The sequence below is a fragment of the Isoptericola halotolerans genome (assembly GCF_003003075.1).
Taxonomy (GTDB): domain Bacteria; phylum Actinomycetota; class Actinomycetes; order Actinomycetales; family Cellulomonadaceae; genus Isoptericola; species Isoptericola halotolerans_A.
Genome location: NZ_PVTX01000009.1, coordinates 57,672 through 231,227, shown reverse-complemented (window position 1 = coordinate 231,227; position 173,556 = coordinate 57,672). Strand labels below are relative to the sequence as shown.

Annotated in this window: 142 protein-coding genes and 1 tRNA gene; 93 read left to right on the top strand and 50 right to left on the bottom strand. The window is 72.8% G+C overall.

The features are described 5' to 3' along the window. A partial coding sequence (locus BCL65_RS14050) for an ABC transporter ATP-binding protein (protein ID WP_146137220.1) occupies positions 1 to 639 on the top strand: 639 nt, incomplete at its 5' end. 4 nt (positions 640 to 643) lie between these two features. Here the strand turns inward: BCL65_RS14050 and cysC are convergent. Then, on the bottom strand, positions 644 to 1,867 hold the full coding sequence (gene cysC / locus BCL65_RS14045) for an adenylyl-sulfate kinase (RefSeq protein WP_106269045.1): 1,224 nt from the start codon (positions 1,865 to 1,867) through the stop codon (positions 644 to 646). After that, positions 1,864 to 2,832: a sulfite exporter TauE/SafE family protein gene (locus BCL65_RS14040; RefSeq protein WP_165800028.1), complete on the bottom strand. Its 969-nt coding sequence runs from the start codon at positions 2,830 to 2,832 to the stop codon at positions 1,864 to 1,866. The genes cysC and BCL65_RS14040 overlap by 4 nt, the downstream gene beginning before the upstream one ends. A gap of 173 nt (positions 2,833 to 3,005) precedes the next feature. Between BCL65_RS14040 and BCL65_RS14035 the strand changes: the two genes are divergently transcribed. The 8 genes from BCL65_RS14035 (at position 3,006) to BCL65_RS14000 (ending at position 14,084) form a co-directional block, all read left to right on the top strand. Then, on the top strand, positions 3,006 to 3,911 hold the full coding sequence (locus tag BCL65_RS14035) for an inositol monophosphatase family protein (protein ID WP_106269043.1): 906 nt from the start codon (positions 3,006 to 3,008) through the stop codon (positions 3,909 to 3,911). After that, complete coding sequence (gene cysD, locus BCL65_RS14030) at positions 3,908 to 4,810, top strand: sulfate adenylyltransferase subunit CysD (protein ID WP_106269041.1); 903 nt, start codon at positions 3,908 to 3,910, stop codon at positions 4,808 to 4,810. Before BCL65_RS14035 ends, cysD begins: the two co-directional genes overlap by 4 nt. A 3-nt stretch (positions 4,811 to 4,813) precedes the next feature. Beyond that, positions 4,814 to 6,124: a sulfate adenylyltransferase subunit CysN gene (gene cysN / locus BCL65_RS14025; RefSeq protein WP_106269039.1), complete on the top strand. Its 1,311-nt coding sequence runs from the start codon at positions 4,814 to 4,816 to the stop codon at positions 6,122 to 6,124. Between the two features lie 15 nt (positions 6,125 to 6,139). Next, complete coding sequence (locus BCL65_RS14020; protein WP_106269037.1) at positions 6,140 to 6,889, top strand: sulfotransferase family 2 domain-containing protein; 750 nt, start codon at positions 6,140 to 6,142, stop codon at positions 6,887 to 6,889. A 109-nt stretch (positions 6,890 to 6,998) separates the two neighbouring features. Continuing rightward, on the top strand, positions 6,999 to 8,087 hold the full coding sequence (locus BCL65_RS14015; RefSeq protein ID WP_106269036.1) for a sulfotransferase family 2 domain-containing protein: 1,089 nt from the start codon (positions 6,999 to 7,001) through the stop codon (positions 8,085 to 8,087). A 462-nt stretch (positions 8,088 to 8,549) separates the two neighbouring features. Next, entirely contained in the window at positions 8,550 to 10,517 is a 1,968-nt protein-coding gene (locus tag BCL65_RS14010) for a CDP-glycerol glycerophosphotransferase family protein (protein ID WP_165800027.1), read from the top strand. A gap of 63 nt (positions 10,518 to 10,580) precedes the next feature. Beyond that, positions 10,581 to 11,840: a nucleotide sugar dehydrogenase gene (locus tag BCL65_RS14005; protein ID WP_106269033.1), complete on the top strand. Its 1,260-nt coding sequence runs from the start codon at positions 10,581 to 10,583 to the stop codon at positions 11,838 to 11,840. Between the two features lie 45 nt (positions 11,841 to 11,885). Beyond that, positions 11,886 to 14,084 carry a CDP-glycerol glycerophosphotransferase family protein gene (locus BCL65_RS14000; protein WP_106269031.1) on the top strand — a complete coding sequence of 733 codons (2,199 nt, stop codon included), beginning with the start codon at positions 11,886 to 11,888 and terminating at the stop codon, positions 14,082 to 14,084. A gap of 145 nt (positions 14,085 to 14,229) precedes the next feature. On the opposite strand, the gene BCL65_RS13995 is transcribed toward BCL65_RS14000, so the two are convergent. The 3 genes from BCL65_RS13995 to BCL65_RS13980 form a co-directional block, all read right to left on the bottom strand. Continuing rightward, a complete protein-coding gene (locus tag BCL65_RS13995) occupies positions 14,230 to 15,318 on the bottom strand; it encodes an ATP-grasp fold amidoligase family protein (protein ID WP_106269029.1) in 1,089 nt (362 codons plus the stop codon). After that, complete coding sequence (locus tag BCL65_RS13990) at positions 15,315 to 16,157, bottom strand: hypothetical protein (protein ID WP_125206549.1); 843 nt, start codon at positions 16,155 to 16,157, stop codon at positions 15,315 to 15,317. The genes BCL65_RS13995 and BCL65_RS13990 overlap by 4 nt, the downstream gene beginning before the upstream one ends. A gap of 121 nt (positions 16,158 to 16,278) precedes the next feature. After that, the gene (locus BCL65_RS13980; protein ID WP_165800026.1) at positions 16,279 to 18,363 is read right to left on the bottom strand and encodes an acyltransferase family protein; all 2,085 of its coding nucleotides are present in this window, start codon (positions 18,361 to 18,363) and stop codon (positions 16,279 to 16,281) included. A 463-nt stretch (positions 18,364 to 18,826) separates the two neighbouring features. Here BCL65_RS13980 and BCL65_RS13975 point away from each other — a divergent pair, with 463 nt between their 5' ends. From BCL65_RS13975 to BCL65_RS13955, 5 genes are all read left to right on the top strand, one after another. After that, on the top strand, positions 18,827 to 21,559 hold the full coding sequence (locus BCL65_RS13975; RefSeq protein ID WP_181340742.1) for a CDP-glycerol glycerophosphotransferase family protein: 2,733 nt from the start codon (positions 18,827 to 18,829) through the stop codon (positions 21,557 to 21,559). 140 nt (positions 21,560 to 21,699) lie between these two features. After that, entirely contained in the window at positions 21,700 to 23,556 is a 1,857-nt protein-coding gene (locus BCL65_RS13970) for a glycosyltransferase family 2 protein (RefSeq protein WP_125206547.1), read from the top strand. Then, positions 23,549 to 24,556: a class I SAM-dependent methyltransferase gene (locus tag BCL65_RS13965; RefSeq protein ID WP_106269020.1), complete on the top strand. Its 1,008-nt coding sequence runs from the start codon at positions 23,549 to 23,551 to the stop codon at positions 24,554 to 24,556. The genes BCL65_RS13970 and BCL65_RS13965 overlap by 8 nt, the downstream gene beginning before the upstream one ends. A gap of 77 nt (positions 24,557 to 24,633) precedes the next feature. Then, a complete protein-coding gene (locus BCL65_RS13960; protein ID WP_106269018.1) occupies positions 24,634 to 25,950 on the top strand; it encodes a CDP-glycerol glycerophosphotransferase family protein in 1,317 nt (438 codons plus the stop codon). Positions 25,951 to 25,960: 10 nt separating this feature from the next. After that, on the top strand, positions 25,961 to 26,941 hold the full coding sequence (locus BCL65_RS13955; protein WP_106269016.1) for a cation diffusion facilitator family transporter: 981 nt from the start codon (positions 25,961 to 25,963) through the stop codon (positions 26,939 to 26,941). Positions 26,942 to 26,956: 15 nt separating this feature from the next. Here the strand turns inward: BCL65_RS13955 and BCL65_RS13950 are convergent, their stop codons facing one another. Together BCL65_RS13950 and BCL65_RS13945 are read right to left on the bottom strand one after the other, a co-directional pair. After that, positions 26,957 to 28,765 (bottom strand): gamma-glutamyltransferase family protein, encoded by a 1,809-nt coding sequence (locus tag BCL65_RS13950; RefSeq protein WP_106269014.1) that lies wholly within the window; start codon positions 28,763 to 28,765, stop codon positions 26,957 to 26,959. Next, positions 28,762 to 29,451, bottom strand: coding sequence for a YoaK family protein (locus BCL65_RS13945; RefSeq protein ID WP_243401057.1), 690 nt, complete (start codon positions 29,449 to 29,451; stop codon positions 28,762 to 28,764). The genes BCL65_RS13950 and BCL65_RS13945 overlap by 4 nt, the downstream gene beginning before the upstream one ends. A gap of 275 nt (positions 29,452 to 29,726) precedes the next feature. Here BCL65_RS13945 and BCL65_RS13940 point away from each other — a divergent pair, with 275 nt between their 5' ends. The 3 genes from BCL65_RS13940 (at position 29,727) to BCL65_RS13930 (ending at position 32,946) form a co-directional block, all read left to right on the top strand. Then, the gene (locus BCL65_RS13940) at positions 29,727 to 30,980 is read left to right on the top strand and encodes a quaternary amine ABC transporter ATP-binding protein (RefSeq protein ID WP_106269011.1); all 1,254 of its coding nucleotides are present in this window, start codon (positions 29,727 to 29,729) and stop codon (positions 30,978 to 30,980) included. A gap of 8 nt (positions 30,981 to 30,988) precedes the next feature. Continuing rightward, the gene (locus BCL65_RS13935) at positions 30,989 to 31,906 is read left to right on the top strand and encodes an ABC transporter permease (protein WP_106269085.1); all 918 of its coding nucleotides are present in this window, start codon (positions 30,989 to 30,991) and stop codon (positions 31,904 to 31,906) included. 110 nt (positions 31,907 to 32,016) lie between these two features. Then, positions 32,017 to 32,946 carry a glycine betaine ABC transporter substrate-binding protein gene (locus BCL65_RS13930; RefSeq protein ID WP_106269009.1) on the top strand — a complete coding sequence of 310 codons (930 nt, stop codon included), beginning with the start codon at positions 32,017 to 32,019 and terminating at the stop codon, positions 32,944 to 32,946. 119 nt (positions 32,947 to 33,065) lie between these two features. On the opposite strand, the gene BCL65_RS13925 is transcribed toward BCL65_RS13930, so the two are convergent. Then, complete coding sequence (locus BCL65_RS13925) at positions 33,066 to 34,295, bottom strand: acyltransferase family protein (RefSeq protein ID WP_181340741.1); 1,230 nt, start codon at positions 34,293 to 34,295, stop codon at positions 33,066 to 33,068. Between the two features lie 221 nt (positions 34,296 to 34,516). On the opposite strand from BCL65_RS13925, the gene BCL65_RS13920 reads away from it, so the two are divergent. From BCL65_RS13920 to BCL65_RS13900, 5 genes are all read left to right on the top strand, one after another. Next, a complete protein-coding gene (locus BCL65_RS13920; protein ID WP_106269007.1) occupies positions 34,517 to 35,146 on the top strand; it encodes a sunset domain-containing protein in 630 nt (209 codons plus the stop codon). A 143-nt stretch (positions 35,147 to 35,289) separates the two neighbouring features. Then, on the top strand, positions 35,290 to 36,849 hold the full coding sequence (gene ahcY / locus BCL65_RS13915) for an adenosylhomocysteinase (protein WP_106269005.1): 1,560 nt from the start codon (positions 35,290 to 35,292) through the stop codon (positions 36,847 to 36,849). 179 nt (positions 36,850 to 37,028) lie between these two features. Beyond that, positions 37,029 to 38,402, top strand: coding sequence for a sensor histidine kinase (locus BCL65_RS13910; protein ID WP_243401056.1), 1,374 nt, complete (start codon positions 37,029 to 37,031; stop codon positions 38,400 to 38,402). Positions 38,403 to 38,446: 44 nt separating this feature from the next. Further along, positions 38,447 to 39,154, top strand: coding sequence for a response regulator transcription factor (locus tag BCL65_RS13905; protein ID WP_165800029.1), 708 nt, complete (start codon positions 38,447 to 38,449; stop codon positions 39,152 to 39,154). Positions 39,155 to 39,247: 93 nt separating this feature from the next. Further along, a complete protein-coding gene (locus BCL65_RS13900) occupies positions 39,248 to 40,498 on the top strand; it encodes an acyltransferase family protein (protein WP_106268999.1) in 1,251 nt (416 codons plus the stop codon). A 19-nt stretch (positions 40,499 to 40,517) separates the two neighbouring features. Here BCL65_RS13900 and BCL65_RS13895 read toward each other — a convergent pair whose 3' ends face one another. Both BCL65_RS13895 and BCL65_RS13890 read right to left on the bottom strand, forming a co-directional pair. Next, complete coding sequence (locus BCL65_RS13895; protein WP_125206545.1) at positions 40,518 to 40,940, bottom strand: hypothetical protein; 423 nt, start codon at positions 40,938 to 40,940, stop codon at positions 40,518 to 40,520. 67 nt (positions 40,941 to 41,007) lie between these two features. Then, positions 41,008 to 41,829, bottom strand: coding sequence for an RDD family protein (locus BCL65_RS13890; RefSeq protein WP_106268995.1), 822 nt, complete (start codon positions 41,827 to 41,829; stop codon positions 41,008 to 41,010). 72 nt (positions 41,830 to 41,901) lie between these two features. Here BCL65_RS13890 and BCL65_RS13885 point away from each other — a divergent pair, with 72 nt between their 5' ends. Beyond that, positions 41,902 to 42,891 (top strand): stage II sporulation protein M, encoded by a 990-nt coding sequence (locus BCL65_RS13885; protein ID WP_106268994.1) that lies wholly within the window; start codon positions 41,902 to 41,904, stop codon positions 42,889 to 42,891. Between the two features lie 163 nt (positions 42,892 to 43,054). On the opposite strand, the gene BCL65_RS13880 is transcribed toward BCL65_RS13885, so the two are convergent. The 5 genes from BCL65_RS13880 to BCL65_RS13860 all read right to left on the bottom strand — a co-directional run bounded on the left by BCL65_RS13880 (position 43,055) and on the right by BCL65_RS13860 (position 48,650). Further along, positions 43,055 to 44,428 carry a DUF58 domain-containing protein gene (locus BCL65_RS13880; RefSeq protein ID WP_106268992.1) on the bottom strand — a complete coding sequence of 458 codons (1,374 nt, stop codon included), beginning with the start codon at positions 44,426 to 44,428 and terminating at the stop codon, positions 43,055 to 43,057. Between the two features lies 1 nt (position 44,429). Further along, on the bottom strand, positions 44,430 to 45,449 hold the full coding sequence (locus BCL65_RS13875; protein ID WP_106269083.1) for an AAA family ATPase: 1,020 nt from the start codon (positions 45,447 to 45,449) through the stop codon (positions 44,430 to 44,432). An 86-nt stretch (positions 45,450 to 45,535) separates the two neighbouring features. After that, complete coding sequence (locus tag BCL65_RS13870; RefSeq protein ID WP_106268990.1) at positions 45,536 to 46,753, bottom strand: DUF4350 domain-containing protein; 1,218 nt, start codon at positions 46,751 to 46,753, stop codon at positions 45,536 to 45,538. Then, positions 46,750 to 47,424, bottom strand: a complete 675-nt coding sequence (locus tag BCL65_RS13865; protein WP_243401055.1) for a DUF4129 domain-containing protein — start codon at positions 47,422 to 47,424, stop codon at positions 46,750 to 46,752. Before BCL65_RS13865 ends, BCL65_RS13870 begins: the two co-directional genes overlap by 4 nt. A 5-nt stretch (positions 47,425 to 47,429) precedes the next feature. Then, on the bottom strand, positions 47,430 to 48,650 hold the full coding sequence (locus BCL65_RS13860; protein ID WP_106268988.1) for a glycerophosphoryl diester phosphodiesterase membrane domain-containing protein: 1,221 nt from the start codon (positions 48,648 to 48,650) through the stop codon (positions 47,430 to 47,432). A 118-nt stretch (positions 48,651 to 48,768) separates the two neighbouring features. Here BCL65_RS13860 and mtrA point away from each other — a divergent pair, with 118 nt between their 5' ends. The 9 genes from mtrA to secA all read left to right on the top strand — a co-directional run bounded on the left by mtrA (position 48,769) and on the right by secA (position 62,148). Beyond that, positions 48,769 to 49,449, top strand: coding sequence for an MtrAB system response regulator MtrA (mtrA, locus tag BCL65_RS13855; RefSeq protein ID WP_106268986.1), 681 nt, complete (start codon positions 48,769 to 48,771; stop codon positions 49,447 to 49,449). A gap of 64 nt (positions 49,450 to 49,513) precedes the next feature. Beyond that, positions 49,514 to 51,139, top strand: coding sequence for an MtrAB system histidine kinase MtrB (mtrB, locus tag BCL65_RS13850; RefSeq protein WP_106269079.1), 1,626 nt, complete (start codon positions 49,514 to 49,516; stop codon positions 51,137 to 51,139). After that, the gene (locus tag BCL65_RS13845; RefSeq protein ID WP_106268984.1) at positions 51,136 to 52,866 is read left to right on the top strand and encodes an LpqB family beta-propeller domain-containing protein; all 1,731 of its coding nucleotides are present in this window, start codon (positions 51,136 to 51,138) and stop codon (positions 52,864 to 52,866) included. Before mtrB ends, BCL65_RS13845 begins: the two co-directional genes overlap by 4 nt. 90 nt (positions 52,867 to 52,956) lie before the next feature. Beyond that, positions 52,957 to 53,724 carry a ComF family protein gene (locus BCL65_RS13840; protein WP_181340740.1) on the top strand — a complete coding sequence of 256 codons (768 nt, stop codon included), beginning with the start codon at positions 52,957 to 52,959 and terminating at the stop codon, positions 53,722 to 53,724. Between the two features lie 179 nt (positions 53,725 to 53,903). Beyond that, positions 53,904 to 54,563: a ribosome hibernation-promoting factor, HPF/YfiA family gene (gene hpf, locus BCL65_RS13835; protein WP_106268982.1), complete on the top strand. Its 660-nt coding sequence runs from the start codon at positions 53,904 to 53,906 to the stop codon at positions 54,561 to 54,563. A 39-nt stretch (positions 54,564 to 54,602) separates the two neighbouring features. Continuing rightward, positions 54,603 to 55,883, top strand: a complete 1,281-nt coding sequence (locus BCL65_RS13830; RefSeq protein ID WP_106268980.1) for a winged helix-turn-helix domain-containing protein — start codon at positions 54,603 to 54,605, stop codon at positions 55,881 to 55,883. A 61-nt stretch (positions 55,884 to 55,944) separates the two neighbouring features. Beyond that, entirely contained in the window at positions 55,945 to 57,441 is a 1,497-nt protein-coding gene (locus tag BCL65_RS13825) for a potassium/proton antiporter (RefSeq protein WP_106268978.1), read from the top strand. Positions 57,442 to 57,447: 6 nt separating this feature from the next. Beyond that, positions 57,448 to 59,031 (top strand): cation:proton antiporter family protein, encoded by a 1,584-nt coding sequence (locus tag BCL65_RS13820; protein WP_106268976.1) that lies wholly within the window; start codon positions 57,448 to 57,450, stop codon positions 59,029 to 59,031. 162 nt (positions 59,032 to 59,193) lie between these two features. Beyond that, on the top strand, positions 59,194 to 62,148 hold the full coding sequence (gene secA, locus BCL65_RS13815; RefSeq protein ID WP_106268975.1) for a preprotein translocase subunit SecA: 2,955 nt from the start codon (positions 59,194 to 59,196) through the stop codon (positions 62,146 to 62,148). A gap of 43 nt (positions 62,149 to 62,191) precedes the next feature. On the opposite strand, the gene BCL65_RS18170 is transcribed toward secA, so the two are convergent. Both BCL65_RS18170 and BCL65_RS13805 read right to left on the bottom strand, forming a co-directional pair. Beyond that, entirely contained in the window at positions 62,192 to 62,740 is a 549-nt protein-coding gene (locus BCL65_RS18170; protein WP_219885664.1) for an Rv3235 family protein, read from the bottom strand. Between the two features lie 53 nt (positions 62,741 to 62,793). Further along, entirely contained in the window at positions 62,794 to 63,603 is an 810-nt protein-coding gene (locus tag BCL65_RS13805; protein WP_106268973.1) for a LysM peptidoglycan-binding domain-containing protein, read from the bottom strand. A 155-nt stretch (positions 63,604 to 63,758) separates the two neighbouring features. Between BCL65_RS13805 and BCL65_RS13800 the strand changes: the two genes are divergently transcribed. Continuing rightward, the gene (locus tag BCL65_RS13800) at positions 63,759 to 64,310 is read left to right on the top strand and encodes a hypothetical protein (RefSeq protein WP_106268971.1); all 552 of its coding nucleotides are present in this window, start codon (positions 63,759 to 63,761) and stop codon (positions 64,308 to 64,310) included. Positions 64,311 to 64,325: 15 nt separating this feature from the next. Here BCL65_RS13800 and BCL65_RS13795 read toward each other — a convergent pair whose 3' ends face one another. Then, positions 64,326 to 64,535 (bottom strand): helix-turn-helix domain-containing protein, encoded by a 210-nt coding sequence (locus tag BCL65_RS13795; RefSeq protein WP_106268969.1) that lies wholly within the window; start codon positions 64,533 to 64,535, stop codon positions 64,326 to 64,328. A gap of 199 nt (positions 64,536 to 64,734) precedes the next feature. Here BCL65_RS13795 and BCL65_RS13790 point away from each other — a divergent pair, with 199 nt between their 5' ends. From BCL65_RS13790 to BCL65_RS13780, 3 genes are read left to right on the top strand one after another with little or no spacing between them, the layout of a single operon-like run. Beyond that, the gene (locus BCL65_RS13790) at positions 64,735 to 65,385 is read left to right on the top strand and encodes a hypothetical protein (protein WP_106268967.1); all 651 of its coding nucleotides are present in this window, start codon (positions 64,735 to 64,737) and stop codon (positions 65,383 to 65,385) included. Continuing rightward, positions 65,385 to 66,680 (top strand): AAA family ATPase, encoded by a 1,296-nt coding sequence (locus tag BCL65_RS13785; protein ID WP_106268965.1) that lies wholly within the window; start codon positions 65,385 to 65,387, stop codon positions 66,678 to 66,680. The genes BCL65_RS13790 and BCL65_RS13785 overlap by 1 nt, the downstream gene beginning before the upstream one ends. A 26-nt stretch (positions 66,681 to 66,706) precedes the next feature. Then, positions 66,707 to 67,204 (top strand): DUF6912 family protein, encoded by a 498-nt coding sequence (locus BCL65_RS13780; protein WP_106268963.1) that lies wholly within the window; start codon positions 66,707 to 66,709, stop codon positions 67,202 to 67,204. 88 nt (positions 67,205 to 67,292) lie between these two features. Here the strand turns inward: BCL65_RS13780 and hisN are convergent, their stop codons facing one another. From hisN to BCL65_RS18045, 5 genes are all read right to left on the bottom strand, one after another. Beyond that, positions 67,293 to 68,012, bottom strand: coding sequence for a histidinol-phosphatase (hisN, locus tag BCL65_RS13775; protein WP_243401064.1), 720 nt, complete (start codon positions 68,010 to 68,012; stop codon positions 67,293 to 67,295). 102 nt (positions 68,013 to 68,114) lie between these two features. Then, complete coding sequence (gene rsgA, locus BCL65_RS13770; protein ID WP_106268960.1) at positions 68,115 to 69,164, bottom strand: ribosome small subunit-dependent GTPase A; 1,050 nt, start codon at positions 69,162 to 69,164, stop codon at positions 68,115 to 68,117. After that, positions 69,164 to 70,489: a 3-phosphoshikimate 1-carboxyvinyltransferase gene (gene aroA, locus BCL65_RS13765; protein WP_106268959.1), complete on the bottom strand. Its 1,326-nt coding sequence runs from the start codon at positions 70,487 to 70,489 to the stop codon at positions 69,164 to 69,166. The genes rsgA and aroA overlap by 1 nt, the downstream gene beginning before the upstream one ends. Positions 70,490 to 70,539: 50 nt before the next feature. After that, positions 70,540 to 71,172: a DoxX family membrane protein gene (locus BCL65_RS13760; protein ID WP_106268957.1), complete on the bottom strand. Its 633-nt coding sequence runs from the start codon at positions 71,170 to 71,172 to the stop codon at positions 70,540 to 70,542. 69 nt (positions 71,173 to 71,241) lie between these two features. Next, positions 71,242 to 71,385, bottom strand: coding sequence for a hypothetical protein (locus BCL65_RS18045; protein ID WP_165800025.1), 144 nt, complete (start codon positions 71,383 to 71,385; stop codon positions 71,242 to 71,244). Between the two features lie 93 nt (positions 71,386 to 71,478). On the opposite strand from BCL65_RS18045, the gene BCL65_RS13750 reads away from it, so the two are divergent. From BCL65_RS13750 to rsrA, 3 genes are all read left to right on the top strand, one after another. Further along, positions 71,479 to 72,444 (top strand): GlxA family transcriptional regulator, encoded by a 966-nt coding sequence (locus BCL65_RS13750; RefSeq protein ID WP_106268955.1) that lies wholly within the window; start codon positions 71,479 to 71,481, stop codon positions 72,442 to 72,444. A gap of 106 nt (positions 72,445 to 72,550) precedes the next feature. Further along, positions 72,551 to 73,276: a sigma-70 family RNA polymerase sigma factor gene (locus tag BCL65_RS13745; RefSeq protein ID WP_374108516.1), complete on the top strand. Its 726-nt coding sequence runs from the start codon at positions 72,551 to 72,553 to the stop codon at positions 73,274 to 73,276. Next, positions 73,273 to 73,545: a mycothiol system anti-sigma-R factor gene (rsrA, locus tag BCL65_RS13740; RefSeq protein ID WP_106268953.1), complete on the top strand. Its 273-nt coding sequence runs from the start codon at positions 73,273 to 73,275 to the stop codon at positions 73,543 to 73,545. Before BCL65_RS13745 ends, rsrA begins: the two co-directional genes overlap by 4 nt. Before the next feature lie 122 nt (positions 73,546 to 73,667). Here rsrA and BCL65_RS18505 read toward each other — a convergent pair whose 3' ends face one another. Continuing rightward, on the bottom strand, positions 73,668 to 73,742 hold the full coding sequence (locus BCL65_RS18505) for a 50S ribosomal protein bL37 (protein ID WP_374108520.1): 75 nt from the start codon (positions 73,740 to 73,742) through the stop codon (positions 73,668 to 73,670). Positions 73,743 to 73,843: 101 nt separating this feature from the next. Between BCL65_RS18505 and BCL65_RS13735 the strand changes: the two genes are divergently transcribed. Further along, complete coding sequence (locus tag BCL65_RS13735; protein ID WP_106268952.1) at positions 73,844 to 74,638, top strand: DUF4097 family beta strand repeat-containing protein; 795 nt, start codon at positions 73,844 to 73,846, stop codon at positions 74,636 to 74,638. 3 nt (positions 74,639 to 74,641) lie between these two features. Here BCL65_RS13735 and BCL65_RS13730 read toward each other — a convergent pair whose 3' ends face one another. Next, entirely contained in the window at positions 74,642 to 75,253 is a 612-nt protein-coding gene (locus BCL65_RS13730; protein WP_243401053.1) for a GDSL-type esterase/lipase family protein, read from the bottom strand. A gap of 138 nt (positions 75,254 to 75,391) precedes the next feature. Beyond that, complete coding sequence (locus tag BCL65_RS13725) at positions 75,392 to 76,324, bottom strand: aldose 1-epimerase family protein (protein WP_106269074.1); 933 nt, start codon at positions 76,322 to 76,324, stop codon at positions 75,392 to 75,394. 76 nt (positions 76,325 to 76,400) lie between these two features. Between BCL65_RS13725 and BCL65_RS13720 the strand changes: the two genes are divergently transcribed. After that, entirely contained in the window at positions 76,401 to 77,396 is a 996-nt protein-coding gene (locus BCL65_RS13720; RefSeq protein WP_106268950.1) for an aldo/keto reductase, read from the top strand. 65 nt (positions 77,397 to 77,461) lie between these two features. Here the strand turns inward: BCL65_RS13720 and BCL65_RS13715 are convergent, their stop codons facing one another. From BCL65_RS13715 to BCL65_RS13705, 3 genes are all read right to left on the bottom strand, one after another. Further along, positions 77,462 to 81,298, bottom strand: coding sequence for a multifunctional oxoglutarate decarboxylase/oxoglutarate dehydrogenase thiamine pyrophosphate-binding subunit/dihydrolipoyllysine-residue succinyltransferase subunit (locus BCL65_RS13715; RefSeq protein ID WP_445614934.1), 3,837 nt, complete (start codon positions 81,296 to 81,298; stop codon positions 77,462 to 77,464). 298 nt (positions 81,299 to 81,596) lie between these two features. Continuing rightward, complete coding sequence (locus BCL65_RS13710) at positions 81,597 to 82,700, bottom strand: sensor histidine kinase (protein WP_106268947.1); 1,104 nt, start codon at positions 82,698 to 82,700, stop codon at positions 81,597 to 81,599. A gap of 1 nt (position 82,701) precedes the next feature. After that, a complete protein-coding gene (locus tag BCL65_RS13705) occupies positions 82,702 to 83,430 on the bottom strand; it encodes a response regulator transcription factor (protein ID WP_106268945.1) in 729 nt (242 codons plus the stop codon). Positions 83,431 to 83,570: 140 nt separating this feature from the next. Between BCL65_RS13705 and BCL65_RS13700 the strand changes: the two genes are divergently transcribed. The 3 genes from BCL65_RS13700 to BCL65_RS13690 all read left to right on the top strand — a co-directional run bounded on the left by BCL65_RS13700 (position 83,571) and on the right by BCL65_RS13690 (position 86,990). Next, positions 83,571 to 84,902: a hemolysin family protein gene (locus BCL65_RS13700; RefSeq protein WP_106268943.1), complete on the top strand. Its 1,332-nt coding sequence runs from the start codon at positions 83,571 to 83,573 to the stop codon at positions 84,900 to 84,902. Beyond that, positions 84,899 to 85,951 carry a hemolysin family protein gene (locus BCL65_RS13695; RefSeq protein ID WP_106268941.1) on the top strand — a complete coding sequence of 351 codons (1,053 nt, stop codon included), beginning with the start codon at positions 84,899 to 84,901 and terminating at the stop codon, positions 85,949 to 85,951. Before BCL65_RS13700 ends, BCL65_RS13695 begins: the two co-directional genes overlap by 4 nt. Positions 85,952 to 86,141: 190 nt before the next feature. Continuing rightward, entirely contained in the window at positions 86,142 to 86,990 is an 849-nt protein-coding gene (locus BCL65_RS13690; protein ID WP_106268939.1) for a M15 family metallopeptidase, read from the top strand. Between the two features lie 13 nt (positions 86,991 to 87,003). Here the strand turns inward: BCL65_RS13690 and BCL65_RS13685 are convergent, their stop codons facing one another. The 5 genes from BCL65_RS13685 to BCL65_RS13665 all read right to left on the bottom strand — a co-directional run bounded on the left by BCL65_RS13685 (position 87,004) and on the right by BCL65_RS13665 (position 91,525). Further along, the gene (locus tag BCL65_RS13685; protein WP_106268937.1) at positions 87,004 to 87,633 is read right to left on the bottom strand and encodes a CYTH domain-containing protein; all 630 of its coding nucleotides are present in this window, start codon (positions 87,631 to 87,633) and stop codon (positions 87,004 to 87,006) included. A gap of 10 nt (positions 87,634 to 87,643) precedes the next feature. Next, positions 87,644 to 88,786 (bottom strand): bifunctional 2-methylcitrate synthase/citrate synthase, encoded by a 1,143-nt coding sequence (locus BCL65_RS13680; protein ID WP_106268935.1) that lies wholly within the window; start codon positions 88,784 to 88,786, stop codon positions 87,644 to 87,646. A 16-nt stretch (positions 88,787 to 88,802) separates the two neighbouring features. Next, positions 88,803 to 89,732 carry a methylisocitrate lyase gene (prpB, locus tag BCL65_RS13675; RefSeq protein ID WP_106268933.1) on the bottom strand — a complete coding sequence of 310 codons (930 nt, stop codon included), beginning with the start codon at positions 89,730 to 89,732 and terminating at the stop codon, positions 88,803 to 88,805. Continuing rightward, complete coding sequence (locus BCL65_RS13670) at positions 89,732 to 91,249, bottom strand: MmgE/PrpD family protein (protein WP_106268932.1); 1,518 nt, start codon at positions 91,247 to 91,249, stop codon at positions 89,732 to 89,734. Before BCL65_RS13670 ends, prpB begins: the two co-directional genes overlap by 1 nt. Before the next feature lie 203 nt (positions 91,250 to 91,452). Then, a tRNA-Arg gene (locus BCL65_RS13665) sits at positions 91,453 to 91,525 on the bottom strand. Positions 91,526 to 91,655: 130 nt separating this feature from the next. On the opposite strand from BCL65_RS13665, the gene argS reads away from it, so the two are divergent. From argS to BCL65_RS13550, 23 genes are all read left to right on the top strand, one after another. Next, on the top strand, positions 91,656 to 93,341 hold the full coding sequence (gene argS, locus BCL65_RS13660) for an arginine--tRNA ligase (protein ID WP_106268930.1): 1,686 nt from the start codon (positions 91,656 to 91,658) through the stop codon (positions 93,339 to 93,341). Between the two features lie 38 nt (positions 93,342 to 93,379). After that, positions 93,380 to 94,774, top strand: a complete 1,395-nt coding sequence (gene lysA / locus BCL65_RS13655; protein ID WP_243401063.1) for a diaminopimelate decarboxylase — start codon at positions 93,380 to 93,382, stop codon at positions 94,772 to 94,774. Between the two features lie 124 nt (positions 94,775 to 94,898). Then, a complete protein-coding gene (locus BCL65_RS13650) occupies positions 94,899 to 96,296 on the top strand; it encodes a homoserine dehydrogenase (RefSeq protein ID WP_374956682.1) in 1,398 nt (465 codons plus the stop codon). Between the two features lie 2 nt (positions 96,297 to 96,298). Next, positions 96,299 to 97,405 carry a threonine synthase gene (gene thrC / locus BCL65_RS13645; RefSeq protein ID WP_106268925.1) on the top strand — a complete coding sequence of 369 codons (1,107 nt, stop codon included), beginning with the start codon at positions 96,299 to 96,301 and terminating at the stop codon, positions 97,403 to 97,405. A 1-nt stretch (position 97,406) separates the two neighbouring features. Next, complete coding sequence (gene thrB, locus BCL65_RS13640) at positions 97,407 to 98,345, top strand: homoserine kinase (RefSeq protein ID WP_106268923.1); 939 nt, start codon at positions 97,407 to 97,409, stop codon at positions 98,343 to 98,345. Positions 98,346 to 98,625: 280 nt separating this feature from the next. After that, complete coding sequence (gene rho / locus BCL65_RS13635; protein WP_106268921.1) at positions 98,626 to 100,554, top strand: transcription termination factor Rho; 1,929 nt, start codon at positions 98,626 to 98,628, stop codon at positions 100,552 to 100,554. Between the two features lie 131 nt (positions 100,555 to 100,685). After that, complete coding sequence (rpmE, locus tag BCL65_RS13630) at positions 100,686 to 100,892, top strand: 50S ribosomal protein L31 (RefSeq protein WP_106268919.1); 207 nt, start codon at positions 100,686 to 100,688, stop codon at positions 100,890 to 100,892. Positions 100,893 to 101,024: 132 nt separating this feature from the next. Further along, complete coding sequence (gene prfA / locus BCL65_RS13625) at positions 101,025 to 102,116, top strand: peptide chain release factor 1 (RefSeq protein ID WP_106268917.1); 1,092 nt, start codon at positions 101,025 to 101,027, stop codon at positions 102,114 to 102,116. After that, a complete protein-coding gene (gene prmC, locus BCL65_RS13620; protein WP_106268915.1) occupies positions 102,109 to 103,095 on the top strand; it encodes a peptide chain release factor N(5)-glutamine methyltransferase in 987 nt (328 codons plus the stop codon). Before prfA ends, prmC begins: the two co-directional genes overlap by 8 nt. A gap of 5 nt (positions 103,096 to 103,100) precedes the next feature. Continuing rightward, entirely contained in the window at positions 103,101 to 103,787 is a 687-nt protein-coding gene (locus tag BCL65_RS13615) for an L-threonylcarbamoyladenylate synthase (RefSeq protein ID WP_106269072.1), read from the top strand. Continuing rightward, entirely contained in the window at positions 103,784 to 105,055 is a 1,272-nt protein-coding gene (locus BCL65_RS13610; RefSeq protein WP_106268913.1) for a glycosyltransferase family 4 protein, read from the top strand. The genes BCL65_RS13615 and BCL65_RS13610 overlap by 4 nt, the downstream gene beginning before the upstream one ends. After that, positions 105,021 to 105,509 (top strand): hypothetical protein, encoded by a 489-nt coding sequence (locus BCL65_RS13605; protein ID WP_106268911.1) that lies wholly within the window; start codon positions 105,021 to 105,023, stop codon positions 105,507 to 105,509. The genes BCL65_RS13610 and BCL65_RS13605 overlap by 35 nt, the downstream gene beginning before the upstream one ends. Before the next feature lie 179 nt (positions 105,510 to 105,688). After that, positions 105,689 to 106,540 carry a F0F1 ATP synthase subunit A gene (gene atpB / locus BCL65_RS13600; RefSeq protein ID WP_106268909.1) on the top strand — a complete coding sequence of 284 codons (852 nt, stop codon included), beginning with the start codon at positions 105,689 to 105,691 and terminating at the stop codon, positions 106,538 to 106,540. 98 nt (positions 106,541 to 106,638) lie between these two features. Continuing rightward, a complete protein-coding gene (locus BCL65_RS13595) occupies positions 106,639 to 106,875 on the top strand; it encodes an ATP synthase F0 subunit C (protein ID WP_098464265.1) in 237 nt (78 codons plus the stop codon). Then, the gene (locus tag BCL65_RS13590; protein ID WP_106268907.1) at positions 106,875 to 107,462 is read left to right on the top strand and encodes a F0F1 ATP synthase subunit B; all 588 of its coding nucleotides are present in this window, start codon (positions 106,875 to 106,877) and stop codon (positions 107,460 to 107,462) included. Before BCL65_RS13595 ends, BCL65_RS13590 begins: the two co-directional genes overlap by 1 nt. Further along, a complete protein-coding gene (locus BCL65_RS13585; protein WP_106268905.1) occupies positions 107,462 to 108,277 on the top strand; it encodes a F0F1 ATP synthase subunit delta in 816 nt (271 codons plus the stop codon). The genes BCL65_RS13590 and BCL65_RS13585 overlap by 1 nt, the downstream gene beginning before the upstream one ends. A 79-nt stretch (positions 108,278 to 108,356) precedes the next feature. Beyond that, entirely contained in the window at positions 108,357 to 109,985 is a 1,629-nt protein-coding gene (gene atpA, locus BCL65_RS13580) for a F0F1 ATP synthase subunit alpha (RefSeq protein ID WP_106268903.1), read from the top strand. Between the two features lie 4 nt (positions 109,986 to 109,989). After that, complete coding sequence (locus tag BCL65_RS13575; RefSeq protein WP_106268901.1) at positions 109,990 to 110,889, top strand: F0F1 ATP synthase subunit gamma; 900 nt, start codon at positions 109,990 to 109,992, stop codon at positions 110,887 to 110,889. Between the two features lie 67 nt (positions 110,890 to 110,956). Next, complete coding sequence (gene atpD / locus BCL65_RS13570; protein ID WP_106268899.1) at positions 110,957 to 112,438, top strand: F0F1 ATP synthase subunit beta; 1,482 nt, start codon at positions 110,957 to 110,959, stop codon at positions 112,436 to 112,438. A gap of 97 nt (positions 112,439 to 112,535) precedes the next feature. Continuing rightward, positions 112,536 to 112,823, top strand: a complete 288-nt coding sequence (locus BCL65_RS13565; RefSeq protein WP_106268897.1) for a F0F1 ATP synthase subunit epsilon — start codon at positions 112,536 to 112,538, stop codon at positions 112,821 to 112,823. Positions 112,824 to 112,836: 13 nt separating this feature from the next. Continuing rightward, positions 112,837 to 113,253 (top strand): DUF2550 domain-containing protein, encoded by a 417-nt coding sequence (locus tag BCL65_RS13560; protein ID WP_106268895.1) that lies wholly within the window; start codon positions 112,837 to 112,839, stop codon positions 113,251 to 113,253. 28 nt (positions 113,254 to 113,281) lie between these two features. Beyond that, entirely contained in the window at positions 113,282 to 113,977 is a 696-nt protein-coding gene (gene nucS / locus BCL65_RS13555) for an endonuclease NucS (RefSeq protein WP_106268893.1), read from the top strand. 53 nt (positions 113,978 to 114,030) lie between these two features. Continuing rightward, a complete protein-coding gene (locus BCL65_RS13550) occupies positions 114,031 to 115,296 on the top strand; it encodes an N-acetylglucosamine-6-phosphate deacetylase (protein WP_106268891.1) in 1,266 nt (421 codons plus the stop codon). A 3-nt stretch (positions 115,297 to 115,299) separates the two neighbouring features. On the opposite strand, the gene BCL65_RS13545 is transcribed toward BCL65_RS13550, so the two are convergent. Next, positions 115,300 to 118,260, bottom strand: a complete 2,961-nt coding sequence (locus BCL65_RS13545) for a beta-glucosidase family protein (RefSeq protein ID WP_243401052.1) — start codon at positions 118,258 to 118,260, stop codon at positions 115,300 to 115,302. A gap of 302 nt (positions 118,261 to 118,562) precedes the next feature. Between BCL65_RS13545 and BCL65_RS13540 the strand changes: the two genes are divergently transcribed. From BCL65_RS13540 to BCL65_RS13530, 3 genes are read left to right on the top strand one after another with little or no spacing between them, the layout of a single operon-like run. Continuing rightward, positions 118,563 to 120,230, top strand: coding sequence for an extracellular solute-binding protein (locus tag BCL65_RS13540; protein ID WP_106268889.1), 1,668 nt, complete (start codon positions 118,563 to 118,565; stop codon positions 120,228 to 120,230). After that, a complete protein-coding gene (locus tag BCL65_RS13535; RefSeq protein WP_243401051.1) occupies positions 120,227 to 121,324 on the top strand; it encodes an ABC transporter permease in 1,098 nt (365 codons plus the stop codon). The genes BCL65_RS13540 and BCL65_RS13535 overlap by 4 nt, the downstream gene beginning before the upstream one ends. After that, positions 121,321 to 122,322, top strand: a complete 1,002-nt coding sequence (locus BCL65_RS13530) for a carbohydrate ABC transporter permease (RefSeq protein ID WP_243401050.1) — start codon at positions 121,321 to 121,323, stop codon at positions 122,320 to 122,322. Before BCL65_RS13535 ends, BCL65_RS13530 begins: the two co-directional genes overlap by 4 nt. Here the strand turns inward: BCL65_RS13530 and BCL65_RS13525 are convergent. Together BCL65_RS13525 and BCL65_RS13520 are read right to left on the bottom strand one after the other, a co-directional pair. Next, positions 122,312 to 123,334, bottom strand: coding sequence for a LacI family DNA-binding transcriptional regulator (locus BCL65_RS13525; protein WP_106268887.1), 1,023 nt, complete (start codon positions 123,332 to 123,334; stop codon positions 122,312 to 122,314). The genes BCL65_RS13530 and BCL65_RS13525 overlap by 11 nt on opposite strands. 3 nt (positions 123,335 to 123,337) lie before the next feature. Further along, a complete protein-coding gene (locus BCL65_RS13520; protein ID WP_106268885.1) occupies positions 123,338 to 125,929 on the bottom strand; it encodes a glycosyl hydrolase family 95 catalytic domain-containing protein in 2,592 nt (863 codons plus the stop codon). Between the two features lie 112 nt (positions 125,930 to 126,041). Between BCL65_RS13520 and BCL65_RS13515 the strand changes: the two genes are divergently transcribed. The 7 genes from BCL65_RS13515 (at position 126,042) to nrdF (ending at position 136,443) form a co-directional block, all read left to right on the top strand. Beyond that, positions 126,042 to 128,147 carry a beta-galactosidase gene (locus tag BCL65_RS13515; RefSeq protein ID WP_106268883.1) on the top strand — a complete coding sequence of 702 codons (2,106 nt, stop codon included), beginning with the start codon at positions 126,042 to 126,044 and terminating at the stop codon, positions 128,145 to 128,147. Continuing rightward, complete coding sequence (gene yicI, locus BCL65_RS13510; protein WP_106268881.1) at positions 128,144 to 130,444, top strand: alpha-xylosidase; 2,301 nt, start codon at positions 128,144 to 128,146, stop codon at positions 130,442 to 130,444. Before BCL65_RS13515 ends, yicI begins: the two co-directional genes overlap by 4 nt. Then, on the top strand, positions 130,375 to 131,892 hold the full coding sequence (locus BCL65_RS13505) for a GH1 family beta-glucosidase (RefSeq protein ID WP_106268879.1): 1,518 nt from the start codon (positions 130,375 to 130,377) through the stop codon (positions 131,890 to 131,892). The genes yicI and BCL65_RS13505 overlap by 70 nt, the downstream gene beginning before the upstream one ends. 634 nt (positions 131,893 to 132,526) lie before the next feature. Continuing rightward, positions 132,527 to 132,769: a glutaredoxin-like protein NrdH gene (gene nrdH / locus BCL65_RS13500; RefSeq protein WP_106268877.1), complete on the top strand. Its 243-nt coding sequence runs from the start codon at positions 132,527 to 132,529 to the stop codon at positions 132,767 to 132,769. A 56-nt stretch (positions 132,770 to 132,825) separates the two neighbouring features. Next, positions 132,826 to 133,257, top strand: a complete 432-nt coding sequence (gene nrdI / locus BCL65_RS13495) for a class Ib ribonucleoside-diphosphate reductase assembly flavoprotein NrdI (protein WP_106268875.1) — start codon at positions 132,826 to 132,828, stop codon at positions 133,255 to 133,257. Continuing rightward, positions 133,254 to 135,410: a class 1b ribonucleoside-diphosphate reductase subunit alpha gene (gene nrdE / locus BCL65_RS13490; protein WP_106268873.1), complete on the top strand. Its 2,157-nt coding sequence runs from the start codon at positions 133,254 to 133,256 to the stop codon at positions 135,408 to 135,410. Before nrdI ends, nrdE begins: the two co-directional genes overlap by 4 nt. A 52-nt stretch (positions 135,411 to 135,462) precedes the next feature. Continuing rightward, positions 135,463 to 136,443, top strand: a complete 981-nt coding sequence (gene nrdF, locus BCL65_RS13485) for a class 1b ribonucleoside-diphosphate reductase subunit beta (protein ID WP_106268871.1) — start codon at positions 135,463 to 135,465, stop codon at positions 136,441 to 136,443. Positions 136,444 to 136,667: 224 nt separating this feature from the next. On the opposite strand, the gene BCL65_RS13480 is transcribed toward nrdF, so the two are convergent. Next, positions 136,668 to 137,645: an FKBP-type peptidyl-prolyl cis-trans isomerase gene (locus BCL65_RS13480; RefSeq protein WP_106268869.1), complete on the bottom strand. Its 978-nt coding sequence runs from the start codon at positions 137,643 to 137,645 to the stop codon at positions 136,668 to 136,670. A gap of 105 nt (positions 137,646 to 137,750) precedes the next feature. Between BCL65_RS13480 and BCL65_RS13475 the strand changes: the two genes are divergently transcribed. From BCL65_RS13475 to BCL65_RS13465, 3 genes are all read left to right on the top strand, one after another. Continuing rightward, the gene (locus BCL65_RS13475) at positions 137,751 to 138,050 is read left to right on the top strand and encodes a hypothetical protein (protein WP_106268867.1); all 300 of its coding nucleotides are present in this window, start codon (positions 137,751 to 137,753) and stop codon (positions 138,048 to 138,050) included. Positions 138,051 to 138,124: 74 nt separating this feature from the next. After that, positions 138,125 to 138,865, top strand: coding sequence for an alpha/beta hydrolase (locus tag BCL65_RS13470; RefSeq protein WP_106269064.1), 741 nt, complete (start codon positions 138,125 to 138,127; stop codon positions 138,863 to 138,865). A 5-nt stretch (positions 138,866 to 138,870) separates the two neighbouring features. After that, positions 138,871 to 139,656 (top strand): alpha/beta fold hydrolase, encoded by a 786-nt coding sequence (locus BCL65_RS13465; RefSeq protein WP_243401048.1) that lies wholly within the window; start codon positions 138,871 to 138,873, stop codon positions 139,654 to 139,656. 58 nt (positions 139,657 to 139,714) lie between these two features. Here the strand turns inward: BCL65_RS13465 and BCL65_RS13460 are convergent, their stop codons facing one another. Beyond that, complete coding sequence (locus BCL65_RS13460) at positions 139,715 to 141,148, bottom strand: hypothetical protein (RefSeq protein ID WP_243401047.1); 1,434 nt, start codon at positions 141,146 to 141,148, stop codon at positions 139,715 to 139,717. Positions 141,149 to 141,431: 283 nt separating this feature from the next. Between BCL65_RS13460 and BCL65_RS18040 the strand changes: the two genes are divergently transcribed. Genes BCL65_RS18040 through BCL65_RS13445 form a run of 3 tightly spaced genes read left to right on the top strand, consistent with a single transcriptional unit; the run spans position 141,432 to position 145,054 of the window. Then, the gene (locus tag BCL65_RS18040) at positions 141,432 to 142,991 is read left to right on the top strand and encodes a hypothetical protein (protein ID WP_106268863.1); all 1,560 of its coding nucleotides are present in this window, start codon (positions 141,432 to 141,434) and stop codon (positions 142,989 to 142,991) included. Continuing rightward, positions 142,988 to 144,046, top strand: coding sequence for a hypothetical protein (locus tag BCL65_RS13450; RefSeq protein WP_106268862.1), 1,059 nt, complete (start codon positions 142,988 to 142,990; stop codon positions 144,044 to 144,046). Before BCL65_RS18040 ends, BCL65_RS13450 begins: the two co-directional genes overlap by 4 nt. A 60-nt stretch (positions 144,047 to 144,106) precedes the next feature. Further along, positions 144,107 to 145,054 carry a tetratricopeptide repeat protein gene (locus tag BCL65_RS13445; RefSeq protein WP_106268860.1) on the top strand — a complete coding sequence of 316 codons (948 nt, stop codon included), beginning with the start codon at positions 144,107 to 144,109 and terminating at the stop codon, positions 145,052 to 145,054. Here the strand turns inward: BCL65_RS13445 and glgB are convergent. Beyond that, the gene (glgB, locus tag BCL65_RS13440) at positions 145,048 to 147,264 is read right to left on the bottom strand and encodes a 1,4-alpha-glucan branching protein GlgB (RefSeq protein WP_106268858.1); all 2,217 of its coding nucleotides are present in this window, start codon (positions 147,262 to 147,264) and stop codon (positions 145,048 to 145,050) included. The two genes, BCL65_RS13445 and glgB, sit on opposite strands and share 7 nt — an antisense overlap. 113 nt (positions 147,265 to 147,377) lie before the next feature. Here glgB and BCL65_RS13435 point away from each other — a divergent pair, with 113 nt between their 5' ends. The 7 genes from BCL65_RS13435 to BCL65_RS13405 all read left to right on the top strand — a co-directional run bounded on the left by BCL65_RS13435 (position 147,378) and on the right by BCL65_RS13405 (position 157,504). Next, a complete protein-coding gene (locus BCL65_RS13435; protein ID WP_106268856.1) occupies positions 147,378 to 148,400 on the top strand; it encodes a LacI family DNA-binding transcriptional regulator in 1,023 nt (340 codons plus the stop codon). Positions 148,401 to 148,528: 128 nt separating this feature from the next. Further along, complete coding sequence (locus BCL65_RS13430) at positions 148,529 to 149,842, top strand: ABC transporter substrate-binding protein (RefSeq protein WP_106268854.1); 1,314 nt, start codon at positions 148,529 to 148,531, stop codon at positions 149,840 to 149,842. 64 nt (positions 149,843 to 149,906) lie between these two features. Further along, positions 149,907 to 150,854 carry a carbohydrate ABC transporter permease gene (locus tag BCL65_RS13425; protein WP_106268853.1) on the top strand — a complete coding sequence of 316 codons (948 nt, stop codon included), beginning with the start codon at positions 149,907 to 149,909 and terminating at the stop codon, positions 150,852 to 150,854. Further along, on the top strand, positions 150,851 to 151,762 hold the full coding sequence (locus tag BCL65_RS13420) for a carbohydrate ABC transporter permease (protein WP_106268851.1): 912 nt from the start codon (positions 150,851 to 150,853) through the stop codon (positions 151,760 to 151,762). The genes BCL65_RS13425 and BCL65_RS13420 overlap by 4 nt, the downstream gene beginning before the upstream one ends. Next, complete coding sequence (locus tag BCL65_RS13415; RefSeq protein WP_106268849.1) at positions 151,759 to 154,326, top strand: glycoside hydrolase family 2 protein; 2,568 nt, start codon at positions 151,759 to 151,761, stop codon at positions 154,324 to 154,326. Before BCL65_RS13420 ends, BCL65_RS13415 begins: the two co-directional genes overlap by 4 nt. Next, complete coding sequence (locus BCL65_RS13410) at positions 154,323 to 155,342, top strand: glycoside hydrolase family 113 (protein ID WP_445614933.1); 1,020 nt, start codon at positions 154,323 to 154,325, stop codon at positions 155,340 to 155,342. The genes BCL65_RS13415 and BCL65_RS13410 overlap by 4 nt, the downstream gene beginning before the upstream one ends. Then, positions 155,339 to 157,504, top strand: a complete 2,166-nt coding sequence (locus tag BCL65_RS13405; protein WP_106268847.1) for an alpha-galactosidase — start codon at positions 155,339 to 155,341, stop codon at positions 157,502 to 157,504. Before BCL65_RS13410 ends, BCL65_RS13405 begins: the two co-directional genes overlap by 4 nt. Here BCL65_RS13405 and BCL65_RS13400 read toward each other — a convergent pair. The 5 genes from BCL65_RS13400 to glgX all read right to left on the bottom strand — a co-directional run bounded on the left by BCL65_RS13400 (position 157,488) and on the right by glgX (position 166,807). Continuing rightward, positions 157,488 to 158,897: a phosphotransferase gene (locus tag BCL65_RS13400; protein WP_106268845.1), complete on the bottom strand. Its 1,410-nt coding sequence runs from the start codon at positions 158,895 to 158,897 to the stop codon at positions 157,488 to 157,490. The two genes, BCL65_RS13405 and BCL65_RS13400, sit on opposite strands and share 17 nt — an antisense overlap. After that, positions 158,894 to 160,708 carry a maltose alpha-D-glucosyltransferase gene (gene treS, locus BCL65_RS13395; RefSeq protein WP_106268843.1) on the bottom strand — a complete coding sequence of 605 codons (1,815 nt, stop codon included), beginning with the start codon at positions 160,706 to 160,708 and terminating at the stop codon, positions 158,894 to 158,896. The genes BCL65_RS13400 and treS overlap by 4 nt, the downstream gene beginning before the upstream one ends. Continuing rightward, positions 160,705 to 162,768, bottom strand: a complete 2,064-nt coding sequence (locus BCL65_RS13390; RefSeq protein ID WP_106268841.1) for an alpha-1,4-glucan--maltose-1-phosphate maltosyltransferase — start codon at positions 162,766 to 162,768, stop codon at positions 160,705 to 160,707. The genes treS and BCL65_RS13390 overlap by 4 nt, the downstream gene beginning before the upstream one ends. 82 nt (positions 162,769 to 162,850) lie before the next feature. Further along, positions 162,851 to 164,542: an FAD-binding dehydrogenase gene (locus BCL65_RS13385; RefSeq protein ID WP_106268839.1), complete on the bottom strand. Its 1,692-nt coding sequence runs from the start codon at positions 164,540 to 164,542 to the stop codon at positions 162,851 to 162,853. 27 nt (positions 164,543 to 164,569) lie between these two features. Beyond that, positions 164,570 to 166,807, bottom strand: coding sequence for a glycogen debranching protein GlgX (gene glgX / locus BCL65_RS13380; protein ID WP_106268837.1), 2,238 nt, complete (start codon positions 166,805 to 166,807; stop codon positions 164,570 to 164,572). A gap of 169 nt (positions 166,808 to 166,976) precedes the next feature. On the opposite strand from glgX, the gene BCL65_RS13375 reads away from it, so the two are divergent. The 3 genes from BCL65_RS13375 to BCL65_RS13365 are packed head-to-tail and all read left to right on the top strand — an operon-like array spanning position 166,977 to position 169,908. Continuing rightward, the gene (locus tag BCL65_RS13375; protein ID WP_106268835.1) at positions 166,977 to 167,780 is read left to right on the top strand and encodes an electron transfer flavoprotein subunit beta/FixA family protein; all 804 of its coding nucleotides are present in this window, start codon (positions 166,977 to 166,979) and stop codon (positions 167,778 to 167,780) included. A gap of 14 nt (positions 167,781 to 167,794) precedes the next feature. After that, a complete protein-coding gene (locus tag BCL65_RS13370; RefSeq protein ID WP_106268833.1) occupies positions 167,795 to 168,781 on the top strand; it encodes an electron transfer flavoprotein subunit alpha/FixB family protein in 987 nt (328 codons plus the stop codon). Further along, positions 168,781 to 169,908 carry a HesA/MoeB/ThiF family protein gene (locus tag BCL65_RS13365; protein ID WP_106268831.1) on the top strand — a complete coding sequence of 376 codons (1,128 nt, stop codon included), beginning with the start codon at positions 168,781 to 168,783 and terminating at the stop codon, positions 169,906 to 169,908. The genes BCL65_RS13370 and BCL65_RS13365 overlap by 1 nt, the downstream gene beginning before the upstream one ends. An 89-nt stretch (positions 169,909 to 169,997) precedes the next feature. On the opposite strand, the gene BCL65_RS13360 is transcribed toward BCL65_RS13365, so the two are convergent. Genes BCL65_RS13360 through BCL65_RS13340 form a run of 5 tightly spaced genes read right to left on the bottom strand, consistent with a single transcriptional unit; the run spans position 169,998 to position 173,535 of the window. Next, positions 169,998 to 170,237, bottom strand: a complete 240-nt coding sequence (locus BCL65_RS13360) for a MoaD/ThiS family protein (RefSeq protein WP_207767732.1) — start codon at positions 170,235 to 170,237, stop codon at positions 169,998 to 170,000. 6 nt (positions 170,238 to 170,243) lie between these two features. Next, on the bottom strand, positions 170,244 to 171,326 hold the full coding sequence (gene moaA, locus BCL65_RS13355; protein ID WP_106268828.1) for a GTP 3',8-cyclase MoaA: 1,083 nt from the start codon (positions 171,324 to 171,326) through the stop codon (positions 170,244 to 170,246). A gap of 9 nt (positions 171,327 to 171,335) precedes the next feature. Further along, a complete protein-coding gene (locus tag BCL65_RS13350) occupies positions 171,336 to 171,608 on the bottom strand; it encodes a DUF6457 domain-containing protein (protein ID WP_106268827.1) in 273 nt (90 codons plus the stop codon). Next, the gene (gene mobA, locus BCL65_RS13345; protein WP_106268825.1) at positions 171,605 to 172,213 is read right to left on the bottom strand and encodes a molybdenum cofactor guanylyltransferase; all 609 of its coding nucleotides are present in this window, start codon (positions 172,211 to 172,213) and stop codon (positions 171,605 to 171,607) included. Before mobA ends, BCL65_RS13350 begins: the two co-directional genes overlap by 4 nt. After that, a complete protein-coding gene (locus tag BCL65_RS13340) occupies positions 172,210 to 173,535 on the bottom strand; it encodes a molybdopterin molybdotransferase MoeA (RefSeq protein ID WP_106268823.1) in 1,326 nt (441 codons plus the stop codon). The genes mobA and BCL65_RS13340 overlap by 4 nt, the downstream gene beginning before the upstream one ends. Positions 173,536 to 173,556: the final 21 nt, after the last annotated feature.

Sequence of the window (173,556 nt, the reverse complement as noted above, 5' to 3'; positions counted from 1 at the left end):
CACGGTGAGTCGATCGGGATCGTCGGGATCAACGGGTCGGGCAAGTCGACGCTGCTGCGCGCCATCACCGGGCTCATCCCGCCCCACTCCGGGGCCGTCTACGTCGACGGCGAGCCGGCGCTGCTGGGCGTGAACGCGGCGCTCATGCCGCAGATGACCGGTTCGAAGAACATCGAGATCGGGGGCCTCGCCCTGGGCATGACGCCCAAGGAGGTCGACGAGAAGTTCGACGAGGTCGTGGAGTTCGCCGACATCGGCAGCTTCGTGGACCTGCCGATGAAGACGTACTCCTCGGGCATGGCCGCCCGGCTGCGGTTCGCGATCAGCTCCGCGGCCATCCCCGACATCCTCATGGTCGACGAGGCCCTGGCCACCGGCGACGCCGCGTTCAAGTCCCGCTCCAAGGCGCGCATCGAGGAGGTCCGCCAGCAGGCCGGCACCGTGTTCCTCGTGAGCCACTCGATCTCCACGATCGAAGCCATGTGCACCCGCGTGCTGTGGATGCACCAGGGCCGGCTCGTCATGGACGGAGCGGTCGAGGAGGTCACCGCGGCCTACCGCCAGTTCGTCCGTGCGCACCGCCAGGCCCGGTCGGGCGGTCGGGCAGGCGGCAAGCGCCGCCAGCGCAACGGGGGCTGACGACTCAGAGGATCGCGCGCACCTGCGCCACGGCGTCCTCGACGGAGGTCACCGAGGTGTCGATCACCAGATCGGCGTCCTCGGGTTCCTCGTACGGCGAGGAGATGCCCGTGAACTCGGCGATCTCGCCGGCGCGCGCCTTGGCGTAGAGCCCCTTGCGGTCGCGGGCCTCGCACACCTCGAGCGGCGTCGAGACGTGCACCAGCACGAAGCGGCCGGCGGCCTCGGCCAGCTCGCGCACGCGCGCGCGGCCGCTCGCGAACGGGGCGATCGGCGCCGCCACGGCGGTCCCGCCGTGGTAGGACACCAGGGAGGCCACGTAGCCGATCCGTTCCACGTTGAGCTCGCGCGAGGCCTTGTCGAACCCGAGACCCTGCGAGAGGTGCTGGCGCACCTCGTCGCCGTCGAGCAGCGTGGTGTGCCGCCCCTCGTCGTCGAGCTCGGCGGCCAGGGCCCGCGCCACGGTCGACTTGCCCGAACCGGACAGTCCCGTGAAGAACACCACGGTGCCCGCGTGCCGGGCACTCCGCGCCGCGCGGGTCACCTCCTGCGCCACCGGCTCCGGGTACAGCTCGGCGACCTCGTCGGCCCACAGCGATCCGAGCCGTGCGAGGCGCTCCTGCGTGGCGGCGGGCCGGTGGTCGGCCAGCAGCACGGAGCGGTCGGCGCCGTAGCGTGCCGCGACGTCGTCCCAGACGAGCCCCGCGTCGGTCGCCCAGGGCACGACGACGGCGACCGGCGGCACCGTCCCGGCGTCCCGCAGGGCGTCACGCACGACGGTGGCCGTGCGCGCCAGGCCCGGGCCTCCGAGCGTGCCGGGCACCGGCGGGCGGCGCCGGGCGGGCGCCAGCACGAGGACGGCGGCGGCGCCGGCGGTCACGTCCGTCAGGGCGGCCAGCTCCTCGCGCGTGGGCGGCTCGGTGACGACGACCGCCAGCACGTCGGCGTCCGGGCCGACGGCGCGGCGCACCTCGTCCCGGACCTCCCGGGCCGTCCGGCGCAGCGCCGGGTCCCAGTGCGGGCCGGCAGCCCGGGCCAGCGGCTTGACGGCGCGCGCGCTCCCGTCGGGCTCCAGGACGGCGAGCGGGGTGTTCTCGGCGTCGGTCAGCGTGACGGGGCCGTGCGGGCGGGCCCCGAGGCGCATCGTCGGTGTGCCGCCGCCCAGGTGGAGCTCGAGCAGGTCGAGCTCGTCGGAGGTCAGGACGTGGGTGGTCTCGGGGAGGTTCATGAGCTCTCGGTGCTGTCCTTCGTGACGGTGGCCGGTTCAGTGGTGTCCGGTTCGGCGGTGGCCGGACGGGGCGGGTGCTTCTTGAGCTGCTCGCGCACCACCACCCAGGTGATGTTGCCGAGCACCAGGGCGGCGACCGCGGCCACGGCGACCACCGTGACCGACGCGCCGAGCAGCTTGAGGCCGGAGGCCAGCAGCAGGATCGCCAGCGCACGGCGGATCAGCCCGCCGGGGGCCCGGCTGGAGACCTGGGCGCCGAACCAGGCACCGGGGATCGCGCCGACCAGCAGGGAGGCCGTGAGGCCGAGCTCGAACTCACCGTAGAGCACGTGTCCGAGCGATGCGGCGGCCACCAGGGGAACCGCCTGCACCAGGTCCGTGCCGACCAGGTTCGAGGCCTTGAGCGCGGGGTAGAGCATCAGCAGCGCGACGATGATGATCGAGCCGGAGCCCACCGACGTCATCCCGACGAGCAGCCCGGCGACGGCGCCGAGGATCACCGTGGGCACCTTCCGCACCTCGACCGCGGCGTTCGAGGGGCGGACCGGCCCCTCCCCGAGCGCACGGCGGTGCTGGATCATGCCGAGCGTCGCACGGACCACGAGCATGGTGGCCGCCAGGAGCAGCGCGATGCCGAGCACGACCTGCAGCGCCTCGTCCAGGGAGTCCCCGAAGGGCAGCGCCCGGATGAGGAACACGCCGCAGAACGCGGCAGGCACCGAGCCGAGGCAGAGCCACAGCACGAGCTGGAGGTTCACCGTGCGGCGGCGCAGGTGCACGACGGCGCCGGCCGGCTTCATGAACAGGCTGGCGACGATGTCGCTGGAGACCGCGACGAGCGGGTCGATGCGGAAGACGAAGATGAGCATCGGCGTCATGAGGGCGCCGCCGCCCATGCCCGTCAGTCCGACGATGAAGCCGACGAGCAGGCCCCCGACGATCAGGCCGGGATCGATGTCGATCATGCCGTGCGCCGGCCCCCGTCCCGGTGGTCGGCGCCGGAGCGACAGCGGCGGAGAGGTCCGGTCGCCGGACGTCTCGGCCGTCGGGTGCTCACGGTGGCAGGCATGGTCGGAATGGTAGCCTCAGCGGCGTCCCAGGGCCGCGGTGTGCCACCTCCAGAGACACAAGGAGCTCGATGTCCACGACCACCCCGGTCTTCCCCGAACCGGTGCTCGACGACGCCGCTCTCGCGGCCGCGCTGGCCGAGGGCGCGGGTGCGGTGCTGCTGTCGCTGCGCGACGAGGTCGACGCCGCCGGCGGTGCGTTCGAGCCGCGGAAGCTCAAGGACGCGGGCGACGCCGCGGCGCAGGCCTGGCTGGCCGCCGCACTGGCCCACGCCCGGCCCGACGACGCCGTCCTCTCGGAGGAGGCCAAGGACGACGCGGTGCGGACCGGTGCCGACCGGGTCTGGATCATCGACCCGCTGGACGGCACCCGGGAGTTCGCCGAACGGTCGGCCGACGCCTCCGGCGCGGCAGCGTGGCGCGACGACTTCGCCGTCCACGTCGCCCTGTGGGTCCGCGGGGCCGACGACGGCACGGCGGGTCCGGGCGGACTGGCCGCCGGCGCTGTGGCGCTGCCCGCCCGTGGCGTCGTGCACACGACCGGTGCGCCGTCGTCGGACCATGATCTCGACGCTCGCGACGCGAGTGCACGTGCCGTGCTGGCGGGGGAGCGTCCGCTGCGCATCGCGGCGAGCCGCAGCCGTCCGCCGGCGTTCGTGGCCGAGCTCGCCGGGCGCGACGACGTCGAGCTGGTCCCGATGGGATCGGCCGGCGTGAAGGTGGTCTCCGTCGTGGACGGTACTGTCGACGCCTACGTGCACGGCGGCGGCCAGTACGAGTGGGACTCCGCGGCTCCGGTCGCGGTCGCCCTCGCCGCCGGGTACGACTGCACGAGGCTCGACGGCACCCCGCTCGAGTACAACCGCCAGGATCCCTGGCTCCCCGATCTGTTCGTCTGCCACCCGAGCCTCGCCGCGCACCTGCGCGCGGCGCTCCAGGGCGTCGGTGTGGCGATCAAGGAAGGTGCCCAGTCGTGACGTCTCACGTCCTGAGCCAGCTCCGCAGCCTCGAGGCGGAGAGCATCCACATCATCCGCGAGGTGGTCGCCGAGATGGAGCGGCCCGTGCTGCTGTTCTCGGGCGGCAAGGACTCCATCGTCATGCTCCACCTGGCGGCCAAGGCCTTCGCCCCCGCGCGGATCCCGTTCCCCATCATGCACGTGGACACGGGGCTCAACTTCCAGACCGTGCTGGACTGCCGTGACCGGTGGGTCGAGCGGCTGGGCATCCAGCTGGTCGTCGCCTCCGTGCAGGACGCGATCGACCGCGGCCTGGTCAAGGAGGAGCCCAACGGCTCGCGCAACCGCATCCAGACGCCGGTGCTGCTCGAGGCGGTGGAGAAGCACGGCTTCGACGCCGCGTTCGGTGGCGGCCGCCGCGACGAGGAGAAGGCGCGCGCCAAGGAGCGGGTCTTCTCGTTCCGCGACGACTTCGGCCAGTGGGACCCCAAGAACCAGCGCCCCGAGATCTGGAGCCTGTACAACGGCCGCGTCCACCAGGGCGAGTCGATCCGCGTGTTCCCGCTGTCCAACTGGACCGAGCTGGACATCTGGTCCTACATCGCGGCCGAGGACATCGACATCCCGGACCTGTACCTGGCCCAGGAGCGCGAGGTCGTGAACCGTGACGGCATGCTGTTCGCCGTCAACGAGTTCACGCCGCTCAAGGACGGCGAGACGTCCGAGCGTCGCTCGGTGCGCTACCGCACCGTGGGCGACGCCAACCTGACGGCCGCCGTCGAGTCCGAGGCCTCCACCCTGACCGCCATCGTCGAGGAGACCGCCGCGGTGCGCATCACCGAGCGCGGCGCCACGCGCGGCGACGACAAGGTGAGCGAGGCCGCCATGGAGGACCGCAAGCGAGAGGGCTACTTCTAAGCCATGAGCACCACGACCGAGAACCTGGCCGAGGCACTGACCGACGGCTCGACCGACCTCCTGCGCTTCGCGACGGCGGGGTCCGTCGACGACGGCAAGTCGACCCTCATCGGCCGTCTGCTGTTCGACTCGAAGACGATCTTCGAGGACCAGCTGGACTCCGTGGAGAGCGTCTCCAAGGACCGCGGCAACGACTACACCGATCTCTCGCTGCTCACCGACGGCCTGCGGGCCGAGCGGGAGCAGGGCATCACGATCGACGTCGCGTACCGCTACTTCGCGACGCCGAAGCGCAAGTTCATCATCGCGGACACCCCGGGCCACACCCAGTACACCCGGAACATGGTCACGGGCGCCTCGACGGCGGACGTGGCGCTGATCCTCGTGGACGCACGCAAGGGCGTCATCGAGCAGTCGCGCCGGCACACGTTCCTGGCGACGCTGCTCGGCGTGCCGCACATCGTGGTGTGCGTCAACAAGATGGACCTCGTGGACTACTCCGAGGAGGTCTTCGAGAGCATCCGCCGGGACTTCACGGAGTTCGCCTCGCGGCTGCGCGTCCCGGACCTGACGTTCATCCCGATCTCCGCGCTGGAGGGCGACAACGTCGTCAACCGTTCCGAGAACACGCCGTGGTACGAGGGTTCGCCGCTCCTGAGCCACCTCGAGCGCCTGCACGTGGCCTCGGACCGGAACCTCGTGGACGTCCGGTTCCCGGTGCAGTACGTGATCCGGCCGCAGTCGCACGAGGCGCGGGACTACCGCGGCTACGCCGGGACCGTCGCCTCCGGCGTGATGAAGCCGGGGGACCGGGTCGTCGCGCTGCCGGCCGGCCTGGAGACGACCATCGAGTCGATCGACACCGCCGACGGTCCGGTCGAGGAGGCCTACCCGCCCATGGCGGTGACGGTGCGTCTCGCCGACGAGATCGACATCTCGCGCGGGGACATGATCGCGCGTCCGAACAACACGCCGGCCGCGCTGCAGAACATCGACGCGCAGATCTGCTGGATGGACGAGTCGGCACCGCTGACGGTCGGCAAGAAGTACGCGATCAAGCACACGACCCGCTGGGCGCGCGCCATGGTCAAGGACATCAACTACCGCGTCGACGTCAACACCCTGCACCGCGACGAGGGGGTGTCCGAGATCAAGCTCAACGAGATCGGCCGCATCCAGCTCCGCGTGACGCAGCCGCTGTTCGTCGACCCCTACCAGCAGAACCCCGAGACCGGTTCGTTCATCCTGGTCGACGAGTCCACCAACAAGACGGTCGCCGCCGGCATGGTGGGCGGACTGCCGCACAGCTCCTGACAGGACGCGACCGGGATGCCAGTTTTCACGAAGGACGACCGCAACGTCCTGTTCATCCACGTGCCCAAGACGGGCGGGTCCTCCGTGGAGCACCACTTCCTCGCCGCCGGGTGGGAGATGTCCTACCACGACGGCCGGATGGGGAAGGGCAAGCCGAACTACCTGCGGACCTGCACGCCGCAGCACATGCACGGGCAGCTCTTGCAGGAGACGCTGCGACTGGGTCGGTTCGACGCGATCTTCGCCGTCGTCCGCGACCCGGTCGCACGGTTCCGCTCCGAGTACGTCATGCGGCACAAGCAGGAGCTGACGACCACGGCGGACGCCGTGGACGCGTGGGCGGAGCACACGTTCGCGCGCTTCGAGCGGAACCCGTTCGTCCACGACAACCACATCCGCCCGCAGGTCGAGTTCCTGGTCCGCAAGGCGCAGGTCTACCGGCTCGAGGACGGGCTCGACGCGGCCATGGCCGACCTCAACGACCAGTTCGACCTCGGGCTGTCCACCGAGGTCGAACCGGTGCGCACGAGCGAGAAGACGCGCGGCATCTCGAGCAAGGACGTGGAGGTCTCGGAGGCCCTGGAGGCCCGCCTCGAGAGCTTCTACGCCGAGGACTTCCGGCGGTTCGGCTACCGCGAGATCCCTGAGCCCCGGAAGCCGGCCCTCTCGCTCGCTTCCCGCGCGCTCGGACGGGCGTCGCGGGAGCTGGCGGACCTGGCCGACCGCAAGGTGAGCCCTCCGCCGTCGTCGCAGCGCACGAGCTGATCGCCGGGGTGCGCCGACGCCGACAGGCGTACCCGGTGCCGTAGGCTGGCTCCCGCGCGGCTCCCGATCTGCGAGCCGCCGTCGGGCACGAAGAGGAGTACGACTGAACATGTCAGTGCGCAGCGCGCAGGTGCGCGGCCGCGTCGAGCTCTCGGGAGCTCGCCCGCAGGATGCGACGGACGCCGGCAGCGTCTGGAACTCGATGGTCGTGCCCCGGTGCAAGGTCGTCTTCGTCAACGTCTCCAAGAACGCCAGCACGAGCCTGAAGTGGTTGACGGCGGAGCTGAGCGGGCAGGACCCGGCGGTCTTCCACTCCGTCATGGGTCTGGCGCCCACACGGCAGCAGACCATCCACCGCCGCGCTTCCTGGGTGGGCGTTCCGAAGCTGACGGAGCTCGACGCCGACGCTCGCGCGGAGATCTCGCCGGACAACGGGTGGTTCGTCTTCGGCGTGATCCGGGACCCGCGCCTGCGGGCCTGGTCCGCCTGGCAGTCCAAGTTCCTCGTCGGCAACCCTCGCCACGCCTGGCACAAGTTCCGCGACGCTCCCTGGATGCCCCGCGTGCCGCGCGACGACGACGACGTCGTCGCCGACTTCGCGCGGTTCGTGGAAGCCCTGGGTGGTCCCGGCGGACAGGCTCTCCTGGGCGACTCACACTTCAAGCCGCAGACGGATCTGCTCAACGAGGACGTCGTCCCGTACAGCCACCTCTACGAGGTCTCGGAGCTGCCCCTGCTGCTCGCCGACCTGCGGACTCACCTCGAGGCCCAGGGGCTCCCGGGAACGTACGCGCTGACGCGTGAGAACGAGACGCCGCTGTCCGTGGCGGGACGCGTCTTCGGGGCCGACGTCCTGGAGGCCCTGAACGGCGTCTACGCCCGCGACATCGAGCGGTTCGGTCACCTGTGGGACTTCGACAAGGTGCTGGCCAAGGATCCGGCCTGGTCACCCGAAGCCTTCCGGGACATCGCGGGCCGAGTCGCCACGGGACAGCGCATCGCCGACCTCGCCCTGGGCGCGGACCACCTCCGTGCCGAGGTGCGGGAGCTGGAGGCCGGCCGCCGGGCGGACGCCCGGCAGGTCGCACGCCTGGAGGCGCGCGTGGCCGACCTCGAGGCCGCCCTGCAGCGGAGAACGCTCCGCGGGCTGCCCGGTGCCGTGGCGGGGCGCGTACGCAAGACCTTCTCCGGAACCTGACGGCACTTCACGCGTGACTGGCGTCGCGGCAAGACAGCGCGATGGTGCGCGCAGGGAAGCGGCACCGCGGGGTCCTTGGTCTGTCGACGCTTGCTAGCGCACTATGATGAACCGTCTGGTGCGACCGGGTGAACACCGGGAGAAAGGTGGGGGATGTTCGGCTCTGTGCGAGACGCGCGCCTGCCCCGCACCGCACCAGCGACCAGTGACGACCTGGCAGAAGGGCATGGGCCAACGACCGGCCCCCGCGCTGGAGCCCGCCTCGTCGTGTCTCCCGAGCCTTTGGTGTGGCTTCGGCGGACGGTCGGCCGTCTGTTGCCTGGCCGCGGCAGACGGACGGCTTCCCCGACGCCGTCACGCCCGTCGCCCAAGCGGCGCGTCCGCCTTGCCCTGACGGACGACGCCCTGAAGCTGAGCATTCACTATGTGCGGCAGGGGTACCGGGTCAGTGAAGTCTCCGCCGTGCTGCGTGAGACCGGCGCCGAGGTACGGGCCCAGGCAGTGCCCGATGGCGACCAGTACGCCGTCGTGCTTCCTCTGGACCAGCTGCGGCACCTCGCAGCCCGGACGGGTGACGTAGCCGATCTGTGGATGCACCTGACGCCGGATCAGCGGGAGACGCAAGACGCGACGGCATCGGCGCCACGGGATCCGGTGCGACTCGGTAAGTTCACGACGACGGAGCGTGAGGCGGCCGCGACCAGCACCACCGGGTCGCGGGAACGTGTCGTCGTGACACAGAAGGGCAACCTCAGTCTCTCCTTCGGTGAGCAGACGCGCCGGAAGTTCCAGGTCACGGTTGGCGAACGCCGGAGTGCCGGATCGGTGCCGATCTACGACATCGAGGTGCGTTGCGGCGACAGGCCCGCTGTCGACGTCCGCGTCGTTGCCGTTGCACGCGAGAGCGAAGGCCGCTACCTCTTCCACGGCACCCTCGTTCACCTCCCGGAGGAAGGGCGCGCCGATCAGGGGCGTTGGGTCCAGTCCGTGTCCATCACTGTCGACCTCGAGGACCTCGCTGCGCGGATCGACGATCGCGTCGAGCTCCTGGACCTCTATGTCGAGGTCGAAGATGCTGACGGTCGGGTCCAGACCAGTCGTATCAAGAGCCAGCCCGGCGATCGTGAAGTCGCCTGGGGACCGGTGAGCCTTGGCGGCGACGTGCTGCAGGTGGTTCCGCACACGACGTTCCGGGGCGGGAACCGCTCGTTGCGTGTCGAGAGGATGGGCGCAGACGTGTACCGCGCGATCCGACGCTGGTCCCGGCTCGCGCGTTGGCTGCCGTTGGTGCGCCCCATCCTCGGCATCTGGTTGGTCGGGGAGCTCCCGTACAAGGCCCAGGACAACGGCTACCACCTCTTCCGCTGGATTCGCCAGAGCCACCCACGTCGCCGCGCCTACTACGTCATCGATGGGGACGCGCCCGACCTGCGGCGACTTGAAGGACTGGGCAACGTGGTTCTGCGGAACTCCCGCGAACACGTACGCGTCGCGTTCCTCGCGAGTCGACTGGTCGGTACCCACCATGCGGAGTACCTGCTGCCCTCTCGGGATCCGCGGACGATTGCCGGCGCACGGGGCGTGCGTGTCTTCCTGAGACACGGCATCTCCGGTACGAAGAACATGGTCGCCAACTACGGAAGGTTCGCCCCGGGGTTTTCGACTGACCGTTTCCACGTGAGCTCGGACCGCGAACGTGAGGTCGCCATCAAGGAGTTCGGATACCGCCCCGCACAGGTCAGAGTGACGGGACTGCCGCGGTTCGACCAGCTGCTGGCCCCCTCGGATCGTCCGCCGTCAGGCATCCTGGTGATTCCGACCTGGCGAGAGTGGCTGGTCCACCGGGACTCTTTCGAGACGAGTGCCTACCGTGACCAGTGGCAGGCCTTCCTCTCGCACCCGCAGCTCGCCGAGCTCATGCGTGGCGGTTTGCGGGTCACCTTCATACTGCACCCCAACATGCGACACTTCGCCGACATGTTTCACGCGCCCGGTGTCCAGATCCTGAAGCAGGGAGAGGTCGATGTCCAGACACTTCTGCGCGACCACGCCGCGCTGATCACCGACTACTCGTCGGTGGCTTTCGACTTCGCGCTTCAGCGCCGTCCCGTGGCTTACTTCCAGTTCGACCAGGAGAAGTTCTTCGGCCCCCACGGGACGCACCTGGATCTCGAGCAGGAACTGCCTGGCCCGATCGTGAACGATGTCGACACCCTCGTCGACGAGGTCAGGCACACCGCGGGCACCGGCTTCGCGGTGAGGTCGGAGTACGCGGACCGCGCTGCAAGGCTGGTTCGTTATCATGACCGCCGGAATTGCGAGCGGGTCGCGGCGTCTGTGCGAAGTGCTGGTGGTCCGGTCGTGCAGTGGTGGCGGTTGCAGGATCGGCGCAGAGCAGGTGGCGACCATGCCAGTGACCCGGCCCCGTGAACCGGGGGTCGCGCCCGACCTCGCAGGAACAGAATCGTGCCTCACGCAGAACTGGAGCAAGAAATGTCGCTTGACCTCGTAGTTGTCGGACTCGGATACGTCGGTCTCCCACTGGCGCAGGAGGCTGTCCGCGCCGGCCTCACCGTGCGCGGGTTCGACGTGAGCCCTCGGATCATCGAAGGGCTGAACGCGGGACGGTCCCACGTCGACGACCTGTCGGACGCCGACGTGCAGAAGATGCTGGACGCCGGCTTCGCTGCCACCTCTGACGTCGACGACATCCGTGACACCGACGCCGTCGTGATCTGCGTCCCCACGCCGCTGAGCCCGGACGGCGGGCCCGACCTCGGTGCCGTGGTCTCGGCCACCTCGACGGCTGCCGAGGTGCTGCGCCCCGGCATGTTGGTGGTTCTCGAGTCGACGACCTACCCCGGGACGACCGAGGAGGTGCTGCGGCCGCTGCTCGAGAAGGGTGGACTGAGCGCGGAGACGGACTTCCTGCTCGCGTATTCGCCCGAGCGCATCGACCCGGGCAACCCGGTGTACGGAATGAAGAACACGCCGAAGGTTGTCGGAGGCACCACCGAGGCGGCAACACGACGCGCCGCGGACCTCTACGGCCGCTTCGTCGACACGGTGGTCGAGGCCAAGGGCGCTCGTGAGGCGGAGACGGCGAAGCTGCTGGAGAACACCTACCGGCACATCAACATCGCGCTGGTGAACGAGATGGCGCGGTTCTGCCACGAGCTCGACATCGACCTGTGGGACGTCATCGACCTAGCCAAGACCAAGCCGTTCGGCTTCCAGGCGTTCTACCCAGGGCCGGGTGTCGGCGGGCACTGCATCCCGATCGACCCGAACTACCTGAGCCACAACGTGCGCTCGCGTCTCGGATACCCTTTCCGGTTCGTCGAGCTGGCCCAGGAGATCAACGCGACGATGCCGTCGTACGTCGCTCGGCGTGCACAGGACGCGCTCAACGAGGACTCCAAGGCGCTGCGCGGCTCCAAGGTCCTCATGCTCGGTGTGACCTACAAGCGCGACATCGCCGACCAGCGCGAGTCGCCGGCGATCCCGCTGGCGCACGCCCTGCTGTCCCAGGGTGCGGACGTGAGCTTCCACGACCCGGCGGTCGAGGAGTGGCATGTGGATGGAACCGTCCTGACGCGTGTCGACGACCTCGAGACCTCGGTCCGCGAGGCGGACCTCGTCATCCTCGTCCAGGACCACACGGCGTACGACGTCGACTCCCTGGTCGCTCAGTCCCGGCGCTTCTTCGACACGAAGGGTGCTTCGAAGGACCCGCGCGCCGTCCGGCTGTGACCGCGAATGCCCCGTGTTCATCGCCTCGCACCATTGTGAGTTGCCTTGCTTGACATCGAAGAACCGGTAGCGGACGTATCGCTCGTCCTCGTCGTGGACGAGTTGGACGCAGAGTCCTTGTCCGGTGCGCTCGAGGCGGTCCGCATGGCGCCGGGGCTGCGGGAGGTGCCGATGACGATCGTTCACCAACCCGGCGTCGACGTCGGGCCGGTGCTTGAGCAGACGACCGACGTCCGTGCTGCTGTGGCCCTGCCCGAGGTGGAGCTCGCCGTGATGGAGCGCGTTCTCGGAGCTACGACCAAGTACGCCTGTGTCGCGGTGCTCCCGCGCCCGTCGAAGGTGCCGGCCTGGACTCGAAAGGTCGTGCGAGAGGTCAATCGTCTCGAGCAGCTGCCTCTGGCGAGCGACGTGCCTCTGCTCGTCTGGGCGGGAAGCTGCACCAGACAGACCGTTGCGCAGTACGTCAACCAGATGTTGGCGAGACAGGAGGTCGAGCCAGGTTCGCTCTTGGCTGCTTACCTGGGTCGGTTGACGTTGGCGGCAGCCAACCCCCTCCTCGAGGCGGTGGATCCGCAGGACGGCGATCTCGAGGTGCTCGCATTCTTCGCCGCGCAGTTTGTACCAGGGATGCCGGAACCGCCGTGGCGCTTTCGGATCGTCCTGACGGGACCGTCTGGCGACGTCGTCCGTTCCGAACCGATTCGGTTGACCCCGCGGATCGACTCCCACGGCAAGGTCCGCTGGGAAGAGCTGACGACGACACTGTCGCTCAGAACCGCAGGTAACGGTCACAGCAGATTCATCATCGAAGTCGATACCGAGGAGCCGTTGCTGCGTCTGCGGCGCAACCTGAGGCCCCGCCGAGGCGCCTTGATCAGTGCTCGCACCGTGCACATGCCTGTGCCTGCTGCGCAGGGCAGTAACTCCGGCGCTCCAGTGACCGTGCGGTACTTGTTGCACACGACCGGAGACGGCAGCGCCGCCTTCATCACTTCGCAGATCGGCACCGGGTGGCGCGCTAAGGTCCGGTGGGCCGCAACGCTGCTCAAGAAGGATGCAGGCTTCATCTTCCGTGGACGCAAGCGTCGGCAGATGCGGTGGCTGCGGCTGGTACGGCTCGTGACCCGGCCGTTCTTCGCCCGGCGAAAGATCTGGTTGATCGGGGAACGGACCGATACTGCGCAAGACAACGGGGTCCACCTATTCGCTCATATGCGCGAGGTCCACCCGGAGCGCGCCGTCTATTACGTGATCGACAGGTCCAGCCCGCAGTACGACCGTGTCGCGAAGTATGGCAACGTCATCGCACACTCGTCCTGGCAGCATCAGCTGCTGATGCTGCACGCGGCGGTCCTGGCCAACGCCTATTCGATCCGCTACCTGATCCCCGCGAGCTGGGGTGCGGGAAGCTATACGCGCCACCTCGTCTGGAGGGTCGGTGCTCTCCGGGTGTACCTCAAGCACGGCGTGCACCTGAGTCCGAACTCCGTGAAGCGGGGAACCACCGGCTACGACTTGTGCTTGACGGTCATGCCAGGAGAGACCGCGGCGCTGCGTGCTTCGTCCGGCTACGATGAACAGCTCGTCGAGGTAGGGATGCCACGTTACGACGCGCTCACTCCCACCCCGCCGAGCCGGACCCTTCTGTTCATGCCGACGTGGCGCAAGTATCTCGTGACCAAGGTGCTCGACGGTGCGGAGGAGGGCGAGGAGCCGTACGAGGGCTCGGCCTACGAGCGTTTCATGACGGGCTTCCTGGAGAGCAGGCGGCTGCATGACCTGCTGGAGAAGTACGACTATCGGCTCACGTTCCTGCCGCACTACAACATGGCGTCGCGATTTGAGGGCGCATCCGTTGCCGGGGAGCGCATTCAGCTCGCGAACGCCGACGACGTCACGTTCCAAGACCTGATCCGCGGATGTGACGCGTTCATCACGGACTTCTCGTCTGTACACTTCGACGTCGCCTACGTGGGGACACCCATCGTCTATGCGCGCTTCGACGAGGAAGACTTCGAGACGAAGCACTCGTCGCCGTCGTGGTTCGACTACGAGGCCGACGGATTCGGGCCGGTCGTTCGGAGCCTTGATCAGACCCTTGACGCCGTCGAGGACCTGCTGGAGCGAGGGTGTGAGCCAGACCCCTTCTATGCGGCGCGGGTGGATGCCGCCTTCGCGTCGCGCGATCAGCAGAATTGCGCACGGACGGTCGCCGCGATCGACTCCCACGTGGCGCAACGCTGACGTGTCCGGTCCATGAGGATCCGCCCGCACGCCACCTGTCGGCCGTCCGGACTCACCGACCCGGTCGCAGCCAGGGCACCGGATCGCAGTGTCGCCGCGATCCGGTGCGCTGAATCATGCTCGCTGCTCGGCCGCCACGCAACGCTTAGTGCGAGGCGGTTGCCTGTCTTCCGTCAGCGTCCTGCGGTCCGTCCGCGTCTCCGTACTCGACATGGAGGGCTCCCTCGGCGACCAGGTCCGTGAGGAGCCGTGCGTAGGCTTCTTCGTAAGCCTCGCCGAGCCGCCGGTCCCACTCCGGTACGAGGGCAGGCAGGTGACCCGGGTTCTGCGTCACTTCTCCGAAGACGAGGCCGTCGTCGGTCTCGAAGAAGTCGAGGCGTTCCAGCGGTCGCCGGATGGCCTTCGAGAGCTTGGCGCTCACCGTGATGACCTCATCGAGGTCGGCTGGCTCGCGGAGCTGGTCGCCGGTGTCGATGAGGGCTCGGACATTGAACAGCTCGGTGCCATCGGCGAGGAATGTCCGGGCCTGGGACGTCACATCCTTCGCTCGTGACCAGTCGCCGGTACGCACCTCGAGGTAGACAGGCTCTCCGTAGAAACAGAACACCTTGATGTCGCTGGGGATCGATTCCGGGCCGCCGCCGCGCGCCGTCAGAAACTCCTCGGCGAAATACTGCGATCTGCTCTGGTGCTTGACCCACAGCTTGCTGACGACCTCGTCGCGGGTCGTGGTCGCGCCAGTCAGCATGTCTTGATAGGTGCCATCAGCGTTCCGGACGAGCGGGAACACGTTGACCCCGCCGCCGCCGACATTGCTCTTGAGGACGAACCGGTCAGGCAGGGATTCCCACTCGACGGTGTCTGGATCTGGCCATCGCCCGATGACTTGCGGCACGCGGACGCCGTGCTGGGCGGCGAACCGTTGGGCCGTCAGCTTGCTGTAGAGCTGCAGGATCGGTTCGCGGAGCCCTTCGCGGTCGTTCACGCCGCGCGTGTTGTGCCGCCGGTGCATGCGAGCCGCGAGGGAATAGGACGGCACACCGAGCGCGAGCTCCGGGTCGGGCGCATCGCCGACCGTGCGCTCGATCGGCGACTTGGTCTCCTCGGTGAGGATCGTGACCTGGGCTCTCAAGGTGTCGAGCTGATCGCGGCGGCGGCGTATGGCACGGCGCGTCCGGTCGCGCTTCGCGCGCGCGCGTTCCAGCGACTTGGCACGTGTGTCTTCTGCGTTCACGAGGTCTCCTCCGGGAGAAAGGTGCCTCCGGGGATGCGGTTGTCCAGGGCGCCCACGCGATAGGGCTGGAGCAGCATACGGGCATGTGCGCTGTCAAAGAGCTGCCCGAGCCGGAGATCCCATTCCGGCGTCAGGACGGGGACTCGGTCGGGATCGACATCGATGCGCGTGAGGACAGGCCCGTCCGTCCCTTCGTGCCACAGCACCTGCACGTAGGGCCGAGGGATGTGGCGGGACAAGGTGGCCGACCAGCCGCAGATATCTTCGATCGCTGCGCTCACAGGGATGTCCACGCCGTAGCTCGCGGCCGCGCGGATGTCGCCGACGTCTTGCTGCGAGCCGTCGAGGTGCCGGGAGAGGCCGTCCTGACGAATCTCGACGAGCCCCACGGTGCCGTGGAACGCATGGACCACAACCGTCCGAACCTCGGAGGCCGACGCTGACGCGACTTCGGAGGGGACACCGTGAGATCGGGCGAAGCGCGCCACGAGCTCCGGGTCGGAGAATTCCTTGCCGACGCCGTCGATCCCGGCCGAGGGCTCGGGCGCCCGCCGATGAATTCGCTGAAAGAGGCGCACCCCGGCAACGAGGCTGGGGACCCCGGTCGTCTTCTCGACTCGGGAGCGCGGCATCGTGCGTCTTCCCGCACGTTCAGCAAGCACCTGTTGGAGCCGACGCCGTTCGGCCAGCAGTTCCGTCCGCTCGTCCTTGAGCGCAGCCAGCTCCTGCTGGGCGTCGGCGATGTCTTGCTCGACCTCGACCAGTTCAGCGTCACGCTCGGGTGGCGGACCGCTAGGAGGGTTGACGGGGTGCCGCCGACCCGTGGCGAACCAGCGCAAGAATCTGCTTGATCGGGACGGCAATCTCCACCTCATGTCTGCATCGAAGAAAGGCATATGATACAGCGCTCGTTCGGCCGACTGGTGTCGCCCGCGGCGCCGGGGACCACCGGGTGTCCCGTCACGAGACCTCTTCGACCGCTGGAACCAGCTCGTTGCGCAGCTGCTCGGTCAATGTGCGCGCATAGGTGTCGGTCAGGTGGGACGTCTGCCGGTAGAGCAGCACGTTGCCGATGACCGGAACACACGGGTCGCCTGGACAAATCTCGGAGCGGAGGTCGATCGTCTTGGCGTCCGGGACCTTCTTCGCTGCTGGCACCTGAGCCAGGGCGCCGCTTCGGCTGATGCCTTCTTCCAGATCGAACTGGCACTGAGTGAGGTCGTCGGGATTCTCGGCGACACACTCGTAGACGGCCATGCCTGGGTTGGGGTTGTCGAGAAGAACGATCATCGGTGTGCCCGTCTCGGTCAATGCGGTCCACCGCCGGACCATCGCGTCGACCATCGCATCGACCGACCGGCTCTCGACGTCGTCGGGGTCGGACATGACGTCGTTGATGCGCTGGGAGGTCAGGACGAGATCGGGTCCGAGCTCGACGAGCTCGTCGAAGACCGCATCGTTCCACGCGGCACACGACTCGTAGGGCTCGCCCTTGGCGACCTGCATGCCGTCATGGAAGCCGCATGCCGACTTGGTGTAGGAGACGATCCTCCAGCCTTCGTCCTTGGCGATCTCGTCGATGGCCGAATACCACTGCATGATCTTCGAGTCCCCGACGACGCCGATCGTCAGGTCACCGTCGACGTCGCCCCACTCGCAACGCACCGGCACCGGCGACTGCTGGTCGACTTGGCATTCCGGAGGATATGGCGGCACGTCCTCGACTGCCGTGACCGGATCTGGCACGTACCACTCGACATCGGCGAGACTCGCTGTGGTCCCGGCTTCCGGTTCGGCACCCGAGCCGATGGCCGATGCGCCCGGTGCCTCTCGATCGGATCCACCTCCGGTGCTCGACGGGACGACAAGGACGAGAAGAAGTCCGGCTAGCACGCCGACCGCCGTGAAGTTCGCGCCGACGGACAGGCTCAGTCGGTTGGACTTCAGGGATGGCGCGAACCTGACAGGGTTCTCGACGAGTCTGTACGAGATGTAGGCCGGAATGAACGAGGCAGCGACGACAAGGAGGCCTCGCCGAGCGCCGAGGTCGCCCCAGTAGGCGGTCGCTGCCACGATGAGCGGCCAGTGCCAGAGATACAGGGAGTACGACAGACCTCCGACCCAGACGGCCGGTCGCCAGGACAGCACGCCAGCGACCCCGGCGCGGCCTGAGGTGTATCCCGCGATGATCATCGCCGCGGTACCCAGGGTCGGCACGAGGGCCGCGGAGCCGGGCCATGGTGTGCTGGTGGAGAACCAGAATCCGCTCGCTATGACCGCGGCCAGCCCGGCCCAGCCGAGTACGATCGCGGCGCTGCGGCGGAGGCGCAGCCATGCCGTGGTCCCGATCGCGACCAGCGCTCCGATGCCGAGCTCCCACAGTCGTGTCGGAGTGACGAAGAAGGCGGTCGCCGGGCTGCTCGTCGTCAGGTAGACCGAATAAGCGAGGGAGGGCACGATCACGGCCAGGATCCCGGCGGTCAGCACCGGTCGGATCCGCATGTGCCCACGCCGTCGCAGCCACCACGCGAGTGCCACGATCAACAACGGCCAGACGATGTAGAACTGCTCTTCCACGGCCAAAGACCAGAAGTGCTGCACCGGGGACGCTCCGACGTCTTCCGCGAGGTAGTCGACGGAGCGGTCGGCGAGCCGCCAGTTCACGACATACAGGGCGGCTGACACGATGTCGCCGCCGAAGGCTCGCCAGTCGACCGCGGAAACCGTCCACCACGTCAGGAGCGCCGTGGTGGCGAGCACGAGGCCTGTCGCGGGAAGGAGGCGCTTGGCGCGCCGTGCGTAGAAGGTCGCCAAGGAGATCCGGCCGGTGCGTTCGAGCTCTCGGATGAGCAGACCGGTGATGAGGAAGCCCGAGATCACGAAGAAGACGTCGACGCCGACGAAGCCGCCCGGCAGCTGTCGTACGCCCGCGTGATAGATGAGCACGAGGCCGATGGCGATGGCGCGCATGCCTTCGATGTCGGGCCGGAAGACTCCCGTCGGTCGGCCCTTGACGGAGGTGGCGCTGGTGTCGCTGCTGGTCAAGTTGCTGAGATCCTCTGGGCTCGGGTCAAGCGGGCAAGGAGCGCTCGTTGCCCGGCCCGTCGTGGGCCACGACATCGTACAAGGTCGCTGCCGCCGTCTGGAGGCACGCTGGAGTGGCGACAGGCGGGATCGGCGACGAATTGGCAGGGTTGGCACTGGCGATATCTCGATCCGGACCTCACGATGGCACCAGTCACCTCGCACGCCGTGCTTCTCTGGTCAGACACCGTCAGGAGACCGTCAGATGAGACGAATCTTGGGTCAGCTGGCGCGGAAGCCTGCGCCGGGAAGCGATCCGCCCCCGCCCACGTTGGTGGGTTTCGACGGTGATCCCACCGACGCCTGGGTCACGATCGTCGCCCCTCGTGACGAGGGCGCCGCGCACCTCCTGCTCGTGGGGCGGTCGACAGGTCTCGAGGTGCGGATGTCGTTGACGGACGACCCCCGGGGTTGGCGAGCCCACGTGACGGACGGGGACCTCACGGTGTTCGAGGGGGAGACGATCGACCTCTACCTCGTCCTGACGGCCGGCGCAGGCTCGCGCCGTCGACGTGTCGCCGGCGGGATGGACCTGGAGCCCCTTGCGTCCGTGGGACAGCCGCGGCGCTGGTACACCACGATCGAGGGCAACGTCAGCGTGCGGCGCCGGAGAGCTGCCGAGGTGATCGCCGAGTCCGGCACCTTCGACGTCGACCACTACCTGGGCCAGCTCGCCGGGTCCGCGGTCGACGAGCTCCCGGAGGGCACGGACCCGATCGAGCACTACGTCGCCAAGGGCGCTGCCCACGGCCTCGACCCGTCGCCGATGTTCGACACCCGCTTCTACCAGCGGATGAATCCCAGCGTGCGGCGCAACCCGCTGGCCCACTTCTGCGAGTACGGCTGGCAGGACCTGCGCAACCCCTCCCCGCTCTTCGACACGTGGTGGTACTGGTCGAAGCACCTCGACCCGGGTGACGACAGCGTCAACCCCCTGGTCCACTACCTCGAGGTCGGTCGTCAGCAGGGCCTCTCGACGCGCCCCGAGCCGTCTCCGTCGCGCCGTCTGGGCATCGGCCACCGCTTCGGCGAGGGTCACGCCGTCCGGCGGGTGTGCCTGTTCGCGGGCTACGACCCGCAGGGCGTGGTCGACGACTACGTGGTCGCCTACGTGCGCGAGCTGGCCCGGCACGCCGACGTGTACTACCTGGCCGACGGCGAGATGCCGGAGTCGGAGCTCGCGAAGCTCGCGGACCACACGCGGGGCGCCTGGGCGGAACGTCACGGGGAGTACGACTTCGGGTCCTACTCCCGACTGGTCGAGCGCCTGGGATGGTCGGCGATCGAGGAGTACGACGAGCTGCTCCTGGTCAACGACAGCGGGTACCTCCTGCGGCCGCTCGACGACGTCTTCGGGCAGATGGACTCGAGGGCGTGCGACTGGTGGGGCCTGCAGGCGACGAAGGGCATCTTCCGGACCCGGGACGTCCCGGTGAACCGTTTCCACGAGCCGATCCCGATGGAGTCCGTGCGAGGACCGCTGCTCGACCGGTTCGAGCAGGACTACACGTACGACTTCCTGGTGGGCTCCTACTTCCTCGCCTATCGCACGCCGGTGATCCGCGACCCGGAGTTCCGCCGGTATCTCGCCTCGGTGGCGCACCAGGAGAAGAAGCACACGATCGTCCAGAAGTACGAGATCGGGCTCACCCGGTGGCTCGTCCACCACGGCCACCCGTTCGACACGTTCGTCAGCAAGCTCTATCCGCTGCACCCGGTCTACACCCCGTGGTACTTCCGGCTCCTGGACGAGGGCTTCCCGCTGCTCAAGCGGGTCTTCCTCACCGGCAACCACTACGAGGTGCCACGCCTCGCCGACTGGGCGGACCGCGTGCGCCGCAAGGTGCCCGGCGCCGACGTCGCCACGATCGAGCGCAACCTGGCCCGCGTCGCCGACCCCGAGAGTCTGCGCCGCAACCTCTCGATCGGCAGCGAGGCCGGCGTCGAGGACGTCCCGGTACCGGACGAGCTTCTCTCGCCGGAGGAGTTCGCCGCGGCGGACCGGCTGAGCCCCAAGCACGCCGACTGGTGGGCGTTCCCCGTCTGCGGCTTCTCGCACGTGTTCTCCGGCAACGAGCGGGCCGTCTTCGAGGAGGTCAAAGACGACCCGTCGATCCGCAAGATCGTCCTGACGCGCGACAAGGAGGTCGTCGTCGACGGCGTCAACGTCGAGGTGGTGCCGCTGGAGAGCCCCGAGGGCCAGCACCGCGTCATGCGGGCCGGCACGATCTTCATCAAGCACAGCCGGTACCGCAACGTGGTGCACCCGGTCTCGAGCGAGCTGCACAACCTCATCCAGCTCTGGCACGGCATCCCCTTCAAGCGGATCGGGTACGCCTCGGCCGACTACCTCGGCAGGCTGGACCGGGTGGACGCGGACCAGCAGCAGTACCGGGCCGTCATCGCCTCGTCGAAGGTGGACGCGTTGGCGATGACGGCCGCGTTCTACCCGCTGACGTTCCACCAGGTGTGGAACACCGGCCTACCGCGCAACGACTTCATCCTGCGCGACGAGGAGCGGCTCCCCGCAGATCTCCGGGACGAGCTGGCCAAGCTGCGGGACCTCGTGGGCGACCGACGGCTCGTGCTGCTCATGCCCACGTTCCGCAACGCGGACGACGGCGGCGCCTACCGGTTCTCGCCCGAGGAGCTCGCCCGCCTCGAGGAGTGGCAGAAGACGCACCGGTGCGTCCTCGGCCTGCGGGAGCACATGGCCGACGCCGGAGGCATGTACGGCTCGCAGCTGTCCGGCCTGGAGACCATCGACCTGTCGGCGGACGAGTTCCCTGACGTCGAGGTCCTGTACCGCGAGTCCTCGGCCCTGATCACCGACTACTCGAGTGCGTTCGTCGACTACATGCTCACCGGCAAGCCCATGGTGAGCTTCGCGTACGACGACGAGTCGTACCAGCTCGAACGGGGCGGGTTCTACGACCTGGACCTCGTGTTCCCCGGGCCGATCTGCCGCACCTTCGACGAGCTCGACGACGCCCTCGACGGCATCGTCGACCGCCGGGTCGACGAGTCGTACGAGTTCCGGCGACGGCTGTTCTTCGACCACCTCGACGACCGCAGCTCCGCGCGGGTGGTCGAGCGGGTCCGGGACCTGACCGAGGCGCGCGGGGTCGGCAAGCCCCTGGGGGAGCGGGTCGCGTGAGGGCGCTGGACCGGTGGAGGAGACGCCCGGCCGCAGCGGGGACGGCCGAGGAGGCGCCGGCCGGCGAGGTGCCGGCCGAACAGCCGGCAGCGACGTCTCCGACCGCGACCGCGGGCGTGCGTGTCGCGACGCTCCGCACCGTGCATGCGACGTCGCTGGCCGTCAAGGGTGCGCGCCTGGACCAGACGCGGCGGCGGGCGAAGCGTGCCCGCCTCCTGTGGGAGCCCGGCTCCGAGCTGGGGCTGCTGATCGGGGAGGGGACCAGCGAGGGCAGCGGCCACGAGTTCGGCCTCGGGCCTGCCACGCCACGTGCCCTCGGTCACCTCGTACGGCTGGACTGGCGCTCGGGATCGTCGGTCGCCGTCGGCGACCTGTGGACGCGGACCTGGTTGTCCCCGGCGCCCGTCGACGGTGAGCCGGGCGTGCCGCGCATGCGACCGGGCATCACCGCGGTGGGAACCGACGAGACGCTCGAGCTCGAGTCGCCCGGCGCAGGGGCGGGGCCGGCGGGCAGCGCAGCGAGCACCGATGCGGACCTCGCTGCTGCCGCCGCGGTCTACGTGCGGACGCGGGACCTGCGGCAGGGTGCCGGCGTCCGCGTGCACGACGTCCTCGCCGCGCTCGGCGACCCGGACGCCACGACGGCGCGGACTGCGTTCTCGACGATGCTCCCGCTCCTCTCCCGGGACGACCTGCTCGAGCTGGCGCAGCGGGTCGTCGCCGACGAGCGGCTCGTGACCACGCTCGCGCGACTCTTCCCCGCCGACCCGTGGACGACCCGGTCGCTGCCCGGCCTGCGCACCTGGCTCGAGACCCGGGGCACCGGCGACGCGCCCTGGCGCACCCAGAAGGTCGGCACGGAGCTCGACGTCCTCTGGTCCGCGGGGCCGGGCGACGTCGCCGCCTCGTCGGGCGAGGTCGTCGCGTTCTACGCCCGCAGCCAGGTCCGGCCGCGCCGGCGGGTGTGCGTCGTGGCCACGGCCCGCAACGAGGGCGTCTACCTGCTGGAGTGGTTGGCCTACCACCGGGCCCTCGGCGTCGACGAGTTCTTCGTCTACAGCAACAACAACGACGACGGTTCGGACCGGTTGCTCGCGGCGCTCGCGCAGGCGGGGGTGATCCGCTGGCTGGACAGCGAGATCAGCCCCGGGACCAAGGCGCAGGCCAAGGCATACGCTCATGCCTTCTCCGTCCTGCCGGAAGTGCTGGACTTCGAGTGGGCGATGACCGTGGACATCGACGAGTTCCTGGTCCTGGACCCTGCGACGTCCGACGGGCTGGCGGACTTCCTGGACTGGCACGCGGCCCGGCAGACGGACGTCATCGCGGTCAACTGGGTGGTCGTGGGGCCCAGCGGGCTGACGCGCTGGGCGGACGACCTGGTCACCCGGCGTTTCCCTGCCGCCGTGGCCCCCGTCGACGCCCACATCAAGTCGATCTCCCGACCCGGCCGGATCCTCGGGTCGCAACCGCACTTCCCGTACACGACGGAGCGCGAGCACCTCGCGTTCCGGGAGGCGACCGGCGAGCCGCACACCTGGTTCACCTCGACGCTCGCCCCGCACCTGGTGCAGGCGCAGTCGGACCGCCCGACCACGGGGCACGCCGCCCTGCACCACTACGCGCTGAAGTCCGCGGAGGAGTTCCTCTGGAAGTTCTCGCGGAACCGGGGCGGGCGGGTGGTCGCCACGGACGACGCGGGCATGGCCCTCACGCTGGAGGAACGGTTCGTCAAGAGGTTCCTCGGCCAGTTCGACCAGGACGCCGGCGACGTCCGGCCGGCGGTCCGGGCGACGGTCCCGCACCTGGAGCGGGAGATCGAGACGCTCCGCGGGCTCGACGGCGTCGCCGACGCCGAACGACACGTCACGGAGATCTTCGTCGAGCGGTCCGCCCGCGTGATGGAGGCGTATCGCACGCGCCTGCGTGACGATCTCGGCGACAGCGGTCGCGAGCTGCTGCGCATCATCGACGAGGAAGGAAGCGCACATGACTGACGCTCTGCGCAAGCTCACCTGGGTCGTGGCGTGGCTGATCGCCCTCGGAGCCGCTGCGGCCGGCCTGGCCGGCGCCACCGACGTGGCCCTCGCGTTGCTGGCCCTCGCGGTCCTCGCCACGGGCGGTGCGGCCTTCCTGTCGTTCCGGGCCCTCGCCGACGTGGTCCGTCAGGCGGCTGCGCCGTCGCGACGCCTGGCCGAGTCGGTGGCAGCTCGCGCCGAACCACAGGGCCTCGAGGCCGCGGAGGTCGAGGCGATCGTCCAGCGTCGCATCCAGCCGGTCCATGCCGGCATCGCGGGGCTCGTCCGCCAGATCGACCACCAGCCGTACGTGCACACCGAGCTGCAGCGCCGCTACGCGCAGCTCATCGGCGCCACCGACGAGCCGATGCCGGTGCTCGGCGCGAACTGGGCCGCGACCGCTCCGACCATCCTGTTCCTCGTGGACGAGATCCTGGGGCGCGACGCCCGGCGGACCCTCGTCGAGTGCGGCTCAGGTGCCTCGACCCTGTGGACCGCGGCGGCCCTCCGTCACCGGGGCAACGGCGGGCACGTGTGGTCGCTCGAGTCGGACGCCGCCTACGCCGAGGTCACCCGGGAGAACCTCAAACGACACGGGCTGGAGGCGTGGGCCACGGTGATCGACGCACCGCTCGTGGAGACGCCGGTCGCCGAGCTGGGGACCGTGCAGCCCTGGTACGACCTGTCCGGGTGGCCGGACGACGTCGTCGGGGCCGACCTGCTGTTCGTCGACGGCCCTCCCGGCGTGACCGCGAAGATGGCCCGGTTCCCCGCGGTGTCGCAGCTGATGCCGTCCCTGCGCGACGGCGCGCTCGTGGTCCTGGACGACACGAACCGCCCGCACGAGCGGGCGGTGGTGCGGCACTGGCGCGACCTCCACGTCGACGGCCGCCGGCTCCGCGTCGTCAAGACGGTGGGGCGCAGCACGGTCCTCGAGGTCGGGAGCCGTCAGGACGACGGCGGTAGCCCGGCGCCGTGACACGGGGCACCGGCCGACCGGTGCGAGGATGGTCGCTCGACGGGCGATCGACGGCAGATCGCGGAAGAGGGGTGCTCATGGCGGGCTCGACGCGCGGTGCGGGGCTGCGCCGTACCGTCCGGTCCACCGGCGGGCGGCTCATCCGCCGCCTGGGGATGCTTCCCGGGGGCGTGCCCGACGGGTTGGGGGAGGACGAGTTCCTCCAGGGCGCCACGCTGTCCGCCCGCGCCGTGGTCTTCTTCGGGGACCCGCCGGAGAGCATGTACCAGATCCGGCAGTGGTACACCGCACTGGAGGCGCTCGACCACCGTGTCCCCCTGGTAGTGATCGCCGGTGACTCGCGGACCGCGCGGCTGCTCCGCGCCGAGTCGTCGCTGCGTGTCGTCACGGTGGCGCAGCACGCCACCCTGGACGAGATCCTCACCGGCAGCGACGTGCGGCTCGCGCTCTACGTCAACCACAGCCCGCAGAACTTCACGATGCTGAGCTTCGGCGGGCTGGTGCACGTCTCGTTGCTGCACGGGGACTCCGACAAGACCGTCTCCGTGTCGAACCAGCACAAGGCGTACGACCTGGTGTTCGTGGCCGGCCAGGCCGCCGTCGACCGCTTCGCCCGCAACCTGCCGTACTTCGACGCGCCGGCGCGGTGCGTGCCCGTGGGCCGCCCGCAGCTCGACGTGCTCGGCCCCGACCCGGTCTCGCGTGCGTCGTCCGACCGCTCGACGGTCCTCTACGCGCCCACCTGGGAGGGTGCCAACCCGTCGGTCGCCTACGGCTCGGTGGACGTGCTGGGCCCCGACCTGGCCCGCGCGGTGGTCGCGGAGCCGGGGATGCGGCTGCTGTACCGCCCGCACCCGCTGACCGGCGTGCGGTCGCCCGCGTACGCCGCGGCCGACGCCGAGGTCCGGGAGGTGGTCGAGGCGGCGGCCGTGGCGGACCCCGGCGCCGGGCACGAGGTGCGCACCACGGGCGAGATGGCCGCGACGTTCGCCGAGGCCGACGTGCTCGTCTGCGACATCTCGGCGGCGGCCACGGAGTGGCTGCCGACGCTCCGTCCGCTGGTCGTCACCGACGTCGCCGCCCCGTGGGCGACCGTGGCGACGACGCCGCTGCTCCGGGTGGCTCCCCGGCTCCGGGTGGACGGGGTCGAGGACGTCGCGGAGCTGCTGCGCACCCAGACGACGCAGGACCCGGCGCGCGAGGAACGGCGTCGGCTGGTCGAGTACTACCTCGGAGACGTGACGCCCGGTGCGTCCCTCGAACGGTTCGTCGCGGCCTGCGAGGCCGCCATCGAGCGTCACGAGGCGGAGCTGCGGCGGCTGGCGGACGTCCGCACGGACGACGGCGGGGAGCGCGTGACGGACGGGGACTCACCCGACGCTCGACGTCGATAGGATCCCGACCATGTCTGCACAGGGCGGTACCAAGGCCGTCGTCGCCGCACTCCTCGCGAACCTCGGCATCGCGGTCACCAAGTTCGGCGCCTGGGCGCTGACCGGCGCCTCGTCGATGCTGGCCGAGGGGGTCCACTCGCTCGCCGACTCGGGCAACCAGGCGTTGCTGCTGCTCGGCGGCCGGGCAGCCAAGCGTGCCGCGGACGAGGAGCACCCGTTCGGCTACGGACGCGAGCGCTACGTCTACGCGTTCGTCGTGTCGATCGTGCTGTTCGCCGTCGGTGGGCTGTTCGCCCTGTACGAGGCGTTCCACAAGTGGCAGCACCCGGAGCCCATCGAGGGCCGCTGGTGGTGGGTGCCGCTCGCGGTGCTGGTGGCGGCGATCGTCATGGAGTCGTTCTCGTTCCGCACGGCGATCCACGAGTCGAACGCGGTCCGTGGCCGCGCCTCGTGGGTGGAGTTCGTGCGCCGGGCCAAGCAGCCCGAGCTGCCCGTGGTGCTCCTGGAGGACCTGGGGGCCCTCGTCGGGCTGGTCCTGGCGCTGTTCGGCGTGAGCCTGACGCTCCTGACCGGCGACGGCCGGTGGGACGCCGCGGGCACCGCGTGCATCGGCGTGCTCCTGGTGCTCATCGCGATCATCCTGGCGATCGAGACGAAGTCGCTGCTGCTGGGTGAGTCCGCCTCGCGGGCGCACGTCACGGCCATCAGGTCGGCGCTCGTCGGCGAGGAGGTCCGCTCGATCATCCACCTCAAGACGCTGCACCTCGGTCCGGACGAGATCCTGGTCGCGGCCAAGATCGAGGTGGACGGCGCGGCGACCGCCGCAGACGTCGCCCGCGCCATCGACGCAGCCGAGTCACGGGTGCGCGCCGCCGTCGACATCACGCAGGTCATCCACCTGGAGCCGGACCTGCGTCGGGCGGGGGCCGAGGCGTCGGCGGTGGCTCCGACCGACCGCGGTCGGTCGGCGGGTTCGCCGACGGAGCGCTGACTCGCGCCGCGGAGCTCACCGCCCCGCCGCGTACCCCTGGGCGCCGCGGGAGTTCGCGGCCGCCCCGAGGACGCCGGTCGCCGGGTCCCGGGTCACGGCCGAGAGCCGTCCGAGCGACCACGGGCCGGCCCCGGTGAGCACGTGGCCGCGCGCCGCCAGCCCGTCGAGCACGTCCGCACCGATCCGTGACTCGACCACGGCCCCGCCGGGCACCCAGGTGCGCGGCCAGAACGAGTCGGTCATCGACGTGGTGTGCAGGGCGGGCGCGTCGATCGCCTGCTGTGGGGTGTAGCCGCCCACCAGCACGCGCAGGAGGAACGGCAGCTGCCACTGGTCCTGCTGGTCGCCGCCGGGTGTGCCGCACGCCATCACGGCCACGCCGTCCGCGTCCAGCACGAGCGTGGGCGACAGCGTGGTCCGCGGCCGGCGCCCCGGCTCGAGCCGCGACGGGGAGTCCTCGTCCAACCAGGTCATCTGCAGCCGCGTGCCGAGGCAGAACCCGAGCCCGGGCACGGTCGGCGAGGACTGCAGCCAGCCGCCCGACGGTGTCGCGCTGATCATGTTGCCCCACCGGTCCACGACGTCCAGGTGGCAGGTGTCGCCCCTCGTGGTGCCGTTCGTCTGCACGGTCGGCTCGCCCGCACCAGCCGCACCAGCCGCGCCCGACGGCGTCCCACCGGCCGGGCGCAGCGGCGGCGGGGGAGCGGTCCGTCCGGGGACGACGCCGGGACGCACCTCGTGCGAGGCCGTCTCGCCGATCAGGGCTCGCCGCTCCGCCGCGTACGCGGCGGAGAGCAGGTGCTCGAGCGGGACGTCGGTGTCGCCGTACCAGGTGTCGCGGTCGGCGAGCGCCAGCTTGAGGGCTTCGAGGATCGTGTGCGCGCCGCGCTCGGTCGACGGGTCGAGGCGTGCGCTGTCGGACCCGTCGAAGCCGTCGAGAATCTGCAACGCCTGGAGCAGCACCGGGCCCTGGCCCCAGGCGCCCGTCTTGACGATCGTGCGCCCGCGGAACTCCGCCGTCGTCGGCTGCTCGTAGCCGGCCTCGAAGCGGGCGACGTCGTCGGCGGTGAGGACGCCCGCGTGGTCACGGCCGTCGGAGTGCCGGTGCGGCGTCGCGACGAACGACTCGGCGGCGGTACCGACGATCTCGCGCCAGGCGGCCCGGGCGGCGTCGACTCCCGCTCTCCGGGAGGGCGCGTCGTCGGCGGCCTCGGCCAGGCGCTCGAGGACCGACGCGTGCTCGGGGTTCGTCACGACCTCCCCGGCGCGGGGAGGGCGGCCGCCCGGCATCCAGCGCTCGGCCGACGTGGGCCAGTGCGCGGTGAACAGCCCGGCCACGCGCTCCACGGTGGCGGCGACGGCGCCGAGCACGGGGTGGCCGTCCCGCGCGTACCCGACGGCGTGGGCCAGGACGTCGCGCACCGTCCACGTGCCGTGGTCCCGCAGGAGGAGGAACCAGGCGTCGACGGCACCGGGGACGGCGGCGGCCAGCGCGCCGGCCCCCGGGACCAGGTCCAGGCCCTCGGTGTCCCGGAAGTGCGCGATGGTGGCCGCGGCCGGCGCGGGGCCCTGGCCCGCCAGCACGCGCGGGACGCCGTCGGCCGCCGCGAACACGCCCGTCATGTCCCCGCCGGGCCCGTTGAGGTGCGGCTCGACGACGTGCAGCACGAAGGCGGCCGCCGTGGCGGCGTCGAACGCGTTGCCGCCTCGCTCCAGGACCGACTGGGCCGTGGCCGTGGCGAGCCAGTGCGTGGTGGCCGCCATGCCGAACGTGCCCTGCAGGTCGGGGCGGGTCTGGTGCGGGTCCGGTGGGGTGAACGTCATGGTCGTCCTCCGGGGGTCTCGGCTGCCGAGGCGCGGCCGCGGGCGTGGCCGAGCACGGTGACCGCCAGCGTGATGGCCGCCGCGAGGGCGACGCCCCACGCGACGTGGACCTGCAGCAGCAGCGCGCCCGCGCACGCTCCGGCGCCGATCAGGGCGATCGCGGCGACGCGTCGCCGGACGTGCTTGCCGTGGCCCCCGACGAGGCGCGAGTCCATCGCCAGGCCCGTGATGGCGCTCGTCACCACGACGGTGGTGATCTCCTTGACCGCCAGGTGTCGAGCCGTGGCGGCCTGCAGGCCCATCGCCGCGGCGAGGGAACCGGTCACCGCCAGCTGGACGCCGTACGGCATGTCGGCGTCGAACACCGCCAGCGTCACCGCGATCGCGACCAGCAGCACGCCGACGACGCCGAACAGGACCGTGGTCCGTCCGGTCCAGCCGACGTCCTGGGACCGCACCACCAGCCCGCCGAGAGCGGCACCGGCCAGGAAGGTCGCGAAGGCGAGCAGCGGGCCGACGACGGGAAGGTCGTCCGCCCCGGCGAGCGCCATGCCCAGGATGACGACGTTGCCCGTCATGTTGCCGGTGAAGACCCGGTCGAGGCCCAGGTAGCCGACGGCGTCGGCGATACCGGTGGAGAAGGTGAGGGCCAGCATGAGCCCCAGATGGAGGCGGTCGCGATGCACGGGGTCACTCTAGGCCGTGGCGGGGCGTGAGGATCTTCACGGGCCATCTGCACGCCAAGTCCCGGCCGAAGAGGCACTTTTGGTCACAGCGTGATAAAGATCATCGCCATATTGCCGGTGCCGCGCCGGAGCTGTACAGAGTGTGATCTACGCTCGAGCAAAGAACGTGAATGCCGACTCATGGCCCGCAGGCCGTCGAGTGCGGGTCCAGGACCCGCTCGGGCACGTCCACGGGCGGTTCGACGGCACGTCAATGTCCCCGACCCGGGAGAACCGTGCCAGCCATCGAGGCAAACGGCCTGACAAAGATTTTCGGACGCCGGCCACAGCGTGGCGTCAAGCTGCTCAAGGAAGGCGCAGACCGCGCCCGACTGCGGCGAGAAGGCCTCACGCCGGCCGTCATCGACGCGACCTTCGAGGTCGCGCCCGGCGAGATCTTCGTCGTCATGGGCCTGTCCGGCTCCGGCAAGTCGACGCTGATCCGCATGGTCAACGGCCTGCTGGAACCGACCGACGGCGTCATGCGCATCGACGGCCAGGACGTGACGCACCTGTCCGCCGCCGGCCTGCGCGAGGTGCGCCGGACCAAGGTCAGCATGGTGTTCCAGCACTTCGCCCTGCTGCCGCACCGCACCGTCGGGGAGAACGCCGCCTACCCGTTGAAGCTGCGGGGGGTGAACAAGGCCGAGCGCGAGGCCCGCGCCGAGGAGGCGCTGGCCCTGGTCGGACTCAAGGGCTGGGGCGGCTCGCTGCCCTCCGAGCTCTCCGGCGGCATGCGCCAGCGCGTGGGCCTGGCCCGGGCGCTCGCCGCGGGCACCGACATCATGCTGATGGACGAGGCGTTCAGCGCCCTCGACCCGCTGATCCGCAAGGAGATGCAGGACCAGCTGCTCGAGCTCCAGGCGGAGCTGGGCAAGACGATCCTCTTCATCACCCACGACCTCAACGAGGCGATGCGCCTCGGTGACCGCATCGCGATGATGCGCGACGGCCGCGTGGTGCAGGTCGGCACCAGCGAGCAGATCCTCAACGAGCCCGCCAACGACTACGTGGCGCAGTTCGTCGCGGACGTCGACCGGTCGCGCGTGCTCTCCGCGGGCGACGTCATGGAACGCCCCGTCGCCGTCATCGGACCGGAGTCGGGCCCGAAGGCCGCGCACAAGCTGATGCGCGAGCACCAGGTCTCCTCGCTGCTGGTCACCGGCCGGAACCGGAAGGTCTCCGGTGTCGTGTTCGAGAACGACGTCGCCGACGCCGTGCGGCAGGGGAGCGACCGGCTTCCGCTGAGCGGCGAACCGGTGGCGCAGGTGTCCCCGGACACCCCGCTGGCCGAGCTGTTCCACGACGCGGCAGTGAGCAGGGCCCCCCTGGCCGTCGTGGCCGAGGACGGCCGGCTGCAGGGCGTCATCCCGCGGGTGACGCTGCTCAGCGCGCTCTCCGTCCCCGCGACGGACAGCGCTGACACGGCCGCGGACGGCGAGGACCCCGCCGACGGTGAGCCCGTTCTCGATGCGGCAGGAGCGAAGTGATGGCACCGATGTCCACCTCTGACGGCACCACCATCCCGAAGGTGCCGATCGGCGAGGCCGTCGACAGCGGCATCGACTGGGTCAACGACAACCTCGAGTGGTTGCTGGACGGCATCACCGCGGTGATGTCCTTCCTCATCGACGGCATCACCGAGCTGCTGCTGCTCCCGGCGCCGCTCGTCATGGTGGGGATCTTCACCCTGCTCGCGCTGCTCGTGCGGTCCTGGGGGCTCGCCGTCTTCACCGCCGTCGGCATGCTGCTCATCATCAGCATGGAGATGTGGGAACCGGCGATGGAGACGCTCAGCCTGGTGCTGGTCGCGACCGTCATCGCGGTCGTCATCGCCGTCCCGGTCGGCATCCTCGCCGCCCGCAACGACGCCGTCAGCGCCTTCGTCCGGCCGGTGCTGGACTTCATGCAGACCATGCCGGCCTTCGTCTACCTGGTCCCCGTGGTCGTGTTCTTCGGGATCGGCGTCGTCCCCGGCGTGTGCGCCACCATCGTCTTCGCGCTGCCGCCCGGGGTCCGGCTCACCGAGCTGGGCATCCGGCAGGTCGACTCCGAGACCGTCGAGGCCGGGGAGGCGTTCGGCGGCACCCCGCGGCAGATCCTGGGCGGCATCCAGCTCCCGCTGGGCCTGCCGACCATCATGGCCGGCGTCAACCAGGTCATCATGCTGGCCCTGTCGATGGCGGTCGTCGCCGGCATCGTCGGCGCCGGAGGCCTGGGCGGCGAGGTCGTGTCGTCCATCTCCACGCTCGACGTGCCGCTCGGCGTCGAGGGCGGCCTGTCCGTGGTGATCCTCGCGATCTTCCTCGACCGGCTCACCGGCGCGATCGGCCAGCCCACCGGCCGCTCGCTGGTCGCCATCCTCAGCAGCCGGAAGGGCGACGGCGCGCGCGCCGCGACGGCCGGCGCGGTCTGACGGCCCCGCCGCACACAGTCCCGCCGAGCAGGAACCGACCTGCCCGGAACCCATGTCCCGGGACCTGTCCCCTCGGGGGCACGTCCCTCGACACGAAAGGAACTCATCACATGAGCACCCATCGCAAGCATCTGCGTCGGCGCCAGGGCGTCGCCCTCGTCTCCGCCGCGGCCCTCGGCCTGACCCTGACCGCGTGCGCCTCGGACGACGCCGGCTCCGACGGCGCCACCGAGGAGTCGGCCGCCGAGGACATGACCATCACCCTGGGCTACATCCCGTCGTGGACCGACGGGCTGAGCACCGCCTACCTGCTGGACAACGTGCTGTCGGAGGCCGGCTACACGGTCGAGCACGAGGAGGTCCAGGAGGCCGGCCTGCTCTACACGGCGCTGGCCGAGGGCGACGTCGACATGTACCCGTCGGCCTGGCCCGAGGTGACCCACGCCAAGTACATGGAGGAGTACGGCGACTCCATCGAGGACATCGGCACGTACTACGGCAACGCCAAGCTGACGATGGCGGTGCCGGAGTACACCGACATCGACTCGATCGCCGAGCTGGCCGACAACCCGGACCTGTTCGACGGCACCATCACGGGCATCGAGCCGGGCGCCGGCCTGACGGCGGCCGTCCAGGACAACGTCATCCCGACGTACGGCCTGGACGAGGCGGGCTACGAGCTGCAGACGTCCTCCACCACGGCGATGCTCACCGAGCTGGAGCAGGCCACGGAGAACGAGGAGGACATCCTCGTCACGCTGTGGCAGCCGTTCTGGGCGAACGCTTCCTACCCGGTCAAGACGCTCGAGGACCCGGAGGGTGCGCTCGGCAAGGCCGAGGGCCTGCACTTCCTCGGTACCGACGGCTTCGCGGAGGAGCGCCCCGAGGTCGCCGAGTGGATCGGTCAGATCACGCTCGACGACGCGCAGTACGGCTCCCTGGAGGACACCGTCGTCAACGAGTTCCCGGACGACCCGGCCGCCGGTGTCGAGGCGTGGCTCGAGGAGAACCCCGACGTGATCCCCCCGTTCGAGGGCTGATCGTCACCGCCTGACGCATCGCTGCACGGCGGCACAGCCTCCCGCAGCACGGAGCGCCCCCACCGGACCTGTCCGGCGGGGGCGCTCCGTCGTTCCCGGGCTCGTCACGGCGAACGAGGTCAGGCGGCCACCCGGGACTGCTGCACCTGGGCGATCGCCTCGCGCGCGTGGTGGGTGCCGCCGTCGTGCACGGCCGGCGCGAGGGCGCGACGGGAGGGGTCCGGGGCCAGTGCGCGGGTGACCGCCCGGCGCAACGGTGCCGAGCAAGGCTTCTCCACGGCGTAGTAGATGGCCGCGGCGAGCAGCAGCGACACCGCGGTCGCCGCCACGAGCGCGGTCCGCGCGCCGACGCCGCGCTCGGCCAGCACCTCGGTGACCGCCCACCCGAACTGCGTGTGCACCAGGTACAGGGGGTACGTGAGCGCGCCCGCCAGGAGGCACAGCCCGGCCAGGTACCGGTTGCGGACCGTGGCCCACGGCTGGACGGCGAGCCAGACGGCGCCGACGACGGCGAACAGCACCAGGACGGCGACACCGGCGTGCACGGGCACTCCCTGCAGGCTGCTCGCCTGGTCCGCGGACGTCATGACGCGGTCCACGGAGAGCCCGAGCAGGAGTGCGAGCGCGGCGAGGTCGACGACCACCGCGCGGCGCGTGCCGCCGTCGGGCACGACCTGGTCGCGGTGTGCCGCGAGGTCCTGCCAGAGCAGGAACAGGACCATGCCGATGCCGAAGTAGACGGAGTGGCGCACGACGAGGTGCTCCGCGACCTCCGGGTAGCCGAAGCCCCGGACCAGCATCCCGGCCGCGGGCCACGCGAGCGCGAGGGTGAGCGCGCGTGCCCGGGTGAGGGGGCCGAGGAGCATCAGCAGCCCGACCAGGACGTAGAACTTGAGCTCCACGAGGAGCGTCCAGTAGACGACCTGGGAGAGCTCGGCCCCGAAGAGGTCGGGCGCCATCGTGAGGTTGAGCAGGGTGTCGCCCAGGCTGAGCTCCCGGCCGCCCGACCAGAACGCCTGCAGGACGGCGGTCGCCAGCACGCAGGCCCACAGGGCCGGGTAGAGGCGCCCCACGCGCGAACCGGTGAACTGCGCCAGGGTGCGGCCCTGGCCGGACCACAGGATCGCGAGGCCGCTGATGACGAAGAACGCCTCGACCGCCAGCCAGCCGTAGCGGGAGACCTGGTTCAGGCCCTCGAAGAGCGTCGAGACGTCGGTGCCCCAGTACTGGCTCGCCGTCGGGGTGGCCGTGAAGTGGTAGACGACGACGGCGAACGCCGCACCGAACCGGAGCACGTCCAGCAGGTGCTTGCGCTGCGCCGTCTGTGTCGTCTGGGGCGTCGAGGTCATCTGATCGACCTTAGATCACGAATCGATAACATTCGAGCCCGAGGCAAGCATGCTCCGGTGGGCGGGTGAAAAACGTTGTCCGGGGCGCCATCGGCGGTTGCCGTGGCATAACATCGGCCCACGCCCGAACCGGCGCCGTGACCTGCAGGGACACCGCGACGGTGACGTGACGCCGGAGTCGCGGTGGGCGCTCTCACCCGGCCTGCGAAAGAAGACCACCCATGCGCAAGATCCTCGCGTCGATCGCGGTCGGCGCGCTGCTGGCCAGCGGCTCCGCGGTCGCCACCAGTGCCGCCGCGGCGGCCCCCACCCCGGCGACGTCGGTCCAGTCCGTCATCCGCACGGCGACGGCACCGGCGAAGGTCGTGATCAAGAAGATCCCGACGAAGACCGCCCCGTACGGGGGCAAGGCCACGATCAAGCCGCGGGTCACGAAGTCCGGCACGGTCACGATCCGGTCCAAGACCCTCACCGTCAAGAAGTCGGGCACGACGATCGCGAAGAACAAGAAGAAGGTCTCGCTGAAGCCGGGTACCTACCGGGTGACCACCAAGGTCACGTTCCAGCGCTACACCGTGAAGTCGACCGCCCGCGGCACGATCAAGGTGTACGGGCCGAAGAAGACCAAGAAGCTGTCCCAGCAGCTCGTGGTGCGGCAGGGCAAGCGGCCATCGCGCACGTCTCCGGTGAGCAAGTGGGACTGCCCGCGCTGGGCGCCCATCAAGGGCAACCAGTCCGGCATCTACCACGTGCCGGGCGGTCGGTACTACGAGATCACCAGCCCCGAGGAGTGCTTCACCACCGAGTCCGCCGCGCGCAACGCCGGCTACCGGGCCTCCCGGAACGGCTGACCCACCACGGCCCGCTGAGGCGGCCCGGCCGCGCGCCCACGCACCTACTACCCTGGTGCGTGGGCGCCCTGCGTGGTGCGCCCACTGCGCCGACGGGAGCCCCCAGCGCGCGACAGCATCGACGACGTCCCCAGGAGGCACCCATGACCGACACCGCCACGGCCACCGCCGCGCAGCCGACCCCCGGCTTCGACGAGGCCCCCGGCCGCTACAAGGTCCGTTCGCTCGCCCTCGCCGAGGCGGGCCGGCACCAGATCCGGCTCGCCGAGCACGAGATGCCCGGCCTGATGGCCCTGCGCGAGGAATACGGCGACGCCCAGCCGCTGGCCGGTGCGCGCATCGCCGGCTCCCTGCACATGACTGTCCAGACCGCCGTCCTCATCGAGACCCTCACCGCGCTGGGCGCGGAGGTCCGCTGGGCGAGCTGCAACATCTTCAGCACGCAGGACGAGGCCGCTGCCGCCGTCGTCGTCGGCCCCGGTGGGACGCCGCAGGACCCCCAGGGCGTCCCGGTGTTCGCCTGGAAGGGCGAGTCGCTCGAGGAGTACTGGGCGTGCACCGAGCAGATCCTGGTGTGGCCGGCCGGCGAGGGCCCGAACCTCATCCTGGACGACGGCGGCGACGCCACGATGCTGGTCCACCTCGGCCTGCAGTACGAGCGGGCCGGCGTCGTGCCGCCGAACACGCTGCCTGGCGAGCCCGACCACACGCAGGAGATGAACGTGGTGCGGGACCTGCTGCGCGCCGCGCTCGAGGCGGACCCGCTGCGGTGGACGGGCATCGCCCAGCAGATCGGCGGCGTCACCGAGGAGACCACCACGGGTGTGCACCGCCTGTACCACCTCGCGGAGTCGGGCGAGCTGCTCTTCCCCGCGATCAACGTCAACGACTCGGTCACCAAGTCGAAGTTCGACAACAAGTACGGGATCCGCCACTCGCTGCCGGACGGCATCAACCGGGCCACCGACATCCTCATCGGCGGCAAGGTCGCGTTCGTGGCGGGCTACGGCGACGTCGGCAAGGGCGCCGCGGAGGCGTTCCGCGGTCAGGGAGCGCGCGTCATCGTCTCCGAGGTCGACCCGATCTGCGCGCTGCAGGCCGCGATGGACGGTTTCCAGGTCGCGCGGATCGAGGACGTCCTCGACCAGGCCGACTTCTTCATCACCACCACCGGCAACTTCGGCGTGATCACCGCCGAGCACATGCTCGCCATGAAGAACAAGGCGGTGGTGGGCAACATCGGCCACTTCGACAACGAGATCGACATGGCCGGGCTGGCCGACGTCCCCGGTGTCGTCAAGACCGAGATCAAGCCGCAGGTGCACGAGTGGACGATGCCGGCCGGCAGCGGTCCGGCCGCCGCGGACGGTGCCGCGCGTGGCGAGCGGTCGATCATCGTGCTCTCCGAGGGGCGCCTGCTCAACCTCGGCAACGCGACGGGCCACCCGTCGTTCGTCATGTCCAACTCGTTCGCCAACCAGGTGATCGGCCAGCTCGAGCTGTTCGCCGACATGGCCCGCCCGGCCGACGAGCAGCAGTACGAGCGGCAGGTCTACCGCCTGCCCAAGATCCTGGACGAGAAGGTCGCGAGGCTGCACCTCGACGCGCTCGGCGTCCGCCTGACCGAGCTCAGCAAGGCCCAGGCCGACTACCTCGGGGTCGCCGTCGAGGGCCCGTTCAAGCCGGAGCACTACCGCTACTGACCGTCCCCGGCCGCGACGCCGAGTGTCGAGGTTCCCGCCGCATTGACGTCCCATAGCGGTCCGGACCTTGGCACTCGGCACCGGTCACGCCGGCGCCGGCGGGTACGGGGGACAACCCCCGTGCCCGACGGCGGCCCGCACCCTGGGCGGGCGACCCGGCACCCGCCAGGATGGTCACCATGACCGCCCTCACGCCTGCGCCCGGATTCCTCGAGGCGCCCTTCGCGCGACGTACCTGGCGGGCCTACGGCTTCCTGTGGGTCGCGCTGCTGCTCGCTCCGTTCGCGTTCGCCTATGCGGTCCTCACCACCGTGCTCACGGTCGGTCTCACGGTGACCGTGGTCGGGCTGTTCGTCGCGGGCGCGCTCGTGCTCGGCGGGCGCGGCTGGGGCGGTGCGTACCGGCGGTTGTCACGGCGCCTGCTGAGTGTCGAGATCGCCGAGCCGGTGCCTCGGCGGACCCGGCGCGGGTTCTGGCGCCGGCTGGGCGGGACGATCGGCGACGGTGCCGGCTGGCGGGCGATCCTGTACATGGCGGCGACGTTCCCCCTGGCGATCGTGTCGTTCGTGGTCTCCACCGTGTTCCTGGCGGTCGCCCTGGGAGCGATGACCCACTGGGTGTGGTCGCGGTTCCTCCCGCTGCAGGAGGCCCCCGACGGGACGACGCACCGCGGCTTGTCGATCGTCGCGGGGGACTGGTACTGGTTCGCCGACAGCCCGGCCCGCCACACGCTCCTCGTGGCCGCGGGCCTGGTGCTCCTCTTTCTCTGGCCCCTGGCCCAGGCGCCGTTCGTCGCGCTCTTCCGCCTGCTGGCGGGCGCGCTGCTCGGGCCCACCCGCGCGAGCGTGCGCGTCGCCGAGCTGGAGCGGACCCGGGCGGGCGTGGTCGAGGACGCCGACGACCGTCTGCGTCGCATCGAACGGGACCTGCACGACGGCACGCAGGCCCGGCTCGTCGCGGTGGCGATGCAGCTCGGTGAGGCGCGCGACCTGCTCGCGGCGGGCAACGACGCCGACGACGTCGCGCTGGCCGGCAACCTGGTCGGCACCGCCCACGACTCCACCAAGGAGGCGCTGGCCGAGCTGCGCGAGATCGCCCGCGGCATCCACCCGCCCGCCCTGGACAGCGGCCTGGCGGTCGCCCTGGAGACGCTCGGTGCCCGAGCGCCCGTGCCGGTGACCGTGGACGTCGACCCCGTCGTGGAGGCAGGCGGACGGCTCGCCCCGGCGGTGGAGTCCATCGCGTACTACACGGTCGCGGAGCTGCTCACCAACGTCGTCAAGCACGCCGACGCCTCGGGCGCCTACGTACTGGTCCAGCGGACGGCCGACGGCCTGCGTGTGCGGGTGCGCGACGACGGCCGGGGTGGCGCCGCCGTCGTCGCCCCGGACGGCAGCGGGCACCGCACCGGGCTGGCGGGCCTGGTCGACCGCGTGCGCGCCGTGGACGGCACGCTCGACCTGTCGAGCCCGGCCGGCGGACCTACGGTGGTCACCGTGCTGCTACCCACCCAGACCCGTCCGGCGACGCCGGTCACCCGGCCGCGCCCATGAGCCCCGCACCGGGCTCCCGCCGCGGGGCGGCCACGGGCAGGCACCTGCGCGTGGCGATCGCCGAGGACTCCGCCGTCCTGCGGGACGGCCTCGCCGCCCTGGTCGAGCGCCGGGGCCACACCGTCGTCGCCGCGGTGGCCGACGGCGTCGCCCTCGAGCGGGAGATCGCGCTGCGGCACGCCGCGGGCGAGCTGCCCGACGTCGTCGTGGTGGACATCCGCATGCCACCCACCTTCACGGACGAGGGCCTGCGGACCGCGCTGGCCCTCCGCGAGGACCACCCGGACCTCGGCGTGCTGCTCTTCAGCCAGTACGTCGAGACCCGCTACGCCGGGCGCCTCCTGGCGGGGAGCTCGCGCGGGGTGGGGTACCTGCTCAAGGACCGGGTCGCGGACGTGGGCGACTTCCTGGACGCCCTGGTGCGCCTCGCGGACGGCCAGACCGTGCTGGACCCCGAGGTGGTGTCCCAGCTCATGGGCGCCTCGCACGGCGACGACGGTCTGTCCCGGCTCACCGGGCGCGAGCGGGAGGTGCTCGACCTGATGGCTCAGGGGCGGTCCAACGGCGCGATCGCGGAGCTGCTCTTCCTGTCCTACGGAGCGGTGGAGAAGAACGTCGCGTCGATCTTCGCCAAGTTCGACCTGCCACAGGACGCGGCTGACCACCGCCGGGTGCTCGCCGTGCTGCGGCACCTCGGCGTCGGAGAGCAGGGAGCCGAGGAGGGACAGCCCCCGGGTTCTTTCGGGGGCTGACCGCGCCCAGACCGGGGGATCCACCCATGGTCCATGTCGTCGCAGGTCAACAGGCTGGAGGGGTCACCACGACCCCGACCTGCGGAGCCTGCCATGACCCTGACCACGACCCTCGTGCCGGCGGAGCCGGCGCCCCGGCGATCGGCGCTGTCCGAGCCGGACCGCCCACCGGCACCGGCGAGCCCTCCCGTCGCGGCCGGGCGGGCCGGCCCACGGCAGGGGCGTGACGGGTTCGTCGACGCGATCCGTGCGCTCGGCATCGTCGCCGTCGTCGCGCTGCACTGGCTGATGGTGGAGGCGACCTGGGACGGCAGCACCCTGCGGGTCGGCAACGCCCTCGGCCACGGTGCCGGCTGGACGGTGACCTGGCTGCAGACGCTGCCGCTGCTCTTCCTCGCCGCCGGCGCGGCGGCCGCCTACCGCAGCTCGCGGACGCTCGGTCTCCCGGGCCGCTGGTGGCGCGCCCTGGGCGGGAGCGTGCTGGGCGCGGCACGTCCCGTCGTCGTCCTGCTGGGCGTGTGGGCGCTGGCGGTCGTGGCGATGCTCGCCGTCGGCGTGCCCGACGACGCCGTACGGCGGCTGGCGCGGATGGTGCCGCAGCCGCTGTGGTTCCTCGGCGTGTGGGTGGTCCTGGTCGCTCTCGCCCCTCTGCTCCAGCGGGCCTGGCGCCGGTGGCGGTGGGGCGCGGCCGGCGTCGTCGTGGCCCTGCCGCTCGCCGTCGACGCGCTGCGGTTCGGCGCCGGAATCGACGGACCGGCGTGGGCCAACGTGCTCCTCGCGTGGGCCGTGCCCTTCGGCGCGGGCGTCGCCTACGCGACAGACCGCCGCGACGGACGCCGGGCCGTGCCGAACGGTCGGTCGCTGCTCGTCACGGGAGCGCTGACCGCGCTCGCCGGTGCCGCGCTGCTGATCGCCGTCGGCCCGTACCCGGTGAGCCTGATCGGGATGCCGGGAGCCGAGATCTCCAACCTCGCGCCGCCCACCGCGCCCGTGGTGCTGCACGCCGTGGCGATGGTGTGCCTGGCGCTCGCGGCCCGTCCGGTGCTGGCCCGGTGGGCCGAGGGAGCGGGCCGCACCGTGGTCCGGCCGCTGGCGCAACGCTCCATGACCGTCTACCTGTGGCACCTCACGGCGATGTTCGCGGTCGTGGGCATGGTGCTCCTCGGGTTCGGGCAGAGCCTGCCCGATGCGTGGAGCGCGGACTGGTGGGCCAGCCGGCCGGTGTGGTTCGGGGCCGGTCTGCTGGTCCTGGCGGGACTGGTGCGGGTGTTCGGCCGGTTCGAGGCGTCCCGTGCCGGGACGACGGACGCCCCGACCGGCACGGAGCCGGTCGGGGCGTCGTGAGGCGCTCGCGCGCCGCGGGTCAGGAGCAGTTGGCGGCGGAGAACTCGTCCAGCTCGGCGATCGCGCCGGAGAACTCCTCGCTCGTGAAGGAACCCGTCGCCTCGGTGAGTGCGGCAGGGTCGGCGTTCTCCGGGTCGGCCAGCGCGGCGGAGACCGTGTCGGTGAAGCTGCGGAACGCCGAGGTGACCACGGCGTAGGAGTCCGCGACCTCCTCGGGTGCCTCGATCGCCTCCACCTGCGCCGTCAGGTCCTCGAGCGTCGCGATCGCGGCGTCCGGGTCGCTCGGGTCGATGCCCTGCAGGTCCGAGGTCAGGTCGTCCACCGAGGTGAAGGAGTCGCAGAACGCCTGCGCCGACTCGTCCGAGCCTCCGCAGGCGGCCAGCGAGAGGGTGAGCACACCGGCGGCGGCCAGAGCGGTGGTCCGGGAAAGGGGGGATCGCATGCCGTCACCCTACGGGCAGCTCGGAGCAGGGTCCCAGCCCGTCTTCAGGTGCGAGACGCAGGGCGGTTCAGGCGCGCGGGTCGGAGACGCCGTACGGCAGGCGGTGCAGCACCTCGGCCTGGTGCGTGGCCCGCTCGCGCTCGGCCCGGCCGCGCACCAGCTCGCGGTCGCGGCGTTCGTGCAGCACCGCGTGCAGGAACGCCTCGGGCGGGGTGCCGGACGGCGGCCCCGGAGCCACGTGGGCCTCTACCTGACCGGCGAGCTCGTCCGTGAGCCGCGCCCGTGAGGACGGAGCGAGGCGAGGAGCGCGGTCGAGGACCTGCCGGGCCCGCAGCGCCAGACCGTCCGGCAGCCGGCGGATGTCGGCGCTGTGCGCCCAGGCGGCCAGGTCCGGCGGCATGACGAGTGGCCGCTCCCATCCCCGGGCGCCGCGCACCCGCACGGAGTAGGTGCCCGCCAGCAGGTCGCCGAGCCGCTTGCCCCGTGCGTTGGCCAGCGACGTGATCACGGCGACCGAGCCGAAGGTGAGCCACAGCTCGAAGACGCCCACCAGCGCCCGGACGAGCGCGTGCCGGAAGCGCACCGGGCCGCCGTCGTCGCGCACCACGCGCAACCCCGTGGCGAGCTTGCCGAGCGAGCGCCCACGGCTGAGGGTCTCCACCGTGACCGGCAGCGCGACGAGGAACGTGACCAGCAGGACGATGACCAGGGTGTTGCCCCACTGGGCGCTGAGGCGGTCGAGGGTGGTGCCCAGCACCACGACCAGCGTGACGAAGCCCAGGGTCACCGTCGCCAACACGTCCAGCAGCGCGCCCACCGCCCGCGTCGCGAACGATGCCGGGCGCGAGTCCAGCACCACGCCCTCGCCGATGAGGATTCCGTCCTGCACCGTGCCTCCGTCTCCTCGGTCCGTCGGTGGAGGCGTCATCGCGACGCGACCTCCTGTGGCAGGGTAGCGGGCGTGGACCTGGATGCCTTCACCGCCGTGCACCGCCCGGAGTGGGACCGCCTCGGCCGCCTCGCGAAGCAGCGCCGGCTCGACGGCGCCGAGGCCGACGAGCTGGTCCGCCTCCACCAGGCCGTCGCCACGCACCTGTCGACCGTGCGCTCGGCCGCGCCCGACCCCGTGCTGGTCACCCGGCTCTCCGAGCTCCTGAGCCGGTCCCGTACGCGGATCGCGGGCGCGCACGAGCCCGCCTGGTCCGACGTCGTCCGGTACGCCACCGTGACCGTTCCCGCTGCGCTGTACCGGATCCGGTGGTGGACGTTCTGGGTGACCGTCGGCTTCCTCCTGGTGGCGCTGGTCGCCGGGGTACGCGTCGCCGTCGACCCCGACGCGCTCGCGGCCATGGGCACGCCCTCGCAGCGCGAGCAGTACGTCGACGAGGCCTTCGCCTCCTACTACGACCCGCAGACCTCGTTCGCCGCGATGGTGTGGACCAACAACGCGTGGATCGCCGCCCAGATGATCGCGTTCGGCGTGACGGGCGCGTGGCCCGTGTGGGTGCTGCTGCAGAACGCCGTCGGCGTCGGGGCGACCGGCGGCATGATGGCCGCGTACGGCGAGCTGACGCTCTTCCTGCAGCTCATCACCCCGCACGGTCTGCTCGAGCTGACCAGCATCTTCGTCGCCGGTGCGGCCGGCCTGCGGCTGTTCTGGGCCTGGGTGGACCCCGGGGCGCGGCCCCGGGCGACCGCGCTCGCCGCCGAGGGGCGCGCGCTCATCACGGTCGCGGTCGGGCTCGTGGGGGCGCTCGCGCTGTCCGGGCTCGTCGAGGGCTTCGTCACCGGCTCCGGGCTGGCGTGGTGGCTCAAGATCCTCATCGGGGCGCTCGCGCTCGCGGCCTTCCTGGCGTACTACCTCGTGCTCGGACGCCGTGCCGTGCGGGCGGGGGAGACGGGCGACCTGGACGTCGAGCGCGCGGGCGCCGTCCTCCCCACGGCCGGCTGACCGCACCCCGGGGCCGGCTGACCGCACCCCGGGGCCGGCTGACCGCACCCCGGTGCGTTGTGGGCGCGATTTCTGGGCCCGATATGCGCCCGAAACGGGCATATCGGGCCAAAAATCGCGCCCACAACGCCGGGGTGGGTGGGTCCGGGGCTGGTGGCCTCGGTCAGAGGCGGCCGGCGGCCTTGAGCGCCAGGTAGGTGTCGGCGAGACGCGGCGCGAGCTGGTCGGGCAGCGCCTCGACCACCTCCGCGCCGTGCTGGCGCAGCACCGCCGCGACGGCCGAGCGCTCGAGGTCGCCGCGTGCCGCGGCCGCCGCGTCGTAGACCTCCTCGACGCTCCCACGGCCGGCGCGCATCGCCGCCACCTCCGCGTCGGCGACCGCCGCGACGACCACCTGGTGCGTCCCGGAGAGCTGGTCGACGACGGGCAGGAGCCCCGTCTCCACCACCGCGGGATCGAGCGACGTCAGCAGGACCACCAGGGCGCGCTGCGAGACGCGCGCGCGGACCTGGGCCACGAGGCCCGGCCAGTCCGTCTCCAGCAGCACCGGCTCGACGGCGGCCAGCGAGTCCGCCATGGCAGGCAGCAGCCGCGGGCCGGAGGCGCCGGCCACCCGCGCCCGGAGCACACGGTCGTACGCGATCACCTGGAACCGGTCGCCCGCCCGGTCGGCCAGCGCCCCGAGCAGCAGCGCCGCCTCGACGCTCGCCTCCAACCGGGTACCGCCCGTGTTCACGGACCCGTCGACGGCGGTGCTGATCCGCGCCGCGGACGTCCGTCCCGTGTCGAGCACGACGACGACGCGCCGGTCGCGCTCGGGGCGCCAGGTCCGCACGACGACGTCGCCGCCGCGCGCCGTCGCCCGCCAGTCGATCGAGCGGACGTCGTCGCCCACCACGTACTCGCGCAGCGAGTCGAACTCGGTGCCCTCGCCCCGTACCTGGACCGCCGCCCGGCCGTCCATCTCCCGCAGCCGTGCGAGACGGCTCGGCAGGTGCCGGCGGGAGGCGAACTCGGGCAGCACCCGGATCCGTCCGCCCACGTCGAGCGAGGCCTGCCGTCCTGCCAGCCGCAGCGGTCCGACGGTCCGGATCGTGACGGCGCCGGCGGAGCGCTCTCCGCGGCGGGTCGGCAGCAGCGGTGTCCGCAGCCGGGCCGACTCGCCCGGGGGCAGGTCCACAGTGTGCCGCGCGGTCCGGGCGGGCTCAGCTGGGTCGGTGTGCGGGCGCAGGCCCCCGTCGTCGTCCCGTGCGGTGACGAGCGACGGCGGCCAGGCGTCGCGCACGAGGGCGCGCAGCCGCCGGCGGCCGGCGTTGGTCAGCACCACCTGCGACGTCGTCGGCGTGCCGAGACGCACGGACGACGGCACCGTGCGCTGCACGGTCACCTGCCGGGGGGAGGCGGCCAGCGCGACGTCGAGCGCGCAGAGGGCCGCGACCACGGCGGCCCAGAGCAGCACTGTCCCGGGCACCGGCCAGATCGCGACCGGCACCAGGCCGAGCGCCGCCAGCACGACGGCGCGCCAGGACACCGCCATGTCAGCGCGGGACCGGGACGGCGGCCAGGACGGTGCCGAGCACCGACTCGGCCGTGACGCCCTCGAGCTCCGCCTCGGGACGGAGCTGGACGCGGTGACGCAGCGTCGGGTGCGCGAGGGCCTTGACGTCGTCGGGTGTCACGTACATGCGTCCCGACAGCCAGGCCCACGCCCGGGCGGTCGCCAGCAGCGCGGTGGCGCCACGCGGCGAGACCCCGAGCTGCAGCGACGGCGACTGGCGGGTCGCCCGGCACACGTCGACGGCGTAGCCGAGCACCTCCGGCGCGACGTCGACCCGGCGGACCTCCGCGCGGGCGGCGGCGAGCACGCCGGGGTCGGCGACGGGGCGCACACCGGCCGCGCCCAGGTCGCGCGGGTCGAACCCGCTCGCGTGACGAGCCAGGACCTCGATCTCGGAGTCCCGTTCGGGCAGGGGCAGCAGCACCTTGAGCAGGAACCGGTCGAGCTGTGCCTCCGGCAGGGGATAGGTGCCCTCGTGCTCCACGGGGTTCTGCGTGGCGATGACGACGAACGGCTCCGGCAACGGGCGGGGCTGGCCGTCCACGGACACCTGCCGCTCCTCCATCGACTCCAGCAGCGAGGCCTGGGTCTTCGGCGGGGTGCGGTTGATCTCGTCGGCGAGCAGCAGGTTGGTGAACACCGGGCCCTGGCGGAAGGAGAACTCGGCGGTGCGGGCGTCGTAGACCAGCGAGCCCGTCACGTCGCCGGGCATGAGGTCGGGCGTGAACTGCACCCGCTTGAAGTCCAGGTCCAGCGAGGCGGCGAGCGAGCGGACCAGCAGCGTCTTGGCGACCCCGGGCACACCCTCGAGCAGCACGTGCCCGGAGCAGAGCAGGGCGATGAGGAGGCTGGTCACGGCGGAGTCCTGGCCCACGACGGCCTTGCCGACCTCGGTGCGGACGTCCGCGAGCGCGCGGCGCAGCTCGAGCGACGGCTGCGGCGGCTCGGGCGCGGCCGACGGCGCCGGGTCCGCGGCCGGTGCGGGCCCGGGCGCCGGCATGGCGGGCGCCTCCGGCGAGTCGTGGCCGGCGGGCGCCTCCGGGCTGCCGGTGGCGGCGGGTGCCGGCTGGTTCTCGTCAGGGTGGGTCACGGTCGGTGAACCTCGCTCTCCAGGGTGTCGAGCCGGCGGGCGAGCTCGCTGAGCGCGGCGTCGTCGGCGGGTGGGGGTCCGTAGATCAGGTCGGCGACCTCGCGCGGGTCGCGTCCGGTGGCACGCACGACGGCGTCGACCAGGGTGTCGGGGTGGGCGGAGCGGGCCAGGCCGAGCCGCCGGGCGACGGCCTGAGCCGTCGCGGCCCGCAGGCCGGCCGCGGCGTGCCCGCGGGAGCGCGCCCGCCGGTAGAGCCGCGCGCGGCCGCGCGTGGACTCGGCGGAGGGCACGACGACGGGCAGCCGCTCGGTGACGAGCCCACCGAGCCGACGGCTGCGCCAGACGGCGGTGACCAGCGCGACCAGGACGGCCCACCACAGCGCGGCGTCGAACCAGTCCGGCAGCACGGCCCCGGTCTCCGGCTCGGCGGTCGGGTCGCCGGGGACGGTCGAGTCCGTGGGATCGGGCACGAGCCAGACCAGCCGGTCGTGGCTCCCGAGGAGGTGGAGCGCCAGCGCGGCGTTGCCCTCGGTGAGCACGTCGTCGTTGCGCAGGAACGCCGGGTCGTCGACCGCGACCACCTGGCGGCCGTCGCGCTCGGTCGCGGCGAGCGCCGCCGAGCCGTCGGGACCCGACCAGCAGGTGGCCACGGTCGGGGACGTCGGCTTGAGCCCGGGCTCGAGCAGCGAGGGGCCGGCGGCGACGGCGGCGGGCAGGTCGCACCCCGGGTCCACCGGCGACGTCGGCAGGGAGCCCCAGGAGGCCCTCCGGACCTGGTCCCCGGTCGCCGCGCGCAGCAGTCCGTCGTCGGCGCCGGCCAGCACGAGGTCGGCGTCGACGCCGGCGAGCGCCGTGACCTGCTCGGGGAGCAGGTAGGGCGCCGGCACGACCAGGAGCGTGGAGCCCGCGACGGCCGCGTCGACGGCGTCGGCCACGTGGGTGACGTGCTGCACCTGGACGCCCTGGCGCTCGAGGACGCGGGCGAGGGCCTGGGAACCGTTCGGGCGGGTGTTTCCCGGGTCGTACGGGACGACGGAACCGACGGGGCGCAGCAGGGCGAGGGCGAGGACCGCCACGAGCAACGCGGCGACGCCGCCGACGAGCCATCGCGCGGTCCGCCAGCGGCGTCGGCTGCGCGAGCCGAGCGTCGTCCCGTCGCCGGTGACGGCGGCCGAGGTCCAGGTCGCGGTGGGAGATGCGGTGGGGGCGCTCACTGCACGCCCTCCCGGACCGGGGGCGCCGCTGCGGTCGGGCGGGCGGCGGCCACCTGGTCGTCGAGCGCGCGCAGGGCCGCGTCGTCCGCGGGCCCGGCGGGGAGGTGGCCGTAGCAGACGCCGTCGAACCGGCCGGCGGCGTCGTGCAGCTCGGTGGAGAGCCCGGGCAGCCGCGAGCCCGCGGTCTGCGCGGCCTCGCGGGCGGTCCGGCCAGGACGTTCGTCGAGCACCACGCGCTCCTCCAGGCCGCGCACGACGGCGCGGAAGCGTTCGATCACGGCGAGCGGCCAGTCCTCCCGGGCGGCGGCGGCGTCGGCGGCGGCCCGCATCTGTGCCGCGGTCCGCGTGTCGTCGTCGTGCACGACGGCGGAGCTCGTCGCGGCGTGGCGCCGCAGCCGCGCGGGGCCGGCGACGTAGAGGGCGATCGCGACCACGACGACGAGCACCACGGCCACGATGACGGCGAGCCGCCACGGGCTGACGTCCACGGTGCCGATCTCGTCGAAGATCCTGGCGAGCCAGGTGAGCAGCCGCATCAGGACCGACGGGTCCTGGGCGTACTCGGGCCTTGCGAGCTCCTCGACGAGCCAGCCGTGCGCCGTCTCGCGGTCCGGCACGACGGGCACCTCGACGGAGACGCCGTGCAGCTGTGCCCCCGTCCTTGCTGCCACCGCGGTCACCACTGCGGGCTGCCCCCGGGCGGCGGCGTACCGGGGCTGCCGGCGGGCGAGCCGTGCCCGTCGGAGGTCTGCTGCGCGGCCCGCTCGGCGGCGGCGGCGAGCTGGACGTCGAGTCCCTCGCGGCGCATCCGCACGTCGGTGTAGACGAGGGCCACGACGGCGGAGACGAACACGAGGTAGACCATGCTGGCGACCACCGACGCGACGACCGAGCTGAGGATGAGGCCCCAGCCGAAGTCGCTGCCGTCGACGAGCAGGCCCAGCAGGCTGAGCGGGTACGCGACGACCTGGCCGGCCACGCTCGCGATGATGCTGGCGAGCAGCACGGTGCCGAAGACCCGCCAGTAGGCGCCCCGGGTGAGACGCCAGGCCCGGGCGATCGTGCGACCCAGGCCGCTGCCCTCGAGGACGAGGGCCGGTGCGACCAGCATGAGGCGGACCCACACCCAGGCGGCCAGGACGACGATCGCGACCAGGCACAGCAGACCGACGAGCACGGACAGTCCCACCGAGTCGGTCGCGACGGCGACGGCGCTCACGAGCAGGACCGCCCCGACGAACACACCGGCGAGCCCGATCCCCAGACCGACGGTCCGCAGCAGCATCCAGCCGATGAGGACGGCGAGCCGGGGGCGTACCTTCGCCCAGACCTCGCCCACCGACAGCTTGCGGCCGATGACCGACTGGCTCACCGAGGCGGTGATGAAGCCCTCCGTGATCGGCTGGGCGATGAGCAGGGTGAGCGACAGGGCACCCGAGACCGCCATGAGCTGCGCGAGCCAGCCGGCGTCGGCGGTGAGGTACTCGAGCTCGGCGTCCACGCTGGCGGCCTCGCTGAAGAGGCCGGTCAGCGCGGGGACGGCGAACTGCGCGAGCAGTGCGGCGAGCAGCGTGGCGGCGGCGACCACCACGGCCACCAGGCCGAGCATGACCGCCGGGTTGTGCCGCACCGAGCTGAACGCCCCGTCGAAGATCTCACCGAGCGACAGCGGGCGCAGCGGGACCACGCCGGGCTTGGTCGCGGACGGGCCGTACGGGTCGGAGGGCGCCGGACCGGGCCGGGGCGTCCCCTGTGCGGAGGCACCGCCGTCGGGCGCGGGCTCACCGGGGCCGTACCGTCCGGACCCGTACTGCCCCGGCCCGTACTGCCCGTAGGCGGGCGGCCGAGGTGCCTCGCCCCACCCGGAGGGCGGCGTCGGCTGGTCGGGCGTGCTCATGCTGCTGCCTCCTGGCACGGCTGGCGGGACGGGTACGTGACCGCCACGACCTTATAGCGTTCCCTGCTCCCGGGGCGCGCCCCGGACGGATCGCTGTGGACCCTGGCAGACTGTGCGCATGAAGTCCCGCGTCCTGGTGGTCGACGACGACACTGCCCTCGCCGAGATGATCGGCATCGTCCTGGAGTCCGAAGGGCTCGATCTGAGCTTCTGCTCGGACGGCGATGCTGCCATCGGCATGTTCCGATCGACCCAGCCCGACCTCGTCCTGCTCGACCTCATGCTGCCGGGCAAGGACGGTATCGAGATCGCTCGCGAGATCCGTGCCGAGTCCGGCATCCCCATCATCATGCTCACCGCGAAGACCGACACCGTCGACGTGGTGCTCGGGCTGGAGTCCGGTGCGGACGACTACGTCACCAAGCCGTTCAAGCCCAAGGAGCTCGTCGCCCGCGTCCGTGCCCGGCTGCGCCGGTCCGACGAACCCGGTCCGGAGCGCCTCAAGATCGGCGACATCGAGATCGACGTGACGGGGCACACGGTCACCCGTGACGGCGAGCGGATCAGCCTCACCCCGCTCGAGTTCGACCTGCTCGTCGAGCTGGCGCGCAAGCCCTGGCAGGTCTTCACCCGCGAGGTGCTCCTCGAGAAGGTGTGGGGCTACCGGCACAGCGCCGACACACGCCTGGTGAACGTCCACGTGCAGCGGCTGCGCTCCAAGATCGAGACGGACCCGGAGAACCCCGAGGTCGTCCAGACCGTGCGCGGGGTGGGCTACAAGGCCGGTGCCGCCCGCTGAAGCGCGCGCGACCAACGCCCTCGTCCGAGGTGCCCGGTCGCTCGTGCACCGCTGGCGCTCCTCGATGCAGGTGCGCGTGGTCACGTCAGCCGTCGCGCTCGGCGTGCTGGCCGTCGCCGTGCTCGGCCTCTACCTGTCGTTCTCCGTCCGTGACGGGCTCTTCGACCAGCGGCTGGACCAGATCGAGCGGGAGAACGCCGCCGTCACCCAGGACGTCCGCACCCGGCTCGCCGCGACGGCCGCGACCCAGACCGGTGAGCAGCAGGCCCTGCTGCGGGACGTGATCCTCTCGCTGAGCGCCGGCGGTTCGAGCGCGCAGGAGTACTTCCTGCGGCAGGCGCCCGGGCAGCAGCTGCCCCTCGTCGACTCGTCGTCCCGCCAGGGCCTGGCCGTCGGGGACGTGGTCACCCCCGAGCTGCGCGCCGCGACGCTCGCCACGGAGGACCAGGTGCTGCAGTCGGTGCCGATCCCGGTCGACTTCACCGAGTCGGGCGCCGAGGAGCCCGGTGTCGTGGTCGGGGCGACCGTCGACCTGCCGTCGGCCGGCATCTTCGAGCTCTACTCGCTCTACTCGCTCGCCTCCGAGCAGGAGACGCTGCGGTTCGTCCAACGGACCCTGGCGCTCGGCGCGGTGGCGATCCTGGCGATGATCGGGCTGCTCACGTGGACCGTCACGCGACAGACGGTGGCGCCCGTGCGCCGGGCCGCCACCGCGGCGGCCCGGCTGGGAGAGGGGCACCTCGACGTCCGCGTCCCGGGCTCCCGCGGCCAGGACGAGCTGGCGACCCTCGCACGGACGTTCAACGAGATGGCCGACAACCTCGAGGAGCAGATCGCCCGGATGGAGGAGCTGTCCGCGGCGCAACGACGGTTCGTCTCCGACGTCTCGCACGAGCTGCGCACGCCGCTGACGACCATCCGCATGGCGGGCGAGGTCATCCACTCCGCCCGTGACGACCTGGAGCCGTCCGCGCGGCGGTCCGCGGAGCTGCTGCAGACCCAGCTCGACCGGTTCGAGGAGCTCCTCACCGACCTGCTCGAGATCAGCCGGTTCGACGCGGGTGCGGCCGTGCTCGACGTCGAGCAGCAGGACCTGCGCGGCGTCGTGACCGCCGTCGTGGACACGTGCGCACCGCTCGCCGAGCGCAAGTCCGTGTTCCTCTCCGTGGACATGCCCGACGAGCGCACGACGGCGGACATCGACCCGCGCCGGGTCGAACGGATCCTGCGCAACCTCGTGGTCAACGCGATCGAGCACGCCGAGGGCAAGCCCGTGGAGATCACGGTCGGCCAGGACGCGCGGGCCGTCGCCGTCGTCGTGCGCGACCACGGCGTCGGCCTGACCCCGGAACAGCTCAACCGCGTCTTCGACCGGTTCTGGCGGGCCGACCCGGCGCGCGCCCGCACGACGGGCGGCACCGGGCTGGGTCTGGCGATCTCGCAGGAGGACGCGCGGCTGCACGGGGGCCGTCTCGACGCCTGGGGCCGGCCCGGTCACGGAGCTTCCTTCCGGTTGACGCTGCCGCGGCGCGCGGGCATCGAGGTCGAGCGTCCGCCGCTGCCCGTCGAGGGTCCGTCACGCTCCGGCGGGCAGCACGTGCCGACGGGCCAGGTGCCCGTCGTGAACCCGCCGACGGGGCCCACCCCGACCGCGATCCCCGACCTGCCGCCCGAGGAGGACCACCGATGAGCCGCGGTACCCGCCGACACCTCGTGCAGACCCTGTGCGCCGTCGTGCTGGTCGCGTCGGCCGGTGCGTGCGCGAGCATCCCCACCTCGGGTGGCGTCATGGAGAGCTCGGCCGAGGTCGACAGCGTCAGCGACCTGGGCTTCGACGTGCAGGGGCCGGCCACGGACGCAGGTCCCGAGCAGATCGTCCAGGGTTTCGTCAGCGCGGCCCAGTTCGGGCCTGCGTCGGCCGCGACGTTCGACATCGCGCGGGAGTACACCACCCCGGTGGCGTGGTCCGCCTGGGACGAGTACACCCAGGTCCTCGTGCTGTCGGAGTACCCGCGCTGGACCGTCGGGGAGTTCGACGACTCCACCGCCGTCACGTCGGTGCAGGGCGAGGCGACCGTCGTCGCCTCCCTCGACGAGTCCGGCGTCTACACCGAGCTGGCCGAGCCCAGCGTCGTCGACGTGACGTTCGACCTGGCGCGCGGGACGGACGGGCAGTGGCGCATCAGCGGCCTCGAGGACGGTCTGCTCGTCCTGGCGGACTTCCTCGGCAACGCGTTCCACCGGACCCCGCTGTACTACCCGACGCCGGACCGCGAGTGGTGGGTCCCCGACGTGCGCTGGTTCCCCGGGCAGTCCTGGCGGACCGCGGCGACCCAGGCCATCCTCGACGGCCCACCCGAACGGCTCGCGCAGTCGGCGGTCTCCGTGGTGCCGGACGGCGCCACCCTCGCGATCGACGCGGTGACCGTCGCCGAGAACGGCACGATCGACGTGAGCCTCACGTCGGCCATCAGCTCGGCACCGCCGGAGGACCGGGCGCTGCTCGTGGCCCAGCTCGAGGCGACGCTGCGCGAGGGCGACGGCCGCACCGTGGTGCTCTCGGCAGGGACCTCGCCGCTGGCCGCGACGTCGGCGGCGGAACCGTCGCGGCCGGTCACGGTGGGCGACGCGGTCGCCGTCCTGGGTGCCGGGTCCGAGGAGGGCCAGGTGCTGCGCCGGGTCGTCGGGCGCGAGCTGACGGACCCCGCCGTGCCACCGGACCTGGCGGGCCTCGACGTGACAGCCGTCGCCGTGGGCACCGACGACGCCACGGTCGTGGTGCGGGACGGCGCCGGACGCCTGGTCCGGGTCGGCGAGGACGGTCGGTCCGAGCTGCTCGTCGGGCGTCGTGTCGCGCCACCGTCGATCGACCGCTTCGACGCGGTCTGGACGGCGGTGGGCGGAGAGCTGCGCGTCGTCCTCCCCGCCGGTGGCGTGGTGCCGGTGGAGCCGGAGTGGTTGGCCGATCTGCCGGTGCGGTCGCTGCGGGTGGCGCCCGAGGGCGCTCGCATCGCCCTCGTGACCGACTCGCCCGACGGTCCCGAGGTGTGGGTCGCGGCGATCGAGCGGGATGCCGACGAGGTCCCCACCGGGCTGTCGACGCCGGTGCGGGTCGGGGGTCCGGTGGACTCCGTGGAGGCCGTCGAGTGGTCGGAGGAGTCGACCCTGACGCTCCTGGGCCGGGACCCGGACGGCGCCCGGGGCCTCTTCGTCGCGGGGGTCGGCGGGCTCGCCTCGTCGAACGACGGACTGACGCGCCCGCTGGCGACGACGGCCGTCCCCACGGCGGTGGCCGCTGGTGTCGGGGCGAGCCCCACGCTCGTGCTCGACGCGGACGGGACGCTGCACGTGCGTCAGAGCGCGGCCCTGTGGCCGGTCGTCTCCGAGGACGTCGTGGCGGTCGCCTACCCCGGATGACGCCGGCCGGTGGCCGTCCACACGCGCCGCCGTCCACCGATGCCGGACCCGCCGGGGGACCGACGTCTGGCGCCGGCGCACCCTGGTGCGGTGCTCACCCGACTCGCTCGCCTCGTGGTGCCCGTGTCCTGCCCGGGCTGCGCCGCTGTCGACGTCCGTTGCTGCCCCGCGTGCGCGGCAGCGGTCGTCGGCGGGCCGCTACGTCGTGTCGAGGACGGCGCGCCACGCCTCGACCGCATGGACGGCGTCCCGCCGCTGCCGGTGTGGGCGGTGGGCGACTACGCCGGGCCGGTGCGCGACGTCGTCGTGGCCTGGAAGGACCGGGAACGCGCCGACCTCGATTTGCTGCTCGCTCCCGCGCTGCACCGGGCGGCGGCGGTGGTGGCACCCTCCCTGCGGGCCGTGGTCGGCAGCGCCGCCGTGCTGGTCGTCCCGGCCCCGTCGGCGCCCGGTGCCCGGCTGCGCCGTGGGCGGGAGCCGGTCGGCGTGCTGGCCGGTGCCGTGGCGGCCGGGCTGCGCACCGGTGGCGTGCGTGCCGTCGTCGCCCCCGCGCTGCGCCGTCGCCGGACGAGCCGCGACCAGGTGGGCCTCGGGGCGCGCGCCCGGGGACGCAACCTCGACGCGTCGGTCCGGGCACGTCGGCACGCCCGGCGGTCGTCGTCCTGCGTCCTGGTCGACGACGTCCTGACCACGGGCGCGACCCTCGCCGCCTCCGAGCGGGCGCTGGCCTCGGCCGGCAGCACCGCCCTGGGGGCTTTCGTGCTGGCGGCGACACCGCCGCCGGACGCTGTCACCGAATCTCCCCACGACACGTGGTCGCCAGAGGTTCACCCGGCGGACACGTTGGGGTTAGCCTGAGAACCCGACGGCGAGCGGCCCGTGGCAGCGGAGCGTTCGCCGCATCCCACGAGCGGGCCGGACGCGTTCCGGCCACCGGGAGGTGGTGCAGAACCGGCACCGACCGCGGTGCCCAGAAGCACACGAGGGCCGCCCCGAGGGATGCAGCGAGGGCGGCCACGACGAAGTGGAGCAACACGATGGAGATCGCCGTCGTCGGCAGGCACACGGACGTCACGGACCGGTTCCGTGACCACGTGGAGGACAAGCTCGCCAAGGTCTCGCAGCTCGCGCCGAACGCGCGCCGCGTGGACGTCGAGGTCACGCACGAGAAGAACCCACGACTCGCCGACCAGAGCGAACGGGTGGAGCTGACGGTGCGGGACAAGGGGCCCGTGATCCGGGCGGAGGCGGCCGCGGACGACCGCTTCGCCGCGCTCGACCTCGCGATCGACAAGCTCAGCGAGCGGCTCCGCCGGTCCCGGGACAGGCGCAAGGACCACCGCCGTCGCGGACCGGGCGTGTCCCCGCCGGTGGACGTGCGCCCCTACGACGAGGTCCTGGCCGCTCAGCCCGAGCCGGAGCCCGAGCCCGCCTCGCTGTCCACGCCGGGCGACGCCGTCGAGTACCAGCTCGGCGACTCTCCCGTGGTGATCCGCCAGAAGCTCCACCGCGGTGAGCCGATGACCGCCGACGAGGCCGTCGAGCACATGGAGCTCGTCGGCCACGACTTCTTCCTGTTCATCGACAAGGAGTCGGCGCGCCCGGCCGCCGTGTACCGGCGCCGCGGCTGGACGTACGGCGTCATCGAGCTCGACGCGACGTGCAGCGGGGCGGCCCCGGTGACCTCGCTGACCTGATCCTCGCCCCGTGTGGGTGGCGGGCGGCAGGATGTCGGCATGGAGTCGATGTCGATCACCGAGGCCCGTCGGGTCGCGCTGCGGGCGCAGAGCCTGGACCGCGGGCGACCCGACGGGCCGGTCACCATGCGGCGCCTCACCGGTGCCGTCGACCGCCTGAACCTGCTGCAGATCGACTCGGTCAACGTGCTGGCTCGCGCTCACCTGGTCCCGCTGTACTCGCGGCTCGGCCCCTACGACACGGGCCTGCTCGAGCGGGCCGCCGGCCGGGCGCCGCGCCGGCTGGTCGAGACGTGGGCGCACGTCGCGTCCTACGTGCCCACCTCGACCTACCCCCTGCTCGAGTGGCGACGCCGGGCGTACCAGCGCGAGGCGTGGGGGTCGATCGCCGCCGTGCCGCAGGCGCACCCGCACGAGCTGGAGCTGGTGCGCTCGCTCGTCACCGAGCTCGGGCCGGTGACCGGGAGCCGGATCCACGACGAGCTGGAGCGCGCCGGCCGGACCGCGCCGCGCTCGCGCCTCGAGTGGGGCTGGAACTGGACGACGGCGAAGCGCTGCCTCGAGTACCTGTTCTTCACCGGCGAGGTCATGTCGGCCCGGCGCAACAGCGCGTTCGAGCGCTGCTACGACCTCCCGGAGCGGGTGCTCCCGCCGGCGCTGCGCCACGCGCCGGGCATCTCCGACGACGACGCGATCCGGCGGCTGCTGGAGCTGGGGGCCCGGGCGCACGGCGTCGGCACCGCCCGCTGCTTCCGTGACTACTTCAGGCTGCGCGGCCCCCGGGCGCAGCGAGCGCTCGCGGACCTCGTCGACGACGGCACCCTCGTGCCCGTGGACATCAACGGCTGGGGGGAACCGACGTACCGGCACCGCGATGCCGTGCTACCGCGCCGGGCCACGGGCTCGGCACTGCTCAGCCCGTTCGACCCGCTCGTGTGGGAACGCCGCCGGCTCGAGGCCCTGTTCGACGTGTTCTACCGCATCGAGATCTACGTGCCCGCCCACCGGCGCCGGCTCGGCTACTACGTCCTGCCGTTCCTGCAGGGTGAGCAGATCACGGCGATGGTCGACCTCAAGGCGGACCGGCCGGCCGGCGTGCTGCGGGTGACGGCCGCCCACCGGACCCCGCACGCCGACGGCGTGACGCCGGCGGCGCTGGCGGCCGAGCTCCGGCTCCTCGCGGACTGGCTCGGGCTGGCCGAGGTGGCGGTCGTGCCGACCGGTGACCTGTCCGCCGACCTGGCCGCCGACCTGTCCGCGCAGGCCGACGGTCAGCTCGCCGAGGGGCGTCCTGCCGTCGTCACGGCGGCCGGCGGCTGACGGGCCGCGCCCCGGCCGCCGGTAGACTGCGAGCCCGGTCGGCGCGCGTGGAGGAGTTCGGATGACAGCAGGCCTTCCCGCGGACACCTGGATCCTCGCCGGAGGTGTGCTGCTGGTCGCAGCCATCCTGGCGGCCGGGTTCGCCGGGAAGGTCCGGATCCCGGGCCTCCTGCTGTTCCTCGCGCTGGGGATGCTCATCGCCGACGACGGCCTCGCCCTCGTCCAGCTCTCCGACGTCGAGCTGGCGCAGACCCTCGGCACGGTGGGCCTGCTGCTGATCCTCTTCGAGGGTGGCCTGACCACCAAGCCCGGCGACGTCCGCCGGGCTGCTGCTCCGGCGCTGCTCCTGGCCTCCGCGGGCGTCGTCGTCACGGCGTCCGTCGTGGCGCTCGCGGGGTGGTGGCTGCTCGGCCTGGACCCGCTGACCGCCATGCTCATCGGGGCCGTCGTGTCCTCCACCGACGCTGCCGCCGTCTTCGCCGTGCTGCGCCGAGCGCCCCTGCCGCGCCGGCTCTCCGCGCTGCTCGAGGTCGAGTCCGGGGCCAACGACCCGGTGGCGATCATGCTCACCGTGGGTCTCGTGGCCACCTTCACCGGTTCGCCGCAGCCGTCGGACTGGGTCGCCTTCGGGCTCGCGCAGGTGCTCGGCGGCATCGTGGCGGGAGCCGTCGTCGGCCTCGGGGGGAGCTGGCTGCTGTCCCGCGCGACCCTGGGCCCGACGGGCGTGTACCCCGTGCTCGCCCTCGGCGTCGCCGGCCTGGCCTACGGTGCCGCCGCGGTGGTCGGCGGCTCGGGGTTCCTCGCCGTCTACCTCGCAGGCCTCCTCGTCGGAGCCCGGGTGACCCAGCACCGGCGCGAGATCCGGACCTTCCACGACGGCTTGTCCAGCACGGCGGAGGTCGGGCTGTTCCTCATGCTCGGGATGCTGGTCTTCCCCTCCCAGCTGCCGCCGGTGGCCGGACCGGCGCTGCTCGTCACGGTCGTGCTCGTGCTGGTCGCCCGGCCCCTCGCCGTCGGGCTGTGCCTGGTGTGGTTCGGCTACACCTGGCGCGAGATCGTCTTCGTGTCATGGGTCGGGCTGCGCGGTGCCGTCCCCATCGTGCTCGCGACGTTCCCCGCGGTGGCCGGCTACCCCGAGGGTGCGCTCATCTTCAACGTGGTGTTCTTCGTGGTGCTGACGTCGGCGGCCGTCCAGGGGATCAGCATCCGCAGCGTCGCGCGCGTGCTCGGCATCACCGCCGCGCCCCAGGACCTCGACCCCGTCACGTCGGGCAGGCCGCTCGTCGGGACCGCCACCGAGATCTTCGAGGTCCCGGTGCGTCCCGATCTCGCGCTGGCGGGACGAGCCGTCGCGGACGTGGCACCCCCGTGCGGCCGGATCACCGCCGTCGTGCGGGGTCAGGAGACCCTGGACGCCGAGGCGCAGGTCGAGCTCGCGCCGGGCGACGTGCTCGTGCTGGTCGTCCCGCGCAGGCCGGACGCCGCCCGGCAGGTCACGGCGTGGGCGCGCGGCGAAACGGTCGCGGAGCCGTCATCGACCCGGCCCGAGAGGGAGTGAGCGCCGATGGACGTCCTCGCGCTGTACCTGGGCGCCGCCTTCGTGGGCGGGCTGGTCGCCCGGCTCGTCAAGCTTCCTCCGCTGGTCGGGTTCCTCGCCGTGGGCTTCACCCTCGGGGCCACCGGAGCGCCGGAGCTGCCCGGCATCGCGACGATCGCCGAGATCGGTGTGTCGCTGCTGCTGTTCACCATCGGGCTCAAGCTCGACGTGCGGTCGTTCACGCGGCCCGAGATCTGGCTGACCACCGTCTCGCACATGCTCCTCAGCACGCTGGTCGGCATCGGGTTCCTCGGCCTGCTGGCTGTCGCCGGCGCGGCGCTCCTCGGCGGTGAGGGGCTGCTGACGCTCGCGCTGGTCGGGTTCGCGCTGTCGTTCTCCTCGACGGTCTTCGTCATCAAGGTGCTGGAGGACAGGTCGGACGCGACCAGCCTGTACGGGCGGATCGCCGTGGGCATCCTGGTCATGCAGGACGTCGCCGCGGTGGCCTTCCTCGTCATCGCCACCGGAGAGCCCCCGAGCCCCTGGGCGCTGCTCCTGCTGCTCCTGGTCCCCGGGCGCAGGCTCCTGCACCTCGTCTGGGACCGCGTCGGGCACGGCGAGCTCCAGGCGATGTTCGGTGTGACGCTCGCGCTCGGGCCGGGCTACTTCCTCTTCGAGCACCTCGGCCTCTCCGGGGGGCTCGGCGCGCTGGTGATGGGCGTGCTGCTCGCCTCGCACCCGGGCGCGGGGGAGATGTCGCGCTCGCTGATGTCGTTCAAGGACCTCATGCTCGTGGCGTTCTTCCTCGAGATCGGGCTGCACGGCACGCCCACCCCCGAGCACGTCCTGATGGCCGCGGGGCTGCTGGTCCTGCTGCCGGTCCAGGCCGCGGGCTTCGCCCTGCTGCTGTGGACGCTGCGCCTGCGCCGGCGCACGGCGATCCTCACCGGTCTGGTGCTCGGCAACTTCTCGGAGTTCGGCATCATCGTCGCCGCGGTCGGCGCCGATGCCGGGATGCTGGACCCGGACTGGCTGATCGTCATCTCGCTGGCCGTGGCCATGAGCTTCGTGCTCGCCTCGGTGGTCAACCGGCGCGGCGTGGAGATCGCGTCGGCCCTCACCCGCTACCTGCCGGCGAAGCCGCCGTCGTCGCTGCACCCGGACGACCGGGTGGTCGACATCGGCCACGCGGACGCCCTGGTGCTCGGGCTCGGCCGTGTCGGCATGACGGCGTGCGCCCGGCTGCGCGACGAGCACGGCCTGGACGTGGTCGGCGTCGAGCACGACGACCAGCGGGTGGCAGCCCTGCAGCAGCAGGGGTTCGAGGTGGTCCGGGCCGACGCCACGGACCTCGAGTTCTGGGCGCGGGTGAAACGCGCCGGCCACGTCCGGCTGGCCGTGCTGGCGATGCCGTTCCACAACGCGAACCTCATCGCGCTGTCCCGCCTGCAGGAGTCGGGCTTCGACGGTCTGGTCGCCGCGATCGCCCGGTACGACGACGACGCCGCGGAGCTGCGCCGTCACGGTGCCGACGCGGTGTTCCACCTCTACGGGGCCGCCGGGGCCGAGCTGGCCGACCGTGCGGCCGAGGTGCTGGCCGCCGACGGCTGAGGCCCCGAGTTTCGTCGGCCGCGAACCTGGCCCCGTGCCGCGGTCCGGGGGAATAGGATGGCAGGCGGTGCGACCGGGACGACGGCGCCGTCGTCCGGCCCGGTTGCCGCCACCGAACGGGCTCGGGAGGCTTCCCGGGCACCACCGACACGGGAGAACTGCGTGCCTGCGATCCTCGAGAAGATCCTCCGCCTGGGCGAGGGCCGGATCCTCAAGAAGCTGACCGGACTCGCCGAGCAGGTGAACCGGCTCGAGCCGAGCTTCACCGAGCTCAGCGACACCGAGCTGCAGGAGGAGACGGCCCGGTTCAAGGAACGGCTCGAGCACGGCGCCACCCTCGACGACCTGCTGCCCGAGGCGTTCGCGACGGTTCGCGAGGCATCCCGGCGGACGCTCGGCCAGCGACACTTCGACGTGCAGCTCATGGGCGGCGCAGCCCTGCACCTCGGCAACATCGCCGAGATGAAGACCGGTGAGGGCAAGACGCTGGTCGCCACGACGGCGGCCTACCTCAACGCGCTGACCGGCAAGGGCGTGCACGTCGTCACGACGAACGACTTCCTCGCCCGGTACCAGGGTGAGCTGATGGGCCGCGTGTACCGGTTCCTCGGGATGACGACGGGAGTCATCGTCTCCGGTCAGAACCCGGCCGAGCGCCGTGAGCAGTACGCGGCCGACATCACCTACGGCACGAACAACGAGTTCGGGTTCGACTACCTGCGCGACAACATGGCCTGGTCGCCCGACGACCTGGTCCAGCGCGGCCACCACTTCGCGATCGTCGACGAGGTCGACTCGATCCTCATCGACGAGGCGCGGACGCCGCTCATCATCTCGGGCCCCTCCTCCGGCGACGCCAACCGCTGGTACGTCGAGTTCGCCAAGGTCGTCAAGCGCCTCCAGGTCGAGAAGGACTACGAGGTCGACGAGAAGAAGCGCACCGTCGGCGTCCTCGAGCCCGGCATCGAGAAGATCGAGGACTACCTCGGCATCGACAACCTGTACGAGTCGCTCAACACGCCGCTCATCGGGTTCCTCAACAACGCCATCAAGGCGAAGGAGCTCTTCAAGCGCGACAAGGACTACGTCGTGCTCAACGGCGAGGTCATGATCGTCGACGAGCACACCGGCCGTATCCTCGCGGGCCGTCGCTACAACGAGGGCATGCACCAGGCCATCGAGGCCAAGGAAGGCGTGCAGATCAAGGCGGAGAACCAGACCCTCGCCACGATCACGCTGCAGAACTACTTCCGGCTGTACGACAAGATCGCCGGCATGACCGGTACGGCCGAGACCGAGGCCGCCGAGTTCCAGGGCACCTACGAGCTCGGCGTCGTGCCCATCCCGACGAACAAGCCGATGGTCCGTATCGACCAGCCCGACCTCGTGTACAAGAACGAGGACGGCAAGTTCAACGCCGTGGTGGCCGACATCGTCGAGCGGCACGCGAAGGGGCAGCCGGTCCTCGTCGGTACCACGAGCGTCGAGAAGTCCGAGCTGCTGTCGAAGCTGCTGAAGAAGGCCGGGGTCCCGCACGACGTCCTCAACGCCAAGGAGCACGAGCGGGAGGCCTCGATCGTCGCGCAGGCGGGGCGCAAGGGCGCCGTCACGGTCGCGACCAACATGGCCGGCCGTGGTACCGACATCATGCTCGGCGGCAACGCCGAGTTCACGGCGGTCGCCGAGATGGCGGCACGCGGCTTCGACTCCACCGAGGACCCGGAGGCCTACGAGGCGGCCTGGCCCGAGGTGCTGGCCAAGGCGACCGAGTCCGTCGCCGCCGAGCACGAGGAGGTCGTCGACCTCGGCGGGCTCTACGTGCTCGGCACCGAGCGGCACGAGTCGCGCCGTATCGACAACCAGCTGCGCGGTCGATCCGGTCGCCAGGGCGACCCGGGGGAGTCGCGGTTCTACCTGTCGATGCAGGACGACCTGATGCGCCTGTTCAACTCGGGTCTCGCCGAGTCGATGATGGGCCGCGCCGGGTTCCCGGACGACATGCCCCTCGAGTCCAAGATGGTCACCCGTGGCATCCAGAGCGCCCAGTCGCAGGTCGAGTCCCGGAACTTCGAGATCCGCAAGAACGTCCTGAAGTACGACGACGTCCTCTCGCGCCAGCGCACCGTCATCTACGACGAGCGTCACCGCGTGCTCGAGGGGGAGGACCTGCACGAGCAGGTGCAGCACTTCGTCTCGGACGTCGTCTCGGCCTACGTGGACGGTGCCGCCGACGACGGCAACGCCGAGGGCTGGGATCTCGACGCCCTCTGGACCGCCCTCCGCTCGGTGTTCCCCGTCTCCATCACGGTGGACGACGTCGTGGCAGAGGCGGGTGGCCGTGACCGCCTCACCCGCGAGATGCTCCTCGAGGAGCTGCTCTCCGACGCCCGGGTGGCGTACGCCGCCCGCGAGGAGACGCTGGGGTCGCCGGCGATGCGCCAGCTCGAGCGCCGTGTCGTGCTGTCCGTCCTGGACCGCAAGTGGCGCGAGCACCTCTACGAGATGGACTACCTCAAGGAGGGCATCGGCCTGCGTGCCATGGCTCAGCGCGACCCCCTCATCGAGTACCAGCGTGAGGGCTACCAGCTGTTCCAGGCCATGACCGAGGCGATCAAGGAGGAGTCGGTCGGCTACCTCTTCAACCTCGACGTCCAGGTCAAGCAGCCCGGCGACGAGTCCGTGGCCTCGGGTGACGAGCCGACGATCTCCGTCAGCGCGGCCGCCGCGACGGCCGGTACGCCCGCCGCCCAGGCCATCGGTGCCGGCGGAGCGACCGTCGTCGGTGCCGACGCCGCCGAGGAGGCCCCGAGCGTCCAGGCCGCGCCGGAGCCGGAGGCGCCGGAGGTTCCGGCGTCGTTCGGCGGTGCGGACGAGCCGGTCCTGGTCGCCAAGGGGCTGGACACCCCGAAGCGGCCGCAGAACCTGCAGTACTCCGCGCCCAGCGAGGACGGTTCGACCACGTCGGGCGGCGACTCCCGCGCGGCGCGGCGCGCCCTGCACGGCGAGGCGTCAGCGGCCAACGCCGACGGTCGCACGTTCCCGGGGACGCCCCGCAACGCGCAGTGCCCCTGCGGTTCGGGCAAGAAGTACAAGATGTGCCACGGCGTGAACGAGTGATCGCTCCGCGGCGCTAGCCGCACCGGGTCGCAGCGAGCCGTGCTCAGCCGAGCTCGAGGACGGCCACGCGCCAGACGCCGCGCCGCGCCTCGAGCCGGACGGCCGCTGCCCGGACGCGACCGTCGTCCTCCAGGACGACGGTCGCCTCGGCCGTGCCGTCACCGAGGCGCACCGTGCGGATCCGTCGGACCGACACCGGGACCGCGGTGCGCGGCTCGCGGCGCTGCGCCTGGACGAGCCGGGCGCGCTGGACCAGCTGGTCCAGCACCTGCGGGGTCACCCAGCGAGCGAGGTGCGCGGCAGGTCGTTCGCCCCGCAGGACCTCGACGGCGGCACGCACCACCGACCCGCACATCGCCGTCGGGTCCGGCAGCCTCGACGGCGTGCCCGGTCCGGGTGCCAGCGGCCTCCCCGGGACCGGCACGGGATCGGACGGGACGGCACCGAGACGCAGGCGGCGGGGGGACTCCGGACGGCGGGGCGCGCTCGGAGGGGCCGCCGGGCGGCGGCGATCCCGTGGCGGGCTCGTGACGCGCAGGCGGCGCCCGGAGGTCGTCGTCGGCTCGGGGTTCTCGGATGCTGTCGTGGTCATGGGCACTCCGTTCGGGGCAGGGGCCGGGCAGGCCGTCGTGAGCGGGTGAGGGGTCAGGGTGCGCGCAGCACCTGTCCCGGCAGGACGACGTCGGGGTCGTCGCCGATGACGTCGCGGTTCGCGTCGTGCCAGGAGGTGACGGCGCGCAGGACGTCGGCGGGCGGGGCGTCGTCGGGCAGCCCACGAGCGGCGATCGCCCACAGGGTGTCGCCGCGGACCACCACGACCTCGTCCGCACCGTCGTCCTGGTGCGACGTCCGCTGCGCGCTGCCGACCGCGGGCGACGGCTCGTCCACGGGTCCGGCGCCCTCGGGGTCCTTGCCGGGCTCCTGCGGCAGGGCGGGTTCTGCGGCCGTGGCCGGCCCCGGAAGCACCTCGGCGGATGCCGAGACGGCGTCGGTGCTGTCCCCGGTGGCCTCCCAGCCGAGCTCCAGCACAGCGGCCGGCGTGGCCGCCGGGGTGGGTGCCTCGTCCGCGTGAGCGGCGCCGGGCGCCAGGAGGAGGCCTGCACCCAACCCGGCACCGACGGCGCCCCGCGCGAGCCGGCGCACGATCGCCGGCGCCCACCGGCCGACGACCGTCTCGGCGGTGCGGGTGGAACGACCCCGCCGGACGGCGGCGACGCCGGCGAGCGCCGCGGCCGTGCCCAGCAGCATCCAGCCGGCACCGGCGAGTCCGCCTGTCAGGACCAGTAGCTCGACCCAGGTCTCGACCCGGGCCGATCGCACGGCGTCCGGGTCGGTCGGGGCGACGGCGGACAGGCGCAGCGCGAGCAGGAGCAGGGCTCCGCCGGAGGCGGCGAGCAGGGTGAGGAGCGCTGCCGTGCTGCGGGCCGCTCCCGAATCCCTCGACGTGCGTGCCATCTGCCGACCTCCGTCTGATCTGCCCTGATCATGCTTTTTGATATCAGTTGATGCCGTGTGATGGTCGATATTGAAGCGTAGTGTGGCTCTCCTGTCCAGGGCAGGGCATCCTGGGCCGCGGCTCGTCGGGTACCGGACGCCGGAGGGAGGCGCTGATGAGGGGCTCGGACACGTCGCGCTGGACGCTGCTCTTCGCCGACCTCGAGGCGCAGCTCGTCGCCGAGGAGGCGGCCGAGCGCGAGGGCGCCGTCGCCGAGCTGACACGCGCCGAGCAGGCCTCCGTGCCGCTCGTGGACCGGCTGCGCGCGGCCCGTGGCCGGCCGCTGCGGCTCGACCTGCGCGACGGCGAGTCCCTGGAGGGTCGGCTCGAACGGGTCGCGACCGAGTGGGTCCAGATCGACGCACGGTCCCCGCGCGGCGGTCACCGCCAGCACGTCGTGCCGTTGTCGGCCGTCGTGGGTATCACCGGTCTCGGACGGCACGCCGTCCCGTCGGCCGCCCGGACGGACCGGCTGGGCCTCGGCACGGCGCTGCGCGGGCTGCAGCGCGACCGGGCGCGCGTGCAGGTCCGGACGACGGCGCACGTCGTCCTCGGTCGGATCGCGCGCGTGGGTGCCGACCACCTCGACCTCGAGGAGCTCGACGCGGCCCGCCCGAGCGTGCGGGTCGTACCGTTCACCGCCCTGGTCCGGGTCAGCGAGACCTGAGCGGCGCGCGACCGCTCAGAGGTCGCCGGCGTCGATCCGCGCGCGGGTGCGGTCGTACTGCTGCGCGATGTACTCCTCGAGCTTCGCGGTCTCGACCCGCCAGACCTTCTTCGGGCCCACCTGGATGGCAGGCAGCTCGCCGCTGCGGACGAGCGAGTACGCCTGGGCGGCGGAGATGCTGAGCGTCTCCTGCACCTCGGCGAGGGAGAGGAAGCGGCTGGCCATGCGTCGATCCTCCCACAGGGGTCGTCGTTCGTGCCTGTTGTCCACAGGTGATGCCGGAAGCTGTCGCGACGACGTCCCGTCCCGGATGATGGATCGCACCACCGGCACCCGTCCTGGCTCGCTAGCGTGCGTCCCGCCCGACGGACCGACCGCCCTCACCGGACGCATCGACGCGTCCGGCCGACTCCGAAGGACCACCGTGAGCAACGAAGCAACCCCGTCCCCGGCAGCACCACGGCTGCGTCGACCGACGTGGCGGGACCCTCGGCTCGTCATCGGCATCGTCCTGGTCGCCGTCGCCGTGGCGCTGGGCTCGTGGGTCGTCTCCGACGCCGACCGGACGGCCCCGGTCTACGTCGCCGCCGGCACGCTGACGCCCGGTGAGGCGGTCGACGCGTCGCAGCTGCGCGTGGTCGACGTCAACCTCGGTGTCGAGGCGGACCGCTACCTGCGTGCTGACGCCCCGGTCCCCACGGACCAGGTCGCCCTGCGGGTCGTTCCCGAGGGCGAGCTGGTCGCCACCACCGCCGTCGGCGACGCGGCCGCGGTCACCGTCCGGTCCGTCGCGGTACCCGTCGGGGCAGGACTCTCCGAGCGCATCCACGAGGGCGCCGTCGTGGACCTGTGGTTCGTCCCCGCCGCCCAGCAGGGAGCCACCGAGGCCGCGGCCGAGCCCGAGCCGATCGTGACCGGTGTGGTCGTCGAGCAGGTCGACGCCTCCGAGGGAGGGCTGGTGGTGAGCGACCACGGCACCTTGCACGTCCTCGTCGGCACGGACGACCTGCCGGCGGTGCTGTCCGCTCTCGCGGCCGAGGGCTCGGTGACCGTCGTCCCGGTGGCCGGCGCGTGATGCCCGCCGAGGTCACGGTCCTGTGCGCCGTGAGCGGACCGGACGAGACGGACGTCGTGCTCGCGCTCGGCGCGCCCGGGGCCGGCACCAGCGTGACGCGTCGCTGCGGGGACCTCGCCGAGCTCCTCGCGGCGGCCGCCGCCGGCGCCGGCACCGTCGCCGTCGTGTCGGCCGACCTGCCGGGCCTCGACCGGGAGGCCGTCGGCCGCCTGCACGGCGCCGGGACCCGCGTCGTCGCCATCGCCGACGACGGACCGGTGGATCGGCTCCGAGCGCTCGGCGTCGAGGCGGTGCTGGAGGGCGCCGCCGACCCTCGGCTCCTCGACGCGGTGCGCGACACCGCGCGGGTCGAGGATCCCCTCGCCACCCACGAGCTGGACCTCTCCGCCCTGTCCGGCGGTGCTCCCGCGGCACCGGCCCGGCCGGGTACCGTCGTCGCCGTCTGGGGGCCGGTGGGCGCTCCGGGGCGCACGACGACGGCGGTCGAGCTCGCCGCCGAGCTGGCGGGCCTCGGCGGGCACCGGGCCGGGCGTCGCCGACGGCGCCAGGAGACGCCGGACCGGCAGGACGGGTCCGCTCTCCTCGTCGACGCGGACACCTACGGCTCGTGCATCGCCTCGCGCCTCGGTCTGCTCGACGACGCACCCGGACTGGCCGCCGTGGCCCGGGCGGCGGGGCACGGCACCCTCGACCTCGCCGCGCTGGCCCGTCACGCGCCGGTGGTGGCGGGCCGCCTCCGGGTCCTGACGGGTATCACTCGCGCGGCCCGCTGGCCCGAGCTGCCCGCCAGCGCCCTCGAGGTGGTCCTCGAGGGCGCGCGGTCCCTCGCGGACTGGACGGTGGTGGACTGCGGACCGCTGGTGGAGGCCGACGAGCTGCTCATGTACGACACCCATGCCCCGCAGCGCAACGGCGCGACGCTCGCCGCGCTCCAGGCCGCCGACGTCGTGGTGATCGTCGGGGCTGCCGACCCGATCGGGATCCAGCGCCTGGTGAGAGGGCTCGAGGAGCTCGCCGAGGCACCGGTGCCGGTCCCGGCGACGCGCGTCGTCGTCGCCAACCGTGTGCGGCCCTCCGCCGTCGGGCCGGACCCGGTGCGTGCGGTCAGCGAGGCGCTCGTGCGGTATGCCGGCGTCGAGCCGCACCCGGTGCCGGACGACGGCGACGCTCTCGACGCGGCGCTGCTCGCCGGGCGCACGCTCGCCGAGCACGCGCCGTCGTCGGCCGCCCGGCGGGCGTTCGCCGAGCTCGCGGTGCTGGTGCGGGACCGGGTCGGCGCGCCCGTGCCGGCCTGAGGCCGCGCGCCGGGCACACTGAGGGCATGCGCCTCTACGTGCCTGCGACCGTCGCCGACCTCGACGCCATCAGCGTGACGGCGCGCGCGGGGTGGTGGGACGTCCCGCCGCGGGGTGCGCACGCCGTGACCGGAGCCCTGGTGTCCGCGCTGCCCGACGAGGACGACGAGGCCCGGGAGTATGCGGCCTTCCTCGCGGCGGCGGACGCCTCGCTCATGCTGGTGGCCGGCAGCAGCGACGCCGTGCCGTTGCGCGTGGTCGTCACCGTGGAGGTCCCCGAGCACGCCGTCACCGACGCTGCGGGCGACGTGCCGCCGTCCGGCGTCGACGTCGGGGCGGTGCCCGGCACGCAGGTGGAGGCGGTCCACGTCGACGAGCCGGAGGCCGCCGCGGACGTCCGCGCGGTGCTCGACGCGATCGACGCGGGCGACGACGAGGCCCTGGCGGCGGCGACGGAGCAGGTCGACCAGCGCGACCTGCTCTGGTACCACCCCACCGAGGCGCACCAGGTGCCGCGCCCCTGAACCTCCCTCGAGCGTTGTGGGCGCGATTTCTGGGCCCGAAAGTCGCCACAAGAGGTGCAAAACGGGCCAGAAATCGCGCCCACAACGCCTAGCCGAGGTAGACGAGAGCCTTGTCGTGCAGGTGGCCGTTGGTGGCCAGCGCGTTGCCGCCCCACGGGCCGTCCACGCCGTCGAGCGACGTGAAGCGCCCGCCCGCCTCGGTGACGATCGGGACCAGCGCCGCCATGTCGTACAGCTCGAGCTCGGGCTCGGCGGCGACGTCGGCGGCGCCCTCGGCGACCAGCATGTACGACCAGAAGTCGCCGAACCCTCGCGTCCGCCAGCACTCCCGGGTCAGGTCCAGGAAGCCGTTGAGCTTGTCGCGCTCCTCCCACCCGGCCAGCGACGAGTACACGAACGAGGCGTCGGAGAGCGACTGCACACCCGACACGTGCATGCGGCTCGCGGCCGCGATGGACTTGCCGGTCCAGGCGCCCGACCCCTTGGCCGCCCACCAGCGCCGGCCCAGCGCGGGTGCCGAGACGAGGCCCATGACGACCTCGTCGCCGTCGGCCAGCGCGATGAGCGTGGCCCAGACCGGCACGCCGCGCACGAAGTTCTTGGTCCCGTCGATCGGGTCGATGATCCAGCGCCGGGCGCCGCTGCCGGCCTCGCCGAACTCCTCGCCGACGATCGCGTCGCGGGTCCGTGCTCGCGCGAGCTGGGCGCGGATGAACTCCTCGGCGCCCCGGTCGGCGTCCGAGACGGGGGAGTCGTCAGGCTTGGTCTCCACGTGCAGGTCCACTGCCTTGAACCGCGACATCGTCATCGAGTCGACCTGGTCGGCGATCACGTGGGCCAGGCGCAGGTCGTCCTCGTACGTGCGTCCGTGCCCGTGCTGGCTGGAAGTCTGCTGGAAGGTGGCCACGACTCACACGGTAGCGGTCCGGGCGGCCAGCAGGCGCCGGAACGACGCCAGACGGGCAGCGCGTGTCGCCCGGGTGCCGTCGTCGGGGGCGTCGGCCGCCCACTCGTCGAGCGCGCAGTCGGGGGCGTCGGCCAGGTGCGTGCAACCGCGGGGACACTGCGCGGCGACCTGGTCCAGGTCCTCGAACGCGGCGAGCAGGTGGTCCACCTCGACGTGCGCCAGCCCGAAGGAGCGCACGCCGGGGGTGTCGATGACCCAGCCGTCGTGGACGCGCCCGGTGGTCCCGGCGGGCACGGGCAGGCGGAGGGCGACGGCGGAGGTGGAGGTGTGGCGACCGCGGCCCGTCACGTCGTTGACCACGCCGGTGGCCCGGTCGGCATCGGGGACGAGGGCGTTGATGAGCGTCGACTTGCCGACGCCGGAGTGACCGACCAGCACCGACGTGCGGCCCAGGAGGTGCTCGCGGACCGTCTCGACGGCGTCGGGCGAGTCGCGCCGGGTCACGACCACCTCGACACCGAGGGGGGTGTACAGGTCGCGGAGCCGGTCGGGGGAGGCGAGGTCCGCCTTGGTCAGGCACAGCAGGACGTCCATGCCGGCGTCGTACGCGGCGACGACGCAGCGGTCGATCATCCCTGTGCGCGGCTCGGGCTGGGCGAGCGCGGTCACGACCACGAGCTGGTCGGCGTTGGCGACGACGATCCGCTCGTAGGGGTCGGTGTCGTCCGCCGTCCGGCGCAGCACGGAGGTGCGGTCGGTGAGGCGGACGATGCGGGCGAGCGTGCCCTCGTCCCCGGTGGTGTCGCCGACGACGTCGACCCGGTCACCGACGACGGTGCGCGTGCGGCTGAGCTCGCGCGCCTTCATGGCGAGGATCTCGCGCTCGTCCGGACCGCCGTCGTCGATCACGAGGGTGTAGCGCCCCCGGTCGACGCCGACGACCATGCCGGTGACGGCGTCGGCGTGCTCGGGGCGCTGCTTGGTGCGGGGGCGGGAGCCGTGCTTGGAGGGGCGCGTGTACCGCGCGTGCTCGTCGCGGACCCGACGGACCATCAGCCCTGGTCCTCCGGCGTGCGGCCGAGCATGCGCAGCCACATCGTGTCGAAGCCGGGCAGCGTCTTGGCGGTGGTGGCGACGTCCTCGACCTGCAGGCCCGGCACGCGCAGGCCGAGCAGCGCGGCCGACGTCGCCATGCGGTGGTCGGCGTAGGTGCGGAACACGGCGCCGTGCAGCGGGCGCGGGGTGATGACCAGCCCGTCGCGCGTCTCCTCGCAGCGTCCGCCGAGGCGGGTGATCTCGGTGGCGAGCGCGGCCAGGCGGTCGGTCTCGTGGCCGCGCAGGTGCGCGATGCCGCGCAGCCGGCTGGGGGAGTCGGCCAGCGCGGCGAGGACGGCGAAGGTCGGGGCGAGCTCGCCGCCCGCGTGCAGGTCGACGTCGACGCCGCGGACCTGCCCGGTGCCGGTGACCGTGAGGACGTCGCCCTCCACGGTGGCGGTGGCGCCCATCTGCTCGAGCAGGTCGGGGACCATCGCCCCGGGCTGGGTGGTCTGCGCGGGCCAGCCGGGGACGCGCACGGTGCCGCCCGCCACGAGGGCGGCGGCGAGGAAGGGGGCGGCGTTGGACAGGTCGGGCTCGACGCGGACGTCGCGCGCCGCGATCGGCCCGGGGGTCACCTGCCAGATGCCGTCGCGGGAGTCGTCCACTTCCACGCCGACGTCGCGCAGGGTGGCGACGGTCATCGCGATGTGCGGCAGGCTCGGCAGCGTGGCGCCGATGTGGCGCAGGACCAGGGGCCGCTCGAACCGTGCGGCGGCCAGGAGCAGCGCGGAGACGAACTGCGAGGACTCCGAGGCGTCGACGTCGACCGCCCCGCCCGCGACCCGGCCGCGCCCCCGCACGGTGAACGGCAGGTGGGTCGGGAAGTCGGGTCCGTCCCCGACGACCCGGACTCCGAGGCTGCGCAGCCCGGCGAGGACCGGCAGCATGGGCCGCACCCGCGCCGCGGGGTCGCCGTCGAACCGGACGTCGCCGTCGGCCAGGGCGGCCACGGGGGGCAGGAACCGCATGACGGTGCCGGCGAGCCCGCAGTCGAGGTCGACGTCGCCGGTCACGGGGCCCGGCGTCACGTGCAGCGTGCTCGGCTCGCCGCCCTCGGTGATGGTGGCACCCAGGGACCGCAGCGCGCCGATCATGAGGTCCGCGTCCCGCGACCGGAGGGCCCCGCGCAGCGTGCCCTCGCCCTCGGCCAGGGCGGCCAGGACGAGCAGCCGGTTCGTGAGGGACTTGCTGCCCGGCACCTCGACCGTCGCGTCCAGGGGGCCGTCGGCCACGGGGGCGTCCCAGAGCGGGGTCGTGGTCCTGTCGGGCGCTGTCGTCATGGGTCCGAGCCTAGTTGACCCGGTCCGACGGCGGACGCCGCGTCCGGAGGTCAGGACACCTTGGCCTTGGCCTTCGCGACGGACGCCTTGGCCTGCCGGGCGGCGAGCCTGGCGTCCTTGGTCGCGGACCCGGCGGCGTGCTTCGCGTCCTTGGTCGCGTGCTTGACGGACCGCGACGCCGACGACGCGGCGTGCTTGGCGTCCTTGGTCGCGGCCTCCACGGTGTGCTTCGCCGTCCGGGAGGCCACCGCGCGCTGCTGCCCGATCCGGTAGCTCATACCAGGCCGCCCCTCGAGGTCGATGCCGGCGATGACGGCCGCCCCGACGGCGCCGAGGTTGCGCACGAACTTGCCGGTCTTCTCCGTGCGCAGCTCACCCTGGGACGAGAAGGGCTGGTTGACGACCGCCAGCGGGGCGCTGAGCGCGGCGAGCGTGAGGGCCGCGGTCCGGGGAGCGCGGCCGACGGCGAGCAGCAGCCCGGCGGCGACGGTGACGGCTCCGTGGGCGCGCACCAGCAGCGACACCTGGGTGTCGTCGAGGCGGTCGACCCCGAGGGTCTGGGTCACTCTGTCCGCGCCGTCGCGCGCGGCCGCCGTGTGCTCGGCGGGGTGCAGCGCGGCAGAGAGCCCGTCGTAGACGAACGGGACGGCCAGCAGGGGGCGGGCGAGACGTCGCAGCAGCATGGCCCCACTGTGGCAGAGGCCGCGCGTGCATGCTCGCCGACGGCGGTGGCGTGTCGGGGAGCGGGGCGCTCAGCCGGGCGCGGGGCCTTCCCACCAGTCGGGGTGGGAGCGGGGCGGGCGCCGGCTCCCGAGCCCGTCGTGGCGGACGGTGCGGCCGAGGGCGGCGACCCAGGCGCCGAGCAGGAGGAGGGTGAGCAGCAGGAGGAAGGTCATGGCAGTAAGTCTTTGCCCGTCGAGTTCCTGTCACCAGTGGCAGAGATGTCAACGAGCATCGACTTCCAGCCAACCTCGTGGCAGCATGGCGGCATGATCCGCAAGGTCGCCGCCGTCGTGGTCCCCGGTGTCGCCCCGTTCGAGCTCGGCATCGCCTACGAGGTGTTCGGGATCGACCGCCGCGCCACGGGCGGGCCCACGTTCGACTTCACGCTCTGCACGCCGGAGCCCGGCATGGTCCCCACCAAGGGCGGCTTCCCCCTCGGGGTCGCGGCCGGGCTGGAGGCCACCGCCGACGCCGACGTCGTCGTCGTGGTGGCCTACGACGTCATCTCGGGGGCGGGTCGGGTCGACGTCCCGCCCGCCTACCTCCAGGCCGTCCGCGACGCCCACGCCCGTGGCGCCTGGATCCTCTCGCTGTGCTCCGGCGCCTTCGTGCTCGCCGCGGCGGGGCTCCTGGACGGTCGTCGCTGCACGACCCACTGGATGTTCTCGGACCGGCTCGCCGAGGCCGCACCCCGGGCCGACGTCGACCCCGACGTCCTGTTCGTCGACGACGACCGCATCATCACCAGCGCCGGGACCGCCGCCGGGATCGATGCCGCGCTGCACCTCGTGCGCGTCGAGCTCGGCGGGGAGGCGGCGCGGTCCATCGCGCGCCGGATGGTCGTCCCGCCGCAGCGGGACGGCGGTCAGGCGCAGTACGTCGTGGACCCGCTGCCCTGCGAGGCCGACTCCCTGTCCGACCTCCTGGCCTGGATGCGCGAGAACCTCGCCGAGCCGCACACCGTCGCCACCCTGGCCCGCCGCGCCATGCTCTCCGAGCGCACCTTCGCGCGGCGGTTCCGGGACGAGACCGGCACCACGCCCGGTGCCTGGCTCACCCGCCAGCGCGTGGCCCGCGCCCAGGAGCTGCTCGAGTCCACCGACGCGCCGGTCGACGAGGTCGCCCGCCTCGTGGGCTTCGGCAACGCCGCCGTGATGCGGCACCACTTCGCCCGCCGGCTGGGCACCAGCCCCGTCGCCTACCGGCGTCGCTTCGCGGCGGTGGCCTCGTGACCCGCCCGACCGCGGCGCGGCATCCGGCGGGCGGGGCCGCCCGCCGTCGGGCGCAGGAAAGTCGGGCGCAGGGAATGGGAGCGGTCCCCCGGTCGTTGCACCGACCGTGGCTACGCTTGCACCCGAACGACCAGCCGCCGTCGCGCTCGCTGAACTAGGCTCGACGGTGATGACCGACGAGACCGAGCGCACATCAGGTGCGCACCCGACCGCGGACGAGATCGGCGAGGACACCGAGCGCGCCCCGGAGGAGACGACGGCGGACCGCGCCGCGCGCTTCGAGCGGGACGCGCTGCAGTACCTCGACCAGCTCTACTCGGCCGCCCTGCGCATGACGCGCAACCCTGCCGACGCCGAGGACCTCGTCCAGGAGACGTTCGCGAAGGCCTTCGCGGCGTTCCACCAGTACAAGCCCGGGACGAACCTCAAGGCCTGGCTGTACCGCATCCTCACGAATACCTTCATCAACAACTACCGCAAGAAGCAGCGCCAGCCCCAGCAGTCGCAGACCGAGGACATCGAGGACTGGCAGATCGCGCGTGCCGCGACCCACACGTCCCAGGGGCTCCGTTCCGCGGAGGCCGAGGCGCTCGACCGCCTGCCCGACTCCGACGTCAAGCGGGCGCTCGCCGAGCTCCCCGAGGACCGTCGCATGGTCGTGTACTACGCGGACGTCGAGGGCTTCCCGTACAAGGAGATCGCCGAGATCATGGGAACACCGATCGGGACCGTGATGTCCCGGCTGCACCGTGGGCGACGCCAGCTCCGCGAGCTGCTCGCGGACTACGCCGCCGACCGAGGGTTGACCGCGGCACGCGGAGGGACGTCATGAACGCCGACATCACGCCGGTCCCGCACGAGCTCGCCGAGGGCGAGAGCGACTGCGAGCACATCCTCACGCACCTGTACGAGTATCTCGACTCCGAGATGACCGAGGCTGACGAGCACCGCATGCGAGCCCACGTCGCGCACTGCTCACCCTGCCTGGCCGAGCTCAGCGTCGAGGAGCTCGTCAAGAAGCTCGTCAAGCGGTCGTGCGCCGAGCAGGCCCCCGAGGAGCTGCGGCTGCGCATCCGCGCGCAGATCCTCGCCACCGGCTGAGGACGCCGGGCCGGCCCGCCCGGCGGTCACCAGCGCGGACATGAAAGATGCAGGCCTCCTGTCGTGGAGACCTGCATTTTTCACACCCACGGCGTGGGTGTCGGGGTGTGCCTGCCGACGCCTCAGGCGTTGGGGCGCTTGCCGTGGTTCGCGGCCTTGCCCTTGCGGGCGCGACGCTTGCTTCCGCGCTTGCTCATGGCTGTCTCCTCAGGAGAAGGTTTGACATGGGGTCGCCCTATGATCCCATACGGGCGGCCGGCATCGCGGCACCCGGAAGTCCCGGCACCACGGAGGCAGCATGACCAGCGAGTCCTGGGCGGTCGCCGCCCCGCAGACCCTCGACCTGGGCGGGGTCTCCGCGGCGTCGCTGCGGCTGCAGGACGGCCGCGCCGACGTCGTCGTGGACCCTGCGGCCACGCGGACCACGCTCGAGATCGTGGAGGTCGGCAAGAAGCCGTTGCAGGTCGTGCACGAGGGCGGCCGGCTCCGGGTGGCCTACGAACGGTCGCGGGTCGAGGCGTTCGTGGCCCGGGTCAAGTCGCTGGGCGACTCGGACCGCGCCGTCGTCCGGCTCACCGTGCCGCCGGGCGTCAGCGTCGACGTCGGCACCACGGAGGCCGACGTCGACGTCGCCGGGACGACGGGGACCGTCGTCAAGACGGTCACGGGCGCGATCCGGACCAGCGGCACCCACGGCTCGCTCTACCTCCGGTCGGTCTCCGGCGACGTCGCCGCGTCGGGCCACGCCGGTGACGTCTCGGCGCACGTGGTCTCCGGCGCGCTCGCCGTCGACGGCGCCCTGGGTCGGGTCTCGGCGGGCACCGTCTCCGGGGCGGTGGCGGTCACCGCGACCGGTACCGCGCCGATGGTGACCGCCAAGACGGTCTCCGGAGACGTGGCGCTGCGGCTCGACCCGGGCACCCCGGTCAGCCTCAAGGTCCGCGGCGCGGCGGGGCAGGTGGTGCTCGACGGCGAGGTCCAGGCCTCGGCCGCCCGGACCCTCTCCGTCGACCGTTCGGCGGCGGGCGAGGGCAGCGTGGCCTACCTGACGGCGAACGTGACGTCCGCGCGCGTCATCGTCTCCCGCGCCTGAGCGTCAGGACGCCTCGGCGTCGTTCGGCAGGCCCAGCCAGGCGTGCCACCCCGTGTGCAGCACGAGCCAGGCCATGAGCCCGTAGCCGGCCTGACCGGGGTACGTCGCCCCCGTCGTCGCGAGGTCGGCCAACCACTGCTCGTGCTGGGCGAGCGGGGTGTAGGTGTCCACGTACGGCACCCGACGGCGGTTGGCGACGTCCGCGAACGCCGCCGACAGCTCGGCGATGCGGTCGCCGTCCTCGGCGCGGCCGGGCGGGGGTCCGACGACGAACGTCGCCAGCCGGCGGTTGTCCGCCACGTCGAGGATGTTCGCCAGGTTCAGCCGGGACCGCGCCACGGAGAGGCCCGCGTCGATGTCGTGCCTGCCCAGCGCGACGACGAGGCGGTTGTCGCACGTCGCCTCGGGGCCGAAGCGGGACTCCGTCTCGGTCTCCCAGCGCGCACCGAGGGCGGACGTCGTCTCGCCGGGCACGGCGAGGACGAACGACATCGCCGGCCGGTCGAACCTGGTCCGCGCGAGCACCCGGCCCGTCCAGCCCAGGGCGCGTGCGTCCCCGACGCCCACACCGAGCTCGTCGCCCACCACGCAGATGCGCACCTCGCGCTCCGTCACGAACCTTCACCACCCTGCCGTCTTGCCGTTAGCGCCGCCATTGTTCCGTGCTCGGACGCGGCACCGCATGATCCCACGCCGCCCCCCCGGGACGAGGGAGGGCGGCGCGTCCGCGCTGATACCTCCTGCGTGCCGTGCTCAGCGCAGCGTCGCACCCCAGCGCACGGTGTGCGAGTCGCCGGGCGCCAGGAGCACCAGCCGGTCCCCGGTGTTGAAGGCGTCGGCGTAGCAGCTCATCGGCTCGGCGGCGAGGCCGAACCGGTGGTGGCCGGCGATGTGGTCCGCGGAGCACACCTGCCAGCAGTCCATCGAGTCGTCCATCCAGATCGCCGGTGTCCGGCCGTCGGGGCACCCGAGCAGGCACCACGAGAGGCCGTCGGCGTCGCGGGTCGCGCCGACCCACGCGTCGTCCAGGTCGAGCCCGGCCAGCGAGCGCGTCTCGCGCAGGTCGTGGTCACCGGTGACGGGCTCGACCCCGGTGGGCAGGAGGCGTTCGTCGACGGTCACGTGCTCGGCCGCGTCGAGGCGCACCGTGCAGGCGTCCAGGTCGGCGCCGCCGGAGGAGAGCCACGGGTGGAAGCCCACGCCGTAGGGCGCGGTGCCGGTGCCGGCGTTGCGGGTCGTGACACGCACCTCCAGGCCGCGCTCGGCGTCGAGCGAGTACCGGACCTGGCTGGTGAGCTGGAACGGCCAGCCCTTCTGCGCCGGCAGGGCGAGCTCGAGCGTCACGGAGTCGTCGGCGACCTCGACGGGCGACCAGCGGTACCAGCAGGCCAGGCCGTGCAGGGCCGTCCCGCGGTCCGGCTCGCTCACCGCGAGCTGGTACGTGGCGCCGTCGGCCCGGTAGCGGCCGTCGCGCAGCCGGTTCGGCCAGGGGACCAGCACGGCGGCGTTGAAGACGGGCGCCGCCTCGGTCTCGTCGAAGGGGACGAAGACGTCGCGCCCGTCCACGCTGTACTCCCGGACCATGGCCCCGACCTCGGTGATCGTGGCGGCGTGCGTCCCGGCGGTGATGCGGTACTGGGTGCCCGACGGCGCCTCGGGCGCGGCGGGGTTCGAGGTCGTGTTCACGGTCACACCGTAGTCGTCGCGCCGAGAGGCGCCGTGCCGCGTACCGTGTGGTGGTCACCTCAGAGGGAGAAATCACATGGATCAGCGGGTACTCGGCCGGACCGGGCGGATGGTGTCGGTGGTCGGCCTGGGAACCTGGCAGCTCGGCGCGGACTGGGGCGAGGTCGGCGACGACGAGTCGCGGGCCGTGCTCGAGGCGTCGCTCGAGGCCGGGGTCAGCTTCTACGACACCGCCGACGTGTACGGCGACGGCCGGAGCGAGCAGGCGCTGGGACAGTTCCTCGCGGCCCACCCCGGCGAGGGGATCACCGTGGCGACGAAGATGGGCCGCCGCGCGGACCAGGTGCCGGAGAACTACGTGCTGCCGAACTTCCGCGAGTGGACCGACCGGTCCCGGCGGAACCTCGGCGTGGACCGGCTGGACCTGGTGCAGCTGCACTGCCCGCCGACGGCCGTGTACTCCGACGACGAGGTGTACGACGCCCTCGACACGCTGGTCGCGGAACAGGCGATCGCGGCCTACGGCGTCTCCGTGGAGACGGTCGACGAGGCGCTCACCGCCATCGCGCGCCCGGGTGTCGCCACGGTGCAGATCATCCTCAACGCGTTCCGGCACAAGCCGCTCGAGGAGGTCCTGCCGGCGGCCTCCGAGGCGGGCGTGGGGATCATCGCCCGCGTGCCGCTCGCCTCCGGGCTCCTCTCGGGCCGCTACACCAAGGACACGACGTTCGCGGAGAACGACCACCGGACGTTCAACCGGTCGGGTGAGGCGTTCGACGTGGGGGAGACCTTCTCCGGCGTGCCGTTCGAGACCGGGGTCGAGGCCGCGCAGCGGTTCTCCGCCCTGGTCGAGTCGGCGCTGCAGCAGGACCTGACGCCGGCCCAGGCCGCTCTCGCGTGGGTGTGGCAGCGGGCGGGCGTCTCGACGGTCATCCCGGGGGCACGGAACCCGGAACAGGCTCGCCTCAACGCGGCCGCGGGGGACGCCGGCGTGCTCGGCCCCTTCTTCGTCTCCGGCGTGCGCGAGCTCTACGACGAGCTGGTCCGCGAGCACGTCCACGACAGGTGGTAGGTCGCCCCTGACGACGAAGGCCCCGGTCACGCCGAGCGTGACCGGGGCCTTCGTCGTGGAGGGCCTCAGCGGGTGAAGACCTCGTCGAGGAGCACCGCCTGCTCCTCCTTGTGGCGCTTGGCCGTGCCGGCGGCGGTGGAGGCCGACGCCGGACGCGAGATCACACCGACGCGCGGCATGTCCTCCGGGAGCGCGAGGTGGAGGTACCACCACGCACCCTGGTTGCGGGGCTCGTCCTGGACCCAGACGACCTCGGCGCCCGGGTACTTCGCGAGCTCCTCGCGCAGCTGCTCCTCCGGGAACGGGTAGAGCTGCTCGAGCCGGACGATGGCGGTGGCCTCGTCCCCCCGCTGCTCCCGCTCGGCGATGAGGTCGTAGTAGACGCGCCCGGTGCAGAGCACGACGCGCTCGACGGCTGACGGCGAGATCTTGCCCGCCGCGACGGCGGAGTCCCCGAGCACCGCCTCGAACGTGCCGGTGGTGAAGTCCTCGACGTCCGAGGCCGCCGCCTTGAGGCGCAGCAGCTGCTTCGGGGTCAGCACCACCAGGGGCCGGCGGGGGCGGTCGTACGCCTGCTTGCGCAGCAGGTGGAAGTACGACGCCGGCGTCGACGGCTGGGCGATCGTCATGTTGTTCTCCGCGGCGAGCTGCAGGAACCGCTCGATCCGGGCCGAGGAGTGGTCCGGGCCCTGGCCCTCGTAGCCGTGCGGCAGCAGCATGACCACCGACGAGTTCTGCGCCCACTTCTGCTCGGCGGACGAGATGAACTCGTCGATCACCGTCTGTGCGCCGTTGACGAAGTCGCCGAACTGCGCCTCCCAGAGCACCAGGGCGTCCGGGCGCTCGACGGAGTAGCCGTACTCGAAACCGAGCGCGGCGTACTCGCTGAGCGAGGAGTCGTAGACCCAGAACTTGGCCTGGTCGCCCGACAGGTACAGCAGCGGCGTCCACTCGGCGCCGGTGTTGCGGTCGTGCAGGACGGCGTGCCGCTGGACGAAGGTGCCGCGGCGCGAGTCCTGCCCGGCCAGCCGGACCGGTGTGCCCTCGATGAGCAGCGACCCGAAGGCGAGGAGCTCGCCGAAGCCCCAGTCGATCCCGCCCTCCTTGGACATGAGCTGGCGCTTCTCCAGCATCTTGGCCAGCTTGGGGTGGATCGTGAACCCCTCGGGCGCCGAGACGTGGACGTCGCCGACGCGCTCGAGCACGGAGTGAGGGACCGACGTCTTCCAGCCCACCATCGTCCCGGCGTCCTCGCGCTGGGACTCCGGCCGTTCGAGGCCCGCGACCTCCTCGGCACCGTCCGGTGCCGTGTACCCGCTGCCCTTGGTCTCGGTGAAGACCCGCTCGAGCTGCGCCTGGTAGTCCTTCAGCGCCTGCTCGGCCTCCTCGACCGTGATGTCGCCCCGGGCGACGAGGTTCTTCGTGTAGAGCTTGCGGACGGACTGCTTCGCCTCGATGAGGTTGTACATCAGCGGCTGCGTCATCGACGGGTCGTCGCCCTCGTTGTGCCCGCGGCGGCGGTAGCACACGAGGTCGATGATCACGTCGCGGTCGAACTGCTCGCGGTAGGCGAAGGCGAGCTCGGCCACGCGGACGCAGGCCTCCGGGTCGTCGCCGTTCACGTGCAGCACGGGCACCTGGTAACCCTTGGCGACGTCCGTGGAGTAGGTCGTCGAGCGCGACGACGTCGGGCCGGTGGTGAAGCCGACCTGGTTGTTGATGACCACGTGGATCGTGCCGCCGGTGCGGTAGCCGCGCAGCTGGGCGAGGTTGAGCACCTCGGGCACCACGCCCTGGCCGGCGAACGCCGCGTCGCCGTGCACGAGGATCGGCAGGACGGAGAAGCCGTCCCCGCCCAGGTCGATGCGGTCCTGCTTGGCCCGCACGATGCCCTCGAGCACCGGGTCGACGGCCTCCAGGTGCGACGGGTTGGCGGCCAGGTAGACCTTGGTGGTCGCGCCCGACTCCGCGGTGAAGGTGCCCTCGGTGCCGAGGTGGTACTTCACGTCACCGGAGCCCTGGACGGACTTCGGGTCGATCTGCCCCTCGAACTCCTTGAAGATCTGGCCGTAGCTCTTGCCGGCGATGTTCGCGAGCACGTTGAGCCGGCCGCGGTGGGCCATGCCGATGCCGACCTCGTCGAGGCCGTTCTCGGCGGCCTTCGACAGGATCGCGTCGAGCAGCGGGATGACCGACTCGCCACCCTCCAGCGAGAAGCGCTTCTGGCCGACGTACTTGGTCGCCAGGAACGTCTCGAACGCCTCGGCGGAGTTGAGGCGGCGCAGGATGCGGAGCTGGTCCTCGCGCGGCGTGCGGGCGTACCCGTGCTCGAGCCGGTCCTGCAGCCACTTGCGCTGCGCCGGGTCGGCGATGTGCATGTACTCGATGCCGATGGAGCGGCAGTAGGAGTCGCGCAGCAGGCCGAGGGTGTCGCGGAGCGTGGCCTTGGCGGCACCGCCGAACCCGCCGGTCGGGAAGACGCGGTCGAGGTCCCACAACGTCAGCCCGTGGTTCTGGATGTCGAGGTCCGGGTGCTTGCGCTGGCGGTAGGCGAGCGGGTCCGTGTCCGCCATGAGGTGCCCGCGCGAGCGGTACGAGTGGATGAGCTCGGCGATCTTGGCCGGCTTGCCGGCCTCGACCTCGGCGTCGACGGTGTTGTCGCGCACCCAGCGCACGGGCTCGTACGGCACGCGCAGTGCCGCGAACACGCGGTCGTAGAAGCCGTCCAGGCCGAGGAGCTTGCCGCTGAGGATCTTGAGGAACTCGCCGGACTGCGCACCCTGGATGATGCGGTGGTCGTAGGTCGACGTGATCGTCATGACCTTCGAGACCCCGAGGCGGGCGAGCCGCTCCTCGGAGGCGCCGGCGAACTCGGCGGGGTAGTCCATGGCGCCGACGCCGACGATGGTTCCCTGGCCCTGCATCAGACGGGGCACGGAGTGCACCGTGCCGATGCCGCCCGGGTTCGTCAGCGAGATGGTCGTCCCGGCGAAGTCGTCCATGCCGAGCTTGCCGCCACGCGCCTTGCGCACCAGGTCCTCGTACGCGGCCCAGAAGCCGGCGAAGTCCATCTCCTCGGCCTTCTTGATGCTGGGCACCAGGAGCTGGCGGGAGCCGTCGGGCTTGGCCAGGTCGATCGCCAGGCCGAAGCCGACGTGCGCGGGCTGCACGACGTGCGGCTTGCCGTCGGTCTCCTCGTAGTGGGCGTTCATGACCGGCATGTCGGCCAGCGCCTCGACCAGCGCGAAGCCGATGAGGTGCGTGAACGAGATCTTGCCGCCGCGGCCGCGCTTGAGGTGGTTGTTGATGACGATGCGGTTGTCCACCATCAGCTTGGCGGGCACCGCACGCACCGACGTCGCCGTCGGCACGGAGATCGACGCCTCCATGTTGGTGACGACCCGCGCCGCGGGGCCGCGGAGCTTCTGGACGTCGTCCGTGGCGTCGCCGTCCTCGTCCTTGGGTGTGGACCGCGCGATCTCGGCGTACGGCGCGGTCGCCGGGAGCGCCTCGGCGACCGGCGCGTCGGCGGCGGAGACCGCCGGGTCGGCGGGCACGGGGGCGGGCTCGGGCGGCTGCGACGCCTCGGCGGCCGCCGTGCCCGACGCGGGCGAGGACGCCGTCGCGGCGTCCTTGGCCGGCGGGGCGGCGCGCCGCGGGGCGGGCTCCTCGGCCGCGGGCTTCCCGGCAGGACGCTCGGCCGGAGCAGGCTGCTCGCCCGCACCGGCGGCACCGTCGGACGAGTCGTCCGGCGTGTAGTCCGCGAAGAAGTCCCACCACGCGGGATCGACCGCGTTCTTGTCCTTCAGGTACTGCTCGTAGAGCTCGTCCACGAGCCACTCGTTGGCCCCGAACGACGCACTACCGGCGTTGATCGACTCTGACCCAGCCTTTGGGGACACCACGCCCGGATCGCCCACTTTCCCGTATTGCTTGGTTTGAACTGCTTGGTTTGCACTGCTCCGTCGAACTGCTCGTCGGACCGCGCACCCGTTCTCGGGCACCTCCAGCCTATGCCCTCGGTCGCTTCCTCGGAGTCCCGGGTTCGGCGGTACGGCGCGGCTCGTGGGCCATCTCTCACCGCCGTGTGGTGCCGGGGTAATAGGGCAGGAAAGCGATGGCAGCAGTTACGTCGCAAGGCGTCATGCGCACCTCACGAAGAAGGATCCGGCAGGTTTCGGTGTGATCGATCTCACCCGCTCACGCACCGGATTCCGTCGTCACTCCCGGGGCGGGCCGGGCGACGGCGGGAAGGGTCACCCGCATGGTCGCCCCCGGCTCGGAGTCCGCGACGGCGACGTGCCCGCCGTGCAGGTCCACGGCCCACCGCACGATCGCCAGGCCGATGCCGGTGCCGCCGCTCGCGCTGGGCTGCGGCCGGGCGTCGGTGGTCCCGCGGGCGAACCGCTCGAAGACCCGGTCGCGATCCTCGGCAGGGATGCCGGGACCCTCGTCGCCGACCTCGATGACGACGGCGTCGCCCTGGGGGTAGGCGTCGAGCCGGACGGTGCCGCCGTAGGGCGAGTGCCGGATGGCGTTCTGCAGCAGGTTGGTGACCACCTGGCGCAGGCGCTCGACGTCCGCCTCGAGCGGCAGGTCCTCGGGCGTGACGTCCACCACGTATGTGAGGCCCTTCGCGGCGTCGACCATCGACATCGCCTCGGCGCACTCCTCGAGGAAGTCGCCGACCGAGAACTCGGTGAGCATCAGCGCGGAGGCGCCGGCCTCGACCCGGGAGAGGTCCAGCAGGTAGGTCACGAGGCGGCTGAGCCGCTCGGTCTGCTCCAGGGAGAGCTCCAGGGACGACGGCGTCGGCTCGGTGACGCCGTCGACCATGTTCTCGAGCTGGGCCTGCAGGGCGGCGACCGGGGTGCGCAGCTCGTGGGACACGTTCGCGATGAGGTCGCGGCGGATGCGGTCGGACGCCTCGAGGTCCCGCGCCATCGTGTTGAACGCCTCGGCGAGCTGACCGACCTCGTCCTGGCTCGTGGAGCGGACGCGGATGGAGTAGTCGCCGTCGGCCATGGTCTGGGCGGCGGCCGTCATCTGCCGCAGCGGTGACGTCATGCCGCGCGCGAGGACCTGCGTGAGCACCAGGGAGACGATGATCGCCAGGGGGAACGTGCGGCTCGGCCCGAGCTCGTTGCGCAGGCCCACCCAGGTGATGACGACGGCGACGGTCACGCTCGCGACGACGAGGAGCCCGAGCTTGACCTTGAGCGAGTGGACCGGGTCCAGCGGCCGGACGTCCGGGAGCCGGTGGTCCCGCCACCGCGCATGGTCGTCGTCGCGCGCGGGGCCCACGTCAGCCTGCCGGGGGCTCGAACGCGTAGCCCACGCCGTGCACGGTCCGGATCAGGTCCGGCCCGAGCTTGCGGCGCAGCGCCTTGATGTGCGAGTCGACGGTCCGGGTGCCGCTCGCGTCGGCCCAGTCCCAGACCTCGGCGAGGAGCTTCTCGCGGGTCTGGACGGTCTTCGGCGCGCTGGCGAGCATCACGAGCAGCTCGAACTCCGTCGGGGTCAGGTGGACCTCGTCGCCGGCTCGGTGCACCCGGCGCTGGGCACGGTCGATGGTCACGTCCCCGGCGACGAGCGGCGGGTCGGCCGGGGCGGTGGCGGCGGCCTGCGCGGCGCGCTCCACGCGGCGGAGCAGCGCCTTGACCCGTGCCACCAGCTCGCGCATGGAGAAGGGCTTGGTCATGTAGTCGTCGGCGCCCACGCCGAGCCCGATCAGCATGTCGGTCTCGTCGTCGCGCGCCGTGAGCATGAGGATCGGCGTGGGGTGGTCCGCCTGGATGCGACGGCACACCTCCAGGCCGTCCAGGCCCGGCAGCATGACGTCGAGCACCACGGCGTCGGGATGGAGCCGGGCGGCGGCGTCGACGCCGGAGATCCCGTCGCGAGCGACCTCGACCCGCCACCCCTCGGCCGAGAGGCGTTGGGCGATCGCCGTCGCGATCGCCGGCTCGTCCTCGACGACGAGGACGGTGGCGTTCTGCTGGCCCTGTCCCGGGCTGGTCGCAGTCGTGGTCATGAGCCCATCTTGCACGCAGAACCTGGGTGTCCGCTGGGGATGCGCTGGCGTGGCGGCGGGACGGGACGACCACGCCGAGTCCGGGATAGCATCGGTGCCACGATGGACGACAGTCGATATCCCGGCCTGCGAGGCCTGCCGTGCTGACCGAGACGATCATGATCGCCGTGGGTGTCCTGCTCACCGCAGGGACCGCGATCTTCGTGGCGAGCGAGTTCTCGCTCGTCACCCTGGACCCCGCCGTCGTGGGCAGCGACGACGAGGAGGGCGACAGTCCGCCGCCCGGCCGGAGGCGTCCCGATCGTCGGGACCGCATCGTCCGGGCCGGGCTCAAGCACCTGTCCACGGAGCTCAGCTCCGCGCAGGTGGGCATCACCGTCACCACGATCCTGCTCGGCTACACCGCGCAGCCGGCGCTGCTGAGCCTGTTCGGCGCCGGGCTGGCGGCCACCCCGCTCGGCACCGCCGCGTCCGCGGTGCTCGCCGGGGTGCTGGCCCTGGTGGTCGTCAACGCGTTCTCCATGCTCTTCGGTGAGCTGATCCCGAAGAACTTCGCGTTGTCGGCCCCGCACCCCACCGCCCGGGCGGTCGTGCCCCTGCAACGCGTCTTCACGATCGTGTGCGGCCCCCTCATCGCCGTGCTGAACGGGTCGGCGAACGCCATCCTGCGCCGGGTCGGCGTCGAGCCCCGCGAGGAGCTGTCCGGCGCCCGGTCGGCGACCGAGCTCCTCTCCCTCGTGCGTCGGTCCGCGCAGGAGGGCACGCTCGAGGAGGGCACGGCGGCGCTCCTGGCCAACACGCTCGAGCTCGACGCGCTCGTCGCCCGCGACGTGATGACCGACCGCACCCGGATGTCCGTCGTCCGGCGGGGCACGAGCGCCGCGGAGGTCGTCGCCCTGGCGCACCGGACGGGTCACTCCCGGTTCCCCGTCATCGGGGACGACCGCGACGACATCGTCGGCCTGGTGCACCTGCGCCGTGCTGTCGGTGTCCCCTTCGAGCGCCGCGACGAGGTGCCTGCGGGGGCCCTGATGGTGGACGCTCCGCGGGTGCCGGACACCGTCAGCCTCGGTCCGCTGCTCGTCGAGCTGCGCGGGCTCGGCCTGCAGATGGCCGTCGTCGTGGACGAGTACGGCGGCACGTCCGGCGTCGTGACCCTCGAGGACGTGGTCGAGGAGCTCGTCGGCGACGTCGCGGACGAGCACGACCGCCGTCGCGGGGGCGCGTCCCGGGCTGCCGACGGTTCCTGGGTCGTGCCCGGCGTCCTGCGCCCCGACGAGCTGGTCGAGACCACGGGCCTGCGGGTCCCCGAGGGCCCCGCCTACGAGACGCTCGGCGGGCTCGTCATGGCCAGTCTCGGCCGGCTGCCGGAGGTCGGCGACGACGTCGAGGTCGACGGCGTCCGCATGCGTGTGGAGCTCGTCGACGGTCGGCGCGTGGAGCGCCTGCGCGTGCGGGAGGTGACGGCATGAGCACCGGCACCGCCCTGCTGGTCGGCCTGCTCCTGCTGGTCGGCAACGCCTTCTTCGTCGGCGCGGAGTTCGCCGTCCTGTCCGTGCGGCGCAGCACGATCGAGCCGCGCGCCGAGGCGGGCGAGAAGCGCGCCCAGATCGTGCTGTGGGCCATGGAGCACGTCTCGCTCATGCTCGCGTGCGCCCAGCTCGGGATCACGGTCTGCTCGACCGGGCTCGGCATCATCGCCGAGCCCGCGCTCGCGCACCTGCTCGAGGGGCCGTTCGCGGCCCTCGGCATCCCGGAGCAGCTCGTGCACCCGGTCGCGCTCGTCATCGCGCTGAGCATCGTCGTGTACCTGCACGTGGTGCTCGGCGAGATGGTGCCCAAGAACCTCGCCGTCAGCGGGCCGGAGACGGCAGCCCTCTGGTTCGCCCCGCCCCTGGTGCTGATCGCCCGCGTGCTGCGCCCGGTCATCGTGGCGCTCAACTGGGTGGCCAACCACGTGGTCCGTCTTCTCGGTGTCGAGCCGAAGGACGAGGTCGCCTCCGCGTTCACGGCGGAGGAGGTCCAGTCGATCGTGGAGCACTCCCGCGCCGAGGGCGTGCTCACCGACGAGCAGGGCCTGCTGTCGGGTGCGTTCGAGTTCTCGTCCCGCACGGCCGGCGACGTCATGGTCCCGCTCGACGCGCTGGTCACCGTCACGCCGGGGGCGACGCCGGACGACGTCGAGCACCTCGTCTCGCGCACGGGCTTCAGCCGGTTCCCGGTCGTCGACGTCCCCGTCGAGGGCGCCCCCGCGGCGCTGGTCGGTTACCTGCACCTCAAGGACGTGCTCTACGCGACGAACGGTGACCGGGACCGGCCCGTGCCCGCGTGGCGGGTCCGCGCGACGGCGCAGGTCGGCCCGGACGACGAGGTCGAGGACGCGCTGCGGGCGATGCAGCGCTCCGGGGCGCACCTCGCCCGCGTGGAGGACGGGTCGCGGACGGTCGGCGTCGTGTTCCTCGAGGACATCCTCGAGGAGCTCGTGGGCGAGGTCCGTGACGCGATGCAGCGTCTGCGGTGACGGTGAACAGGTCTTGAACAACCGGGGACTTGGCCGTGGGCCACGTCACCGCTAGGGTGCGGTCACGGATCGACCGCGGCGCTCGGCGTCGTAGGTCGCCTCGCAGGTCGGGCACGACGTCTGACCGACAGCTCGAGCAGTTTCCAGCAGGTGCCGCGCGCTCGCGCGCGGCGAGAGGCACGGAGGTGGCGTGGACACGACGTCCCAGGGCGACGCCCCCGCTCCGCGCTCCCGGCGGGAGATCCGTGAGGCGGCCGAGGGTCGCTCCGGCCGCACCACGCGCCGTCGGTCCACCGGCACGGCGAAGGGCCGTGGTCGGGGCGCGCACGCCGCACCGGCCGGGCACACCTGGGTCACCCGTGTGACGGTCCTCGGCTCGCTGGCGGCGGCCACCATCGCGGTGCCGCTGTCCGGTGCGGCGGACGCGGACGAGCGCTCGCCGTTCGACCTGGAGACGGCGCCCACGGGACCCTCCACCCTGGCGCTGCTGCAGTCGGGTGCGCAGACGCCGGGGACGGCGGCCGCCATCGCGGCGGCACCCCGCGAGCGCAGCGTCGCGGCCGCGAGCCGGACCACCGAGCGCGACCCGCTGCCCGACTGCGACGCCAACACCGAGGTCGTGGGCACCAACGGGCAGCTCACCGACCACTCGCTGTGCGACCTGTGGCAGAGCGGCGAACAGCTGCGCCCCGACGCCGCCGTCTCCCTCAGCGCCCTCAACGAGGCGTTCCGCGCGCGGTTCGGCCGGGACCTCTGCCTCGTGGACAGCTACCGGTCGCTCTCCTCGCAGTACTCGGTCAAGGCGAGTCGCGGGTACCTCGCCGCGACGCCGGGCACGTCGATGCACGGCTGGGGCCTGGCGATCGACCTGTGCTCCAAGGAGACGGGCAGCGCCGAGGTCTACAAGTGGCTCTGGGACAACGCCCCGGCCTACGGCTGGGAGAATCCGCCGTGGGCCCAGCGCGGCGGGTCGGGCAAGTACGAGCCGTGGCACTGGGAGTACCGGGCCGGGGTCGAGGAAGTCTCCACCTGGCACTGAGCCGGGGGAGCGGCTACGGCGACTCGAGCCGCTGGTTCTCCCCGAAGTCGTCCCGGAACCGCGGTCCGGTGCGCGCGAGCTCCCGGGCGTGCTCGGCAGCCCACTCCCCGTAGGGCTCCACGGCGAGCGACTCGTTGGAGAACCGGCGGTCGTCGGTGATCTCGGTGACGCAGAAGTCGGGGATCTGCAGCCCGGTCACCGGTCCGGAGCGTTCGCACTCGGCGACGACCAGCGGGCTGTTGGCACCGCCGAAGACGTCGACGGACCACCCGTCCGCACCCAGCCACACCGCGTACCGGGTCTTGACGACGCGCGCGCCGCCCCGCCGGACCAGCTCGACGCCGACCAGAGGGTCGAGCTGCCGCTCCGCCTCGTAGCGGGTGCCGCCGGCCGACGGGCCCTTCACGGTGACGGCGGCGAAGTCGAACTGCTCCCGGTGGGCGTCGATGATCTCGGCCGGGTCGCTCTCGGCGTCGACACCGGCGTCGACGCCGCCGGCCTGCACGCGCACACGCAGCGCGTACCCGCCGTCGGACAGGAAGTACGACTGGACGATGAGCGACGGGGCGTCGCGCAGCACGTCCGGCAGCCGCCGGACGAGGAAGCGGCGCTCGAACTCGAAGTCGGAGTAGCTCGTGGACATGGTCCCGACACTACTGCGGCGGCACCTCGCGGCGCTCCGGGCCGACGTACTGCGACAGCGGGCGGATGAGGGAGTTGGCGGCCTGCTGCTCGGCCACGTGCGCCGTCCAGCCGGTGACGCGTGCCGCCACGAAGAGCGGCGTGAACGTCGGGGTGTCGAACCCCATGAGGTGGTAGGCCGGGCCGGCGGGGTAGTCGAGGTTCGGGTAGATGCCCTTGCGCTCGACGAACGCGGACTCCAGCGCCGCGTAGAGGTCTGCGAGGTCCGGGCGGTCGTAGTGCGCCACGAGGGCGTCCAGCGCGGCCTTCATCGAGGGCACCCGCGAGTCGCCGTGCCGGTAGACCCGGTGGCCGAACCCCATGACCTTGCGCTTGGCGGCCAACGCCTCGTCGAGCCACGCCTCGGCACGGTCGGCGGTGCCGATCTCGGCGAAGGCGTGCATCACGGCCTCGTTCGCACCGCCGTGCAGCGGGCCCTTGAGCGCACCGATGGCGCCGGTGACCGCGGAGTACACGTCGGACAGCGTCGAGGCGATGACCCGCGCGGTGAACGTCGAGGCGTTGAAGGAGTGCTCGGCGTACAGCACGAGGGAGACGCGGAACGCGTCGACGACGGCGTCGTCCGGCACCTCGCCGAACGTCTGCCACAGGAAGTTGCGGGCGTAGTCGAGGTCGTCGCGCGGTGCGACGGGCTCCAGGCCGTGCCGTCGGCGCTGGCTGTACGCCACGATGCCGGGCAGCTGGGCGAAGAGGTAGACGGCGCGGCCCTGGTTGAGCTCGGGGTCGAGGACGCCGTCCGGGCGTCCCAGGGTGTCGTCCAGGCCGCCGAGCTGGCTGACCGCGGTGCGCAGCACGTCCATCGGGTGCGCCTCGAGCGGCACGTCGTCGATCGCTCGCCGGGTGCGGTCGTCCATCGGCCGCAGGGAGCGCTCGAGCCGCTCGAGCTCGGCGAGCTCCGCCCCGGTCGGCAGCTCGCCGTGCCACAGCAGGTGGGCCACGGCCTCGAACGGCTGGCTCGCCGCGAGGTCCTGGACCGGGTAGCCGCGGTACAGCAGGGAGTTGGTCTCGGGGTCGACCTTCGAGATCGCGGTGGTGTCCGCGACGACTCCGGCCAGGCCCTTGCGGACGTCGGGCTCGGTGCGGGGCTCGGTCATCGGTGCTCCTTCGCTCTCAACGACGTTCGGGGCGGTGGTGGCTGTGGTGCGTCTCCAGGGAGAAGTCGTACACGCCGGCGTCGAACGTGCTGTACGCCGGGTAGTCGAGGAGCTCGTAGAGCTCGGCGCGGGTCTGCATGTGCGGCACCTGCGCGGCGAGGGAGCCCTCGGTCCGCAGGTCGTCCAGCGCGCGGTCCGCGGCGCCCATCGCGAGGCGCAGCAGGGACACGGGGTAGATCACCAGCGCGACCCCGGCGTCGCGCAGCCGGTCGGCGGTGAACAGCTCGGACTTGCCGAACTCCGTCATGTTCGCCAGGACCGGCACGTCGAGCGCGGCGGCCACGGCCGCGAACTCGTCGAGGTCCCGCAGCGCCTCGGGGAAGACGGCGTCGGCGCCGGCGTCGACGAGCGCGCGGGCCCGTTCGATCGCGACCTCCAGCCCGGCGCCGGCACGGACGTCGGTGCGGGCCATGATCAGCAGGTTCTCGTCGCGGCGAGCCGTCACGGCCGCGCGGATGCGCTGCAGCGCCGTGGCGTCGTCGACCACCTGCTTGCCGTCCAGGTGGCCGCAGCGCTTGGGGTTGACCTGGTCCTCGATGTGCAGACCGGCGACGCCGGCGTCCTCCATCGTCTGGACGGTCCTGGCCACGTTCATGGCCTCGCCGAAGCCGGTGTCGGCGTCGACGAGCGTCGGCAGGTCGGTCATGCGGGCGATCTGACCGGCGCGTCCGGCGACCTCGCTCAGGGTGGTGAGCCCGACGTCGGGCAGGCCCAGGTCGGCCGCGACGACCGCGCCCGAGACGTAGACGCCGTCGAACCCCTTGGTCTCGATCAGCCGCGCCGAGAGCGGGTTGAACGCGCCGGGCAGCTGCAGCAGCTCCCCGGACCTCAGGCGCTCGCGGAACGCGGCACGCTTGGCCGCCGGGGTGAGCGTCGAGTACAGCATCAGAAGATCCCGGGGACGACGGCGGCACGGGCGGCCGGGTCGTCGGCCGGCGTCACGGTCAGCCCGGCGAGCTCGTCGGCGGTGAGCTCCGGCAGGCGCTGCGCGAGGTCGAGGAACCGCTCGGTCTCCTCCGGGGCGAGCACGCCGTCCGCCAGGGTGCGGAACTTCTGCACGTACTGGGCCCGGGCGAAGGGACGTGCGCCGAGCGGGTGGGCGTCGGCGACGGCGATCTCCTCGACCACCCGCTCGCCGTCGACCAGCTCGATCTCCACCCGTCCGCCGAACGACTTCTCGGCGGGGTCGGCCGAGTGGTAGCGGCGGGTCCACTCCGGGTCCTCCGCCGTGGTGACCTTGCGCCACAGCTCGATCGTGTCGGGCCGTCCGGCCCGCTCGGGCGCGTAGCTGTCGACGTGGTCCCAGGCGCCGTCCTGCAGCGCGACGGTGAAGATGTAGGGGATCGAGTGGTCGAGCGTCTCGCGGCTGGCGGTCGGGTCGTACTTCTGCGGGTCGCCGGACCCGGAGCCGATGACGTAGTGGGTGTGGTGCGAGGTGTGCAGCACGACCGAGCGGACGGCCTGCGGCTCGCGCAGCTCGGGCCGCTCGCGGCCCAGACGGCGGGCGAGGTCGATCCACGCCTGCGCCTGGTACTCGGCGGAGTGCTCCTTGGTGTAGGTCTCGAGGATCGCGGTGCGCGGCTCGCCGTGCTCCGGGAGCGGCACGGTGTAGCGGGCCTCGGAGCCCGAGAGCAGCCAGGCGATGACGCCGTCGGAGCCCTCGTAGATCGGGCTGGGGGAGGTCTGGCCCCGCATGGCCCGGTCGACGGCCTCGATCGCCATCTTGCCCGCGAAGGCCGGCGCGTGGGCCTTCCAGGTGGAGATCTCGCCCTTGCGGGACTGCCGCGTGGCGGTGGTGGTGTGCAGGGCCTGCCCGATCGCCTGGTAGACCGTCTCGGTGGGCAGCCCCAGGAGGGTGCCGATCCCCGCCGCGGCGCTGGGGCCGAGGTGGGCGACGTGGTCGATCTTGTGCTCGTGCAGGCAGATGCCCTTGACGAGGTCGACCTGGATCTCGTAGCCGGTGACGATCCCGCGCAGCAGGTCCGCGCCGTCGCGGCCCAGGTGCTGCGCGACGGCCAGGATCGGCGGGATGTTGTCGCCCGGGTGCGAGTAGTCCGCGGCGAGGAACGTGTCGTGGTAGTCGAGCTCGCGCACGGCGACGCCGTTGGCCCAGGCCGCCCACTCGGGACTGGTGCGCTCGCGGCTGCCGACGATCGTGGCGCCGGCGCCGCCCCGCGAGACGGGGTGCGCCTCCGCCTGGGCGCGGGCGGCGAGGATCGGGGCGCGTCCCAGCGACGCGGTCGCGACGGCGGCGTTGTCGATGACGCGGTTGATCACCATGTCGGTCACGGCGTCGGTGGGGTCGCTCTGCTCGGTGGCGACCTCCGCGATCTTCCAGGCGAGCTGGTCGGTGCGGGCCAGCGGCTCGTCCGCCCCGTAGGTGCGCACGGTGTGGTCGATCATGGGTCCTCCGGGTCGCGGGGAGCTGTGGTCGCGCGGACCGCCGGGTCGTGCGGAGCCACGCGTCGTCGTCGTCGACTGCTGCTTGGAACCTAACGTGCGGGTGCGACGGCGTCCAAGCGGCCGGTCCGGCGCCTCGTCCTGAGTCTCGCCCGGGGACGACGAAGGCCCGCACCGCGATCTCTCGCGCTACGGGCCTTCCGCGGTGCGCCTGGAGGGACTCGAACCCCCGACCTTCTGCTCCGGAGGCAGACGCTCTATCCACTGAGCTACAGGCGCGGGTACCGGACGGCTCGCACGGGGCGACCCTTCGGCACGGTGACCGAGACTATCACCGTGGGTGTGCAGGTCGGAAACAGGGTCGCGAGACGCTGGCAGGTCGCCGTGGGCGGGCCGATAGAATCCCCCGGTGACACCCGACGAGCTCTCGCAAGCACTCAGCACCGCCCTCGCCTCGGCCGTGGCCGACGGCGCCCTCGCGCTCCCCGCCGACGCGGTCCCGGCGTCGGTGCACGTGGAGCGACCCCGCCAGCGCGAGCACGGCGACTGGGCGACCAACGTGGCGCTGCAGCTCGCGAAGAAGGCGGGTACCTCGCCGCGAGCGCTCGCCGAGGAGCTCGCGTCCCGGCTGGGTGCGACGCCGGGCGTCCGGGCCGTGGAGGTCGCCGGTCCGGGGTTCCTCAACATCACGCTCGACGCGGCGGCGGCCGGTGAGCTCGCGCGCACGATCGTCGAGGCCGGCGGCGCCTACGGGCGCGGCGACTCCGAGGCCGGCAAGCGGGTCAACCTGGAGTTCGTCTCCGCGAACCCGACCGGGCCCATCCACATCGGCGGTGTGCGCTGGGCGGCCGTCGGCGACTCGCTGGCCCGGGTGCTCGAGGCGAGCGGCGCCGAGGTGGCACGCGAGTACTACTTCAACGACCACGGCGCGCAGATCGACCGCTTCGCACGCTCGCTGCTCGCGCGTGCGCGGGGCGAGGCGGCGCCCGAGGACGGCTACGGCGGCCAGTACATCTCCGAGATCGCGGACGCGGTGATCGCCGACGCCGTGGCCGCCGGCGAGCCCGACCCGCGCGAGCTGCCCGACGCCGAGGCCCAGGAGGTCTTCCGGGCCCGTGGCGTCGACCGGATGTTCGGGGAGATCAAGGCCTCGCTGCACGACTTCGGCGTCGACTTCGACGTGTACTTCCACGAGGACTCGCTGCACGAGTCCGGCGCGGTGGACCGTGCGGTCGCCCGGCTGCGGGACGCCGGCCGGATGTTCGACAAGGACGGCGCGACGTGGTTGCGCACCACCGAGTTCGGGGACGACAAGGACCGCGTGGTCCTCAAGTCCGACGGCGAGGCCGCCTACATCGCCGGTGACATCGCCTACTACCTCGACAAGCGCGAGCGGGGGTTCGACGAGGTCATCATCATGCTCGGCGCGGACCACCACGGGTACGTCGGGCGCATGATGGCGGTCTGCGCGGCGTTCGGCGACACGCCGGGCACGAACCTCCAGCTCCTCATCGGCCAGATGGTCAACCTGGTGAAGGACGGCCAGCCGGTCCGGATGTCGAAGCGGGCCGGGACCGTCGTCACGCTCGAGGACCTGGTTGACGCCGTCGGGGTGGACGCCGCCCGCTACTCGCTCGCCCGGTCGTCGGTCGACTCCACCATCGACCTCGACCTGGACCTGCTCACGCGGGCCACGAACGAGAACCCCGTCTACTACGTGCAGTACGCGCACTCGCGGACGTGCGCGGTGGACCGCAACGCGGCCGACCGCGACGTGTCCCGCGCGGACGGGTTCGACCCGGCGCTCCTCGACCACGCCACCGAGGCGGCGCTGCTCGGCCGGCTCACGGAGTTCCCGCGGATCGTGGCGCAGGCCGCCGAGCTCCGCGAGCCCCACCGGGTCGCGCGCTACCTCGAGGCGCTCGCCGGTGACTACCACACGTGGTACCAGCAGAAGGACCGCCGCGTCCTGCCGTACCCGGACGAGCCGGTCGAGGACCTGCACCGCACGCGTCTGTGGCTCAACGACGCGGTGCGTCAGGTGCTGGCCAACGGCCTCGGCCTGCTCGGCGTGACCGCGCCGGAGCGGATGTGAGCGCCGCGCCGGAGGCCGGCCGGTCCGCCGTCCTCCCGGTGGGCGGTCCGGGCGCGGCGGGCGCACCGTGGTCGTCGGGCGTCCGACGGCGCGCGGACGGCGAGGTCGAGGTCGCCGGCGTCCCGGTGAGCGAGCTGGCGGCCGCGCACGGCACCCCGGCCTACGTGCTGGACGAGGCCGACTTCCGCGCCCGGGCGCGGGCCTACCGGACGGCGTTCGAGTCCGCCTTCGCGGAGGTGGGTGCCGGCGTCGACGTCTACTACGCCGGCAAGGCGCTCCTCACGGTCGCCGTCGCGCGCTGGGCCACGCAGGAGGGGCTGCGCGTCGACACCGCCTCGGGCGGTGAGCTCGCGGTCGCGCTGCGGGCCGGCGTCCCGGGCGCCGCGATCGGGCTGCACGGCAACAACAAGTCCGACGCCGAGATCCTCGCCGCGCTCGACGCCGGCGTGGGCCGGCTCATCGTCGACTCGCTCGTGGAGATCGAACGCGTGGCGGACCTGGCGGCGTCGCGCGGGGTGGTCGCCCCGGTCATGGTGCGCGTCACCACGGGCGTCCATGCCGGCGGTCACGAGTACATCTCGACGGCCCACGAGGACCAGAAGTTCGGGCTGTCGGTGAACGCCGGGCCGGACGGCGGCACCTCGCCGGCGCTCGCGGCCCTCGAGGCGGTCGTGGCGCGGCCCGAGCTGGACCTGCTGGGCATCCACTCGCACATCGGCTCGCAGATCCTCGAGCCGTCGGGCTTCGAGGCGGCGGCGCGCGTGGTGCTGCAGCTGCGCGCCGACCTGGCGACCCGCACCGGGGCGCTCGTCGAGGAGGTCGACCTGGGCGGGGGGTACGGCATCGCCTACCTGCCGGGTGAGGAGCCGCTCGAGCCGGCACCGGTGGCCGTCTCGGTGGCGCAGGCCGTCGCGGCCGTCTCCCGCGAGCTCGGCACGCCCCTGCCGCGGTTCTCGATCGAGCCGGGGCGTGCGGTGGTCGGCCCGGCCGGGCTGACCCTCTACACGGTCGGGACGGTCAAGCCCGTCACGGTCTCGGCCCCGGCCGAGGACCCCGGTGCCGGTGCGACCTTCACCCGCCTGTACGTCTCCGTGGACGGCGGCATGAGCGACAACATCCGCCCGGCGCTCTACGGCGCGGACTACCACGCGGAGGTCGTGGGCCGGGCGTCCGCCGCCGGGACGGTGCTGGCCCGCGTGGTCGGCAAGCACTGCGAGAGCGGGGACGTCGTCGTGCACGAGGTCATGCTGCCTGCCGACGTGCGGGCCGGCGACCTGCTCGCGGTCCCGGCGACCGGCGCCTACGGCCGGTCGATGGCCTCGAACTACAACGGGCTGACGCGCCCACCCGTGGTGGCCGTGGCGGACGGCGCGTCCCGCGTCCTCGTCCGCCGGGAGACGCTCGAGGACCTCCTCGGGCTCGACCTCGGCTGACGAACGGGCCGACGGCCCGACCCGCGGCCCGGACGACGGCCCCACCATGCGGGACGGTGGGCCGCCGTCCGCCGGGCGTGGCTATCCTGAGCCACGTCCTCCCGATCTCGACCAAGGTGGTTTCGTGCCTGCTGCAGCTGACCAGCCCCCCGCGCCCGCGTCGTCGGGCGCCGCGCGGCCCGAGGCGCGACCCCTGCGGGTCGCCCTGCTCGGGTGCGGCGTGGTGGGGACCGAGGTGGCGCGCGGGCTGCTCGAGAACTCCGCCGAGCTGGCCGCGCGGGCCGGCGCCCCGCTGGAGGTCGTCGGTATCGCGGTCCGCGACGCCTCGCGGCCGCGCGAGGGGATCCCGGCCGGGCTGCTCACCGAGGACGCCGAGGGCCTGGTGGCCCAGGCCGACGTCGTGGTCGAGCTGATGGGTGGCATCGAGCCGGCCCGGACCCTCATCCTGAGCGCCCTCGCCCGCGGCGCCAGCGTGGTCACCGCGAACAAGCAGCTCCTCGCCGAGCAGGGACCGGTCCTGTTCGAGGCGGCGGACGACGCCCGGGCCGACCTGTCCTTCGAGGCGGCGGTCGCCGGCGCGATCCCGATCGTGCGGCCGGTGCGCGAGTCGCTCGCCGGGGACCAGGTCCAGCGCGTCCTGGGCATCGTCAACGGCACCACGAACTACGTCCTGGACGAGATGACCAGCCAGGGCCTCGACCTCGAGGACGTCGTCAAGCGGGCCCAGGAGCTCGGGTACGCGGAAGCCGACCCGACGGCCGACGTCGACGGGTTCGACGCCGCGGCGAAGGCGGCCATCCTCGCCTCCCTGGCGTTCCACACGCGCGTCTCGATCCACCAGGTCGCGCGGGAGGGCATCCGGGGCATCACGCGCGACGACGTCGACTGGGCGCGCCGGACCGGCTACGTGCTCAAGCTGCTCGCCATCGCGGAGCGGACGTCGGAGGGTGTGGCGGCTCGCGTGCACCCCGCCCTCGTGCCGACGGACCACCCGCTGGCAGCCGTCCGCGGCGCGTTCAACGCCGTCTTCGTGGAGGCCGAGTCCGCCGGTCCGCTGATGTTCTACGGGCAGGGTGCCGGTGGCCGGCCCACGTCGTCGGCCGTGCTCGGCGATCTGGTCTCTGCCGCCCGGGACCGGTTGGTGGGCGGCAAGGGGCCGCGCGAGTCGGCCTACGCCTCCCTGCCGGTGCTGTCGGCCGACGCCGCCGTGACGCGGTACCAGGTCCGTCTCGAGGTGGCCGACCGGACCGGTGTGCTCGCCCAGGTCGCCGGCGTCCTCGCCGACCACGGCGTCTCCATCGACACGGTGCGCCAGAGCGAGGCGCTGACCGCGTCCTTCGAGGCGGAGCCCGCCTCCGAGCCGGCCGCGGAGGTCGAGCCCGAGGAGACCGAACCGGTCGCGCGTCTGGTCATCACCACCCACGCCGCCCGCGAGGCGTCGCTGGCCGCGACCGTCGCGGCCCTGGACGGGCTCGAGCCCGTCCGCCAGATCACGTCCGTCCTGCGAGTCGAGGGAGTCTGAGAATGCCGGCACACCAGTGGCGGGGTGTCATCACCGAGTACGCCGACCGCCTGCCGGCCCACGTCGCCGCGAGCATCGTCACCCTGGGGGAGGGAGGCACCCCGCTCGTCGAGGCCCCTGCGCTCTCGGAGCGCACGGGTGCCGAGGTGTACGTCAAGGTCGAGGGCATGAACCCGACGGGCTCCTTCAAGGACCGCGGCATGACGACGGCGATGTCGGCCGCGGCCGGGCGCGGCGCGAAGGTCGTCGTGTGCGCCTCGACGGGCAACACCTCGGCGTCCGCGGCCGCGTACGCGACCCGGGCGGGCATGACCTGCGCCGTCCTCGTCCCCGAGGGCAAGATCGCCATGGGCAAGCTGAGCCAGGCCGTCGCCCACGGTGCCCGGCTGCTCCAGGTCGACGGCAACTTCGACGACTGCCTCGTGGTCGCCCGCAAGCTCGCCGAGGCCTATCCGGTCGAGCTGGTGAACTCCGTGAACCCCGACCGCATCGAGGGGCAGAAGACGGGGGCCTTCGAGGTGGTCGACGCCCTCGGTGACGCCCCGGACATCCACGCGTTGCCCGTGGGCAACGCCGGCAACATCACGGCCTACTGGAAGGGCTACCGCGAGTACGCGGGCATCCCCACCAGCGACGAGGGCCCCGGGGCGGCCCCGCAGGCCGTCGCCACCCGGACCCCGGCGATGTGGGGGTTCCAGGCGGCGGGCGCGGCACCCATCGTCAAGGGTCATCCCGTCGACCCCGAGACGATCGCCACGGCGATCCGGATCGGCAACCCGGCCTCCTGGGCGCAGGCGGAGGTCGCGCGCGACGATTCCGGCGGTGTCATCGAGGCCGTGTCGGACGAGGCGATCCTCGCGGCGCACCGGGTGCTCTCGGCCGACGTGGGCGTCTTCGTGGAGCCGGCGTCGGCGGCCGGCGTGGCCGGGGTGCTCTCGCGCGCCGAGCGCGGACTGGTCCCGGCCGGTGCCCGTGTCGTGATCACGGTGACGGGGCACGGGCTGAAGGACCCGCAGTGGGCGCTGCGGACGCTCGACGGCGGCGAGGTCACGCCGACCCGCGTGTCGGCCGACGTCGTGTCCGTCGCGGACGCGCTCGGGCTGGAGTGACATGAGGCTCGGAGCCGACCACGTCCTGGTCCGCGTCCCCGCCACGAGCGCGAACCTGGGGCCCGGCTTCGACGCGATGGGCCTCGCCCTGGGGCTGTACGACGAGATCGAGGTCCAGCTCGTCGCGAGCGACGAGGTCCGCGTCGACGTCGCGGGGGAGGGCGCCGGCGAGGTGCCCGGCGGTGCCGACCACCTCGTGGTCCGGGCGCTGCAGCACACCCTCGAGCTCGCCGGGGCCCCGTTGACCGGGGTCCACCTGCGGTGCACGAACCGGATCCCGCACGGTCGTGGCCTGGGATCGTCCGCGGCGGCCGTCGTCTCGGGGATCGTGGCGGCACGCGGACTGCTCGCCGACCCGCAGGCGCTCGACGCCCGGACGATGCTCGGCGTCGCGACGGAGTTCGAGGGTCACCCGGACAACGCCGCCCCGGCGCTGCGCGGCGGCGCCACGCTGGCGTGGTCCGGTGCGGACGGGCCCCGTGCCGTGGACCTGGAGGTCGACCCGCGGATCCGGGCGACGGTGCTCGTCCCGGACGTCCGGCTCGCCACCAGCCGTGCGCGGGGCGTGCTCCCCGGGCACGTGCCGCACGCCGACGCGGCGTTCACGGCCGGCCGTGCCGCGCTGCTGGTCGAGGCGCTCGCGCGGCGTCCCGAGCTGCTGCTCGACGCGACCGAGGACCGGCTGCACCAGGAGTACCGGGCCGGGGTCATGGCGGGCACGGCGGAGCTCGTCCGCTCGCTGCGCGCCGCCGGGCTGGCGGCGACCGTCTCGGGAGCGGGACCCACGGTGCTGGTGCTCACCACCGCCGACGCCGGACCGGAGCTCGAGTCGGCGCTGCGCGACCTGCTGGGCGATCCGCGCGGCGGTGCCGGCTGGCACGTCGGGCACCCGGCGATCGACACGTCCGGCACCACGTGTCGGAGCCTGCCGCATGAGTGATAGCATGAAGCAAGCCTTCAGGATCGACCACGACGGCACCCACCCCACCCTGCGCCGCGCTCACGCGCGCATCGTCGCAGTCCGGGAGTGTCAGGGCGCGGCGGCAGCCACATCGCTACCGACGTCCCGTGCAGAAGGCCGACAGCAACCCCGTCAGCCGACGTCGTCGTACCACTGACGTGAGGTTCCGCGTCCAGGCGCCCCCCTGCGCCCGGACGCCCACCACCCCGGTCCGTGCGGATGAAACCGCCGGACCGCATACGAGGGGGAAGGGTCCTTCGTGACGAACACCACCGACAACCTGAGCTCGATGAAGCTTGCCGAGCTCCAGGCGCTGGCGTCCCAGATGGGCGTCAAGGGCACGAGCCGCATGCGCAAGGGCGACCTCGCCGAGACCATCCGCGCGAAGCGTGGTGGCGCGTCGGGCTCGCAGCCCACCACCGAGAAGCGTCCCGCCCAGCAGGGTGGCCCCGCCGTGGCCGAGGCCCCGGCCGTCGAGCAGGCCTCGTCCGCCGCTCCGGTCGCGGCGGCGTCCACCGGGACGCCGACGGTGCGCACCGATGCCCAGGCCGAGTCCGGCCAGCGCCGCCGGCGCGCCACGCGCCCGACCGGCTCCTCGGTCGACACCGGCACCGACCGGTCCGGCGGCAGCGCGTCCGGCGAGAGCGGCGCGGACCGCGAGGCGCGCCTCGCCGAGCTGGCCGACGCCGTGGCCGCACCCCGCGAGCGCGGGCAGCGCCAGCGGGGCGAGCGGCAGCCCAACCAGGGCGCCGGTCAGGGCGGCCAGAGCAGCCCGACCGCCACCAAGGGCTCCGACCAGGGTGCAGACGCCGACGACCGGGGCCAGCACGACCGCCAGCGTCCCGGCGACCCGCAGGACCGGAACGGCTCGCGCCGCCGTCGGGGGCGCGACCGCGGCCGCGACCGCAAGCGCAACCGCGGCGGCCAGGGTGGCGGTCGGGGCGGCAACGCCCCCGACCTCGGCCCCGAAGAGGTCGAGGTCCGCGACGACGACGTCCTGATCCCCGTCGCGGGCATCCTCGACATCCTCGACAACTACGCGTTCGTGCGTACGAGCGGCTACCTGCCCGGCCCGAAGGACGTCTACGTCTCGCTCAACCAGGTCCGCAAGTCGGGCCTGCGCCGCGGTGACGCCGTCGTCGGCGCGATCCGTCAGCCGCGCGAGGGCGAGGAGCCGCCCAGCGGCGGCACCCAGACCGGCAAGAACGTGCGCAGCAAGTTCGCGGCGCTCGTGCGGCTCGACTCCGTCAACGGCATGACGCCGGACGAGGCGCGCCAGCGGCCCGAGTTCACCAAGCTCACGCCGCTGTACCCGCAGGACCGGCTCCGCCTGGAGAACCCCGAGGCGACCCGGCTCACGCCGCGCGTCATCGACATCGTCGCCCCGATCGGCAAGGGCCAGCGTGGTCTCATCGTGTCGCCGCCCAAGGCCGGCAAGACGATCATCATGCAGCAGATCGCCAACGCGATCACCGCGAACAACCCCGAGGTCCACCTCATGGTGGTGCTCGTGGACGAGCGGCCCGAAGAGGTCACCGACATGGAGCGGACGGTCAAGGGCGAGGTCATCGCCTCGACGTTCGACCGCCCCGCCTCGGACCACACGATCGTCGCCGAGCTGGCCATCGAGCGCGCCAAGCGTCTCGTCGAGCTGGGTCAGGACGTCGTCGTGCTGCTCGACTCCATCACCCGCCTGTCGCGCGCCTACAACCTGGCTGCTCCGGCGTCGGGCCGCATCCTCTCCGGTGGTGTGGACGCCGCGGCGCTCTACCCGCCGAAGAAGTTCTTCGGCGCCGCCCGGAACATCGAGGAGGGCGGCTCGCTGACCATCCTCGGCTCCGCGCTGGTCGAGACGGGTTCGAAGATGGACGAGGTGATCTTCGAGGAGTTCAAGGGCACCGGCAACATGGAGCTGCGCCTGTCCCGCAACCTCGCGGACAAGCGGATCTTCCCGGCGGTGGACGTCAACGGGTCCGGCACGCGCCGCGAGGAGATCCTGCTGTCGAAGGACGAGCTCGGGATCGTCTACAAGCTGCGGCGCGTCATGGGTGCGCTGGACCAGCAGCAGGCGATCGAGCTCCTGCTCGGCCAGCTCCGCAAGACCAAGACCAACGTCGAGTTCCTCCTGCACGTGCAGAAGACGACGCCGGCGGGTCTGTCGCACGACGACCCCGGGGAGACCGTCTGACGTCGCTCGACGTCATCACAGCGGGGAATACTCCAGGCGCGCACGCGTTCTGGCACAATGGTTCGTCGGCCGACCGGTTCACGGCTCGCTGTCCTGCGAGGCGACCCGGCGGCATCACACCAAGGAGCATCATGAAGTCCGGAATCCACCCCGAGTACGTCGTCACCGAGGTGACCTGTACCTGCGGCAACACGTTCACCACGCGCAGCACCGAGAAGTCCGGCAAGATCGCCGCCGACGTCTGCAGCGCCTGCCACCCGTTCTACACGGGCAAGCAGAAGATCCTGGACACCGGTGGCCGCGTCGCCCGGTTCCAGGCCCGCTACGGCAAGAAGTAGCCACCCCGCAGCGCCGGTGGTCCGCCCGACAACCTCTCCAGGGGCAGTCGGACGTCGGACCACCGGCGCTGTCGTGTCTCCGCACCGTGGGTACGGGACCGCTCGTGCCCATGACGAGAGAGAAGAGATGACGTGACGGAAGACTTCGCGGTGGCGGAGCCGCTCCTCGCCGAGCACGCCGAGATCGAGCGTGCGCTGGCGGACCCGGCGGTGCACGCCGACGCCGGGCGCGCCCGGACGCTCGGGCGGCGGTACGCCGAGCTCAACCGCGTCGTCGGCGCCTACCGGGGGTGGCAGGCCGCACGGGACGACGCCGAGGCGGCCGCCGAGCTGGCCCGCGACGACGCGTCGTTCGCCGCCGAGCTGCCGGACCTGCGGTCGGCGCTGGACCGCGCGGCCGAGCACCTGCGACGCGTGCTCGTCCCGCGCGACCCGGACGACGGCCGCGACGTCATCCTCGAGATCAAGGCGGGGGAGGGCGGCGACGAGTCCGCGCTCTTCGCCGGTGACCTGCTGCGGATGTACCTGCGGTACGCCGAGCGCCACGGCTGGAGCACGCAGGTCCTGGAGGCCACGGACACCGAGCTCGGCGGGTACAAGGACGTCCAGGTCGCGATCAAGTCGAAGGGCACGCCGCAGGACCCCGGCGACGGCGTCTGGGCCCACCTCAAGTACGAGGGTGGCGTGCACCGGGTGCAGCGCGTGCCCGTCACGGAGTCGCAGGGCCGCATCCACACCTCGGCCGCGGGCGTGCTCGTCTTCCCGGAGGTCGACGACCCCGGCGAGGTCGAGATCGACACGAACGACCTGCGAATCGACGTGTACCGGTCCTCCGGCCCGGGTGGTCAGTCCGTCAACACGACCGACTCCGCCGTGCGCATCACCCACCTGCCGACCGGCATCGTCGTGTCGATGCAGAACGAGAAGTCGCAGCTGCAGAACAAGGAACAGGCGATGCGCGTGCTCCGGGCGCGCCTGCTCGCCGCGCAGCAGGAGGAGGCGGCCGCCGCGGCGGCGGACATCCGCCGGTCGCAGATCCGGACCGTCGACCGGTCGGAGCGGATCCGCACCTACAACTTCCCGGAGAACCGCATCGCGGACCACCGCACGGGCTACAAGGCGTACAACCTCGACCACGTGCTGGCGGGGGAGCTCGACCCGGTGGTGCAGTCGGCGATTGACGCCGACGAGGCGGCCCGGCTGGCCGCGGCCGGCGATGCCTGACCCACGCGTGCCGGAGCTGCGCACGGCCGCCCTGCTCCGCACGGCGACGGGGACGCTCGCCGCGGCCGCGGTACCGTCGCCGCGGGTGGACGCCGAGGTCCTGCTCGCGCACGTGCTCGGCGTCGACCGGGGCGAGGTGCGGCGCCGGGCGCTGCTGGACGCCCCCGTCGCGCCCGACGGCGGCACCCCGGACGCCGTCGCCGTCGCCGCACGCTTCGACCGTCTCGTGGCGCGCCGCGCCCGCCGGGAGCCGCTGCAGCACCTCACCGGGCTCGCCCCGTTCCGTCACCTCGAGCTGGCGGTGGGGCCGGGGGTGTTCGTGCCCCGTCCGGAGACGGAGGAGGTCGCCCAGGTGGCGATCGACGCGGCCGCCCGCACCGTCGCCGACCGCGGCAGCGCCGTCGTCGTCGACCTGTGCACCGGGTCCGGCGCGATCGCGCTGGCCGTCGCGACGGAGGTGCCGGGAGCGGTGGTCCACGCCGTCGAGCTGGACGCCGCCGCCCACGGGTGGGCCGCACGCAACGTCGAGGCGACGTCGGAGCAGCGGGGTGCCGCCGTCGTGCACCTGGTGCGCGGCGACGCCCGCACGGCCCTGACCGAGCTCGACGGGACCGTCGACGTCGTGGTCTCCAACCCGCCGTACGTGCCGCCGGGCGCGGTACCGCACGACCCGGAGGTCGCGGACCACGACCCGGCCGTCGCCCTCTACGGGCTGGGCACGGACGGCCTCGAGGTCCCGCGCGGGGTGACGGCCGCGGCCGTCCGGCTGCTGCGGCCCGGCGGGCTCTACGTCATGGAGCACGCCGAGGTCCAGGCCGAGCAGGCCCGCGCGACGGCGGCCGGCGCGGGGCTGGTCGACGCGACCACCCGTGCCGACCTCACCGGCCGGCCCCGGATGGTCGTCGCCCGGCAGGCGTCCGGGACCGTGCCGGGCCGTGCGCCGGGCGCCCCGCGAACCGTGACAGACTGGGACGTGTGAGCAGCGTGCACGACGTCACCGACGCGAACACCTGGGGACCCGGCATCGACGAGGCGGTCAACGCGATCTCCCGCGGTGGCCTGGTGGTCCTCCCCACCGACACCGTCTACGGCATCGGGGCCGACGCCTTCGACGCCGACGCGGTCGCCGCGCTCCTGGCGGCGAAGGGCCGGGGGCGCCAGATGCCGCCACCGGTCCTCGTGCCGGACGCGCGCACCCTCGACGGGCTGGCGACCGAGGTGCCCGACGCCGCGCGCGCCCTCGTCGAGGCGTTCTGGCCCGGCGGCTTCACCATCATCCTGCGCGCCCAGCCGTCGCTCCAGTGGGACCTGGGCGAGACGAACGGCACCGTGGCGCTGCGCATGCCGGACCACGAGGCCGCGCTCGCGCTGCTGCGCCGGACCGGGCCGCTCGCGGTCTCCAGCGCCAACCGCACCGGTCGTCCCGCGGCGCTCGAGGCCGCCGACGCCCTCGAGCAGCTCGGCGACGCCGTCACGTGCTACCTCGACGGCGGGACCGCGCCCGGCGGCGTGGCCTCGACCATCGTCGACGCGACCGGCGAGCACCTGCGCGTCGTGCGCGACGGCGCCGTGTCCCTGGAGCAGCTCCGTGCGGTCGCGCCCGTGCTGGGCGCGGGCGAGGAGCCCGGCGGGGACACGGGCGAGGAGCAGGGCGAGGTGCCGGCCGGGTGAGGGCGTACCTCCTGGTCATGCTGATCGCCGCGGCGGTGACCTACCTGGCCACCCCCGGTGCCCGGTGGGTCGCCAACAGGACGAACGCGATCTCCGCCGTCCGGGCCCGGGACGTCCACGTGCTGCCGACGCCGCGCCTCGGCGGCCTGGCGATGCTGCTGGGGATCGTCGTCGCCGTGCTCCTCGCCGGCCAGATGCCGTTCCTCGACGGGGTGGCCGAGGAGCCGCAGGTGCTCGGCATCGTCGGGGGCGCGGTCATCGTCTGCCTGCTCGGGTGGGCCGACGACGTCTGGGACCTCGACTGGATGACCAAGCTGGCCGGCCAGGTCCTCGCGGCCGGCTTCATGGCGTTCAACCAGGTCCAGCTCACGTCGCTGCCCACCCCCGGCGGGCTCACGATCCCGTCGGCCAGGCTGTCGTTGTTCGTGACCGTGCTCGTCGTCGTCGTGGCGATGAACGCCGTGAACTTCGTCGACGGGCTCGACGGGCTGGCGGCGGGCATCGTGGCGATCGGTGGTTCGGCGTTCTTCCTGTACACCTACTCGCTCACCACGCAGGCGAGCCCGACGGACTTCTCGAGCCTCGCGGCCATGATGACGGCCGTGCTGGTGGGCGTGTGCCTCGGCTTCCTGCCGCACAACTTCTATCCGTCGCACATCTTCATGGGCGACTCCGGGTCGATGGTGCTGGGCCTGGTGTTCGCCGGTGCCGCGATCTCGGTGACCGGGCGGATCGACCCGACGATCACCGACGCGCTGTCCGGCGCCCAGCGTGCGCCGCTGTTCATCCCGCTGCTGCTGCCGCTCGCCGTGGTGATGCTGCCGCTGCTCGACATGACGATGGCCGTGGTCCGGCGGCTGGCCGCGGGCAAGTCGCCCATGGCCCCGGACCGGATGCACCTGCACCACCGGATGCTGGCGCTCGGGCACTCGCACCGCCGCGCCGTGCTGATCCTCTACGTCTGGACGGCGGTGTTCGCGTTCGGCGCGTCGGCGTTCGTCCGGTGGCGCTGGCAGGTGGTCCTCGTCTGGCTGCTCGTCGCGGTCGTCGTCGCCCTCCTGCTGACGCTCGGCCCGCTGCGCACGCGGGGCCGCTTCCTGGACGACGACGTCGCCTCGGGCGCGCTGCCCACCGCCCGGGCGGTCGCGGCCGCGCAGGCGGCGCAGACCGCTCAGGTCGCCCGGGGCGCAGGACCACCTCCCACCGTGACACCGCAGCCGAAGGAGTCGGACCATGACCGCACAGCCACCCGTCCCGGACAACCCTGACGAGACCGCGGACCAGCAGCCCGCTACGTCGGGGCGCTCGTTCGACGAGGTCCAGGCCGGCGAGCGGGCCATGCTGCGCCGCGCCATGCGGTCCACGCTGCTCCTCGTCGGCGCGCTGGTGGTCCTCGGCTGCGCCGTGGGAGCGCTCGTCGCCGGACTGCCTGGTGTCTGGGGCGCTCTCGTGGGCGCCGGCCTCGCCGCGTTCTTCTGCGGCACGACCGTCTGGTCGATGCAGCGCACGGTGGGCAAGCCCCCGACGGTCATGGCGGGTGTGGTCATGGGTGCGTGGCTGGCGAAGATCGTGGTGCTGGTCGTCGTCCTGGCCGTGCTGCGGGGTGCCGACTTCTACGACCCGTACGTGCTCTTCGTCGTGCTGGCGATCGGGGCGATCGGTTCCGCGCTGCTCGACTACCAGGCGGTCAAGGGCGCTCGCATCCCCTACGTCCAGACCTGAGCGCCGCGTCGTCGCCCGTGTCGGGACGGCGCGCCGGTCGAAGAAAGTGCCGTCGTTCACAAGGCGCAGGATTCCAGCCTCGGTCGGCCGTGGAGAGTGTCGGAGCACGGCCGAGCATCCGGTAGGCTGTACCCGAATCCATGACGGCCAGGTCCGACGGCGTGCCCACTCCGTGGGGTATGCGCCGAGAAGACCATCGACCTCCGGGAGTCCTCCTGTTTACGTCAGCGACCCCCACGCTGCTCGCCGCCACCGAAGGTGAGGGCGGCTTCCACGTGCCGTCCATCGACGAGTTCTTCCCCCCGGCGATCCTGTTCGAGGACACGATCTTCCAGATCGACCGGATCTGGATCATCCGCGTCGTCGCGATGATCTTCCTGCTCACGGTCTTCGTCGTGGCCGCTCGCCGGGCCAAGCTCGTGCCCGGTCGCTTCCAGGGCGCGATCGAGATGATCCTCGACTTCGTCCGGGTCCAGATCGCGGAGGAGATCCTCGGCAAGGTGAACGCACGGCGCTTCGTGCCGATGCTGACGACCATCTTCCTGGCGATCCTCGTCTTCAACCTCACGGGTGTGATCCCGTTCCTCAACATGGCCGGCACCGCCCGGATCGGCCTGCCGCTGGTGCTCGCCCTGTGGGTCTTCGTGACCTACTGGTGGGTGGGCATCCGGCAGCACGGGCTGGGCGGCTACCTGAAGAACAACCTGTTCCCGCCGGGGATCCCGTGGCCGATCTACCTGATCGTCACGCCGATCGAGGCGCTGCAGATCCTCGTGGTCCGCCCGCTCTCGCTCGCGCTGCGACTCGCGGCCAACATGATCGCCGGGCACATCATGCTCGTGCTGTGCTTCGCCGCGACGCAGTTCTTCCTGCTCGAGGCGGCCCCGGCTCTCAAGGGGATCGGTGCGCTGACGCTCGTCGGCGGGTTCGCCATCACCCTGTTCGAACTTCTGGTCGCGGGGCTGCAGGCGTACATCTTCGCCCTGCTCGCCGCGGTCTACATCTCCCTGTCGCTGGAGGAGGAGCACTGACCCTCCGGTCGGCTCCCTGACTCGACAACGCCCACCACACCAAGACGCAAGTCAGCGACGTCGGACCGCCGGTCCGACGCCCAACGGAAGGAAACCCAGTGGACGTCACCACCCTCGCCGAGGTCACCGGTAACCTCAACGCTGTCGGCTACGGCCTCGCCGCCGTCGGCCCCGGCATCGGTCTCGGTATCCTCATCGGCAAGACCATCGAGGGCATGGCCCGCCAGCCCGAGGTCGCCGGCCAGCTGCGCGCCACCATGTTCCTCGGTGTCGCGTTCGTCGAGCTCCTCGCGCTCCTCGGTCTCGTCGCCGGCTTCCTCTTCCCGGCCGCGTGATGGCGGCGGCGCACACCGCCGCCCCGATCATCGTGGCGGCGGAGGACACGGCAGCGGAGGGGATCGACCTCTTCCTGCCTGCCTGGTACGACATCATCTGGTCGTCGGTCGTCATGATCGTCATCGCCGTCGTCTTCTACAAGTACGTGCTGCCTCGGTTCCAGGCTGTCCTGGACGAGCGCACGGCGAAGATCGAGGGAGGACTCGCGAAGGCCGAGAAGGCGCAGGAGGAGGCCGCGGCAGCGCTGGCGGAGTACCACCAGCAGCTGGCCGAGGCCCGCGCCGAGGCGTCGAGGACCCGCGAGGAGGCACGTGCCGAGGGCACGGCCATCGTCGCGGAGCTGAAGACGAAGGCCAACGAGGAGGCGTCGCGCATCGTCGAGACCGCGCACCGTCAGATCGAGGCCGAGCGCCAGTCCGCGGCGGTCTCGCTGCGGGCCGAGGTGGGCACGCTGGCCACCGAGCTGGCGTCGAAGATCGTCGGCGAGTCCCTCGAGGACTCCGCCCGCCAGTCGCGCGTGGTCGACCGGTTCCTCGACGAGCTCGAGGCCGACCAGTCGGCGACGACGAGCGTCAAGGAGGTCTGATGCGAGGGACGAGCGGAGCATCGCTGGCAGCGGCCCAGGAGCGGTTCGAGCCGGTGCTGCGGTCTGCGGCCGGCGAGTCGGTCACGCTCGGCGAGCAGCTGTTCGCCGTGGTGACCGCTCTCGACGGGTCCGCTGCGCTGCGCCGCTCGCTCGGGGACCCGTCGCGGAACGGCGAGGACAAGGCACGTGTCGTGTCGGCCGTGCTGGCCGGCGGGTTCGACGAGCGCGTGGTCGACCTCGTGTCGGGTCTCGCCCGGTCGCGCTGGTCGCACGACGCCGACCTGGTCGACGCCGTCGAGCGCCTCGGCGTCGACGCGCTGCTGGCCGGGGCCGAGTCGCGGGGTGCGCTGGAGACGGTGGAGGACGAGCTCTTCCACCTGACGCGTGCGCTGGTCGGTCAGCGTGACGCCCGGCAGATCCTGTCGGACGAGACCACCGACCCGGCCCGCCGCACGGCACTGGTCGACGCGCTGGTCGAGGGCAAGGTCGACGAGGTCACGCTGGCGCTGGTGCGTCGCGCCACCACGACGCTGCGGGGTCGCCGGTTCGTGCCGACCCTCACCTGGTACGGGGACGTGGCGGCCGAACGTCGCCGGCGCCTCGTCGCCACCGTGACGAGCGGCTCGGTGCTGACCGTGGCACAGGAGCAGCGTCTCGGCGAGATCCTCGAGCGCGCCTACGGCCGCCCCGTGCAGCTCAACGTGACGGTCGACCCGGCCGTCGTCGGCGGGCTGCGAATCCAGGTCGGCGCAGACGTCGTCGACTCCACCGTGCTGTCCCGCCTGGCTGACGCCCGTCGCCGGCTGGCCGGCTGATCCATTCGACGCCCAGCCGGCCACCGGTCGGCGCAGATGAACGTTCGGTCGCAGACGCGGCCACGACAGGAGAAGAGCAATGGCTGAGCTGACGATCAGGCCGGAGGAGATCCGCGCCGCTCTGGACAGCTTCGTGAAGTCCTACGAGCCCGAGGGCGCGGTGACCGAGGAGGTCGGTCGCGTCACCTTCGCCGCCGACGGTATCGCCAACGTCGAGGGCCTTCCCGGCGCCATGGCCAACGAGCTGCTCCGTTTCGAGGACGGCACGCTGGGCCTCGCGCTGAACCTGGACGTCCGCGAGATCGGTGTCGTCGTCCTCGGCGAGTTCACCGGCATCGAGGAGGGCCAGGAGGTCCGCCGCACCGGCGAGGTGCTCTCGGTCCCGGTGGGCGAGGGCTACCTGGGTCGCGTCGTCGACCCGCTGGGCAACCCGATCGACGGCCTCGGCGAGGTCGAGACCGACGGACGTCGCGCCCTGGAGCTCCAGGCGCCCGGCGTCATGCAGCGCAAGTCGGTGCACGAACCGCTGCAGACCGGCATCAAGGCGATCGACTCGATGATCCCCGTGGGCCGCGGCCAGCGACAGCTGATCATCGGTGACCGCCAGACCGGCAAGACGGCGATCGCGGTCGACACCATCATCAACCAGAAGGCCAACTGGGAGTCCGGCGACCCGACGAAGCAGGTTCGCTGCATCTACGTCGCCATCGGTCAGAAGGGCTCGACGATCGCCTCGGTGCGCGGTGCGCTCGAGGAGGCCGGCGCCCTCGAGTACACGACGATCGTGGCCGCGCCGGCGTCCGACCCGGCCGGCTTCAAGTACCTCGCCCCCTACACGGGCTCGGCCATCGGCCAGCACTGGATGTACGACGGCAAGCACGTCCTCATCATCTTCGACGACCTGTCGAAGCAGGCCGACGCCTACCGTGCCGTCTCGCTGCTCCTGCGTCGTCCGCCGGGCCGTGAGGCGTACCCCGGTGACGTCTTCTACCTGCACTCCCGCCTGCTGGAGCGTTGCGCGAAGCTCTCGGACGAGCTCGGTGCCGGCTCGATGACGGGCCTGCCGATCATCGAGACCAAGGCGAACGACGTGTCCGCCTTCATCCCGACCAACGTCATCTCCATCACCGACGGGCAGATCTTCCTGCAGTCGGACCTCTTCAACGCCGACCAGCGCCCGGCGGTCGACGTCGGTATCTCCGTCTCCCGAGTCGGTGGTGACGCGCAGGTCAAGGCCATGAAGAAGGTCTCCGGCACGCTGAAGCTCGAGCTCGCCCAGTACCGCTCGCTCGAGGCGTTCGCCATGTTCGCCTCCGACCTCGACGCGGCCTCGCGCGGCCAGCTCGCCCGTGGTGCGGTGCTGATGGAGCTGCTCAAGCAGCCGCAGTACACGCCGTACCCCGTCGAGGAGCAGGTCGCGTCCATCTGGGCCGGCACCAAGGGCAAGCTCGACGACGTCCCGGTGCCGGACGTCAAGCGGTTCGAGTCCGAGCTGCTCGACCACCTGCGCCGCAACACCGACGTCTTCGGCACGATCGAGAAGACCGGCAAGCTCGAGCAGGACACCGAGGACGCGCTCGCCGCGGCTGTCGACGACTTCCGCAACGGGTTCCTCAAGGGTGATGGCAGCCCGCTCGTCGGTGGCGACACCGCGGCGGAGCAGTCCGACGTCGAGCAGGAGCAGCTCGTCGTGCAGAAGAAGGCCTGATCGTATGGCCGGAGGATCCCAGCGCGTCTACAAGCAGCGGATCAAGTCGACGCAGTCGCTGAAGAAGATGTTCCGCGCGCAGGAGCTGATCGCGGCGTCCCGCATCAGCAAGGCGCGGGGGCGCACCGCGGCGGCGGCGCCGTACGAGCGGGCGATCACCCGCGCCGTCTCGGCGGTCGCGACGCACACGTCGACCGACCACCCGTTGACGAGCGAGCGGCCCGACACGAACCGTGTCGCGGTCCTCGTGATCGCGTCGGACCGTGGCATGGCCGGCTCCTACTCGGCGTCGCTCATCCGTGAGTCGGAGCGTCTCGTCGCCCAGCTGACGGCGGAGGGCAAGGACGTCGCCCTCTACGCCGCCGGCCGGCGGGCGATCTCGTTCTACCGCTACCGCGGGCGCGAGCTGGCCGGGCAGTGGTCGTACGGCTCGGACCACCCGCAGTCGGACACGGCCGCGGAGATCGCGGACACGCTGCTCGGAGCGTTCCTCGCGCCGGTGGCCGAGGGTGGTGTGGGTGAGCTGCACGTCGTGTACACGCAGTTCGTCAACATGGTCACCCAGCGGCCGCGCGTCGTGCGGATGCTGCCGCTCGAGGTCGTCGAGGGCGTCGCCGTCCCCGGCGAGCACGAGACGCTGCCGCTCTACGACTTCGAGCCGTCCCCCGAGCAGGTGCTCGACTCCCTGCTCCCGAGGTACGTGCGCAGCCGGATCTTCAGCTTCATGCTCGACGCCGCGGCCTCCGAGCTGGCCTCCCGCCAGCGCGCGATGCACACGGCGACGGACAACGCCGAGGACCTGATCCGTACCTACACGCGCCTGGCGAACCAGGCCCGCCAGGCGGACATCACCCAGGAGATCAGCGAGATCGTCTCGGGTGCCGACGCCCTCGCGGCATCGTGACGACCACCCGCGCACGACGCCGTCGACCGACGAACTCACACCCGAACCTTTCGAAGCGAGGCAAGCAATGACCGCCACTACCGTGGAATCACGCGGCGCGGCCCCGGCTGAGCCGGCAACTGGCCGTGTTGCCCGCGTGATCGGCCCTGTCGTCGACATCGAGTTCCCCGAGGACTCGATCCCCGACATCTACAACGCCCTGACCGTCGAGCTGGACCTGACGGGGATGGGCGAGGGGGAGAACAAGTTCACCCTCACGCTCGAGACCGCCCAGCACCTCGGCGACTCGTTGATCCGCGCGATCGCGCTGAAGCCGACCGACGGTCTCGTCCGCGGCGCCGTGGTCACGGACACCGGCGAGCCGATCTCCGTGCCCGTCGGTGACGTCACCAAGGGCAAGGTCTTCAACGTCACGGGCGACGTCCTCAACCTCGCCGAGGGCGAGAAGTTCGAGGTCACCGAGCGCTGGCCGATCCACCGCAAGCCGCCGGCCTTCGACCAGCTCGAGTCGAAGACTCAGATGTTCGAGACCGGCATCAAGTCCATCGACCTGCTGACCCCGTACGTCCAGGGCGGCAAGATCGGTCTCTTCGGTGGTGCGGGCGTCGGCAAGACCGTCCTCATCCAGGAGATGATCCAGCGTGTCGCTCAGGATCACGGTGGTGTGTCGGTGTTCGCCGGTGTCGGCGAGCGCACCCGTGAGGGCAACGACCTGATCGCCGAGATGGACGAGGCCGGTGTCTTCGACAAGACCGCCCTCGTCTTCGGCCAGATGGACGAGCCGCCGGGCACGCGTCTGCGCGTGGCGCTCTCGGCGCTGACGATGGCGGAGTACTTCCGCGACGTGAAGAAGCAGGACGTGCTGCTCTTCATCGACAACATCTTCCGCTTCACGCAGGCGGGCTCCGAGGTCTCGACGCTGCTCGGCCGCATGCCGTCCGCGGTGGGCTACCAGCCGAACCTCGCGGACGAGATGGGCATCCTGCAGGAGCGCATCACCTCGACGCGCGGTCACTCGATCACCTCGCTGCAGGCGATCTACGTCCCGGCCGACGACTACACGGACCCGGCGCCGGCCACGACGTTCGCCCACCTGGACGCGACGACCGAGCTGTCGCGAGAGATCGCCTCGAAGGGTCTGTACCCGGCGATCGACCCGCTCACCTCGACGTCCCGGATCCTGGACCCGCGGTACGTGGGTCAGGAGCACTACGAGGTCGCGACCACGGTCAAGCAGATCCTCCAGCGCAACAAGGAGCTGCAGGACATCATCGCGATCCTCGGCGTGGACGAGCTCTCGGAGGAGGACAAGACGCTGGTGGCGCGTGCGCGTCGTATCCAGCAGTTCCTCTCCCAGAACACCTACATGGCCAAGAAGTTCACCGGCGTCGAGGGTTCGACCGTGCCGCTGAGCGAGACCATCGAGGCGTTCAAGAAGATCTCCGAGGGCGAGTACGACCACGTGGCCGAGCAGGCCTTCTACAACATCGGTGGGCTCGAGGACCTCGAGCAGAACTGGGCGCGGATCCAGAAGGAGTACGGGGCCTGAGCCCTCGTCCTCGGACGCCCCCGCGTCGTCCTGCCGGCCCGGCAACGGGCCGGCAGGACGACCTCCCATCCTCGACTGAAGAACTCTGGAGCCCGACATGGCAGAGCTGAACGTCGACCTCGTCGCAGCCGACCGCAAGGTCTGGTCCGGCGCGGCGCGCGAGGTCAGCGCACCGTCCGCCGACGGTCAGATCGGCATCCTCGCCGGCCACACGCCGCTGCTCGCCGTGCTGCGGCCGGGCATCGTGAAGGTCTCCACCGCACCTGGACAGGTGGCGGTCGAGGCGCAGGTCAGCGGAGGCTTCGTCTCGGTGGACGCGAACGTCGTCACGATCGTCGTCGACGAGATCACCGAGGTCTCCGGCCGCGAGAGCGCGCTGGCCTGAGGCGGGGAGCACGGTGGGGTACGCGCTCGGGATCGTCATCACGATCGCGGTGGTGCTCGCCCTCGGGCTGGTGCTCGGAGCGTCGCGCCTGCACACGCTCTCGCGCCGCGTGGGCTCGTTCCCGTGCGGTGCGAGGCCTGCCCGACCGCAGGCACCGTGGTCGGCCGGCATCGCCCAGTACGGGGTGGGCCGGATCGACTGGTGGCGCTGCTGGTCGCTCGCGCCGCGACCGACCCGCACCTGGCACCGCGACCGGCTCACCGTGACCGGTCGTGCGCCGCTGGACCAGGCCGGCCAGGTGGACCAGTACCTGGTCCGTTGCCGCTACGACGGCGTGGACTTCGAGCTGACGATGTCGTCCGGCGCGTACGCCGGTCTCGCGTCGTGGCTCGAGTCCGCCCCTCCGGGTCGCCGCGGCCTCGTCGTCTGACCGACCACACAGCACCCGAAGGGGGACCGTGCGACTCGTCGTCGCTCGCTGCTCGGCTCGCTACACCGGCCGACTCACCGCGCACCTGCCGCAGGCCACCCGGCTGCTCGTCGTCAAGAGCGACGGCAGCGTGCTGCTGCACTCCGACGGCGGGTCGTACAAGCCGCTGAACTGGATGAGCCCGCCCTGCACGCTCGCGGTCTCCGCGCCGGACGCCGAAGCCGCGGCCCGCGGGGTGACCGCCGTGTGGACGGTGCAGCACCAGAAGTCGGACGACCGCCTGGAGATCGACCTGCACGAGGTGCACCACGACTCGTCGCACGACCTGGGCGTGGACCCGGGGCTCGTGAAGGACGGCGTCGAGGCGCACCTGCAGGAGCTGCTCGCCGCCCAGATCGAGCTCCTCGGGACGGGGCACACCCTCGTGCGCCGCGAGTACATGACGGCGATCGGCCCGGTCGACATCCTCGCGAAGCACCCCGACGGCGGCACGGTGGCCGTCGAGATCAAGCGCCGGGGCGACATCGACGGTGTCGAGCAGCTCACGCGCTACCTGGACCTGCTGAACCGGGACCCGCTGCTGGCCCCGGTGCGCGGCGTCTTCGCCGCACAGGAGATCAAGCCGCAGGCCCGGGTGCTCGCCACGGACCGGGGGATCGGTTGCCTCCTCCTGGACTACGACGCGATGCGAGGCGTGGACGACCCGGAGTCCCGCCTCTTCTAGGCTGTTTGGCAGGGCAGTTTCCTAACCCCGCGGGCGTGGTGCAGGATGGAGGGATGGCCCTCGAACCCACGCCCGTGCCGACGGATCCTCCCGCCGCGCCCGCTGTCTTCGCCGTCCGCGGGGACGTCGTCACGCCCACGGGGCTGGTCCCGGACGCCGCCGTCGTGGTCGCCGGCGACCGCATCGTCTGGGTCGGGCCGCTGGAGGACGCGGCTGCCGCGGGCGTCGGCGACGCGGTGCTGGCCGCGGAGGAGCCGCCCCCGGGGACCTACGTGCTCCCGGGTCTGGTGGACCTTCACGACCACGGGGGTGGGGGCGCCAGCTTCCCGGACGCCACGACCTACGACGAGGCGCTCACCGCGGTGCACCAGCACCGCCGGCACGGCACGACGACGATGCTCGCCTCGCTGGTCACGGCCGACCGCGCGACGCTCCTGGACCGGGCCGCGCTCCTGGCCGACCTGGCCGACGCCGGAGAGCTGGCCGGGATCCACGCGGAGGGCCCGTTCCTGGCGCCCGCCCGACGCGGGGCGCACGACCCCGCCCACCTGCTGGCGGGCGACGTCACGCTGGTGCGCGAGCTGGTGGAGGCGGCCCGCGGGCACCTGCGGACGATGACCGTCGCCCCCGACGTCGAGGGCGTCGCGGGGGCGGGCGGAGTGGCCGACGCGCTGGTGCGCGCCGGCGTCGTCCCGTCGATCGGCCACACCGACGCGACGACGCAGGAGGCCGAGGACCTGGTCGCCCAGGTCGTCGCGCGGCTGCGGGAGGCCGAGGTGCCGCGGCGCATGACGGCGACGCACCTGTTCAACGCCATGCGGCCGCTGCACCACCGGGAAGCGGGCCCGATCCCCGCGTGCCTGGCCGCGGCGCGCCGGGGCGACCTGGTCGTGGAGCTCGTCGCGGACGGCGTGCACCTCGACCCTGCGCTGGTCCGTACGGTGCTCCAGACGGTGGGCGTCGACCAGGTCGCGCTCGTCACCGACGCGATGGCCGCCGCCGGCATGGCGGACGGCGCTTACGAGCTCGGTCCGATGTCGGTCACCGTGACCGACGGCGTCGCCCGTGTCGTCGACGCGGACCACCCCGAGGGTGGCGCGATCGCCGGCGGCACCGCCCACCTCGTCGACGTCGTCCGTGCCACGGTGGCGGCGGGCGTCCCGCTCGCCGCGGCGGTGCGGTGCGCCTCGTGGGTGCCGGCCGGGGTGCTGGGGCTCGACGACGTCGGCGGGCTCGTCGCCGGTCGACGCGCCGACCTCGTCGTGACCGATCGCGACCTGGCGGTGCGGCACGTGTGCCGGGGCGGGCGGACGGTCTGAGGCTCAGGCGCTGATCGCCGCGAGCCGTGCCCCCGGGGGGAGGGTGACCCGGACGTCGACGGGCCCCACGGGCGCCTCGTGCAGCGCTGCCGCAGCCTCCTGCCAGCGGTAGCGGCTGTCGACGCCCACGGGTCGCGGCACAACGGCGGTCGCGAGGGGAAGCCACGGAGCGTGCCGCTCCCCGGCGGGCCGCCAGTCCAGGCGCACCGGGGAGGCGGCGGTCCGGGTGGCGGCGAGGCGCAGGCGCGCGGTGCTGCACCCGTCGAGGTCCACTCCGTCGTACCGCACGACGCCCGGCGACCCGCCGGCGGGGACCTCGACGCAGGCTCCGGCCTCCCGGCTCAGGTCGCCGACGACGACGCCGGTGCCGGCGTGGAACGCGTGGGCCTGCAGCGGTTCGTCCACGATCCTGCGCACCCGCGGGGCCGAGCCCGTGACGCGGAGCGCGGCCCGGACCGGCAGCTCCGCGGCGGAGGTCCCCGCCGCCACGGTGTACGACCCGGGCTGGACGCGCAGCGCCCCGGCGTGGACCCAGTCCGCCGGGGCGCCGGGCAGCAGCTCGGCCACGTCCCAGACGGCGAGCCGCGCGACGTCGAAGGCCAGCGTCACCTCGCGGGCCTCGCCCGGCTCCAGCACCACGCGCTCGTGGGCGACGAGCAGCCGCCGCGGACCGGGCACGGGGAGCTCGCCGGCCAGCACGTAGAGCTGCACGAGCTCGTGCGCGGGCCGGGCGCCGGTGTTGCGCAGCGAGACCCGTGCCCGGACGCTGCGTGCCGGGGCCGCCGGGACGTCGCCGTACGCCGGGTGCGCGTGCGTGGGGGCGGGGGCGTCGACGTCGGACCGCTCGAGGACCAGGTCGGTGTACTCGACCGTCGTGTAGGTCAGTCCGTGCCCGAACGCGAAGGCGGGCTCGGCGTCGGCGAACCGGTAGGTGGCGTGCTGGTCGGCCAGGTCGTGGTCGAGCAGGTCCCCCGGGTCGGCCCCCGCGGCGGGCCAGGTCTGGGCGAGGCGGCCGGCGGGCTCCACGTCACCGGCGAGCACGTCGCCGATCCCGTGCCCCAGCTCCTGGCCGCCGTGACAGGACCACAGGACCGCGCGGGCGTCGGCAGTCTCTGCGCCCAGCACGTACGGGTAGCTCGAGACGAGGGCCAGGACGGCGTCGGGGTGCGCCTCGCGGGCCGTGCGCCACACCTCGACCGCGGCGTCGGGCAGGCGCAGGTGCGGACGGTCCTCCGTCTCCCGGCCGGCCAGGTGGGGGTCGTTGCCGACCACCACGACGACGGCGTCGGCCCCGGCGGCCGCCGTGGCGACGTCGGCGTGGCCCGAGCGGACGGTGCGCGCGGTGAAGCGTTCCGCCTCGGCGGGGGAGTGCGCCTCCGCGACGACGAGGCCGGAGCCGTGCTGCACACGCAGCCACCGGCCGGAGCCGACGTGCTGGAGGGACCAGGTGCCGTCGGTGTGGTGGTGGCGGCGGAAGCTCTCCTGGGCGACCCAGCCGCCGACCCGCGTGGCGGTGGCGCGCACGATCCATCCGGCACCCGTCAGCAGGCGGTCCCGGGCCACCGCGCGCAGCGTGAGCAGGCCGTCTCCCCAGTCGGTGACCTCGAGGTGGGTGGCGGGCGCCGCGTCGGGTGACGAGGCCGCCAGCACCGGACCGGCGTCGCCGTCCTCGCTGACCGTCAGGTAGGCGTGCGCCGTGGTCGAGCGCAGCGCCACCACGTCCGCGCCGGTCGCCACGGTGACCTCCGCACCGGGCCACCGCTCGCGGAGCGCGGCGGCGACGTCCACCGCGTAGGGCGGCGTGCCGGAGTACCAGTCGGTGAGCACGCGGTCGGCGAGCGGGCCGACGACGGCGACACGGGTCGGCGCTGCCGGCCTCCCGAGCGGCAGGACGCCCTCGTTGCGCAGCAGCACGACGGCGCGGGACGAGGCCTCCTGCGCGAGCGTCCGGTGAGCAGGCAGGTCGAGCGCGTCCGGCCCGATCCGGGCGTACGGGTCGGCGTCGCCGTCGAGCTCGCCGGTGCGCAGGCGCAGCTCGAGGAGCCGGAGCACGGCCCGGTCGACGTCCTCGGCGGTGAGGAGCCCGCGGTCCAGGGCCGCGGTGATCCGCGCGACGGTGGGTCCGGCGTCGGCGTCGTTGTCGGTGAAGGAGTCCACGCCGGCGCGCAGGGCCGCCGCGTGGGAGGTGACGTGGTCGTCGAAGTAGCGCTCGCCGGTGACCAGGTTGGTGGGCGCCGCGGCGTCGGAGACCACGGCGAGCGAGCCGTCGAGCGATGCGTCGGCCCAACGGCGCAGCTCGTCGAACAGCTCGCCGGAGACGTGGCAGGGCCGGCCGTCGACGAGGTTGTAGGCAGGCATGACGGCTCCGACCGCACCCGCCTCGACCGGTCCGCGGTACGCGGCCAGCTCGTGCTCGTGCAGGGTGCGCAGCGTCAGGTTCGAGCTCGTCACGGCGCGGTCGGTCTCGTGGCCGTAGGCGAGGAAGTGCTTGAGCGTCGGGACCGTCTTCCAGACCGCCGGGTGGTCGCCGCGCAGGCCGGCGGCGAAGGCGCCGCCGAGGTGGGCCGTGAGGTGGGCGTCCTCCGACCAGCCCTCCTCGGTGCGGCCCCAGCGGGGATGGCGCAGCGGGTTCACGACCGGTGCCCACACGTTGAGGCTGATCGTGGGGTCGGCAGCGTGCTTGGCCCGCACCTCGGTCGCGACGGCGTCGCCGACCCGGCGCAGGAGCTCGGTGTCCCAGGTCGCGGCGAGGCCCACCGGCTGCGGGAACACCGTCGCCGTGCCCAGCCAGGCCACCCCGTGGAGGCCCTCGGTGCCGGTGCGGAACGGGGCCAGCCCCAGACGCTCGACGCCGGGGGAGACCTGGTGGAGCATGGCGACGCGCTCGCCCGGGTCGAGCCGCCCGAGCAGGTCGCGCGCACGGTCGTGCAGGGGCAGCGTGGGGTCGCGGAACGGGTGGGTCACGACGGCGTGATCCTTTCCATCAAGGTCGAAACGGTTCGACTGCACGGGCCGGTGAAGGGTGCGTGGGCAGACCCTACGGCATGGGCGACGCGGGCGTGCGCCGCGGCGCGAACCACGTGTCGGTGAGCCCACCCCACGAACGTCCGGGCCGCACAGGGCCCGGGCGTCGATGTGCGTCGAGGTGTTGTCAGGGGCGCTCGAGATGGCTACCCTTCCTAGTCGAAGCGCTTCGACGGAGAATCGCGGAGCAGTTGTCTGCACGGCGCCACCGGGTGCCGTGGTGTCCACGAAGGAGTGTCCGCATGACGACGAAGTCTCCCGGAATCCCGCCGACCCGGTACCGGGTCGGCCGCAGAGGGTTCCTCGGCCTGATGGGACTCGGTGCCGCGGCGATCGGCGCGCCGACGCTGCTCGCCGCCTGCGGCAACGGTGGCGGTGCGGTCGGCTCGGCCGGCGGCGGCGGCTCGGTGAGCGCCGGCGTGCTGCCGAACTACCTGCCGATCGAGTACATCGCCCCTGACTTCCCGAGCGTCAACGGCTCCACGGCCGGCTACTCCTCCATCCCCGGCGACCTGGTCAAGGCGTTCTCCGCGCCGCCGGGCTCCGGCGGCACGTTCACGGCGATGACGCCGCTGTGGGGCACCATCCCGCCCACGGAGGGCAACCAGTACTACGACGCGGTCAACGGTGCGCTCGGCTCGACGCTCCGGTTCCAGATCTCCGACGGCAACACCTACGGCGACAAGCTCGCCGCCGTCCTGGCCTCCGCCGACGACGTCCCGGACTGGGTCAGCATCCCCACCTGGAACGTGCCGCCGCGGTTCACCGAGGCCGTCGAAGGACTCTTCGAGGACCTGACCCCCTACCTCTCCGGGGCCAACGTCGAGAAGTACAAGAACCTCGCCAACATCCCGACGGACGTGTGGAAGTTCTGCGTCTTCAACGACAAGCTGTACGCCCTGCCGTTCCCCGGCGAGGTCATCAACAACGCGATCTTCTACCGCAGGGACGTCCTGGAGGGCCTCGGCATCACCGAGCAGCCCACGGACGCCCAGGGACTGGCCGACCTGGCGAAGGAGCTCACCAGCCCCGGGGACCAGCGCTGGGGCTGCGAGGACCTCTGGACCGCCGCGACGATGATGTTCGCCGTGCCCGAGAAGTGGACGCAGGACGACGCCGGCAACCTGGTCCACCGCATCGAGACCGAGCAGTACCGCGCCGCGCTCGAGTGGCAGGTCGAGCTCTACGCCTCCGGCGCCGTCCACCCCGACGCCGTCGCGGACAAGACCGAGGAGTCCAAGCAGCGGTTCGAGTCCGGCGAGTCGCTCATCGCGACCGACGGCGTGGGCGGCTGGCACGAGGCGCTCTCGCGTCAGCTCCAGTCGAACCCCGGCTACGACCAGCAGGCGTTCGCTCCCATCGCGGCCGACGGCGGTACCCCGGTGCTCTACAAGGGCTCCCCGGCCAACATCTTCTCCTTCCTCAAGAAGAACGAGGACCCGGCCAGGATCGAGGAGCTGCTCGCGGTCGCGGACTTCCTCGCGGCCCCGTTCGGCACCGAGGAGTACCACCTCGTCAACTTCGGCGTCGAGGGCGTGCACTACGAGACCGACGGCGACGGGCTGCCGGTGCCGACCGATCTCGCCGCGACCGAGCTCCAGCCCACCTACACGTTCCTCGTGGACCCGCCCGTGGTGAACACCAAGGTGCAGTACCCCGGGTTCGTCGAGGACTACTGCACGTGGATGGCCGACGCGGCCCAGTACCTCGCCGACCCGCTGTTCTACGGCATGCAGATCAGCGAGCCGAGCCGGTTCGCCGCCCTGGACGCGCCGTTCCCGGACCTCGAGAAGGACATCGCCCGCGGCCGCAAGTCCATGGCGGACATGGACGAGGCCGTCGAGACGTGGCGCACCTCCGGTGGCGACGAGCTGCGGCAGTTCTACCAGGACATCCTGGACGCGCAGTGACGCACGGCTCCTCCCAGGACGTCCGCGGACGGGGGGACGCGGACGACCCGGCGCTCGCGACGGTCGCACCGACCGCCGCGAGCGCCGCGGCCGGCACCGCCGCCCCCGCGCTCGCGACCGCAGGCGACGCCGTCGTCGTCGACGAGGGATCCGGACGAGCCGGCGCGGTCCAGCCCCGCCGGAAGGTCTCGTGGCGGGCACGGCTCGCCCGCGACCGGTCGCTGATCCTCATGACGATGCCGGCCGTTCTGCTGCTGGCCGTCTTCGCCTACATCCCCATCGCGGGCAACGTCGTGGCGTGGCAGGACTACTCACCGTTCCTCGGGATCGCGGACAGCCAGTGGGTCGGGTGGTACAACTTCCAGCGCCTGTTCGTCAACGACGCGTTCTGGCACGCCGTGGGCAACACCCTGCTCATCACGGCGTTCCAGCTCGTGTTCTTCTTCCCGGTGCCCATCGTCATGGCGCTGCTGCTCAACAGCGTGATGACGCCCAGGGTACGCACCACGATCCAGTCGATCGTCTACCTGCCCCACTTCTTCTCGTGGGTCATCGTGGTCACCGTCTTCCAGCAGCTGTTCGGCGGGGCGGGGTTCGTGGCCCAGCGGCTGGCAGACCTGGGGTACGACGGGTTCGACCTCATGACCGACCCGGACACGTTCCTGGTGCTCATCACCATGCAGAGCGTCTGGAAGGACGCCGGCTGGGGGATGATCATCTTCCTGGCGGCCCTGTCCACCGTCGACCCGGCGCTCTACGAGGCGGCCGTGGTGGACGGTGCGAACCGGTGGCGTCGCATCTGGCACGTCACGCTGCCCGCGCTGCGACCGGTCATCATCCTGCTGCTCATCCTGCGGCTCGGCGACGCCCTGACGGTCGGCTTCGAGCAGCTCATCCTGCAACGAGGGGCGGTCGGCGTGGACGCCTCCGAGGTCCTCGACACGTTCGTCTACTACCAGGGCGTCATCAACGGCGACTGGTCCTTCGCCGCGGCGGCCGGGCTCCTCAAGGGTGTCGTCTCGCTCGTGCTCGTCCTCGGCGCCAACAAGCTCGCCCATCTGTTCGGCGAGGCGGGGGTGTACAAGCGCGCATGACTTCCACGACACACCGACCTGCTCCGTCCACGGACGGGGAGCCCGACGCGGCGACCGGCGGGCCGACCGCACGCCCGGCGACGGCTCGGCGCCGTCGCCGGTCCCAGCACCGGCCCGTCTGGGAGGAGGCTCCGGGACCGCTGGGGTTCACCGGCAAGGTGGTCCTGCTGGCCTTCATCGTGCTGGCCGTCGCCTTCCCGCTCTACACGATCATGCTGACCAGCGTCTCGACGCAGGCGGACGTGACGCGCTCCGGCGGCCTGGTCACCGTCCCCGGCGAGCTGTCCCTGGCGGCCTACGAGCAGATCCTCTCGGGCGGCATCGTCACCCGGGCGGCGCTGGTGTCGATCGGTATCACCGCGGTCGGCACCCTGCTGTCGACGGTGGTGTCCGTGCTGGCGGCGTTCGGGCTCTCCCGGCCCGGGTCGTTCGGCCACCGGCCGCTGCTGTTCGTCCTGCTGATCACCATGTTCTTCGGCGCCGGGATGATCCCGACCTACCTGCTGGTCTCGGCGCTGGGGCTCATCGACTCGTACTGGGCGCTGATCCTGCCGACGGCGGTCTCCGCCTTCAACGTGCTGATCCTGCGGTCGTTCTTCATGGGGATCGACCCGGCCATCACCGACGCCGCCCGGATCGACGGCGCGGGGGACTGGCGGGTGCTGTTCCAGATCGTCACACCGATGTCCAAGGCGGCGATCGCCGTCGTGGCCCTGTTCTACGGGGTGGGGTACTGGAACGCGTTCTTCAACGCGATGCTCTACATCAACGACAACGCCAAGTGGCCCCTGCAGCTCGTGCTCCGTTCGTACGTGCTGCAGGGGGCGACGCTGCCCGGGTCGGGGGCCGGGCAGATCGACGTCGCGACGGGGGCCGTGACGGGCCTGCCGGTCAAGATGGCCGTGCTCGTGCTGGCGGTCGTGCCGATCCTGCTGGTCTACCCGTTCGTGCAGCGCCACTTCACCAAGGGCGTCATCTTCGGGGCCATCAAGGGGTGACGGGCAGCGCCGCGGGGCCGGGGGTCCCGCTGGCCCGTTCGGTGAGGACGGGGGCGAGCAGCCGGGTCTCTGCCGGCTGCTCGCCCTCGAGCCGCGCCATGACCATCTCGACGGCGACGGACCCGATGAGCTCGGCCGGGATGTCGATGCTCGTCATGGGCAGCGCCTGCGAGAGTGCGACGTCGGCCGGGCAGACCGCCACCACCGAGGTGTCGTGTCCGACGACGCGTCCGCGCTCGCGCAGGTGGGCCAGCACGTGCGGCAGCGCCCGCTCGTTGTGCACGACCAGGCCCGTGGTGCCCGGCGCCCGGTCGAGGACGGCGTCGACGGCCTGCTGGGCGCCGGCCGGGCTGGACCCGCACGGCTCGACGGTGGCCGCGAGACCGCGGGCGGAGGCCGTGGCGGTGAACCCGCGCACCACCCGGTCGGCGTACGAGGTGTGGCGGTCCATGACCTCGGGCGGCGATCCGAGGAGGGCGACGTCGTGATGCCCCGTGTCCGCCAGGTGCCGGGCTCCCAGCGCCCCCACGGCCTCGAAGTCCAGGTCGACGCAGCTCAGGCCGCCCGCGTCGCGGGGCAGACCGATCAGCACCGTCGGCTGACGCAGGGAGCCGAGCACGGGGATGCGCGGGTCGTCCGCCTCGACGTCCATCACGACGACGGCGTCCACCATGGATCCTGCGGCGACGCGTTCGAGCCCTCCGACGTCGTCCTGGGTGAGCAGCAGCACGTCGTGCTCGAACCCGCGCGCCCGGGTGACGACACCGGTGACGAACTGCATGATCACCGAGACGTCGACCCCGGAGCGCAGGGGTGCCATGAGCCCGATCACGTGGGTCCGGTTCGAGGCGAGGGCCCGGGCGCCCATGTGCGGCCGGTAGCCGAGCTCGGCGATGGCCTGCTCGACGCGTCGGCGCGTGGGCGGGGAGATGGACCGCTTGCCGGACAGCACGTACGACACGGTCGACGCCGAGACCCCGGCGGCCCGGGCGACGTCCTCGATCGTGGCCATTCCTCAGCTCCTCGTGGTGGGGTGCACGTCGGCACCCTCGGTGAGGGAAACGGTAGCGCCCGCCGGCAGGTGCACCGGCGCGGCCTCGGCGAGTTCACCCGGACGGTGCACGACGACGGACGTCGCGGCCGAGGCGCGCAGCCCGGCGGCGGTCAGGCGCCCGGCCCGCCAGGCCAGGTCGACGACGACGCCGCCCCGCGCGCGCAGGCCGCGCACCGATCCGTCGGGCCACGCGTCGGGCAGGGCGGGCAGCAGGTCGAGGCGGACCAGCCCGTCGGTGGTGCGGTGCGACTGCAGCAGCATCTCGGCGACACCGGCGGTGAGCCCGCAGTTGCCGTCCAGCTGGTACGGCGGGTGCGCGCTGAAGAGGTTGGGGTACATGCCGCCCCGGTGACCCGCCCCCTCGCCGCCGGCGGGCCGCAGCGCGAGGAGCACCTGGTCGTGGGCGCGCGCACCGTCGCCCAGCCGGGCCCACAGGGCCAGCCGCCAGGCGAGGGACCAGCCGGTGGACTCGGGCCCCCGCCGCTCGATGCTGCGGGTGGCCGCCGCGGCGAGCTCCGGCGTCGTCACCGGGTCCAGGGTGCCGAGCGGGAACAGGCCCACGAGGTGCGACAGGTGCCGGTGCTCGGGCTCGGCCTCGGGCAGGTCGGCAGCCCACTCGGCGAGCGCGCCCCGGCCGTCCACCCGCGGGTCGGGGAGCGCCGCGGCGACCTCCTCGAGCCGGCGCAGCCACGTCTCCGCCTCGCCGGCGCAACCTCCGAGCCCGAGCTCGGTGGCCGCGGCGCGGCAGGTCGCCGCGAGCCCTCGGACGAGGGCCACGTCCATCGTGGCCGACGTCGTCACGGCGGCCGGGGCGCCGTCGTCGGCCACGAACCGGTTCTCCGGAGAGGTCGAGGGCGAGGTCCAGGCGCTCCCGGCGCCCTCGGTGGTGCCGGTCTGCACCCAGTCGAGGACGAACCGGGCTGCGCCGGCGAGGACGGGCCACGCCGCGTCGCGCAGGAACGTCAGGTCGGGGGCGAACTGGTGGTGCTCCCACAGGTGCTGGGCGAGCCACACCCCGCCCCAGGGCCACATGGCCCAGGACGCGTCGCCGTGCCCGGCCCCGACGGGTGCGGCGTGCCCCCAGGCGTCGGAGTTGTGGTGCGCGACCCAGCCGCGCGTGCCGTACAGGTCGCGCGCGACGGCGGCACCCGGCCCGGCGGCGAGCCCGGCGACGAAGCGCAGCAGCGGCTCGTGGCACTCGGGCAGGCCCGTGACCTCGGCCGGCCAGTAGGCCATCTGGAGGTTGATGTTGAGGGTGTAGGCGCTCGACCAGGGCCCCGGCAGCTCGGTGTTCCAGACGCCCTGCAGGGTAGCCGGCAGGCCACCCGGACGCGAGGAGGACATCAGCAGGTAGCGGCCGTGGTGCACGGCCAGCGCGGCGAGCCCCGGATCGGGGCGGTCGACGGCTGCCGCGATGCGGGCGTCGGTCGGCAGGGCGTCGGCGCCGGAAGCACTGGGCAGGTCCAGGTGGAAGCGGTCGTAGAGCGCGGCGTGGGCCCGGACGTGCTGCTCGCGGAGGTCGTCGGTGGTCGAGCGGTCCACGCGCAGGCCGTCGACCTGCGCGCTCGGTGGGCTCGGCGTCGTGCTCGTGTCGATGAGGAGTGTGTGCTGCCGACGAGGGGAGGTGCGCAGGGTGCCGGCGGCGACGTGCGCGTCGGGGTCGTCGAGGGCGGCGACCGTCACGTGGCCGCGCCGGCCGTGCGCGGTGTCGTAGCGCACGGGTTCGGGGACGTCCTCGTGGCCAGGGGCCACGTCGACGGGCAGGTGCCACGTGCGGTGCAGCGTGCCGCGCGTGCCCGACGACGGCGCCACGGTCGCGGTCGCGGCCGGGGTCGCGTCGTCGGTCGGGCGCAGGAGGCTGCTGAGCGCGACCTCGAGGCGCACGGGATGCTCCGCGTGCACGGTGTGGACGATCGGGCCGCCGTCCGGGGCGGCCGCGTCGGCCCACGTCTCCTGGACGACGCGGCCGGTCGTGGGCGAGGTCCAGGTGTGGGTGGCGACGGCCGTGCGCAGGTCGAGCTCGCGCCGCACCGGCAGCGGCGCGGCACGGTGGGCGTCGTCAGGTGCGGCACCGGCGGCCCGGACGGCGACGTCGAGCGCCGCGAGGGGCAGGTAGGCCTGGACCCAGGGGCTCTGCATCCGGGCCAGGAGGTCCTCGGCGCGGCGCACGTCACCGCCGGCGAGTGCCGCCCGCGCCGCGGTGAGGTGCGCCGGTCCGCGGGCGGCGACCCCGGACAGCGGGTCGGCGCCGGGCAGCCCGGACCAGGCGGTGAGGTCGTTGAGCCACAGGTGCTCGGTCCCGGGACGGCCGGCGCAGAGGGCGCCGCGGTGCCCGTTGCCGACCGGAAGCGCTTCGATCCAATCTGCTGCCGGAGTGTCGAACCAGAGTCGATGGAGGCTGCGGTCGTCCGACGGGGGAGCGCCGTCGCCGCCGCGGCCCGAGTCGCGTGCCTGTGGAGCGGGATGCCTGGACTGGTGCGGCTGAGAGCGCGTCTCGAGGGGCGGTTCGGTCGGGGAGGAGGGCGCGGTCGTTCGACGCTGGACACCGGGCATGGAGACAGGCTAGCGTGTTGAAACGCTTCGACGATCGCGCTCCAACGCCGGGTCGACGGGCACGAGCTGACCGAGCACGCGACGAGGCGTGCCGAGCGACAGGAGGGCGACGGTGCCGCACGAGAAGAGCGCGACCCGGCGGGCCGGCGATCTCGCCGGGTTCGCCGCCCTGACCGCCGACCTCGGCCTGCTCTACGGCGGTGACTACAACCCCGAGCAGTGGGACCGCCGGACGTGGCGCGAGGACGTCAGGCTGATGGCCGGCGCGGGCGTCAACCTCGTCACCGTCGGGGTCTTCTCCTGGGCGCGCTACGAGCCGCGACCCGGCGCCCGCGACTTCGCCTGGCTCGACGAGGTCCTCGACCTGCTGGGCGCGGCCGGCATCGCGGTGGACCTCGCCACGCCCACCGCCTCGCCGCCCCCCTGGCTCGGCCGGCTGCACCCGGACACGCTGCCCGTCGACGCCGACGGCGTGCGGCTCGTGGCCGGGTCGCGCAACCAGTTCAGCCCTGCCTCGCCCGTCTACCGCGAGCACGCGCTGGCGATCACCCGCGACCTGGTGGAGCGGTACGCGGGCCACCCGGCCGTGCGGATGTGGCACGTCGGCAACGAGCTCGGCCAGGTCTGCTATGGGGACGAGTCCGCCGCCGCGTTCCGGCGGTGGCTGCGCGCCCGGTACGGGACGGTCGAGGCGCTCAACGAGGCCTGGGCCACGACCGTCTGGTCCCAGCAGTACGCCTCGTTCGACGAGGTCCTGCCGCCGCGTCGGATGCCGTACCACGTCAACCCCTCGCAGTCGCTCGACTTCCGCCGCTACTCCTCGGACCAGCTGCGCACGCTGTACCGCGAGCAGCGCGACGTGATCCGCGCCGTCGACCCCGAGCGGCCCGTGACCACGAACCTCATGGGTTTCTTCGCCCTGGCGGACTACTGGTCGTGGGCCCGGGACCTCGACGTCGTCGCGGACGACGCCTACCCCGACCCGGGCGACCCGCGCTCGCCGGCCGACGCCGCCCTGACGGCCGACCTGATGCGCTCGCTCGGCGGCGGCCGTCCCTGGATGCTCATGGAGGCCGCCGTCGGCGCCGTGAGCTGGCGGGACCACAACCTGCCCCGATCGCCCGAACGGTCACGACGCGAGGCGCTGCAGGCGGTGGCGCACGGGGCCGACGGCGTCTGCTACTTCCAGTGGCGCGCGTCCCGGGCCGGGGCCGAGCGCTTCCACTCGGCGATGCTCCCGCACGCGGGTGCGGACACCCGGGTGCACGCTGGGGTGGTGCGTGTCGGTGGCGACCTGGCCCGGCTGCGCGACGTCGTCGGGCAGCGGGTCCCGGCACGCGTGGTCGCGCTCTTCGACTGGGAGTCCTGGTGGGCGGCCGAGGAACAGGCCCGGCCCACCGGGCGGCTGCGCACCCTGGACGTGCTGCGCGCCTGGTATCGCGTGCTCTGGGACGCGGGCGTCGCGGTCGACCTGGTCCACCCGGACGATCTGGCGGCGACCGGCGCCGCAGGCTACGACGTCGTCCTCGTCCCGCAGAGCTACCTGCTCTCACCCGAGGCGGCCGACGCGCTCGGGCGCGCCGCCTCGCGGGGAGCGAGCGTCGTCGTCGGCTGCTTCACCGGCGTCGCCGACCTGGACGCCCACGTCCGCACCGGCCGGTTCCCGGTGCTCCTGGCCGACCTCCTCGGCGTGAGCGGCGAGGAGTGGGCCGCGCTGCCCGACGCCGGCGTGCCGCTCGCCGGGCCGCTCGTGGGCCCGGACGAACCCGCGGACGCCGGCCCACGCGCCCACGTGCTCGGCGAGCTGCTGCGGACCGACGGGGCCGAGGTGCTGGCGAGTTACGCCGTCGGCCACCTCGCCGGTGCGCCCGCCGTGACCCGGCGCCGGGTGCCGCGGCCGGACGGCGTCGCGACCGCCGCGGACGCCGGCTGCGCCTGGTACGTGGGCACGGTCCTGCCCGAGCCCCTGCTGCGCCGCGTCCTGGCCGACGCCTGCGAGCGGGCGGGGGTGTCCGGCGTCGTGCCGGGCCTGGCCGACCTGCCCGACGTCGAGGCCGTGCGCCGCGGCGACCACCTGTTCGTGCTCAACCACTCCGGGGCCCCGGCGCACGTGCGCATCCCCGGGGAGCACTCCGACGTGCTGAGCGGCTCCGTCTTCACCGACCTGGTCGACGTGCCCGCGGGCGACGTCGTCGTCCTGACCGAGAGGAACGCATGAAGTTCACCGACGGCTACTGGCTGTCCCGGCCGGGCCTGCACCCGCTGTACGCGACGGAGGTCGACGACGTCCGCGTGGACGAGGTTGCGGGCACGATGACGGTCTTCGCGCCGACGTCCGTGGTCCGTGACCGCGGCGACACCCTCAACCGGCCCGTGGTCACGCTCACCTACTCCTCGCCGGCGCCGGGCGTCGTCACGGTCCGCGTGGAGCATCACGCCGGGGCCGTTCGCCGCGGGCCGGACTTCGCGGTGCACGCCGAGCCCGGGTTCCGGCCCGTGGTCAAGGTCGACGAGACGGCGGGCGTGCTGGAGACCGGCGGGCTCAGCGTCCGGGTGCACCGGCAGGGTGCCTGGCGGGTGGACTTCGAGCACGAGGGCCGGGTGATCACCTCGAGCCTGCCGAAGTCGGTCGCCGTCATCGCGGCGGACACCGGCGAGCACTGGGTGCACGAGCAGCTCGCGCTCTCCCCGGGCGAGCACGTCTACGGGCTGGGGGAGCGGTTCGGCCCGTTCGTCAAGAACGGCCAGGAGGTCGACGTCTGGAACGCCGACGGCGGCACCTCCAGCGAGCAGGCCTACAAGAACGTCCCGTTCTACGTCACGTCCGCCGGGTACGGCGTCTTCGTCGCGCACCCCGAGAAGGTGTCCCTCGAGGTGGCCTCCGAGGTCAACTCGCGCGTCCAGCTCTCCGTGCCGGGGCAGTCCCTCACGTACCACGTGGTCGCGGGTCCGACGCCGAAGGACGTGCTGCGCCGCTACACGGCGCTGACCGGACGACCCCCGCGGGTGCCGGCCTGGTCCTACGGGCTGTGGCTGTCGACGTCGTTCACCACCGACTACGACGAGCGGACCGTGACCTCCTTCATCGACGGGATGGCCGAGCGGGACCTGCCCCTGAGCGTCTTCCACTTCGACTGCTTCTGGATGCGCGAGTACCAGTGGTGCGACTTCGAGTGGGACCCGCGGACCTTCCCCGACCCGGAGGGCATGCTCGCCCGCCTGCACGCGCGCGGCCTGCAGGTCAGCGCCTGGATCAACCCGTACATCGCCCAGCGCTCGCCGCTGTTCGCCGAGGGTGCCGAGCGGGGCTACCTGCTGCGCACCGAGGACGGCGGGGTGTGGCAGTGGGACCTCTGGCAGGCGGGCATGGGGCTGGTGGACTTCACCAACCCGGCCGCCACCGACTGGTACCTCGGCCACCTCGAGCGGCTGCTCGACCAGGGCGTGGACTGCTTCAAGACGGACTTCGGCGAACGTGTCCCGGCGCAGGGCGTGGTCTGGCACGACGGCTCCGACCCGCAACGGATGCACAACTACTACGCCCAGCTCTACAACGAGGCCGTGTTCGGGCTGCTCGAGCGACGGCGCGGCGCGGGCGAGGCGGTCGTCTTCGCCCGGGCGGCGACGGCGGGCGGGCAGCAGATGCCGGTGCACTGGGGCGGCGACTGCGACTCGACGTACACCGCGATGGCGGAGTCCCTGCGCGGTGGCCTCTCGCTGGCGATGTCCGGGTTCGGGTACTGGAGCCACGACATCGGCGGGTTCGAGGGCACCCCGGACGCGGGCGTCTTCAAGCGCTGGCTCGCGTTCGGGCTGCTGTCGAGCCACTCACGCCTGCACGGCTCCTCGTCGTACCGGGTGCCGTGGGCGTTCGACGACGAGGCGGTGGACGTCGCCCGGCGGTTCACGCACCTGAAGATGCGCCTCATGCCCTACCTGGGCCGCCTCGCCGAGGAGGTCGCGGGCGCCGGGACGCCCATGATGCGCCCGATGGTGCTCGAGTTCCCCGGCGACCGGAGCACGTACGGCGTCGACACCCAGTACATGCTGGGCGACTCGCTGCTCGTGGCGCCGGTCCTGCGCGAGGACGGCACGGCGGACGTCTACGTGCCTGAGGGGCGCTGGACCCTCGTCGACCCGGGATCCGTGGCCGACGGCGGCCCGGTCGAGGGGCCCGTGGTGACCGGTCCGCGGTGGGTCGCCGAGACACACGGGTACGCGAGTCTGCCGCTGCTGGTGCGACCGGGTAGCGTGCTCCCCGTCGGGGCCCGCACCGACCGTCCCGACTACGCCTGGGCCGAGGGCGTGACCCTCCACTGCGTCGAGCTCGCAGCGGGTCACGACTCCGAGGTCAGCGTGCCCGGTGGCGAGGGCGCACCGGCGACATTCCGTGTACGACGCACCGAGAGCGCCGTCGTCGTCTCGAGTGGGAACGCTTCCACCCGATGGGCGGTCCAGGTCGGTGGCCTGCGGACCGAGGCGAACGGTCCGGACGAAGTGAGGATCGACCTGTGAGCACCATCAGCACGACCGGGCAGTTCCCGGACGGCTTCCTGTGGGGTACCGCCACGGCGGCCTACCAGATCGAGGGCGCGGCGGCGGAAGGCGGGCGGGGTCCGTCCATCTGGGACACGCTCTGCCGTGTGCCCGGCGCCGTCCAGGGCGGCGACACCGGCGACGTCGCCTGCGACCACTACCACCGCTGGGCCGAGGACGTGGACCACCTGGCGCGGCTCGGGGTCAGCGCCTACCGGCTGTCGATCTCCTGGTCGCGCGTGCAGCCGGGGGGCAGCGGGCCGCTCAACGCCGAGGGCGTCGACTTCTACCGGAACCTGCTCGACGCGCTCCGGGAGCGGGGGATCACGCCCTACGTGACCCTGTACCACTGGGACCTGCCCCAGGAGCTCGAGGACGCCGGCGGCTGGGCCGCCCGCGAGACGGCGTACGCGTTCGCCGACTACGCCCGGGCGATGGCCCGTGAGCTCGGCGACCGGGTCGCGCTGTGGACCACGCTGAACGAGCCCTGGTGCTCCGCCTACCTCGGGTACGCCTCCGGGGTGCACGCGCCGGGACGCACGGAGCCGGCGGCGGCGCTCGCGGCCGTGCACCACCTCAACCTCGCGCACGGCCTGGCCGTCCAGGCCATCCGCGAGGAGCTGCCCGGGGCCGCGTGCTCGATCACGCTGAACCTGCACGTGCTGCGGGCGGCCTCCGGCTCGGACGCCGACGCCGACGCCGTGCGCCAGATCGACGGGCTGGCCAACCGGGTGTTCCTCGGGCCGCTGCTCGAGGGCACCTACCCGGCCGACGTCCAGCAGGACACGGCGAGCGTCTCGGACTGGTCGTTCGTGCACGACGGCGACCTCGACGTCGTGCGGCAGCCGCTGGACGTGCTGGGGGTCAACTACTACTCGTCCACCCGGGTGCGCCGGTTCGACGGCGAGGGCGAGCCCGTGCGGGCCGACGGGCACAAGACCACGGCGGCGTCGCCGTGGGTCGCGGCCGACGACGTCGAGTTCCTGCCGCAGCCCGGCCCGTACACCGCGATGGGCTGGAACGTCGAGCCCGCGGGCCTGACGGAGCTGCTGCTGGACCTGCACGAGCGCTACCCGGACCAGCCGCTCGCCGTGACGGAGAACGGCGCGTCGTTCGCGGACGAGGTGGTCCAGGACCCGGCGCTCGGGATCCCGCGGGTCCACGACATCGCCCGTGTGGCGTACCTGCGGGACCACGTGGCCGCCGTCGCCGCGGCGATCGACGCCGGCGCGGACGTGCGCGGCTACTTCGCGTGGTCGCTGATGGACAACTTCGAGTGGGCCTACGGGTACTCCAAGCGGTTCGGCATCCTGCACGTCGACTACCCGACAGGGGAGCGCACCTGGAAGGACTCGGCGTACTGGTACGCCCGGCTCACCCGGACCGGCCGGATCCCGGCGGTCTTCGAGGCCGGTCCCGCGGCCTGAGCGCCCCGTCCCGCCACGAGCGTGCGGGCCTCGTCCTCGAGCGGGTGCCGAGGAGGGGGCCGCACGCTCGTCGTGCGTCCGGGGACGACGACGCGCCCAGCCGGCGCGACACGCCCGGCCCGCGCAGGTGTGAGGAAGATCAGAGGTCGGCCTCTCCGGTCGTCGCCCGCGACCGGTGCGGAGCCGTGCACAGGGTGTGGACCGCCGTCGTCCACGGCCTGTGGACGAACCGCCCCGAGGCGCGTGACGCCGCCGCCGAGGGGGGTCCGGACCGGTGCACCGACCGGTGGACGGCGGGCCCTGTCAGACCCCCGTGCGACGATGCTCGCAGGTGGCTCCCGGAGCCTCACGAGGGTCAATCCGGGCGAATCACACCCGTGTAACCACATCCGTGTCGACCACAACATGTCGTGGGCAGGCAGTCGCGGAACACTAGGTGTAGTGTTTGAGGGACGCGAGGGGCTCTGCTCCTCGCACCGGCAACATCGGTGTAGTTCCACCGGTGTCGGCACTGGTCACAGGCCTCTCGACAGGGGGCGCGGAGGCCGGTCCCGGCCCCCGCGGGACGCCGCCGGAAACGACATCACAGGACTGACGGACACCGCCGATCGGGCGGCGAGACAGGGAGTGCGACATGAGCGTCACGGTCTACAGCAAGCCGGCCTGCGTGCAGTGCGATGCGACCTACCGCGCCCTCGACCGCAAGGGCGTCGAGTACACGGTCGTGGACATCACCGAGGACGCCGAGGCCCTCGAGATGGTCCGTGGGCTCGGTTACCTGCAGGCTCCTGTCGTCGTCGCCGGGGACACCCACTGGTCGGGCTTCCGCCCCGACCAGATCAGCGCCGTCGCGGCGCAGCAGGCCGTCTCGGCCTGACCTCCTCGCCGGCCGCGGTCGGCGAGCACGCAGCACGTCCTTCGGGGGAGGGTGACATGGGGTCGCTCGTCTACTTCTCCAGCGTCTCGGAGAACACGCACCGGTTCGTCCAGCGCCTCGACCTCGAGGAGCTGGGCATGCCGGTCCACCGCATCCCGGTGCGCCCCGCCGACGGGTTCCTGACGGTCGACGAGCCGTACGTCCTCATGGTCCCCACCTACGGCGGGGGCAACGAGGGCGGATCGGTGCCGCGCCAGGTCCGCCGGTTCCTCGGCGACGCGCACAACCGGTCGTTGATCCGTGGCGTCATCGCCGCGGGCAACACCAACTTCGGCGCTGCGTACTGCATCGCCGGCGACATCATCTCGGCGAAGTGCCAGGTGCCGTACCTGTACGCCTTCGAGCTGCTCGGGACGGCCGAGGACGCCCAGCGCGTCCGTGACGGATTGGGACGATTTTGGCAACGACAGTCACTGATCCCGGCGTGAGCAGCACGCCGGGCACCGCCACGGCGGTCCCGCTGCAGCAGGCGGAGCTCGACTACCACGCGCTCAACGCGATGCTGAACCTGTACGGACCGGACGGCACGATCCAGTTCGACAAGGACCACGAGGCCGCGTCCGCGTACTTCCGGCAGCACGTGCTGCCCAACACGATCGAGTTCGACACGCTCGACGAGAAGCTCGACCACCTGGTCGAGAACAAGTACTACGACCCCACCGTGCTGGCGAAGTACTCCCGCGCGTTCGTCAAGGAGCTGTTCCAGCGCGCCTACGCCGCGGACTTCCGCTTCGAGTCGTTCCTCGGCGCGTTCAAGTACTACACCTCGTACACGCTCAAGACGTTCGACGGCAAGAAGTACCTCGAGCGGTTCGAGGACCGGGTCTCGATGGTCGCGCTCGGCCTCGCGGACGGGGACGAGCAGACGGCTCGCGACATCGTCGACGAGGTCATCTCCGGCCGCTTCCAGCCGGCCACCCCGACGTTCCTCAACGTGGGCAAGGCGCAGCGCGGCGAGCCCGTGTCCTGCTTCCTGCTGCGCATCGAGGACAACATGGAGTCCATCGCGCGCGGCATCAACTCCGCGCTGCAGCTCTCCAAGCGCGGCGGCGGTGTGGCGCTGCTGCTGAGCAACGTCCGTGAGCACGGCGCGCCGATCAAGCACATCCAGAACCAGTCGTCCGGCGTCATCCCCGTGATGAAGCTCCTCGAGGACTCGTTCTCCTACGCCAACCAGCTCGGTGCCCGCCAGGGAGCCGGGGCGGTGTACCTGCACGCGCACCACCCGGACATCCTCCGGTTCCTCGACACCAAGCGCGAGAACGCCGACGAGAAGATCCGGATCAAGACCCTCTCGCTGGGCGTCGTGATCCCGGACATCACGTTCGAGCTCGCCAAGCGCAACGAGGACATGCACCTGTTCAGCCCGTACGACGTCGAGCGCGTCTACGGCAAGCCGTTCGCCGACGTCTCGATCACCGAGAAGTACGACGAGCTGGTCGCGGACGAGCGGATCCGGTCCACGACGATCAAGGCCCGCGACTTCTTCCAGACGATCGCGGAGCTGCAGTTCGAGTCCGGCTACCCGTACGTGATGTTCGAGGACACGGTGAACCGCGCGAACCCGATCAAGGGGCGCATCACCCACTCGAACCTCTGCTCCGAGATCCTGCAGGTCTCCACCCCGTCGACGTTCCACGAGGACCTGTCCTACGACGAGGTCGGCCGGGACATCTCCTGCAACCTCGGTTCGCTGAACATCGCCAAGACGATGGACTCGCCGGACTTCGGCGCGACGATCGACACGGCGATCCGTGCGCTGACCGCGGTCTCCGACCAGACCAGCATCGAGTCGGTGCCGTCGGTCAAGCGGGCCAACGAGATGGGGCACGCCATCGGCCTGGGGCAGATGAACCTGCACGGCTACCTCGCGCGCGAGCGGATCTACTACGGCTCCGACGAGGGCATCGACTTCACGAACATGTACTTCTACACGGTCGCGTACCACGCGATCGCGGCCTCGAACCGGCTCGCCGAGCAGCGCGGGCGGGCGTTCGGCGGCTTCGAGGACTCGAAGTACGCCACCGGGGAGTACTTCGACAAGTACACGGACGCCGAGTGGAAGCCCGCCACCGAGCGGGTGGCCCGCCTCTTCGCGGACGCCGGCGTGCACATCCCGACGCAGGACGACTGGCGCCGTCTCAAGGCGTCCGTCATGGAGCACGGCATCTACAACCAGAACCTCCAGGCGGTGCCGCCGACCGGCTCGATCAGCTACATCAACAACTCGACGTCCTCCATCCACCCGGTGGCGGCCAAGATCGAGATCCGCAAGGAAGGCAAGCTCGGCCGGGCCTACTACCCGGCGCCGTACATGACGAACGACAACCTGGAGTTCTACCAGGACGCGTACGAGATCGGCTACGAGAAGATCATCGACACCTATGCGGCGGCCACCCAGCACGTCGACCAGGGCCTGTCGCTGACGCTGTTCTTCCCGGACACGGTGACCACGCGCGACGTGAACAAGGCGCAGATCTACGCCTGGCGCAAGGGCATCAAGACGCTCTACTACATCCGCCTGCGTCAGCTGGCGCTCGAGGGCACCGAGGTGGAGAACTGCGTCAGCTGCATGCTGTGACGCCGACCCGCTCTCGACCGCATCCCGTCACTCGTACCTGAAGGAACCCGCCATGGCACCCACCGGCCAGCTCAAGCTCATCGACCGCGTCAGCGCGATCAACTGGAACCGTGTCCAGGACGAGAAGGACCTGGAGGTCTGGGACCGCCTGGTCGGCAACTTCTGGCTGCCGGAGAAGGTCCCGGTGTCCAACGACATCCAGTCGTGGAACACGCTCTCGGACGCCGAGAAGCTCATGACCACGCGCGTCTTCGCCGGGCTGACGCTGCTGGACACGATCCAGGGCACCGTCGGCGCGGTCTCGCTCATCCCGGACGCCATCACGCCGCACGAGGAGGCGGTGTACACCAACATCGCGTTCATGGAGTCGGTGCACGCCAAGAGCTACTCCTCGATCTTCTCCACGCTGATCTCGACCAAGGAGATCGACGAGGCCTTCGCCTGGTCCGAGGACAACCCGTACCTGCAGCGCAAGGCGGAGATCGTCCTCGACTACTACCGCGGCGACGACCCGCTGAAGCGCAAGGTCGCCTCGACGATGCTCGAGTCGTTCCTGTTCTACTCGGGCTTCTACGCACCGATGTACTGGTCCAGCCGCGCCAAGCTGACCAACACGGCCGACCTGGTCCGCCTCATCATCCGCGACGAGGCCGTGCACGGGTACTACATCGGCTACAAGTTCCAGAAGGGGCTGGCCAAGCTCACCTCGGCCGAGCAGGACGAGATGAAGGCCTACACCTTCGAGCTTCTCTTCGAGCTCTACGAGAACGAGGTCGAGTACACCGACGCGCTGTACGGCGAGCTCGGCCTCACCGAGGACGTCAAGAAGTTCCTGCGCTACAACGCCAACAAGGCCCTGATGAACCTGGGCTACGAGGGCCTCTTCCCGAAGGACGAGACCGACGTCAACCCGGCGATCCTCGCGGCACTGAGCCCGAACGCGGACGAGAACCACGACTTCTTCTCGGGGTCGGGCTCCTCGTACGTCATCGGCAAGGCGGTCGAGACCGAGGACGACGACTGGGACTTCTGATCGCTGACCCGGGGCGGTGACCACCGCCCGACGCCCCTCCGCTCAGGCCGAGCGGAGGGGCGTCGTCGTCCCCGCTGCTACCTCGGCGGGGCCGCTACTACCTCGGCGATGTCGGCACTACCTCGCGGCGCGCGCTACTACCTCGGCGGATCCGGAGACGACGACGGCGGGCCCTCGCGTGGAGCGAGGGCCCGCCGTCGTCGTGGCGGGCCGCGGCCCGGGGATCAGTCGGCGTCGAGGATGTCGACGACGAAGATCAGGTCCTCGCCGGCGAGCTCGCTGCTGCCGTCCGCCTCGGCCCCGTAGGCCTGGTCGGCGGGGATGACGAGCAGCACCTGGCTGCCCACCGTCTGGCCGGAGATCCCGTCGGTCCAGCCGGGGATGACCTGCTGCAGCGAGAACGACGACGGCTCACCGCGCTCCCAGGACGAGTCGAAGACCTCGCCGTCCAGCGTCCAGCCGGTGTAGTGCGCGGTGACGGTCTGTTCGGCGGTGACCTCCGCGCCGTCGCCCTTGATCAGCGTCTGCGCGACGAGCTCCTCCGGGGCCTCGTAGCCCTCGGGGATCTCGACCGACGGGGCGCCGTCGTCGCCCAGGGTGACCGTCGGCAGGCCCTCGGCGGGCTCGACGGCCTCGCCCTCGGCCCGCGACGGGATCTGGACGGCGTCGGTGATCTCGACGAGGTTCACGACGGTCGACGGCTCGTTCTGCGCGTCGACGGTCGGGTTGGCGATGAGGAGCCGCGTGCCCACCGGCTGGCCGAGCAGCGGCTCGGTGAGGAGGTCGTAGCTCGGGTCGCCGAGCACGAAGCTCTCCGGGGCGTCGTTCTCCCAGGTGGAACCGAGCCGCTCGCCCGCGGCGTCGTAGGCGACGTACTGCATGGTGACCTTCATGCCCTCGGCGAGCTCCTCGCCGTCGCCGGTGTCGACGACGCGGGTCGTCGGCACGGAGACCTCGAGCCCCTCGAAGGCGAGCTCGGGCTCGGAGCCCGGGTCACCGGTGACCTTGATCGCCTCGACCGCGGCGATGTCTGCCTCGGTCGGCTCGGCCTGGTCGGTGGCCTCGGCGGACTCCGACGTCTCGGCGGACGCCTCGGGGGAGGGGGAGTTCTCCTCGGGCGCGCTGTCGTCGGCGCAGCCGGCCAGTGCGAGGGAGGCGGCCAGCACGACGCTGGTGGCGCCGACGGCGGTACGGAGCTTCACGAGGTGCCCTTCGGTCGACAGTGGATCCGGGACACTCTAACGGCCGAACCTGAGCCCCGTTCCCAGGTGCGCCGCCGGAGTCGCGGACGCGTGACAATGGATGGCATGCCGTCGCGTCGACCCTCCCGGAAGCGCCCCTGGGGCGCCGAGCACCAGCCTCTCGACATGGACCGCGCCCTCGGCGGCACCCGGCACGTCAGTGCGGGCGACGGAGAGTGGACCGTCCGGCGCGTCCGTGGGGGAGACAAGGTCTACACGTGCCCGACGTGCCACCAGCAGATCCCGGCGGGGACGCCGCACGTGGTGGCGTGGGCCCGCGACGCGATCGGCGGCGAGGCGGCCGGCCTCGAGTCGCGCCGGCACTGGCACTCCGCATGCTGGGAGCGGCGCGAACGGCTGCGCTGACCTGCGGGAGCTGGCGCCCGAACTAGGGTGGAAGAGTGAACGACGACGCCACCACCGGCCACCAGATCCGCTCCATGACCGTCCTGCCCGCCCGTCGCGAGGACGTCGAGCTGCACACCGCGGACGGGCTGACGCTCGTCGGTGAGCTCGCGCTGCCGGCCGCGAAGGAGCCGGTGGCGAGCCTGCTGACGTTCCACCCGCTGCCGACGCACGGCGGGTTCATGGACTCGCACGTGTACCGCAAGGCGGCGTGGCGGCTGCCGGAGCTCGCCGACCTGGCGGTCCTGCGCTTCAACACCCGCGGGACGTCGTCCGCCCGGGGCACCTCGCAGGGCGAGTTCGACGGCGGCGACGCGGAACGCTACGACGTCGCGGCGGCCCTCGAGCTCGCCGAGTTCCGCGAGCTGCCGCACCCCTGGCTCGTCGGCTGGTCGTTCGGCACGGAGCTGGTCCTCAAGCACGGCGCCGACCCGAGCATCGAGGGCGCGATCCTGCTCTCGCCCCCGTTGCACCGTGCCACGGACGCCGACCTCGACCGCTGGGCCGCGTTCGGCAAGCCGCTCGTCGTCCTCGTCCCGGAGCACGACGACTACCTCCGGCCCGCCGAGGCGCGGGAGCGGTTCGCCCGCGTTCCGCAGGCGGAGGTGATCGGCGTGGACGGCGCCAAGCACCTGTGGGTGGGGGAGCCGGCGGTGCGCCGTGTGCTGGACGAGATCGTCCAGCACGTGCTGCCCGGCCACGCCTCGCTGCCCACGCACTACGACGGCGAGGTGCAGCACGCCTCGGACGTCGCACCGGCCACGACGAGAGGATGACGACGATGACGAACCCGACCCTGGCCACCTACCTGCTGCGCGACGGCGCCGGCGTGCCCCTGGTGCTGCTGCACGGCTTCCCGCTCGACCATCGCATGTGGGTCGCCATGGTCGACGAGCTGCCGCAGGGCCCCCGTGTCATCGCCGTGGACCTGCCGGGTCACGGGCACAGCGACCTCGGTCAGCTCCCGGCGAGCCTCGACGCGACGGCGGACCTCGTGCACGCGACGCTGCGCGAGCAGGGGGAGGGCAACGCCGTCGTGGTGGGGCTGTCCATGGGCGGCTACGTGGCCCTCGCGATGGCGGAGCGGCACCCCGGGTTCGTGCGCGGCCTCGGTCTCGTGGACACGAAGTCGACCGCCGACGACGACGCGGCCCGCGACGGCCGGCTGCGGGTCGCCGCCGCGGTCGAGGCGACGCAGACCCTCGACGCGGTGATGGGCATGCCGGCCAAGCTCCTCGGCCCGACGTCGGAGCTGGAGCGGCGCTCGCTCTACCCGACGGTGTACGCCTGGATCCGCTCGCAGGGTCTGTCCGGTGTGGCCTGGGCGCAGCGGGCGATGGCGGCGCGGCCGGACCGGACGGACGTCCTGCGTTCCTTCGGCGGGCCGGTGGCCGTCGTCGTCGGGGCGGAGGACCAGGTGACCACGGTCGACGACGCGCGCCACATGGCCGGCGCTGCGCGGGACGCGACGCTCGCCGTGGTGCCGAACGCGGCCCACCTCAGCGCGGTCGAGGAGCCCGCCGCGGTGGCCCGGGCCGTGGCAGACCTGCACGCCAGGGTGAGGTGACCTCCGCGCAGTGACCGCCGCGCGGTGACCTCCGCGCGGTGACCCGGGCCGCCCGGCGTCAGGCCCGGGTCGTCGCCGTCTCGTCCGTGGGCGAGGTGCCCTCCTCCGCCGACTGCGCGGAGGCGGCACGGGCCCGCTGGGCGGGGGTCTGGTCGAGCGGGCTGGCGGGCTGCGGGCTCTCCGAGCTCGCGGCCGACCGCGGCTCGGCGGAGGCCGTGCCCCCGGACCGGCCCGAGGGGGCGTCGACGGTCGCGACCGGGATGGCGTCGGCCGCCTTCTCCGTGCCCAGCAGGCCGCGCAGCTCCTCGAGGTAGGAGTTGATCGAGTCGTGCCGGCGCGTCAGGTCCTCGAGCTGACGCTCCGCGGTCGTCCGGCTCTGCTCGGCCTCGGCCTGGGCGTCGGAGACGGTCTGGTCGGCGAAGGTGCGTGCCTCGGCCACGATGGAGTCGGCCGTGCGGCGCGCGTCGGCGACGAGCTCCTTGATGTAGGCGTCCGACTCGGTGCGGACCTGGTCCGCCTGCTGGAGGGCGACGGCGACGCGCTTCTCGGCCTCGGCGGCGTGCTCCTCGGCCGCGGCGACCAGACGCTCGGTCTCGGCCCGGGCGACCTCGTGGCGCTCGGCGGCCTCGTTCTCGACGCGCTCGCGGATCTGGGCCGCCTCGAGCTCGGCGTCGGAGAGGGCGCGGCGCGCGCGCTCCCGGAGGTCCTCCAGCTCGGTCGTGACGGCGTTGGCCGCCTCGGCGGCCTGGTGCTTGGCCTCCGCCACGATCCGTGCGGCCTCGGTCCGGGTGCGCTCCAGGAGGTCGTTGGACTCGCGCTCGGCCTCCTCGCGCAGGGCGGCCGACTCGGCGGCGGCCTCGGCCCGGAGCTGGGCGACCTCGCGGTCCGTCGTGACGCGCGCCTCGGTCACCTCGCGCTCCGCGGTGGACCGCATCGTGCCGATCTCACGCTCGAGGGACGCGCGCCGCTCGCTCTCCTCCGTGGTGAGGGTGCTCATGATGAGCGCCGACTCGCGTTCCGCGGACCCGACCAGCTCCTCGGCGCGGCGCTGGGCGCCCTGCAGGACGCCCTCGGCCTCCGACCGGGTGGTCGAGCGGATCTCCTCGGCCTCGCGGCGGGCGCTGGACAGCAGCTCGGAGGCCTCGGTCTCCGCCCGCTGGCGGACCTGGCCGGCCGACAGCTTGGCCCGCGCCATGACGTCGGACGCCTGCTGGTTGGCCTGCGTCAGGACCTCGGCGGCCTGCTCGTCGGCCGAGCGGAGCAGCCGCTCCGCACGGGCGCCGAGCCCTGCGTAGGACGGCTTGTCGTTCTCCCGGAGCTGGCGGTGCGCCTCGGCGAGCTCGGAGGAGAGCTGCATGGCGCGGGCGTCGGTCGACTCGACGTTGCGTCGAGCCTCCTCGACGGCCTGCTCGAGGCGGGAGATCTGGTTCTCGACCGCGGCGCGGTCGTAGCCGCGCATGGTGATCGGGAAGAGCGTGCGCTCGTCGGACACGTGAAGACCTCCGTCTGTCGTGGGTGCCGAGGCTCCGGCCAGGATAGACGTCACGTGCAGCCACCGACAGCCGAGCAGGGGGTCCGATCCTCACGAAAGGGAAAGATCACCGTCGTGCGGCGACCCGTGCGGTGGTCGTGGGGCCCGCAGCCGTGGGAGGCTCGGGGATGCTGGTACCGGACTCGTGAAGGGTTCGTGAACCGATCCGTCCCGGGCGCCCTCGTGGTCCTGGGCGATCGCCACGCCTCCCTATCCTGAGGAGTCCACGTCGAAGGGAAGCTTGGTGCTGCAACGCATTCTCGGTGCCGTCCTGGTCATCGCCGGTCTGGCCGCCATCGCGTTCGGGGTCGCGACAGCGACGGTCCTGCGCGAGTCGGACACGGTGGTCGCCACGGCCCGTCCGGTGGGCGAGGGCACGCTCGTCGTCACCGACCCCGGGGTCCTCGACCTCGTCGACTCCGACGTCACGGTCACCGCCTCGGTACCCGCCGGCCAGGAGGTCACCGTCGTCGTCGGCCGTGACGTCGACGTGCTCGGGTGGCTCGACGGCGACCCGTACGCACGGGTCACCGGCCTCGCGGACTGGGACACGCTCACCACCTCGGAGGTGCGCCCCGAGGAGGCGGAGGACACCGAGGAGGCGGCGGAGTCCGAGGAGTCGGAGGAGTCGGCCGAGCTGCCGGACCCTGCGGGCTCCGACATGTGGATCACCGAGCTGACCGCCGCCGAGGAGGTCAGCCTCCGCTGGAGCGACCGGCCGGGCCCGTGGATGCTGCTCGCCGCCGGCACCGGTGCGGCCCCCGTCGAGGAGGCCGCCGAGGGCGAGGAGGCCCCGGCCGAGGCGTCCGACGCCGACGCGGTGGCCCCCACCCTCACGCTCACCTGGGACCGCGAGGTCGGCACGCCCTGGCTGTGGCCGGCCGTCGGGCTCGGTGGCCTGCTCCTGCTGATCGGCATCGTCCTGCTCCTGCTCGGACGCCGGGGGTCGACGAAGAAGACCGGCCGTGGCCGCCGTGCCGGCGCCAGGTCCGGCGCCACGGCCGACGCGTCGCCGCAGACGGCGTCGTCCGCACCGGCGGTCGAGAGCCCCGACGATCCCGCGTCACCCGCCTCGCCCTCCTCACCGGCTGCGCCAGCGTCGCCCTTCGGGCCGACGTCGTCGTCGAGCGGCCCGGCGTGGGCCGCTCCGGCCGCAGGTGCCGCTGCGGGCGCCGGCTGGCCCGCCCCCGCGCCCGCCCACGGCGCGCCGTCCGACGCACCGGCCGCGGCCGCGGACACCCCCGCCGGGGACGGTCCGGGCGAGGAGCCCGCCGGCGACGGCCGGACGGGCACGGCACCGGTCCCGGTGGCCGGCCGGTTCTCCCGCCGGTCGTCCCGCCTGCGGCGCACGCGTTCCGCCCCGGAACCGGCACCCGCCGACGGCGAGGGCTCGCCGTCCGGCGCCGCACCTGCGCCGGCACCTGCTCCAGCACCTGCACCTGCACCAGCACCCGCGCAGACGCCCGCCGAGCCGCCCACTGAGCCGCCCACCGAGCCGCCCACGACGACGACCGGCTCGATGCCGATGGTCGACGGCCGACCGCTGACGCGCCGCGAGCTGCGCCGGCGCGAGGAGGAACGGCGCACGGACGCCCAGTCCGGCATGGGCCGGGCGCTGCGCGCGCTCACCGGCCAGACCCCGGTGGTCCGGCCGGCACCGGCGCCGGAGTCGCCACCGGCCGCCGACGACGCCCCCAGCACCTCGGGGCGTCGTGCCGCGGCCTGGCGGGAGACCTGGGGCTTCGACCCCACCGCCGCCCGCCAGGACCAGCAGGACGACCCGATCGACGGGGGGACCCGATGACCGCCAGGACCACGCGCGTCGCGCGGCGCACGAGCGCCGCCGTCGGGGTGGCGGCCACCGCCGCCCTTCTCGCCGGCTGTGCCGAGGAGCTGCCCACCCCGGCCGCGGACGAGCCCTTCGAGGGCCCCGTGCTGACGATGGAGCAGGAGACCGCCGTCGTGCAGGACGTCGGGAGCGTCCTCGAGCAGGCGGGGGAGGAGTCCGACCCGAAGATCCTGCGCGAGCGCGTCGGCGGGCCGGCCTACGAGGTCCGCCGGAGCCAGATCAAGGTGGCCGAGGCACGCGGCGACGACTCGCTGGTGACGCAGATCCCGACCGAGCTCCGGGCGGCGATCATCCCCACGACCGAGTCCTGGCCCCGGGTCACCTACACGATCACGCAGCCCACCGAGAACCTCGAGGTCCCCCGGATGGTGGCCTACCAGCAGGAGTCGGCGCGGGACAACTACAAGCTGTGGTCGTGGGTCCAGCTCATCCCCGGCACCACGATGCCGAACTTCGCCGACCCCGAGGCGATCGGCTCGGAGGAGGTGGCCGCGGACGACGACTCGCTCACGGTGACCCCCGCCGATGCCGTCGCGCAGTACGCCGACCTGGTGACCAAGGGCCCCGAGGAGTCGGAGTACGCCGACGCCTTCGAGCTCCCCGGCGACAGCCAGGACCTCGTCAAGCGCATCCAGGCCGACGCGCGCAACGTGCGCGGGGCCGACACGTTCGACGCCGCCGACGGCCGGTACCGGCTGGCCTTCGCCGCGCGGGACGAGCCCCTCACGGTACGGACGTCCGACGGCGGCGCCGTCGTCATGGGCGTCCTGGACGGCAACGTGCGGCTCGACGTCGAGGAAGGCGGCACGATCCCGCCGCTCACCGAGACGCAGTCGGCGCTCCTGGAGGGCGAGGACGAGACGAACGAGCTCTATGTCGAGTACACCGACCAGGTGGCGCTCTACGTGCCGCCGGCGGGTTCGGAGGAGCCGATGCGGCCCCTCGGGTACTCCCACGTGGCGGTCGACGCGGCGAACGAGATCCCGAGCGAGCGGAACACGGACCGATAGCGGCCGAGCCGCTGGTCCGGCCCGGTCCGCCCCACCTCCGAGACTTCGTAGGATGAGCGCATGAGCAACCCTGTGCCCGACCCGAGCTTCAGCCCGCGCGGCGCCGTCGACCTGTCGGCGCTGAACCGCCCGCAGTCACCGCCCCCGGGGGAGCCCGGCGGCGCACCGACGGCCGGCGGCTACGTCGTCGACCTGACGGACGCGAACTTCCAGCAGGTCGTGCAGGACTCGACGAAGCACCTCGTGGTGGTCCTGCTGTGGAAGCCCACCGACCAGGCGAACGCGGACCTGGCCACGAGCCTGGGAACCATCGCCGACGAGTACGCCGGACGGTTCCTCCTGGGCCGCCTCGACGTCGACGCGTACCCCCAGATCGCGGCGGCGTTCCAGCCGGAGGGCGTGCCGACCGTCGTCGCCGTCCTGCAGGGCCAGCCCGTGCCGCTCTTCGCCGGGGGCGCGTCGGACGAGCAGGTGCGCGGTGTCCTGGAGCAGCTCCTGGCAGCCGCCGAGCAGAACGGCGTGACCGGGCGCGCCCCCGCGCAGGGCGGGGGAGCGCCCGCCGCGGACGAGCCGGCCGAGGAGCCCGAGGAGCCGCTGCCGCCGCTGCACCAGGAGGCCTACGACGCGATCGAGCGTGACGACCTGGACGCGGCTGCCGCGGCGTACGACAAGGCGCTCAAGCAGGACCCGAAGGACGCGCAGGCGGTCGCCGGGCTCGCGCAGGTGGCACTCATGCAGCGCACCCGCGGCGCCGACCTGCAGCAGGTCCGGCAGGCTGCGGCCGACGCGCCCGCAGACGTCGACGCCCAGCTCGCCGTGGCCGACATGGACATGCTCGGCGGCAAGGTCGAGGACGCGCTGGCGCGCCTGCTGGACCTCCTGCCGGGTGCGGACGACGACGCCAAGGAGAAGCTGCGCGGCCGCCTGGTCGACTACTTCGAGGTCGTCGGCGTGGCCGACCCGCGGGTCGGCAAGGCCCGCCGACGCCTCGCGATGTACCTCTACTGACGGCGCAGGACCAGGCCGCCCAGCGGGGGCACGCGTAGCGCGAGGGAGTGCCGGCGCCCGTGCGACGGCACGTCCTCGGCGTGCAGCTCGCCGGTGTTCACCACGCCGGAGCCGCCGTACTGCAGCGCGTCCGAGCAGAACGCCTCGACCCACGTGCCGCCGTCGGGCAGCCCGAGCCGGTAGCCCTCGTGGGGCACCCCGGCGAAGTTGACCACGACGACGACCGGCGTGCCGTCGGCGGCCCGCCGGGCGTAGGCGAGGACGTTCCGGGCGGCGTCGTCGGCCTCGAGCCACTCGAAGCCGGAGCCGTCGAAGTCGCGCTCCCAGAGCGCGGGCGTGGCCCGGTAGAGGGCGTTGAGGTCGCGCACGGCCCGCTGGACCCCCGCGTGGCCGGGGTCGTCCAGGTGCCACCAGTCGAGGCCCCGCCCCTCGCTCCACTCGGCCTCCTGGGCGAGCTCGCAGCCCATGAAGAGCAACTGCTTGCCGGGGTGCGTCCACTGGTAGGTCAGGAAGGCCCGGACCCCGGCGAGCTGCTGCCAGCGGTCGCCGGGCATCTTGCTCAGCAGGGAGCCCTTGCCGTGCACGACCTCGTCGTGGCTGATCGGCAGGACGTACTGCTCGGAGAACGCGTACACCAGCGAGAAGGTGAGCTCGCCGTGGTGGTGGCTGCGGTACATCGGGTCCTTGGCCATGTAGCGCAGGGAGTCGTTCATCCAGCCCATGTTCCACTTCAGGCCGAACCCGAGGCCGCCGGTGTCGGTGGGGCGGGTGACGCCCGGGAACGCCGTCGACTCCTCGGCGATCATCATCACGCCGGGGCTGCGCCGGTAGGCCGTGGCGTTCGCCTCCTGCAGGAACGAGATCGCCTCCAGGTTCTCGCGCCCGCCGTGGACGTTGGGGGTCCAGCCACCCTCCTCGCGCGAGTAGTCGAGGTAGAGCATGGAGGCGACGGCGTCGACGCGCAGCCCGTCGGCGTGGAACTCCTCGAACCAGTAGGTGGCGTTCGCCACGAGGAAGTTGCGCACCTCCCGGCGGCCGAAGTCGAAGACGAGCGTGCCCCAGTCGAGCTGCTCGCCGCGGCGGGGGTCCGGGTGCTCGTACAGCGGCGTGCCGTCGAAGCGGGCGAGCGCGAACTCGTCGCGGGGGAAGTGCGCCGGCACCCAGTCGAGGATGACGCCGACGCCGGCCTGGTGGAGCCGGTCGACGAGGTACCGGAAGTCGTCGGGGGAGCCGAGCCGTGCCGTGGGCGCGAAGTAGCCGGTCACCTGGTAGCCCCACGAGCCGCCGAAGGGGTGCTCGGCCACCGGCATGAGCTCGACGTGCGTGAAGCCCTGCTCGGTCACGTAGGCCGTCAGCTCCTCGGCGAGCTCCCGGTACCCGAGGCCGGGACGCCACGAGGCGAGGTGGACCTCGTAGACGCTGATCGGCCCGGCGTGCGGGTCGGACGACGCGCGGCGGGCCATCCACTCGCCGTCGTTCCACTCGTGGTCGGCGGCGGCGACGACGGAGGCGGTGGCCGGGGGTGTCTCGCTCGCCTTGGCCACCGGGTCGGCCTTGGCGCGCCAGACGCCGTCCGGACCGCAGATCTCGTACTTGTAGCGGCACCCGACGCCGACGTCCGGGACGAAGATCTCCCACACCCCGCTGGAACCGAGCGAGCGCAGGGGGTGCACCGACGACCAGCGGTTGTGGTCGCCCACGAGCCGGACGCCGCGGGCGTTCGGGGCCCAGACGGCGAAGGAGGTGCCGGTGATGTCCCCTCCGGCAGCGGGGTAGGACTTGAGGTTCGCACCGAGGACCCGCCAGAGCGTCTCGTGGCGGCCCTCGCCGATCAGGTGCAGGTCCATCTCGCCCAGGGAGGGCAGGAACCGGTACGGGTCGTCGGTCGTGGTCGTCTCGTCGCCGTACCGCGAGCGGACGCGATAGTCGGGCGCGTGCCGCGTGCCGTCGTCGTCCACCGGGGCGGGGACGACGACGGACCACACGCCGGCGGCCTGGTGCGTCGTCGGGTGCTCGGTCCGGGACCCGTCCGGACCGCCGGTCAGGATCACGACCTCGTCGGCCAGCGGCCGCAGCACCCGGACCACGGCGTACGGGCCCTCCTCGGGAGCGAGCAGGTGCGGCCCGAGCACGGCGTGCGGGTCGTGGGTGGTGCCCTGCGCGACGGCGGTGAGGACCTCGGGATCGACGGCGGGAGGCTCGGGTGTCATACGTCCACCCTTCCACCGTGGCCGCGAGTTGTCGCCATGTGCGCGCCGACGTGTCGGGTCCGGTCCTGCCGGCCGCGGGAGGACGTACGATCCTTGGCGAGGAGAGGTGAGGAATGGCTCGCATCACGATCGCCGACATCGCCGACCGCGCCGGGGTGTCGACCGGAGCCGTCTCGTACGCCCTGAACGACCGGCCGGGGGTCTCGGCACGGACGCGCGAGCGCATCCTCGCGATCGCCGCCGAGATGGGCTGGCGGCCCAGCCAGGCGGCGCGGTCGCTGTCCGGCGCGCGGGCCGAGACCATCGGCCTCATCCTGGCGCGGGCGCCGGAGACCCTCGGGTTCGAGTCGTTCTACATGCAGTTCGTGGCCGGCATCGAGCAGGTGCTCTCCGAGCGGTCCTACGGTCTGCTCCTGCAGGTCGTGCCCGACGTCGACGCCGAGATCGCGGCGCACCGGCGGTGGCGTGCGGCCCGCCGGGTCGACGGCGTCGTGGTGGTGGACCCGCGTCAGGACGACCCGCGGCTCCCGCTGCTCACCGACGCCGACGCCCTGCCCGCCGTCGTCGTGGGGGACCCGTCCCTCGCGGGCGGTGCCACCGCGGTCTGGACCGACGACGCGGCGGCGCTGCGCGAGTGCGTGGGCTACCTGGCCGGGCTGGGGCACCGGCGGATCGGTCGGGTGACGGGGACGGAGGCGTTCGGGCACACCCACATCCGGGACCTCGCGTTCGACGACGAGACGCGACGGCGGGGGGTGGAGCCCCGCGTGGAGCGCGCCGACTTCACCCCGGAGGCCGGGGCCGCGGCGACGCGCGCGCTGCTCACCGCGGACCGGCCGGTCAGCGCCGTCGTCTTCGACAACGACGTCATGGCGCTCGCAGGGCTCGGCGTCGCCCACGAGCTGGGCGTGCGCGTCCCGCAGGACCTCTCGCTGGTGGCCTGGGACGACTCGCCGCTGTGCGAGGCCGCGTTCCCGCAGCTCACCGCCCTGAGCCACGACGTGACCAGCTACGGGGCGCACGTCGCCCGCCGGCTCTTCGAGCGGATCGAGGGAGCTCCGCACGGGAGCTTCCTCGACGCCACCCCGGTGCTCCGGGTGCGCGGCTCGACCGGTCCGGCTGCCGCGGAGTCCTGACCGGCGCTCGTCCCGACGGGGGCGAAGCGACGAGGCATCGATCCGGCGGTGGTGGTTGACCGCCGACAACTTAACCGCTTAAGGTGAGCGTCGTCACCCCGTCAACGACGACCGGAATCGAGCACGACATGGCAACGAGGCACCTCATCCCCGGCGCGGCCGTCACCGCGGCCGCTGCGCTCGCGCTGTCCGCCTGCGGTGGCGGCACCGACCCGGGCGGGTCCGCCGACGACGGCGAGCCGTCGGGCGAGATCACCGTCATCACCCAGCGCACCGACATCGTCGACACCGTCTTCATGGACTACAAGGAGCGGTTCGAGGCCGAGTACCCCGACGTCACCGTCGAGTTCGAGGCGCTCACCGACTACGAGGGCGAGATCGCCGTCCGGATGAACACGGCGGACTACGGCGACGTCCTGCTCATCCCCAACAGCGTCACCCCCGACCAGCTCGGCACCTACTTCGAGCCGCTGGGCACCGTGGAGGAGCTGAGCGAGAAGTACCGCCTGGTCGAGGAGAAGGCCTACGACGGACAGGGCTACGGCGTCTCCATCACCGTCAACACCCAGGGCCTGGTCTACAACAAGAAGGTCTGGGAGGCCGCCGGCATCACCGACCTGCCGACCACGCCGGACGAGTTCCTCGACGACCTGCAGGCCGTCGCCGACAGCACCGACGCGGTGCCGTACTACACGAACTACGCCGACGGCTGGCCGCTGAGCCAGTGGGACGGCAACCGTGGCGCCATGGGCGACCCCGAGTACCAGAACACGCACGTCGCCCACAGCGACACGCCCTGGGCCGCCGACGAGTGGCACGGCATCTCCGACGGGCTGCTGTTCGACATCGTGGCGAACGGGCTCAGCGAGGAGGACCCGACCACCACGAATTGGGAGGAGTCCAAGACCCTCCTGGGTTCCGGGGAGGTCGCCACGATGCTCCTGGGCTCCTGGGCCATCACCCAGATGCAGCAGGCCGCCGAGGACGCCGGCGCCTCGGCGGACGACATCGGCTACATGCCGTTCCCGTACCAGGTGGACGGCACCTTCCACGCCCAGGTGGCGGGCGACTACAAGAACGCGATCAACGTCAACTCCGAGCACAAGGCCGCCGCCCGCGCCTGGATCGAGTGGTTCGCCGAGGAGTCCGGCTACGCCTACGACGAGGGCGGGATCTCCCCGCTCGTCGACGGCCCGGCGCCCGAGACGCTCGGTGACTTCGACGCCGCCGGCGTGGAGTACGTGGAGATGACGCCGGCCCCTGCGGGTCAGGAGGCCTACGAGTCCGAGGTCGTCAACACCGCCGAGATCGACCTGTACGGGAACATCTACCGCCAGGAGCTCGTCGACGTCGCCCGCGGTGCCGCGGACGGCGACAAGGAGTCCTTCTTCGCCGAGCTGAACCAGCGCTGGGCCGACGCCCGCGCCGCCGTCGGCGAGTGACCGAGCTCCCCGGTGCGGCGGAGGACCTCCGCCGCACCGGGGCCCCAGCGAGAGGAGGACCGCCATGTCGACGGTCTCGTCCCCGGTCCGTGGGGCGGCAGTCCGCACCACGGCCACCCCGCCCCCGGCGCCACGACGGCGCGGGCCGGGCCGCGGCTGGAGGGTCACGCCGTGGCTCTTCCTCGCGGCACCCCTCGGCCTGCTGGTGCTGTTCACGTACGTCCCCGTGGCCAACATGGTCTGGTACAGCTTCACGAGCTGGAACGGGATGGCGCCCGTCAAGGAACCCGTCGGGCTGGAGAACTACCAGCGGATCTTCACGGACCCGGACATGTTCAGCGTCTTCCTCGTGAGCCTGTACTACCTGGCGGGCGCCTTCCTGCAGCTCGGGCTCGCGCTGTACTTCGCGACGATCCTCAGCTTCCGCACCCGGGCACGGAACTTCTTCAAGGGGATCATCTTCTTCCCCTACCTGATCAACGGGGTCGCGATCGGCCTGGTGTTCCTGTTCTTCCTGCGCCCGGGCGGCACCCTGGACGCCCTGCTCGCCCTCGTCGGGGTCGCCGAGCCTCCCCAGTGGCTGGGGAACCCCGACCTGGCGAACGTCTCGTTGGCCTCGACCAGCGTGTGGCGCTACATGGGCCTCAACTTCGTGCTGTTCCTCGGGGCGATCCAGTCGATCCCGCACGAGCTCTACGAGGCGGCGGACCTCGACGGCGCCACGAGCTGGCAGAAGTTCCGCTACATCATCGCGCCGGGGATCAAGCAGGTGATCGGCCTGACCACGATCCTGGCGATCTCCGGGTCGCTGGCCGTGTTCGAGATCCCCTGGATCATGACCGGTGGGGCCAACGGCACCACGACGTTCGTCATCCAGACCGTCCAGCAGGCCTTCGAGTTCAAGAAGTTCGGTCTCGCGTCGGCGATGGCCGTGGTGCTGCTGCTCATCGTGCTGCTCATCACCTGGATCCAGCGCCGGATCTTCCCCGACGAGAAGGTGGACCTGACATGAGCACGACGACGCTTCCCGGGCGGACGGGTCCCGTCGAACGGACGGTGCTGCGGCTGCGGCACGGCGTGCGTGCGCTGCACCCGCTCCTCGGGCCCGTGGCCACCACCGCGAAGTACGCCAGCCTGGTCGTGGCCTGCGCCGCCGCGATCATCCCGCTGGTGACCGTCTTCATGGCGGCCTTCAAGACCAAGGAGGAGTTCGCGACCACCGACCCCCTCACCCCGCCGACGACCTGGACGAACCTCGACAACTTCGTCACGGCCTTCACCCAGGGCGGCATGGTGCAGGGGTTCGTCAACACCTCGATCATCCTCGTGGTGGCGCTCGTCGGCACCATCGTCATCGGCACGATGACGGCCTACGCCGTCGACCGCTTCGACTTCCGTGGACGGCGCCTGGTCATGGGCGCGTTCCTGCTCGCCACGCTCGTGCCGGCGGTCACCACGCAGGTCGCCACGTTCCAGGTGGTCAACGGCCTGGGGCTGTTCAACACCCGGTGGGCCGCGATCGTGCTGTTCACGGGGACCGACATCATCTCGATCTACATCTTCCTGCAGTTCATGCGGGGCATCTCGCGGTCGCTGGACGAGGCCGCGATGCTCGACGGCGCGAACCGCCTGACCATCTACGCACGGATCATCTTCCCGCTGCTGCGACCGGCGATCGCGACCGTCGTCATCGTCAAGGGCATCGCGATCTACAACGAGTACTACATCCCGTTCCTCTACATGCCCTCGCGCGACCTCGGCGTCGTCTCGACCTCGCTGTTCCGGTTCATGGGCCCGTTCGGCGCCCAGTGGGAGATCATCTCCGCCGGCGCCGTGCTCGTGATCGTCCCGACCCTCGTCGCGTTCCTCCTGCTGCAGCGGCAGATCTACAGCGGACTGACCTCCGGAGCCACCAAGTGACCCCCCCTTCCCCCCGCCGCACCGCACCGCTCCACACCGGGTGGACCGCCCGGAGCACGAGCCCCCGCGTCCCCGAGCACCTGGCCGAGCACCTCGCCGGCCCGGGGGTCGCGGCCACCGTGCCGGGCTGCATCCACACCGACCTCCTGGCCGCCGGGCTGATCCCCGACCCGTACCTCGACGACCACGAGCGCCTGCTCGGCTGGATCGGCCGGTGCGACTGGGAGTACACGACGACGTTCACGCACGCCGCCGGTCCGGACGACGCCCGCCACGAGCTGGCGTTCGACGGCCTGGACACCGTCGCGACCGTGCTGCTCAACGGCACCGAGGTCGCCCGCACCGCGAACCAGCACCGCTCCTACCGGTTCGACGTCACGGAGCTGCTGACCGACGGCGACAACGAGCTCGTGGTGCGGTTCACCGCCCCGGTGCCGTACGCCGACGCCCAGAGCCTCGCGCTCGGCCAGCGGCCCCAGGTCAACCACCACCCGTTCAACGCGATGCGCAAGATGGCGTCCAACTTCGGCTGGGACTGGGGGATCGACGTCGCCACCGTGGGCATCTGGCGCCCGGTGCGCCTCGAGTCGTGGCGCGCCGCTCGCCTCGGCGCGGTCCGCGTGCTCGCGACAGCGTCGTCGGGCACCGCGGAGACCGGCCGGGGGACCGGTCCGCGGACGCCGGACGACGGCGCTCGCGGGCACCTGGAGGTCCGCGCGGACGTGGCGGCGGCGCCCGGTGGGGTGGGCGGGACCGCCGACGTGTCGGTCCGGCTCGCCGGTCGCCAGGTCGACCTGACGGGTACCGCCGCCGTCCCCGCGAGCGGGGGGACCGCCGTCGTCCGCCTCGAGGTGCCCGACGTCGACCGTTGGTGGCCACGCGGGCACGGCGCCCAGCCGCTGTACGACGTCGAGGTGGGCCTCGCCGTCGGCGGCGCGGTCGTCGACACGTGGCGGGGCCGTACCGGCTTCCGCTCGACCCGGCTGGACCAGGTCCCGGACGACGACGGCACCTCGTTCACGCTGGTGGTCAACGACCGCCCGGTGTGGGTCAAGGGTGCCAACTGGATCCCGGACGACGCGTTCGTGCACCGCGTGGACCGGGCGCGGTACGCCCGCCGGCTCGACCAGGCCGAGCACGCGGGCATCAACCTGCTGCGCGTGTGGGGCGGTGGCACCTACGAGGCGGACGACTTCTACGAGCTGTGCGACGAGCGCGGCATCCTCACCTGGCAGGACTTCGCCTTCGCCTGCGCCGCCTACAGCGAGGACGAGCCGCTGCGCTCCGAGGTGGAGGCGGAGGCCCGCGAGAACGTCGCCCGGTTGACGCCGCACCCCTCGCTGGTGCTGTGGAACGGCTCCAACGAGAACGTCTGGGGCGTGCAGGAGTGGGGCTGGGAGCCCCTCCTGGAGGGGAGGTCGTGGGGATGGGGCTACTACTCCGAGCTGCTGCCGGCCGTCGTGGCCGAGGTCGACGGCACGCGGCCCTACACGCCGTCGTCGCCGTGGTCCGAGGACCCGGCCGTGCACCCGAACGACCCCGACCACGGCTCCATGCACTCCTGGGAGGTGTGGAACCGGCTGGACTGGACCCGCTACCGCGACGACGTCCCGCGGTTCATGGCGGAGTTCGGCTGGCAGGGGCCGCCGACGTGGGCGACGCTCACCCGCGCCGTCAGCGACGACCCGCTGACCCCCGAGTCACCCGGCATGCAGGTGCACCAGAAGGCGATGGAGGGCAACAAGAAGCTCAGCCTCGGGCTCGTGCCGCACCTCGCGCTGCCGGACGACATGGAGGACTGGCACTGGGCGATGTCGTGGAACCAGGCCACGGCGGTGCAGGTCGCCGTGGAGCACCTGCGCTCCTGGGCGCCGCGCTGCACGGGCTCGGTGGTGTGGCAGCTCAACGACTGCTGGCCGGTGACCTCCTGGGCGGCGGTGGACGGCGACGAGCGCCCGAAGCCCCTGCTGTTCGCGCTGCGGCACGCGCACGCCGACCGCCTCGTCACCGTGCAGCCTCGCCGGACGCACGGTCGCGACGGCCTCGCCGCGGTGCTCGTCAACGACAGCGACGAGCGCTGGACGGGCGACGTCGTCGTGCAGCGTCTCGACGACGCCGGCACGGAGCTCGCCAAGACCTGCGAGCGCGTGGACGTGGCGCCGCGTTCCGCGCACACGCTGCCGCTGCCCGACGACGTCGCCGGAGCGGGCGAGGCGGGCGGCGAGCTCGTCCGCGCCCACCTGGGCGACGTGCGCGGGCTGTGGTTCTTCGCCGAGCCGCGCGACTCGGCGCTCGCCACCCCCGTGCTCGAGACCACGGTGGAACCCACCGGTGACGGGTACCGGCTCCGGGTGCGGGCGCAGAACCTGGTGCGGGACCTGACGCTGCTCGCCGACAAGCTCCACCCGGACGCGCGCGTGGACGACCAGCTGGTCACGCTGCTGCCCGGCGAGGAGGTCGCCCTGCACGTCACGGTGCCCGACGGCGTCACGCTCGACGCCGAGGCGATGGTGGCCCCGACCGTCCTGCGCTCGCTCAACCAGCTCGTGGTGGCGGGCCGATGACCGGGCCGACGACCGGCCCGGTGACCGCGCCGGTGACCGGCCGGGCACCCGTGGTGCCGCTGCCCGGCGGCCCCGTGCTCGGGATGACGTGGGGCTGGACCGGGGTCCGTGGCACGTGGGCCACGCCGGAGGCCGAGCGGTCGATGGACGCGATGGTCGAGTCGCTGGCCACCACCTGGACGGCGGTGACGTACGCCGCCGAGCAGGCCACCGCGCAGTCCACCGAGATCCCGTTCCGGGACGCCCCGGCGCTCACGGACGACGAGGTGCGCTGGGCGGTGCGCGCGGCGAAGGCGCGCGGGCAGCGCGTGTGCCTCAAGCCGGTGGTCAACGTGGCCGACGGCACGTGGCGCGCCCACATCGGGTTCCTCGAGCCGGACGTGCCGCACGAACCGACGTGGTCGCAGTGGTTCGCCGCGTACACGGAGTTCGTGGTGCACCACGCCAGGATCGCGGCCGCCGAGGGTGCGGAGATGTTCTGCGTGGGCTGCGAGATGGTCCGCGCCGACGCCCACGCCGACCACTGGCGGGCCGTCGTCGCGGCCGTGCGCGAGGTCTACGACGGGTTGATCACCTACAACTGCGACAAGTACCAGGAGGACCGGCTGACCTGGTGGGACGCCGTCGACGTGATGAGCGCGTCCGGCTACTACCCGCTGGGGCAGTGGGAGGCGCAGCTCGACCGCATCGAGGAGGTCGTCGCCCGGGAGGGCAAGCCGTTCTTCTTCATGGAGACCGGCTGCCCCAGCCGGTCCGGCTCGGCGGCGCTGCCCAACGACTGGACCCTCGCCGGCGCGCCGGACCCCGCCGAGCAGGAGCGCTGGTACGCCGACATGCTCGCCGCCACGGCCGCGCGGCCCTGGGTGCAGGGCTGGGTGCTGTGGGACTGGCCCGCCGGACTCTACGCGCCGCAGGATGCGGCGACGGACGACGACTACTGCCCCTACGGCAAGCCGGCTGCCGACGTGATCGCGGCGACGTACCGCCGGCTCGGCGGGGGAGGCACGAGCGCATGAGCGGCCGCACCGGCCTGCACCACCTGCGTGCCGGCGGCGTCAGCCTCGTGCTCGACGTGGCCGACGGCCGCCTGCCGGTGGTCGTGCACTGGGGGACCGACCTCGGCGAGCTCACCGACGCCGAGCTGCGCGCGCTCGCCCTCGGCGTCGCGCCGCAGCCGTTCGGGTACCCCGTCGACGGGCCGATGCCCGTGTCCGTGCTGCCGGAGGCCTCGACCGGGTGGCCGGGCGTGCGCGGGGTGACCGGGCACCGGGCCGGGGCCGCGCCGTCGACCCGGTTCGCCGTCACGGCGGTCGAGCGCGACGAGCGCCCCGCACCGTGGGCGTCGGGCCTGACCGTCCACGCCACCGACGACGCGGCCGGGCTCGACCTGCGCCTGGAGATCGAGCAGGCGCACACCGGACTCCTCCGGCTACGGGCGGCCATCACCTCCCGCGCCGGCGACGTGTACGATCTGGCCGGCGTGCTGCCCGCGCTGCCCGTGCCCGCCCGGGCCACCGAGCTCCTCGACTTCACCGGTCACCAGCTCCGCGAGCGGGCCCCGCAGCGGCAGCCGTTCCCGCACGGCACGCACGAGCGCAGCGGGCACCGGGGGCGGCCCGGGTTCGACAGCGGGTTCCTCCTCTGCGCCGGCGAACCGGGGTTCGGCGCCCGGTCCGGTGAGGTCTGGGGCGTGCACCCTGGCTGGTCCGGCAACCAGCGGATGCTCGCCGAGCGGAGCCACCACGGCGTGTCCCTGCTGGCCGCCGGCGAGCTGCTCGAGCCCGGTGAGGTCCGGCTCGGACCCGACGAGAGCTATGTCTCGCCGTGGACGTACGCCACCTACGGGGTGGGGCTCGACGACGCCGGCGCGCGGGTGCACGACTGGCTGCGCGCCCGGCCCGAGCATCCCCGCAGCCCTCGCCCCGTGGTCGTCAACACGTGGGAGGCGGTCACGTTCGACCACTCCCTCGACCGGCTGACGGCGCTCGCGGACGCCGCCGCCGAGGTGGGCGCGGAACGGTTCGTCCTCGACGACGGCTGGTTCGGCGCGCGGCGCGACGACTCCACCGGGCTGGGCGACTGGACGGTGGCGCGCGACGTCTACCCCGACGGGCTGTGGCCGCTGGTGGACCACGTGCGCGCACTGGGCATGGACGTCGGCCTCTGGGTGGAGCCGGAGATGGTCAACCCCGACTCCGACCTCGCCCGCGCCCACCCCGAGTGGGTGCTCACCGGGGCGGGCGGGCGCCTGCCCGGCGCGGCCCGGAACCAGCAGGTCCTCGACCTCGCCGACCCGGGAGCGTTCGACCACGTGCTCGGCCGGCTCGACGCCCTGCTCGCCGAGTACCCGATCGCGTGCCTCAAGTGGGACCACAACCGGGAGGTCGGCGAGGCCGGGCTGCCGCCGTCGGGCCGCGGTGCCGTCCACGCCCAGACGCACGCCGTCCTGCGGCTGATGGACACGCTGCGCGCGCGGCACCCCGGGCTGGAGATCGAGACGTGCGCCTCGGGCGGCGCGCGCGTCGACCTCGGCATCCTGCAGCACACCGACCGGGTGTGGGCGTCGGACTCCACCGACGCCCACGAGCGCACCGCGATCCAGCGCTGGACCTCCCTGCTGGTGCCGTACGAGCTGCTCGGTGCGCACGTCTCCGCCCCCGTGGCGCCGACGTCGGACCGGGCGCTGCCCCTGGACTTCCGGTGCGCCGTCGCGCTGTTCGGGCACTTCGGCATCGAGTGGGACGTCACCGAGGCCGATGCGGCCGAGCGGCGGCGGCTGGCCGAGTGGGTGGCGCTCTTCCAGGAGCGGCGCGCGCTGCTGCACTCCGGCCGCGTGGTGCACGCGGACGTCCCGGACCCGGCCTACGACCTGCACGGCGTCGTCGCGCACGACGGTTCCGAGGCCCTGTACGCCTGGGTGTGCACGGCGTCGTCGGACACCTGGCCGCCACCGCCGGTACGGCTGCCGGGTCTGAGCGCGGACCGGACGTACCGCGTGGCGCTCGACGGCCCGGTGCGCGAGCTCGACGGCATCGCCGCCCGGTGGGGCGTGCCGCTGCCCTGGGTCGAGGCCGGGGGAGCGGAGCTGCCGGGTCGCGTCCTGGGCGAGGTGGGCCTGGCGATGCCGGTGCTGTTTCCCGACCGCGCGGTCCTGCTGCGGGTCACACCGGCCGGGTGAAGACCCGGTCGACGGCCCCGAGCGGGATGGGCAGCCAGTGCGGCCGGTGATGGGTCTCGTAGACCACCTCGTACAGCGCCTTGTCGAGGACCAGCGCCCGGAGCACCAGCTCCGCGGTGTCGTCCGTCATACCCGACGGCGGCACCCGCCCCGAGCGGTACCCGGTCAGGAACGCGCCGGTCGCCTCCGCCTGCCAGGTCGCCGGGTCCGGTGCGGCACCGACCGCGGCGGCGTAGTCGAACGATCGCAGCATCCCGGCGACGTCACGCCACGGCAGGTCCGGACGGGTCCGCTCGGCCACGGGGCGCTGCGGCTCGCCCTCGAAGTCGAGGACCTTCCACGCGCCGTCGCCGAACAGCGTCTGGCCGAGGTGCAGGTCGCCGTGGATGCGCTGGGTCGGGACGGGCTCGGCGAGGGCCCCCAGCCGCTCCTCGAGCGCGTCCAGCAGGGACGCGATCTCGCCGGTGTGGTCCGCCAGCGACGGCGCGTCGGCCACGGCGCGGGCCGCCCGGCCGCGCAGCCCGGCCACGAAGGCCGCGGCGTCGAGCGGAGGCCCGGTCGGCAGCACGCGCGCCATCCGTTCGTGCAGCTCGGCGACCAGCCGGCCGAGCGCCGTCGCATGGGCGGTGAAGGACTCGCCGCGGCTCGCGAGGTCGCACGCCAGCTCGAACCCGTCGACCGCGTGCGGCACGAGCTCGGACATGATCGCCAGGTGCACCGGCACCGGCACCGCCCCGTCGGCGTCGCCGGTCTCGATCTCGAGCGCGCCCAGGAACCGCGGCACACCGTCCCAGCCGTCCTCGGTCAGGGCCTGCGGCACCACGACGTCCGGGTGCGGCCCGTCCGCGACCGTCCGCAGGATCTTCAGCATCCCGCCCGCGCCTCCCGCCGACGGGACGCCCGGCAGGATCACCGAGGTGTTCGACTGCTCGCCGGCCAGCACGCGTCCGCGATCGGTCAGCGTCGTCGCGGGGCCCTCGATGCCCATCGCCCGTGCCAGGGTGAGCCAGCAGACCGGGTGCGCGCCGCCGTCGTGCACGGCGACGTCGCCGGACGACGTCGCCACCGTGTCGATGTACCCGGGTCCGGGCGCGGCCGGGTCGGAGAGCACGAGCGGCACCTGCACCGTGACGGCGCCGCCGGGCAGCGCGTCGCCCTCCAGCCGGGTGAGCAGCAGCACGACGTCCGCCGACGTCGCCTCGAGGGTCTCGCCGTCGGGCCCGGTGGTGGTCTCGCCGTCGTCGCCGGGGTCGAAGGTGACGGCCAGCCACGGCTCGGCGCGGACCTCGCCGCGCCCGGGGTACCAGCGCCGCGTGGGCAGCCACGTGGCCAGCAGGGCCTCGACGCTCGGGTCGGGTCCCTGCGCGGCTGCCCGCACGGCGAGATCGGTCATGACGACTCGCCTGCCCGCGTCGGCTCGGTCCGGTCCTTGGAGGGGTCGTCGGGCGGGGTGGCCACCAGCCAGTAGAAGTCGCGGGACCCCCACGAGAGACTCACGCGCCCGTCGGGGCCGACGTCCGGGAACTTCCCGCCACCGAACAGGTCGGTGAGCGACCAGCCCTCGAGACCCTCCAGCGTGATCGTCGCGGACCGCGCGGTGGCCGACAGGTTCGCCGCGACCACCAGCGTCTCGCCCTCCGTGCGGGTGAAGGCCAGGATCGCCTCGTCGTCGGCCTCGCACGCGGCGAAGGCCCCCGTGCCGAACGCCGGGTGGAGACGCCGGACGGCCAGCATGCCGTGCACCCAGTGCAGCAGCGACGACGGCTGCGCCAGCTGCGCCTCGACGTTCGTGTGCTGGTAGTGGTGCACCATCGACTGGATCAGCGGCAGGTAGAGCTTGCCCGGGTCGGACGTGGAGAAGCCCGCGTTGCGGTCCGGGGTCCACTGCATCGGGGTGCGCACGGCGTCGCGGTCCGGCAGCCAGATGTTGTCGCCCATGCCGATCTCGTCGCCGTAGTACAGGCACGGGCTGCCGGGCAGGGAGAGCAGCAGGGCGTGGACGAGCTCGATCTCCTTGCGCGAGTTGTCCAGCAACGGGGCGAGCCGACGGCGGATGCCCACGTTCGCGCGCATGCGCGGGTCGTGCGCGTACCAGCCGTACATGGCGGCGCGCTCCTCCGTGGAGACCATCTCCAGGGTGAGCTCGTCGTGGTTGCGCAGGAACGTGCTCCACTGGCCCCCCGGGGCGGGGATGTCCGGCGTGTCGGCCAGGATGTCCAGGAGCTGGTTGGCCCGCTGGTCCTTCACCGAGTAGAAGATGCGCGGCATGACCGGGAAGTGGAAGCACATGTGGCACTCGGGCTCCTCGTCGGTGCCGAAGTACTCCACGACGTCGCGCGGCCACTGGTTGGCCTCGGCCAGCATGATCCGGCCGGGGAACTCGTCGTCGATCATCCGCCGTACCTGGCGCAGGAACTGGTGCGTGCGGGGCAGGTTCTCGCAGTTGGTGCCCTCCTCCTCGAAGAGGTAGGGCACGGCGTCGAGGCGGAAACCGTCCACGCCGATCCGCAGCCAGAACCGGGCGACGTCGATCATCGCCTGCGTCACCTTGGGGTTCTCGAAGTTGAGGTCCGGCTGGTGGTGGAAGAACCGGTGCCAGTAGTACTGCCGGCGCACCGGGTCGAACGTCCAGTTCGACGTCTCGGTGTCGACGAAGATGATCCGCGCGTCCTCGTAGCGCGTGTCGTCCTCGGACCACACGTAGAAGTCGCCGTACGGTCCCTCGGGGTCCGAGCGGGACGCCTGGAACCACGGGTGCTGGTCGCTCGTGTGGTTCATGACCAGGTCGATCACCACGCGGATGCCGCGGGCGTGCGCCGCCTCGATGAGGCGCTGGAAGTCCTGCAGCGTGCCGTACTGGGGGGCGATCGCCGTGAAGTCCGCGACGTCGTAGCCGCCGTCGCGCTGCGGCGACGGGTAGAACGGAGGCAGCCACAGGCAGTCGACCCCGAGCCACTGCAGGTAGTCGAGCCGGTCGGCGATCCCGCGCAGGTCGCCCGAGCCGGCCCCCTCGGTGTCGGAGAAGGCGCGGACGATGACCTCGTAGAAGACCGCCTTGCGGTACCAGTCCGGGTCGTCGCTCAGGCCCGGCTTGGCCAGCGGCGGCGGCTCCGGCTGCTGGCGCGGGGGCAGCGCCTGCACGGGGATCTGCCGGGTGATGGGGCGGGGGACCTCGACGCCACCGGCGCTCACGGACGCGTTCATGCCGGACCGATCCTCAGGAGATGGGCCACCTGCTGCTGGGGGTCCAGGCGGACGTACGGATGCTCTCCCCAGGGGTAGGACTCCCCGGAGAGCAGGTCGTGCGCCGTGAAGAACGGCTGGTCCTCCACGCCGTCGGGTCGGGTCAGGCCCAGGGCCTCGAGGTCCAGGAGCACGGTCGACTCCTGCACCTGGTGCGGGTCGAGCGTCAGCACGACGAGGACGACGTCGTCCTGGGTGGCACCGGGGTGGCCGGTGGCCGGCAGGTGCTCGGCCCGGACCCGGCGGGAGAATGCCACGACCTGGTCGTTGGTGGTCGGGTGGACGGCGAGGTTGCGCAGCTGCTGCAGGGCGGGGTGCGCGCGGCGGATCTCGTTGAGGCGCCCCAGGAGCATCGAGATGCCGATCTCGTCGGCCCGCCCCCAGTCCCGTGGCCGGTACTCGTACTTCTCGTTGTCGATCTGCTCGTCGGCGCCGGGCCGGGGCACGTCCTCGACCAGCTCGTAGCCGGAGTAGATCCCCCAGGTGGGGGCGCCGGTCGCCGCGAGGACCGCGCGGATCGCGAAGCCCGCGACGCCGCTCTGCTGCAGGTACGGCGGCAGGATGTCGTGGGTGGTCGGCCAGAAGCTGGGCCGCATCACCGACCCGGCCTCGCCCGAGACCTCCTCGAGGTACTCGAGCACCTCCTCCTTGGTGTTGCGCCAGGTGAAGTACGTGTACGACTGGTGGAAGCCGATCCGGGCGAGGGTGGCCATCATGGCGGGTTTCGTGAACGCCTCCGACAGGAAGATCACGTCCGGGTCGGTCGCGTGGACCTCCGCCAGCAGCCACTCCCAGAAGTCCAGGGGCTTGGTGTGCGGGTTGTCCACGCGGAACAGCGTGACGCCGCGGTCGATCCACCGCCGCACGACGCGCAGGACCTCGGCGTAGATGCCGGCCGGGTCCCTGTCGAAGTTCAGCGGGTAGATGTCCTGGTACTTCTTGGGCGGGTTCTCGGCGTACGCGATCGACCCGTCGGCGCGGACGGTGAACCACTCCGGGTGCTCGGTGACCCAGGGGTGGTCGGGCGAGCACTGGAGCGCCAGGTCGAGCGCCACCTCCAGGCCGTTCTCCCGGGCCTCCGCGACGAACGCCTTGAAGCCGCGCTCCGTCCCGAGCTCCGGGTGGATGGCGTCGTGCCCGCCCTCCGGCGAACCGATCGCGTAGGGGCTGCCCGGGTCGCCGGGCTGGGCGTCGAGCGTGTTGTTGCGGCCCTTGCGGAACGTGGTGCCGATGGGGTGGATCGGGGTGAGGTAGACGACGTCGAACCCCATGGCCGCGATGGCGGGCAGCCGCTTCGCCGCGGAGACGAACGTCCCCGACCGCCAGGTGCCGTCGCGCCGCTGCGTGGCGCCCTCGGACCGGGGGAACATCTCGTACCAGGCGCCGGCCAGCGCCAGACGCCGGTGGACGCGCAGGGGATAGGTGGCGCTCGGGCTCATGAGGCGCCGCAGCGGGATGCGCCGCAGCGCGTCCCGGACGTCGTGGGTGGTGGCCATCGCGAGGCGCGCCTCTGCGGGGCGGGTGGTGTCGGCGAGCTCGCGGGCCACGTCGGCGAGCAGCGCGGCGTCCTGCGGGGTCCGGCGTCGCTGGAGGCTCTTGACGGTGATCTGCTCGAAGAGCCGCGCGCCCTCGGCGAGCATGAGGTCGACGTCCTGCCCGGCACCGACCTTGATCGTCGCGTCGTGCGCCCACGTGGCGTAGGGGTCCGACCAGGCCTCGACCCGGAACGACCAGTCGCCCGTGTCGTCGGGCTGGAGGAACCCGCGGAACCGGTCGAGACCCGGTGCGACGTCCTCCATCGGTGCCCACGAGTGGACCCGGCCGTCCGGGCCGAACAGGACGGCGGTGGCGGCCACGGCGTCGTGCCCCTCGCGGAACACCGTCGCCTCGACGGGCACGACCTCGCCGGGGGTGGCCTTGGCGGGCCACCTGCCTCCCTCGACGACGGGGGAGACCTCGATGACAGGGATGCGTCCGATGGGCCGGGGCGGTGCTGGCTGGGGCGACGTCACAGCCCCCACGCTAGTCACGGCGTCGCTGGTCTGCGCGACAACATGCCCGGAGAACCTGGTCCGGTACCTGCTGTTCACGAGCCGCACCAGGTCAGACGGCGGCCAGCGCACGCCCCGTGACGCGCCCCGTGTGCAGGCAACCGCCCAGGAAGGTGCCCTCGAGCGCCCGGTGCCCGTGCACCCCGCCGCCGCCGAACCCGGCCGCCTCACCGACGGCCCACAGCCCGTCCAGGACGGACCCGTCGGGCCTCAGCACCCGGCCCGACGGGTCGCACCACAGGCCACCGAGCGTCTTGCGCGTCAGCACCGAGAGCCGGACGGCGAGCAGCGGCCCGTCCTTCGGCGTCGTGAGGGGTCGGGGCGGGGACACGCGGATCATCTTGTCGACCCGGAAGTCCCGAGCCGCCCGGGTGGCCACCACCTGGGGGTCCTTGCCGAGCCCCGAGGCCACCTGCGCGTCCCGGGCGCGGACGACGGCGGCCAGGGCGGCCGGGTCCACGTGCCCGGTCGAGCCCGGGGTCGCCTCGGTGAGCGCGTTCATCGCGCCGGCGAGCTCCTCGGGGGTGTCCGCCCAGAGGAACTCGGGGGACTCGCGGGCGAACCGGGCGACCGGTCCCACGGCGCCCGGCAGCACCCGCTGGGCGAGCAGCCGGACGTCCTTCCCGGTCAGGTCGGGGTTCTGCTCCGACCCGGACAGGGCGAACTCCGAGTCCATGATGGCCTTGTTGAGGACGAACCAGGAGTGGTCGTCACCGCGCCGGGTGACGTGCTGCAGCGCGCCGAGGGCGTCGAACCCCGGGAACAGGGGCGCGGGCAGGCGCCGGCCGTCGGCGTCCAGCCACAGCGAGGACGGTCCCGGCAGGATGCGGATGCCGTGGTTCGTCCAGACCGGGGAGTGGTTGGTGATGCCCTCGGGGTAGTGCCACATGCGGTCCTCGTGCACCAGGGCGGCGCCGGCGTCGGCGGCGTGGCCCAGCATCAGGCCGTCGGTGGAGTCGGGGACGCCGGAGAGCATGCGCGCCGGCAGCGTGCCCGCCGCGCGGTCCCACCGGGACCGCGCCAGCTCGTGGTTGGCCCCGATGCCGCCCGAGGCGACGACGACGGCGCCGGCCGAGATCTCCTCGGTGCCCACCACCTCGCGGGTGCTGGGAGCGCCCCGCACCGCGTCGTCGTCGGCCAGGACCTCGGCCCGGACGCCGGTGACGCGCCCGTCCGTCAGGACGAGCTCGACGGCCCGACGGCGGAAGCGCAGGTCGAGCCGTCCGGCCGACCGGGCCTCCAGCGCCGCCTGGACGAAGGGCTCGATGATGGCGGGGCCGGTACCCCACGTGACGTGGAAGCGCGGCACGGTGTTGCCGTGGGCGGTGCCGTGGTCCGGACCGAAGGCGTACCCGCCCCGCTCGGCCCACTGCACCAGCGGGAACCAGCGGACGCCCTTGGCGTGCAACCACGAGCGCAGGTCGCCGCTCGCCGTCTCCACGAAGTGCTGCGCCCAGGCGTACCCGTGCCGGTCGGGACCCTCCCCGCGCTCGGCACCCGGCGCGAACCGGGCCGACCCGAGCCAGTCCGCCCACGCGAGCTCGGCGCTGTCGTGGACCCCGAGGCGACGCTGCTCCGGGGAGTCGACGAGGAACAGCCCGCCGAAGGACCACCACGCCTGGCCACCGAGCGAGGCCTCGGGCTCCTGGTCGAGCAGCACCACCCGGCGTCCCGCGGCGGTGAGCTCGGTGGCGGTGACCAGGCCCGACAGACCGGCCCCGATGACGATGACGTCGGCGTCCATGCCCGCAGTCTGCCAGAGCGGGGCGCGTCAGCGGCGGGCGACCAGCACGTCGACGCTGAGCGACTCCAGCACCACGTGGCCGGGCTCGGCGGCCTCGTCGGCCTGCTCGGGGCCCTCCGGCGTGTCCCACGTCGAGCTCCAGACGCGTTCCCACGGACCGGCACCCGTCAAGGGCTCGGGCAGCGTCACGTCGGCGTCCTCCAGCCCGCCGTTGATCACGAGCAGCACGTCGGCCTCGCCCGCGTCCGGACCCGGCCGGAGCATCTGGATGATCCGGCGGCCCTGCACGGCCCAGGCGTCGTGGTCCATCGACGTGCCGGAGTCGTCGAACCAGAGCAGGTCGGGCACCTCCTCGCCGGGCCGGGGGGACCCCAGGAAGAACGACTCCGCCCGGAGCGCGGCGTGCTCGGCCCGCAGGCCGGTGAGGAACCGGGCCGTGGCCAGCAGGTCGCGGCCCGCCGGGTCCAGGTCCCAGCCCAGCCACGAGACGGGCGAGTCCTGGGTGTAGGCGTTGTTGTTCCCGCCCTGGCTGCGGCCCAGCTCGTCCCCGGCCGTCAGCATGGGCGTGCCCGCCGCGAGCAGGAGCGTCGCGAGCAGGTTGCGCTGCGAGCGCCGGCGCAGCGGCACGACGGCGGACCACGGCTCGGTCGCGGCGTCGTCGCCACCCGGTGCGTGCCCCTCCACGCCGTGGTTCCAGGAGCGGTTGTCGTCGGTGCCGTCGCGGTTGTCCTCGCCGTTGGCCTCGTTGTGCTTGCGGTCGAACGCCACCAGGTCGGCGAGGGTGAAGCCGTCGTGCGCGGTGACGTAGTTGACCGACGCGACCGGCCCGCGCATCAGCGGCGGGTCGGAGTGCCCGAACAGGTCCGCCGACCCGGCCAGCCGGGTGGTCAGCTCCCGCATGCCGAACATCGCCTCGCCGCGGGAGCCCCGCTGGGGGGCCTCGAGCCAGAACGACCGGACCGCGTTGCGGAACCGGTCGTTCCACTCGGCCATCGGCGCGGGGAACTGGCCGGTCTGCCAGCCGCCGGGGCCCACGTCCCACGGTTCGGCGACGAGCTTGAGCCCGGAGAGCACCGGGTCCGTCTGCAGCGCGACCAGGAACGGGTGGTCGGGCGTGAAGCCCTCGTGGTCGCGGCCCAGGGTCACCGCCAGGTCGAACCGGAATCCGTCCACCCCGACGACGTCCGCCCAGTAGCGCAGGGAGTCCAGGGTCAGCTGGACCACCCGGTGCCGGCGGAAGTCGAGCGTGTTGCCGGTCCCGGTGACGTCGGCGAGCGCGGCCGGGCTGGCGCCGTCGTGCAGGTAGTAGAGCGGGTTGTCGAGGCCGCGCCACGAGAGGAACAGCGCGTCGTCGCCGCCCTCGCAGGTGTGGTTGTAGACGACGTCGAGCAGCACCTCGATCCCGGCCTCGTGCAGGAGGTGCACCATGCCGCGCACCTCGTCCAGGACCGCCGCCGGGCCGGCCTCCTGCGCGGCGCGCGTGGCGTACCCGGCGTGCGGGGCGAAGAACCCCATCGTCGAGTAGCCCCAGTAGTTGGTCAGGCCCCGGCCTGCCAGCCACGGCTCCGCCGTCGAGGCATGGATCGGCAGCAGCTCGAGCGTCGTCACGCCGAGGGACGTCAGGTGCTCGATCATGGCCGGGTGCGCCACGCCCGCGTAGGTGCCCCGGAGCTCCTCGGGGACCTCGGGGTGCTGCTGCGTCAGGCCGCGCACGTGCGCCTCGTAGACCACGGTGTCGGCCCAGGGGATCCGCGGCCGCGTCAGCGGGGGTGCCTCGGGCAGCCCGTCCAGGACGACCGCGTGGGGGACGAACGGCAGCGAGTCCTGCTCGTCGGGCCCGCCGTCGTCGTCCGCACCGCCGCGCAGCGTCGCCGGGACGTACGCGAGGTCGCCGACGTAGCCGCGGGCGTACGGGTCCAGCAACAGCTTGGCCGGGTTGTGCCGCATGCCGGCGCCGGGGTCCCACGACCCGTGGGCGCGGAAGCCGTAGCGCTGGCCGGGCGGGACGTCGGGGACGTGCCCGTGCCAGACGCCGTAGGTGGGTCCGTCCAGGGTGACGCGACGCTCGGCGTAGCGTGCCGGGTCGTGCTGGTCCTTCTCGGGGGCCACGACGTCGATCAGGCACAGCTCGACGCCCGACGCGTGCGAGGCCAGCACCGCGACGTCGATGCCGCCGTCGCGGGTGGTGCGCACACCGAGGGGCGGGACGTGGCTGCGCGTCCGGTTGGGGCGGGTCAGCGGGGTGACCTTGGGGCGGGCCTGCATGGGCCCATCCTGGACCAGAGCACCGACAGCGACGAGCGGAGCCCCGCCGCACGGCGCGTCGCGCGATGCGGACGACGGCGGTCCGGACGGTCGCGGCCGAGTAGGCTCGGGCGAGGCGGCCCCGGCCGCCAGCGTCCACCCGTCGAGCACCTGGATCGGAAGGTTCCCCGTGCGCATCGCCGTTCTCGTGAAGTACGTGCCGGACATCAACGCCGAGCGGCGGTTCGAGGACTGTCGCGTCGTGCGCGACCCGGCGGAGGGCACGCTCAACGAGCTCGACGAGAACGCGCTCGAGGCCGCCCTGCGGATCGTCGAGGCGCTGCCCGACGACGAGCGCGAGGCGAGCGAGGTCGTCGCTCTCACCGTGGCCCCGCCGGAGGGCGACATCGCGGTGCGCAAGTCGTTCCAGATGGGCGTGGACCGCGGCGTCCGCGTCTCCGACGACGCCCTGGCCGGCTCCGACTACTTCGGCACGACGGCGGCCCTGGCGGCCGCGGTCCGCCGGCTGGAGGCCGACGGCCCGGTCGACCTGGTCGTGACCGGGATGGCGGCCCTCGACGGGCTCGGCTCCGTGGTGCCCGCGCTGCTCGCCGCCGAGCTGGGCCGACCGGCGCTCACCTTCGCGAAGAAGGTCGCCGTCGAGGGCGGGACCCTCGAGATCACCCGCGAGACGGACGAGGCGACCGAGACGCTGTCGGCGCCCCTGCCCGCCGTGCTGTCGGTCGCGGACACCGCGAACACGCCGCGGTTCCCGAACTTCAAGCTCATCATGGCCGCGCGGACCAAGCAGATCGAGACCTGGTCCGCCGCCGACCTGGACCTGGACCTCGCCGCGGTCGGCGCCGCCGGTGCCCGCACCGAGACGACGCAGGCCGCCCCACGCCCGGAGAAGCCCGAGGTGGAGCTCGTCCAGGACAAGGGCTCGGGCGGCCAGGCCCTGGCCGAGTTCCTCATCCGCAACGACCTGGTCTGAACGGAGACCCCGACATGTCTGCGCCCACGCACAACCGCACCGTGCTGGTCCTGCTCGACCCCGCCACCGAGGTCCGCTCGAGCGTCCTCGAGCTGCTGACCGTCGCCCGGTCGCTGGGCCGCGTCGAGGCGGTCACGCTCGAGGCCCCCACCGTCGAGGCGCTCGCGCAGCTCGGTGCCTACGGCGTCGAGACCGTCCACCAGGCCGAGCTCCCGCCGTCCGCGCAGGGGCAGGCCCGCCACCTGCCCGCCGTGGTCGCGGCGACCCTCGCGGCCGCCGTCCGGCTGACCGACGCCGACGTCGTGCTGGCACCGTCGTCGTTCGCCGCCAAAGAGGCGGCCGCGCTGGCCGCCCGCGAGCTCGGGGCCGGCGTCGTCATCGACGCGGCGAGCGTCAGCCAGGACGACGAGGGCCGCGTCGTCGCCGGCAAGCGCGTCTTCGCCGGGTCGTGGGACACCACCAGCGTGGTCCGCACCGCCGTGGCCGTGGTGACGGTCCGGGCCAACTCCGTGGTCCCCCAGCCCGCCGACACCGCGGTCAGCACCGACGTCGAGGGGTTCGCCGTGGCGGTCGACGGCGCCCTGCCGACGGTCGTGGAGCGCACGCCCACCGAGCGCGACGCCGCCCGGCCCACCCTCGAGGAGGCGGCGGTCGTCGTGGCCGGCGGCCGCGGGACCGGGGGCGACTTCGGGCCCGTCACCGAGCTGGCCGACGCCCTCGGTGCGGCCGTCGGTGCGTCCCGCGACGCCGTGTTCGAGGGGTGGTTCGACCGCTACGTCGGCCAGACAGGAGTCACCGTCGCGCCCCGCCTGTACATCGGTGCGGGGATCTCCGGTGCCCCGCACCACCGGGGCGGCATGCAGGCCTCGCAGGTGGTCGTCGCGGTCAACAACGACCCCGAGGCGCCGATCTTCGAGATCTGCGACTTCGCCGTCGTCGGCGACCTCGCCGAGGTGCTCCCGCAGGCCGCCGAGATCATCCGGGCGCACAAGGAGCAGTAGTGCCGCTCGACCCGGTGGTGCCGCAGGACCGGTCGGCCGGCCCGCTGCCGCCCGAGGAACGGCGGAGGGCCGCACGCCACCTGCTGCTCGAGGGTTTCGGCCGCGCGGCGCAGGAGCGGCTCGCCGCGGCGCGGGTGCTGGTGGTCGGCGCCGGCGGGCTCGGCTCGCCGGCGCTGCAGTACCTGGCCGCCGCCGGTGTCGGCACGATGGGCGTGGTCGACGACGACGTCGTCGAGCTGTCGAACCTGCAGCGACAGGTCCTCCACGGCGAGGACACCGTCGGCACGCCCAAGACGGCGTCCGCGGCGCGTGCCCTGCGACGCCTGGCGCCCGAGGTGGAGGTCGTCGAGCACCGCGAACGCCTCGACGCGTCGAACGCGCGCCGGGTCCTGGCCGGCTACGACGTCGTCGTGGACGGCTGCGACACGTTCGCCACCCGCTACGCCGTCTCCGACGCCGCGGCCGCGCTGGGCCTGCCCGTCGTGTGGGGGACGGTGCTCGGCTGGGACGGTCAGGTCGCCGTGTGGTGGTCGGCGGCGCCCGACGGTCGGTCGATCACCTACCCGGACGTCTTCGGTCCGCAGCCCGCCGCCGAGGGCGAGTCCTGCGCGACGGTCGGGGTGCTGTCCCCGGCGTGCGGCGTCGTCGGCGCCACCCTGGCGGTGGAGGCCGTCAAGCTGCTCACCGGCACGGGCGAGCCGGCGCTGGGGCGGTTGCTGTCGTACGACGCGCGGACGTCGACGTGGGACGAGGTGCCGCTGGCGCCGGCCGCGGGGGCGTCGGTGGAGGAGTCGGACGCGGCCGCATCCCGTTCCTCGTCGCGTTCACGGGCGCGGGGCGCTTCCGGCGGCGCCGGCGAGGGCGCGGAGGGGGCGCTGGTGGTGGACGTGTCGCTCGTGGCCGGGGATGGGCCTGAGGGTTCCGTGTGGGTGCGGTTGGAGGACCTGGCCGGGGGCGAGTACCCGCCGGAGCTGGCGGCCCACCCGAAGGACGCCCCCGTCGTCGTGGTGTGCCCCTACGGCCTGCGGTCGCGCGGCGCGGCGACGCTGCTCGCGGGCGACGGCTGGACGGCCGTCGAGTCCCGGCCGCTGCGTCCCGGCGTCGCGGACCGCTCGCCCGACGCATGATCGGTTCGGCAGGACGTGACCGGTTCGGCACGAAGGAGTGCCGAACTGGTCACCTCGTGCCGAACCGATCCCTCGGATCCTTGGACGGGTCAGCCGCCCGCGAAGGGCGGCAGCAGGTCGATCCGTGACCCGTCGGGGACGACGTCGGTCGGCGCGGCCCGGCGTCCGTCCAGCAGCACCGCGCAGCGGGCGAGCACCGGCCCCGCCTCTGGCGAGCCCTGCGCGACGAGGCCGACGACGTCGCCGACGGTGGCGCCGTCGGGCACGGCCAGCGCGTCCTGCGAGCGTCCCAGGGCCGCCCGCGCGGCGGCGAAGTAGCGCAGCTCCACCACGGCCTAGCCTCCGATCGCGCTCATGGTCCGCTCGGGCTGGGTGAACGACGGGTCGTCCATGCCGTGCCCGGCGCCCTTGCCCCACATGGCGGTGCGCCACAGGTCGGCCAGCTCGGCGTCGGAGGCGCCGGCACGCAGCGGGCCGAGGAGGTCCGACTCGTCGTGCGCGAACAGGCAGTCGCGCACGCCACCCTCGGCCGTGAGGCGGGTGCGGCGGCAGTCGGCGCAGAACGGCTCGGTGACCGAGGCGATGATGCCGACCCGGCCGAGCCGCTCGCCGGTCGCGAGCGAGCGGACCGCGAACCGTTCGGCAGGGGCGCCGTCACGCGGCTCGTCGTCGGGCGCCAGCGCGAAACGGCGGCCCAGCAGCTCGCGCACCTCGGCCGCGGTCACCATGGCGGACCGGTCCCACGAGTGGTCCGCGTCCAGGGGCATCTGCTCGATGAAGCGCAGCTCGAACCCACGCTCCAGCGACCAGGCCAGCAGGTCGGCGGCGTGGTCGAGGTTGACCCCGCGCACCAGGACGGCGTTGATCTTGACGAGGTCGAACACGCGTGCGGCGGCGTCGATCCCGGCGAGGGTGCGCTCGAGGAACGGGCGCCGGGCCAGGGTGGCGAACGTGTCCGGGTCGAGGGTGTCGAGGGAGACGTTGACGCGGTCCAGCCCCGCGTCGCGCAAGGCGTCGGCCCGCGCGTCGAGCCCGACGGCGTTGGTGGTCAGGCTGATCTCGGGCCGGTGCTCCAGGGCCGCCACGTCCTGGACGATCTCGACCAGGTCGCGGCGCAGCAGCGGCTCCCCGCCGGTGAACCGCACCTGGCGCACCCCGAGCTCGCGGGTCGCGACCCCGACGAGCCGGGCGATCTCCGCCCGGGTCATGACCGAGTCCTTCGGCAGCGCGGGCAGGCCCTCGGCAGGCATGCAGTAGGTGCAGCGCAGGTTGCAGCGGTCGGTCAGGGAGACGCGCAGGTCCGTGGCCACGCGCCCGTACCGGTCCACCAGACCGGCCGTGGCGGGTCGGTCGGGGGGCAGCGTGGCGTCCTGCCAGGGGGTGGGGATCGACGGGATCCCGAGGTCGACGGGTGGCACGGTAGCTCCTCAGGTCCGGTCGGGCTGCCAGCCCAGGGCGAGGCGGGAGGCGCGCTCGGCGACGGCGTCGTCCGGCGTGGGGCGGCCCGAGGACGCCGCGAGCCCGCGCGCGTAGCCGACGAGGTAGGTGGTCACCGGCGCGGCGGGCCGGGCGACGTGGTGCGCGGCGTCGCGCGCGAGGTCGAGGACCTCGTCGACGTCGATGCTGCCGGCGGGCAGCGCGAGCTCGGCCTCGACGGCCTCGACCCAGCGGGCGAGCACGGCCGGGGTGTCCTGAGTCATCCTTCTCCCTCCTCGGCGTCGCCCGCCGCGTGGCGTGCGGCGAGCCTGCTCACATCCTCCCAGGTGTCCACGTCGTCGCTCGTCCCGGCGTCGTCCGGGACGGCGACCAGCCGGAGCGGCGCCACGAGGCGACGGACGGCGGCGCCGTGCGGCTCGATCTCCGCCAACGCTCCCGTCAGCGCGGTCCGTCGGTACAGCCCGACGAGCCACTGGGCACGGTCCCCGCGGACCAGGTGGGCGCCGTCGGCGTCGGGCTCCGCGGCGACGGCGGCGCGCAGGGCGGGGACGGCGGCTCCGGCCCCGGGCACGTCGACGGCGAGCAGCAGGACCCAGTCCGGGGCGCCGGGGCGGGCGAGCGCACGCAGGCCCGCGTCCAGCCCCGCGACCGGACCGCCGAACGGCGGGTCCTCGCGGGTGACGACGACCGGGTGGCCGGTCTCCCCGACGGTGTCCTCGGGTCCGACGACGGCGGTCAGCCCGGCCTCGGCCGTGGCGGCCAGGGCTCGGTCGAGCAGCGAGGCGTCCCCGATGCGGATGCCCGGCTTGGGTGTGCCGCCCAGCCGGGTGGCGCGGCCCCCGGCGAGGACGACGGCGTCGTACCTCATGTCGGGTCCCCGAGGGCCCGGACCGTGACCTCGTCGCCCGGGGCGACCTGCGTGACCTCCGCGGGCACGATCGCCAGGGCGTCGGCGGCGGGCAGGGCGGACAGGTGGTGGCCGTCGCGCGCGGCCGGCGCGACGCCGTCGGGCCCGGTGACGACGGGCAGCACCTGCTCGGCGCCCGGCGGGCTGGCCCAGCCGCGGGCCACCCGTACGGTGCGGTCCGGCGGCGGGCCGTCGTGACCGGCGAGACGCCGCACCGCCGGGCGGGCGAAGAGCGTGAACGACACGAGGGCGCTGACCGGGTTGCCGGGCACCGCGACCCACGGGACACCGCGCCAGGTGGCCAGCGCCTGCGGGCGGCCGGGCCGCATGGCGACCGCGGCGACGTCGACGTCCTGCGCGGACCCTGCCGCGAGCACCTCGCGGACCACGTCGCTCGCGCCCGCCGAGACGCCTCCGGAGGTGACGACCAGGTCCGCGCCGCCCGTCCCGGTCCCCACGACGCCGTCGAGGGCGGCGGCCAGCGCGCCGGCATCGTCCGGCACGGCACCCACCCGCACGACGTCGGCACCTGCCGCGCGGGCGAGGGCGGCCAGCATGAGCGAGTTCGAGTCGGGGATCGTGCCGGGGGAGGCCGTGCCGAGCCCCGCCAGCTCGGAGCCCGTGGAGATCACCGCGACGCGGGGACGCCGGTGCACGGGCAGCGTGGTGCGGCCCGCGGCGGCGGCGGTGGCGATCGTCCCGGGCGTGACGACCGTGCCGGCGGCGGCCACCAGGTCGCCGGCGGCCAAGTCCGTCCCGGCGCGCCGGACGTGGTCGCGCGGCTGCCGGGCGAGCGTGACGGTGCGTTCCGTCGTCGGGCGGCCCGCGACGAACCTGCCGGTCGAGGTTCGCTCGACGGGCACGACGGCGTCGAACCCGTCGGGCAGGGGGGCTCCGGTCATGATCCGCACCACCCCGGCCGGTCGTCGCACCACCCCGGCCGGTTGTGGGCGCGATTTCTGGCCCGATTCACGGTCCGAACCGGGACGATTCGGGCCAGAGATCGCGCCCACAACCGTGGGGGAGCCGGGGCGGACGTCGGCCAGCACCGGCAGGGTGACCTCCCTGCCGTCGTCGGGCAGGTCGGCCCGGCGGACGGCGTAGCCGTCCATCGCGGAGTTGTCGAAGGCCGGCACGGGCGCGGCCGCCAGGACGTCGCGGGCGAGCACCAGCCCGAGCACGTCGCCGGCGTCGAGCGGCACGTGGACCGTCCCGAGCGGTTGCACGCGGGCCAGCGTCGCCGAGAGGTGCGCGGCGATGGTGCGTGGCGTCGGTCCGGTCATGCCCGCCACCGTAGGCGGCGG

Excerpts from the sequence above, each read along its gene's own strand:
- cysC (WP_106269045.1), bottom strand. The coding sequence starts at position 1,867 with ATGAACCTCCCCGAGACCACCCACGTCCTGACCTCCGACGAGCTCGAC.
- BCL65_RS14040 (WP_165800028.1), bottom strand. The coding sequence starts at position 2,832 with ATGATCGACATCGATCCCGGCCTGATCGTCGGGGGCCTGCTCGTCGGC.
- BCL65_RS14035 (WP_106269043.1), top strand. The coding sequence starts at position 3,006 with ATGTCCACGACCACCCCGGTCTTCCCCGAACCGGTGCTCGACGACGCC.
- cysN (WP_106269039.1), top strand. The coding sequence starts at position 4,814 with ATGAGCACCACGACCGAGAACCTGGCCGAGGCACTGACCGACGGCTCG.
- BCL65_RS14020 (WP_106269037.1), top strand. The coding sequence starts at position 6,140 with ATGCCAGTTTTCACGAAGGACGACCGCAACGTCCTGTTCATCCACGTG.
- BCL65_RS14015 (WP_106269036.1), top strand. The coding sequence starts at position 6,999 with ATGTCAGTGCGCAGCGCGCAGGTGCGCGGCCGCGTCGAGCTCTCGGGA.
- BCL65_RS14005 (WP_106269033.1), top strand. The coding sequence starts at position 10,581 with ATGTCGCTTGACCTCGTAGTTGTCGGACTCGGATACGTCGGTCTCCCA.
- BCL65_RS13965 (WP_106269020.1), top strand. The coding sequence starts at position 23,549 with ATGACTGACGCTCTGCGCAAGCTCACCTGGGTCGTGGCGTGGCTGATC.
- BCL65_RS13960 (WP_106269018.1), top strand. The coding sequence starts at position 24,634 with ATGGCGGGCTCGACGCGCGGTGCGGGGCTGCGCCGTACCGTCCGGTCC.
- BCL65_RS13955 (WP_106269016.1), top strand. The coding sequence starts at position 25,961 with ATGTCTGCACAGGGCGGTACCAAGGCCGTCGTCGCCGCACTCCTCGCG.
- BCL65_RS13950 (WP_106269014.1), bottom strand. The coding sequence starts at position 28,765 with ATGACGTTCACCCCACCGGACCCGCACCAGACCCGCCCCGACCTGCAG.
- BCL65_RS13935 (WP_106269085.1), top strand. The coding sequence starts at position 30,989 with ATGTCCACCTCTGACGGCACCACCATCCCGAAGGTGCCGATCGGCGAG.
- BCL65_RS13930 (WP_106269009.1), top strand. The coding sequence starts at position 32,017 with ATGAGCACCCATCGCAAGCATCTGCGTCGGCGCCAGGGCGTCGCCCTC.
- BCL65_RS13925 (WP_181340741.1), bottom strand. The coding sequence starts at position 34,295 with ATGACCTCGACGCCCCAGACGACACAGACGGCGCAGCGCAAGCACCTG.
- BCL65_RS13920 (WP_106269007.1), top strand. The coding sequence starts at position 34,517 with ATGCGCAAGATCCTCGCGTCGATCGCGGTCGGCGCGCTGCTGGCCAGC.
- ahcY (WP_106269005.1), top strand. The coding sequence starts at position 35,290 with ATGACCGACACCGCCACGGCCACCGCCGCGCAGCCGACCCCCGGCTTC.
- BCL65_RS13910 (WP_243401056.1), top strand. The coding sequence starts at position 37,029 with ATGACCGCCCTCACGCCTGCGCCCGGATTCCTCGAGGCGCCCTTCGCG.
- BCL65_RS13900 (WP_106268999.1), top strand. The coding sequence starts at position 39,248 with ATGACCCTGACCACGACCCTCGTGCCGGCGGAGCCGGCGCCCCGGCGA.
- BCL65_RS13895 (WP_125206545.1), bottom strand. The coding sequence starts at position 40,940 with ATGCGATCCCCCCTTTCCCGGACCACCGCTCTGGCCGCCGCCGGTGTG.
- BCL65_RS13880 (WP_106268992.1), bottom strand. The coding sequence starts at position 44,428 with ATGGCGGTGTCCTGGCGCGCCGTCGTGCTGGCGGCGCTCGGCCTGGTG.
- BCL65_RS13875 (WP_106269083.1), bottom strand. The coding sequence starts at position 45,449 with ATGCCGGCGCCCGGGCCCGCACCGGCCGCGGACCCGGCGCCGTCGGCC.
- BCL65_RS13860 (WP_106268988.1), bottom strand. The coding sequence starts at position 48,650 with ATGAGCACGCCCGACCAGCCGACGCCGCCCTCCGGGTGGGGCGAGGCA.
- mtrA (WP_106268986.1), top strand. The coding sequence starts at position 48,769 with ATGAAGTCCCGCGTCCTGGTGGTCGACGACGACACTGCCCTCGCCGAG.
- mtrB (WP_106269079.1), top strand. The coding sequence starts at position 49,514 with ATGCAGGTGCGCGTGGTCACGTCAGCCGTCGCGCTCGGCGTGCTGGCC.
- BCL65_RS13845 (WP_106268984.1), top strand. The coding sequence starts at position 51,136 with ATGAGCCGCGGTACCCGCCGACACCTCGTGCAGACCCTGTGCGCCGTC.
- hpf (WP_106268982.1), top strand. The coding sequence starts at position 53,904 with ATGGAGATCGCCGTCGTCGGCAGGCACACGGACGTCACGGACCGGTTC.
- BCL65_RS13830 (WP_106268980.1), top strand. The coding sequence starts at position 54,603 with ATGGAGTCGATGTCGATCACCGAGGCCCGTCGGGTCGCGCTGCGGGCG.
- BCL65_RS13825 (WP_106268978.1), top strand. The coding sequence starts at position 55,945 with ATGACAGCAGGCCTTCCCGCGGACACCTGGATCCTCGCCGGAGGTGTG.
- BCL65_RS13820 (WP_106268976.1), top strand. The coding sequence starts at position 57,448 with ATGGACGTCCTCGCGCTGTACCTGGGCGCCGCCTTCGTGGGCGGGCTG.
- BCL65_RS18170 (WP_219885664.1), bottom strand. The coding sequence starts at position 62,740 with ATGACCACGACAGCATCCGAGAACCCCGAGCCGACGACGACCTCCGGG.
- BCL65_RS13805 (WP_106268973.1), bottom strand. The coding sequence starts at position 63,603 with ATGGCACGCACGTCGAGGGATTCGGGAGCGGCCCGCAGCACGGCAGCG.
- BCL65_RS13800 (WP_106268971.1), top strand. The coding sequence starts at position 63,759 with ATGAGGGGCTCGGACACGTCGCGCTGGACGCTGCTCTTCGCCGACCTC.
- BCL65_RS13795 (WP_106268969.1), bottom strand. The coding sequence starts at position 64,535 with ATGGCCAGCCGCTTCCTCTCCCTCGCCGAGGTGCAGGAGACGCTCAGC.
- BCL65_RS13785 (WP_106268965.1), top strand. The coding sequence starts at position 65,385 with ATGCCCGCCGAGGTCACGGTCCTGTGCGCCGTGAGCGGACCGGACGAG.
- BCL65_RS13780 (WP_106268963.1), top strand. The coding sequence starts at position 66,707 with ATGCGCCTCTACGTGCCTGCGACCGTCGCCGACCTCGACGCCATCAGC.
- hisN (WP_243401064.1), bottom strand. The coding sequence starts at position 68,012 with ATGACGATGTCGCGGTTCAAGGCAGTGGACCTGCACGTGGAGACCAAG.
- rsgA (WP_106268960.1), bottom strand. The coding sequence starts at position 69,164 with ATGGTCCGTCGGGTCCGCGACGAGCACGCGCGGTACACGCGCCCCTCC.
- aroA (WP_106268959.1), bottom strand. The coding sequence starts at position 70,489 with ATGACGACAGCGCCCGACAGGACCACGACCCCGCTCTGGGACGCCCCC.
- BCL65_RS13760 (WP_106268957.1), bottom strand. The coding sequence starts at position 71,172 with ATGCTGCTGCGACGTCTCGCCCGCCCCCTGCTGGCCGTCCCGTTCGTC.
- BCL65_RS18045 (WP_165800025.1), bottom strand. The coding sequence starts at position 71,385 with ATGACCTTCCTCCTGCTGCTCACCCTCCTCCTGCTCGGCGCCTGGGTC.
- BCL65_RS13750 (WP_106268955.1), top strand. The coding sequence starts at position 71,479 with ATGATCCGCAAGGTCGCCGCCGTCGTGGTCCCCGGTGTCGCCCCGTTC.
- rsrA (WP_106268953.1), top strand. The coding sequence starts at position 73,273 with ATGAACGCCGACATCACGCCGGTCCCGCACGAGCTCGCCGAGGGCGAG.
- BCL65_RS13735 (WP_106268952.1), top strand. The coding sequence starts at position 73,844 with ATGACCAGCGAGTCCTGGGCGGTCGCCGCCCCGCAGACCCTCGACCTG.
- BCL65_RS13720 (WP_106268950.1), top strand. The coding sequence starts at position 76,401 with ATGGATCAGCGGGTACTCGGCCGGACCGGGCGGATGGTGTCGGTGGTC.
- BCL65_RS13705 (WP_106268945.1), bottom strand. The coding sequence starts at position 83,430 with ATGACCACGACTGCGACCAGCCCGGGACAGGGCCAGCAGAACGCCACC.
- BCL65_RS13695 (WP_106268941.1), top strand. The coding sequence starts at position 84,899 with ATGAGCACCGGCACCGCCCTGCTGGTCGGCCTGCTCCTGCTGGTCGGC.
- BCL65_RS13685 (WP_106268937.1), bottom strand. The coding sequence starts at position 87,633 with ATGTCCACGAGCTACTCCGACTTCGAGTTCGAGCGCCGCTTCCTCGTC.
- BCL65_RS13680 (WP_106268935.1), bottom strand. The coding sequence starts at position 88,786 with ATGACCGAGCCCCGCACCGAGCCCGACGTCCGCAAGGGCCTGGCCGGA.
- prpB (WP_106268933.1), bottom strand. The coding sequence starts at position 89,732 with ATGCTGTACTCGACGCTCACCCCGGCGGCCAAGCGTGCCGCGTTCCGC.
- BCL65_RS13670 (WP_106268932.1), bottom strand. The coding sequence starts at position 91,249 with ATGATCGACCACACCGTGCGCACCTACGGGGCGGACGAGCCGCTGGCC.
- thrC (WP_106268925.1), top strand. The coding sequence starts at position 96,299 with ATGCCGGCACACCAGTGGCGGGGTGTCATCACCGAGTACGCCGACCGC.
- thrB (WP_106268923.1), top strand. The coding sequence starts at position 97,407 with ATGAGGCTCGGAGCCGACCACGTCCTGGTCCGCGTCCCCGCCACGAGC.
- rpmE (WP_106268919.1), top strand. The coding sequence starts at position 100,686 with ATGAAGTCCGGAATCCACCCCGAGTACGTCGTCACCGAGGTGACCTGT.
- prmC (WP_106268915.1), top strand. The coding sequence starts at position 102,109 with ATGCCTGACCCACGCGTGCCGGAGCTGCGCACGGCCGCCCTGCTCCGC.
- BCL65_RS13605 (WP_106268911.1), top strand. The coding sequence starts at position 105,021 with ATGACCGCACAGCCACCCGTCCCGGACAACCCTGACGAGACCGCGGAC.
- atpB (WP_106268909.1), top strand. The coding sequence starts at position 105,689 with ATGCGCCGAGAAGACCATCGACCTCCGGGAGTCCTCCTGTTTACGTCA.
- BCL65_RS13590 (WP_106268907.1), top strand. The coding sequence starts at position 106,875 with ATGGCGGCGGCGCACACCGCCGCCCCGATCATCGTGGCGGCGGAGGAC.
- BCL65_RS13585 (WP_106268905.1), top strand. The coding sequence starts at position 107,462 with ATGCGAGGGACGAGCGGAGCATCGCTGGCAGCGGCCCAGGAGCGGTTC.
- atpA (WP_106268903.1), top strand. The coding sequence starts at position 108,357 with ATGGCTGAGCTGACGATCAGGCCGGAGGAGATCCGCGCCGCTCTGGAC.
- BCL65_RS13575 (WP_106268901.1), top strand. The coding sequence starts at position 109,990 with ATGGCCGGAGGATCCCAGCGCGTCTACAAGCAGCGGATCAAGTCGACG.
- atpD (WP_106268899.1), top strand. The coding sequence starts at position 110,957 with ATGACCGCCACTACCGTGGAATCACGCGGCGCGGCCCCGGCTGAGCCG.
- BCL65_RS13565 (WP_106268897.1), top strand. The coding sequence starts at position 112,536 with ATGGCAGAGCTGAACGTCGACCTCGTCGCAGCCGACCGCAAGGTCTGG.
- BCL65_RS13550 (WP_106268891.1), top strand. The coding sequence starts at position 114,031 with ATGGCCCTCGAACCCACGCCCGTGCCGACGGATCCTCCCGCCGCGCCC.
- BCL65_RS13540 (WP_106268889.1), top strand. The coding sequence starts at position 118,563 with ATGACGACGAAGTCTCCCGGAATCCCGCCGACCCGGTACCGGGTCGGC.
- BCL65_RS13530 (WP_243401050.1), top strand. The coding sequence starts at position 121,321 with ATGACTTCCACGACACACCGACCTGCTCCGTCCACGGACGGGGAGCCC.
- BCL65_RS13525 (WP_106268887.1), bottom strand. The coding sequence starts at position 123,334 with ATGGCCACGATCGAGGACGTCGCCCGGGCCGCCGGGGTCTCGGCGTCG.
- BCL65_RS13520 (WP_106268885.1), bottom strand. The coding sequence starts at position 125,929 with ATGCCCGGTGTCCAGCGTCGAACGACCGCGCCCTCCTCCCCGACCGAA.
- yicI (WP_106268881.1), top strand. The coding sequence starts at position 128,144 with ATGAAGTTCACCGACGGCTACTGGCTGTCCCGGCCGGGCCTGCACCCG.
- BCL65_RS13505 (WP_106268879.1), top strand. The coding sequence starts at position 130,375 with ATGGGCGGTCCAGGTCGGTGGCCTGCGGACCGAGGCGAACGGTCCGGA.
- nrdH (WP_106268877.1), top strand. The coding sequence starts at position 132,527 with ATGAGCGTCACGGTCTACAGCAAGCCGGCCTGCGTGCAGTGCGATGCG.
- nrdI (WP_106268875.1), top strand. The coding sequence starts at position 132,826 with ATGGGGTCGCTCGTCTACTTCTCCAGCGTCTCGGAGAACACGCACCGG.
- nrdF (WP_106268871.1), top strand. The coding sequence starts at position 135,463 with ATGGCACCCACCGGCCAGCTCAAGCTCATCGACCGCGTCAGCGCGATC.
- BCL65_RS13475 (WP_106268867.1), top strand. The coding sequence starts at position 137,751 with ATGCCGTCGCGTCGACCCTCCCGGAAGCGCCCCTGGGGCGCCGAGCAC.
- BCL65_RS13470 (WP_106269064.1), top strand. The coding sequence starts at position 138,125 with ATGACCGTCCTGCCCGCCCGTCGCGAGGACGTCGAGCTGCACACCGCG.
- BCL65_RS13465 (WP_243401048.1), top strand. The coding sequence starts at position 138,871 with ATGACGAACCCGACCCTGGCCACCTACCTGCTGCGCGACGGCGCCGGC.
- BCL65_RS13450 (WP_106268862.1), top strand. The coding sequence starts at position 142,988 with ATGACCGCCAGGACCACGCGCGTCGCGCGGCGCACGAGCGCCGCCGTC.
- BCL65_RS13445 (WP_106268860.1), top strand. The coding sequence starts at position 144,107 with ATGAGCAACCCTGTGCCCGACCCGAGCTTCAGCCCGCGCGGCGCCGTC.
- glgB (WP_106268858.1), bottom strand. The coding sequence starts at position 147,264 with ATGACACCCGAGCCTCCCGCCGTCGATCCCGAGGTCCTCACCGCCGTC.
- BCL65_RS13435 (WP_106268856.1), top strand. The coding sequence starts at position 147,378 with ATGGCTCGCATCACGATCGCCGACATCGCCGACCGCGCCGGGGTGTCG.
- BCL65_RS13430 (WP_106268854.1), top strand. The coding sequence starts at position 148,529 with ATGGCAACGAGGCACCTCATCCCCGGCGCGGCCGTCACCGCGGCCGCT.
- BCL65_RS13425 (WP_106268853.1), top strand. The coding sequence starts at position 149,907 with ATGTCGACGGTCTCGTCCCCGGTCCGTGGGGCGGCAGTCCGCACCACG.
- BCL65_RS13420 (WP_106268851.1), top strand. The coding sequence starts at position 150,851 with ATGAGCACGACGACGCTTCCCGGGCGGACGGGTCCCGTCGAACGGACG.
- BCL65_RS13410 (WP_445614933.1), top strand. The coding sequence starts at position 154,323 with ATGACCGGGCCGACGACCGGCCCGGTGACCGCGCCGGTGACCGGCCGG.
- BCL65_RS13405 (WP_106268847.1), top strand. The coding sequence starts at position 155,339 with ATGAGCGGCCGCACCGGCCTGCACCACCTGCGTGCCGGCGGCGTCAGC.
- BCL65_RS13400 (WP_106268845.1), bottom strand. The coding sequence starts at position 158,897 with ATGACCGATCTCGCCGTGCGGGCAGCCGCGCAGGGACCCGACCCGAGC.
- treS (WP_106268843.1), bottom strand. The coding sequence starts at position 160,708 with ATGAACGCGTCCGTGAGCGCCGGTGGCGTCGAGGTCCCCCGCCCCATC.
- BCL65_RS13385 (WP_106268839.1), bottom strand. The coding sequence starts at position 164,542 with ATGGACGCCGACGTCATCGTCATCGGGGCCGGTCTGTCGGGCCTGGTC.
- glgX (WP_106268837.1), bottom strand. The coding sequence starts at position 166,807 with ATGCAGGCCCGCCCCAAGGTCACCCCGCTGACCCGCCCCAACCGGACG.
- BCL65_RS13370 (WP_106268833.1), top strand. The coding sequence starts at position 167,795 with ATGTCTGCGCCCACGCACAACCGCACCGTGCTGGTCCTGCTCGACCCC.
- BCL65_RS13350 (WP_106268827.1), bottom strand. The coding sequence starts at position 171,608 with ATGACTCAGGACACCCCGGCCGTGCTCGCCCGCTGGGTCGAGGCCGTC.
- mobA (WP_106268825.1), bottom strand. The coding sequence starts at position 172,213 with ATGAGGTACGACGCCGTCGTCCTCGCCGGGGGCCGCGCCACCCGGCTG.
- BCL65_RS13340 (WP_106268823.1), bottom strand. The coding sequence starts at position 173,535 with ATGACCGGACCGACGCCACGCACCATCGCCGCGCACCTCTCGGCGACG.